Consider the following 164,852-nt stretch of genomic DNA (forward strand, 5'->3'; position numbering starts at 1 on the left):
ATGATCGGGACGGGAACACCGGACCCGGTAGTCGTAATCTGTCGTCCGCTCCGTCTCTCGACACCGTCTTCGACCTCCTGTCGGCCCGACGTCGCCGCTACGTCATTTACTATCTCGTCGACATGGACGACGACACCGTCGACTGCGATTCCCTCGTGGAACACGTCGCATCGTTGGAGTCTGACACTGACCCGTCCGCGGAGCGGATCGACCGGGTTGCCGCCGACCTGTATCAGATTCACCTCCCGAAACTCGACGACGCGGGCGTCGTCGACTTCGACAGCCGGACCGACACCGTTCGGTTCTGGGGCCAGCCGTCGATAGAGGAGTACGCCGAACACGCCGCGATGCAGGAACTGCCCGACTGGTACGGCAGCCACTGACAGCCGAGCCAGATCCTCGTCGGACGGCACCGACCGGCGAGCATCCAACTGTTATACTGTCGGCTGTAACTTCGTAACGATACCCGGACACCCGGGAGTCAGATATTTTTCAAGGGATTACAGCCGACAGTATACGCCGACACTGCCGCCGTCAGCCGTCACCCTCGGACTGATACGGTTCCCCTACGGCGTGACGCGGGAGGAGGTTCATCAGTTCGGTCTCCAGGTCGTCGGCGCTGTCGAACGTGTCGTCGCTTGACTGTGAGATGATGTCGCCCATGTTCTCTTCGCCGTCGGCGAGACTGAGGGTCACGTCCGCGTACTCCTCGACCGCCGTCTCACGAGAGACTGGATAGTCGAGCGCCGAAACCACGGAGTCGATATCGTTGAGTTTGACAGTGCGTCCCATACGTTCGGAAACGCGCGCCAGACGCTTAGATGTATAGTCGCGTTTGCGACTGTTTACATACCAGATCACACGACTGCGTACGACAGGTGCGTGACGACGTGCAAAAGTCTCCGTCCCTTACGCGTCCGACGATACGCGGGCGTTCGGGATCACTCTCGTCGGCCGGAACGCCGATACCGCACTACCCCTCGTAGCCCGCGTACTCCATGAGATCCGCGAAGATGTCGGTGTCCATCGCGGACTCGTAGACGACGCCGCCGACCATACCGCCGGGGTACACCTCGCCGTTCATCGCGTGGCTGACCTTGTGGCAGTGCATGAGGTAGATGCCGGGGTCGGCGTCCGCCTCGAACTCGATCGTGTGTCGCTCGGCGGGCGCTATGTTCGTGATGTCCATTTCGTGTCTGGCCGCTTCGGGGATCGTCCCGCCGTCTTTCGCCACGCGCTCGAAGCGGTGGTTGTGAATGTGGATCGGGTGGGACATGTACCCGTTGTTAGCCATGTGAAGGCGGACCGTATCCCCCTCGGAGACGATGATCGGCGACCCGTCTTCCGGGTGAAGCGTCCGCGGCGCGACTTTGCCGTTGATCGTGAACACGTCGGGGTCGCGCTGGCGCGGGCTGTACTCGACGTCTTCGCCGGCCATCCGCCGGTTCAGCCGTGAGTCCCAATCTTTGAACGTCAGGAAATGCTCCTTGTCCGCGCGTTCGTACCCCTTGGGGTCGACGCGGAAAATGCCGTACATCCCCATGTCGATGTGGCGGTGGGTCTGGTAGTGGCAGTGATAGAGGTGCGTGCCGGGAACGTTCGCCGGGATCTCGTACGTGTGTTTTTCCCCGGGAGGAATGGTGATACCCGTCGTTGTGGGAACGCCGTCGTTCTCCCAGGTCTTTCGGACGCCGTGGAAGTGCACCGTGTGCGGGTGCTTTCCATCGGTGTTGTCAAACGTCACCTCCATGTCTTCGCCCTCCGTCGTTCGGAGGATCGGTCCGGGGACGCTCGGTTCCCGGTCGTCGGCCTGGAACGCCCACACCTGCGGCAGTTCGACGGGGCCGCCCATCGATTCGCCGGGGTGTGCGAGATGGCGGGCAGGCTGTGAACTGAGCGTCACCTGTCCCCCCTGTTCGTCGACATCGACGACCTGGGGCGGGGAGGTCGTCGGCAGATCGCTGGGCGACTCGGTCGCCGCTGTCGTATTTCCTTCGTCACGTTGACTGGCGGGAGCCGTACATCCGGCAACCGCACCGAGGCCGGTTGCGCCAGTCGCCGCGAGAAACGCTCGTCGAGAGATACCGTCGCCGGGGGCACCGATTTGGGTCATGGCTTCACCTGCAACTTCGAACCCTTCATAAAAAGGACCGTCTCAGATTCCCGGGATCTGAGAACGGGGGGCTGTCGCCACGAACGCCAGTCGCACGGACGGCGCTCCCGGGCGACCTGTCTTCGGTGCCACGGCCAGGTGATAGTTAGACGGCGGTACGCCCCAGTTTGGGATTGCATCGCAGCCTCCCTCAGTCCGACCCCGCACGTGTTCGTTCCCAGTCTCAACTACTGGACTAACCCATTTCCTATATCGAAATGAAGTTTATTCTAACGCCGTTCGGATCCCGCCGTCGTCGCCAGCCGCCACAGCATCCGCGAGTGCGGCGCTATCGACAGCCTCCGGAAGTAACTGGGGATATTTCCGCTGGAAGTAGCTGACAACGTTTTCCACGTCCCGTTCCAGGAACTCCTCGGCGTTCTCGTGGTCCGTGGGTATCGACTGTGGCCAGTCGAAGATCGTGACTCCGCTCTCATCGACGAACACGTTGTACTCACTCATGTCTGCGTGTACGCGCCCGTGCGTGTACGCCTCGCTCATTTCTTCCAAGAGCAACCGCAAGACTGGGACGACCTGTTCGTCTTTGAGTTTCGTGCGGGAGAGCTCAACCCCGTCTATCTTCTCCATCACGATAGCGTGACGGTTCTGGTCGATCGGTTGCGGCACCGCGACATCTGGATACACGGCTTCCAGTGCCTCGTACTCGCGTTCGGCCGCTTTCCGGGCAGTGTAGAGCCAGGAAACGTGGTCTTTGTCCGTCGTGTAATCCCGTTCCCGCATCACCTCACGGAAGTTGGTAAAGCCCTCTCGGTGGAATTTAAGCGCCATGGGCTTGTACGACTGTACTTCGAAGACGTCACTTTCCTTCCCGACGCCGAGTGACGACCCGAACCCTTCGATGGTCTCTCGCTCGGCGAACGCGTGCAACGCCAGCGCGTCGTACCCTTCGAACTTCAGGCGATACCCCTCGTACTGGATCGTGTTCCGCTCGATGAGGTCGTAATCAAGACACCGGTCTATCCGGTAGTCGACGTTTTCCTTCGTCAACCGCGAGAACTCGGGCAACTTCTCGCGTTTTACCCACTCCGAAAACCGCATTCCCTGCTCGACGCCCGAGAGAAGGTGGAAATCCTCCGGTTCGAGTTCCGGGAGGATCCCGGCGACGTTCTGGACCATACCGTATCCGTAGCGTACGGGCAGGTTTAAGCCCCGTGCGTTGTCCGTCGGATGTGTAAACCACACTCCGATATACACAATGTACGGGGCGTGGCTCGTCCTGCTTCGATCACGGCCGAGTACCGCCGTCAGCGTGGCTGGTGAACTGTCGCATTGCTCGCACGGACTCGACCGGCCTCCAGTAAGCAGGGCTTGACCGACAGCACTACAGTTACGCGTCGGTCCACTGCGTCGCATTCGTCTCCGAGGAGACACCTGTGACGGTGGGTCTGCACCGGCTTTTTGTCGGAACCCGACGTACGCCACGGCATGGCCGACGACTCAGGATCTCTCCGGTCTTCGCTCGCAGACAAGGACTGGCGTTTCGTCAGCGAAGAGTCCCGTTCGGGCGCGATGAACATGGCTCTCGACGAGATAGCCGCCGAAACGGCGTCCACCGGGGGGATCAGGACCGTCCGGGTGTATCAGTGGGATCCCAGTTGCCTCTCGCTCGGATATCGACAGGATCCCGAATCCGTCGATTGGGAGTACTGCGAACGAGAGGGGATAGACGTGGTCCGGCGCCAGACGGGCGGCGGCGGCATCTATCACGATTCGTTCGGCGACATCTCTTACTCGATAATCGCACCAGCGGACGACCTTCCCGGTGACCTGATGGACTGTTACGGACTCCTCTGTGAACCTATCGTCGAGGCGTTCCAACGGATGGGCGTCTTCGCGGAGTTCGCTGAGGACGACCTCCCGGCGATCCACGACCCGGCTTGTTACCTGCGGGCGGTCCACCCCGCTCACGACCTGCTCTGTGGCGGTCGGAAGATAAGCGGGAACGCTCAGTATCGCCAGCGTGACGCCGTCATACAGCACGGTTCGATCAACTTCGACCTCACCGAAACTCGCCATCTCGGCGTCTTCTCGGAGCCGGACACGTCGCCCGAGGAGTTCACTGGTCGGGTGACGAGCGTGACAGACCACGCAGATGTCACTCGGGAGGCGGCAGTCGAGACGCTCGAAACGTGTCTCGCCGAGTGGGCGGACGCCGAAGAAGGCGGCTGGTCCGACCAGGAACTCGACGACGCCGAACTGCGCGCGGATCGCAAGTACGACAGCGAATACTGGAACCGTCACCGGGACGATCCGACCTAGGAGTCGTTCGCTATTCCTCGACGCCGCTGCTACCGGGTGAAACACTGCCAGCACGGCTTCAGTCAGTGCGACTGCGTAGAGTCACTGTTAGCCCGTCGGAGTCGAAGTGCATTTGCCGGTTCGGTCACTCTCCGAACACATGCGAGTCGGAGCACACGTGTCTATCGCTGACGGCGTTCACCTCGCCGTCGACAGGCAACGCGACGTCGGCGGGAACTGCGGACAGATATTCACCCACTCCCCACAGGTGTGGCAGGACCCCAACGTGGGGGACGACGAGGCGGCGGCCTTCCGCGAGGGTACCGGCGAGAAACTCGACGGGCCGTGGGTGATCCACTCATCGTATCTCGTCAACCTCTGTACGCCGAAAGACGACCTCCGCGAGAAGTCGATCGACGCCATGCAGAAGGAGGTCGACGCGGCGGACAAACTCGGCATCGAGTACGTCAACGTTCATCTCGGCGCACACACCGGCGCGGGCGTCGAGGGCGGCCTCGACAACGCCGCCAGCGCGCTGGACGAACTCGATATCCCCGATGGGGTCACCGTACTCGTCGAGAGCGACGCCGGCAGCGGCACCAAGCTGGGCGGCGATTTCGAGCATCTCGCCGAGGTCCTCGACCGGTCAGAGCAGGACCTCGACATCTGTCTCGACACCGCCCACATGTTCGCCGCGGGCTACGACCTCTCGACCGCCGAAGGCGTCGAGGAGACGGTCGCCGAGTTCGACGACGTGGTCGGACTGGAGCATATCGAATGCGTCCATCTCAACGACTCGAAGCACGAGTGCGGCACGAACAAGGACGAACACGCCCACATCGGCGAGGGTCTCATCGGCGAGGACGGGATGCGCGCGTTCGTCAACCACGAGGACCTGCGCGACGTGCCGCTGGTGCTTGAGACGCCGAACGAGGACGGGAAGGGATTCGCCTGGAACATCGAGCGAGTCAAGGAGCTGCGGGAGTAACGCGCCCCGTGCGCCAGTTCACAGCCGATTACCTCGACGAGACGCGTCGCGGGATGTGGGAGGACCGCCGGGCCCTCGACCCGCTCGAACTCGGGGACGCGGACCGCGTCCTCGACGTGGGCTGCGGGACGGGTGAGTTAACCCGCGTCCTCGCCGAGGAGTCGCCGGGCGAGGTGATCGGCGTCGACGCCGACGCCGACCTGCTCGCGGTCGCGGCCGACCACGCCCCGGTCGTCGCTGGCGACGCGACCCGCCTCCCGTTCCCTGACGGTTCTTTCGACCTCGTCGTCTGTCAGGCCCTGCTGATCAACCTCCCCGACCCCGCGGCGACGGTCCGGGAGTTCGCGCGCGTCTCGCGGGACCGCGTGGCCGCGGTCGAACCCGACAACGGTGCCGTTACCGTCGACTCCAGCGTCGCCGCCGAATCACGACTGGAGGGACGCGCCCGCCGCGCGTACATCGACGGCGTGCCGACGGACGTCTCGCTGGGCGGGACCGGAACCCGCCGGGTGTTCGACGAAGCCGATCTCGATAGCGTGGAGACGCGTCGCTACGACCACGAGCGGACGGTCGCCCCGCCGTATTCGGAGTCTGCGCTCTCCGCAGCGAAGCGGAAGGCGTCGGGCGAGGGGCTAACGGACGACCGCACGACGATGCTCAACGGTGACCTCTCCGCCGAGGAGTTCGACGACCTGCGCGCCGCGTGGCGCGCGATGGGACGGGACGTCATCGAGCAGATGCAAGACGAGAACTACCGGCGAACGGAGGTCGTCCCCTTTTTCGTGACCGTCGGACGGGTGTAGGATACCCGGACAACTGTCGGTGGCCGCCGGACGGGTATACGGTGACGTTTGGCAGTTACCAGTCGCCTCGCCTCCGTTTACAGGCGTTTCCGCATCTCCACAACGGTTCCCGGAACCTCGCCGCCGAACTCGTGGGCCCGTTCGGCGACGCGGTCGTACCCGCGCGCCTCGTAGAAGGGGACGGCGTTTTTCGACGCGTAGAGGCCGAGCGTCTCGGTGTCGTTTTCGCGTGCCGCGTCCTCCAGTTCGGCGAGTAGCGCCAACCCGACGCCTCGGCGGGCGACGGACGGGTGGACGTAAACCGCTTTCACCTCGGCGTCTGCGGGCGGTTCGAGATACTCGCCCGGATCGAACGCGAGTTCGCCGAACCCCTGAACTTCGCCGTCTACTTCCGCGACTACGAAGCGGGTATCGCCGGCGTCGACCGGATAATCGTCGGGCCCTGCGCTGGTCCCCCAGGCCGCGACCTGTTTCTCGTCGTAGGCCGCGGGGCCGAGGCCGTCGACGGAGTCGAGATGGACTTCGTTGACCGCCGCAGCGTCGGCGGGCGTGGCTTCGCGGACGTTCATGCGGCGTCGTACGGGCGCGTCGAAGATATACGCGGCCGTTCGGCAGTCCCACGTGTCCAACCGCGGCGTCGCTCGGCGGCGAGCGCAACGCCGTCGGGACCCCGCGTCGGAACCGGAAGGGTTGAACCCTCCGCGTTTGAGAGTGCGGACAAGGAATGCGCGTCAGCCACTACTTCGAGTGGGAGGACCACATCACGGGCGGACACGCCCAGTCGGTGCGGAACCAGCGGAAGATACTGGACCGGCGGGGGATCGAGTACACCACCGAACCCGATCTGAACGCCGACCTCCTGCACCTGAACAACATGGGGCCGCGCTCCGTGTATTACGCCCGGAAAGCACGCCTGAGCGGCGTTCCCGTACTGGTCCACGCACACCAGACCGCGGAGGACTTCCGGGAGAGCTTCGCCCTTTCGAACCTGCTCGCGCGTCCGATGCGCCCCTACCTGGAGTACGCGTACTCGCTGGCCGATCACCTCGTCTGTCCCTCCAAGCACAACCGCCAGGTGTTGGAGGGGTACGCGGACGCTCCGAAAACCGTCATCAGCAACGGGTTCGACCCGGATATGCTGGCCGGATACGCGGACCTCCGCGAGGAGTACCGCGACAGGTACGACCTCTCCGGAACGGTCGCGTTCATGGTGGGCCACGTCATCGAGCGCAAAGGCCTCCGGTCGTTCGTCGAGACTGCTCGCGCGATGCCCGACACGGACTTCGTCTGGTTCGGCTACCTCAACCCCACCGGAGGCGGGGGTCTCGACCGCCTCCTCCGGAAGCGAGAGACGACGAAACTCGTCGAGAACGCGCCGGCCAACTGCACGTTTACGGGCTACGTCGAGGACATCCGCGGGGCGTACGCCGCCGGCGACGTGTTCTTCTTCCCGACGAAAAACGAGAACGAGGGGATGGCGCTGCTGGAGGCGATGGCCTGTGGGAAACCGCCGGTCGTCCGCGATGTCCCGACGTTCGAGTGGCTCACGGACGGAACGAACTGCCTGAAAGCGGACGACGACTTCGCCGGCGCGATCAAGCAGGTGCAGGACTCTGACCAGCGCGAGCGCCTCGGCGCGAACGCGGAGGCCGCGAGCGAGTCGTTCGAACTCGACACTGTCGCCGACGATCTCGTGTCGCTGTATCGGAGCGTTGTCTGAGACGGATACGCCATTCCTCCGTGACCTGTTCAGTCACCGGGACGGAAAGTCTAAGAAAATAAATGTTAATGTATCACGGAGATTATTTATTACGCATCGGTACAGATCCCCGCAAGATGACAGGGGTGTACGCGATACTCGGGGGATCGAGCGGCGCGGGGGCAACAACTACCACGGCGGCGCTGGGGGCGTCGCTCGCGGAGGGACCGCTTCGGGTCGGCATCGTCGACGCCGACCTGGGCGGGGCGGAACTGACAGAGGGTATCGACGTAACGGTCGACGGACCGACGATCGAGTCGGTCCTGGCGGGGCGGGCGACCCTGCTCGACGCGACGTACAAGCGGTCGAGGGACTTCGCCGTCGTTCCCGGTGCGTCCGACCGCGACTGGCAGCGGAACGCGAACCTGGGGATCGCCGCGGATATCGTCGACGTGGCCCGCCAGCGCTACGACGTGGTGTTGCTCGACGTCGGCGTCAGCGACCGGTTGGAGGCGATGCTGTGGGCCTCACTCGCCGACAGAGCCGTGTTCGCGTCGACGCTCGACGAGGAATCGCTAACGGCCACCGCTGAGGGGCGACAGGCCGTGGAGTATCTAGGGACGCCGGTCGAAGGCGTGATCGTGACCCGGATCGATGCCGGCGTGACGCCGGACCTGTCGGCGATAGAACGCCACGTTTCGACCCCCGTACTCGCCGCACTACCGCACGACGAGAGCGTCGTTGCGAGTTCGGCGGCCGGCGTTCCGGTGATCGAACACGACCCGGACAGCCCGACCGCGGAGACGTACTGGGAGCTGGCGGCGCGCATCGCCGCGGACGACCTGTCCGCGGACCCGATCGTCCCGTCATCGCTGTCAAACGGTCTCGACGAGGGCACGTATCACTCTCCGGGAGCGACGAGTGCGGCGGAGGCGGGGAGCGAACGAGCGTCCGAGACGACGCAGGAAGCCGATCAGCCGACGGCGGCCGCTGCAGGCGGGACGGAGACGGCCGCGGACGGCGACAACGGCGGTTCGAATCCGGCGTTCGACTGGGTCGATTCGGACGGGTCGGCCGGAGCCAGCGGCGAGGCGGCCGACGCCGAATCCGGTAGGTCCGGCGGCGGAAAGGGCAACTCCGTCGCCGGAGTTTCCGCCGATCAGACCGGACAGACAGCAGGCGGCGACGAGGAAGATCCGGTCGCCGCGGCGTTCAAAGACCGGATGCAAAACGCCCGTGAGCAACGCGAGACCGAACGCAGCGAGGAGGTCGGCGAGGAAGGCCTGCTCGACAAGTTCTTCAGCTAAACCACGTCGCCGCGAACGGTCGCGCCCTCCTGCTGTTCGCGCCAGGCGTGAATCTCCTTTGCGGCGGTGTCGGCCTGGTCGGGTTCGAGCCCGAGCATTTCGAGCGATTCCGACAGCGTCGGGAACGGCAGTTCGCTGTTGCGGAGTTTCGAGAGCGCGTCCTCGCTCCGAGTCCCATCGACCCAGAGGCAGGCCCCGCGCGGGTCGAGTATTTCCTCGTAGGCTTCGCGGTCTACCGCCCCGCGCAAGCGCTGCGTGACGTTGTCCTCGAAACTGGCGTTACACACTTCGAGGTGGATCGGCTCGTCCTCGTCTATCAGGTGTGCGGCGAGACATTTCTCCGGCGCGGCGTGACCGTTCGGGTTCGCCCGGAGCAGGTCGGGGTGGTCCTCGGCCCAGTCCGCTCGGACGGACTTGCCGACCCCCTGTATTCCGTGGCTGTCGACGAACTCCCCCTCGCGGTCGCTCTCGCCGTCCAGCAGGATGTCTTTCGTCAGGTAGACGTCGAGGCGTTCGACCGGGTCGAGACCGAGAGCGACGTCCCCGTACACCCACACCTCGCGGACGGGGACGGGCATCCGTTCGCTCTCTACGGCGTCGACGATGGCTTCGACGCGGTCGATGGCGTCGTCGCGGTCCAGTCCGCTCATCGTTTCCCGGTAGTCGCCGGACGCGCAAAACGTCTTCGTGCTGGTCCCGCAGTAGCCGTGCGCGCAGTCACCGGCTTCTGGACGGCGTAGTACGGTCTCCCGCATCGCTTTTGTCGTATTACGGAGAACCCGACCGTATGGAACAGCGCACGTTCGACGACGGCGGAGACGAGGACTTGGTGTTCGTTCTCGTCTGGGGGAACAAACTGTACCACGAGAACGTCCGCTGGCTGATAGACGAACTCACGGGCGCGGGATACCGCGTCCACGCGTTTCGGATCCCGACGGCTATCTCCGACTTCCGGAGCGAGTACCTCGAACCCGTCGCCGAGTTCGTCGCGGAACTGGACGGGTACCGCCTGCTCTCGCACAGCACCGGCGGCCTGATCGCGGCCCACCTCGACGGCGCTGACCGGCGGATCTATCTCAGTCCGTTCTGGGGGTTCCCCGAGGGTGTGCTCGACGTTCTCGGCCCGTTGTTCGCGAAACTCCCGACCAGCGTCGAATTCCTACCGGCGAACACTGACGCGGAGAACATCGGTGACCTGGCGACCGACCGACAGATAGCGACCGGGGCGAACGCCGCCGCGCCGTCGTGGATACGGGAGTGCCGCGAGGCACAGCGGACCCTACCGCCCATCGACGACGACGCTGTCGTCTTCTGCACCCTTCGGGACCGGATCGTCAGCACGCGCGCCATCGGAGACCGGGTTCCGCCGGAGCGTATCGTCCTTTACGACGGCGGTCACGAACTGTTTTCCTCGTCGGCGCGCGACCGCCACCTCGACACGCTCCTGGCCGCTCTGGAGGACGGTTCGGCCGCGCTCTCGGCGTGACCGGTGATGCCGCAGTGGCGGGCGGACCAGCGTCGGCGACAGCCACCCGCGAACGCGCCGAGGCGAAACCGTGATGGGCGGCGCGAAGGTACGTGTCGGTAATGGACTGCACCAAGTGCGACCGCGAGGCGGTGATGCACGCGGCCTACTCCGGGTCGCACCTCTGCGAGCACCACTTCTGCGAGTCGGTCGAGAGCAGGGCTCGGAGCCGGATCCGCGAGGACAACCTCCTCCCGCGGTCGGCCACGCCGGACGACCCCGAGACGTGGGTGATCGGTCTCTCGGGCGGCAAGGACAGCGTCGTCCTCGCGCAGATCCTCGACCAGACGTTCGCCGAGGACCCCCGCGTCGAGATGATCGCCTTGACCATCCACGAAGGGATCGAGGGCTACCGCGACAAGTCCGTCGATGCCTGCGAGGAACTCGCCGCGGACCTCGGTATCCGCCACGAGATAGTGACCTACGAAGAGGAATTCGACGTGAAGATGGACGAGGTCGTCGAGACGGACCCCGAAAACATGGCCGCCTGCGCGTACTGCGGCGTGTTCCGCCGCGACCTCCTCTCGAAGTACGCCGAGGAGTACGGCGCGACGAAACTCCTGACGGGCCACAACCTGGACGACGAGGCCCAGACGGCGCTGATGAACTTCTTCGAAGGCGATATTCCCCAGATGGCGAAGCATTTCGATGCCAGCCTCGGTCCGTTCGGCGACGGCCCCGACACCCGCGGCGAGCAGGCCGATTTCGTCCCCCGCGCCAAACCGCTCCGGGACATCCCCGAGAAGGAGGTCGCCCTGTACGCACACTTGCGCGACCTCCCCGCCCACATCACGGAGTGTCCCCACGCCAGCGAGGCCTACCGCGGCGAGATTCAGGAGTTGCTACTCGACCTCGAAGAGAACCACCCCGGGGCTCGCCACTCGATCATGGCGGGGTACGAGGAGATCGCGGCCATGGCCGCCAGCAAGTACGGCGACGCGAGCGAACGCGACCTGGGAGAGTGCGCAGAGTGTGGCGCGGCGACGACGAGAGAGAAGTGTCGAAAGTGTGCTCTCGTGGAATCGGTTCATGCCGTTTAGGGCGTGACTGTGCACGAGAGCACAAGCGCTCGTGGAATCGGTCCATGCCGTGTAAGACGGACTGTCACACGACGTTCTCGTTCCGCCGTCTTTCCGGCGAGACAGCCGCCCAGTCCGCTGAAAACGAGCCGATAGGCGACTCCAGCGGCGGCGAACCCGACCCCGAGTATGCGTCCGAAGCCCACCGATAGCGTCGCTCGTGGGGTGCGAAATAGAGGGGCCGAAGCCCCACGAGTCTCCGTCGAAAAAACGGGTTATCGGATGACGTCGAGGCCGTTGTTCTGTTCGACCGTTTCCCGGCCGCCATCGCTCTGTGCGCCGTTGCCGTGAACGGCGTCGTTCCCGAGGTTCTGACTCGCGTCGAAGTCGGATTCGTCGACGCCGTCAAGGCTCTGTCGAGACTTGTTGGCCTGCTTCTGCGTGGTCGGGCCGAGCACCTGCGCGCTCTGGACGCCCGTCATGATCGCCATGACGCGCACCTTGCCCTTGTAGTTCTCTTGAATACGAGCGCCCCAGATAACGTTCGCGCTCGCTTCCAGGCGTTCGGTGATGTTGTTGGCGATACCTTCGGCCTCCTTCAGCGTGAGGTCGGGGCCGCCGGTGATGTGGACGAGTCCACCGCTCGCGCCGCGGTAATCAACGTCGAGCAGGGGGTGACTCATCGCGTCGTTGACGACCTCCTGGGTCTTGTTCTTGTCCTGAGTCTCCCCGACGAGCATCACCGCGACGCCGCCCTGGTTCATGATCGTCGTCATGTCCGCGTAGTCCAGGTTGATGAGCGACGGTTGAGTGATGGTCTCGCTGATACCTTTCACCGTCTCGGCGATGATCTGGTCCATCACCGAGAAGGCCTTGCCGATCGGGAGGTTGGGAACGTAGTCGAGCAGGCGGTTGTTGTCGAGGACGATGATCGAGTCGGCCTCCTCGCGGAGTTTTTCGAGGCCTTCCTCGGCCTTGACCGTCCGCGCGCGTTCGACGTTAAACGGCGTCGACACCATGCCGACGACGATGGCACCCTGCTCGCTCGCTATCTTCGAGACGACGGGCGCAGCGCCGGTACCGGTGCCGCCACCCATCCCGGCGGTGACGAACACCAGGTCGGCGTCGCCGAGCACTTCCTTGATGGTCCCCTGAGCCATCTCGGTGGCTCGTTCGCCCATCGAGGGGTCGCCACCCGCGCCGAGACCGTTCGTGAGCGACTTGCCCACGAGGATCTTCGTGTCGGCCTCGATCATCTTCAGGTGCTGTTTGTCGGTGTTTATCGCGACGGTCTCCGCTCCGTCGACGCCGATGTTGTACAGGCGATTGACGGTGTTGTTGCCCGCCCCGCCCGCTCCGACGATGACGATCCGCGGGTCGCCGAACTCGTCCCCGTCGGTGTCGACATCCATGTCACGCTTCTCGGCTTCGGCGTTCTCGAGCGCGTCCTGAACGATGTCCTGCATAGTTACACCTTCGCCCAGTTGTGTTTGCTCGAGCTATCCTGGGTCTTCTCGCCCTGCTCGTTGATCATTTCGCGGACGGCCGACCGGATCGCCTCGCTCCGGTTCGGAAACTCCCCCGTCTCGACTAGCTGTTCTACCTCGTCGATCTGCTGTTTCGGAATTCGCAGTGTCACACGCTCCATTGTTAGATTCCCCTTTGGTAAGACGGATACGTGCGATTCCCCTCACACGCGTGGTGTCTTACACGTCATAACTCCACGATGGGAGTACGATACTGCCGTATGTTCTCGCCGTGTAAGACGACCGTCTTACGCGAATCAACACACCAGCCGATATGTAATAAAAGTATCGCTGATCGTATGACAACCGGAGAAAACAGCGGCGTAGAGCGCCGATACTGCCGGTCAGGCGGAATCGAGCACGTCGGCGGCCGGCGTCCGACGACCGCAACTGGGACAGAAGGCCCAGTCCGTTCTGAGCTCGTCGCCGCAGTCACAGAACACCCTGTGGGTCGCTTTTTCCCCGCAGTTCGGGCAGTACACGTGGTCCGAACTGACGTTCTCGCCGCACTGGCCGCACGTATTACTTCCGTCGGGGGCCGGGTCGCGAGCGTCGGACGCGTCGCGTTCGTCAGGCGCGGCCGTCTTACGAGCGCCCGCCTGGGACTGTTCGCTCGCCGCGCGGTCCCCGTCGAGCGAGATGTTTACGTTGATGTCCTGTCCGCCGCCGTTCGCTGTCCGCTCCGCCAGTCGCCGCTCGACGAGCGTATCGACCCGTTCCGCGACGATGTCGTCGATGCTCCCGCCCTCCACGCCGCGGTCGCTCCGCTCCGCGCTCGCGCCGTCCCGGCCCTCGAGATACTCTCGGAGGGCGCGGCGCAACACCTCGCTCTTGGAGGCGTCGAACCGCTCTAACTCGTCGACGAGGGTGTCGTCGGCGCGGAACGTGATCTTGCTCATGCGCGTCTCTCGTCAGACAGATGTAGCGCCACCTATTTCAATCTTCCCGCGATGTCTGACGCTCGTCTGTCGACGTGCGAACCGAATAATAACCCTTAAGTCCAACAGAGGGACTACGTGTAATCGCCTGCCCGCCCTTAGCTCAGACTGGTAGAGCAGTCGACTGTAGATCGACTTGTCCCCCGTTCAAATCGGGGAGGGCGGATTTTCTGTGTCCGAATCGGCGAGCGAAGCGGGCGCGATGAGGTCCGAAAATTGAACTGAGCCGATTCGAGCCTGGAAGTCACAGCCCGCACAGCGTAGCGAGCAGGAATACCTTCCTCAGTTCAAACCGGAGAGCGAACTCCTGTACCCCGCCGCATCACAGTCGATAGATGGCAGTGGATTCTCCCCTGGTTTCGGTCGTATTTGCTCTGAGAGTTGAACATGCTTCCCGATGCTCCCTGTCACCGTCTGGCGGTGCGGGTACAGTCGACTTTCTCCAAGTCTAACAGCGCAGAGTGTACAGCTATCTCGTCGCGATCTGAAGCGAGGATTCACAGCCCGTATCGTTCACCCGCCCGCGTGAATATCGCCGCCCTTGAAGACGCTCGGAGATCCATTGTTATTCCGTACCATGGAAAGGGAACGAGCTACACTCGGAAGAGTGCAAGGCGGTCGATGCAAAGGGTGGAATCGAGACCGAACGCGACGTACGTCGCATCGGTCGTCAAAAGCTCTACCTCCCGATGAAATCCCTTGAAACCACTAGTCCACGGAAGACCCGGGAGGAGATATCGGAAAAAACCGTCGTCGACGCGATACAGAACCAGCGTCGTCGGTACGTGTTGTACTACCTCCAGAACCACGACCGGCCGATCGGGTTGGACGAACTGATCGATCAGGTGGCGGCGTGGGAGCGCTGTACGACACCCGACGAGGTCTCACCGTCTCACCGAAAATCGGTGTATTCGGCGATTCACCAGACGCACTTGCCGTATCTGGAAGACCTCGAACTCGTCTCCTACAATCGCCAACGCAAGCAGATAAGCTTACGCGTCGATCGTTCAGAGTTCGGACTATACCTCGTTAACGATCCGCACACGACGGTTCCGTGGTACAAAGTGTACTTTACGCTGGCGCTCACCTGTCTCACCGCGGCCGGGCTGATCCTGCTCGGGATCTGGCCGGTTGAGACGCTCCCAGTGATCTCCGTCTTTCTCCTGTTCGCGGTCGCCTTTGCGCTGACGAGTGTCTTCCACTGGTTGGATATCTATCGGTGGCGGCGCCGAACGAAGGATATGCCCCCCGATTTCGTGCTCACGCTCGGGAACGACGTTTCCGGTTCGGACGGAAATAACGATGCGGAAGACAACTTTCGCTCAGAGAACAACGACAGCGGCGGAAAGCGGGGATAGGTGATAGAGGGAGCGTTTATATTTCGAACTGCGTTCGAACGGTGAAGCGATTCTACCGGGTACCCGAAACGTCCGAGGCATGATCATGAGTGGTGAGAACGCGGTTGAAAAGCCGTGACTGTGAGGCTTACGCGGTGTTCGGGTACCGAACTAGCGGGATTAGTCACCCCGAGAGTGAGAAATACGGAAAGATCATCTGAACTTAGATCGCTACACGGAGACTTTAACCAGGGTGCAGTACCTCGAATATCTGTACGGTCCCGGTTGGAAGGCGGTGCGTCAATCAGAGATATTCACGCGCGTGGTTGTCCAGGGTAGTTCGAAGTTGCTGCCGGATTTTGTCGGTCGAAGCCGGCGGTAATCTGCAATACGTCGCCCCGTTCTACACGTTGTTTGTAGTATTCTAGCATACTCGAACGACAACAATCAGCTGCAAAAAACAGACAGCATCGTTACGTAACTACGCCCGGTGCAGAATCACTTTGAGAGATACTACCGCGTAGAAGCGAGCCGCCTTGACGAAAACCGGGATAGAGTGGCTATTGTGTCCAGTCTGGTTACGAATACTGAATATCCGAGAAGAATCCGGTGCCATTCTTCTACTGATCGAAACAGGATGAAATCGTATTCGGGGTTTATTCCCAGCCCTGTCGGATTCCGGGACGTAGTAAGTGATACCATGACTGACAACGAAAACAGCGAAAGATCCCTCTCTGCATCGCGCCGAGACTACCTCAAAGTAGCCGCCGCGGCGGGCCTGATCGGTAGTATCGGGGTCTCGTCCGTGCAGGCGCAGGAAGTGTACGACGAGACGGACGCCTCCCGTGACAGTTTCTGGTATTCCCAGTACAACGCGGACAGCGTGGTTCTGAGCGAAAACGGTGTCCAGTACCCGCGAAGCGAGGGACAACAAGCACAGTTCGAAGACCTTCGCGACCAGATGCGAGATAATGCCGGTCTTGACGAGCGTCCCATCCGCGGTCTCAACTCGCTGACCATCGTTCCGTACCGCGACGGCGTGCCGAGTTATACGGAACGGCCCGTGTTTAATCCGCGACCCATCCAGAACACGCTCCTATGGGAAGATCAGGGCGACCCGCTGATCACGCCACAGTCTCTCGGCTGGTCGACGCTCACCTATCTCTCGTGGTCCCGAGGGTTCGATACGTTCACCGGACGGTCCATGGAGGAGGGCGTCGGCGAGTTCTACCAGCAGATGTACGGCTTCGCCGCGCAGTGGGCTCTCAACTACGGGTTCCTCCAGGGCGGAACCGGCGTTCTCCGTAACGAGAGCCGTGAGGAGGAGGAGGACGAGAACGAACTGTACCTCTTCCAGGAGTACGACGCCGAAAATGACGAGGCGACTGGCGGCACGGAGGATGACGACGTGCCGTTGGACTACGCGACGGTTCTCTGGACGCTTTCCGAGGCGGCCGACTTCGCCAACTCCGGAGAGTTCGGATACGAGAACCCGCAGCAGGTCGTCGATGCCGATCAGTTGCAAGAATTGGCGGACAACACGGCGCGGACGGTATTCGGCGGCGACGACCCGGAAATATCCGCCGACGAGGTGCTTCAGAAGGACGGTCCGCGCGGCCTCGGTATCATGCTCGGTGCCGTCGCCCACTACGGCGCAAAAGCCGCCGGCGACGACGACTTAGAGAGTCAGGCCAGCGCCTATGCGAACAACGCGGCCAGCCTCATCATCGACAATATCGACGACGACGGCCGCGTTGCCGATACCGGCGGCGAGGAACAGGACGAGCCGATGAATCAGGCGGCGCTTCAGGGTGCAGTCGGTCAGGGCCTACTCTGGGCGACCGAAGGGCTCTCCGACGTCGATCACCAGGACACCGCCGACGACGTTATCGATTATCTGCTCGACGAACTCTGGGACCCGTCCTCCGGCACGTTCGACGACGAACTCGAGGACGACGTGCTGACCTTTTCAGCCCGCGACCTCGGCGACATCATCGGCGGTATCAACGCCGCCGACGCAGTCCTCGACCGAGGCGACGTCGACAACATCTTCTCCGAGTTCTTCAACAACACGGTCAACCGAGCGCGCCTGCAGCGCGCTGAGCGGACTCAGTCTAGGGACCCGGAGGCGGATTTCCCACTCCCGCTCCCTGCGGACGCCGGCGACGAGGAGTTCGGCCAGGCTCCCGTCCTCAACACGGAAGTCCAGTACGACCCCCGGTCCGACCAGTGGGAGGTGACTGACGACCTGTTCACGACCGAACAGGCGATGTACACCGCGAATCAACTGATCTGGGTCGGTGAGTTCGACGGTCAATCGTACCCCGGTAGCGGTGTGCCGGGCCAGACCAGTGTAAGTCGCAGGCGGGATACCGACGATGACGATGGCGGGGTTGACCAAGACGACGCAGCAGACGATGCCGACGGCGACGGTAACGAGACTACCGAGGAACCGCAAACGACGATGGAGGAGACGCCGGCCGCGAATGAGACTGGCGGAAACGCGACGAACAGTAGCCGTTAGGGGCGATATCCCACCCCGCCTTTGTTATGATCGACGAGCTTTCTCGGTTAGGAGTATCTAGACGACGTGTACTCTGCGCGGTAGCTACGGGGGCGTTCGCGCAGCCAGTTTCGTTCCCCGGGTCGCGGGACGACGATACCGATCGCAACGCGACGCGGAGCGACCGTTGGTGGCACGCTGTGGACAACGTCGAAAGCGTTCGGGCAAGCGGCAACGGGATCGAATTTCCTCGGACGGCGGCGGAAGACGTGCGGTTCGAGCGCCTTCGGGCGACGCTACTCGACGAGGTCGCTCTCGACGGTCCCCCGATCCGGAACGAACGATGGGTGATCGCTCCCTACGACGTCGGGTGGCCGCGGTACGTGCGGAGACCGGTGTTTCAGCCGCGGCCGGACTGGGAAACCCTACGGTGGTTCGACGCTGATGCTCCCGGATTCATCAGCCCCGGAGCGACAGCTTGGGCGGCTGCCTCGGCACTGATCCGCTCGCTCGCTCTCGCACGGATCGCCGACGAGACTGACGACGATTCGTCCCGGTACCGCTCGCTCGTCGACGCAAACGTCGCAGAGCTAGGACTCCAGTGGGGTATGACCTCCGGGCAAGCGCGGCTACTGAGCGAAGATGCCGCCGAGCGCGAGGAACTTGCCATCGTCCTCGCGCGGTACGACGAAGCCGAACGGGAATCGACCCCGCTGTTCGACGCCGAACCGTACCTGGAGACGCTCTGGGCGGTATCCACCGTCATCCGGGCGACTGAGAGGGGGGCGGACTACGGTCTCGCCCGGTTCGTATCGGCCGGAGCGCTACGCACTGTCGTCGACGCAGTCGCGACGGTTATCGTCAACGAGTTCGCCCCCGTCGAAATCTTACGGAACGTCGCGCCCCGGGCCCTCGGAACGGCACTTGCGGCGCTCGCGACGTTCGTCAAGGTGACCGGCGACGACGGGTTGGCCACGGACGGATGGCGCCTGCTTCGCTCAACCGTTGCACTCGTCGAGTACCTGCTCACCGCGGACGGGAGGGTCGTCGACGAGGACGGAGGCGACGGGCACAATCTAGCCGCTCGGCAGGGAGCCGTTGGTCAGGGGCTTGTTTACGCATCCACCGTCGGAATCGACGCTGAAGACGCTGCTCGAAGCGTCTGTTCGTACTTGCTCGACGATCTCTGGAACCCGATCGCACTGACCTTTGCCAGCGGCCGCGACGCTGACGCGCACGCGATCTCGGTGCGCGATGCTGGGGACGTTATCGGGGGATTACACGCCGCGGCGTCGCTCGGCATCGACGGCGCTGACGATCGCTTCGTGGAGTTCTACGACAACACGTTCGACCGAGGCCGCCTCCAGCGCGCACAGCGGCTTGCCGCGGCCGACGGTGAGGACCAGGAACCGCCCTTACCGACCGGCGCCGGCGGCCGCTACGGGCAGGCCCCCGTTTACAACGGAGAGGTCGCCTACGATAGCCGGACCGACGAGTGGCGAGTGACGGACGAGCGATACCTTGCGGACGGAGGTCTGTATCTCGCTGCTCAGATCCTTCAAGCAGTTTGTCCGTAAGAAGAAGTAATCGTAGCTTCTTGGGGACTAAATCTGTCCTTTGTTCGTAGTACCCCGCCCGTATTTGCGGGTATTCGGGATTATTCGGGGAACAATTCTGCGGTTTTAAGCTTCCCTTCACTGACGACCATGTGAGGAAGTACCATGAACGGAAGTGGGAGTCACTCGACCGGGCAGAAGGTATCGCGTCGCCGATTACTCCAAGCCGTAGCAGCGGCGGGGTTAGTCGGTGTCACCGGCGGACGAGCTGCGGGACAGGATACGTACGACTGGACGGACGCAACGGAGGATGCGTACTACTACTCGCGGTACAACGCCGAGAGCCTCCTCCTAAGTGGCAACGGCGTCACGTACCCTCGCAGTCGGGCCCGCCGCGCCGAGTTCGACGATCTGATCGACGAGATACGTGACGAATCGGGACTCGACGAGCTCCCGATCCGAGGGCTCCGATCGGTCGTGATCGCCCCATACAACGCCGGCGATCCGTCGTTCGTCGAGCGACCGGTGTACAATCCGAGACCGGTTCAGGATACGCTACGGTGGGCCGAACCCGAATCGCAGACGATAACGCCGCGTGGCCTCTCTTGGACCATCGCCGCTGACGTGGTCTGGTCGACCCTTTTCGAGGACGTCGGCGTGACTCCGTCTTCCGACGAGGACGATTTTTACGCCCAACTGTTCGGCCAGACGGCACAGAGAGGGATCAACTATGGGTTTCTCGAAGAGGAGGCCCTACGGGACAGCCGTCGCGAAGACGACGAGTCTGCCGACAAGGTCTTCCTCGTCCGCGAGTACGACGTTGCCACCGGAGAGGCCACCAGCGGAAGCGAAGCGGATGACAGGCCGATCGACTACCTCTCTACACTGTGGGCGCTCTCCCTGGCGACTGCGTTCGTCGACGGCGGGGCGCTCGGTTACGATACCCCCGAACCCGCAGTGGACGAGGAACTGGTGGTCGAGTTGACGGACATGGTCGCGCGGACGGTCGTCACGGAACTCTCCGGGAGCGAGATCGTCTCGAAAGGCTCCGTCAGGGATCTCGGCACCGCCCTCAGCGCGGTCGGCTGGTACGTCACGCAGGGAGACGACGGAGACGTCGTCGACGCCGCGGAGGAGTACGCGGACTCGCTCGTCAGTTTCGCGATCGAAGCGATGGATATCGACGGTCGGGTCGGTCCCGTGGACGAGAACGTCAACCAGGCGGCAGTTCAGGGGGCTGTCGGACAGGGTCTACTCCTCGCTGAGGAGACTGCAGGGACGGATAGCGAGGTGGAGGGCGAACTCGCCATTGAATACCTGCTCGATAACCTCTGGCAACGGGGGTTGGACGTGTTCGACGACGAGCGGCCGGGCCCGATGACCCAACTGACGGTTCGCGACGCGGGCGACATCGTCGGGGGGCTCAACGCGGCTGACGAGATCCTCAATCTGGAAGCGGTGGAAGACACCATCTTCCCCAGTTTCTTTCGGTCGTTGTTTATCCGGGGTCGCCTTCAGCGCGCCGAACGGTCAGAATCGCGGGACCCCGATGCGGACTTCATCTTACCGCTTCCGGCCAACGCTGGCGGCCAATTCGGACAGGCCCCGGTCTACAACACCGCGCTGGCATACGACCTCCCGACCGACCGGTGGGAAGTCGCGAACGCTCGGTTCTCGGCGACGGCGATGTATCTGGCGACCCAGTCCGGATGGATCGGTTCGTTCGAGGGAGACACCGGTGACCGCGGAATTCCGTAACGCTCGGACGGTGAGTCGGACCGGTCCGTGCGCCGCTTATCGTCGTCGTACGTTCGCGTCTCAACGTACGTTCTCGTCGGAGCCGGTGTTTTGACGGCGAGGTCGGCAGCCCTACCACTTCCGCATTCGCTGAGCCGTCACCGGTGGTTCGCTGCAGAAGCGTTCTTCCGAAAAAGCCGCATCCGGAGCGCGTCCTCGACTCCGTGATCCGGTGTCGAACTACACGTCGTTTCGGAAGGCTCGTCGGCGAGGACCGACGAACGGCGAGTGCGGACCGCCGATAGTTGCCGATTACTGGCCAGACGGCCTCGCTCCACTACCACGTTCCGGCGAGCCAGCCTGCAAGCGCCAGCGTGCCCAGACCGAACGCGCCCGTGATGAGAACTGGTTCCCACTGCGAGGTCCCGACGAGAACGGCCAGCGCGAACAGGAGCGAGAGCGACCCGAGGACGGCGAGAGCCCCGGCCAGTCCGATCCGCCAGCCGGGGACGCCGGTTTCGTCCGCCCGCGAGCGGACGGCGGCAGCAGCGACGGCACCGGCCAGCCCCAGGCCGATGAGATACGCGGCGAACAGCACCCCGTAGTAGTCGCCGGCGAAGCCGAAGGCCGCCTCCAGTACGCCGAATCCCACGATGACGAGATAGCCCGGTATCTGGAGGGGCGCGAATTCGACGTTGGACGCGAGAGCGTACGACCCGGTGATGACCGCAGTTGCGACCACGGCGTCGCGGACGAACGGGACTCTCCGTTCGGGAAACACGTTCGATACGAAGCGTTCGACGACGAAAACTGTTGCCCTCGTACCCGATCTGCGCTTGAGGATCTGTCACCAGACCGCTGGTGACCCGCTTCGTAGCGTTCGGCGGCGGAAGGTGGTAAACGTCGAATTCGGACCTGACGCGGTTCAGTTCCGCTCGTCGCGAGTGATCGGCGATTGGAACGTGATCCCTCGCGCCCGCAGGAACCAGCGGAGTTCGAGGCCGGTCCACGTCAGACCGGTGAGGACGGCGACGGCAGCCGCGCCGAACTCCGGTCTGCCCATCCACGTCGGACCGACGTAGATGATGGCGTTGACGACCCGAGAGGGCAAGAGTCCGCGGACGACGTCGGAGACGGTTTCGAAGATACCGAGACTGAACCCGCCTCCGCCCCCGTCATCGCCGGCGGTTCGGGAGTCGAGACCGAGGGCCGTCGCGCTCTGTCCTCCTGCGCTCTCGTCGCCGGTCCCGAGGCGTTCGGCGTCGTACGGGTGCGAGAGTTCGACCTGCCAGACGATGTCGCCGGACTCGTTCACTTCGATCACGCGCTTGCCGTTCGTGTCGGTGATGAGCGTGTTGCCGTTCGGCAGGCGGTCGGCGTCGCGGGGCCACTGCATGCGCTCGTCGGACCACACCCAGGTACGGTTCCAGGAACCGTCCTCGCGCTGGAACTCCTGGACGCGTGCGTTCTCGGAGTCCGCGACGATGACGGCGGGGCCGCCGTGCTCTTCGGGGATGTAGTCGGGGTTGTGCTGTTCGTACTGGATGTCGTGGTTACCCTCCTCGCCGAGCGTCCAGTTCTCCTGCATGCCGGTTTCGGGGTCGATGAAGACGACCTGGTCCTGGTTTCGCAGACTGGCCATGACGCGGCCGTCGTTCAGGACTTCCACGTCGTTGAGATGCGCCCAGTCGCCGGGGTACGGACCGCCCTCTTCGACGGGGAACTCGCTTTGGGCTTGCCAGGTCCACTCTATCATCTCCGTTTCGGTGTCGACCATGTACACCTCGTCGTCGACCATGTCCGCGAGCACGACGTGGGACTCGTTGACTCGGTCGGCGTCGTGCCACTCGGCGGCGTTCTCTTCCGGAACGTAGCGGGCGTACAGTTCGGTGACCTCCCCCGTCGTGAGATTCGCCCGCTCGATGACGTTTCTGGCACACGGCGGGTCCTGACACCGCGGTCCTGCGGTGTGAATGGTGTCGGTCGCAACGTACTCCACGGTCATCGACTCCCCTTCCACGGGATCGACGTCGAAATACTTCGTGTGCGAGTTGTTGTAGTACGCGACGCTCCCGTTCGGCGCGTAGGCGATTATCGTGCCGAATTTGGCTGATTCGGTGACGACAGTGTGGTTCTCCGTCGGCGGGGCCTCGGGGACGCCGTCTTCGGTTGCGGTCGTGACCCCCGTCACGGCACCGTACGCCAGGTATGCTCCGCAGAGGATAACGATGACGAGAAACGCGATGCGAAGCCGTCGACGCGTGACCCTCGAACGGATCCGGTCAAACGGGGAGGAGTCAGCGGTTTCACCGTCCATACCTACCCCTCAAACGGGACTCTAAAAGAACTGTCCACTTCGGGTGAGTCTCGTGTGCGTTTCCGATCCGTGATAGCAGTCGAGATCCGGAGCGGTCGTAGATGTCGCAGTATTTCGGAGACTTGCGAAACGCTTCGACCTCGTTAGAATCAGTTCGTAATGTCGCTCCAGTCGACTCGTTCGACCCGGAACCCACCGCAGGAGGGACAGACTTGATGCTGTAACTCGAACGGCTTCCCACAGCCTTTGCATTCGTAGGTGTGATCCGGGGTTTCGCTCCGGAACACCTGCCGCAAGTTCTCGAATACGCTCATTCGCCAGTCCTCCCGTAAGTGTTCTCACACGATCCCGTCTGATATAAGAGGGCATTTTCGTTCAATCGGCTAAGGGAGTCCATTACTGGGGTCGATTGACGTTTATTCTGGCGGACGGGACTATCCAGTGGCTACGGTCGTACAGCGACACGTGTCGACGCCCACGGTTTAGCGTCACGAGTCCGAGCGGCTACCCGCGAGATCGGTGCGCCGGGCCGTCGTAGCGTTCGTTTACTCGGACGGTTTCGCGTTCGCGGAAGTCGTGTCCGCTCGTATCGGGAACTGGCTCGGCCGCGAAACGATGGTAAGCAGGAACTTTGTTGCGGACAGATCGGTTCTTCGGATCGAAACTCCGTCCGAGGCGAACCACTGATAGAGTCGACGGACGGCCATCTCACAAGGGACAGGACGGCCTGATAGGAACTGTGTGAATTCGCATTCGGATACCAGTCCGACTTCCGAATCTCGTACTGTTCTCTCACCTACCGGACGTATTTGAATGCTGTCAGCTATCGCCTGTGAGCGGATACCCAGTAGCGACACTACTGGAGACAATCAGGACAAACAGTGTGGTGAAATCCGCTGCGGTTACAGTCCGGTTCGCGCTTCGATCTGTTCTCGTCCCGCGCCGTTTTTGACTGCGGTCGCGCCGACGCAGTCGAGACAACCGTACACCTCGTCTTCGTTTCCGCCGAACACTCTAACGAAATCCGGTGTTACGAACGAACCACAGTTGTTACATTTGGGCATTCTAATTCACCCTGCCAGCGACAACTCACAGTATGGGCATAGTTATACACTGGATACTGCCGATTAAACTGTGCCTTACGACCTGATCTGATGCCGAAAGTGACAGTAGTAGAATTGATTCTGGCGATACTGATCCACATATACTCTATATCACACTATATATTATTACTTACTATTAATATATAGAATAATACTACTGTCGGGCTGTCCTAAATGTGGACTGCGGTCGCCGATAGCGCAAAGCGAACCCCTTTACCTGCCGGGCCTCTTGGTGTGATATGGACTACGAAGCTAGCCTCGACCGCGCCCTCGACGCGGTCCCTGATTACACCGGCTCCGACGAACGACTGTCGGTGCCCGACGCAGAGGCCCAGAAAGACGGCGCGTTCACGCGACTCACGAACCTCGGCGCTGTCGCCGACGCGCTCTCGCGCGACCCGGAACACCTACACAGCGTCATCCAGCGCGAACTCGGTACGGCCGGTCAGTTCGACGACGGCCGCGCGCGGTACAACGGTTCGTTCACCGGCAGCGACTTCGACGCCGCGATCGACAGTTACATCGACGAGTTCGTCACCTGTTCGCAGTGTGGACTCCCCGACACCAAACTGACGATGGAGGACCGAACCCAGATGCTCCGCTGTGAAGCCTGCGGTGCGTTCCGACCGGTCACGAAGCGGTCGAACACCGAGACTACGCAGAACCGCGATGCGGTCGAGGAGGGTCAAACCTACGAGGTCAAGATCACCGGCACCGGTCGCAAGGGCGACGGTGTCGCCGAGAAGGGCAAGTACACGATCTTCGTCCCGGGCACGCAGGAGGGCCAGGTCGTGAACATCTACATCAAAAACATCAGCGGCAATCTCGCGTTCGCCCGCCTCGCGAACTGACGCCGGTTCGCTTTTCGACTCCAGAGGCCCCTGCCGTTCGCTCTCTCGTGTATTTTCCGCTCGATAGCGATGTCCGTACCGTCGGGAGAGCGAGGCGCCGAAAGAGGACGCCCGTGCGCCGGGTTCTGATCCCTGTAAACGGTGAGTTCTGTGCTCTTGGCCACGGGTTCCCTGATTGCCGGACGCTGCCCGAGGGTGCGATTCTAGGGCACGAGTGAGAGATGTCGGACGGGAACGTTCGCCGCCGGTCGTCAACCGGTCCTGTTCGCCGGATACCGCACGCCGAACTCGCGTTCGAGAACGTCATCCCACTCCTCTGGGGGGACCGGTTTCTCGCGGGATTCGCCGCCGGTCGTCTCGGTGAACGTCTCCGTCGAGAGCTGTTTGTACCCTCGCCCGGTCGCGATAGCGACGACGGGATCGCCTGTAAACGGCGATTCGGGCGCGCTCTGGAGGTATTCGCAGGTCGCCTCGAAAAAGCCAGGGGGCCGCGGGCGGTCGCGAAACACGTACCGGTCGGTCCATCCGTCGTCACCCTGTTCCCGGTACTGCGTTAGATACTCCGCGTCGGGGCGGTCGCTCTTGACGACGCGCCACTCGACGTCGGCGGCGTCGGCGACGACAGTCCCGTCGAGGGGGACCGGACGCCGAATCTGGGGGGTCCCCGTCCCGACGTCCGTCACGTACCGTCGGTCGAACTCGACGACGTGAGTGAGGTGATTCGCCGGCGGGCGGGCCGTGCCGTCGTTGACGACGCGGGCGGCGACGCGGTCCGCATCGAACCCGAGTTCGCCGAGGAGCCACCCGAACAGGCCGTTGAGTTCGTAACAGAAGCCGCCACGGCGGCGTTCGACGACCTTCTCGTAGAGGTGGGCCCGGTCGAGCGAGACCCCCTCGCCGTCGGGATTCGCGGTTCCGTCCGGTCGCTCGTTGGGAGCGCCCGCTCCGCTCGACTTCCGGTCTCCGAACGGATGTCCGGTGATAGATAGCGTCTCGAACGGGACCGCGGTGACGTGTGCCTCCTGAAGTCGTTCGAGCGACTCGCGGTCGGGATGCGGGATATCCGTCGCGCCGAGGCCGATCCGTTCGAGGTAGCGTTCGGAATTCATCTGTCGCGGTCAGTCGACGGTCGCGGGGTCTGCCGGGGCCCGAGCGGCCTCGGGGTAGCGCTCGACGCCCGCGTACCGGACCAGTTTCTCGCCTAACTCGCGAACGCGGCGCTCGACGTCGCCGTCGCGTATCTCGTCGTCACCGACCGTCGATCCCGAGTTCGGGATGGCGACCTGCTGTGGCAGCGGCCACGCGTCGAGCGTAAGAGCGACCTCCCGCAGGTGTTCGAGCGTCGCTCGCGGAAACCCACCGCCGGCAACGGCCAGTGCGGCGGTTGTCGTTCCGTCGAAGTCGGCGCGCTTGCAGTAATCGAGGGCGTTCTTCAGCGACCCCGAGAAGGACCCGTGGTACACAGGCGTTCCGAAGAGGACGGCGTCCGCCTCGCGGACGCTCCGCCGGAGCGACTCCGCGTCGCTCCCGTCGGCACCGTCCCACCCGTACGGCAGGAGTTCGTGGTCGCGGAGGTCGATCAGTTCAGTCGTCGCGCCCGCGGCCGCCGCCGCGTCCAGCGCGGTCCGTAGCGCGACTCGTGTCTTGCTGTCGTCGTTCAGGCTTCCGCACACCGCGACGACATGTGGATTCCTCGGCATCGGTCTCTACTCCGTACTACCGACGATACCCACTAAAGCGCTCCCTGAAACGAATTTTTGATCGATATTTTATATCAACCCGACGTAAAAAGTGACAGCATCCGCGATCACTGCGAACCGGACGCGGAACGGTCAACCGTCCGCCGAAAGCGCGTTGCGGACGGGTGCTATCAGGCCTCGTCGAACAGTTCCTCGCCCTCGACCATGTGCCGCTCGACGGCGTCCATGTCGAGTGTCACGCCGAGTCCGGGTTCCTCAGGGATCTCAATGTATCCGTCTTCGATGACCGTCTCCTCGACGAGGTCCTCCCACCAGCCGAGTTCGTAACTGTGGTACTCGACGGCGAGCGAGTTGGGTATGGCCGCGCCGACGTGGGCCGAAGCCATCGTCGCGACGGGCGAGGAGACGTTGTGCATCGCGACTGGGATGTAATACTGGTTCGCGGCGTCTGCGATCTTTCGGGTTTCGCGCATGCCGCCGACCTTCGGCATGTCCGGGGCGATCATGTCGACGGCCTGGTTCTCGATGAGGCGGCGCTCCTCCGTGACGCGGTAGCGGTTCTCACCGACGGTGATCGGCGTCGTCGTCGATTTCGTCACTTCCTCCTGTACGTCTAAGTTCTCCGGCGGGACCGGGTCTTCGAGCCACCAGACGTCGTACTCCTCCAGCGCCGCGGTGAGACGCTTGGCCGACCCGGCGGAGAACGTCCAGTGGCAGTCGAAGGCCACGTCGGCGCGGTTCTTGACGCGCTCGGTTACTTTCTCGACGATCTCGACCTTGTGTCGGACCTCGGGCGGGCGGAGGTGTCGGTTCGCGCGGTCTTTCTCGTGTCCGCTCGGTACGTCGAGGTCGAACTTCAGCGCGTCGTAGCCGAGTTCCTCGACGACGCGTTCCGCCTCGTCGGCGCAGGCGTCCGGGTCGGCCTCCTGTTCGGTGTGACAGTCGCAGTAGACGCGCATCTCGTCGCGGTACTTCCCGCCGAGCAACTGGTAGGCCGGCACGTCGAGGATCTTGCCGGCCAGGTCGTGCAGGGCCACTTCGATCCCCGAGATGGCCGTGACTGTGACGCCTTCGACGGAGCCCTCGCCGGACATCTTCTGGATCAGGTGTTCGAAGAGGCGGTCGATGTCGAGGGGGTTCTCGCCGACGACGAACGGTTTCATCCGCTCGATGAGTTCGGGAACGCCGGCCCCCCAGTACGCCTCGCCCGTGCCGACGATGCCCGCGTCCGTGTAGACGCGAACGAGCGTCCACGGGAAGTTCCCGTCGACCATCGTCGTCTGAACGTCCGTGATCTCGACGTCGCGCCCGCCGCCGCGTTCTCGCGTCACTCCCATCTCCGGTGCGGAGAGTTCGCGCATCGTGTACTCCGCGTTCGGGTCGTGCAGGTCCGAGTAGTCGATCCCCATGGTGGATCGTTTACTCACGCGGAAGTAAAGGTTTGAGATACGCGTCCGGGACAGTTACGGGCGCTGAGATGACGGATCTCTCGTGAGTCACGCGCCGTCCAGTGCGGCGAGTCGGTTCAGCGCGTAAATCGTCCGCAGCATCTCCGCGCTCTTGCCGCGGTCGAAAACGAGTTCGTCCGTCGAAAGGACGTGATCAAGCGCGTCCCGCGACGCGTGGTTCGGCGCGGCCCCGATGCCCGCGTCGTTCTCCGCGACCCACTCCATCACGCGCAGGTCGCTCTTGCTGTCGCCCATCACCAGCGCGAACGGGGCGTCGATACCGAGGACGTCGAACGCGGTCCGGACGCCGACGACCTTGTTCAGTTCGAGGCTCCCTATCTCCGCGGCGTCGGCCTCGTAATACGCCACGTCGATCCGCTCGAACACGTCCGCGACGGCGTCGGGTATCGACTCGGAGTGCGTGTCGGGATACTCGCCTCGCTGTTCGAGCACGCTCCGTATCTCCGGGTCTTGTGCCGCGTAGTACGTCCGGGCCCATCGGGATGCCCTGTCGTCCGTCTCGACTCCGTCGACCCGCCCGGCGACCGCCTCGCCGAGGAGGTCGAGTTCGTACACCAGTCCGTCGTCTATCACTTCGCCCGCCCGTTCGCCGCCGATCTCGAAGTTCGGCTTGAGCGTGACGTTGAACTCGTTGCCCTGGAGGTGACACCCGCGGCGGAGGTGGTCCGGTGCCTCCCGGAGGATACGCGAGCGTACTTCGTCGAACACCTCGACGATATCGTCGTCGAGGTCGTCGTACAGCAGTTGCTTCGTCTCCGCACCGTGACCGGGCGTGAACACGCCGGTCCCGGCCTCGTACACGATGCTCAGGTCGCCCGAGTGGACGATCTCCGAGCCGAGTCCCTGAATCATGAACCCCTTTACGTTCTCAAGCGTCTGTCCCGTGCAGATGACGATAGGCACGCCGTCCTCGTGGAACTCCGTCAGCAGGTGGAGCGTGTCGCGAGGGATCTCGTTGTCCGTGCTTCCGGCGGAGCGAAGCGTCTCGTCGACGTCGAGAACGAGGACGTTGACCGACCGGCCGTGTTTGGCGAGGAGGTCCAGGGCGGTAAACGCCTGGTCGCGCGTCGCGTGCGCTGCGGTCTCCGCGAACGTCTCACCGGCGGTAAACGACTCTCGGATCTCGTCTTTCCGCTCGCTGAGTTCGTCGCTCGCGTTCTGCCAGTGTTCGAGGGCGACTCGGGAGTCGACCGGCGGAAACACGTCGACGAACTCCTGATAGTCCCGGAGCGTCTCCGTGTCGAACTCGTCGTAGAGTCGATAGAGGTGGTCGTACCGTTCCATACCGTATCACGTGTCGGGACCGGCATAAACGTGCCCGGACGGAGTCGTTACCCGCGAACGCCCCCGCTCCGTCCCGGCCGTGGCCGTCAAGGTTGACTACTGTTTCTCCGCTCGGAGAGAACTGAGGTGAAACGGAACTTTCAGTATATTTACTCAGAATAGAATAAATACTTTTCACCTTCCGTGCTAACGGGTAGGTATGGACGCTGTCGTACTCAGGGAGGGCGAGCAAACCCCGACCGTCGTCGAGAAACCGAAACCCGAACCCGAGCCCGGAGAAGCGCTGGTCGAAACGCTGCGCGTCGGCGTTGACGGCACCGACCACGAGGTCATCAATGGCTTGCACGGCGGCTTTCCGGACGGCGAGGACCATCTCGTGCTCGGTCACGAGGCCGTCGGCGTCGTCGTCGATCCGAACGGGACGGACCTGACTGACGGTGATGTCGTCGTTCCCACCGTCCGACGCACACCGGGCGAGAGCAACGAGTTCTTCGAGCGCGGCGAACCCGACATGGCCCCGAGCGGGCAGTATTGGGAACGCGGTATCGAGGGGGCTCACGGGTTCATGGCGGAGTATTTCACCAGCCCCGCCGACTGCCTCGTCACCGTCCCTGCGGCCATGGCCGACCTGGGTTTTCTGGTCGAACCGGTCAGCATCACGGAGAAAGCGCTCGAACTCGCCTACGCCTCCCGCTCCGCGTTCGACTGGAATCCGGAGTCCGCCATGGTGCTCGGCAACGGCAGCCTCGGGCTGCTGACGCTGGCGATGTTCGAACACACGGAGGGGTTCGACCGTACGTACTGTCTCGGTCGCCGCGACCGCCCGGACCCGACCATCGACATCATCGAGGAACTCGGCGCGACGTACGTCGACTCCCGGCAGACCGCGGTCGCCGACGTACCGGACACTCACGAGGGCATGGACGTCATCTACGAGGCGACCGGCTACGCGAAGCACGCGTTTGAAACGATCCGGGCGCTCGAACCCAACGGCGTCGGAGCCCTCCTCGGCGTCCCCGACTCCTGGGAGTTCGAGATAGACGGCGGCGCGCTTCACAACGAGTTCGTCCTCCACAACAAGGCGCTCGTCGGCAGCGTCAACTCCCGCGTCGAACACTTCGAAGCGGCGGTGGAGACGCTCGAAACGCTGCCGGAGTGGCTCTTCGACGACCTCGTTACCGGCGTCTACGGCCTCGGCGAACTCGACCGCGCGTTTGACGACGACGACACGACTATAAAAACAGCGGTCGAATTCAGCACATATGAAGAACGTTGACGATCTGATAGAGAGCGCCGCCGAGTTGGCGGAGCGGGGGCTGTCGAAAGGCGAGATAGCCGACGAACTCAACGTCTCGCGCGAGACGGCGAGTTGGCTCGTAGAGCGGAGCGGGACGACCACTCCGCCGGCGATGGCGTCCGCGGAACCGTCTGCCGGCAGTCCGCACGATATTCACGTCGACTGGAGCGCCATCGGCCGGGACAGCAAGCGTCTCGCGTCCGTCGGGTCGGCGATGGCCGACCTCCTCCAGAAGCGCGGGGAAGACGTGGACCTGACCATCGGCATCGAGAAAGCCGGCGCGCCGCTCGCGACGACCGTAGCCCGCGAACTCGACACTGACCTCGGAACGTACGCCCCCCGGAAACATCAGTGGGAGGAGGGCGATATCGAGGAACTGGGCGGGTCGTTCTCTCGGAACTTCGCGCAGATACGAAACCGCGAATGTTACGTCGTCGACGACACGATCACCAGCGGGACGACGATGACCGAGACGGTCAAGGCTATCCGCGAACAGGGCGGCGAACCGGTCGCCTGTGGCGTACTCGCGGACAAGCAGGGCGTCGAGGAGATAGAAGGGGTCCCGGTGTACTCGCTCCTCCAGGTCATCCGTGTCGGCTCCGAGGACGAGTAGACGGGCCAACCGTTCCGGAGACTGCGTGACTCCGTATTATACAGCGACGATAGGCGAGCAAATTTCGGCCCTACATCTAGAGAATGAAATAGCAGTCCATATAAGCGCCGGAGTCCTACACACACACAACCAACTGCTGTCGCGGACCTCGAACACAATCAGCTATGTCAAACCACGTTTATCGACTTCACTCGACACTGGAACTGCCGCTCGAAACAGTCCATGACCACTTCGAGGACGCTGATCTCCCGGACGGGATAGAGGACATAGAGATAACCCGGCGGAACAACACCTTGATCCTGAAAGCCGTCGCGGACGACAAGAGCATCAGCAAGTACACGCCGACGGCACAGTTGAAAGCCAGCGTAACCGAAAACAGGGTGTACGAGGAAGAACCCGAGGAGCGACGCCAGAGCGGCCCGCAGTGGGGCGAAGAGGAGGAAGAGGAGATCGAATCCGAACTCGTCGAGTACGCCGCGTTCAAGGGCGACCGCGAAACCGTCCTCCAGAACTCGACGCTCCAGTACGAGATGTTCCTGGTTCTCTGTGACATCGCCCGGCAGGCCGAGAAAGGAACGCTGACGGCTATCACCGTCGAAGAAGACGAACTTCAGGCGACCCGCATCGTCGACAGCGAGGACCGCCCGGCATCGATAGAGGTCGTCGAGGGCCCCGGAGACGGCAACAAGGGCGAAAGCGGCGTCAACTGGCGCGACAACAAGTTCATCTCGGACTGAGTTCCCTTCTCCCGCGGCTATTCTCCCGTAACGACCCGTGTGGTACCATCTCGCAAGCGATCAGCGATAAGCGTCCATCAAACTTTTACCGCTCCTAATTATATCTAATTACGAGATGGCAGAGAACTTCCCCGACTACGTTAACGTCGACTACGAGGACGGCGAGGGCGAAGACCCCGCCGACTACCCGTCGGTAAACCACAAGATCGAGAAGGCCATCGAGGTTACGAAGACAGGCCTCGAAGAGTACGAGAACCCGGTCGTGATGTGGACCGGCGGCAAGGACTCGACGCTGACGCTTTACTTCGTCAAGGAGGTCGCCGACCGCTTCGACCTCGAAGTTCCGCCGGTCGTCTTCATCGACCACTACCAGCACTTCGACGAACTCATCGACTACGTCGACCACTGGGCCGACGAGTGGGACCTGGACGTCATCTGGGCCCGCAACGAGGACATCGGCGAGTACGTCGACGAGAACGGCCTCGAACCCGGCGACGACATCCCGATCGACGAACTCTCGGAGCACAACCAGCATCACGTCCGCAACATTCTGGAGTACGAGGAGGACGAGTTCCCGTTCCTGCTCGACACCTACGTCGGCAACCACCTGCTGAAGACCGTGGCGCTGAACGACGCTATCGAAGAGCACGATGTCGACGGCATCCTCTCCGGCGTCCGCTGGGACGAACAGGAGGCCCGCGCCGACGAAACGTTCTTCTCGCCGCGCCACGACCCCGATATCTACCCGCCGCACGACCGCGTCCAGCCGATCCTCCAGTTCGCCGAACCCGACGTCTGGGAGACGTTCTGGAACTTCGTCGTACCGGACACCGTCGAGGACTACCCGGACGAGGGGTACGTCCCGCAGGGTCAGGACGACCTCCCCGAAGGGATCGAGAAGGAGGACGTTCCCGTCTCGCCGAAGTACTTCGCCGGCTTCCGCTCGCTCGGCAGCGAGATCTCGACCGACAAGTCCGCCGAGGAGCCCGCCTGGCTGCAGGACATGGAGAACACGACCGAGCGCGCCGGCCGCGCCCAGGACAAGGAGGACCTGATGGAGCGCCTGCGCGACCTCGGTTACATGTAAGACGACCTTTTTTGACGCTCAGGTCGCCTTCGGCGACCACTCGCGCAAAAAAGCTCGGCCAAACAATCCCAGGCGCTCTCTACGGTCGCGCCCGGTGAAACGGCGGCGAAGCCGCCGTATGCCTTCCACGGCGAACCGCACTCTCCGTTCGCGCGGACGCTTTCCTTTGGCGGCTAATCGGCGACAGCCTGCCCTCCCCCGTACGCTCACCCGCTCGCCCTAGCGGCGAGCGCGTTCACGCCGGCTCGGCTGAGATGTGATCGAAACCGAAACGCGAATCGCACACCTCCCCCTCAGGGGCGTTTCGACTCCGGAGAACTCGTCTACTGCTCGGTTTCGCGGACGACGCCGTGGTCGACGGTCACCGTCTCCCACTCGTCGTCGGAGTGAGCGCCCTCTCGCTCCCGGGCGCTGGCGGCGACGCGGATGAACTCCGCGTTCTGCCGGGCTTTTTCGATAGTGTGGCCGCCGCAGTAGCTCAGGCCGGAGCGGATACCGGCGGCGAACTCCTCGGCGACGTCGACGAGCGGACCCTTGTACTCCGTGAGTCCCTCGACGCCCTCGTCGGCGTCGACGTCTACCTCCTTGTCCGAACGGTCCTCGTTCGCCGCGGTGGTGGCCATCCCGCGCGAGCGCTTGTACGTGCGGCCGTCGACGTCGACGACCTCGCCGGGGGCTTCCTCGGTGCCGGCGAAGAGGCTGCCCATCATCACCGAGTCCGCGCCGGCCATCAGCGCCTTCACCGCGTCGCCGGAGGAGCGGATACCGCCGTCGGCGATGATCGGGACGCCAAGGTCGTCGGCGACCGCTGCGCAGTCGTCGACTGCGGTGAGTTGCGGGACGCCGGCACCGGCGACCTTCCGCGTGGTGCAGTGCGATCCCGGTCCGATGCCGACTTTCACGCAGTCGGCACCGGCGCTGTAGAGGTCGCGGACGCCGTCCGGCGTTGCGACGTTTCCGACGACGAGATCGATGTCGCCGAACTCCTTCCGGAGACGGGAGACGACATCGAGACACGACTCCAGGTGGCCGTGAGCCACGTCGACCATCACGCAGTCGGTGCCCGCGTCGAGGACGGCTTCGGTCCGCTCCAGATAGTCTTCGTTGATCCCGATCGCCGCGCCGACCTGTTCGCCGGCGTCCGCCACGGCCCGCACTTCCGCCGCCTGTTCCTCGATACTAACGAACCGGTGGATCGTTCCGAATCCGCCGGCTTGCGAGAGGGCGATAGCCGCCTCGGACTCCGTGACGGTGTCCATCGGCGCGGACAGCAGGGGCGTTTCGAGTTCTAACTCGTCAGTGAGGGTTGTCGATATCTCAACGTCGTTTCGGGACTCGACGGGCGACCGCTGGGGCACCAGCAAGACGTCGCCGTACGAGAGTCCCGTTCGCAGGTTGTTCATACCGCCACTTGTGTATCGCACACAACGGCAAAAGCATACCGGACCGTCGGACTGCTGTGAGTCAGTTCCGGATAGCGCCGACACGGGGTCGGCGAACACCGGTACACAGTCACAACAGTCCGTATCAGTGCGTCGCGCGGTACTGTCCGTGTGCGACGCCGATGGCGAGACAGATCGCACCGAACACGACCATCGAGGGTAGCACCATCATCAACACGATCCGAGTCGTCATCATCGGTGTGACGATCAGACTTCCCACGCCAACGGCGATCAGAGCCACGAACGCGGCCGCCGTCTTGGACAGGTCGAACTCCATGTCCGTCATCTACGGGCGAGAAACACCTAATGGTTCCGAGATCAGCAGCTCACTTCGGCCTGATCAGGTCGGCGAGCGTCACTAACCCCCCGAGGATCCAGCCCAGGGGAACGGCGATGCCGAACCACATGCCGACGTAGCCCAGCCCCGACAGCGAGTATCGGGACCGAAGGAACTCGTTGATCCCGCCGACGTACAGTACGTTGTCGAGGAGCCAGATGGCGAGCGATTCGCTCTGGGGGAAGATCGTCTGTGCGAGCGTCGGGGAGTAAAGCGCCGCTACGACGGGCGGGAGGAAGACGGCGGTCATGCCGAACGGATAGCCGAGAAACACCGTCGTCTTCCGACCGCCGACCCGGGAGAACACCACGGCGAGCGCCGCCGATATGGTGGCCACGACGCCCGCCGCGCCCACGGCGAGAAAGCCGGTGCGCGAGAAGCGAAAGTGTGCAAACACCGTCAGTGCCCCCCAGATGAGAACGGAGACGGCGACGACGCCGAGAATGCCGATCCGAGTCGCAGTCCCGTCCGCCTTCCGCGCGTAGAACCGCGCCATGAACCCGAACAGCGCGAGCGGGTACAGCAAGGCGACTATCATCACCCCTAACGCGGCCCACAGACGATAGCCGATCCAGCCAGTCGTCGTGTTCGGCGTCCACTTGCCGAGCACCGAGTGCGTGGACGTGCGCTGCCGGGGGAAAACGAGTTCCATCCAGGTCTCGTGTAACCGGCGCAGATCCACCGATATCGCGTGAAAGACACCACCTCTGGTCTTTGACCCGGTAGCCATATGCACGTAGACAGGATCGCTCGGTTTCAACTTTCCGGCCTTCGGACCTACCAGGGAGCGAAGCCGGGGTCGACCTGCCGCTCCTGTCGGTCGATCCCGTCGATAGTCTCGATGTCGTCCTCGTCGAGTTCGATCGAGAGGCTACTCCAGTTGTCGCGGATGTGGTCCTCGCTGGTGGCCTTTGGGATCGGCGTGGCTCCCTTCTCGAGCAGCCACGCGAGACTCACCTGCGCCGCGCTCGCGTCGTGTTTCTTCGCGACCGCCTGGATCTCGGGCACGTCGAACACCCGGCCGCGCGCGAGCGGCGAGTACGCCACGAGGTTTACGTCCTCCCGTTCGGCGCACGCCTGGAGGTCCTCCTGGGGAAGCAGCGGGTGCATCTCGACCTGATTGGCGAAGATAGGCGCGTCACAGACCTCTGTTGCCTCCCGGACCTGCTCGGGTAGGAAGTTGCTCACGCCGACGCGGTCGATCAGGCCGTCGTCGTACAGTTCAGCGAACGCCGCCAGCGTGTCCTCAGCGTCGTACTCCCCGGACGGCCAGTGGACGTACAGCAGGTCGAGGTAGTCGACGCCGAGACGGTTCAGACTCTCGCGCGCCGTGTGGATCACGTCGTCGTACGAGAGGTTATCAGTCCAGATCTTCGTCGCAAGAAAGACGTCGTCGCGGTCGACGTCCGCCGCCGCTATCCCGTCGCCGACCTCGACCTCGTTGTCGTACGCCTGTGCGGTGTCGACGTGGCGATACCCCGTCTCCAGTGCGGTCTGTACGCTCTCGCGACACTGGTCCGGGTCGGTGTTTTGCCACGTACCCAGGCCGAGTCGCGGCATGCCATCGACGGACGGAACGCTATCCGGTGTCTGTTGCTCTTGAGACATACTGCAAGGAAGGGGCGTCACGCAAAAATGGGTTGTGAATGCGGAGAGAGACGACGGGGATGGAGAGGCGAAGTAGAACTACGAAAGGGCCACAGCCTACGGCGCTCGCGGCACAAAGGTCGTTCTAATACTTCGGCTCAGCGCCGGTTATCTCGTACACGTCGTCCATGATCGCGTCCCGGCGGTCCCGCCACTGGTCGAACCCGTCGGGGGAACTCGGGTACTCGTTGTACACCTCTTTCAGTCGCTCTGCGCACTCGTGGACCTTGTACAGTTCGTACAGCGTCTCCCAGTGCCCGAACGTCTTCAGGATGGTCTTGAATTTGAGGCCGAGACTCATCGACGAGGTCCCCTTACTGCCGAGCGCGTCGACGAGTTGCTGGCCCGGGAGCGAGGAGACGACGGCGACGAGTTCGTCGACTTCGTGAGCGCTTCCGAAGATGTTGTACAGGTCCATCGCGGCGAAGCGCTTCCCGAAGTCCTGCATGATGCGCTGGTTGTACTCCCAGAGGTTCGCCTCGCCCACGTCGTCTTTCTCGATAGCTTCGATCGCCTGTTGTGCGGCCCAATGTCCCGCTTTCGCCGCTCCCGGAATACCGCCGCCTGTGGTAGGGTTGACGTGGCCCGCGGCGTCGCCGACGGCGACGAACCCGGGTCCGGTTGCGGAGTCGTACGGCCGCCGTGTCGGGAGCGCAGCGCCGAGTTTATCTTCTACCTCCGCGCCGTCGAACTCCTCACGGTTCTCCAAGTCGCGTTTGAGAACGTCGACCAGTTCCATCGGTTCCTTGTTCATCTGGAACCCGAGACCGGCGTTGATCTCGGTTTCCGACCGCGGGAAGTACCAGAGATATCCGAGTTCCTCGGTCGGCTTGAAGACGATTGCGTCGTGCCACTCGACCGGGTCCTCGACGTGAACGATCTCGCGGTACGCGGAGCAAAACTGCGAGTAATCGACGTTCGTGTCGAACGTCGCGTCCTCCAGATCGGCCTTGTCCTGCAGAATAGAGAGCGCTCCCGCACCGTCGATGACGACGTTCGCCTCGTAGGTCAACGCCTCGCCTTTGCGCTTGGCGCGAACGCCCGTGACGCGTCCGTCCTCCTGTATCACGTCCTGTACGACCGTGTCGTACTCGATATCGGTTCCGATGCGGTCGGCCTCTTCCAGGAGGACTTCCCCGTAGCGGGTGCGGTCAAGAACGGCACCCGAGGCGGGCAACGGGATATCGATGTCGTCGCCGGAGTGAGGGTTCTCGAACACCGCGCGCTCGATGTTCTGGTTCTGGAACGACTCCTCCTTGAGATACTCCCGGTCGATCACGTCCGGGAACGTGTTTTTCCCCTTGATCGCATCGCCGCAGGCGATATGACCCGCCTCCTCCTCCGACTTCCGTTCTAACAGAGCGACATCTACCCCGCGGTCCGCCGCCGTCGCCGCGGCGAAGCAACCCGCGGTCCCACCACCGACGACGACGATGTCGTAGGTTTCAGTCATTATTGTCGCAGTTTCGCGTCCATCTCATAAAAAACGGGAGGGAACGAACTCCGCGGTCCCACCACACCGATAGCCGGAAGGAATATACCCGGGTACCACTCTGTCTCTGTACGATGTCGGGACCGATAGACCGGAAACGCGTCGCCGTTCTCGCGGTCGCCGTTTTGCTCGCTTCGAGCGGATGTATCGGATTCCTTCTCGGGAACGACTCGCTCGAATTCACCGCGTCGAACGCGACAGTGAGCGACGATGCCCTCGACGAAACCGGCTACTCGCTGAACGAGAGCCACGCCCTCGTGGAGAACCGAACGCTCGAAGACGCCGGCGACCGGGAGATAGTCGTCGAGAGTCACGTCAACGCCTACTCGAAGCGCGAAACGATCCTCGACGACAAACGGGAAGTCGGCAGGTTCACCGCCGTCGCAGTGCCGGAAGTCGAGGTGCTCGGGCGGTCGTTCAACCCCCTCGACGACATGTCAAACGCGGACCTTCTCGACGAGTTCCAGTCGCAAATGACTGCTAGCTCCCGGGACGCTGACTTCTCTGTCGACGAGGAAAAGCGTCTCGACGGTGTCCTCGGCGAACAGGTGAACGTGACGCGTTTCACCGGAACGACCCGATTCAACGACAAGGAGATAGAAGTCGCGGTGTACGCCACGAAAGTCAAACACGACGGTGACTGGGTCGTCATGCTCGGCGCACACCCGACCCAGCGGCCGGAGGGAGAACAGGACATCGAGACGCTGATGCAGTCGCTCGAACACGACGGCGGCGACTGACGCGGCGTCTTCTTTTATTAGTAGAGTCGTCGCTGGCGAGTGTCGAAAGCTCCGTTCTCTCGAACCGAAAAAAGTCGTTTTAGTCCGAACGGAAACCCCGTCGTTCTAGTAGAACTCCCGAACTAGGTCCATCGCGTCCTCGGGCGCGCCGTCGGGTATCTCGGACATGTTCGAGCCGATCCCGTGCAGGTCACTGTACGGCACGGAGTTTTCGTCCTTGTAGATGACTCCCTGATACTCCTTGTCGCCTTCCAGGATCTTCTCTTTGGCTGCCTCGCGGTCGTTCGGGTCGTGGTCCTCGTCGGCGAGGTCGACGATGGAATCGCGGAAGTAGTCGTAGGTGTCGACGTCGTTGAACGTCACGCAGGGGGAGTAGACGTTGACGAAGCCGAAGCCGTCGTGTTCGATGGCTTCCTTGACGATCTCGGTGTGGCGCTGGGAGTCCGACGAGAACGACTGCGCGATGAAGGTGCCGCCGGCGGCCAGCGAGAGCGCGAGCGGGTTGACCGGGGGCTGTTTCGGACCCTCGGGGGTCGTACTCGTCTCGAAGTCCTCGCGCGAGGTCGGCGAGGCCTGGCCCTTGGTGAGGCCGTAGATGCGGTTGTCCATGACGACGTAGGTCATGTCAACGTTCCGGCGGACGGCGTGGATAAAGTGGCCCGCGCCGATGGAGTAGCCGTCGCCGTCGCCGCCCGCGACCATCACTTCGAGGTTCGGGTTGGCGAGTTTGACGCCGGTGCCGACCGGGAGCGCGCGGCCGTGGACGCCGTGCAGGGCGTACGAATGCATGTACGTGCCTATCTTCCCGGAACAGCCGATACCGGCGCAGATGAACGTGTTGTCCGGGTCGTTGCCGGTTTCGGCGAGCGCTTTCATCATGCCGTTCATCGTGCCGAAGTCCCCGCATCCGGGACACCAGGTCGGCTGTTTGTCGGATTTGAAGTCCGTGAATCGAACGTCTGAGCTCATGCTTTTATCTCCTCCGTCAGGGTTGCCGCGATATCGTCTGCCAGCTCGTCCGCTTTGAAGCGGATGCCGTTGTACTTGTTCACGCGTTTCAGTCGGGTAAGGGTATCGTGCTCCAGCAGGTCGGCGAACTGACCCTGCTCGTTACACTCGACGACGATGACGTCGTCGGCGCTTTCGACCTCCTCGGAGAGGTCGGGACGCGGGAAGATGTACGGCACCGAGATGAAGCGTACGTCGATGCCGTCGTCTTCGAGGTACTCTAGGGCCTCGACCATCGCCCCTTCGTTCGACCCCCACGAGATGACGAGCGTGTCGGCGTCTTCGTCGCCGAACTCCCGGTAGTCGAACTCCTCTTCTTGCTTTGCCGTTTCGACTTTGCGGTTGCGCTTGTCGACCTGACTGACGCGCTCGTCGGTGTCCTCGGTCCGGCGGCCGAGTTCGTTGTGTTCGAGACCGGTCGACATGTGCGCGCCGCCCTCGGTGCCGGGGAACGCGCGCGGACTGACGCCGTCCGCGGCGTCGTAGTGCGGCTGGAAGCGGTCCTGTTCGTCGAGGTACTGGTCGATGTCGTCCTCGTCGACGACCTTTCCGCGGTCGACCTCGACGGCGTCCATATCGAACTCCTCGGGTCGGAACGTCTGTTCCGTCACCGCGAGCGCGAGGTCAGCGACCAGATACACCGGTAGCTGGTACTTCTCGGCGAGATTGAACGCCTCGACCGTCTTCTGGAAACACTCGGCGACGGTCGTCGGAGCGACGACGAAGCGTGGCACTTCACCGTGACCGCCGTAGAGGGCCATGTTGAGGTCGCCCTGCTCCTGCTTGGTCGGCATCCCCGTCGAGGGGCCCGAACGCATCACGTCACAGATGACCAGCGGCGTCTCGCTGGTCGCGACGAGGCCGAACGTCTCCGTCATCAGGTCGATGCCCGGACCCGAGGTTGCCGTCATCGCGCGAGCGCCGGAGCGGGCCGCACCGAGCGCCATGTTGATCGCGGAGAGTTCGTCCTCGGCCTGGACGACGTGGCCGCCGTACTTGTCGATACGACCGGTGAGATACTCCATGACGTCCGTCGCGGGCGTGATCGGGTAGCCGGAGTAGAACCGACAGCCGGCGGCGATAGCGCCCATTCCGATCGCCTCGTCGCCGTTCAGGAGGACGTAGTCCTCGTCGGTGGTGTCGAGGCTGTACTCCGGCAGGTCGTCGTAGTTCTCCTGGACGTACTCCTGACCCAGTCGAGCGGCCTGCTTGTTGTTCTCGACGAGTTTCTCGCCCTTGCTGGCGAAGCGCTTTTCGAGCGATTCGTCCAGGTTCTCGATGGGGAACGAGGCTATCTCACAGGCGGCACCCAGCGCAACGATGTTGCGCATGATCGCGCCGCCGGCGTCCTCGGCCAGCGACTTCAACGGAACGTCGACGCCGGTGACACCCTCGGGGATCTCGGCGTCCCAGGAGCGTTCGCCGTCGTAGATGACGATGCTGTCGTCGTGCAGTTCGTCGAGGTTCTCGTCGATGGTCCGCTGAGTCAACGCGACCAGAATGTCGAGTCGGTCGACAACGCTCTGGACGCGGTCGGTCGACGTCCGGATCTTGTAGGCGGTGTAGCCACCGCGGATCCGTGACGCGAAGTCTTTCGATGTGAAAACGTGTCGTCCTGCTCTGGAGAGTGCCTGCGCAAAGATCTTCCCGGTGGAAGCGATGCCGTCGCCAGCCTCCCCACCTATCGCCCAGTTCAGGTCGTCGGCCATATTGACGTATGAGTAGCCGTTACCAAATCAAAAGCCTTCTGAAACACCGACCTTACACGTCGGCGAGTAAACACGGCGACAGGAGGACTGAATCCTCCGTGTCCGCGGAAAGATACCGACGATACTGGCCCGAGCAGGCGGTTCGAACGCAGCGGCCCCTGTGGTCGAAAGGAAGGCCTTTGTCCGGCCCACCTGTACGGTTCCACATGAACGCAACACAAGTGTCGGTCCGGAACGTGCGGACCGTCGGCGACGAGACGGTCGCACTGGAACTCGAAACTCCGCCGGAGTTCGACGCGAAACCCGGTCAGTTCGTACTCCTGCGGGCGACAGTGGGCGGCGAGGACGTGTCACGTCACTACACGCTGTCGTCGGCCGACGTCGAGGAGACCTTCGAAATCACAGTCGGAGTCGACCCCGAGGGCGACCTGAGTCCGTGGCTCGCGGACCGCGAACCCGGCGACACGGTCATGGTAGAGGGACCGTTCGGCACGGTGTTTTACGAGAACGAGGACGTCGTGTTGCTCGCCGGTGGCCCCGGCGTCGGCCCCGCAGTCGGCATGGGCGAGCGAGCACTCGCGGACGGTCACGACGTGGCCGTCGTGTATCAAGACGACAGTCCCGCGCACGAGGACCGCCTCGCGACACTCGCCGCGGGCGGCGCGACAGTCATCATCACCGACGGTGAGATCGACGACGCCGTCGCGGAGGTCGTCGATGGCGGGCAAGTGTACGTGTTCGGCTTCCGCGAGTTCGTCGACGACTCCGTGGCGGCTATCGACTCGGCCGGCGGCGACTCCGACGACGCGAAGATAGAGAACTTCGGATGAGAGCAACTGACCGAGATCACTCACGTCGACGACCGGGTCCCGCAACTGCACCGCGGTGAAAGAACGTCGGGTTCTAAGTACCGGTGTTTCTTAGAAATCCTACATGTCTTTGGCGGAGCGGACCAGAGGGGCGGTCAACGGTCATTTCGCGCGCCTCCGGTCGAAGTACGGCGAATTCCGGGTAACCGGCGACACCGTCGAACTGCCGCGCGAGGAGTTCGAGGTCGCCCGCAGACGCGCCCGTAACGGGTACGTGGGCGGTGCGAGCGCGTTCGTCCACGACGACGACAGTCTGCTTCTGGTCCGGACCCGGGATACCGCCGACGCCTGGTGCGTTCCGGGGACGGCGATGGAAGGCGTGGAAACGCTCGAAACGGCGGCGGCCCGCGCCGTTCGCGACCACACTGCCGTCGAGTGCGCTATCAGCGATCTCTTCCAGGTGCGACGGCGACAGACGGTGGCGTCCGACGACCCCGACGGGCCGACGATACACAGTCTATGGGCGGTGTTCGATGCCGACTACGAGGCGGGAACGCCGGTCCCTGCGGACGAGTCAGTAACGGACGCCGCGTGGTGGTCACGACCGCCCGAAGCCGTCCACACGAGCGCTCAGTCTCGGATCCGGCAATGGGCCAGCGGGGCGAACCGGGTCACGCGGTGACGACAGTTCGCACCTACAGTCCGAGCGCCATCCTGAGCCTGTCGAGCAAACCCCCCTGAAGATCGAACACTGTCTCCATCTCCTCGTTCGAGAGTTCGAAGCCGAACACGTCGAGATTCTCGGCCATGTGGTCGCGACTGCTCGCTTTCGGGATAGCCGCGACGCGGTCCTGCTGGAGTAGCCAGCGCAGTGCGACCTGCGAGGGCGTCTTGTCGTAACGGTCACCGATCTCGGCGAGCGTCTCGTCGTCTGAGACTTTTCCCTTGGCGAGCGGACTGTACGCCGTTAGCAGAACGTCGGTGTCGATACAGAACGACAACAGGTCCGTCTGGTCGGTGTACGGGTGGTACTCGACCTGATTCGTGAGGATCGGCGTCTCCGAGGCGTCGATGGCCGCCCGCAGTCCGTCGACAGAGAAGTTACTGACGCCAATATGGCGGACTGTCTCCGCCTCCTGTAACTCGTTCATCGCACCGATAGTCTCGGCGACTGGAGCGTAGTCGCGCGGCGCGTGGATCAACAGGAGGTCGACGTACTCCGCGCCGAGGCGGTCGAGACTCGCCTCGAAGGACGCGTGAACGTCGTCGGGCGAGAGATTCGACGGGTCGATCTTGGTCGTGACGAACAGGTCCTCACGGTCGACCGGGTGGTCGCGAATGGCCGCGCCGACCGCCGCCTCGTTGTCGTACATCTGGGCCGTGTCCAGGTGTCGGTACCCCAGGTCGAGAGCGGTCTCGACGGCGTTCCGGCACTCCTCTCCTTCCATGCGGGCCGTCCCGAGGCCGAGCACCGGTACGTCAACGCCCTGGACGGTGACGGTTTCCATCGCTCGACGTACGGGCGCGACTCCAAAGAAACCGGTCGGTCCGCGTGACCGCTGTGGCGTCCGGTCAGTGCTCGACGAACTCGACGAGGATACCGCCGGTCGATTTCGGGTGGAGGAAGGCGACGTCGTGGCCCCACGCGCCGGGGCGGGGTTCGTCGTCGATCAGGTCGACACCGCGGTCGCGCGCGGCGTCCAGCGCCGCCTCGATGTCGTCGGTTTCCAGGGCGAGGTGGTGGATCCCCGGGCCGTTCCGGTCGAGATAGCGCGCGACGGTCCCATCGTCGATCGGTTCGAGCAACTCGAAGTAGCCGTTACCCAGGTCGAGGAAGACGACCCGGAGGTCGTCGAGGTCTTCCTCGTGGACGACCGGCGCGTCGAAGAGGTCGGCGTACAGGGCCGCGAGGTCGTCGGCGTCTTCGGTGGCGAGGCCGGCGTGGTCGAACTGCATGGCTGAGCGAACGCGGAGGAACCACTAATAGGAAGCGAACAGGCGACGCTCGGGTTCTCGGCGCGACGGTGCGTCGCACTCCCGCGCTGGCCGTCGTGCGACCGGATTCATACTGACTGACGCAAATCACTGAAGAATTTCGCGGGGGCGTCCCCGCGAAATGTCTGAAACAGGTACGTCCGACATATCAGGTCACGCCGACGGGTCACCTCGCCCTCGTACAAAAACCTGGGGTCAACCGACAGTAGCGCTTGCAACTGTTTACACATCCGACCGCATGCAACCGTGCGATCGAGTGTGGACAACCCGAAAGCGCTACTATAGCGTCCCGCCCGGACGATGCTCCCCGAAGACATCGCGAAGAACGTCACAGACCTCGCCGACCGTCGCGTACGCTTTCACGGCGTCGACGATGTACGGCATCACGTTTTCGTCGCCCTCGGCGGCCTCGCGGAGCGCGGCGAGTGCGGCCTCGGTCTCCTCGTCGTCCCTGTCGCTTTTGGCGGTCTCCAGTCGGTCTATCTGCCGGCGTTCGTCCTCTTCCGTGACCTCCTGAATGTCCATCTCGGGCTCCTCGTCGGTCTCGAACTCGTTGACGCCGACGATGATTCGGTCGCCTTCCTCTATCTCCTCCTGACGCTCGAACGCGGTGTCTTGGATCTGTCGCTGGACCCACTGTGATTCGACGGCGCGTAACATGCCGCCTTTCTCGTCGACGGTGTCCAGAATGTCGAACGCCTCCGATTCGAGTTCGTCGGTGAGGTTTTCGACGTAGTAGCTCCCGGCGAGTGGGTCGATGGTGTCGGCGGCCCCGGACTCGTGGGCGAGGATCTGCTGGGTGCGAAGCGCCGTGCGAACGCTCTCCTCGGTCGGGAGCGCCAGCGCCTCGTCCTTGCCGTTCGTGTGGAGGCTCTGGGTGCCGCCCAGGACGGCGGCGAGCGCCTGATAGGCGACGCGGACGACGTTGTTCTCGATCTGTTGGGCGGTGAGCGTCGACCCGGCGGTCTGGGTGTGAAACTTCAACTGCTTCGACTTGGGATCGTCCGCGTCGAAGCGCTCCTCCATGATCGTCGCCCACATCCGTCTGGCGGCCCGGAACTTCGCCGCCTCCTCGAAGATGTTGTTGTGGGCGTTGAAGAAAAAGGAGAGCTGGGGGGCGAACTCGTCGACGTCGAGGCCCGCATCGAGCGCCGCCTCGACGTACTCGATACCGTTACCGAGGGTGAACGCGAGTTCCTGTGCGGCCGTAGACCCCGCCTCGCGGATGTGATAGCCGGAGATAGAGATGGTGTTGAAGTTCGGCGTCTCGTCGGCACAAAAGTCGAAGATGTCGGTGATGATCCGCATCGACGGCTCCGGCGGGTAGATGTAGGTGTTGCGCGCGACGTACTCCTTCAGTAAGTCGTTCTGGATGGTGCCGCGCAGTTGCTCGCGGTCGACGCCCTGCCGGTCGCCGACGGCGATGTACATCGCGAGCAACACGGACGCGGGGGCGTTGATCGTCATCGATGTCGACACCTCGTCCAGCGGGATGCCGCCGAAGACGGTTTCCATGTCGTGCAGCGTGTCGATCGCGACGCCCGACTTGCCGACCTCGCCGGCGGCCATGGCGTTGTCGGAGTCGTACCCCATCTGGGTCGGCAGGTCGAACGCCATCGAGAGACCGGTCTGGCCCTCGTCGAGCAGGTAGTTGAACCGCTCGTTCGTCTCTTCGGGCGTCCCGAAACCCGCGTACTGCCGCATCGTCCACAGGCGGCCGCGATAGCCGGTCGAGTAGACGCCGCGAGTGTACGGCTCTCGCCCCGGATACCCCAGGTCGTCGTCGTAGTCCATGTCCGCCACGTCTTCGGGCGTGTACAGCCGGCTAACCGTCTGCCCGCCCGTGTCGGTGGTGAACTGCTCCTTGCGCTCCCCGAACCGCTCGACCGTCGGGTCGACGTCGTCCGCCTCCCACTCGGCCTTCGACTCGCGGATCGCTTCGAGGTCGTCCGAGTCGAACATTATTTTAACGGAAGGTTTCCACCGACCTTAATGGTTGACGGATCGAGCGGGTCGGCGGCGGTGCCACACGTTACCGGGTGTCGGAAACCGCCACCGGTCCGTTTTTGCTCGTGGACGACCGAGTTGCGAGTATGTCGACGCCCATCCCCGACGACGACGGCGATACCGACAGGCGACGGGCGGCGCTGTACATCGCGCCCTTTCTCGCTTTGGGTATCGGGAACCTGGTTCTGATCCTTCAGTGGGGCGTCAATCCGCTGTGGGGCTTCGCTATCCTGCCGCCGATACTCTTTATCACCGTCATCGGGTGGATAGCGTTCAAGGGCGGGTTCGTCCACGACCGCGAGAACGAACTGGCCGAGTGAAAGGCCACAGTCGCACTCACTGAGCCAACGGCGGAAACCGATCTCACCGCCCGGTGTCGTACTTGTACGACGTGTTTTCCGGATCAATACCGAAGTCCTCCGCGGACTCCTCCGGTTCGTCGTCCGCTTCTACCGTCGCGCCCTTGAATCGCTGGCGGAACCGATCCGGCATCACGAACTCCGAAACGGAGAGCACCATCGCGACGGCCTCGGGCGCGATGTCGTCGCGCTTACTTTCGAGGCGGTCCCGTAGCACGGCGGGCAGTTCGTCCTCGGCGATCCGCTCGAAGCCGAACTGCGCGAGGTAGGCTGGTTCGTCGACCAGCGAGTAGACGAACGAGAACCCCTCGTCGCGGGCGTGCTCGACCAGACGCTCGACGACGTGCGCCCCGACGCCGTTCCCTCGCCAGTCCTCGACGACGCCGATACTCGTCAGTTCGCAGACGTCGTCACCGTCCTCGACTTTGTGGATCCGGATGCGGCCGAACCCGGCCTTCTCCCCAGTCTCCTCGTCCAGCGCGATGACGTAGTCGCGGGAGCGAAACGCCGTTTCGTCCAGTCCCATCGCTTCGATGTGGTCGAGCAACCAGACCTCTTCCCTGTTTTTGGCCTCCCGGACGTACATGGATGGAAGTTTGTCCCCTGTGGTAAAAAGGGTGCCCCGACGCGGTCGGAAAAGTTCTTGGTCGATCCAATAAGAATCCCATACGAGGACCAACCATGGAATCACTTGCTGACGTGGACGAGGTCGTCCACACGCCGACACAGGAGTTCGTCGAATCTACGAACGTGTACGAGTTCATGCGGGAGTACGGCATGGAGGACTACGACGAACTGATCGCTCGGACCACCGGCGATGTCGAGGGGGTCGAGGAGTCCGGCGTCGACTGGTTCTGGGACGAAATGGTCGACTACCTCGACATCGAGTTCTACGAGGGGTACGACGAGGTCCGTGACGACTCGGACGGTCCCCAGTTCACCGACTGGTACCCGGGTGGAGAGATAAACATCGCGCACAACACGCTCGACCGCCACGCCGACCCCGAGAGCGAGACGCGGAACAAGGTGGCCTGTATCTGGGAGGGCGAGGACGGAGATATCCGGGAGATCACGTATCACGAACTCGCGCGGCAGTCGAACAAGGTCGCAAACGCTCTGGAAGAGCGGGGCGTCGGGACCGGCGACACCGTCGGCCTGTACATGCCGATGATCCCCGAGGTGATCTCTATCCTGTACGGCTGTTTCAAGGTCGGCGCTATCGCCGTTCCGATCTTCTCCGGGTTCGGCGTCGACGCGACCGCGACTCGCATCGAGGACAGCGAGTGTTCGGTCATGTTCACCGGCGACGGCTTCTACCGGCGCGGCAGCGAGGTGACGCTGAAGGGTGCTGCGGACGAGGCTATCGAAGAGGCGGGACACGTCGAACACACCATCGTCTACGACCGATTCGGTAGCGAGGCGGACGCCGAGAGCGACACCACGGGAGACAGCGGGACCGAGGCCTCGATTCCGTGGAACGACGACCGCGACGAGTGGTGGGACGACGCCGTCGAAACCGCCGCCGACGAGTACGAGACGAAGGAACTTCCGTCGGACCAGGAGGCGATGCTGCTCTACTCGTCCGGGACGACGGGGCGACCGAAAGGTATCGTCCACACCCACGCCGGCGTCCTCGCTCAGTGCGCCAAGGAGATCTACTTCGGCTTCGACCACAAGGACCACGACCGTTTCTTCTGGGTCAGCGACATCGGGTGGATGATGGGGCCGTGGACGCTGATCGGCAACCAGCATTTCGGCGGCACCGTGTTCATGTACGAGGGCGCGCCCGACTACCCCGAACCGGACCGCTTCTGGGAGATGATCGACCGCCACGGCCTGACGGTGTTCGGCATCTCGCCGACCGCCATCCGCGCCCTCCGCAAGCAGGGCGACCACTGGGTCGAGGGTCACGACCTCTCGACGCTCCGCCTGTTGGGGTCGACCGGCGAACCCTGGGACCCGGAGTCCTGGCAGTGGTTCCACGAGAACGTCGGCGGCGGTGACGCGCCGATCATCAACATCTCCGGCGGCACCGAGATCTGCGGCTGTTTCCTCATGCCGATGCCGATCCAGGACCTGAAACCGTGTACGCTCGGCGGCCCCGGTCTCGGCATGAACATCGACATCGTGGATCACAACGGCGAGTCCATCGCGGACACCCACGAGCGCGGATTCCTCGTCGCCCGCGACTCCTGTCCCAGCATGACGAAATCGCTGTGGGAGGGCGACGAGCGCTACCTGGAGGAGTACTGGTCGAACTGGGACGACCTCTGGGACCACGGCGACTGGGCGCAGAAGGACGAGGACGGCTTCTGGTTCCTCCACGGCCGCGCCGACGACGCACTGAACGTGGCCGGCCGCAAGGTCGGCCCCGCCGAGGTCGAGGGGGCGCTCATCGAACACCCTGACGTGAATCAGGCCGCCGCCGTCGGCGCGCCGGACGACACCACCGGCACCGCCGTCGTCACGTACGTCGTCACCGAGGACGGCGTCGAGGAGACCGACGAACTGCGCGACGAACTGCGGGCGCAGGTCGGCGAGGAACTCGGCAAACCGTTCCGCCCGCGCGAGGTGCTGTTCGTGGACGAGTTCCCCAAGACACAGAGCGGGAAGATCATCCGCCGCGCCATCGAGGCGACGTACACCGGCGAGGACCTCGGCGACATGAGCAGCATCGAGAACCCCGACGCGCTAGACGAGATAGACGCGGCGCGGTAGCGACGCCTGTCCGAGCACGGAGAGGTGGACATACCAACCTCCGGGTTTTGGGTGGTCCGGTTCGTTTAGTGACGTATGGGTAAATCTGGCACGCACGAGCGCCTCGAAGCACGGCCTATCGACGACGACTCGCTCATGTTCGTCGACGACGACCACTTCGTCGAAGAGACGGTCTGTCTCGTGACCGGGGCCGGGTCCGGTATCGGCCGGGCCACGGCAGTCGCGATGGCCGCGAACGGAACGACCGCCGTCGCGACGGACGTCGACGAGTCGGGACTCGCCGGAACGGCGGAGTTGGGCGACGAGATAGGCGTCGACGGCCGCGTCGAGACGGTCGCCGGCGACCTCACTGACGACGACGATATCGAGCGCATCGTCGAGACGGCGGCGGACCACGGAACGCTCCGCTACCTGGCGAACGTCGCGGGCATGCAACACATCGACGCCATCGAGGACTTTCCGATGGAGCAGTACGACCGGATGCACGACGTGATGCTACGGGCACCGCTGTATCTCGCGAAACGGACCATCCCGCACATCCGCGCGACCGACGACGGCGTCGGTGCCGTGGGAAACATGGCGTCGGTCCACGGCCACTACGTCACGTCCGACAAGGTCGGGTACAACGTCTCGAAGTTCGGCCTCCGGGGGCTGACGCAGTCGATCGCCGCCGAGGGGGGAGACGGACTGCGCTCGTTCTCGATCAGCACGGGGTACGTGAAGACGCCGCTTGTCACCGACCAGATACCAGACACCGCGGAGCAACGAGGCATCTCCGTCGACGAGGTCATCGACGACGTGATGCTCGGCCAGTCCCGCGTCACGGAGATGATGGATCCCGTCGACGTCGCCAACCTCTTCGTGTTCGGCTTCTCGAAACACGCGACGCATCTGAACGGCGGCGACCTGCTGTTCGACGGCGGCATGACGCTCACGTACGAATAGATGGTTTCGCGGCGTCTGGCTCGCCGTAGTCGGGAGAATACCGTCCCGCTACGACTCCCACTCGCGGCGTAACAGGCCGTACTGGACTCCGTCGCGGTACGCGCCGTCGACGTACCACGCGTTCCGCAGACGCGCCTCCTGCGTGAAGCCGAGCGATTCGAGCAGGCCGCGGGACGCCTCGTTGAAGCCGTACGCGCCCGCGCTGATGCCGTGGACCGGATGCGAGCGAAACACCGCGTCAACGACGAGTTCGACGGCTTCGCCGGCGTAGCCCTCGCCGTGGTAGTCCGGGTCGAGCCAGTAGCCGAGCCACGCCCGCTCCCTGTCGACGGCGCGGGCGTGGACCGCGCCGACGGGCGTCGTCTCCTCTTCGTCGGGGTCGCCAGCGGCCGCGCCCTCCTCGTCGAGACAGACGAGAAATCCGCGCGTTCCCTCGTTCTCGGTGTCGTTTTCGATCCGCTCTCGCACTTCGGCTTTCGTCTGGTGCGAGTCGATGCCGAGTGAGAACCGAACGCGAGGGTGGGTCGCACACGTCTGGACGAACTCCGCGTCCTCGCGTTCGACGGCACGCAGAGTGACGCGTTCACCGGCGTCGATGATCGGCCCCGGCATCACTCCCACTCGCGGCGCAACAGGCCGTACTGTATTTCGTCGCGGTACGCGCCGTCGATGTAGCGGCACTGTCGCTGCCGCGCCTCCTGCGTGAAGCCGAGCGATTCGAGCAGGCCGCGGGACGCCTCGTTGAAACCGTACGCGCCCGCACTGATGCCGTGGACCGGATGCGAACTGAAGATGTCGTCGACGGCGAGTCGGACCATCTCTTTCCCGTAGCCCTCCCCGTGGAACTCCGGAAGCAGCCAGTACGCCAGCCACGGCCGGTCGCCGTCGACGTGGCGCGCGCTCACCGAGCCGATCACCGTCGTTTCGTCCTCGTCCGGGTGTCCGGCGGCCGGGTCGTCGTCTACGCACGCGATGTACGCTACGGTGCTGTCGCTCTCTAGCCACTCTTCCATGCCCGATTCCAACTGTGCGCGACTGCTCGGAAAGACGGACCCGAGGGAAAACCGGATCCGGGGGTCTGTTTTCGACCGCTGGAGGACCGCGGCGTCCTCGCGCTCGACGGTACGCAAGACGACGCGCTCGCCGGCGGTGACGACGGGACCGGGCATCACCGGCCCTCCCACTCCTCGTGGAGCAAGCCGTACTGATACACGTCGCGGTACTCGCCCTCGACGAACAGAACCTCGCGGTTACGCCCCTCCTCGACGAAGCCGACCGCTTCGACGTGCTCGCGAGTCGCCTCGTCGCCAGCGACCACTTCGACGCCTATGGTGTTCGGGTCGTACGTCCGAAACACCGTGTCGACCGCCAGCGAGAGCGCCTCGACGCCGTAGCCCTCGCCGCGGAACGCCGGCGCGACCCAGTGATTGACGCCCGGCCGGTCACGGTCTACGTGGGTCACGGCGACGAACGCCACAGGGGTCGTCTCGTCCTCTTCGGGATGTCCCCAGGGTGCGTCGTCGTCGTCAACGCAGGCGAGATACGCCGCCGTGTCGCGCTCTTCGAGGTCGCCTTCGAGCAGTTCCTCGACCTCTGCGTGGTTCTTGTGACCGTGTTCCTGGAACCCGACACGCGCCCACGGGTCCGCGAAGAGTCGCTGTACGAACTCGGCGTCCTCTCGTTCGACGGTCCGCAACACGAGGTCGTCGCCGGCCTCGACTATCGGCCCCGGCATCAGTCGTCCTCCCACTCCTCGCGGAGCAGTCCGTACCAGACGACGTCGACGTGTTCGCCGTTCCGGAACCGCGCGTCGCGCAGTTGTCCCTCGTGCGTGAACCCGAGGTTCTCCAGAACGCCCACGGAGCCTTCGTTCGGCGCGAACGCCTGCGCCTGCAGTCCGCGGATCTCGTGTGCGTTGAACGCGTAGTCCACGAGGACGCCGACCGCCTCCGTGCCGTACCCCTCGCCCTGATACTCGGGGAGGATCCAGTACGATATCTCGGGACGCGTGTGGTGGAGGTTGCTCAGTCTCACTTTCCCGATGGGGGTCGGGTCGTCCCCGTCTTCGAGACAGACGAGGAGTCCGACGTTCAGCGGGTCACCCTCGTCATCTTCGATGTTTGCCTCGGCTTCAGTCTCGCTCTCGGGGCGGTTCAGGCCAAGCGTCACCCCTACATCCGGATGGTTGTGTCCTCGCTGAATGAACTCTGCGTCCTCGTGTTCGACCGTCCGGAGGGCGAGACGGTCGCCGCGACGGAAAACTGTCCCTGGCATGTCACAAAGATGAGACAGGGGCACTAAATCGGTTTCGGGAGAGTGGGTCGCATTGACGAACGACGGCTCGCCGCCGGACAGCGCGGCCATCGCGCAACTGGAAACGGCAGGGGTAGTCGACCGCGGGCCCGCTCAGCCGTCCGCAGGTCTGCTCAGTCGTCCGCAGGCCCGCTCAGTCGTCCGTCGGGGCCGCCCCGGGCGCTTCGTTCCCGACCCAGGTACCGCCCGTGAAGTCGACCGCGTGGTTCCACTTGGCGACCAGCGTCGTCACCGCAAGGTCACCGCTGATGTTCGTCATCGTCCGCATCCGGTCGAGGATGGGGTCGACGCCGGCGACGAAGCCGACTATCTCCAGCGGAAGCCCGAGTTGCGTGAGCACGAGCGTCAGCATGATGAGGCCGGTTCCGGGGACGCCCGCGGCCCCGACGCTCGCGAGCACGGCGATAGCAACGACGGTTAGCTGTTCGGTGATTGTCAGCGAGACGCCGGCGATGTTCGCGGCGAAGATGGCGACGACGCCTTGGTACATCGCCGTCCCGTCCATGTTGATCGTCGCGCCAAGCGGTAACGAGAAGCTGTAGACGCTCTCGTCGATCTGGAGGTTGTTCTCCGCGTTAGACATCGTCACCGGGAGCGTCCCGCTGGACGAACGGATGCTCAACGCGGTGATCAACGCTTCTTTCCCTCCGATGAGGAAACCACGCGGCGACTCGCCGACCAGCAGCGCGATGATGCCGCCGAGGTGAATCACGGCGATGTGGATCGTCACCGCCAGCGCCACCGCGAAGATGAGCATGGCAAAGGGGACGATAGCGTCGACGCCGGCCTGCCCGAACACCGCCGCCATCAGGGCGAACACCCCGATAACGCCGTACTCCATCACGCCCCAGACGATCTTGAACATCGCCTCGGCACCGGCCTCCATGATGTCGAATATCGTCTCTACGCCGCGGCGGACGTCTCCCTCGTCTAGTTCCTCCTGGAGCATCGCCAGCGCCAGGCCGAACACGATGGCGAAGAAGATGGTGGGCAACACGTTCCCCTCCGACATCGCAGCGATCGGGTTCTCCGGAACGATGCCCAGAAACACCTCCACGATGTCTGGCGCTTCCGCCTCCTGTGACTCCGCGTCCGTGAGTTCGAGGCCGGTACCCGGGTTCAGCAGGTTGCCGACCGCCAGACCGATGAACACCGCAAATGCCGACGTGATCGCGTAAAGCATCACGACCTGCCCGCCTATCTTTCCGAGACTGCTCGGCGAGAGTCGCCGCGCGCCCATCACCAGCGTGAACACGACGATGGGGATGATGAGCATGCTCAGCAGGCGAACGAACAGGTCCCCGAGCGGTTGCAGTCGCGTCGCCGGGTCACCCACAGCGAGTCCGAACAGTGACCCGAGGACGAACGCCGCCCCGATCCGGTACACAATCGGGATCGAACGGTACTGCCGCCAGTATCGCATCGTGCTACTAGTTGACATCTCTCGACATTCTGTTTCATCACATCTCCATATAAATTCATGTGGGGTATGGAGGTATACTATTGGCTGTCCCTGTTTCAGCTAGTTCGTGGGGCCGTTCGCGCCGCGGCGACCAGCCCGGTCCCGACCAGTCCGACCGCACCAGCGGCGACGAACGCCGGCGCGTAGGTGCCCGTCGCGTCGAACGTCAGTCCGGCCGCCCAGGGTGCGACCAGACCCGACACGGCGAACGAGAGCGAGACGAGGCCGAAGACCGCGTTCGGGTTCGCGGTCCCGAACAGGTCCGTCGTCAGCGGCGAGAGGAGTGCCCCGTTCCCCCCGTAGGCCACACCGTAGACGACGGCGAATGCGTACAGTCCTACCGCCGATTCGACAAGCGGCAGTGCGAGCGTCGACGCGCCCATCGCCGCCGAGCACGCGACGAACGTCCGGTGTCGACCGACCCTGTCCGCACCCCACCCCACGGCGATCCGGGCGACGCTCGTGGTCGCGCCGATAACGGCCAGCGCGAGCGCACCGGCTCGCTCCCCGATGCCGACCGCGCCGGCGTGGGCGACCACGTGAACGAAGACGACGTACAGCGTCGCGTAGACCAACACCCACCCGACGAACACGAGCAGGAACGTCCGCGAGGCCGCGACTGCGACGACCTCGTCGCGATAGACTGACCAGTCCGTGGGCGGGCGTTCCGGGTACCCCGTCGGGAACTCCACGCTCGCGTCGATACCTTGACTCGGGGGGTCGTCTGCGACCAGTGTCACTGCCACCGCCAGCAGGAGCGCCGCACCGAGAGCCACCGCCAGCAGGGCCGCCCGCCACCCGGCCGATGAGACGAGGACGCTCGCTGCCGGTGCGACCACGAGCATCCCGACGCCGAGACCGGCAGTCGCCACGCCGGCCGCGAGGCCGCGGCGTCGCCGGAACCACCGTGGGACGGTGGCGTACGAGACGACGTACACCGCGCCGAGGCCGACCGCCGTCAGCACTCCGTAGCTGAGAAGCAACGTCGGAAGCGACCGCGCCCGCGTCGCGAGCAGAGTCCCCGCGACGAAGAGGCCGCCGCCCAGCCCCAGCAACCGCCGGACGCCGTATCGGTCGGCCAGAACGCCGATCCCGGCGGCTGAGACGTAGATGACTGCCGTCTGGACGGAGAACACGAGCGACACGTCGGCGCGAGACAGTCCCAGATCGCGCTGGATCGGTTCCAGAAACACGCTGTACGAGTACGAGACGCCGAAGACGACGAGCGCGCCCAGGAAACACCCGGCGACGACCGACCACCCGCGGTAGACCCTCGCGCTATCGACCATCTATCCGACCGTGGTCTCGAAAAGATTTAAAACTATTATTGTTGCCCTTTTACTAGGTATGTCAACTGATACCACTTCAGCGGACGGCGAAAACGCGATAGAGCGTGCGGGGCGGCGACTGGCGGACGTCGTCGAACGGTGGATGCCGAGTCCGTTCCTGTTCGCGATCATCCTGACGTACGTGGTGTTCGTCGTCGGGATCGCGGTCGAGAACACCGGCCCCTTCGAGATGGTCGAATTCTGGGTCGACGGGTTCTGGGCCTTCCTCACGTTCGCGATGCAGATGGTACTCATCCTCATGACCGGTTTCGTGATAGCGTATCACCCACGGGTCAACGACCTGCTCCAGCGATTGGCGGCGATACCGAACGACGGCAAGCAGGCAGTCGTTCTCGTCGGCGTGTTCGCGATGGTGCTAGGGTGGATCCACTGGGGACTGAGTCTTATCGTCGGCGCTATCTTCGCCCGCGAGATGGGCAAGGCCGCCCACGAACGGGGAATCGAGGTCCACTACCCGCTGTTGTGCGTGGCGGGGTACATGGGTCTCGGCCTGACGTGGCACTGGGGTCTGTCCGGGTCCGCCCCGTTGCTTCTCAACACGCCGGGCAACGAGTTCGTCGAACTCGATATCCTCGGCGGTGTCGTCCCCACCAGCCAAACCATATTCAGCGCGTACGCGCTGACCTTGACCGCCCTCTCGATCCTCTTCGCAGCGGCCGTACTGTACCTGTTGACGCCTGGTCCGGAACGGTCCGAGGGCATCACGGAGTTCGTTCCGGAGACCGAACTGTTCGGCACGATATCAGACGGCGGCGAGCGGTCCGACGGTCCGGAAGCCTCCTCTGAGGACCGCTCTGACGGGGGCGAGGCGGTCGACGACGAGTCGGCCGCTGCCGAACCGGTCCCCGCCGAACGGATCGACAACAGCCGTATCCTGGGCGGAGTGATCGCGCTGACCGGCGTCGCGATGGTCGTCTACACGCTGGCAACCCAGGGGCTAGACGGGTGGAACCTCAACGTCGTCAACTTCGCGTTCCTGTTTTCCGGCCTGTTGATCTACCAGCGCCCGGCGCTCTACCGCGAGCGGTTCGGCGAGGCCGCGGAGGCCGCCGCCGGCATCATTCTGCTGTTTCCCTTCTTCGCGGGTATCCAGGGGATGATGAACGCGTCCGGCCTCTCCGAGACTATCGCCGAAACGCTGTTCGCGGTGTCGACACCGGCGACGTACCCCGTCATCGCCTGGATCACCGGCGCAGTCGTGAACATGTTCGTCCCCTCCGGCGGCGGCGAGTGGATAGTCATCGGACCGTCCGTGATCGAGGCGGCACAGGACCTCGGCGTTCCGGTCGGCAAGGCGACGATGGCCTACGCCGTCGGCGACGCTCACACGAACCTGTTCAACCCGTTCTGGGCGATCCCGCTACTCGCTATCACGGGCATCAAAGCCCGCGAGATGTTCGGCTACGCCATCGCGATGCTCATCGCGCTGATCCCCTTCCTCGCCGTCGTGTTGTTTGTCCTGCCGTACTGATCGAGGGCGTGCCGTTTTCTCTCGGCGACGCGTCGTCGACCGCTCCCATTGCTTCTGGCGCGACGAAACCGCCCGTAGCGCCGCTGATAGCCTACTTTGTAGAACAAAGTAGATTACAGCACAAACTTTATTGTGAGCCAGACCGATCGTGACGGTAGGCTCATGGCAGTGGAAACGTACGAGACATCGCACGACGGCGGGTGGGCCAGCCAGGTCCACGCGTTCACGGAACGATACCTGCGGGAGATAGCCCGGAGTCGCGTAATGCTGGCCTGGTCGGTCGGCTTTCCCGCTGTGTTTTACCTCCTGAACCTCGCGCTGTTTATCGATCTGAGCACCGTTCCCGACGAACTTCTCGGCCAGGTGAAAGGTGCGGTCGTGATCGGGTTCGGGACGTTCACAACGATCATCGTCTGCATCAGCGTGTTCGCGCAGTTACTGGTCAACGACATCGAGGCCGGTCGGTACGAGCAGTTCCGGTCGCTTCCCGTCTCACCCACTGCCGACCTGGTCGGTCGCATTCTGGCCGGCGTGATAGTCGCGCTCTCGGCGTTTCTCGTGATGCTCGGCATCGGCGTCCTGACCGGTGCCGAGTACGGCCTCCGCGACCCTGCATCGTTACCGCTCGCGTTGGGGGCGTTCATCGCTTTCGCGGTCCCCTGGCTGACGCTCGGACTCCTTCTCGGGGCTGTCCTGAGTGACGCCCGCTACGCGACTGTCATCTCGACCGTCGCCGCGCTGGTGCTTTACTTCGTTACGGGGTTCAACGGTGCCGAACCGTCCATGTTCGCCGCCGACGCGACGCTTCTCAACTACCTCCCGAACACCCTTCCCAACCGGTTTCTCAACTATCATCTAACGACTATCTCGAACTGGGGGGCGTCCGGCATGACGCCGCCGCCGGTGCCGGCCGGTCCCCGGTGGGTCGGTCTGCTCGCGGCGTACGGTGCTGGGAGCTTCCTCCTGGCACTCGGGATCATGCGTCGTCTGATCTACAAACGGGGTGTTCTGCCGTGAGTACCCCCGCGCTCCGCGCCGAAGGCGTCCGGAAGTCGTTCGGCAACGACGGCGTCGTCGACGACGTCGACCTCTCCGTCGAACCCGGCGAGATCCTACTGCTCATGGGCCCGAACGGAGTCGGTAAGACCGTGCTGCTGTCGTGTCTCGCCGGGAGTTCGCGACCCTCCTCGGGAACGGTGACAGTCGACGGACGAACTATCGGCGAGGACGGCGGCGAGACGCTGAGTTTCATGCTGCAAAACGCGATGAGTATCGGACGCCTCACCGGACGGGAGAACGCTCGGTTCTACTCGCGTCTGCATCCTCGCTTTACCGACCGCTGGCGTGAGGACGTCGCGGCGTTCGAACTCGAAGACGACCTCGACAAACTCGTCGAGAACTACTCGGAGGGGATGACCCGGAAACTCGAACTCGCACTCACGCTCAGCGTCGACGTGCCGCTCTACCTGCTCGATGAACCCACGGCCGGTATCGACCTCGCGATGCTCCAGCGCTTCCACGACCGCATCCTCGACGCCAACGACGAGGGCAAGACCTTCGTCATCGCGAGCCACCGTCCACAGGACGCCGAACTGGCCGACCGTATCGCGTTCATGGTCGACGGGACGGTGACCGCGACCGGTCCTCCGGACGAACTGCTTGCGTCGGTACCGCCTGTCGTCCGCGTTGCCGGACCGCGTGCGGCCACCGCCGCGAAGGACCACTTCGTCGGTGGCGAACTGTTTCACGCCGGAGCGGAGGCCCGCGGGTTCCTCGACCCGGAGAGCGACGTAAGCGACATCAAAGCCGTCCTGGCCGACGCCGAGTCCTCCGGTAGCGCCCGTGTGACGACAGCGGATCCGACGTACACCGACCTGTTCAACTACCACGTCCACCTCGACGGCGAGACGAACTGATAGGCGACGACGGCTGCGACCGCGGCCACGGTCGATCCCCGCGTCCGTGTTTTCTGGGTGGGCCGCGGCGTCGTGTCAGGTCGATCGAAGCGGAACAATCATACTGCGTCCCCCGCAACCTCCGGCGAAGCGACTGACGGCACATCATGTCAGAACAGGACGTCGACCCCCAGGACCTGCAGCGCGAACTGGACCAGATCAAGGGCGCGATGGGAATCGAGGAGCGATACCCCGGCCAGCGCCGGATGTGGCTGGTCTACGGCGTCGTCATCGGTCTCACGGCCATCATCACGAACGTCGCGTTCACCGCCGACCTGCCCAACGCCGCGTACATCGCTCTCTGGTACGGCATGGTCGGCGTCATCGCGGTAGCACAGTGGCGACTCGTCTCGAATGCGTCGACCGAACGCTCCTCGTCGGGGCTCGACTGGTGGATCCTTCTGACCGCGCTGATAGTTTCGCTCCACGCCATGTGGACCTCGCTGGGGCCGCTGATAGCCGAAAACTCCACTGGTGCCGCCCGCGGCGCGCACTACTTCAGTCACGTGCTGATCTTTCTCGGACTCGGACTGCTCGTCGCCGGGAACATACTCAAAGCCGAACGGATCCGGCGGCGCGACAGGTTACCGTTCTACGCGGGCGGGGTCTGGATGCTCGTACTGGGTGCGCTGTTACCCCACTCTCGATACCTCCAGCTAACCGGCTACGCGCTGTTCGGTGTCCTGTTTCTGATCCACTCTGTCGCCGCGTACGCGCTGACCAAGTGAGCCCATGGAGTTCGACAAACTCGTCCACCAGCCGACTCGGTTGCAGATATTCGCCTACCTCTACCGACACGGCGAGACAGGGTTCACCGAACTACAGGAGGAACTCGGGATCACGGAAGGGAATCTGGCCAGTCACCTCGGCACGATGGAGGACTCGGACGCCGTCGCAGTCGAGAAGGAGTTCGTCGACCGCAAACCGAAGACGACCTACCGGCTGACCGACGGGGGCGAGACGGCCTTCGAAGACCACATCGACAGGTTAGAGGCACTGATCGATGGGTTAGACGAGTGACCGCGCGGTGACGGCGTCGCGCGTCCTCGACCGTTCTGCGGCGACTACCGCGGTCGCGCTTCCTCGACCGGGATCGCCCGGTCGCTCTGGTCGTCTCCCGCGACGGAGGCCGTCGCGTCCACCTTCGTGCCGTCCGCGCCGTCGAACGCTATTGCCCCGCCGACGAGCAACGGCGCGACGACGCCCGCGACGACAGTGCCCGGGTCGGAAAACGGCGCGCGAACGGCGACGCGGTCGTCCGCGGTCAGTTCGTAGCCGTCGACGATCCGCTCCGCCGCCTCGAACAGGTCGCGGTGGGAGTAGGTCGCGTCACCCGTCGTCAACACCGGCGCGGTCGGGTCCCGTTCGACCGGAGGGAACGACGGGTTCTCGCTCCAGACGTCCCGCTCGAAGTGCGCCACGGCCGGGTCCGAAGGTTCCGTCCCGTAGCCGACGCGGTTCGTTCCGGCGGGTACCGCGGCGTCGTCGGCATCGGCCCCCGGGAGGACGAGCGCCTGGAGGTTGCTCGTCTCGCCGTCGTTCCAGCGTGAGACGCTGTCGAACAACGTCACGCCGCCCAGTAGCGCAGTGCCGAGAAACGAGAGTAGCGCTTGCGGGGCCTCGTCGTCGGCGACGAACACCGTAACGCTCTCCCTGACACCCTGGTGGCGCAGGAAGTTGCCCGTCTTCCAGGCCGTCGTACAGAAGCGGTGGTAGTCGTACGTCGGCCCGTCAGCTATCGAGAGCGCGGTCGCCTCGCTCCGCCGGTCACGAGCGACCAGATCGTCGAGCGTCTCCATGCCTGCGGCTTGGGACGGGGCCGAGAAAAGCGCGCCGGGACGCTACCGCGGTTCAGTCTGCTCGGCGACGCGGTCGGAACGCGTGACGCGTCGGCAGTCGAACAGTTGTTCCAGGGTTCGTAGTTCGTCCGGCCGTAGCCGATGCGTGTCGACAGTACAGACGAGTTGGGTACCGTCGTCGGCAATGCGACGGTGGAGCAGGTCGAAGAAGGCGAAAAGCGGGAAGAGGTCGCACTCCGGAACGAGTCCCGGGAGTTCGTCGATGGCAACCCAGACGCCCGCATCGTTCGCCTCCTCGATCGCCTCTGACACCGAAACGCCCAGTTCCGAGAGCCCCATCGACCCCCCTCCCCCCTCGGCCGGATCGATGGTGACGAGTTCCGCAGTACGGCCCCGATACCAGGACCCGACGGTAGTGGCCGCCTGCTCCGGTGCGACAGCGACGACTGTCTCGCACTGGGAGAGCGCGTCGAACGCCAGTTCTCGCTGCCCCGTACCGGACGGTCCGGCGACGAGGAAACTCTGCTCCGACGACGGGTCCGGTTCGTGCATGTACTGTGACATCCGGCAGCAGGTGATCCGGAACCACCTACCTTTGTTACACGTCGCCTAACGGACAGTAGAGAGCATCAAACCGGGGATCGTGACGGCGGCTGAGGCGTTCAAAACGAGTTCTTGATCTTCTCGAAGAACCCCTGTTCGACATCTATCTCCTCGCCTCCGGCCTCGGCGAACGCTTCGAGCGCCTCGCGCTGTTCCTCGTTCAGGCTCTCCGGCGTCACTACCTGCACCGTGACGTAGAGGTTGCCGTGGCCGCGCCGACGGAGGCGGGGCATCCCCTTCCCTTCCAGCTGGAACGTCTCTCCGCTCTGGGTTCCCGCGTCCACGTCGAGTTCGACGTCGCCCTCCATCGTCGGAACCGTGACCGTGTCGCCGAACGCCGCCTGCGGGAACGAGATTGCGTGGTGGTAGCGGAGGTCGTCGCCGTCGCGTTCGAAGTCGGGGTGGTCGGCGACGGACACCTCGATCAGGAGGTCGCCGTTCGGCCCGCCGTTCTCGCCCGGCGCGCCTTCGCCTTCCATCCGGAGGGTCTGTCCGTCGCGGATCCCTGGGGGGACCTCGACCGACAGGGACGCTTCGCGGCGGACCTTCCCCTGGCCGCGGCAGTCGCTACAGGTCTCCTCGTAGAGTTCGCCCTCGCCCTCGCACTGAGGACAGGTCGTCGTCTGCTGGACGCGGCCCAGCGGCGTCTGTTGAACCTGCGTCGTCTGCCCGCGACCGTTACACTCGGGGCAGGTCTGACTCTCGGTTCCCGGCGGATGACCCTCGCCGTTACAGGTGTCACAGCGCTCCGGTCGGCGAACGGTGACTGCCTTTTCGACGCCCTCGTACGCGTCTTCGAGGTCTATCTGGAGGCGCGTCCGCAGGTCCGACCCCTGTCGCGGTCGGTCGCGTCTGCCGCCGCCGCCGCTGCCGCCGAAGAACTGCTCGAAGATGTCGCCCATGCCGCCCGCGCCCCCACCGCCGCCGAACGGGCCGCCGCCACCGCCGAAGGGTCCGCCAGCGCCCCCGCCGCGGCCTTCGTCGAACCCGCCGCGTTTCTCGGCCTGTTCGAACCGCTCGTGGCCCATGCGGTCGTACGCGCGGCGCTTCTCCTCGTCGGTGAGCACTTCCTTCGCCTTCTTGGCTTTCTTGAACTTCTCCTCGGCGTTCGGTTCGTCGCTGACGTCCGGGTGGTACTTGCTCGCCATCTCGCGGTAGGCCTTCTGTATCTCCTCCTCGGACGCGTCCGTACTCACGCCGAGAACATCGTAGAAATCCTCGCTCATCAGTTGAGCGATCCTATACGGTTGAGCTACTTGAAAAGACTGGCTCGGGACCGTCAGGAGAATTGTCAAAGTCTCTACGTAAACGCCCTTCAGGGAACCTTGATATCCGTCTTTGCGGTATGGTGACGTATGGCAACCGAATCAGCAGAGTACGTCCGCGTCGCCGACCACGACGACCTCGTCGAGGAGGGTCGGGCGGTGACCACGGTCGAGGGACAACCGATGGCGCTGTTCCACCACGAGGGGGAGATCCGCGCCGTGAACAACCGCTGTCCGCACATGGGGTTCCCGCTGGCGAAAGGGACCGTCGAGGACGGGATACTCACCTGCCACTGGCATCACGCGAGGTTCGAACTCTCCTGCGGCGACACGTTCGACCCGTGGGCCGACGACGTCCAGACGTACCCGGTCGAGGTCCGGGACGGCGACGTGTACGTAGACCCGTATCCTGAACCCGACGAACCGCCGGTCGAACACTGGCAGAACCGTCTGGAAGCCGGACTCCGCGACGACCTCCGCCTCGTCATCGCCAAATCCGTCATCGGCCTGCTTGCGGACGACACCGACGAGCATAGCTCGTCGAGCCCCGGGACATCGTCCCGGCACGTCCCGTACACAGACCTCGTCAGAATCGGACTGGAGTTCGGCACGGAGTATCGCGCTGACGGGTGGGGGCCGGGCCTCGTCATCCTCGGCGCGATGGCGAACGTGTACGACGACGTTCGCCCCGAGGACCGCCGCCGGGCGCTCTACCGGGGTTTGCTCGAAGTCGCGGACGACACCAGCGGCGAACCGCCGCGGTTCGAACAACCGACGTTTTCCAACCCCGACCTCTCGAAGGACCGCCTGAAACAGTGGTTCCGGAAAACCGTCGAAGTACGCGACGACGACGGCGCGGAGCGCTGCCTCCGCACCGCCGTGGCGACGCTCGACCCGCCGGAAATCGCGGAGATACTTTACGCCGCGGGCACCGACCACGTCTACCTCGACTCCGGCCACACGCTCGATTTCGTCAACAAGGCGCTGGAGACCCTCGACCACGTCGGGTGGGAGCACGCCGAGCAGGCCGTTCCGACGCTCGTCCCGCGGTTCACGCAGGCGCGCCGCAGCGAGGAGCAGTCCGAGTGGCGACAGCCGATCGATCTGGGCGAACTGGTGTTCGAGTTTCACGGCGACCTCCCCGACCTGCTCGACGCGCGGGACGCCGGCGGCTGGGAACCGCAAGCGGGGTTCGTCGACAGGTTGCTCTCCGACGACCCGCACGATATCGTCGACGCCGTTCGCGGGGCTATCCGGAACGGCGCGACCGCCGAGCAACTGGCCTCTCGCGTCACGTTCGCGGCGGCGACGCGGGTCGTTCAGTTCGCGACCACCAACGAGTTCAACGATTGGAACACGGTCCATCACACGTTCAGCTACTGCAACGGCGTCCACGGTGGGGCCCGGCGCGTCGACGCGCCCGCGCTCTACCGCGGTGCGCTCCACGGCGCGATGAGCGTCTACCTCGACCGCTTCCTCAACACGCCGCCCGCGCCGATACCGGACGGCGACCCCGACGCGGACCCGGAAACAATCCCCGAGAAACTGCTGGAGACGTTCGACAAGGAGGGCGAAGTCGACACCGCCGGCCGACTCGTCGCGGACTACCTCGCGGCCGACGGCGACCCCGCCGCGCTCAAGGCGACGCTCGGGCGGGGACTCCTCCGTGAGGACGCCGGGTTCCACACGCTCCAGCACGTCGAAGCCGGGTTCGAGCAGTTCGACCTCGCGGACGACCCCGACGAAGCGAGCGTGTATCTGATGGCCCCGGCGCGCTACATGGCCGCGCACTTCCCCACGCGGCGCTCGGCCGAGCAGACGTTCACCATCGCCGAGCGACTCCACCAGGGGGAGCGGATCCACAAGTAACGACGACCTTTGTCACCTTCGGGGGTGAACTGTTTTCCCTTTAGATCCCCTGTACGGTTTCGATGAGGCCGACCGATTCGAGGACCATCCACGCGAGAAACAGCGCGTACAGGCCCAGGAAGCCAATGGCCTCGTTGTCGGTCAGTTCGAGATCCGTGCGGGTGAACACGATGAAAACGATAGTCGCGAACGCGAGAAACCCCATCGTCGGGATCGCCGCGAGGAAGTTGATAGTCGCCGATCCAGCTAGGAGGACGCCGACGGGGATGGCGACGAGCAGGTTGAACGTGTTGCTCCCGAGGACGTTCGTGAGACTGGTGACGTCCTCGCCGTTCGCGGCGGCGCGAACGCTGACGAACGCGTCGGGAAGGCTCGTCGCCGCGGCGATGACGGTTATCCCCCACAGGAAACTCGGCGTGTCGAAGATCGCTCCGAGAGTGAGCGCCGCCCGGATTATCCCTTCGACGCCGACTGCGATGAGGACCAGCGCCCCCGCGAGCGTCGCCCATTCCCGAAGCAGATTCACGTCGACGACCTCGGTAGCCGCGTGGTCGCTTGCGTCCTGCTGGTGGAGGAAGACGTAGACGCCGTACGTGGCGAGCGGAATGGCGGCGAGCGGCGGCGTGAGTATCGCGGCCCCGTTCGTCCCGCCGGGAACGTACGTCGCTCCGAGCGCGAACACGATAAAGAGGACGAGAACGCTGATGATGTAAAACTGGGCGTCCTTGTGGACGATGTCGCGGGTCGCTTCGAGTTGGTCGCTAAACAGCGCGGAGAGCGCCGGGATCACGAGGAGGTTGAAGATGGCGCTCCCGACGATGGCCCCGACGCCGAGGGAGAACTCGCCGTGGACCAGCGTGCTGATCACGACAGAACTCAGTTCGGGAAAGCTCGACCCGACGGCGACGACGATAGCGCCGTGTACGGCGACGGGCAACCCGTAGTACTTGCTGAGGCGTTCAGATGACCCTTCGAGGAGTTCGCTCCCCTTCCAGATGACGCCCGTCGCGACCACTGCAAGTGCAAGCGAGACGAGGATGCCGTTCATCTGTTGGTATTTGTCGGTTCCCAGTGAAAGACGTGTTCCATGCGACCGTTGAATGAGGGGGCGACCGGATACCGAGCCGGTCGTTTCCTCCAGAGACGCGGAGAGAGCATCTCAGTTGTCAACACCGTCGTGCTGACCCTCTCCGCCAGGGCTCAGAAATTCGTCACCTTGGACTGTATCCGTCCGTCGTCGATCTCGGATGTCACAGCATCGGAGTCACCGAAATACCGCGCCAGTTCGTCCATCCGGACCTCGTCGCTGTCGTGTAAATACGCGATCTCGGTGAGCGATAGCTCTTCGCCGCTATCCAGCTTGTTCCGTAACTGCTCGACGGTGAGACTCCGGAAAGTCAGGTCGAAATCGACGGTCGCGACGCGTTCGTCCGTCGCCTCGGCGACGTTGATCCCCTCTTTCAACACCGTTTCGAAGTCGAGTTCGGTATCGCCCGTCGCCTGATACAGAAAGGCGACGGCCGACACCAGCGCATCGAACGCTTCGGTCCCCTCCGTCTCAGCCAGCCGCTTCTCGAAGATGAGTTTCCGGTCGTGGTCCGTCAGTTCGCCGACGACGAGTTCGAAATCGAGAACGGCGTCGTAGATCCGGTCTCGGATCCGGGCTCGGGTGTTTCGCTCCGATTGCACGGTGGCGAGATCCGCCTCGCCGCGGAGGTACGCTCTGTCCGCCTGACTGAGAATACCGCGGTCACGACTATCTCCGTTCATAACCGGATACAGATTATAAGAATGCGTTCACACATATATAGATAACCTATTCTAGATTATCCACTAGATATCTTACAAAGTTATTATGTTTAGGGGTGCCGTCACGAGATTAGTATGACCGAACCGGAAACCGAAACTCGAACTGCCAATCACTCGAATCAGGCCTTCCATGCGATCGTACGCGCCGACACGATACAGCGGAGCATCGCGCTCGTCCACGCGCTGGTTGACGAGTGTCGCCTCCACCTCGACGCGGACGGGGTTCGGATCACAGCTATCGATCCCGCGACTGTGGCGGCGGTCGACCTGGAGTTGGGGAGCGCCGCGTTCGAGTCGTACGAGGCCACCGGCGGCCGTCTCGGCGTCGATCTCACGCGCCTCGACGAGATAGTCGGGCTCGCCGACCGCGACCAGTTCGTGCGGTTCGAACTCGACGCCGAGACGCGAACCCTACAGATCACGATCGACGATCTCGAATACACGCTGGGGCTTCTCGATCCCGAAACGATCCGGTCGCCGCCCGACCGGACGGATCTCGCCCTCGATTCCCCCGGAGAGGTCGTTCTCGCAGCAGAACAGATCGGCCGCGCCGTCAAGGCAGGGGAGATGGTCTCCGACCAGATCGCCTTCGGTATCGACGAATCTGCGGAAACGTTCTACGCGGAGGCTGAGGGCGACACCGACGACGTGTCGCTTGCGCAGGACGCGAACGAACTCGTCGAGTTTTCGCCGGCGGACGCACACTCGCTGTTCTCAGTAGAGTATCTGGCGGCTATCAATCGAGAGATGCCCAACGGAACGGAAGTCGACGTCCAGATCGGCACCGAGGAACCGCTCGTCGCCGATTTCGAGTTCGCCGAGGGCGACGGTTCCGTCACATATCTGGTCTCTCCTCGCATCGCGAACTACTGATACTGTCGGGCGAAGCCCACGAAGAACTTCGACACCCTGGAACGTCGAATCTCGTCACGAAGTTCTATCCGACAGTATGACGCCTCCGCGGCGATATCGGAAAGGACGACTCGCTACTGCTCGTCGTCGTCGCCTAACTGAAAAAGTTCGCTCCGCTCACGTTTTCAGACTCGGAAGCATCGGAGATGCTTCCAGCCTTCGGTCGCTCGTTTCTCTCACTCCCGAAGACACCGGGAGAGCAAAGCTCTCCCGAGCCGACGAGAACGACTCGACTCGCTACTGCTCGTCGTCGTCGTTCTCGTCGACGTCTTCGAAGTCCGCGTCGACGAACTCCTCGTCGTCGCCGGGCGCGCCGCCGGGGCCGCCCGCGGGACCGCCGGCCGGGCCGCCGCCCATTCCGCCAGCGCCGCCTGCGCCGGCCTGGGCCTGCTGCTGGTACATCTGCTTGCCGATCTCCTGAAGTTCCTTGCTCAGGGTCTCGGTAGCGTCCTCGATTTCCTCCTTGGAGGCGTCGTCGTCTTCGAGGGTGGCTTCGACGTTCTCGATCTCGGCTTCGATCGCTTCGCGGAGTTCCGCGTCGACTTCGTCCTCGTTCTCTTCCAGCAGGGTCTGTGCGCGCTGGACCGACGCTTCGGCCTCGTTACGGGCCTCGATGCGCTCGCGGCGGCGCTCGTCCTCTTCGGCGTGTTCCTCGGCTTCCTCCTGCATCTCCTCGATCTGTTCGTCGGACAGTCCGGCACCGCCCTCGATGGTGATCTCCTCGCTCTCGCCGGAGCCCTGGTCCTTGGCGGAGACGTTGACGATGCCGTTCTCGTCGATGGAGAACGTCACCTCGATCTGCGGCGTCCCTGCGGGGGCCGGCGGGATGCCGGTCAGGTGGAACTCGCCGAGCAGTTCGTTCTCCTCGGCTATCTCGCGTTCGCCCTGGAACACGCGGACCTGGACGGAGGTCTGGTTGTCCGCCGCGGTCGTGAAGATCTTCGACTCCTCGGTCGGGATCGTCGTGTTCTTCTCGATGAGGCGCTCGAACAGACCGCCCTTGACCTCGATACCGAGAGAAAGCGGCGTCACGTCGAGCAGAACGATGTCGTCGACGTCGCCGGAGAGGACGCCGCCTTGGATTGCCGCGCCCAGTGCAACCGCCTCGTCCGGGTTGACGTTTTTCTTCGGTTCCTGACCGGTGAGTGACTCGACTTGCTCCTCGACCTGCGGCATTCGGGTCGACCCGCCGACGAGCAGCACCTCGTCGATGTCGCTCTCGTCGTAGCCGGCGTCTTCGAGGGCCTGCTCCGTCGGACCGACCGTCCGCTCGATGAGGTCAGACGTGAGCGACTCGAACTTCGCGCGAGTCATCGACTTTTCGAGGTGGATGGGGCCGTCGTCGGTCGCCGTGATGAACGGCAGATTTATCTCGGTTTCCTTGCGCGATGAGAGTTCGATCTTCGCCTCCTCGGCGGCGTCTTTCAGTCGCTGGAGAGCCTGGCGGTCCTCGCGCAGGTCGATGCCGTGTTCGTCCTCGAACTCGTCGGCGAGCCAGTCGATAATAGCGCCGTCCCAGTCGTCACCGCCGAGGTCGTTGTCGCCGTTCGTCGCGACGACTTCGTAGACGCCGCCGCCGAGATCGAGAATAGAGACGTCGAACGTTCCGCCACCGAGGTCGTAGACGAGGACGGTCTGGTCGGACTCGTCGTCGAGACCGTACGCCATCGAGGCGGCCGTCGGTTCGTTGACGATCCGGTCTACTTCGAAGCCGGCTATCTCGCCGGCGTCTTTCGTCGCCTGACGCTGGCGGTCGTTGAAGTACGCCGGGACCGTGATGACGGCCTTCTCGATCTCGTCGCCGAGATACTCCTCGGCGTCTCGTTTGATCTTCTGAAGGATCATCGCCGAGAGTTCTTCCGGCGTGTACTCCTCGCCGTCTATCTCGACGGTGTAGTCCTCCTCCCCCATGTGGCGCTTGATGGACTGGATCGTCCGTTCCGGGTTCTGGACGGCCTGGTTCTTCGCTGGCTTTCCGATGAGTCGCTCGCCGTCGTCGGAGAACGAGACGACGGAGGGCGTCGTTCGTTCCCCTTCGCTGTTGACGATGATCTCCGGGTCACCGCCTTCCATCACTGCGAACGCACTGTTTGTCGTACCCAAGTCTATTCCGAGAATCTTGTTACTCGCCATCTTGAACAGTACTTGCTCACTCGTTGGTTTAAACCTTGCTACACACCCTGAACTGCCGAATAAAACTACGACGCAGCGTCTGGATTAAAGAAATCCGTGGGGAGTCGAACCCCCTCGACTTATATACGCGCTGTCAGTTGTCGCTCCCGTCTATCGCGTCGCTAATCTGGTTGTCGCTCGCCTCCGAAACGTCGCCGGTCCCTCGCTCGTCCGCGTCGTCGGACCCTTCGATTTCGCCGCCGAGTTCGATCGCTTCTGCCTCCTCGTCGGCGTCCACCTCGCCGCCGTCCGTTTTCTCGACGGAATCGCCGTTCGAGTCGGACGGTTCGCTCTCGTCGGCGTCCGGATCTGCCTCGACGTCGGCACTCCCGCCGCTCCCGTCGCTGACGGTGACCTGCGCCGTTTCGAGGACTTTCTCGCCCATCTCGTAGCCGGGTTTGTACACCTCGGCGATGGTGTCTTCCGGTTGGTCGCTCTCGACGCGCATCATCACCTCGTGTCGCTGGGGGTCGACCGCCTCGCCCGGTTCCGGGTCGACTTCGGAGACGTTCTCCCCGTCGAGCACGCGGTCGAACTCCTTCAGCGTCATTTTCACGCCCTCGCGGATGCTCTCGACGTCGTCGTGGTCCTCGTCTACGGCCCGCTTCAGGTTGTCCCGAACGTCGAGTAGTCGCTCGACGAGGTCCTCAGTCGCGCGGTCGCGGATCTGGTCCTGGCGCTTCTTCGCGCGTTTCTTGTAGTTCTGAAAGTCCGCCTGCTTGCGTTTCAGGCGGTCCTCTAGGTCCTCGATCTCCTCGTCGCGCTCCTCGGTCGCGGACTCCAGTTCGTCCACCCGTTCGTCGAGTTCGACCGCTTTCGAAAGCAGTGCGCCGACCTCCGCTCCGAGTTCGTCGTCGTACTCGGCGACCCTGTCCGGGAGGTCACTCAGCGTCGGTTCTGCCCCTCCGAGTTCGCGGTCCGTCGATTCGGACTCTGCCGGTGCTGACCGCTCCGGTTCAGACTCTATCGGTTCCGATCCCACCGATTCGGACTCCGTCGCTTCGGCGTCTTCCGGTTCCGTCTCCGCGTCTTCCGTCTCGGCGCCGGGGTCTCGTTCCCCCGTCGTGGCGTCCGGTCCCTCGTCTTCGCTCATTGCCCGAACGAAGACGGCCGGCGGGTTTAATACTTCATACTGACGGCCGTAAGTCATCGCCCGCTGTCGCAGAGACGCCTGTGGACTCTCCGGTCCGGGGAGGGCCGACACGTCAGAACCGGACGGGGACCGATTTAAACCAGTAGCGCCAACGAGCGGGCGTGGCCGCACTCACGCTTCGCTACGAGAACGGGACCGTTCGGATCGAGGGTGACGGGTGGTGTCCGCCGTTCGTCGAGAGCGACCCGCGGTCGGAAACCCGCCGCGCACCGGGATTCCGCTACGCCGACCTGCTGGCGGGCCTCGACGGTCGCGGCGTCACGTACGAGGACCGCGTGCTCGATGTCGACCCGCTGTCGAACCTCGACTCCGCGTACGAACTCCGGGCGTATCAGGCCGACGCGCTGGACGCCTGGCGGGATGCGGACGAACGCGGCGTCCTCGAACTGCCCACCGGCAGCGGAAAGACGGTCATCGCGATCAAAGCGCTCGAAGCCCTCTCGGTTCCGACGCTCGTCGTCGCCCCGACTATCGACCTGGTGACGCAGTGGCGGCGCGAACTGGAAACCGAGTTCGACCGCCCCGTCGGACAGCTCGGCGGCGGCGAGCAGCGGCTGGAACCGCTTACAGTCTCGACGTACGACTCGGCGTACCTGCGGGCCGACGACATCGGTAACCGCTTCGGCTTCGTCGTCTTCGACGAAGTGCACCACCTCGGCGGCGAGGGGTACCGCGAGATAGCTCGGCTCCTCCCCGCACCGCCGCGGATTGGACTGACGGCGACGTTCGAGCGACCGGACGACGCCCACGAGGTGATAGAGGAACTCATCGGTCCCGTCGTCTACCGCATCTCGCCGGAGGAACTCGCCGGCGACCACCTCGCGCCGTACGACGTCAAGCGGATATCCGTCTCGCTCAGCGACGCCGAGCGCGAGGAGTACGAGCGCCAGCAGGACGTTTTCACGGATTACCTCGTGCGGTCGAACATACAGATGCGAAGCGGGAGCGACTATCAGGAACTCGTCAAGCGCTCCGGGAACGACCCGGAGGCCCGCGAGGCGTTACTGGCCAAGCAACGCGCTCGCGAGATCATGATGGGTAGCGAGCGGAAAGTCGACCGTCTCGCCGATATCCTCGACGACCACCGCGAGGACCGCGTCATCCTGTTTACGGCCCACAACGACCTCGCCTACCGCATCTCGGAGCGGTTCCTGATCCCGGCGGTGACCCACCGCACGAGCGCCGCCGAGCGACGCGAGATCATCGAGCGGTTCCGCGACGGCACTTACTCGCGCATCGTCACGTCGAACGTGTTAGACGAGGGCGTCGACGTGCCGGATGCGAACGTCGCCGTGGTGCTCTCCGGCAGCGGCAGCGAGCGGGAGTTCACGCAGCGTCTCGGACGGATCCTGCGCCCGAAAGCGGACGGAGGGCGAGCGCTCCTCTACGAGATTGTGAGCGAGGAAACGGCGGAGGAGCGCGTGGCTTCTCGCCGTCGATGACCTTGTGTCATCGGAACGTGAGAAGTCACGTGCTTAGCGTGGCCTCTCGCCGCCGATGAGTTTGTCTCAGCGGAACGTGAGAGGACGCGCTGAGCTTGCGTATCGTCGGAGTACGGCTTCGGCAGCAGAGACGAACTCACTCCTCGATGGGCTCCCAGTTCGGGGCGATCCGCTTACTGTCCGCTTCGAGATATTCGCTGCGCTTTATGTCGAACACGAACTCGTAGGTCTCGCGCTCGCCGGGGTCGAGGCGGACAGTCTCTCGTTCGGCGTAGGTCGTTTCGTCGACGACCACTTTGAAGACGAGAACGGCCGCCTGGGGTTCTTCGGTCTCGTTCGTGACGGTAGACGTGACCGAGAGGTACCCGTCGTCCGTCTCGCCGTAATCCGTGGCGACGAAGGTAAAACCGTCCCCGGGAGAGGCTGTCGCAGTCAGATTGAGGGTGACGTTCCCCGACTCGGACGCGGTGGGGTAGTCGTCGGATTTGGGCGGCCCCTCGCGTGCCGACCACTCGTCGCGGTTCTTGCCACACCCCGCGAGCCCCGCAACGCCAGCGACGCCGAGCGCCCGGAGGAGTTCCCGCCGTTTCATATCCGCCACGTGGTAGCAGGGGGACGTATGCTTTGCGACCCGGACCGACCGCTTTTGACGCTGGCGCGTCGACTACCGGTCGGATGCTGACGAAGGACCTGCTTCGAGTCTCGCGCGCCGGCGGGGGCTACCGACCGCAGTTCGCCGGCCGCGAGCACAGACCGCTCGCCGCGAAAGTTCTCGGAACCTATCAGGGCCACGTCGGCGAGCAACGGAGCGACCTGCAGGACGCCCTGACCGACCTCGAACGCGAGAGCGAGGATTTCAAACTCGTCCGCGGCTTCGCGAAACTGCTGGAGCGGGAGGCGACGTTCGAAACGCGCGCGGGCGTCGACCCGGAGCGGGCGCGTCGGGAAACGTTCGCCGCCGCGGAGGCGGTCGGCGTGGTCGCTGAAGCGGAGCGAGACGCGGCGCTGTCCCAATCCGCGGAGTCGCTGGGTGCGGACCCCGCAACGGTCGAGACGGCGCTTTACGCAGACCGGGAGGACCGCCAGGTGCTCGCGTCGTTCGACGCGCGTTGGGACCCGGACGACCTGATCGCGCAGTACAACCTCTCGGTGGCCCAGACGGCCCTGTTCGACGCGACGGAGGTCCGCGTGCGTTCCTCGGACCCGAAGGCGCTCGTTTCCGCGGTAAAGCGCCTCCGCCTGATGTACGAGGTGTTGCGAACCGACTCGGGCGAGCGCGAGGTAGTCGTCACCGGGCCGACCCGCCTGTTCCGGTCGACGCGGCGCTACGGGACGCGGTTCGCTCGCTTGCTTCGCACCGTCGCGAAGGCTCGGGAGTGGCAACTGACCGCGACGATAGACGACCGGGGCACGGAGCGGGAGCTATCGCTGTCCGATTCCGACCCCGTTCGGCCCCTCGACGTGGAACCGGTGACCGACGTCACCTACGACAGCGGCGTCGAGGCGGACTTCGCGACGCGGTTCGAATCACTGGACCTGGACTGGAACCTCGTCCGCGAACCGGAGCCGCTGGCGGCCGGATCCCGCGTGATGATCCCGGATTTCGCGTTCGAGTACGAGCACGCGAACTTCCGTCTGTTCTTCGAGATAATGGGGTTCTGGACCCCCGAGTACGTCGAGAAGAAACTGTCACAGATGGACGCCGTCGAGGACGTGGAACTGCTCGTCGCCGCCGACGAGAGCCTCGGTGTCGGCGAGGCGATCGAGGCGAGAGACCATCGAGCGATCCTCTACTCCGGGACCGTCCGAATCAAGGATGTCCGTGACGCACTCCGACGGTACGAAACCGACCTCGTGGCCGAGAGTGCGGCGGCGCTCCCCGACGAACTCGTCCCCGAAGAGGACGTAGTGACGCTGGAAACGCTCGCCGACCGCCACGGCGTCAGCGAGGCGGCGATAGAGGGCAAGGCGTTTCCCGACCACGAGCGAGTCGGACGGACGCTGGTCCACCCGTCGGTGCTGTCGGACCTCCGCGAGCGGATCGAGGCCGGGATGGAACTCGACGAGGCAACCGCCGTACTCGAGGAGGCTGGTATCACCGACGCCAGCGCGGCGCTCGCGACCCTCGGTTACCGCGTCGAGTGGACTGGACTCGGCGGCGGAACGGTCCGCGAACGGTCCGAGTGACCCCGGCAGGTATAGGGAAGAACGTGGTTCGCTTTTCCCATGCTTGAGGACCGCTGTGGGTACGTACACGACGTCACAGCGATTCCAAACGTCGGTGAGACGACCTGCTGGCGTCCCACCTGGGGAGACCGCGACCGGTGCGTCTGGCACGCTGACGAGGACGGGAAACCAGCGAAGCTCTACTTCAGCGTCGTTACGTTCCCACGCTCGGATTCGGCGATATCAGCCCGGTCGGAAGCTTCGCGCGCTTTCTCGCCGGCGTGGAGTCGCTGCTTGGGTCGCTACTGCTCGCCTTGCTCGTGAACGTGCTGACCATGACGCCGCGGTGAGCGGGCGATACCGCTTTCCCGTCCGCTCAGAACTCCCGCCGCCGCCCCTTCGGGATCCGCGAGCGGAGTTCGCCGTGCAGGTAGAGGCCGACGCCGAGCGGGGCGTCCTCACCGGCTATCTCGTGCGCCGCGATGAGGTAACCCCAGTCGCCGTCCCAGTCGAGTTCCTGGTCCTCTCCCGCGACGAACCGCTCGGCCTGCTCCGAGGAGAGTCGGAGCACGTTCCGGTCCGCGTCAGCGCCGAATCGCTGGACGGCCTCCGTCGTCGGCTTCCAGTGTTCCTGACGGGTCCGCATGAACGTCAGCCCGAGGCCCTCGATCCGGATCGGCGAGTCGACATCGCCGGCGAACGCCCAGACCTTCCCCGCGCCTTTCTCCCAGAACGTGACCCCGTCGAACGTCTCGGGCGGGACGCCGAAGCGTTCGTCCCACCAGTCGAGGACCTCTCGGCGGGAGGCGCGGCCCTCCACTTCTCGGTCCGCGGGCGTCTCGGGGAGACGGTCGAACTGTTGGCCGTCATTGGTGCGGCCGTCGTCCGCCCGACCGCCGTCGGTCCGCAGTGGTTCGTCGCTCATGCCGTCACCTCCAACTTCGCGACGAAGAACCCGCCGGTGTCCTGGAAGTGGGGGTAGATGCGGGCGGCCTTCCGGACGCTGTCGTCGAACCTGTCGCCCTCCCACTCCGTGATGCCGGGCGCGTGTTCGATGTCTATGTCCATCTCGACGACGCGACAGTCCTCCTCGGCGATCACGTGGTCGAGAGCGGCCTCGTTCTCCTCTGGCGCGAACGTGCAGGTGGCGTAGACGACCGTGCCGCCCTCGCGGGTGGCCTGTACGGCGCGTCGGAGTATCCCCTTCTGGACGCCCGCGACGCTGTGGACGTGGTTTAACGACCACTCGTCGAACGTGTCCGGGTTCTTTCGAACCGTCCCCTCGCAGGAGCAGGGGACGTCGACCAGCGCGCGGTCGAACGGTTCGCCGTCGAACGGTTTCAGCGAGAAGTTCCGCGCGTCCCGGTTCGTGACGGCGACGTTCGAGACGCCCAGACGTTCGGCGTTCGACCGCAATGCCGAGAGGCGACCGAGGTTGTTGTCGTTGGCTACGAGCGTCCCGGTGTCCTCCATCAGGGCGGCGAGATGGGTCGTCTTGCTTCCGGGCGCGGCGCAGGCGTCCCAGACGCGCTCGCCGGGGTTCGGGTCGAGAACGACGGCGGGGAGCGACGACACCTCCTCCTGGCCCTGGACCCAGCCGTGGAAGTACGGCCAGGTGTTGCCGGGGCGGTCAGTCTCCACCGTCATGACGCGGTCGTTCCAGTCGGCCTGCTCCCAGCCGACGCCAGCCTCGTCGAACGCGGCGGTAACCCGCTCGGTCGACGACTTGATCGTGTTGACGCGGACGGCCGAGGGGAGCGGCCGCTCACACGCGTCGAGGAAAGCGTCGAAATCGTCGACGATGGGGCGATACCGTTCCAGTGGTTCCATTACCGGCGGATTCGCCCGGCGGTCGCAAGTGCGTTTCGAAGCGACCGTTCGCGGCCGCTGTCTCCTCCCCGCCGCGGTTCGCGACTACCCCCACGGTTAAGACTCGTCCCCGAAACGTCCAGTGTATGGCGCACGTCAAACTCCGCGGCGACGAGGCCGACTTCGAGGGAGCGTGGCTGGTCGAGGGAATGCCCGGCGTCGGTCTCGTCGGGAAGATAGCGACCGACCACATCGTCGAACAGTTCGACATGGAGTACTACGCGAGCGTACACTGCGACGGCATCCCGCGGATCGGCGTCTATCAGGACGGCGACCGGGCGGTCCGTCCGCCGGTCCGTCTGTACGCCGACAGGGAGCGCAACCTCCTCGCGCTCCAGAGCGACGTGCCGGTCTCCGCGGACACCGCAACCGACTTCGCCACCTGCGTCACGACGTGGCTCGAAGAGACGGGCGCCAAGCCGCTGTACCTCAGCGGACGCCCCGCCGAAAAAGACGGGAGTGCCCCGGACATGTTCGGCATCTCGACGGGCGACTCCGGCGGGATACTCGACGACCTGGACATCGGTACGCCGACCGAAAACGGGGCTATCGCGGGGCCGACAGGCGCGCTGATATCGCAGGCGGCCGAGCGCAACATCGACGGCGTCGGTCTGATAGTCGAGAGCGACCCGCAGTTCCCGGACCCGGAGGCGGCGCGGGTACTTATCGACCGCGGCATCGGTCCGGTCGCCGATATCGACCCGAACGTCTCCGACCTGGTCGACCGCGCCGAGGAGATCCAGAGCCAGAAGGAGCAACTCGCACAGCGGATGGGCGAAGCGAACGAGCAGGAGAGTTCGCAGGCTCAGCCGCTGCGAATGTTCCAGTGAGAGGGAAACGTTGTAACTGTGTCGCGGTGTTCGCCGACCCGCGTCGGTGAACTGCCGAACTGACTTGCGAGAGCTAGGGCCTCTCCGGTCCGACCGTCGACCGCCGAACTATCGCCGACTGCGATCGTAGTTTCTTTTGCGTCTGGCGGAACGACTGTGAACCATGAGCGACCTCGAAGCGGCAGTTGAGACGTTTCTCGACGATACGGACACGGTGTTCGGGGAGTACGAACAGGGTTACATGGACGCCGACGTTGCGCTCGACCGGATCGAGGACCACGTCGAGGAACTGCGCGAGGCCCGCGAGTAGAGCGGCGGTTCCGAACGGTCCCGGCCAGCCACACCATTTATCGTGGTCCGGTTTGTGTGAACAGAACATCATATGGCTCTCTCGGAGCAGCGACTCCTCGTCGTCGGCAACGAGAGGGTCGCGGACGGCGTCGCCGCGGCCGTTGACCGGTCCGTCACAGTCGACGACACCGCGGAGGCGCGCGCCGAACTCGATGCGGGCCGCTTCGACGGCGTTCTGGTCGAGAACGGCGTCGACGGGGCGACGGACCTGATCCGTTCGCTCGCCACCGCCGACGACGCCCCCGGCGTTCTGTTCGTGACCGACGGAGAGGAGGGGGTCGACGAGGCGTTACACGCTGGCGCTACGGACTACTTCCGCGTCGACGATCCGCCGCGCGTCGCCCGGGGCCGTGTCCGGGATATCACTACGTCCCGGGCGGCCCGCGACAGGGAACTGGAACGGTACCGGACGCTCGTCGAGACGGCCGGCGACGCGATGTACGCGCTCGACGAGAAGGGGCGGATCACGATGGTCAACGAGACTCACGTCGAGTTCACGAACAAGTCGCGAGAGGCCCTCATTGGGTCGCATCCCGGCGAACGCATCGGCGACGACGCCGTCGCGGAAGCGAAGTCGTTGATCGGGGAGATCCTCAGCGACGACGACCGGAAGCGCGGGCGACTGGAGTTCGCAATCGCGGACGCCGACGGCGAACTGCGGCAGTACGAGGACAACCTCGCCGTCCTCACCGACGACAACGGGGAACTCACAGGGTCAGTCGGCGTCATTCGCGACATCAGCGACCGGAAGAGACGAGAGCGGGAACTCGCCCGCTACCGAACGCTGGTCGAGGCCGTCGGCGACCCGATGTACATCCTCGACGAAGAGGGAGTCGTGACGATGGCTAACGAGGCAATGGCCGAGCATCTCGACTACGACCGTGCGGATATCGTCGGGACGCACACGAGCGAGTTCGTGGGCGACGGGGACTACGAGCGCGGGACCGAACTGCTCAGAGACCTGTACGAGGACGACGAACGCGACTGGGGGACCTATGAGATGGAAAGCGTCACTGCGAACGACGAGCGGATACTCACCGAAAACAACGTGGCAGTCCTCACCGACGACGGGAACTACGCGGGGTCGGTCGGTGTCATCCGCGACATCAGCGAGCGCAAACGCCGGATCGAGGCGCTCCGAGGGCAGAACGAACGTCTGGACGAGTTCGCCAGCGTCGTCGGCCACGACCTGCGTAACCCGCTGAACGTCATTCAGGGTCATCTGGACCTCGCCCGAAAGACGGGCGAAGCGGAGCACTTCGACGCGATCTGCGAGGGGGTCGACCGGATGGAGGACCTCCTCGATGAACTGCTTGCGCTCGCTCGCCAGGGGAAAGTCGTCAGCGACCCGGAGACGGTGTCGCTGGTCGAGGTTTCCCGGAACGCCTGGGACGGCGTGGCCACCGGCGATGCGACGCTGGAGTTGCCGGACGGCGACCCGACGGTCGAGGCCGACGGCACCCGCCTTCGGGAACTATTCGAGAACCTCTTCCGAAACACGGTCGAACACGCGGGTCCGGACGCGACGGTGCGCGTCGGCACGACTGGGGCGGGTTTCTACGTGGAGGACGACGGTCCCGGAATCCCCGTATCGGACTCGGAACGGGTGTTCGACCGGGGATACACGACGGCGGACGACGGCACCGGGCTCGGCCTGAACATCGTCAAGCGGATCGCCGAGGGGCACGGGTGGTCGGTGTCGGCGACGGTGAGCGGGGACGGCGACCGAACCGACACCGCCCGGTTACTCAGGGGCTCCGGGGACACCTCGGACCGGGAACGTGACTCCGAGACCGGCCGACACGCTACCACCGGCGGAACTGCGCTCGACGGAGATGCGGGCGGTACGCACCGGATGCAGTCCGGCGGTGGCGCACGTTTCGAGTTCCGGACGACCGTCACTCGTCGATGACCGAAGCCAGACCACGTATCGCTGACGGGAGACGGTCCACGCGTCGGTGACGGGAGCGGACCACGAACAGTTAAGCGGGCGGCGCTATCGGTATACTCCATGACGGAGTTCTCACACCGGGTCGAACAGGTGTCGATGAGCGGGATACGAGAAGTGTTCGAGGCTGCAAGCGAGGACGCGATCAACCTCGGTATCGGGCAACCGGACTTCCCGACCCCGAGCCACGCTCGGCAGGCCGCCGTCGAGGCCGTCGAGAACGGCAACGCCGACGCCTACACGTCGAACAAGGGGACGATCGGTCTCCGCGAGGCGATCAGCGCGAAGTACGACCGCGACGGAGCGTTTTCGGTCGACACCGACGACATCATCGCGACCTCGGGCGGGAGCGAGGCGCTCCACCTCGCGATCGAGGCTCACGTCGACCCCGGCGAAGAGGTTATCTTCCCGGACCCCGGGTTCGTTTCCTACGACGCCCTGACGCATCTCGCCGACGGCACGCCGAAGCCAGTCGGACTGCGCGAGGACCTCACTCTCGACCCCGCGACGGTCGAGGACGCGATCACCGACGACACTGCGGTCTTCATCGTCAACAGCCCTGCGAACCCGACCGGTGCGGTCCAGAGCGAGGACGATATCCGCGAGTTCGCCCGGATCGCGGACGAACACGACGTGCTCTGTATCTCCGACGAGGTGTACGAGTACATCGTCTTCGACGGCGAACACCACTCGCCGATGGCGTACGCGGAAAGCGACAACGTCGTCGTCGTCGGCGCGTGTTCGAAGACGTACTCGATGACAGGATGGCGACTCGGGTGGGTGACCGGGTCCAACGAGCGGATCGAGCGGATGCTCCGCGTCCACCAGTACATGCAGGCCTGCGCCAGCGCCCCGGCGCAGTTCGCCGCAGAGGCGGCCCTCACCGGCCCGCAGGAACCCGTCGACGAGATGGTGACCGCCTTCGAGGAGCGCCGCGACGTTTTGCTCGACGGCCTCGCGGACATCGGCCTCGACACCCCGACGCCTCGCGGCGCGTTCTACGCGATGCCGGAGGTTCCCGAGGGCTGGGTCGACGAGTGTATCGACCGCGGCGTCGTCGTCGTCCCCGGCGAGGCGTTCGGAGAACACGGCGAGGGCTACGCCCGCATCTCCTATGCGACGGGCATCGAGACGCTGAAAGAGGCGCTAGAGGTCATGGGCGAGGCGACGCGAGCGGTTCGCTGACGGAACGAACCGCTCAGTGTCAGTCCGGCCGTGTAGCCGGCCACGGGTCCGGTCGAATTCTCCGAACGCCCCGAACGTTATGTTCGGTCGAGTCCATGTTGAACCTATGGCCATCTCGCGCCGCGGTACCGGACCGGAACCGGCGCTTCGAGCGCTCCTTTCGCAGGTTCATCCGGTGTTCATGCTCCCGCCGCTGGCGGCGTCGCTGTTCGGCGGCGTCCTCGCGAGCGGCGTCGCCCCGGTCGTCGCGGGACTGCACGTCGTCGCGGTCTTCTCGGCGGTGTACACCGCCCACGTGAAGGACGGCTACGTCGACTTCCACGTCCGCGGCGAGGACGACGACCACCCGCTCACCGAGCGCGGATGCAAGGCCGCTCTCGCGGGGGTCTGCGTCCTGTTTGCGGTGTGTCTCGCCGGCCTCTGGGCGCTCGTCGGCGTCGGCGCGGCGCTGGTGACCCTGCCGACGTGGCTCATCGGTTACCACCACGCGCCGCAACTCGACATGAACCCCGTGACCGCGACGACGGGCTACCCGCTCGGCATCGTGTTCGCCATCGTCGGCGGTCACTACGTCCAGGCCGGCACGGTCGGCGCGACGGCGCTCGCGTTCGGCGTCGTCTTCCTCGTCTTGCTCTCCGGCGTCAAGGTGATAGACGACGCGCAGGATTACGAGTACGACCGATCCATCCGCAAGCGGACGGTTGCCGTCCTCCTCGGTAAAGAGCGGGCGCGGACGGTCGCGTTCCTGCTGATGGCGACCGCTCTGCTCGCCGTCGTCGCCTTCTCCGCGGCGGAACTGTTCCCCCCGTCCAGCGTCCTCGCCGTTCTCGCGTTCGGCGCTGTGGCACTCGTTGCCCGCCGCGCGGAACCGGAACTCGCCACGATGTTGCTCGTTCGCGGATCGTACGTGTTTCTCGCCGTCCTCGTCGCGGCGGTGTGGTTCGAACCGTTCGCGTAAACCAGTTTTATCCCGAACGACGGCGAACCAACGCGGATGAGCGACTGGCTGGACGACTCCGACGCGCTGGCGGAGCAGTACGCGGACGCATCGAACCTGAACGCGCGGGCGGCCCTCCACGAGCGGTACAGCACCGCGGACCACGACCTCCACCCCTGGCTCTTCGACCAGTTCGACCTGCCGCCGGAGGGCCGCGTCCTCACGCTCGGGTCCGGGCCGGGAGCGCTCTGGTCCGAGAACTGCGAGCGGATCCCGGACGGGGTAGACGTGACGGTGACTGATTTCTCGCCGGGGATGGTCGAAGCGGCCCGCAACAACCTCGCGGACTGCTCGCACGGGTTCGATTTCGAGGTGATGGACGCCGAGAACATCTCTTTCGGCGACGAGACGTTCGACATCGTGACCGCCAACCACATGCTGTATCACGTCCCGGACCGCGAGGCGGCGTTCGCGGAGATCCGTCGCGTGCTGAACTCCGGTGGTCGCCTCTACGCGTCGACCAACGGCGAGTCGAACATGCAGGCGCTGTACGACGTGATGGCCGAAATCGCCGGCGAGGCACTGCCGCGGGCCGCGGGGTTCGACCTGCAAAACGGGGCGGCACAGCTCGACCCGTTCTTCGAACGCGTCGAGCGCCGGACGTACGACGACGCTCTCGAAGTGACGGCGGTCGAACCGCTGGTCGAGTACGCGCTTTCCCGCGACGAGTTCGACGAGTCGGACCGCGACCCTCTCCGGAAGGCGTTCGCCGAGCGGTTCGAGGACGGCGTCTTTCGAGCCGAGAAGGACGTCGGCGTCTTCGTCGCGACGGCGTAACCGCCTGCCGTCGAGTCGAACGCCGGGCTCCGAGAGACGGGGCGGCTACTGCAAAGCGGGAGGTTCGAACTCGTCGTTCCCGCAGCTACAGCTACCGTCAGTTCCGACCGGTCGCAGGTTGTCGTCGTCGGTCAGTTGTGCGGGATAGATAGTACCGCACTCGGTACACCGCGCGAACGTCTGTGGGATCCCCCCGGCCTCTGGTTTGCGTTCCATTTACCGACCGACCGTACGACAGCACGGATTAAATGGTATCGTGAGGATGATAGTGAACGCAGAACTGTTGTAACTAGAGTTACAACACGTGATCGGCGAGGAGTAGAACGGCGGGCAGTAGAGAGGAGACTGGGAGGACAGTAGTGTGTAGAATGGACGGACGGCGGCGTGTCGAGGGGGAGGCCTGCGGCGTAGAACCGCGCTTTCTCAGCGGTCTCTTTCGTCCTCGACGAGCGCGCAGACCCGCTCCGCCGACCGGCCGTCGCGGTGGTCGAACATCTCGTCGCGGACGCGCCGCCGGTGGTCGGCGTCCGCGGACGGGTCCTCGAAACACCGGTCCAGCGCGGCCGTCAGGCCGTCGAAGTCGGTAGCGACGGGTCCCGGCGCGTACTCGTCGTACTCGAAGTAGAGGCCGTTCGCTTCCTCGAACGCCGGTAGGTCGTACGCGTAGAACGCTACGGGGCGGTCGAGCAGGAGGAACTCGAAGTAGATAGAGGAGTAGTCCGTCAGGAGCACGTCGACGTGTTCCAGCAGCGGGTACGGGTCCGCGTCCGACGGCAGCCGACGGATCTGATCGAAGTCGTCGAGGTCAACGTCGGGTTGGTCTGCGGGGTGAAACTTCAGCAGGAGCGCGGCGTCGCGGTCGGCGAGGTAGGCGTCGAGCGCCGCGAAGTCGAGAGCGGACGCCGGTGTGCGGTCCGGGTCGTTTCGGTACGTCGGGAAGTACGCGACGACGCGTTCGGCGTCGAAGTCCGCGATGTCGTCCAGTACGCGCCCGTCGAACCCCACCGTCGCGCCGGGAACGTCCCGCCACAGCACGTCCGTCCTGGGGTATCCCGTTACCGCCATCCGCGAGAGCGGGAGACGGAAGGCCGACGCGAAGTGCTCCGACACCCCTGCCGAGGTCACCGTCACCCAGTCGAACTGGCGGTAGACGTACCGTTTGGCGAGACGGTCCGGGAGCGAGGCGTCGGCGTACGCCGCGGAGTCGGTCGAGATTCGCTTCAGCGGCACACCGTGCCACAACTGGACGACCTCCGCGCCGCCGGTGGGCCAGATCGGAACGTCCGTCAGCGCCCCGGTGACGAACACTCGACCGGCCCGCAGAAGCGTCCAGATGCCGCGAAGGCTCGACGCGCGGCGAGCGCCGTACCCCTCGTCCCGGAGTTCGGAGACGAGGTCCTCGTCCTCGGTGATCCAGACGGGGCGAACGTCGGTGTCGTCCCGGTTCGCGACGTGCAGGAACTGATACTTCGTGTTCCCCTCGAACCCGGTTCCGCCGCGCGAGCCGAACGCCCACACGTCGTCGCGCCGCGGGAACAGAACGGCGAGACGGTGCGCAAGCAGCGACAGCAGGACCCCGAACGCGCCCATCCGCTCACTCCGGAATGGTCCGGGCCTGCCACATCTGACGCGCCCGTTGGAGGTCCGCGAAGTCGTCTATCTCGATCCAGTCGTCGCCCACCTCGACGATGCCGACGTCGATGTCGTCGAACGTCTCCCGAAAGGCGGCCTCGTACCACTCGTTTACCCGTCCCTCGTCGACGAACCGGTCGAGCGCGTCGACCACTCGCTTCGCTCCGCGCTCGTCGAATTTGCAGACGCCGATGTACTCGCCCGTCGCGCTGTCTATCTCCTTGCCGATGTCGACGACGGTGTCTCCGTCGGTGTCGACTTTCATCTCCTCCTCGCCGAGGTCTTTCTCGGCGTCGACGACGAGCGCGGACCCCTCCGCCGACTGCAGGCGGCCGAGGGCCGACCGCGGGAACATGGTGTCCGAGTTGATCAGCGTGAACCCGTCCCCGATGCGGTTGCGGGCGAGCCACAGCGAGTAGAGGTTGTTCGTCTCCCTGAACCGGTCGCTGTGGACGAACGACACCGACAGGTCGTCGTGGCCGACGAGAGAGGCCCGGATCTGGGCTTCCTCGAAGCCCGTGACGACGGTGAGGTCCTCGTACCCCGTCGCGGCGAGCGCGTCCGTGATGTGGTCGAGGATCGGTTTGTCGTCCACTGCTAACAGCGTCTTCGGCGTGTCCTCGGTCAGCGGCCGCAACCGGCGACCCAGGCCGGCGGCGAGTACGACCGCGTGGCTGTCTCCCCCCATGAGAGAAGCGGACAACGAATACGGTCAAAAGGGTCGGGTATGTCAATGGATATCAATTGAGATGTACGGACGGAGATGCAAGGGTCGGCGGAGAGACGCGAACGAAGATGGAAGGGATCGACGGCCGGCCGACTCCCCGTCGGCGAACGCAACCGAGAACGGACTGTCGGCTCACCTCACATACTGCCGGACGGAAGTCAGTGGAGAATTCCGCGGGGACGCGCCCGCGAAATATCTGCAACAGTTACGTCCGACAGTACCAGTCCCTTTCCCGAGCTATGACGGACCGAAACACACCCTGCGAAACGTAAAGTGGACGCGGCGGAGGATCGTCGTATGGAACTCGTCGAAGCCGGTGAGGAAGACCTCGACACGCTCGTCGACCGCTGGTATTCCCTCGCAAAAGCGATGGAACCGTACGACGAACTGAATGAACTCGCTTATGCGGAAATCACCGAAGTCCCTGACGACGGCTTCCGCGACCATCTCGACGACGACGAAATCACCGACTACCTCGTCGTTCACGAGGACGAGACGATCGGCTTTGTTACGCTTCGCGACGGCAACCACCCTTCCCGACAGTACTCTCAGTATCTCCGGATCGTGAACCTCGCTATCGACAGAGACCACCGGAACCAGGGTCACGGCTCGAAAGTCGTCGAGCGCGTCGTCGAGATGGCCCGCGACCAGGGGTGCGACCACGTCAAAGTTTCCTGCGAGTGGCAGAACGAAGACGCGCGCCGGTTCTACAGGGATACGGGGTTCCGACCGAAACAGGTCGACTACGCACGACCGTTAGAGTGACTCAAACCGGTTCCCGTACTGGCACCGTACCCGGCTGAAACGAGATAGAACGGCGGTTTGGCGTGTGCTGATTCCGTTAGTTAGTGCTCACGATCTTGATAACGTCGGCCTCTTCGAGTTCGTACCCGTCACTGATCTCCCGGCTGGTCTTTGCGTTCACTGCGTGGAGGTAGCCGTCGCCGATATCGCTGTGGACGGCGTAGGCCAGGTCGACGGGGGTCGACCCACGACGGAGAAGGAAGGCGTCGGGAAGCATGGTCCCCGTCGCGTCGGTCCACTTGGATGCGTCCTGAACGGGGTAGGCCGTCACCCGGTCGAGTAGGTCGTAGACGGCGTAGTTCAGGGCCGCCTGGACGCCGGTGCCGTCGTACTCGGCCGTCGCCTCGCGCAGGCCTTCGAGCGCCGTGCGCTGGTCGTCGCTCACGTCGCCGACGATGTCGAACGTCCCGTCGCCCGGGTCGTAGTCGACGACGCCCGCGTCCGCGGCGTTGCGAAGGGCGAGTTCGCCCTCCGCGGTAGTCGGGATGACGGGCTTGTCCAGTTCGAGCAACCGCTCGACGTTCTCCTCGGGGGCGACGTCTATCTTGTTCGCGGCGACGATGATGGGTTTCGTGCGCCTGCGAACGTCGCGTGCCAGTGCTTCCCTGTGTTCGTCGGTCCACTGCTGCGGTTCGTCCGGATACTCGATCGAGCGGAGGCTGGCGGCCACCTCGGCCTCCGTCGCACCGAACCCGGTGAGCATCTCCGCCAGCGCGTCGTCGATGTCGAAGTCGGGCGAGCGGGACTTGCGCATGACCGACTCCCAGTTCCGGTCGACGATGCTCGCGAGCCACAGGTCCATCTCCTCCTCGACGAAGTCGATGTCGTCCATCGGGTCGTGGTCGCCGATCTCGACGGGTTCGCCCTCCTCGTTGGTCGCGCCGCTCGCGTCGACGACGTTGATTATCGCGTCGGCGTTCGTGAGTTCGTCGAGGAACTGGTTGCCCAGGCCCCTCCCTTCGTGTGCCCCCGGGACGAGACCGGCGACGTCTAACAGTTCCACGGGGACGTAGCGCTTCCCGTCACGGCAGTTGTCGCTGTCACAGCGACGGTCGCGGTCGAGACAGGGACACGTCGTCCGGGCGTGGCTGACGCCGCGGTTCGCGTCGATCGTCGTGAACGGGTAGTTCGCGACGTCGACATCGGCCCGCGTCGCCGCGGTGTAGAACGTGGACTTGCCGGCGTTCGGTTTCCCGGCAAGCGCGATCGAGAGCATACGGGCCCTACCGCCGACGCCGAAAACTGCCTTTCGATCCTGCCGACCATCGGCCACCACGTGAACATCTCACAATCATGAATGTACATGGTGAGCAATACCGTTGGCAATTGGACTTCTCAGGTAGTCTGTGGTACAGTGCCGTAGCTGGCCTGTATACGCCAATATTGAACGGCCTAGAATGCACGTCGAATGCGGCGGTAGATTGTGCGGGATTCGCAATATCGGCGAAAGGTTTAAGTAGCTTTCGCCCTTGTCTATGGATAGGAAGCGTGGCTTCCGGTCTTCTTCGGGTTTTTCCCCACCGGCAGTCGCTGCCCTCTCACGGTACAAATCAATGACTGAAACAAGCATCCATACCGGCAACCAGAGGCGAGTAACGGACACTGAACGAGAAGAGGAGACAACAGAGGAGACCGAACACGAGCAGGTCTGTCCCGAGTGTTCGGGCGACCTCGTCACCGAAGGCAGCGAGACGATCTGTGCAGAGTGCGGTCTCGTCGTCGAAGAGGACAACGTCGACCGCGGTCCGGAGTGGCGCGCGTTCGACGCCAAGGAAAAAGACGAGAAATCCCGCGTCGGCGCACCGACGACGAAGATGATGCACGACGAGGGGCTCTCGACGAACATCGGCTGGCAGGACAAGGACGCCTACGGCAACTCACTGAACTCCCGCCAGCGCCAGAAGATGCAGCGCCTGCGCACCTGGAACGAGCGCTTCCGAACCCGCGACTCCCAGGAGCGCAACCTGAAGCAGGCACTCGGCGAGATCGATCGGATGGCGTCGGCGCTCGGCCTCCCGGAGAACGTCCGCGAGACCGCGTCCGTCATCTACCGCCGCGCGCTCGAAGAGGACCTGTTGCCCGGCCGCTCCATCGAGGGCGTCGCGACCAGCTCGCTGTACGCGGCTGCGCGGCAGGCCAACACGCCGCGAAGCATCGACGAAGTCGCCAACGTCAGCCGCATCGACGACCAGGAGTTCAAGCGGACGTACCGCTACATCGTCCGCGAACTCGGTCTCGAAGTCCAGCCGGCGGACCCCGAGAGCTACGTCGGCCGGTTCGCAAGCGACCTCGACATCTCGGACGAGGCCGAGCGGCGCGCCCGCCAGTTGCTCCAGAACGCGAAAGAAGAGGGCGTCCACAGCGGCAAGTCGCCCGTCGGCCTGGCCGCGGCGTCCGTCTACGCGGCCCCGCTGCTGACCAACGAGCAGATCACCCAGCGCGAAGTCAGCGAAGTGGCCGACATCAGTGAGGTCACCATCCGCAACCGCTACAAGGAACTGCTCGAAGCCGAAGGCACCATCACGCCCGCCTGATGACCGCAGTCGTTTTCACCGGCCCGTCTCTTCTCTCGGCCGACGCGTAACGCAGACGGAGACTCCGTCTATCGAACTCAGTGGTGCGTCTCGAACCATTCAGCGCCTAGCTCCGCGACCGTCTCCAGTTCGCCCTCCAGCGCGACGCCGTCGACGGGGCTGTCGAAGACGCCGTCTTCGCTATTTCGGTTCACGGCGACTCTCCCTGAAGGTACTGCATCGCTTCTTCGTCCGTCACCTGGCCGAAATCGCGGTAATACTGGCCGACGGCTCTGAACCCGCGCGGCGTTTCCAGCGCGTACACCGCGTCGGCCTCCGCCCGGAGTTCCGCGATCGAATCCGGCGATCCCACCGGAACCGCGAGCGCGACCCACGACGCCTCGGCGTCGCGGACCTGTCTGAGGCATGCGATCGCCGTCGCACCGGTGGCGACGCCGTCGTCGACTACTATCACCCGCTTTCCCCGCAACTCCACCGGTTCCTCCCGGTACGTCTGCGCTTTCTCGTGTGCGTTCTCGGCCTCGTTCCGCCGCTCCTGTTCGACGTACTCCTCGGAGATGCCTAGCCTGTCGATGAGGTCGTCGTTGCGGTAAACGCTCCCGTCGGCCGCCGCCGCACCGACGGCGAGTTCCGGGTTGTCCGGCGCGCCTATCTTCTGGACGACGACGATATCGAGCGGTGCTTGCAACCTTTCGGCCACGGGTGCGGCGACCGGCATCGCTCCCCGGGGAATGCCGAGGACCACGTCGGCGTCGACGCCTTCGCGGACGAGCAGGCCGGCGAGTTGCTGCCCCGCGTCAGTTCGGTTCTGGTACATTGTTTCCCCCCGATCGAAACAAACCTCCTGTCGCAAATATACTGTCGGGCGTCTCTGTTTCGGTGTTCTGTGCGGAAATCCGGCGAAGTGATGCGCGGCTTCACGCCCGTCAGAACGAACGGCCCCGTTGTCGTTCGTCTCTCTCGGTCCCGGCGTCGTACCACGACGGTAGTGTTAGAATACCAACAAAATTTACAAGTCTGAGAAGTACAAAAAACGCAGGAAGATGTCATTTTCTGTAGATCAATTCCCGATTCCATCTTTCACCGACGAGCTACAGATCCTACTGATAGAGGACGATCGAGCGTTTGCAGATCTTGCGGAAACGCGATTACGGAACAAGCTACCCGACGCACGGATCATCGTTCGAACCGACCCCGAAGCGGGACTGGAACTCGTCTCGTCGGACGATATCCATTGTGTCGTCAGCGATTACGACATGCCGACGCTAGACGGCATCGAACTTCTCAGGCGGGTCCGGAACGACTACCCGATGCTCCCGTTCATCCTGTTCACCGGGAAAGGAAGCGAAGAAGTCGCGGACGAGGCCATCTCCGAGGGCGTCTCGGACTACCTTCAGAAAGGCGGCACGTCCGACGTGTTCGAAATTCTGGCCAACCGCATTCAGAACCACATCGACAAGTATCAAACCGAACAGCGGCTCAAGCAGTGTTTCCAGGCTCTCGAATCCACGCAAGAGGGGATCGGAGTCATCAGTTCGGAGGGAACGTATCTGTACCTGAACGAGGCCTACGCATCCATCTACGGACGGTCGAAGGAAGACCTCATCGGACGGCACTGGGAAGAACTGTATCCCGACGAGGAGGTCGAACGGTTCCACGACGATATCCTCCCCGAGTTGAAAGACTGCGGCCACTGGTCGGGTACCGCAGTCGGTAAACGCTCCGACGGGAGTTCGATCTCGGAATCGCTCGTACTCACTCACCTCGAAGACGGGGCACACATCTGTAGTGTCCAGCGGCAGACTGACCAGTAGGACGTTTCTGAAAAGCGCAGACCACGGTCAGCGGTTCGACTGGGACGAGTTCGTCGACCGCGTCTGCGACCGTGCGGACGTCGAGGAGTCGGACGCTGTCTTCTATGCACAGGCTATCGTCGCGCTGGTCGGCGACCTCGTTCCGAGAAGCGAACTTGACGACGTGCACAACAGCCTGCCGGACGAGGAGTTCGACAACCTGTTCGGACTCGTCGGCGAGGAGGAGACGTTCGAGCGGGGGAGCGAGCGCCGCGAGCGAACGAACTGATCACTCGATCTCGCGGCCGTCCGGGCGGAACATCCGTATCTCGTCGCTCGCGCGCATCGCGCCGTCGACGGCGGCACCGTCAGCGAGTTCGAGCGACCCGCAGGAGACGTCGCCGAGCACCTCGGCGTCGGGGGCGAGTTCGACCTGGCCGTTCCGCGTCGTCACGTCGCCGTGGATCCGGGTCCCCTGGCCGACGTGGATGTCGCCGCGGGCGCGGAGGCTTCCGAACACGTTGTTGTCCTCGCCGACGGTTATCTCCTCGGCGCGGATGTTGCCGTGGATCCGGCAGTCGTCGCCGATGGTCGCGGGCGTCGAGACGCGCCACGCGTCGTCGTTGACGGTCGCGTTAGGCGGGACGACCAGCGGTTCGTGTTCGGGGTCATCGTCGTCGAATATTTCGGAGACGAGTTCCTGTGCGGCCTCGTCCTCGCCGATGCGCAGGAGTTGCGAGAGGTAGACGAACAGGAAGACGATGGTCGGCATCGGGTTCCGGATGACGATCCAGCCGTTGGCTTCGAACCCCTCCTCTATCTCGACGTCGTCGCCGATGTCCAGGTCGCCGCTGACCATTAACCGGCCGCCGACGTGGACCCGTTCGCCCAGGTAGGCGTCCTCGCCGACGAGGACGTTGCCGGCCACGTCACACCACATGTCGAGGCGAGAGTCGCCTTCCGCTTCGATATCGCCGCCGAAGCGAACTCCTTCCCCCGCAAGGACGTTCCGTCCTCGGACGCCGAACTCGACGGTGCTTCGGTTCCCGACGACGACGTCGCCGTCGGTCACGAGGTCGTGCTCCTCGACGGTGGTCCCGTCCGGGATGGCCAACTCGTCGAGGGGATTCGTACTCAAAGACACACTACACCCACTCCGTCCCGTGATAATAAACCCCCCGCGACCGTCTGACGACCGTCTGACGACGGCGCTGATCGACGGTCCGCCGCGCCTCGTCTCTCCGCGTTCCGCTTCTTCAGGTTTTTATCCGCAAGCGTCGTATCGGACGATATGACTACGCTCTCCTTCGACGACAAGGGTGTCGACGTGGTGTATCAGGGCACCGAGTTCCGTCTGGAGAAAGCCCTGATCGAGGACGCGATTCAGAAGGACTACCACGACGCGACCGACCACGAGGTGTTGCAGATAGTCGCGGAGAACCCGGACCTCAACGGCGAACCGCGCCGTATCGGTGACATCCTCCGATAGCGGCCGGACGCTCCAAGCACTTGGGGTGTGACTGGCCGCTCCCAGCGCTTCGGGACGACCGCTCGCTTACAGCGCTTCGGGGTCGAACCGACGGTTCTGTCCCTCCCACGCCTCGTGATCCGCCGTTCGCGTGTCGAGGTACACCTCCATCCCGTTCCCGTCGGGGTCGTCGAAGTACAGCGCCTTGCTGATACCGTGGTCGACCGGCGTGACTGTCACCTCACGGTCGCGCAGGCGACGGTAGACGGCCCGGAGCGCATCAGCCGTCTCCACTTCGAACGCCGCGTGGTACAGACCGATGCCGGGCCCAGGTCCCGGGGCGTCCTCGCCGACGCCCTGAAGGGCGACGTCGTGGTGGTGTTTCCCCCACGAGAGAAACGCGAACTGGCCGTATTCGTCCTCGACCTCCAGGCCCAGAACGTCTGTGTAGAACTGCACGGAACGGCTGACATCCCGGACCTTCAGATGGACGTGGCCGACCTGCGTCGGTCGCGACTCGCTCATACTGAATCTCCGACGTGACGGCTGAAAAGTCGACTGGCCGTTTCGGGTCTATCTCGACTGCCGCGTCACACGGCGGATCCGGCGTCCGTGAACCGGAACGAGAGGACCGCTTACTCGTCGTAGCGGTCCGCGGCCGATTCGAAACCGAGTTCCGACTGCTCCTTGCTCCGGCGTTCCTCCTTGGCGGCGATGGCGGCCGTGTCCGGTGACGCGTCGTCAGTGACTCGTGCCCAGGACTGGTGGACCTTTGCGTGACACCAACGACAGAGGTAGACGGTTATCTCGTGAGAAAGCGTGTCGCCGGCTTGCGAGTACGAGAGGTGGTGCTCTTCGAGCAGCGGACGCTCGTCCGAGTGCGCCATCCGGCGCTCGTCTAGGCCACAGCGGATGCACTCGCGGTCGCTGTTGCGCGACCGGAAGTGCGGGCAGTCCGCCCACGCCCAGTCGCCGCCTGGAGACCGGGCGCTGTCGACCGCCGACTCGTCGCGGTCGCTATCACCGCCCGGGCCTCGGCCGCTCGCCTCCTCTCCGGGACACGACACGTCGGCATCGGGGTCGACCACGGGACAGGCGAACTCGTCCTCGCGGCGCTTCCGGGCGAAGTCACGGTCCTGTTCGGGGTGGTCGAACGCGAACCGACAGCGACCGTCGTCGGTCAGGTGGTCGCAGACATCCGCGTGTTCGTACGGGTCGTCGACCCCGACGGAGGTTCCCTCGGGCGTCTTCTCCATACCCGGGGATCGGCGGCGAGCACTTTGATACTGTCGGACGGGCGCACCGCAACGCTTTTTCGCGCTCCGGAAGACCCTCGTTCGTGCGACTGGTTCACGATCCGGGCAGCGGCGGAAACGACAGCAGAGAGGGGGAGGCCAGCGGCGAGAGCGACTGTAACGGTCCTATCCGCACGCTCGCGACGAACGTCGAGACGGCGGACTCGTTCGGGACTCGGCTGCGCGGTCTGATGTTCCGCTCCGAGGTGCCGGCAGACTACGCACTCGTCTTTCCCTTCGACGGGACGAAGCGCCGCGGCATCCACACGCTGTTCGTCCGGGTACCTATCGACGTGATCTGGGTCGACGACGGCACCGTGACCCGGGTCGAGACGCTCGCCCCGTGGCGAAGCGTCGCCACCGCGACGGCAGACACCATCGTCGAACTCGCCGCGGGCGGCGCTGCGGACGTAAACGCCGGCGACACGGTCCGTATCGACGCTTGATCCGCCCCGTCGCAAAATCTGTCACAACGAACGGTTTATACGTCCCCTGGCGATAAGGAGCAACTGGTTACTCATGACCGGTGGCCGATTTATTCGGGGTTCCTCCCGAATCAACTAATCTCAAAGACGGTGCGGACGTACAGCTTCTCGATACGACGTTACGTGACGGGGAACAGGCACCCGGCATCTCGCTCACGCCTGACGAGAAGGCAGAAATAGCGGCGGCGCTCGACCGCGCCGACGTCTCCGTAATCGAGGCCGGAAGCGCCTGTACCGGCGAGGGCGAGCGCCGGACTATCCAGCGCGTGACCGACCTCGGTCTGGACGCGCGGATCACCAGCTTCGCCCGCGGGGTCCGCAACGATATCGACCTCGCGATAGACTGCGGCGTCGACGGCGTTAACCTCGTCGTCCCGGCGAGCGACCGCCACATCGAGACGAAGGTCGACACGACCCACGACGAGGTCGTGCGAGACACCGTGGACCTGGTCGAGTACGCGAAAGACCACGGCCTCTGGGTCGAAGTCATCGGCGAAGACGGGTCACGCGCGGACCTCGACTTCCTCGAACGCCTCATGGACGCGGCGCTCGACGCGGGCGCGGACCGCGTCTGCTACGCCGACACCGTGGGCCACGCCGGCCCCGAACGGGCGGTCGAGGCCATCTCTCGCCTCTCCGAACTGGGCCCGGTCAGCACGCACACCCACGACGACCTGGGTCTCGGCGTGACGAACGCACTCGCGAGCGTCGCCGCGGGCGCGGACCTGATTCACGCCACGGTCAACGGCCTCGGCGAACGCGCCGGCAACGTCGCGCTCGAAGAGGTCGCCATCGCGCTCGACCACTCCTACGACATCGAGACAGTCGACACGACGCAACTGTACGACCTGGGACAGACTGTCGCCCGCGCGACGGGCGTCCAGACCGCCCCGAACAAGGCGGTCACGGGCGCGAACGCGTTCACCCACGAGAGCGGCATCCACACCGACGGGACGCTCAAGGACGACCAGATGTACGAGCCGTACCCGCCGGAGAAGGTGGGCCGCGAGCGCCGGATCGTCCTGGGCAAACACACCGGACGCGCCGGTGCCCGCGCCGCCCTCGACGAACACGGTGTCGACGTCTCAGACGAGGAACTCACAGAGGTCGTCCAGCGCGTCAAGGAAATAGGCGACCGCGGCAAGCGCGTCACCGACGCCGACCTCCTTGCCATCGCCGAGGAAGTGACGGGGCGCGACCGCGAGCGCCGCGTCGAACTGAAGGGCCTCACCGCCGCCAGCGGCGGCGGCACTCCGACCGCCAGCGTCCGCCTCGAAGTCGACGGCGAGGAGCGCCTCGCCAGCGGCACCGGGAGCGGACCGGTCGACGCCGCCGTCACCGCCGTGCGCGAGGCGCTCGGCTCCGCCGCGAACGCCACGCTCGAATCATACCACGTCGACGCTATCACCGGCGGCACGGACGCCGTCGTCACGGTCGAGGTGGAAATGAGCCGCGGCGACCACTCCGTTACGGTGGCCGCGAACGACGCGGACATCACGGGCGCGAGCGTCCGTGCGATGGTCGACGCGCTCGACCGCCTGCTCACCGTTCCCGGCGAGGACGGACAGCCCGTTCTCGCGGACGACTGATAGGGACTGTTGTAACTGTGTACCGGTATTCGCCGACCCCGTGTCGGCGAAATACCGAAATGACTTACAACAGTTCCTATGAGCGGACATCGTTTCGTTTTTTCGAGGCCAGTCCACTATCGTTCGGTCGAGTGGATAGCAGGCCTGCAGGGAGGAAGATCGGCCGTCTGAAACCATATTGTCGGCATTTCGTCGATATCTGGTAACTACTCCGTCAGCAACAGATCTGTGTTTGTGACGTAGTATCATACGGATCCATGTTGGCCACGCTGACAGGGGATACCAGTGAAACTAGCACTCATCGCAGTCGGCCAGGCCGGCGGCAAGATCGTCGACGAGTTCTTGGCGTACGAGCAGCAGGCCGACGCGGACTTCATCACGGCGGCGACAGCGATCAACACTGCCAGACCCGACCTGGAGGGACTCGACTACGTGCCCGTCGAGAACCGCGTCCTCATCGGTCAGTCGCGGGTCGGCGGGCACGGCGTCGGTGCCGACAACGAACTCGGGGCGGAGATAGCCGCCGAGGAGTCGACGGAGATCGTCGCGGCGACCGACGACGTTCCGGTGAGTCACGTCGACGCGTTCCTGGTCGTCGCGGCGCTCGGCGGCGGCACCGGAAGCGGCGCGGGCCCAGTCATCGCCAAAGAACTGAAGCGAGTGTACACGACGCCGGTGTACGGACTCGGTATCCTGCCGGCCAGCGACGAGGGGGGTATCTACACGCTGAACGCCGCCCGCTCGTTCCAGACGTTCGTCCGAGAGGTGGACAACCTCCTCGTCTTCGACAACGACGCCTGGCGCAAATCCGGCGAGACGCTCACGGCGGGCTACGACGAGATCAACGAGGAGATCGCGCGTCGCTTCGGCGTCCTCTTCAGCGCCGGCGAGACGAACACCGACGACGCTATCGCCGAGAGCGTCGTCGACGCCAGCGAGATCGTCAACACGCTGAAAGCCAACGGCGTTTCCACGGTCGGCTACGCGTCCGAGGAACTCACGCCCGAAGAGGAGGACCCGGGCCTACTCTCCCGGTTCACCGGCGGGTCGGCGGAACCGGACCCCAGCGAGGCGGAAAACCGGATCAACAGTCTCATCCGGAAGGCGACGTTGGGACGGCTGACGCTGCCGTGTGACGTCGACAGCGCCGAGCGGTCACTGACGGTCGTCGCCGGACCGCCCGAGCACCTGAGCAGGAAAGGTATCGAGGAGGGGCGTCGCTGGCTCGAAGAGGAAACCGGGTCGATGGAGGTCCGGGGCGGCGACTACCCGCTCCAGTCCGACTCCGTCGCGGCGGCCGTGTTGCTCTCCGGTGTCACGGAAGTCCCGCGGGTCACGAAACTCCAGATAATCGCCAACGAGACTCAGGAGAACATCGAGGAGACGACGCAGGGGCCGGCGCAGGCTGAGGAGCAGTTGATCGGCGAACAGGGCGAGGACCTCGACCCGCTGTTCTAACAGTTCTCCACGCGGACGGCGAAACCGTCCGCTACTGAAACTGTTCGACGGCGATACGCTCGACTGACGCGAGCCACACACAGAGCGGTCGCTCGCGGCGTAATCTCGCTGAAAAGCGCCGAGGAGGAGATTTGAACTCCTGTGTCCTTGCGGACAGTTGCTCTCGAAGCAACCGCCTTGGCCGGGCTAGGCTACCTCGGCTTCATCCTTCGGTTCGGTGGTTTCGATGTTATGGGTTTCGGTTCGGGACCGGTTCCGAGAGTCTCCGCCACGAATAATAGGTGGGAGTGCGCACGGGACCCATGGACGTTCGCGAAGCGAACGAAGAAGCACAGGCCGTTCTCGATACGGTCGGCAAGGCGGTCATCGCTGACCGCGAATTTCTGGAAACGGTGTTACTCGGCGTCCTGGGCCGCGGACACGTGCTGCTCGAAGACGTTCCCGGCACGGGGAAAACGCTCACCGCCCGGTCGTACGCCGAGGCGCTCGGACTCACGTTCAGTCGCGTCCAGTTCACGCCGGACCTGCTACCGTCCGACGTGACCGGGACACACGTGTTCAACGAGGACACCGGCGAGTTCACCTTCAACGAGGGGCCGATCTTCGCCAACGTCGTTCTGGCCGACGAGATCAACCGCGCGCCGCCGAAAACTCAGGCCGCCCTGCTGGAAGCGATGGAGGAGGGTCAGGTGACCGTCGACGGCGACACCCACCCCCTGCCGGAGCCGTTTTTCGTCATCGCGACGCAGAACCCCGTCGAGCAGGAGGGGACGTTCCCGTTACCGGAGGCCCAGATCGACCGGTTCATGGTCAAGACGAGCCTCGGCTATCCGGAACTCGACGGCGAGGTGGAACTGCTCGAACGCCGGCGCTCCCGCGACACCCAGAGCCCCGACGCCGAACAGGTGCTGACGACTGATACCGTCCGAACCTTGCGGTCGGTACCGGAATCGGTCCGGATCGAGGACGAACTGCTGGAGTACGTCGCGAAGGTCGCCCGGGCGACCCGCGAGGACCGCCGCGCCGAGGTCGGCGTCTCCCCGCGTGGCACCCAGCGACTGTTCGAGACGGCCCGCGCGCAAGCGGTGCTCGCAAACCGCGACTACGTCACACCCGACGACATCAAGCGCGTGGCGCAACCGGTGCTCGCCCACCGTCTCGTGTTAACGCCCGACGCGACGGTCAACGACGTCGACAAACGCGCCGTGATAGAAAGCGTTCTCGACCAGGTGCCGGTGCCGACGATCGATTAGTTCCGCAGCACCGACGTCAACGCCACTGCCGAGAGGAGGAGAAAGACGAGCGCCGACAGCGGCATTCCGCCGCCGGCCACCGAATACAGGGCGAATCCGGCAAGCGATACGCCAAGGCCAAGCACCGCACTCCCGCCGACGTGGACGATCTCCGCCCGTCCGGTCGACGCTTCCCGGCCGAGTTGCTCGCCGAGGCTGACTGAGTTGTCGATGAGGTCCCACGCGACGACGGCACCGCTCACAACGAGGAGGACCACGACTGTCGGCGCGTTCTGGATCCCGGCGACGATCCCGCCGAGAAAGAGCAGTCCACCGGACCAAAACGCCGTGCGTCGCCACCCGCGAAGCATCGTGACGACCGCGGCGAACATGGACAGGACACCGAAGGGTGCCGCGAGTCCGGCGTACATGCCGGCCAGAAGGGTGAGAAGGCCGATCATAACGACCGCGGCGACGCCGCTGTGCAACGGCGGCAGGCGGTCTATCTCGCCCGTCATCGCGACCACCGCTGGGCGGCGCGGGCAAGCGTCGTCTCTACGTCCGTTCCCTCGGGCAGGTCGGCGACGCGGATGCCCGCCCCCCGCAGCGCGACGATACGAGCGATCCGTTCGGCGGCGACGAGTCGGTGTCCCGCGGTCTCGGTCGTCGTCGGGTCCGGGCTTATCACGGTGACGAGATGCCCGTGTGCGTCGAGAAGCCGTGCGAGGCGAACGATGCCATCGTCGCACAGCGGCGAGAACAGGATCACCTGCGCGTCGTCGGGGAGGCGTTTTCGAAGCCGCTTCGCCTGAATAGCGAAGTAAAACTCCCCATCGGGTATCTCCGCCGACAGAACCGGGTTCGACGTGAACAGTTCCTCGGCTCGTGCGCGCTGATCCGACCCGAGCCCCGGCGGAAGCCAGGCGTCGCCCGGACCGAACGCGGCGACCCCGACCCGGTTGCTCTCTTTGAGCAGTGCCGGAAACACCGACATTGCGGCCTGCACTGATCGGTCGACCGCGTGTGGTGCGTTCTCCGACGGCCGAAGATACGCGGCTTCTCGCGAATCGATCACGAGGACGGCCGTCGCGGACCGCTCCTGCCTGAACCGCAGCGTTGCGAGTTCGCCGGTCCGCGCGTGGCGGTTCCAGTCGATTCGGGAAAGCGAGTCTCCCGGGCGATACTCGCGGGTCGAATGGAACTCGATCCCCTCGCCGCCGTCCCGAGTTTCGACGCGGCCGGCGTGTCTCGTGGTGAGCGCTCGGAGCGCCATCGTCGAGATGGGTTGGAACTCCGGCTCGCAGACGATCTCGTCGGACGTAGACAGGGTGACACGGCGCTCGACAGTCCCGCTCATCCCACGCGCTATCGCGAGCAGGTGGTCGAACGTGTGCGTCCCGCGGCCCATCGTCACGGTGTAGTCGAACGACGCCGACTCTCCGGGGCGAAGCGCCGTCCCGAGACGCGGAACGCCGTCGGTCACTACCAGCGGTTCCGGCACGCCGTCGACGAGTCGGAGGTCGGGAAGGAACGACTCCCCTTCGTTCGTCACGGTGACGACGACGTCCACCTCGTCGCCCGGTTCCGGCGACTCGTCGGAGAGGGTCCGCGAGACCGACAGCGCCACGTCGGGTACTGTCCCCGCCTGTGCGTACGCGGCGTAAGCGACGCCGATAGCCCCGGCGAGCAGTAGCGACGGTCGACTCAACACTATCCCAGCACCGCCGGCGGCGAAGGCGACAGCGCTGATTCCGCGCCAGCGGTGGGTCGGTGCGTCCGTGGACTCGAGAACGGGTGAAGTGGCGTTTTCGTCCGTCCCGGCGCGTTCGTCCGCGTCGCGTTCCGCCGTTTCGCCGTCGCCTTCCGTCTCTTCGGAGACATCTCTCGCGTCCTGATCCGGTACGTCAGTCGGTCCTTCAGATTCGGTTGCGGATGCGCGGGATGTCATTCTCGGTCCACCCCGTGGAGGTCGGCGATAGCGTGCGCGGCGTGTCGTCGCTGTCGGTCGAAACGGAGGCGGAACGACATCGTGTGGCGGATTCTGGTCAGAACCGGTGTCGACTCCGGAACGTGGTCAGTGAAAAACGCGGCGGCAATGGGGTCGTCCGTCCAGGTCCCGCGTTCCAGTGCGTCGCGGGCCTCGTCCTCGGAACAGTCTTGAGCGTACACGATCCCCTCGATAGCGGCCGTTTCGAGGCGTTCGTCGATCCGCTTTTGCCGATCCGAATGGCGACGGTCGTGCGACCGGAGGTTGTGGCCGAGTTCGTCACCCGGCGTCGGCAGCGTCGGTCGGGTCTCGGGATCCGGCGTTTCGAACTCCACGACCTCTTTTCGTCGGCGGAGCTGTACGGCCCGAAACCCCTGTAAGAGTGCGATAGCGCCGACGATAGTGACGAACGCGTTAGGTGCGTTGATGAGGCCGGCGTACTCCGGGACGAACACCAGTACGAACCCCAGCGCAGCGGTCACGATGCCGATAGTCGCGACGAGTCCGCTGATCCTTCGGCCCATCACCAGTCACCCCCGTCGTCGGCGTACTCCGATTCGATCCGTCTGAGCGCCGCCAGCGCGCGCTGTTCCCGGTCGTCGGTCGGGTCTTTCCCGCCGTATCGGACCTCCTCGAACAGCCGGGTCAGTTCGTCCACGTCGCCATCTGTCATCCCCGCGTCCACCGCCGCGTCGGCGAACTCCGCGGGCGTACTCGACTCGGGCCGGTCGACGTCAAGATGGCCGGTCATCTCCCGCCAGGCGCGGTACACTTCGTTTTCGAGGTCGTCGGCGTCCTCGATTCTGTCGGCCGCTCGGCCCGCGGCGTTGCCGATCGCTGACCGTCGCTCCGCGTCCGTTTCCTCTGCGTCCGCGTCCTCGTCCCCGGTCGCATCCCTGCCGCTAAACACGTACAGGCCGACCACCATCCCGACGGTGAGAACGAGGACCACGAACAGGAGGATCGACGGGGTGGTGGGGTCAGTGATGTCGCCTTCGCCGTCCGTACCGAGCCCGCCGGATCCGCTCTCGCTCATGTTGATATCACCGTTGAGGGGTGCCGGTGGCGTCACGTCCGGCTGCGCCGGCCCCGCGCAACTGCCCATCAGGAACGCGAGGAACAGGAGGAGGATGACGGCCAACCCGACAGTGAGGCCGAACGCGACAACCGCGTCGTACTTGTGAGTGAGCCCGACAGCCGTGACGACTAAAATCCCGCCCGCGATCCAGAACGGCGTAGAGCCCGACAGCAGATCCACACAGAAAAACGGAACCCTCGGCACGTCAACACTACCGCCGCTGCCGCCGTCGCTACTACTTGACCCCTCTGAATCATCCGTCCCGTCGTGTCCCGCCCCTTCCGGTTGTGGTCCACCGCCGCTTTCGGTGTCAACCGGCGACGTAAGCGTCGCGGCTGCCACCGAAATGGCGAGAACGCAGATGATAGCGACGAGAATCGGACGGAGGGCCTCTCTATCCACAGGCGGTTTTGAAACACCGATGACTTAGGCTTTCTGCTTGTTTTCGGTGGAAAATAGAGGCTGCCATGGCAGCGAACCTGTCTCGACAGGTTAGTTCTGTCACGACGGCGCATTATTGGCCACTTAACGAAGTCGCGATCCTCGGGTGGCAGGAGCCGACAGATCCGGACCCTTTTGTCGCCTTTCGTCGGATCCCAGACCGTGACCCGAGCGACAGTGTGGAACGAGTTCCGCCACGAACGAGAGCACGACCAGGTCGCGGAGATATATCCGGACGGAATTCACGTCACCATCGCCGAGGCGCTCGAAGAGCGCGGTATCGACGCCGAGACAGCGACGCTCGACGAACCGGAGCACGGGCTACCCGAGGACACTCTCGACGACACCGACGTGTTGCTGTGGTGGGGCCACGACGCGCACGAGGAGGTGAGTGAGGCGGTCGTCGACCGCGTTCAGGACCGCGTCCTCGCAGGGATGGGTCTGGTCGTACTCCACTCGGGGCACTTTTCGAAACCGTTTCGGCGGCTCATGGGTACCAGCGGGACGTTACGGTGGCGCGAGGCCGCCGAGACGGAACGGCTCTGGACGGTGAACCCCGGCCACCCTATCGCCGACGGCGTCGGCGAGTACTTCGAGGTCGACGAGGCGGAGATGTACGGCGAACCCTTCGACATCCCCGCCCCCGACGAACTCGTCTTCACCTCGTGGTTCGAAGGCGGCGAGGTGTTCAGATCGGGCTGTTGTTTCTACCGCGGGAACGGCCGCCTGTTCTACTTCCGACCCGGCCACGAGACGTATCCGGTGTACCACGACGAGACCGTCCAGCGGGTGCTCGGTAACGCCGTCGAGTGGGCCGCTGACGGGAGCGACGCACCCGCGCCCGGCGTCGAAAACGTCGACCCTATCGAACCGATCGACACCGACGACGACCGGAGCGTCCACTGACGCATTCATCGGGACTACTGTAACTGTGTACCGGTATTCGCCGACGCGGGGTCGGTGAACTACCGAACTGACTTACAGCAGTCCCTATCAGGGCCGCACATCCCCGGAGCCACGGTCGTTCACCGACCGATTCAGGATCGTGGATTAACTGACCGGGCCACAAACTCTCTTCCGGCTCGATAGTGTACTCTCCGGCCATGTCGATGGAAAACGAATCCGCGCCGGATTTCGCCTTGGAAAGCACCGCAGGTGGAACCGTCAGGCTCTCGGAAACGCTGGAAGACGGGCCGGCTATCGTCCTCGTCAACCGCGGGCATTGGTGTAGTTTCTGCGCGGAGCAGCTGCAGACGTTCAGCGAGGTGTCCTACGATCTCTGGTTCAACGAAAACGTCGATATCCTCCCGGTCGTGACCGACACCGTCCCGAAACTCCGGGAGATGCGCGACCGGTTCGACTACGACTTCCAGTTGCTCGCCGACCCTGACGGCGATGTTGCGGAGCAGTACAGCGGTACCGAACAGACCAGTCACGGAATAACGGGTGTCGCCGCAACGTACGTCGTCGACGAGGGCGGGACGGTGCGGTACGAACAGGTGGCGGACGACCCCGCCGACCGGACGTACGGCAACTGGATCCGCTACTACATCCGCAACGACTACGAGGACCCATTCGGGGAGTAACGCCGGATCCACGGACCGAACCGCCGAAGATAACCGCCTGCCCTGAAACGGTCAGATCATGACCGAGAACGCATCCGACGGTCCATCTCCGTACGACCACGTGCGATCGGAGGACGGATCCCTTCCGGACGGCATCTACCGCGTAGTGGGAGTCGGGGCCGACGACGTGACGCTCCTTTTCGTCGCCGACGCCGCGGGAAGCCGGGTCCACGACGGCCGCGTCTTTACCGTCTCGCACGAACAGTACACGGACCTTCCCGCGGCACCAAACCCCGACGACGACGGTCTCTTCCGGCGATGGGGCCTCGTCGCCCTCGCAGGGGTGCTGTTCGCCGTCAGCCTCTCGTCAACTGCAACCGAGACGCTCGGCGTCTCGCAGTCGTTCATCAGAACCGTCGTCATCCTTCTGATCGCTCTTGACGTGGTCGATAAACTGCGGTGAAGGCAGTCGTCGCAACGGGCACGACGAGCGCTGTCGCGGCGTGGAGGTGACGAGGTGAACGGAGACAAACACCGCACCGCCCACCTGGACTCGTCTTTCGACGTGTTTGATACCGGCGTGTCGACAGAATATTTTAATACTATTATGTGAAAGTTTAAATACGGGGCGGCAGCAGGCCGGGGTATGTCCGATTCACCGTCACTGGAGCTCACGTCGGGTCAGAACCAGCGCCACGACGACGCCGACGAGGCCGTTCCGCCGCCGTTACCGCCCGACGATCCCGAGGCCTGGTACGCACCGACCGTTCGGGCCCAGTACGAACTCCGGCCTGACGTGGTCGCGACCGTCAGAGAGACCGACGACGCGTTCGCGTACGACGTGCGCGAACCGCGTCTCTCGACCGCCGACTGGCACGCGGTTGAACGTGTCCACGACCACTTCGACGGAGCGAACCTCCGTCGCCCCAGAACTCGGGAGGGCACCGCCGAGCGGATCGCCGACGGCTTCGCCGAAAAGTACCGACGGGCTCTCGAACGGTTAACGGACGAGACGCCGACGGCGCGCCGACGCGTGTCGTACTACGCGCTTCGGAACCTGTGCTGTCTCGGCGACCTGACCCCGCTTGCACTGGACGACTCGATCGAGGTTGCGGACACCGCGGGGGAACGGTTGGTTGTCCACACCGAGGACTACGCGCCAGCGACGACGGACCTGTCCGCCGACCCGGAGTACATAGAGCGATTCGTCAGCGAGCGGATCGACACGTACTCCGTCCCGTTTCGCGGGTTCGACGTACCCGTGGTCCTCTACCGCGAACGTCTCCTCGGCAACGACGCGTTCGCGGTGAAATACGCCGTTCTCGAACCTGATCTCCTGCCCGGAGACGAGGCGCTCGTCGAAGAGTGCAAGGAACGCATCTGGGAAGCGAACGTCGACGAGGTTATCGCCCCCGGGAGCGGCGGCGACGACGGCGATCCCCGCGAGGCGTTCATCCGGGACCGCTCAGCGAACTTTCTCTCCCGGAAACTCACCGCGCACAACACCCGCGAGTGGCTAGACGCCGCCGAGTATCGCGTCCGGTCCGCCCTGTCGGAGTACGGGTTCGGTGTCCCGCCGGTCGACGGCCGCTACGCCGACGACCGACTCTCCGATCTCGTCTACTACGTTCTGCGAGACTACGTCGGTCACGGGAAACTGACGATCCCGATCCGCGACCCACATCTGGAAGACGTCGAGGCGAACCGGGTCGGCGAACGGGTGAAGGTCGTCCCGCGGACGGGTGTCGACCACGATGGGCGAGTCCCGACGAATCTCGTCTTCGAGGACGAACGCGAGTTCGTCAACGTGGTCACACAGATCGCCGCCGCCGACGGAACCGAACTGAACGCCAGCAACCCGAGCGCGAAGGTGAACGTCCGACCGGAGGGCGTCGACGACGACGTGACGATCCGGTGTGCCGTCGCACTACCGGTGATCAGCGAGGACGGCCCGCACGTCTCTATCCGGAAGCAGGCACCCGACGCGATGACGCCGGTCGACCTGATAGACCGGGGCAGCCTCTCGACCGAACTGGTCGCTCTGCTGTGGCAACTGTACGAACACCACTGCGTCGTGCTGTTCTCCGGGCCGACCGGTGTCGGCAAGACCACGCTGATGAACGCACACATGCCGTTTATATCGTTCGAGGACCGGCCGATCAGCATCGACGAGGGGTCTCGGGAAGTGCGACTCCCCCACGAGACAGGCGTCTCCCTGACGACCCGCGACCACGAGAGCGACTTCAAGCAGGTGTCGATGGCCGACCTGATGACAGAATGCAACTATCTGAATCCGGACGTGGAAGTGATCGCCGAGATAAACACGCCCGAAAGCTTCCGGACGTTCGCGGAGACCCTTAACACCGGCCACGGCGTCATCGGAACCACCCATGCGGAAGACATCGAGAAACTCGTAAACCGTGTCGTCGAACAAGGGCTTCCCCCGTACCTTCTGGCCGAGATCGACCTGGTCGTGTTTCCGAAACACGTCGACGGTGACCGCTACGCCGGCCGCGTCGTCGAATTCCTCAGTGAACGAGAGTACCAGCGCCTAGACGATAGCCGACGTACCGACGACGACAGCGGGACGATCGAGAAAGGTGGGACGACGATCTGCTGGAACACGGTGGCCCGACGCGAGAGCGACGGGACCTTCGACTTCGGGTATACCCATCCGGACATGCCCGGCGGGAGCGAGACGCGGCGGAACGACGTTCGCGTGTTTCACCGCCTTGCCGACAGGACTGACCGCTCGGTCGAGGCCGTCGAGGCGGAGTTCCACCGGAAGCACGGATACGTTCAGTATCTCGAACACGAGGGCGTTCGAGATTTCGACGCGCTGTTTGATTTCCTCGCCGACCTGGAGACGAACGAGGCGGCGACGGTCGAACGAGCGACCAGTAGCCGGCGGCCGGCCGGTACTCCAACGAGCGATCCGACGGTGCCCTCGTCGCAGGAACGGCCGGACTCCGGGGGCTATCCCGAGGAGAGTATGAACAGATGACGGGGGCAGAGAGTCCGACACGGTCGGACCTGGCGCTCCGGTCAGCGGGAAGTCCGTCCGCCGTTTTCGACCGCGTGCTGTACGCTCTGTTCTCGCGACACGCCGACCGGGCGCGCCACGACGGCGACCGGAAACAGTACCGTGGCACCGACCTCCGCGTTAGCTTCGGCGTGTATGTCGCCAGGGTGTACGGCATCTCCTGGCTGTCGTTTGTCGCGCTCACGTTCGTCGGATTCGCCCTCGGAATGACTGTTCCGGACCAGACGGTCGCGGGGGTCAACGGGTTCTTGCAAAAGGGGATACCGGTACTAAACCGTCTGTCGGCCCCGTCACTGCCACGGACGGCAATCGCACTGGTCGTCGCGCTGGCGGTCGGCGGTGTCGGCAAGCGCGCGACGGTCGCGCTCGGCAGTCGGTATCTCAGCTGGCTTGCGCGTGCGCGGCGAGCGAGTATCCGTCGGACGCTCCCGGGCGCGGTCAGATACCTCCACGCGCTCTCGACCGGTAGCGGCGGACAGCGAGCCATGCTTCGCAAGGTCGCAAACAACCGGAACGCGTACGGCGAGACCGCCGTCGCCGTCCGCAAGGCGCTCAACAAAGCTGCCCTCACCGGAAGCCTCGACGAGGGATTGCGGATCGTCGCCCGCGACACGCCGTCGAGGAACGCCCTGGCTCCCTTCCTCATGAAGTTCCGCGAGCACGCCGACCAGGGAGCCGACGAACTGGCGAGTTACCTGCGTCTGGAAAGTCGGATGCTGTCACATCGACAGCAGCGATCGAGGGAGCAGGCCGCTGGCTTTCTCGAACTGATCGCGGAACTATTTATCGTACTGCTCGTACTGCCGGCCCTGCTCGTTATCGTGCTAACAGTGATGAGCGTGCTCTCACCGGAACTGAACCGACCGCTTATGACTCCACTGGGCTCGACCACGACCAGGGGTGCCCTGGTGTACGGAAGCGCCGGATTCGTTCTCGTCGTCGGCGGACTCGCGGCGGGACTCGTCGGTGCGCTCCGTCCCCCGGGACAGTCACTTCCGTCGTACCGACGGCCGGGGGGAACACTGGCGACGTTGAGAACGATCGGAACGAACCCGTCGAGCGCTGTGGTGGTCAGTGTTCCGTTCGCGGCCACTGCCGCGGGATTCCTCTGGTGGCTGTCGTACGACCTCGTCAACGTGGCGTTGTTGGGGTACGCGGCGTTCGCAATTCCGGTCGGTCTGGTGGCCGCTCGCCGAGCGCGCCTCGACGACGCGAAAGACCGGGAGATAAAGGACTTCATTCACGCCGTCTCCGGCCACGTCAGCCTCGGGCGCCCGTTCTCGGAAGCGACCGCTATCGTCGCGCGCGACGTCGACCTCGGCGCTCTCGATGACGACGTTGCGGACCTCGCGTTCAACGCGAACCTCACCACGTACGACGGCGATCTCAGAACCGCCGCACTCGACCGCTTCGTCGAACGAGTCGGAACCCCGCTCGCCGAACAGACGATGGGCCTGGTCACGGGTGCCCTAGACGCCGGCAGCGACGCCGAAGACGTCTTCGACACGCTTCAGACGGAAGTCGGCAGGCTCTATCACGAGAAGAAGGCGCTCCGGGATTCTATGCTGGTGTACGTCGCTGTCGGCTGGACGACGGCACTGCTCGTCGTCGGGATCGTCGTCGCGGTCGACGGCTACGTCATCGATGGGTTCACGCAGTTGTCCTCGGTGTCGAGCGTTTCGGGAGCGTCGACGCTCGATCCGAACGCGATAGAACCCGCCCGCGAGCGACATCGGTTCTACGTCGTGACCCAGGCGACGATGCTTGCGAGCGGGTGGTTCGCTGGCATGGCGAACCGCGGACGGTACGATGCACTGCTCCATTCGGGCTTGCTCGTCTGTATCGCGTACGTCGTCTTTTCGGGGGTGGGAATGACATGAGAGCGACGTCCGGTGGTCAGCGAGACCCGAACCGCGGTCAGTCCAACGTGATCGGCGTCGCGATACTGCTCGGCGTCACCGTCGTTGCGCTCGGTGCGCTGACCGCAAGCATCGGTGCAGTCATCGAGAGCAACGCCGCGACGGCCGACGCCGACCGCGTCGCGGACGGTCTGGACGAGGCGATACGTCCGGTCGAAACGACCGGGCACCACCGCGCTAGGGTGTCCGTCTCCGGCGGAGGGTTCCGTACGGAGCCGAGAGAATTACGGGTCCTCGACGAGACGGGTGTCGTAACGACGACCGAAGTCGGTGCGTTAGTGTACGAATCCGACGGCCGGACGGTCCGGACGGTCGGCGGAGCGATCCTCCGCGGCGGGACCGGCGGGTCGGAGATGTCGCGCCCGCCACAGATAACAGCAAGCAGACGGTCCGGTGGTGTCCTCGTGATCGGTGCCGCCCGTCTGAACGCCACCGGCGTCAGCACGGGCGGGACCGGTCGGACCGACCTCGTCTTTCGGTCGAACGTCTCTCACGACCGTCGGGCGCTCGGGGATGCGACGTATCGAATCGCGATAGAGACGGAGACGCCGACCGCATGGCGGTCGTACTTCGAAGACCTGAACGCGACCGTCGTCACCGTCGACCGCGATTTCGACGACGACGGCGTATCAAGCGTCGTCGCGCGGTTCGAGGGTGACAGGACGGCGTATCTGATCGTCCACGACCTGCGTCTGGAGGTGAACAATGGCTGACCGGGCGATGACGCCGGTCGTCGGGAAAGCCCTCGAAGCGACGATAGTCGTACTCTACATCGGTCTGTTGACGACGACGCTGTACGGCGGCGCTATCCCGGAGTATCAGACCGCTGCGGCAGAGGAAGTCGGGGACCGAACGCTGTCGAGAGCGAGCCACGGCGTCCAGCAGGCCGTCCCGGTGAGTGGCGCGGTACAGGAGGCGCGGATCCGGGTCGACCTGCCTGACAGGATCCGGGGAGAACCGTACCGAATTCGGGCCGACGGTGAATCGCTCGTTCTCGACCATCCCCACCCCGACGTGGGTGGTCGCTCTCGACTGTCGCTACCGGATTCTGTCGTTGCGGTTAGCGGCACCTGGCGGAGCGGAGCCGCGACAGTCGTGGTACTCGAACGTGTCGACAACGGGGTCGCCCTCCGACTGGAGGACGGGACATGACTCGCGGCCAGGCGAACATGCCCGCCCTGCTCGTCGCTTTGCTGGCGTTGACGGCTGTTGCCGGTATCGGAACGCTCGTCGCCGACGACGCCTTCGGAGGCGCGACGCGCGACGCCGACGGGCAGAGAATCGCGACTGGACTCTCCGAGCGACTCGTCAGAGCTGACAGCCCGCTCGCCGACCGCGCGAACGTGTTGAACGGGAGCGAAACGGCATCGTTGACGGCCGCTGAGCTGGAGTCGCTGTTTCCCGTCGTTCAGAACCGCTCCGTCCGAGTTGCCCTCGACGACGAGACGCTCGCCCAAACGGGGCGGGTAGACGGCGGAACGACCGTCCGACGGATCGTCCTCGTCGAGCGGCGTGAGGCGGTCACGATAACGCCCTCACTCGGTTCGAACAGCGAACAGTCGGTGACGCTTCCGCGGCGGACGGAAAACGTGACGGTAGAGCTATCACCGCCTGTCGGAACGACGGTCCGGACGGTCCGTGCGAACGGACGGGTCGTCTTACACGACGACTCCGGCCTCTCCGGAACCGAGACGGTCTCGGTGTCGCGCTACGAGACCACGGCGCTCACCTTCGAAGCGACGGACCGACTTCCGGACGGGAGCGTGACGGTGACGTACTACCCTTCACAGACCCGAAAGGCGGTGTTGGCGGTGACCGTCGATGGATAGAGCACAGCTCTCACTGCCGGCTATCGAGGTCGGTGTCGGAATCGTGCTCGTCGTCGGCGTCCTCACGACGTTCGCACTCGGAATCCCCGACGCGGACACGAACGAGCCCCAACTCGACGCGTACGCGGAGGACGCCGCGACCGTGCTCGCGAGCGAGTCGCCGCGTCATCAGGGTGCCACGCGGCTTGCAGAGGTGGTCCGCGCGCCGGAGACGTTCGAGCGCGAGAAGGCTGCGCTGGAACGCCGGGTCGACCGAATCCTGCCGGATAATCTGCTGTTCCGCGTCGAAACGCCGCAGGGAGCTATCGGCTACGAAAAACCGCCCGGGGTCGCGGTCGGATCAGCAACGGTGACGACGACCGGCGGCGACGTGACCATCCGGGTGTGGTACGCGTGACCCGCGAAGACCGCGGCCAACTCGTACTCGTCGCCGCCGCCGTCCTCGCTCTCGCACTGGTCCCCATCGCGTTCGCGTACCTCCAGTTAGGCTATCACGCCGATGTCCGAGCGAGCGTCGAGTACGACGACCCCCAGAGAAACGCCGAGCGATTGCTCGAACGAAGCGTGTACGAGGCCAGCGCGGACGTCCAGGGCGAATACGACTGGTGGCAGCGAGAGAACGTGGTCAGAGACGTCCGCGACGGTCTCCAGCCCGGTCTGGAAACGTTGCGTTCGGCCCGCGTGGAGTCGGGGACAGCCTACGAAGTGAGCTACAATCGGACGGCCGCCGAGCGGTGGGCGGGGGAGAACTGCCCGTCGGGTCCGAGCCGGGAATTCGGTCCTTGCGAGGCGATAGACGGCGTGGTCGTCCAAGAGCGCGCCGACGAGACGGACGTCCTCGCGGTAGTCGTCGACGTTCGTGTGACGACCGAACGCGGATGGTCACAGTCGACAGTAGTGGTGCGGTCGGTCGGGGAGACAGCGGACTCGTCGTAGTTTAAATCCATACTGTCGGCTCGCCACGTTCGCCACGGCCGAGGAACGGTCCGCAACCGGGACGGTCCACCCGTCGGTCCAGTTACAACCCAACCAGCGGCGCGAACACGGCCACTGCAACCAGTACGACCGTCAGAACGCTCGCGGAGTGGACGACGAGTACCCGCATCGGCCTCCCGAACGCACGACCGCGCAGCGCCGGGACCCATTGCAGTGTGATAGCCAGCACGCGACCGCCGTCCAGCGCGGTGACGGGAAGCGCGTTCATGAGCGTGACGTTGGCGTTGAGCAGGGCAACCCAGAAACAGAGGTTGGTGAGCGCGCCGAGCGACGCCACCGACGCCGCCGACGGTGCAGCGCCGTCGACGAACACCCACCCGAAGTACGTCACGTACGCCTCCGTGGGCGAGGCGGCAAACGGCGAGCGGAGCACGGCGAACGCGGCGGCGGCGACGAGCAGGTTGTGGAAGGTGCCGATGGCGTAGACGCGCAGTTTCGAGCGCGCGGACGCCGCGTCGAGAGCCTCGTCCGGAAGCACGTAGGCGGCGAGGGGGACAACGCCGAGAAAGAGCGCGATACCCCACTCGGTGACTGGGATTCCCTCGGCGCGGCAGGCCAGCGCGTGGCCTGCCTCGTGAACCACCGTCGCGACGAGGAGTGCGGCGACGATGTACGGCGCGGCGGCAACGGGCATGAACGCGTTGAGTCCGGGGATGGCGATGGTGTTCGCCGGGTCGTTCAAGGCGGTCGCGCGGGACTGGCCGAGCGCCAGATACGCTGCGGTCGCGACGAGCGCGAGCGCCGTCACCTGCAGGGAGACGAGAGTGACGACGCCGATGTCGCTCCAGCACTTCCAGAGCGGGCGGTCGGCGATGCCGTCGAGAGCGGTCGTCCCGCGCGAGGAGTGCCAGTAGAGGGTGAGAAAGCCGACTTTCAGACCGCGCGGGAGACGTTCGTTGATCGCCGTCTCCAGAGCGGTGACGTGACTCGATAGCGTCCGACTCATCGTTCGCCGGGTCGAACCGAACGGCCGTATAGTTATCGCCGCGAAACGGTCGGAACGAACAAGCGATAGACACGCCCGTTCGAAACGACATTTCAACTACTGCACCGATCACCTTCTATTCGCAAATTACCGGAGCAGTAACGGCGTCTACGCGGCGATTCCGCCCCGTCTTATGTTTGCTAGGAGTTCACACTCCGCATTCCCTAGTATTCACATTCGATGACGTTGAGAGGTCACAGTGAGTGGGTATGGGGGAACACAATCCCGCGAACGGAACGCTGGTATCGATAGTCATCACTGCGGTACTTCTCGGTAGCGTCTTCGCCGCCGTACCGGCCGCAGGTGCAACAACAGGGGTATCGTCGGATCAGGCGGCTGCGACGGACGCCCTTCAGGAGAACGACACGGCTGACGACGTGGATACGTACGCGGTTTCGCAGGGCGGTAACTGCGTCGAAGTTGTCCCGTACGGTGACGGAAGCGAGTCCGTCGAGGAGTTCTACCGCTACGGACTGCACTGGGGGCAGTACAGTTCCCAGGGGACTCTCGAAATGCAGGACGTAGACGAGAGTCAGTTGCTCATCCACGACGGGAGCGAAGGCGCGAGTATCGTCTTCGTCCACGCCGAAGTCGGTAGCGAGCGCGGCGGGGGCAAGGCCTCGGTGACGCTGACCGACGTCTCGCCCGATAGCGAGTGGGCCGTCAGGGACGACAACTACACGTACAACAACTCGGACAGCTTCAGCAAGGACGGCCGGGAGGCGCGTGCCGACTGGGTCTGGGAGGAAAACCGGACTGACGGCGGCGCGTACCGCGGATTGGAGGCGGGTGACTACGAGGCGGTTACTATCGAACCCGGGTTCAACGTGAACGCCCGTCACGGGTCGCTCGATACGCCGTTGGCAATCGACGTGTGGCGTCTCCGCAGCGCCGACGGCGAAACGGTCCAACTGGCGTTGAACGAACCGGTGACCGTCCGTCCGGGGTCCTGTGAAGGGGTGTCGACAGTGGTCACGACCGACAGTGACGACCGCTACAACGCGACGGCGCGCAACACGGTCGAGAGCGACAACGTGACGTTCGACACGTCGCTTACGGCCGCGACGGACGGCGTCACCCTCGACCGAGCGACTGTCGACCACGCGGACGGCCGATCGTGGTACCAGCTCCAGCTCCGCGCGTCGAACGAGAGCGTCGTGCCGGACGGTAGCGCGCCCGAGGAACCGCTCCTGTTCGTCGAATCGAACAGTCCCCAACTGGACGACAGTCGGGACGGCGTGCAGTACGCGGTTGACCTCGACGCGGAAACGCTCGCGGAGCAGGACGTTCGAGTCAGCGATGTCGCGATGTTCCAGTACCGCGACGGGGAGTGGCACCGCCTCGACCACCGGACGGACCGTCAAGGGGACACGTGGGAGCTCCGTTCGACTGACGCCGACGGGTTCGGACCCGTGGCCATCACCGAACTACAACCCGACTTCCGAACGCAGGACGTTACGGTGTCGGAATCGAAGATAGACGTCGGCGAGACGGTCGAGATAACGGCCACGTTGGTCAACGAAGGGGGCGGTAACGGAACGCACACCGTCGGACTCACGATGTTCGGGGAGACGGTCGACCAGCAGTCGGTCGCTATTCCTCCCGGGGAGACTCGGGAAGTGACGTTCACCCGGACGGTCGAATCACCCGGTACGTACACGATCGAGGTCGGTAACGGCAAGGCCGAACTCCGCGTCGAGGGGGACGGTAGCGGGGAGAATCAGAACAGCCTCCCCTCGTCGGGATCGATCCCGACTGAACTACTCGCCGGCGGCGTTATCGCTCTCCTCATCGTCGTCGGCGTCGGCTACCGCACCGGGTAGGTTCGCGAGTTCGTCGGCGAGCCCCCACTCCTGAGCGCGGTCGCGCGCCTCGGAACGCGCTTGCTCGCGTATCGCGGTTATCTTCTCTTCGTCGTCGAGAAACGCGGCGACTGCGTCCGGTCCGTCGGCGGCGGTGTCGCTTCCGCCGACGCGGTCCACGGGGGCAGCGTCGCGGGTTCGGTCTGCGAGCGACGGGTCGCCGGCGAGGCGTTCCGCTGGGAGTCCCGGGGCGACCCGAAGCGGCGGTGTGTCGTGAATTTCGGTCAGGTCGGTCGCGTCGAGTTCGAAGAGGTCGACGCTGTAGGGGCCTGGGACCGCGAGGTCCGCGAGCGCCGTTGCGCCGCCGGCGTCGGTCCTCGTGTGATAGGCGAGAACGGGGACGCCGGCCTCGAACGTGAGCACGCCCTGGCCGTCGGCGTCGAGGAGGAGCGCGTCCCGCGGTTCGAACACCGCGTACCCGGTAAGGTCCGTCTCCAGTGCGGTCGACAGCGTGGTCCCGGGGTCGGCGACCACCCGCGAACGCAGGAGTTGCCCGCGGGGGAGTTTCATGGCCTGTCCGGGACGACAGCGCTTCGGAAACGGTCCGCCACGGCCGTGGAGTCGCCCGCCCGCACGTCCAGCGTGTCGGCCGCATCGCGGTACGCGGCGGCCGCGGCGGAGTCGGGCGCGTGCGCCAGCAACGGCTCTCCGGCGTCGCGTGCGCCGTGGACCGCGTCGCTCTCTGGGACCGTCGCGAGCGTCGGCCCGTCGAAGTACTCCTCGGTCCGGTCGGCGATCCGCTCGACGGCGGCCTCGTCTCGCACCTTGTTGAAGAGAACGCCCGCGTTCCCCGTGCCGTACGACCGGGCGTATTCGCCGACCTTCAGGGCGTCCGAAAGCGCCGGAATAGTCGGCTGAAGCACGGTGACGATGCGGTCGGCCAGCACGATCGGGAGGACGGCGCTTTTCGACCCCAGCGCTGCCGGCGAGTCAAGTAGAAGAACGTCCGTTTCGGCCGCGAGCGACGCCACGACATCGCGGAGACGGTCGGGGTTCGCCGCCTCGAAGTCGGCCAGGTTCGTCCCGCAGGGGACGACTCGCATTCCGAACCGTTCGTACGTCGCGTCGTCGATAGCGGCGTCAGCCCCCTCGATCAGGAGGTCGTGTAACGTCACGTCGGCGTCTTCGAGTCCGGCGTGAAAGAGCAGGTTCGCAAGCCCCGTGTCCGCGTCGACGACCGTCACGTCGTACTCCTCCGCGAGCGCCATGCCGAGAGCGAGCGTGCTCGTCGTTTTCCCGGTCCCACCCTTTCCGCTCGCCACGGCGAACGCCTCGACCATTGCAGTTCAGTACAGGCGGTACGAGTGTTAAAATTTACCTTCCGGGTCGGTTCTCAGTCCTCGAAACCGGTGACGGGCGTATCGGCCGCTCCGAACGCCCTCAATGCGTCGAGATCGCAGTTCCCGGCGAGCAGATCCGCGGCGTCATCGTACGGCGTCGGCATCTCGTCCCTCCCGGGTCGCGACTCGTCGAACAGCGTCTCCAGAAACGCTTCCCGGGCCGCCTCGTTCTCGAACAGCCCGTGGAGATAGGTCCCGAGTACGTCACCGCGGGCCGCACCGCGACCGTCGAACGGCCGCGCTACGTCATCCACGGGGGTCGTCTCGCCCATGTGGATCTCGTAGCCCGACACCTCGGCGTCGGCGTCCGCCAGCGGCCCCGCACCGTCCAGATGGCGGGTCGTTCGCGTCACACGCTTCTCGGGCGAGAACTCTGTTTCGACGGGGAGGAGACCGAACCCGTCCACGGTGTCTCGCTCGTCCGTCGACTCCACTCCCGCGTTCGTGATCCGCTCCCCGAGCATCTGATAGCCTCCACAGAGACCCACAATCGGGCCGTCGAAGGCGGCCAACTCATCGTCGAACCCCGCCTCGCGGAGCGCGAGCAGGTCGTCGACGGTGTTTTTCGTTCCGGGCAGGACGACCGCGTCCGCGTGCCTACCGGCACGCTCCGAACTGGCGGCAGTCATAGCCCCGTCGGCGTCGTCGAGCGCCGCCTCGGGGGGGATGAACGCCACGCGGACGCCGGGTTCGCGCGCCAGCGGTTCGAAATCGGTGAAGTTGGAGATGCGGGGCGTCCGGGGTACGGCGACGGTGACCGCACGGTCTTCGTCCACCTCGTCGTCAGCGCCGCGAACATCGCGCTCGCCTACGGCGGGCAGCGACACGCTGTCCTCTTCGGGGAGCCCCGGATCGTCGTACGGGAGGACGCCGAGAACGGGGACGCCGGTTCGCTCCTCGAACGCTTCGACGCCGGGAGCGAGCAGCGACTCGTCCCCGCGGAACTTCGTGATGACGCAGCCGACGACCCGCTCGCGGACGTCGTCGGGCATCAGTTCGAGCGTCCCGACGAGGCTGGCGAAGACGCCGCCGCGCTCGATGTCGGCGACCAGAACCACGTCGGCGTCGCCGAACCGCGCCGCCTCGACGTTCGCGAGGTCGCGGTCGTGGAGGTTGATCTCCGCGATGGAGCCGGCACCCTCCGCGACGACCACCTCGTGGTCGCGGGCGAGTCGGCAGTGAGATTCGACCGCCGCGGCGCGGGCCTGGTCCCAGTACTCCTCGTAGTACGATTCGGCCTCGTAGTGGCCGACCGCTTCGCCCTGGATCACGAGTTGGCTCTCGCCCTCGCCGCGGGGTTTCAGCAGGACCGGATTGTGGTCGGTGGTCGCCGGCACCTCGGCGGCGCGGGCCTGTACGTACTGCGAGACGCCGATCTCGCCGAACGCGCCGGATTCGCCGTCGCCCGCTTTCGGCACCGCCTGGGCGTTGTTGCTCATGTTTTGCGCTTTGAACGGCGCGACGTCGACGCCCTGTCGCGCCAGCAGGCGACAGAGTCCCGCCGCGACGGTGCTCTTGCCGACGTGACTGGCGGTGCCCGCGACGAGGACTGTGCGTGCGTCGGGCGTCTCGCCGTCCGGGGACGGTGTCTCGCCGTCCCTCTCCTCTGTGTCGTCAGCCATCAGTACTCGGTGCCTTTGCGCGCCCCCTGTCCGTCATCGATAGGGTGCGTCTCCTTCCGGACCTCGGTGACGAGGTCGGCGCGGTCGGCGGCGTAGTCGGGGCGGTCGTGGCCGCCCGTCAGGACGAGTTCGAGATCGTCGGGTTTCGAGCCGATCAGATCGACGACCGTCTCTGGATCGACCAGTCCTCGGTTCGCGGCGTACAGAATTTCGTCGACGATCAGCATGTGAACGCGCTCGCCGTCGATCTGAGGGTCGGCGAGCAGGTCCCGCAACCGCGCGACGCCGCCTTCGGCCCGCGCCGCGTGTTCGTCGTCGTCGCTACCGTCGTGAAAGCCGTGCCAACCGTAGTGGCCGCTGTTCTCGTAGGAGAACCGCGGGAACGCCTCGATAGCGTTGTACTCCCCGCGAACGTCCTCGACGCTTCCCGCGCCGCCTTTCATGAACTGGAGCATGTGGACGCGGTAGCCGTGGCCTGCGGCGCGAAAGCCCATGCCCATCGCAGCGGTCGTTTTGCCCTTGCCGTCGCCCCAGAACGCTTGAACGAGTCCGAACTCCTCGGGGGATGCGGGGTCGATAGGCTGTTCGTCGACGGACGCGGCCTCTCGTGCCGACGAGGGCGAAGGAGTGTCGTCAGTCATGGTGTGTCGTGTCGGTTCGTCGCGTCGTGTCGCACCGACTCCTAGTTCGTATCTCCGCGCCGGGGATAAACAACGTTCCGGGTATGCGACGACTCGTTGCGGAGCGGGGCGATGGGTCTCCGTCTCGCGCCTCGGGACCAGCGTTTACCTGACTCCGCGTCGGAGTACGGATCGATGGAGGGGACTGGAGCGTATGACGGCGTGTTGATATACGACGGGGAGTGTCCGCTCTGCTCGGCCGCGGCCACGGCGTTGCGCCGCCTCCGGACTGTCGGTTCCGTCTCCTGGTACGACGATGCGGCGCAGGCGTTTCTCGCGGCGCAGTTCGGGGAGACGCCGTTCGCCCTGGTTTTCGTCGACCGCGAGACGGAGGCGGTCTACGCCGGCCGCGCCGCGGCGAGCGAACTCTGCGACCGGGCGGGGCTACCGGTACTTGTCCGGGACATCGTCGGCGAGAACTACGAAGCGATCGCGGACGGTATCCGTTCGGTCGCCGGACTCGACGGGTCGCCGGACCCCTATCACGGCGTCTATCCTCTGGCAGACGACGCCGCCGAGCGGTTCGACGCCCTCGCCGACGCCGCGGACGGGACCGTCCACGTGCCGCGGACGGAGCAGTAGAGCGCGCGTGGCTTTTCTAAACCCGAACTACTGTTTCACGGTTGGTAAAATATCGTTAAGTATCACGGTATCGTATTTGCTTTGGGGGATATCTAATGTCAGACGAAGACCCAGAACACGCCTCGGGGAGCATCTCCCCGGGCGATACGAGCCAGCGAGTGGGGATGGAAGTACTGCGCGAGCGAGGACTGGAACCGGAGGAGTTGCGCGAGAAACTGATCGACGCCATCGGCGCGGAGTTCACCACGTACTACTACTACACGAACCTCCGGATGCATCTCGCGGGCAACGAGGACTACAAGGAGATCACCGAAGACGCCCGTCTCGAGGACCGCGCACACTTCGAGTTGGTCGCCCCGCGCGTCTACGAACTGGGCGGTCACCTGCCCAACGACATCCGCGACTTCGCCGACCGGGCGTCCTGCCCGGACGCGGAACTGCCGGTGCCCTACGACGACGAGGGAGGGCAGTTGCAGATCGAAGATCTCACCGCAGAGGACGTGCTCGAAGTGCTTCTAGAGGCGGAGCGCTGCGCCATCCGCACCTGGTCGGAGGTCTGTGATATGACTCATGGAGTCGACCCGCGGACGTACGACATGGCCCAGCGCATCCTGCAAGAGGAGATCGAACACGAGGCCTGGTTCGTGGAACTCCTGAGTATGGAGCGCGACGGCGAGATCAACCCCGCCGGCCATTTCATCCGCGGCGAACCCGGCGACGCGCCGTACTCGACGAACCGCCGGTTCAACGACAGCGCCTGAGAGGGACTGTTGTACGTCAGTTCGGTATCTCGCCGACACGTGGTCGGCGATACCGGCACACAGCCAGGACCGTCCTTTCGAGTGGCCTGCGATCCGACAGGAGCCGCCATCCTCTTTTTCCTCTGTCGATAAACCCTCACGTGAGTAGTCACACGGTCGAGTTCGTCGTCCCGGACGAGTGCGATGTCGAACCGTCGGGCGAGACGGTCGCAATGGAGGTCCACGAGGACCAGTACCTGCTTGCGGCCGCCAGGAGCAACGGCCTGTGGCTCCCGGCGGACTGCCAGATGGGGTGGTGTACGGTCTGTGCCGCTCGCCTCCTCGAAGGCGAGGTCGACCAGTCCGACGCTCGTCGCTACTACGACGAGGACCGAGAGGCCGACCTCGTGCTGACCTGTGTCGCCAGGCCGCGCTCGGACCTCCGCCTGCGCGTCTGCCAGGAAGAGAGTATGCTAAACCACCGTTCCGACTTCGGCTTGCCGCCCGGGCGATCGAAGCGGTAGCCGGACCGGTGTCGAAGCGGTAGCCGGACCGGTGTCGAAGCGGTAGCCGGACCGGTGTCGAAGCGGTAGCCGGACCGGCGTCGAAGCGGGGAACGCCAGCGCGGTCGCCGCCCGTCACAACCGTTCGACGAACGCGTCGAACGCCCCGCTTTCGGGGTGGACGTGCGCGTACGTCCCGAGCGTACTGTACTCCGTGAGTCCGTCGCGCTCGTCGTCGATGCCGTCGCCGCGCACCACGTCGAACGCGAAACGGGCGTCCCGGTCCACATCGGCACTGGAGTAGTGGAACTCGTGTCCCCGCAGCGTCTCGCCCGCGTCGGCGGTGAGCGCATCGTCTCGCGCTTCCAGTTCGACGTGGTCGAGCGCCTGATAGCGGTCGTGCATCGACACGTCCGCGGGGAGGATACCGGCCATGTCGTGGCTGTCGGCGTCGTCGCCGGCGGGTTCGAGCGAGCGCGTGAGCGCCATCAGCCCCCCGCACTCGCCGAGAATCGGTAGGCCGTCGGCGGCGCGGTCGGCCAGCGTCGAAAGCGCGGGGGACGCGGCCAGGTCCGCTGCGTGGAGTTCGGGATACCCGCCCGGCAGGTACACACCGTCGCAGTCAGGCAGGTCGTCGCCAGCCGTCGGCGCGAACGTGACCACGTCGGCACGCTCCCGGAGGCGCTCTATCGTCGCCGGGTAGTAGAAGCAGAAGGCGGCGTCCTGTGCGACGGCGACGGTCGCGTCGCGGGTCGCGTGCGTCACCGCCACGTCGTCGGTCGGCGGCCGCGCCGGCGCGGAAGCCAGGTCGACCAGTCGCTCCGTCCGAACGTGTTCCGCCGCCGCGTCGAGCGCGTCCTCGGGGAGCGACGCCTCCCCGCCCATATGCAGGCCGAGGTGGCGGTCCGGTATTTCGAGGTCGTCGTTCGGCGGGATCCGCCCGAGGTACTCCAGGTCCTCCGGAAGCGCGTCGCGGATCCCCTGTTCGTGGCGGCCGCCGTGTGCGCGCTGGACGAGAACGCCGGCGACATCGATCTCCCGGCCGATCCGGTCGGCGTACTCCCGGAAGCCGAGCGCCGTCGCGGCGACGCTTTCCATCCCCGCTTTCGCGTCCGCGATGAGGACCACAGGTAATGAAAGCGCCTCGGCGACCATCGCGGTGCTGGAGCCGTCGCCGTCGTACAGCCCCATCACGCCCTCGACGACCGTCAGGTCGCCCTCGCCGCGGTAGTAGTTCCGGTGCAGGCCGTCCTCGCCTTCCAGCCACAGGTCGAGCGTCCGCGACGGCCGGCCCGCGATCGCTTCGTGGTGGCTCGGGTCGATGAAATCAGGGCCGGCCTTCGCGGGCTGGACCTCGTACCCCTCGCGCCGGAGCGCGCGGATCACAGTCAGCGTCGCAACGGTCTTGCCGACGCCTGAGCTCGTACCGCCGAGAACGACGCCGTTCACGGCTCGAACACCTCCACGTCCGTCTCGGCGACGGGAGCGACGCCATATCTGGCTCCGTCGACGGTGTCGGGGACCTGCTCGTCCGAGTACCGCGACGCCAGACTCGCCCGCACGGCGTCTCTGACGCAGGCCCGGGCCGACGCGCCGACCGCCGTGGCGCTCCCCGAGAACCGCGCGCGCTCGCCGTCCGGGTCACAGGCGGCGACGACGGCGTCGCTCGTCGTCCCGGGAAACCCTGTCTCACGGAGCAAAACCGTCGCCTTCGCCTCCGCGGCGACCGCGACGAGATTCGCCAACGCTCCGGACCCGAGCGAGCGTTCGGTCCCGACGAAGACGTTGACGGTCCCGGGACGCGGCCTCTCGTCGGAGGTGTCGGCGTCGCTCCCGTCCGCATCGGACGGGTCGAGCGGCGCTGGGTTCGACACCCCGACCGTCGCGACGGCCGAGACTGACCCGTGTTCGGCGACGCGGGCGTGGCGCTGGGAGACGCCGGTCAGCAGTGCGGGACCGCTCACGTCGTCCGCGTCGCTCGCTTCCGGACCGAATCCGGCGTCCCGTCGCCGTTCGACGACGTACGCGGTCAGGTCGGTCCACTCCCACTCCTCCGGTACGGTCACGTTGTACGCGGCGTTCGCGACCGTTTCGCCGCCGTCGAACCCCGTGCTGAGCCAGCGGGTTCCCGGCCGGCGGAGACGGGTAACGCCGTCTCGAACGGCCGTTTCAAACATCGGTCATCGCCTCCAGCAGTCGGTCGTTCTCCGCGGACGTTCGCACGGCGACGCGGACGTGCGAATCGAGGCCGCGAAACGTCGTCGCGTCCCGAACCGCGATCCCTCGTTCCCGCAACCGGGCCACCAGCACGTCCACGTCGCAGTCCCCCACGTCGACGAGCAGAAACGGCGCGTCGGACGGGCGGACGTCGTACTCGTCGTCCAGTGTCTCGCGCATCCTCTCGCGCTCCCGGTCGACGCGGCGACGGGTGGTTTCGGCGAACGCGGACTGCCGCAGACAGTGCGCGCCAACCGCCGCTGCCGGTGCTCCGAGCGTCCACGCGCGTCGGGCGTTTTCGAGACGGCCGAGTTCGTCTCCCGTCGCGGCGGCGAACCCGGCACGGAGACCGGGCAGTCCGTACAGTTTCGTCAGCGACCGCGCGACGACGACGCCGTCCGTTCCGGCCATCGACGGGCGGTCGGTGAAACCGAGAAACGCCTCGTCGACGAGCAGCGTCGTTCCCGCAGCGCGGCACCGCTCGGCGAACGCCCGCAACTCGTCGTGGTCGTACGCGTCCCCCGTCGGGTTGTTCGGGTTACAGACGATAGCGAGCGCGCGGCCCGCGGGGTCGGCGTCGAGGACCCCGTCCTGAGCGACGAAATCGGGGGTCGCGCCCTGCAGGCGCACCTCGCGTGCGTACTCACCGAAACTCGGCGCGGGGACGAGAACAGAGTCCCCCGCGTCGACGGTCGTCCCGATGGCCAGACGGATCGCCTCTAAACCGCCCGCGGTGGGCACGATACGCTCCGGGTCGCAGTCGAGCGAGTCGGCGGCGGCGCGGCGGAACTCGCCGTACCCGTCGTCCGGATACCGCCGTGCCGTCTCGAACGCCGACTCGTAGACGGAGACGGTGTCCGACGGGCACTCGGGGTTGACGTTCGCGCTGAAGTCGATCAGGGTTTCGTCGTCGCTGCCGCCGTGGGGGACCCGTCCGGTCGCGGCGGCGGTCTCGGGATTCATGGGGACCCGGACCCGTTTCTCTCACCGAGCAGTCCGTCGTAGACGGCTGCGATCCGGTTTCTGACCCGTTCCATCGAAACGCCGGTGCGGTCCGCGAGCGAGAGCGCACCGCCCATCCCGACGCCTTCCTTCGCCTCGCCGGCGACGTAGCGCTCCATCGCGACGTGGTCGCTCTCGTCGAACCCGGGGTCTGTCACGGTGAGGTCGAGGTCGAACGCGTCCGCCGCGCCGTCGAGGTCTACGCCCTCGTCCTCGGCGACGAAACTCGTCGTGGCGAGCGCCAGCGGCGCGTCGACGTCCGCGTGTCGGACCAGCGCCGCGGCGGCGAGCATCTGCGTCCCGCCGGCGAGCGTCACGGGCGTGTCCGAGCGAAGTGCGCCGACGGTCAGACCGGCGACGGTCGCCAGCACGGGGTCGCCGGCGTACCGCGCGGCGTACGCCGGTTCGCCGGACAGTTCGCCCGGTGTGAGGCCGTTTACAGCAAGCGCCTCGTCGACCACGTCGCGCTTCCGTTCGATCGGGTTCTCCGGGAGCGACGAGGAGACGCCGACCTCCTCGCCGAGCGCGGTGAGGACGCCGAGCGCCGTCGTCGTCCCGCCGGGGACTGTCTCACCGATCACGAGTTCGTCGTCCGGGAGCGCCCGGCCGAACTGTCGGGCGGCGGCGAAGGCCCCGGGCGCGGTGGGGACCGGGTCCTCCTCGCGGATGTCGTCGCCCGGGCGTGCACCGACGGTGACGGTCGGCGCTGCGGTGTTTTTCGCGAGGCCGCCGTCCACGACGGTCAGGTCGAACCCGACGAGGTCGCGGACCGCCCGGGTGACGACGGCGGGCGTCGGACAACCCGTCGGGCTCACTGGCACCGACGGCGCGCGGACGGTGTCGCCGTACGCGAGAACCTCCGCGTCGGCGCTCGGGGTGTGGACCATCAGGTCGGCGTCGGCACCAGCGGCGCTGATACCCTCGATGGCGGCGGTGCGGGTCGTCCCCGCTGCGAGGACGAACCTCACAGGAGCGCCTCCGCGATCTGTGCGTCTCTCTGCCGGTTCACGTTCACTGCGAGTCGTGCGTCGTATGTCGTGTACATCGTATCTGAATCCTCCGTCCCGGCGACGACGTTGACGCCAGTCGGCACGAGGCCGTCGAACTCGGTGTCGCAACTGACGCCGAGCAAGTCCTTGAGCGCGGCGGGAACGCAGACCGTCATCGACCCGTCGTCGCCGGAGTCACGGGCCGCGCGGTACGCCCGGAGGGTCGCGTCGACCGCGTCGCCGCCGAGCAGCGGCAGGTCCGAGGCGACGGTCAGGACGGGCGGGTCGACCGCATCGTCGGCGAGCGCCGCGTTCAGGTCGGCGACGTACCCGTCGCCCGCCGTCTCGATGGCGGGGAGTCCGAGGTCCTCGGTCGCGTGCGCGGCGGTCTCGGGTGCCTGCGGCGAGGTGACGGCGTAGGTCGTCTCGACCGCGCTGTCCGCCAGCGCGTCGGCGACGCGGTCGATCATCGGCCGCTCGCCGACCGGGAACAGCGGTTTCTCCGCGTCCGAATCGAGTCGCGTCCCCTCCCCGCCGCAGATCAGGAGAGCGTCCACGCGACCACCCCCGCGTGCAGACCGGCGACTCGGCCGAGTTCGTTCACAGCGCCGAAGACGTCGCCGCTGACGCCGCCGAGCGCACCGCGGGCCCGGCGCATCACCGCGACGGCAACGGCGAGCGCCCCGGCGAGTGCCGCTGCCGCGGCCGGCGACGGCCACGACAGTGCGACCGCCGGCGCGGCGGCGAGCGCGGGACGCGCGAACGACTCCGGCGTCGCGGGAGCCGTCAGCGCTGACCCGAGTCCCTCGTGCGTCGCCGTGCCGGCGCAGGCGAGCAGCGCCATCCCCGCCTTCGCGCCCACCTCGCTCGCGACGACGACGGCGACCGCCGTCGACGGCGATGAGCCGGCGAGGTCAGCCAGCGCGAGGCCGCCGAGTGCGAGTCCCGCGAGGACGACCGCGACCGCGAGGACGGCCCCGACGCCGACGGTCGTGTCTTTCATCGCCTCTCGGCGGCGGTCCGCGTCGCCGTGGACGACCGCCGCGTCGCCCAGGTCAGCGACGCCGTCGAGGTGATTGATCCCCGTGACGGCGTACACGGCGACGACGTACGCGAACGCGACGGTCGGGGCCAGCGGGGCGACCGCCGACGGGACGGCGACGAGCGGAACCGTCGAGGCCAGTGCGACGAGCGCGAAGGGAGCGGCGACGAGCGCCCCGACGAGATAGCCCGCGAGAGGAAACGTCGCCGGGGCGGTCTTGAACGCCTCCCAGGCCCGTTCGTCGCGCCCGACGGGCACGCGCGTCAGGAACCCGACCGCGCCGCGCAGCGCCGCGACGCCGTCGCCGACCCGGGAGACGGGTCCGCTCAGAGCCACGCCACCACCCCCGCGACGGCGTAGGAGAGCACGCCTGCCCGCGATACGATGCCGACGCCGCGGTGCGCCTCGTCGACGGACGGGAGCCGCCCCATCGCGTTCAGTTCGTACGCGCCGGGCTTCTCCAGGCGGACGTGGAGCGCGCCGGCGAGCGTCGCCATCGGCCAGCCGGCGTTCGGCGACTGCGGCGTCGCCGCCCACCGCCGCGCCGAACGAAGCGCATCGGGGTCGACCGCCGCGACGGCGACGGCGACCGCGGCGATCCGGGAGGGGATCCACATCACCGCGTCGTCCAGGCGCGCGCTGGCCCAGCCGACGGGTTTCGAGCGGTAGCCGAGCATCGAATCGAGCGTGTTGACCGCTTTGACCCACGCGGCGGCGGCGGCCGCGAGCGGCAGCGACACCGTCGCAACTGCGGCGAACGCGAAAAGCGGGGCGACCAGACCGTCCGCGAGGTTCTCCGCGGCGCTCTCGACGGCCGCGCTCCGCAGATGTTCCGGAGAGAGGTCGCTCGGGTCGCGGCCGGCGAGCGCCGGGAGTCGGTCGCGAGCGTCGGCCGGATCCGCCGCAGTCGCGTCTACGACGCCCCGCGCTTCTTCGAGGAGCATCCGGAGACTGGTCGACGCGAAAAGCGCCAGCCCGGCACCGACAGCGCCGGCGAACGGGTGGACTCGAACCGCGGCGAACACGACCACGCCGACAGCCCCAGCGGCGATCGCGGGGAGCACCACCGCAGCGACGCTCCCAACCAGCCGCGGCCGCGACCACTCGCGGTCGAACAGCGCGACGAGTCGGCCGAACCACACCACCGGATGCAGACTCTCCGGCGGTTCGGCGACCGCACGGTCGAGGGCGAACGCGAGCGCCACGGTGAGCGGTCCGGTCAGCGTCAGAGCGAGCGGACCGGTTAGCGACGGACCTCCCGGATCAGCCTGAAGCAGTTGGACGCTCGCCGTCACACGTTCTCCTCCAGCCATACCGGGAACTCGCTCAGCGGGACGTCCTCGACGGAGACGAACGTCCCGCCGCAGTTCTCGACCCCGGCGTCGGTTCTGGGGTCATCTCCTACGTGGATCAGGTCGGTGAGGTCGACGCCGGCGCGCCGCCCGACGGCCTCGAACGCCTTCGGGTGCGGCTTTCGCCAGCCACAACCGACGCTCGTCACCACAGCGTCGAACCGGTCGGGGTCTATCTCCGACCGAACCAGCGCGCGCCGGGCGAGTTCCGGCACGGAGCAGTTCGAGCAGAGAGCGACCGGTCCGCGGTCGGCGGCCGCCGCGACGGCGTCGCGGGCACCGTTTAGCGTGGTCACGTCCGGGTCGAAGGCCGACACGACGGCCCGGCGAGCGGCGTTGCCCACGGCGGCGTCGACGCCGCGACTCGACAGGGCCGCGGCGACGTGTGCGGGCAAGGGCACCTCCGCGCCGTCGGGCGCGTCGACGTGGCGCTCCCGGTAGGCCTCGTCCCAGTCTTCCGGGACGGGCACGTCCCTGGCGGCGAGTTCCCTGGCGACGGCTGACGCGGGGTCGGCGGGCCTGTCAGCGTCGACGAGCGTGCCGAAGAGGTCGAACGATACTGCCACTACTCCGAGACTAGTGCAAGCGCACTTGAATTCTCCGGGGTGACGCCGGGACAAGCGGAAAAGCGGTGACAGAATCAGACCTGCCTGCTGGACCGGCCCGGGGCGCACGCTCACCGTATCGTGTTCGCTGCGAGGTCCCGCGGGAAGTAGGTGAGACGTTCGGTACCGTCTTCGGTGACCGCGACGGTGTCGGAGTGGCGGTAGCCCGCGTTGTCGGTGTACAGTCCGGGTTCGATGGTGTATACGTGTCCGGGTGCCATCTCGCGGTCCCCTTCGTCGCGCCCGTCGACGGCGGCGCAGTGGTCGTCCCATCCGCGGTCGAGATACGGCGGTTCGTGCGCGCCGAGGCCGATGTTGTGCCCGACGTGGTGTTGCGCGAGGTCCGTGACGCCCTGTTCCTCGAAGTAGTCCCACACCGCCTCGTCGACGTAACTGACCGAGACGCCCGGGCCGAGCGCGTCGATTGCGACGGACTGGGCCTCGCACATCACCTCGAAGTAGTGTTCCTGCTCGTCGGTCGGGTCGCCGACGAACATCGTCCGTTCGAGTTCGGCCATGTAGCCGTCGACGGCCGCAGTCGCGCCGGTGATGAGAACGTCGCCGTCCTCCAGCCGTCGGTTGGCGGTGTGGCCGTGCGGGAGTCGCGTCTGTTCGCCGCTGATGAACCCCGCCGTGACGGGGCCGTCGCCGCGGGTCCGGGGCACGTAGCTGTCGCCGAGCGTGTCGAGCATAGCGCGGGAGGCTTCCAGCGAGGCGCGCTGGCTGACGGTCACGGGATGCGCGCCGACCTCGGCGTGGTCGGCGAGGTAGCGGTGGCCGAGGTTCGCCCAGCGCGCGGACTCGCGGATCAGGTCCACCTCGGCGTCCGACTTCGCCCAGCGCAGACGGTCGACCCAGGACTGCGTTTCGACCTCGACGAACTCCGTGAGCGGCGGGCCCTCGTACCCCATCGTTCCCGGCGCGCCCTCGGCGTCAGCGGCGACGCGGTCGGCGTCGAGGTCGTCGAGCATGCCCGCCACGGTCTCGACGGGAGCGCCGCCCGGGTAGTCGAAGTAGTGATAGACGGCGTCGATGCGCTCGTTGTCCTCGACGCGTCCGACTTCCAGGCGCGGCACGGTCACCGCGACGTGGTCCTCGGTCGCGGCGAGGACGACCGGTCGCTCCGTCTGAATGTGGTCGAAACCGGAGAGATACTCGATACTCGTCGCGCCGAACCAGACGCCTGCGTCGGCGTCGGCTTCGGCGAGGCGGTCGCGGACGGCCGCCAGGCGGGACGCGTACTCGCTCTCAGGAACGTGGGTCGGCATGAGGGTGTCGTCGGTCGGGGCGAGCAAAAACGTTCGCGTCGTGGAGGTTCGCCGTACATCTGGCGTTCGCCGTCCGTCCGCGGCGATCCCGCGTTTCGGCGTCCGGTTTCGGCGCTCGACGGGAAGAGATCGCTGGACAATGGGGCTCGCTGGGAAACAGGGTTCACTGGACACCGGCGCGAGGGGACGCTACGAGCGAACGATATCGAACTCGTGTTCGCCCCGTTCGTTCGCCTCAGCCAGTGCTTCGACCGCCGCGTCGAAGGTCTCGCGGTCGTCGACCGAGATCCGCTCGGGCATCGCGTCGGGGTCGTCGACCAGCGAGAACAGTCCGAGCGTCGCCTTCCCGAGCGCGCGGACCACGCGGCTCTCCGACGCCTCGACACGCTCCGAGGGCGTCGTCCAGTCGAAGACCAGATCGGCGCGAGCGTCGTCGACGTAGACGCGCCGGAGGTCGTCCAGCCCCGGTGACCGCTCTGGGGCACGGAACTCGTAGCAGGTGATAGCGTACTCGTCCCATTCGACCAGCGGGTCTTCGGGGACGACGACCGACGGCGTCCCGGCCAGCGCCTCGTTCGCGCGTGCCGGCGCGTCCGGGTCGACGTCGGCGTTCAGGTACTGCTGGGAGTGATGCGGCACCGACCGATAGAGACACTCGCCGTTTCGGACGACGCGGAGTTCGCCGACCTCGTACACTCGCCAGTGGTTCTCGCCCGCAGCGCCCCAGTTGTCGGGGCTCTCCGACTCCTCGACCGTCAGCGCATCGACCAGTGCGTCCGTCCCGTCCGGGAGATCGACACGGAACTCAGGGTCACCGCTCCCGTTGCGGACCTCGTCGTCCGGGACGCGTTCGAACCGTTCGTCGAGCAGTCGCTGGGTGTGCGGACTCAGGCCCCGGACAGACGTTCTCCCCCGGAGCGAGAGATGGGCGGCGTCGCTACGCTCCGCGACTGCCCCGGCGACTCGGTTTAGCGCTTCGACGCGTTGCTCGTCGGTGCCCCGACACAGCACTCTGTGCGTGACTGACCCACTCCCCGGATCCATACGTTCGATAGCGTATCCGGTGAAAATATGTGTTTCGGCATGGTCCGACCGCCGAGACTACGTTACTCGGTTTCGCCCATCTTCTCGTCGGACTTTACCTTTCGGCGCGCTCCCAGGCGACGGGGTCGACGCGTCGGGCCACGAGGACGAGCGTGACCGCGAGCGTCGCCGCCCCGACGGGAACGAGCCAGGCGAACACCGTGAGTAGGACGCCGCTAGCCTGAACGCCGAGGGCGAGCAGGATAACCGGGCCGCAGCAGGCGGTTCCCGACAGCAGCGCCGGGACGGACGCGACCAGTCCGGCCGTCGCCCGCGGCCCGCATGCGCTCGGACGGGTCAGCGCGAGGTACGACAGTGCCAGGTTCGCGCCGACCAGCGCGGCGAGGACGCTCCCGACGAGTGCGTTCCCGGGCGAGAACAGCAGGCGGACGTGCCAGAGGTCGACCAGCGCCACGGCCTCGAACGCGAACGGACCGACTCGCCGAAGCGCGGCCCCGACCGGGTCGCGAGCGACGACCAGACCGGTTCCCACACCCGACCGTGGCACGAGGTCGCCGAGCGCGAACAGGTAGGCGAGCAGGTAGGCGGTACCGGTCGCGACGGCGACGGCCGCGCCATCGCGGCGGGACAGCGCCTCGCGGACGACTGTCGCCGCGTGCCGAAGCGTCTCAGTCATGGAGCGTCGTCGAGGGGTAGAACCCGGCCCAGGCGAACCACATCGCGTCGTACGACAGGACGCGGTCCAGCGGGAGGTCGGACGGCGGATGCGCGTCGCCGTCCGGACCGACGATATCACTGTTCTCCGCGCGGAACGACGCGGCCTCCGGGTTCCGGTACACGTAGCCGACGTCCAGCGACGGGTCGTGAACCGCGAGGAAACGGGCGTCTCCGGCCGCCGCGGCAGCGATGCCGCTCTCGCGGAGCGCGTCCTTCTCGAACGCCGCGACGCCGTCGGTCGTTCGCCCCCCGACGACGACGGCTTTGTCGCCGAGGCGGTCGTCGCCGGAAAGCGGTTCGAACATCGTGCCGTCACCCGTGTAGTACCCGCTTTTGGGATTGTAACTACCGTACGGATCCATCCCGTAATCTCTGACGTGGCCGGTGTCTTCAGTCAGCACCGCCGTCTCGGGGTACGCCGCGCGCCACTGCTCCCAGGTTGTCCACGCGACCGGTAACTCCCGAAGCGTCTCTCCGGCGAGCGGTCCCTCGACGGCCGTCGCCAACATCTGGGGCCATCGGCTGTCGGTGCCGCGGTCGTACATCACGAGATTGCTGTTGAGCAGGTCGCCGGAGACGCCGAACGTCGTCTCCCCGCGCTCGAACCCCTGTGCCGTCCCCGTCAGCGGGCAGTAGGTGACGCTGACGGGGTCGCCGCCAACCTCGTCGTTGACTATCTCGTGATAGACGAGGATATACTGCGGGTAGGCGCGCGCCTCGCCACCCCTCGCGATGCCGAAGACCACGTCGCGGTCGATGAGTCGACCGTCGGCGGCGTCGGCGTCCTCGAATCTCGGCTCGTCGACGGAGGGGATCCCGTCCTTCGAAACGCCCCCGGAGACGACGTTCTCGGCGAGCGCCGTCGGCTCGTACTCCACGGGCAGAGCCCGATCGGCAAACGGCGGTGGAGTCCCGTCACCGCCGCGGTCGCCGCCGGTCAACTGGTTGACTGCGTCGAGACAGCCGGCCGTCCCCACGACGGCCGTCGCGGCGAGGAACGCCCGCCGCGTCCCGTGTGATCTCATGTCACTGTTTCGGTCCGCTGCGGAAGTAACCCTATCGTGAGCGTGTGCACCGCGCGCACGAGCGGCTGCCAACGCGACGGCCGACCCCTCTCGGTCAGGCTGTCAACAGAGCGGCTTCGGATCCACGCCGAGTTCGGTCAGCGAGTCGGCGTAGTCGTCGTACGCCACCTGGATCACGTATCCCGCCGTCGCGGACGCGCGTTCCCAGTCGTCGGCGTCCTCGCAGAGTTCGTCGAGCAGGTCCGTCCCGTCGTCGATGACCGCCCTCGTCTCCTCCTTGAGGTCCCGAAAGAGGTCCGCCGTCGTCCGGTCCGCCTCGTTGGTGAAGAAGTTGATCACCTGCGTGTGCGTCCGGACGCTGACGAGCGGTCGCCCGACCATCCCGCCGGCGACCCGGCTGACGGCGTCCTCGCGCCCGCGGAGGTACGCGTGCATCGGACCGCCGTCAACCGGTTCGAACTCGTCCGGCAGGCGCTCCGCGACGCGGTCGTAGTGGTCTCGCTCCTGAGCGGCGACCGCCTCGAAGGCCGTGCGGGCGCGGTCGTTCTCCTCGTCGTCGGCCCACTGACTGAACGTCCGCTCGGCGGCGTGTTCGCTGTTCCCTGCGGCCGTCAGCACGGTCGACTCGTCGAGTTCCGCGTCGGTTAGCGCGACGAGCAGTTTCGACGACCCGAGTCGGTCCAGTTCGGTTCGCTTGTCGTTCTCGACCGCCTCTCTGAGTTCCGCGGCGTTCATGCTCGCAATTATTACCGGGACCCGCTTGAACGTTCCCGTCGGCGCGGCCGCCGTCGGTCGCCGGCGATTTATCTCGCTGTCGGCCGTAGGGCAAGTATGAGCGACGCCGACACGATACCACCGCGGGAACTGGCAGAGCGAGTGCGCGCCGGCGACCACGTCTCCGTGCTCGACGTGCGAAACCGCGACGAGTTCGACGCGTGGCGCGTCGACGGGCCGAACGTCTCTGCGGCGCAGGTGCCGGAGAACCGCTTCGTCCAGGCCGAAGTCACCGGCGGCGCGGCCGATCTGGTCGACGGCCTCGCGGAACCGATCGTCGCCGTCTGCGGCCGGGGAGAAGCCAGCGACTACGCGGCCGGCCTCCTGCGCGAGGCCGGGGTCGACGCCGTGAACCTCGCCGGGGGGATGGACGCCTGGGCCAAGGTCCTCCTCGCCGCCGACGTTCCCACTGACGGACCGGCGTCGGTCGTCCAGTACCAGCGGCCCTCCAGCGGCTGTCTTGGCTATCTGGTTCACGACGGCGAACGGGCGGCAGTCGTCGACCCGCTCCGGGCGTTCGCGGACCGGTACGCGGCGGACGCCGACGCTCGGGGTCTCGACCTGTCGTACGCCGTCGACACGCACGTCCACGCCGACCACGTCAGCGGCGTTCGAGCGGTGGCCGAGGCGACCGGTGCCGACCCCGTCCTGCCCGCGGGTGCCGAGGACCGGGGTCTGGCGTTCGACGCGACGCTCGTCTCCGACGGGGACGCACTCGAACTGGGTGACGCCGCGCTCACTGCACTGCACGCCCCCGGACACACCAGCGAGATGACCGCGTTCCGCGTCGACGGCGTCGCCCTGACCGGCGACAGCCTCTTCCTCGACGGCGTCGCCCGCCCGGACCTGGAGGCGACGGCCGACCCCGAGGACGCGGCGGCGCGACTCCACCGGACGCTTCACGAGCGACTGTTCTCGCTTCCGGACGACACCACCGTCGCGCCGGGCCACTACGAACTCGACGCGCGCCCGGAGGCCGGCGACGCCTACGCCGCGCCGCTCGGCGACCTTCGGGACTCGGTACCGGCGCTCTCGATGGACGAGGCTGAGTTCGTGGCACACGCCACCGGAACGTCCGCCCCGCCCGCCAATCACGACCGGATCATCGCGGTCAATCTCGGCCGCGAGTCGGCGGACGACGAGACGGCGTTCGAACTCGAACTCGGACCGAACAACTGCGCCGCGAAGTGACCCCAGAAGAGTTATGCCGGCCGCACCTGAGACGCGCCGTATGAGCGAACGCGACGCCGTAGAGCGGTCCGACGCGCCGGTAACGATGGACACGCTTGTAGCGGACCTCCGAGACCTCGGTCTCGAAGCGGGCGATACGGTTGTCGTTCACTCGTCGCTCTCGGCGCTGGGGTGGGTTGCGGGCGGCGCGGCGACGGTCGTCGACGCCCTGATCGACGTCGTCACCGACGACGGGACGCTCGTGATGCCGACGCACTCCACGCAGCTCTCCGACCCGAAGTCGTGGGGGAACCCCCCGGTGCCCGAATCCTGGTACGACGACGTCAAGGAGGGGTCGGCGGCGTACCGCCCCGCAGTCACGCCGACGCGGGGGATGGGCGCTATCGCGGAATGCTTCCGGAACTACCCCGGCGTCCGGCGGAGTCGCCACCCCTGCCACTCGTTCGCGGCACGGGGAGCGGACGCCGTTGCAGTCACCGAGGGTCACGCTTACGACTACCCACTCGGGGAGGAGTCACCGCTCGCCCGGGTGTACGACCGCGACGGGTTGGTGTTGCTCCTCGGCGTCGACCACGATACCAACACGTCCCTGCATCTCGCCGAACACCGGGCGACGTACTCGAAGACTAAAACGGTCGACGGCGGACCGATCCTGGTGGACGGGGAGCGCCGCTGGCGGGCGTACGACGACATCGAGGGCGACACGAGCGACTTCTCGGACCTCGGGGCGGATTTCGAAGCGGCGACGGACGTTTCGACGGGCGCTGTCGGCGAGGGGTCGGCGACGCTCTGTTCGCAGGTCGACCTGGTCGACTTCGCCGTCGAGTGGTTCGCGGAGAACCGCGAGTGACTGTCCGCGAGAAGCGGTCGGCCCACAGAAGGTGACTGCGCGACGACCGGTCAGTCGTCCGCCGCGGCGGGGTCGCCGCCGGCGTCCGCGTCGACGTCTCCCTCGATGCTCGGGGGGTACTTTCCGCGGTCGAGTTTCAGATCCGACTGCGGGCGAGCCATGCACGTCAGCGCGTACGATTCGGCTTCCTCCTCCGTGAGCCCCCGGGCCGCCGGTTGCGTCACGTCGCCCTCGAGGATCTTCGCGGAACAGGCGAGACACATCCCCACCCGACAGGAGTACTCCTGAGCGATTCCTTCCTCGATACAGCGGCTCAGGATCGTCTCCTTGCCGGAAACCGTGATCTGCTCGCCGGTCCCGACGAACTCCACCGTGTACTCGGTCATAACGTCGGATACGAAAGGCCCCGACTAAACTCTTTATCACATCGTGTCCCCGCGAAAACGACGTATCCGGGTGTTCGCGTGGCCGAACCGGCGGGGGTACATAAAGAGTTTTCCTGTTCCGGGGTACACCAGAAGTCATGACCAGTAGCGAGGCCGGTACGGGAACCTCACGGACGGCCGGGACGCGACTCTACGACGTAGTGGTCGTCGGCGCGGGAACATCTGGCTGTTACGCCGCGGCGACTATCGCGAACGCGGGGTACGACGTCGTCATCGTCGAGCGCAAGACCGAGGAGGAGGCCGGACACATCGCCTGCGGCGACGCGCTCAAAGGCGCAGACGAGTTCCCCGAGGCGATCCCGAAGTCGAAGCTCGAACCTGCGATGACCAACACGGACGTCGACCACGGCCGGTTCGAGATCCCGCAGGAGGACACCGTTCTGGAGATCCCGGTCCCCGGGAAACTCGCGGTCATCGACCGCTGGGAGTACGGCCGCGCGATCATCGACGGCGCGGACGAGGCCGGCGCGCAGTTCCATTACGACACGGTCGTACAGGACGTGGTGCAGGACGATGACGGACGCGTCACGGGCGTCCGCGCCACGCGCCGCGGCGAGCCGCTGACCTACGAGTCAGACGTCGTCATCGACGCCGCGGGGGCGCTTTCCATCCTGCAGGACAAGGCCGATCTGGAGGACGCGTCGTTCGACACGAACGTCGATTACTCGCAGTTTTGCTCCGCGTACCGCGAGATCGTTCACGTCGACGAACCGGTGGAGTGGGACGACGCCCTCGTGTTCAAGCCGACCGAGCGCGCCGCCGGCTACCTCTGGTACTTCCCGCGTACCGACACCGAGATCAACGCCGGCCTCGGCTTCCAGATGACCGAGGAGCCGATGCAACTCGTCGACGACCTGAAAAAGGACCTGCGGGACCGCGAGGAGTTCGCCGGTGCCGAGGTCGAGGACAAACTCGGCGCTGCGCTCCCGACCCGGCGACCGTACGACTCGGCGGTCGCGCCCGGGTTCATGGCCGTCGGCGACGCCGCAGGCCACGTCAACCCCACCACCGGCGGCGGCATCGCGGGTGCCGCATACGCCGGGCAGTACGCGGCGGAGACTGCCGTCGACGCCATCGAAGACGGCGACGTGAGCGAGGCCAACCTCTGGGAGTACAACGAACGCGTGATGGACCACTTCGGGTCGCGGTACGCCGGACTCGACGTGTACAACATCCTCTCGACGGCGGTCGATGTCGACGAACTGATGGGCCTGCTCGCCGCCTTACCCGGCGACAAACTCGCCGAGGCGCTTTACTCCGGCAGTACGTCGATAGGCTGGAAGCTCAAACTCCAGACCGCGCTGAAGAGTTTCGGCTACTACGACATCATCTGGACGTTCTACAAGACGAAACAGTGTGCCGACGATATCATCGACCACTACGAGGACTACCCCTCCTCGCCGGACGCCTTCGACGCCTGGCAGTCCCGTCGCGACGACCTGATGGAGGACGTGTACGCGACGACCGGTGCGGATCCGAAGTACTAGAGCGGGCTTCCGCTTTGGACGTTGAACGGCACCGTCGACGCGGTGCCCCGCGTCACCGTCGCGATCCGCAACACGTAGGCGAACAGCACGGTGATCGGGAGAAACGCCGTCGCCGTCAGCAGGAAGATGGTGATCTCGAGAAACGGCGTCTGGAGCATCGGCCCGACGTTCTGCCCGTAGATCCACACCGAGATGAGCGCGGCGGCGATCGCCGGCACCCCGGTGTACAGCAGTTTCTTCGAGAGGTCCGCTAGTTCCCGTTGCATGTACAGCGTTTTGAAATACTTCCGGGCGACCCCGGCGTCCTCTAGGAGTTCTAGCAGTTCGTCGAGTTCGTCGAGGGCGTCGTCCGGAAGGTCGTCCCCGTGATCGCGACGGATCTGACGAGTGGTCCGGATATCGTCGCTGTAGTCGATCTCCATGATCGTAAGCAACGTGTCGAAACTGTCGTACTCGTTCCCCTCGATGGTCTCGGTCGCGAGGTCCGCCTGTTGTACGATGGAGTCGACGAATCGGTCGACGTCTGCACGGACCTCGTCGGAACACTCGTCGAGCGAGTTCCGGAGAGCGACTGCGCGGTCGCGCTTCACGTCGGTCAGGAAGTCGAGGAACTCCCCGGGCGTGGTCGGACTCACCTTGTCTCCAAACGCGTGCTCCTCTACTTCCTCCCGGTAGTCGATCACCTCGCTGACCCGATCGCGAACCTCATCGGGCGTGCCGAACTCTCGGGAGATGATCAGTTGGTTGATCGAGATGACGATGGTGATGAGCGTGATGTTGCCGCCGATGAAGTTCGAGAGCGACCGCGTCACCGAGTCGGGGTTCGTCACCGCGATCACGCCCGCGAGGCGGAGGACGGTGATCACGGCGAGAAAGGCGACGACGACGACGGCGGCGACCCGGTTACGGCTACCGGAAAGCAGGAACCACCGGCGGAGATCCCCGCGTCCCCAGCGCCGCAGTTCGTCGGGCGTCTCTTCGGACCTCGACATACCGGTCGTAGAACGCGTAGCGTGAAAAACGGCGGCCGGGTAGAGCGGTCGTTTCCCGCGCTCAGGGTCGCTGTTCGGCCGTCGCCGCGATCGCATCAGTCAGCACGTCGATACCGATGTCGAGCGTCGCCTCGTCCACGTCGAACGTCGGCGTGTGGTGGCCGCCCGGGTGGTCGGTGCCGATGGCGGCGTACGCGGCCAGACCGCCCTGTTTCTGCACGTGACGCATTAGATACGTCGCGTCCTCGCTCCCGCCGAGGTCGTCGCGGCGCGTCGCCCGGTCGACGTCGTGGTGTTTCGCGGCCACCCCCCGAACGATATCGACCAGTTCGGAGTCGCTCTTCGCGCTGGGGGCGTCCGCCATCGTTTCGAGGGAAACCTCGCAGTCGTGCATCTCCGCCGCCGCGCGGATCACGCGGTCGGCGTGGTCGGCCATGTACTCCTTCAGGTGAGTTTTCTCGCCGCGGACCTCCACTTCCATTTCGGCGTGTTCGGCGACGATGTTCGCGGCGGTCCCGCCCTCGATCCGGCCGGCGTTGACTCGCGTCGCGCCGTCCTCGTGGCGCGGGATCGCGTAGAGGTTCTGGACGGCGGCGGCGAGCGCCTGGTTCGCGTTTCTGCCGGCGTTCGGCTTCCCGCCTGCGTGGGCGGATTCGCCGGCGAACGCCACGTCGAAGTGCTGGACGGCGAGGAAGCCGTCGATACCGGCCACGACTTCGCCCGTCGGGTGGTCCAGACCGACGTGGAGAGCGAACAGGTAGTCGACACCGTCAGACTCCGTCTGCTGAGCAGTCGAGTCCTGCTCGACTACCCCGTCTAGGTGGCCGCTTTTCGCCATCGCCTTCCCGCCGCCGACGACTTCCTCTGCCGGTTGGAACAGCACTTTCAGGGTGCCCGAGAAGTCGGTGTCTGCGATGGCGTCGAGGACGCCGACGCCGATAGTCGCGTGGGCGTCGTGGCCGCAGGCGTGCATCGATCCCTCGTGTTCGGATCGGAACCCCTCTGTCGCCGGCAGATGGGTCGCGTCGTCGGTCGATTCCGTGATCGGGAGGCCGTCGATGTCGACTCTGAGCGCGACGGTCGGCCCGTCGCCGAGGTGGCGCTCCGCGATGAGACCCGTGTAGCCGCCCGCCAACTGCTCCAGAACGTCCTCGTCCGCGCCCGCTTCGCGAGCGCGTTCGTACGCCGCCTCGATGGCATCCTCGTCGGGGACACCCATGCGCTCGTCGGTCGCCAGCGCGTCCGGCCCGACGTGAAGGGCGTCAGTTCCGACACGCTCGACCGCTTCGACGATCCGGGCGGTCGTGTAGAACTCTCGCCACGCCTGCTCTGGGTGGCGGTGCAAGTCGCGTCTCAGATCGACGAACCGGTCGCCGGACTCCTGTTGTGACATACCGCGTTTCTAGACCGCCCCTCACTTAATCTGCCCGCCGTCTTCCCCGGGCGTCGTGTACGGGCCTGCTCGAGTTCCGTTTCGGTTTGCTGTAGTGCGTAAAGCAGCGAATACGTCATGCAAAAACGTTAAAATAGTTTGACGATGGTGTCCGTGTATGGCAGTCGGACCACCCGACGACGACGACACAGATATCGAACGGGAGATAGAAGAAGAGGAGATCGCCCGCGGAAAAAACGACATCGAGTTTTACGGCGGCAGGGCGATGAGCGCGTTTCCGATCGCCTTCTTCATCGCGTGGGCGATAGTCCAGAGCGGTCTGTTGCGCATCGGCGATACGACGGGTCTCGTCGCCGGGATGCTGATCGGTCTCATCCTCGGTCTGTTGTTCGTGAAGGGGTCGTGGAAGACCTACGCGAACACTATCTTCGAGGGAATGACCCAGCGGGTCGCCGCGACGGCCATCGTCGCGTGGCTCTGGGCCGGCATGTTCGCCGACACGATCCAGGCCGGCGGATTCGTCAGCGGTCTGGTGTGGGCGGCTGACACCGCACAGGTCGGTGCGACGCTGTTCCCGGCGATCACGTTCATTCTGGCTGGACTGCTCGCGACGGGGATCGGTACCGGATACGGCACGACGGTAGCGTTCACCGGTCTGTTCTTCCCGGCCGGGGTTCTCCTGGGAGCGAACCCCGTACTCCTGTTCGGCGCTATCCTCTCGGGCGCGGTGTTCGGCGACAACCTCGCGCCGGTCAGCGACACGACGATCGTCTCCGCAGTCACGCAGGACTCGGACATCGGGGGCGTCGTCGCCTCGCGGTTCAAGTACGCTATCGTCGCCGCAGTGGTAGCGTTCGCGGCGTACGTCGTCGCCGGGAACGTGATGGAAGGGATCGAGATCACCGGCGACGCCGCCCAGATCCTCGTCGAGGAGAGCGAACCCGCCGGTCTACTTCACCTGGTCTCCATGACCGTAGTGATCGCCACGGCCGTCGCCGGTCGGCACATCGTCGAGGCGATCTCGTGGGGGATAATCACCGCGGTGATCTTCAACGTCGTCTTCGGTCTCGCTCCGGTGTCTGACATGCTCCTCTTCCAGGCACCCGAGGACGCACCGATCGCCGAGCAGGTCGAGTTCCTCCCGTTCGTCGAAATCGTCGAGAGCGGCGAAGAGATAGTCAGCGGTAGCATCTACTCCGGTGCGCAAGGGTTCTTCCCGCTGATCGTGTTGACCCTGCTCATCGTCGCCGGCGCGCAGATCATGATCCGCGGCGGCGGGTTCGAGGCGCTCCAGAACTGGCTCCTCGACAACGTCGCCACGTCGGTTCGCCGCGCCGAGACGACGATGGTCGGCGGGACCGCGCTGGTCAACGGGATGATCACGATAAACACTGCGGCCGAGATCGCCATCGCGCCGTACATCGCCCGCATCGGCGAGCGGTTCAACATCAACGGCTACCGGCGCGCGAACATTCTGGACGCCAACACGTCGGCGCTCGGCTACATCTTCCCGTGGTCGGGCGGCGTGCTGGTCGGCTACGCGCAGATAACTCAGTTACCGGGTGAGTTCGAGTGGTTCACGCAGGACATGGTGGTCAATCCGGCGGACGTGTTCCCCTTCGTGTTCCACGGCTGGTTGCTCGTCGCGGTGTTCCTGATCGCGGCGATCACCGGATTCGGTCGGGAGTACGTTCACGACCGTGAGAGCGAGGAGGTGGCTCGCCTATGATAGAGAAGTACACGAGGGGCTGGTCGTTCCGCAGTGCAACGCCGTCGTTCGAGCCGGGACAGGAGATATCCGCCTTTCTCACCGGCGTCCGGGGTGACGATGTCGTCGCACGGGTCGGCGATTCGACGCTGGTGGTCGACGGTGCGACCCCCGACGACGTCGACAGGAAAGCGCGGATCAAAGTGACCGAGTTCGACGACAACGACCACGACGGACGAGCGGAACTGCTGGAACTGGTCGGCGAATCGGCGTTTTAACTCCCGCCTAGCGGGTTCACCTGTTCCAGTTCCGCTTCGACGTGGACGGACGATGGGAACTCCCGGTGTGTCACTCGCCGGGCCAGTTCGTCGTGTCCGTGGATCTCGAGTTCGCGGGCGTACACGACGTAGTCCCAGTCCGAAAACCGGCCGCCGCCGTCGACCCGTTTGTGCTGTGGGACCCGCAGTCTCGACGGCGGTTCGGAGTGGGGGCCTTTCAGTTCCGCGCCTTTGCGTTCGGCCGCGGAGCGGATGTCCTCGACGACTCGTTCGAGGGCGGCCCGGTCGCCGCTCTGGAGACGGAGTTTCGTGACGAAAGTCATCGTTATCGTAGCTGAGGGCCCTCCTCGGGTAAAAGCGTACCGTGACAGCACTGGGGCAGTCCCGGGTCCACGCTCCGGTATTCTCTTAAATGGTCACCGTTTAGGTAACGATAATGACGGTCGAAGCGACGAGCGCCGGCGCGATCCTCTTTCGGGATACGCGTGGTCGGCGCGAGTACCTCCTCCTGAAGAGCCGCCCCGGGGACTGGGAGTTTCCCAAAGGCGGCGTAGAGGGAGACGAGGAGCTACAGCAGACGGCGATACGAGAAGTACAGGAAGAAGCGGGTATCGAGGAGTTCCGCCTCCTCGACGGGTTCCGCAAGGATTACGACTACGTCTTCGAAGCCAACGGGAATACCATCCACAAGACAGTCCACCTGTTCATCGCGAAATCCTTCGAGGCGAGCGCGGAGCTCTCCCACGAACACCGCGACCTCCAGTGGCGGGATTACGAGCAGGCGTTCAACACGGTGACCCAGGACGGTCCCCGCGAGATACTCGAGGACGCACACGAGTTCCTCGACGAACGGCTGGAAGACGACGAAGACGACGAGGAAAGCGAAGAATAACCGCTTAACGGGGATACGTGACCGGCGGGACGCTCCGCTCGGTCGGCCGCGGATAGTGGCATCTGCGGCGTCGAGAACGGCACCGGCGGACCGAACCCGAACGCCTTAGCCGACGCGGCGACCACGGACTACCGTGTTACCCGGCGGTGACGCGGAGTTCGTCTTCGAGTTGCGGGTCTGTGGCTGGGCAGAACGCCACTGGCCCCCCGAGAGCGATGCGACCGACGACACGACCAGCGATGCGACCGACGACACGACCAGCGATGCGACCGACGACACGACCAGCGATGCGACCGACGACACGACCCATTTCGTCGCCCGCCAACTGGGAACCAAGCGGCGGCGCTGGGATACGGTGGTCGTGGAAACTGACCCGGCGGCCCTGAAGCGACGCGCCCGGTTCGGGCGCGACAGGCTGGACTCTGATCTCCTCCACGTCGTCCGTAACGCGCCGGTCGAGTGGGCCTGGTATCGCGACGCGCTCCCGCATCCGGGCTATCCCTGGCAGTACGTCCGCGAGGCGGTCCACCGCGCCGACGACCGCGGCGTTCTCGACACTCGGCGGAACGGCAACCGGATCGAGATCCGGCGGAAGTGGCCCTACCCGGACTGGGTCGACCGGATCGTCGCTATCGAAAATAAGCCAGACCTCGACGCCCGCGCCGCCCGCACGCTTCAACCGCAACTCGAGCGCGACATCGCGCTCTCGCTCGCGGACGAAGTGTGGGTCGCCACCCGGGAAACGGACAGACGAGTCGAACCCGCGATGCTCGAAGACATTCCTGTCGAAGCAGGCATTCTGACGGTCGACGGTTCCGCCGATTCGGCGACGGTCGGCTGGCACCCTCGATCGCTTTCGGTCGGGGAGCCCGGGACGCGAATCACCGACCGGCCTTCGAACAGCGAGTACGACCAGTCGGCGGCGCGGTTCGAGTACGTCGACCCGGACGAGAAGGCGACGAAGCGCCTGGAAATCGCCGAACGCGCGTACGAGCGAGGGTGGCGCTCCTACGCCGATACGATGCGTCCGGACTGCCGTCAGTTCGAACTGCGCGCGGAGAACGGCCAGTTTCTGCCGTGGTGCGCGGCGAAACACCGCTGTCAGACGGCGGCGGAGTGCTCCGGGACATGTTCGTCGTACGAGCCGGAACCGCCCGCCTGGCGACAGCGCGGATGGCCGATCGAGGGCGGCCCGGGCAAACGCCTACAGCAGTTGCTCGCGGAGCGCCGCGACCGGAAACGGCCCGGTGAGTAGCGCCGGCCGGCCGCAGGCCGACGGAACTACGTTCGTCTATATATCCGGTGATAGCGAAACGTTCGGTTCTTATACACGGCTAAGAGGCTGAACTACTTCGTCCCGAACGAGGACAGACCGCGGTAGTTCAGGGAACCCATGATAGAAACAAATCGCGCCGACCGCCAGAACGGAGTCCAAGCTATCGGTTCCAGTACAACCAGTCGACGCCACGAGTACGAACGGTACGTACTGTGGTACACGTCATGTGAAGACGGAGCCGTATCGCTGACGGATCTATCGACGGATCTCGTCTCCTGGGAGGAGACCGTACTGGGAGTCGAAAACCGAGGCAAGCGCCTCGACAGCGTACGGATCAAACTGTTCCACAAACACGTCCCTCGGCTGACCGACGACGGCGTCGTCGACTGGTACCGCGAGGACGGGACGATATACGTGGAACGCACCGCCGACGAGTGATGCCGTCGGCGGTCGTCGCGACAACCCGAACTCGCTATGCGGTCGTCGGGCACTAAGACAGGATCCATCGAGACTGCTGTAACTGTGTACCGGTATTCGCCGGCCCAGGTCAGCGAAACACCGAACTGACGTACAGCAGTCCCTATCAGTGGGCGGCGCTACGAGCGTTCGCGCTACTCTCCGGCCACTTCCACGTCGACTTCGTCGCGTTCGACTGCGAGCCTGAACGTCGGCACGGTCCGGTACTCCACCTCGACGACGTCCTTGCGTCGGAGACTCTGTAGCGCTGACCGAACCTGTTCTGTCCCCGGGTCAACGTCGAACGTCTCGCGGAGTTTGTGCAGGACGGAGACGACGCTCTCGGAGCGCTCGTCCGGTCCGGCGAGTACCTCGAACACCTGTGACTGCAGCTCCGGCACCCGGATCACGTCGGGCGTCTCCCCCTCCACCGCCTCGACGCCCGGCTCCACGTCGACGAGGTCAGCCGCTTCCGCCGTCGCGCGGATGAGGCTGTTGTCGTCGCGGTAGTAGTACTCCCCGAGTTCGTCTTCGAGGTACGAGTGAACCTCGCTACCGCTCTCTACGCCCCAGCGCTCCTGCAGTTCCGCGTTTTTCGTGGGTTGTAGCTCCACGACATCGGCGAGGCGCTCACGGGCTTCGTCCGAGAGAGTCATTATCGACGCTAAGCGGAGGCGCTATTTCTGTTTTCCGTACCAGTTCCGTCCCGGTCCGTTCAGCTGACGTATCTAGCGATATGTAAAAGTCCCTCGGCCACGTTACGGGAACACATGACACGAACAGTCACCCGAAACCAGATGGAATCGCTGCTGGACGACCTCTCCTATCCGGTGATGCGCATCGACGCCGCCCGTGAGTTCGCGGACGTGACGCTCCAACTCGGTGACGGCGAAGTGAACCTCGGGGGACTTGTCTCCGAGACGAAAAACGACGCGTTCGATTCGATAGACGACCTGAAAACCGAACTCGACGACGTTCTGGAGTCCGACCACGACGACGTTCTCCCGGGGGAGGTGACGGGTCTCTCCGGCCGGTCCGAGAGCGACGGGTAACCACGTGGTTTAAATCAGTTGGACCGTCTATCTGCACCCAGTAATGGAGTTTTGCGACGAGTGCGGCTCTATGATGAAAGCGGAGGACGGACTCTGGGTCTGTTCGAGCTGCGGTAACGAGCAGATAAAGGACCCGGACGCGAACTACGTCATCACCGACGACCAGGAGGTCAGCGAGGTTATCGAATCCAGCACGGAGGAGAGCGGCCTCCCCACCACCGATGCGCGCTGTCCCGAGTGCGACAACGACCAGGCGCACTGGTACATGCAACAGATCCGCGCCGCCGACGAGTCGGAGACGCGGTTTTTCATCTGTACCGAGTGCGAGCACAAGTGGCGCGAGGACGATCACTAACCGCGACCTTTTGCGCTGTGTAGCGGGAAACACGCCGCGTCGCGGCGGTTTCCCTTGACTCGGCAAAAGCTCGACCAAAATCACGGCGTCGCTCCCGTCGCAGCGCCGAGGCGCTGCGGTGCCCTCCTCGGACCGCTCACTCACTTCGTTCGCTCGCGGGTGCATTGCTTGACGACTACCTGCCCTTCCCCGAGTCGTGCGGCGCTCGCCGCGAGGGCTCGCGCCGCGCTCCCGGCCCGTAGATGGTAGTCTGTAGCATCGAACGAACAGGTATTTACACCGGTTCTGCATATCCCGCAGTCCATGACCTGGCGCGAAATCCGGCCGCTGGCGCTTGGGGCCGTTCGACGGGGGGACGAACTCATGCTCGCGGAGCATTACGACCCCGAGGAGGAGTACACGTTCTACCGGCCGCTCGGCGGCGGCATCGAGTTCGGCGAACACAGTGAGGAGGCAGTGGCGCGGGAGTTCGACGAGGAACTCGGCGTCGAACTCGACGAGATATCGTACGTCGACACGTACGAGCGCGTGTTCTCGTTCGCGGACAGCGCCGGCCACGAGATATGGCGCCTGTACGAGGTGAGCATCGTCGAGGACTGGCCGTACGAGCGAGAGCGGTTCACGGCGGAAGAGCCGGAACTCGACGAGACGTTCGAGGTCGTCTGGAAGGACGCGTCGGACTTCGAAGACGGGGAAGAGATCCTCTACCCGCCGGAACTGATCGACGACCTCACTCGCGCCGGGCGATAGTCAGGTAGCCGGTGTGGCCAACGGGACTCGTCGACGGACGGGACCCGCGGTCGTCTAAGTCCATCTCACGGTCGATGGTTTCGAGGGTCCGTACGTCCGCCAAGCCGACCGCTCTGGCCGTCATCGCGACTTCTCGCGTGTCCTCGACGAACGGCGAGTAGACGACGATGAAGCCGCCACGAACAAGGAGGTCGGGTGCGTGTTCGACCACGGCGGGCGCGTCCTCGGTGTCGAGCGTTATCACGTCGAACTGGCCGAGGTTGTCGAGTGCGTCGGTGACGTCGCCGGTCCGCACGTCGACGCAGTCCCCGACGTCCGCGGTTTCCATGTTCTCGCGGGCGACCGTTGCGAACTCCGCGTCGCGTTCGAACGTCAGCACGTCCGCGCCGATGCGTCCGAGATACGCCGCGAGGACGCCCGTCCCGGTGCCGGCGTCCAGCACCCTGTCCGCGGCCTCGACGCCCACTTCACCGACGATCCGTCCCACGTCGCGGGGAACCATCGGCGCACCGGTCCGGTCGAGGTGGTGAAACAGGTCCGGGCCGCGCAGGCGTCGAACCTGGAACTCGTCGCCGAGATGCGTCTCCAGCGTGTCGCCCGGCCGGACGTCCTCCGGCACATCGAGCACGCCGAGGTCGGTCTGGAGTTCTTCGCCCGGTTCTCTGAGATACTCGCGGTCGCCGTGAACGAGGACGACCGTCACTCTAGGCTGTCGACGGCCGCCGCGAGGTCGCCGTCGTTGTCTTCGAGCGCCTGACGCGCTTCGTCCTCGCCGGCACCGGTACGCTGTGCGACTATCATCACGTCGTCGTCAGGTATCTCGCCGGTTTCGCCGCTCTCGCTTTCGGTTTCGCCGCCGCTCTCGATGCTGCCGGCCGCGCCGGAATCGCGGGATTCGGGTTCGCCGACGACCTGATAGGTCTGTTGACCCTGCGCGTCCATGCGGGTCACTTCGGCGTCGTCGAACACGAGGTCCTCGTCTTCGGTTCGAATGATCACTTCTTGGGCGTCGAGCTCCTCGAAATCGATGCCCATCTGTTGCATCATCTGCTTCATCTTGCGGGGATCCATTCCCCCGCCGCCTCCTCCGAACATACTCGGAGGGTCACGTTACTCCGAGAAAAGACTGACGAACGTCATTCGCCGCCCGCGCCGACGCGCACCTTCACGGCCATCCCCGATTCGAAGTCGGTCATCGCGTCGGCGGAGAGTTCCGCGCGGCCGACGCCGAGCAGTTCGCCGGACCCGTGTACCACGAACACCTCGTCGTCGGGGCGGACGGCCGGATCGACCTCGTCGACGAACTTCGCGAAGACGTTGCGGCCGTCCCGGACGAACGGCTCACTCTCGTCGCCGACGACGACCCGCCCCGCGGGCGGTTCGAACGCCGCCGCGAGGCGACGGCCGCCAGCGAGTCCGAGCGTGAATCGACCGTCGGTCCCGTGCGAGACGAGGCGTCCCCCCGCCGCAATGACCTGCTGGGGGCGGCCGGTGCTGGTGCGTTTGATCTCCAGGTCCTCGTCGGGCGGAAACAGCGCCGCTCCGGCGCCGCTACCGAACTGGTAGTCTGCGACGGTGCTGAGGCGGGCGAGGTCGCGAGCGTCACCGGTCATCGGACGGTGTTTCGCGCCTGCATCCGAAAGCCCTTCGACACGCAGTCGCCGGGCCGCCTCGAACGTCATCGGGAAATCGCTTATACAGGTTCACGGTTATTGTCAACTCATACCACGCCGTCGTCGGGCGGTTTCAGAGAAAGCTATAAACCTTGAGTCCGTACTAACTGTCACTATGAACACGAAAAAAGTCGCGTTGGGGGTCGTGCTGCTGGCGGTGAGTAGCGCGATTCTCCTGGCTACTGGTGTACTGCGGGAAAGCGCCCTACTCATTCCGGCCGCTATTGCCTCACTCGGCATGGCCGCGGGCGCTTTGCTCGTCGGTACTGCGGGTAGCGGTCGCCCGGTGTAGTTTCTCCGCGCCCGGACAGCGAGGACGGCGGCCGGCGTTTACAACAGGAACGTATCGGACCGTTCGCTCAGGTCGATGAACTCGTCAGCGGCATCTAACAGGTCCTCGGACGCGGACTCGTTGAACCCCATCGCCTCGACGCGGACGCCCTCGTGACGAAGGTGCGAACAGAGTCGGGAGAAGTCGCCGTCGCCTGTACAGAGTATTATCGTATCGACGTGGGACGTAAGCGTCACCGCGTCGAGGCACATCCCGACGTCCCAGTCCGCCTTCTTCGACCCGTCTTGGAACGTCTTGATGTCCTTTATCTTCGTCTCGTAGCCGATATCGGTCAACGCGTCGAAGAAACTCTCCTCCTCGGGCGAGTCCGCGCGTATGACGTACGCGATGGCTCTGACGAGTTCGCGGTCCTGCACTCCCTTTTCGAGGAGTGCGGAGTAGTCGATGTTGCGACTGTAAATGCTTTGGGCGGTGTGATAGAGGTTCTGCGCGTCGGCGAGCATCGCCACGCGCTGGCCTGAATGGATATCTACCATACCCGAACGTGTGTCGGGGGCCAGTAAAATGGCTTCGGGGACGGACGTAGTAGGGCCCGCCCGCTTACGCCCACGCAGTCGTTGCCTTCACTTCCTCCCTGTCGTGGGCGGCGTGGAACACGTCGACCGGCGACGGCTGCTGGTTTAACCGGAGGCGGGCGCGGTACTCGATGGTCGACTCGCAGCTTCGGGCACAGGTATCCGACGGGTCCGTCGACACCCGCAGGATCGCCGACTCCTCATCGGATCCGACGGGCGGACTGAACACGGAGACAAACAACGGTTCGCAGGGATCGTTTGTCCGAATCCGGCCGGAGACGACGATCACCGCGTTCGAACGGAAGTCGACTGTCGCGGCGTTATCCGTCCCCCGGCAGCGGGCATCGATTCGGTCTATCGTCTTGTCCTCGGCACGGAACTTGTAGTTGTCATCGGAGCCGGTCAGCGCCGTACAGCCGGAACAGAGCGCTACGGCCGTCGTGAGGATCGTCCTCCGTGGGACGGACGAAAAGGACACGGATCGACGGTTCGCGCGCCCGGTGAAATTATTTTTGGTTTAATTCTGGGGGAATAATGTGCCCGGGTCCGGCGTCGTCAGTAACTCCGGAGCTTCTCGATACGCTTCTCGACCGGCGGGTGCGTCGCGAGGATCTTCTTCATGAGGCCGCCTTCGCTGTCGAAGATACAAAGTGCGCTCACGTCGTCGCCGACGCGGCTCTCGCGACCCTGGGAGCCGCGCTGGATCTTCTCCAAGGCGCGAGCGAGGGGGTCGCCGCTCCCGATGTACTGTGCCGCGTCACTGTCGGCCACGTACTCGCGGTACCGCGAGATGGCGAGCACGAACAGCATGACGAACATCTGGGTGAGGATACCCGCGATGTAGCCGAGCACGAAGTCGGCGATGTCGTTATCGCCCGAGAGCATCACAGCCCACTGGACCGCGATCCCGAAGATGGAGGCTATCGACTGTCCGAGCACCATCGTGATCACGTCGCGGTTGTCGATGTGTGCGAGTTCGTGCGCGATGACGCCTTCGAGTTCGTCGCGGTCGAGGAGTTGGATGAGTTCCCGCGAGACGACCACGACGCCCGCGCCGCGCCGCCCGGTCGCGAAGGCGTTCGGCACGCCCATGTCCGCGACCATTAGCTTCGGCTTGTCCATGTTCATCTCGAAGCAGATATCCTCGACCGTCTTGTGGATCCCCGAGTACTGCTGTTCGTCCATCTCTTCGGCCCCGACGCTTCGGAGCGACAGCCACTTGCCGACCTTGTACTGGAAGACGGCGAAGAGGACGGTACCGACGAGAACGAACGGCCATGCGCCCGTACCGAACAGCAGGAGCGCGAACCCGGCTCCTGCCAGATAAAACGCGAACAGAATGGTTCCGACGAACGCCATCCTGAGCTTGAGTCCTATATGTCTCATGCCCGAAAGTATCCCCCGGAGCGGTATAAATTTCTTGGTGAGACTATCGAGAGTTATTCTGTCAGCCGGGCGGTATACTCCCGAAGAGAAACTATCGTGGCGTTTGCAACTGTTTCAGATCACACGACTGTGTGCGATCAGGTGTGTATTGGCTTTCAGTGACTACTGTAGGGCATGGTCAACGTCCACGGCGGGGCGCGCTGTTGCCGCTCTCGCGGAGGCAGGTTTCGCGGAGTGCGCAAGTACTAAGCGTGAGCGTTCCCGATCTGTCGGTAATGGCAGACACCGCTCGTCCGCAGTTCGTTCGGTCGACGAGTGGTGCGGCCGCTATTCTGAAACCGAAAAAACGCGCGTGACCAGTGCTCGCGGCGAGGGTGGCGTCCTCGTCCCGGGTGCGTTCGAGGGCACCGCGCGGTAACCGTCACGCGGATCACCGACATCAGACACACTCACAGCAACGATCATGACACGCGATATCGACTTCGACGGCGTCTACCCGGCACTCACGACGCCGTTCGACGCGGACCAGAGCATCGACTTCGACCAACTACGCGCGGACGTACGGCGACTCGAAACCGCCGGCGTCGACGGCGTCGTCCCCGTCGGCTCCACGGGGGAGAGCGCGACGCTCACTCACGACGAACACGTCGAGGTCGTCGAGGCCGTCGTCGAGGCCGTCGAGGACGTTCCCGTCATCGCGGGCACCGGGAGCAACAACACCCGCGAGGCGCTCGAACTGTCCGAGCGCGCGGCCAACGCCGGTGCGGACGCGCTCTTGCTCATCTCGCCGTACTACAACAAGCCGGAACAGCAGGGCCTGGTCCGGCACTACGAGACCATCGCCGACGCCGTCGACCTGCCGCAGATAGTCTACAACGTCCCCTCGCGGACGGGTCGTAACGTCGACCCCGACACCGCCGCCGAACTGGCGACCCACGAGAACATCACGGGCTTCAAGGCCGCGAGCGGCGACCTCGGCCAGATAACCGAGATCGTCGAACGGACCCGCGACGAGCAGTTCGCCGTGCTCTCTGGCGACGACGCGCTGACGCTGCCGATGATCTCCGTCGGCGCTTCGGGCGCTATCAGCGTCGCCGGGAACGTCGAACCGGAGCGCACCTGCGCGATGGTCGGCGCGGCGCTGGCCGGCGATTACGAGCGCGCCCGGGCGATCCACCACGAACTCGGCGAACTGTTCCGCGCGCTGTTCGTCGAGACGAACCCCATCCCGGTCAAGGAGGCCATGCAGATCCGCGGTCACGGGTCGGCGCGCGTTCGCTCGCCGCTCACCCGCCTCTCCGAGACGCACCGCGACTACCTTCAGGACGTTCTCGACGACCTCGTCGACGAGGACCTAGAGGACGAGTACGCGGAGGTGGAGCGGTGACCGTCCGACTCGCGATCACCGGCGCGACCGGTCGGATGGGCCGGGAACTGATCGCCGAGGCGAACGGCCGCGACGACGCGGAGGTCGTTCTGGCGGTCAACCGCGACCCCGACGAGGGGACGGTCGAGGGCGTCGAAGTGGATGATGCCGCCGACTTCCCGGCGCTCGTCGCGGACCGAGAACCGAACGTCGTCGTCGACTTCACCGGTCCCGAGTCCAGCGTCGAGTACGTCGAGGCCGCGGCCGACGCCGGCATCCCGGCCGTCGTCGGCACGACCGGCTTCTCCGACGACCAGATAGACGCCCTCCGCGCGGCGAGCGATGAAGTGCCGGTGCTCAAGGCGGCCAACTTCGCCCGCGGCGTTCAGGCGCTGCTCGATGTCGTCGGCGACGCCGTCGCGAACCTGCCGGGCTACGACGTGGAACTCGTCGAGACCCACCACAACGCGAAGCGCGACGCTCCCAGCGGCACCGCGAAGTCCATTCTGGGGGAGATAGAGGGCGCTCGCCGAACCGCGGACGGGCAGACGGGCGAACAACGCGTCCACGGCCGCGAGGGCGAGGCTCCGCGCGAGGACGGCGAGATCGGCGTTCACGCGCTTCGGGCGGGCGACATCACCGGCGAGCACGAGGTGTTGATCGCCGGGAACCATGAGGAGGTACGGCTCACCCACCGCGCGGAGAGTCGCGGCGTGTTCGCCGCGGGCGCGGTGGACGCCGCGGTCTGGATAGCGCAACAGGAATACGGCTGGTACGACTTCGGTGACGTACTGGAGGAATCAGCATGAGTCAGGCGACGCTTCAATCGGAGATCGAGGACCTATGGCAGCGCTACCAGAACGACGAGATCGACGCAGAGAGCGCGGGCGCTGACGCCGCGGACACGCTCGAAGCGTTTCTGGATGCTCTGGAGGCGGGCGAGGTGCGCGCCGCGGAGAAGCAGGGAAGCGACTGGGTGGCCAACGAGTGGGTGAAAGAGGGGATCCTGCTCAACTTCGGCCTCCGCGAGACCGAACCGCGAGAGTACGGCGGCGTCCGGTACCACGACGTGCTTCCGCTGCGTGACACCGCGGACCTCGGCGAGCGCGGCACGCGTAACACCCCGGACGGCACCACGATCCGCCGCGGCGCGTACCTCGGTGAGGACTGCATCATGATGAGCCCGAGCTTCGTCAACGTCGGCGCGTACGTCGGCGACGGCACGCTCGTCGACTCGGCAGACACCGTCGGCTCCTGCGCGCAGATCGGCGAGAACGTCAAACTCGGCGCGAACACGCTGATCGGCGGCGTGCTCGAACCCGTCGAGGACGCCCCCGTCATCGTCGAGGACGACGTGTCCCTCGGCGCAGGCTGTCGAGTCACCAGCGGGTTCGTCGTCGGCGAGGGGTCGGTCGTCGGGGAGAACACGCTGCTGACGCCGCGGATCCCCGTCTACGACCTCGTCGAGGAGGAAGTCGTTTACGGCGAACTGCCGCCCGAACGCCGGGCGTTCACCCGCTTCGTCGAGTCGTCCGTCGGCGAGCACGACCTGTTCGAGGGCGGCGCGTACAAGCCGGCGGTGGTTGCAACGGACATCGAACAGCAGACGCTGGAAGCGTCCGCAAAGGAGGACACGCTTCGGGAATGAGCACGGCGAACCCGGCGGTGCGCAGGCTGGACGACTGGGACGCGGAGCGACTCCGCGCCCTCCGCGACGAGTACGACAGCCCGCTGTACGTCCTCGACCTGAACCGCGTCCGGGAGAACTACCGCCGCCTCGCGCGGGCGTTCCCCGACGCCGACGTGCGATACGCCGCGAAGGCGAACACGCTCAGACACGCGCTCGCGGCGCTCGGCGAGTCCGGCGCGGGGATCGAGTGCGCCTCGGCAGGCGAAGTCGCGCGGGCGCTCGACGCGCTCCGCGGCGTCGCCGACGACCCCGGGGCTCGGGTCCAGTACACTGCCGTCAACCCGCCGGACGTCGACCTCGACACCGTCGTGGAACTGTGGAACGACTTCTCCGCCCTCACGGTCACCGTCGGGGCCGAAGACACCGTCGACCGCCTCGAAGAACGGGGGTACGACGGTCGTCTCTGCGTCCGCGTGAACCCCGGTGTCGGCGCGGGCCACCACGAGAAGGTCCGCACCGGCGCGAACGCGAAGTTCGGCGTCCCGTACGACCGCGCGACGGACCTCCTCGCGGACGCCGCGGACCGCGGATTCGACGTGGTCGGTATCCACGCCCACGCCGGCAGCGGTATCTCCGGCGACGACCTCTCGGCGCACCGCGAACTCGTCTCGCGGATGGGCGACCTGGTGCGCGACTCGCCGGTCGACCTGGAGTTCGTCGACATCGGCGGCGGGTTCGGCGTGCCGTACGGACCGGACGAGAACCCGCTCGACCTCGACGCGGTCGCCGAGGCCACGCGCGAGGCGCTTGGCGACGTGGACGCCCGACTGGCTATCGAACCCGGGCGCTATCTCGTCGCGGACGCGGGCGTTCTGCTGACGGACGTAAACACGGTGAAAGAGACGGCGGCGACGACCGTCGTCGGCGTCGACGCGGGGATGACGACGCTGCTCCGGCCGGCGATGTACGACGCGTCTCACCGCATCCGGAACCTCGCGACGGACGCGGACGGCCGCGATACCGTCTCCCAGACCGTCACGGGTCCGATCTGCGAGAGCGCGGACGTGTTCGGCTCGGACCTCGACCTGCCCGCGCCGGAACGGGGCGACGTGCTCGCGCTCGGCAACGCCGGCGCGTACGGCTACGAGATGGCGAGCCAATACAACTCCCGGCCGCGCCCGGCGACGGTCGTGCTGGACCGCGGCGAGGCGTGTCTGGCACGCCGCCGGGAGACGGTAGACGACCTGACCAGACTGGAGGAATTATGATCCGCTACGAGAAGTACCACGGAACGGGTAACGACTTTGTGATCGTCGACGCGAGCGCCGATGTCCCGGACTGGAGCGCGTTCGCGACGGCCTACTGCGACCGCGAGACGGGCGTCGGCGCTGACGATCCGGACCGGGAGACGGGCGCTGACGGCGTGCTCGTCCTCGATCTGGACGCCGCCCCGACAGCACCCGAAGTCGAGATGCGACTCTACCAGCCGGACGGCGGCACCGCCGCGATGTGCGGCAACGGCGCGCGCTGCGTCGCGCGGTGGGTCGCCGACCGCACAGGCGCGGAAGAGGTGATCATCCACACGCCCGCCGGCACTCGTCGCGCGGAGGTCCACGGCGACGAGGTCGCGGTCGAGATGGGCGTCCCATCGTTCGATTCGGCCGACATCCCGCTCAACCGAGATCGCCCGCTGGTCGAGGAGCAGGTCGAAGGCTGGGAGGTGACGGCGCTGACGACCGGCGTCCCCCACGCGGTGATCTTCGTCGACGACGTTTCGGACGTCGACGTCGAGGCCGCCGCGCCCGCCGTCCGCCACGCCGACGTGTTCCCCGAGGGCGCGAACGTGAACTTCGCCGCCGAGACCGCATCCGGCTTCGACCAGCGAACCTTCGAGCGCGGCGTCGAGGGCGAGACGGACGCCTGCGGCACCGGTGCCGTCGCCGTCGCCGCGGCCGCCCGCCGCATCGGGCTGACCGACGACGAGTCGGTGTCAGTTTCGCCGCCCGGCGGCGACCTGACCGTGCTGATCCCGCGCAAGGGGCCCGCGGTGCTTCGCGGCCCCGTCACCCGCGAGTTCGAGGGCGAACTCTCGCCGACCCCGACCCAGCCATGACGTTCGACCCCGTCGACTTTCTGACGGACGCGGTCCCCATCGACTCCACCGAAACCGTAGAACCGATGCGGGAGTTCCTCGTCGGGACGCTTTCCGACCACGGCGTCGAGGCGACGGTCGACGACGCCGGCAACATCGTCGCCACCCGCGGGTCGGGCGACCCGCACGTCGTGTTGAACACGCACATCGACACCGTGCCGCCGCACGTGCCGTACGAGCGCGGACCGGCACGCGACGACGAGGCGACCGGCGGCGAGGTGATCCGCGGCCGCGGCTCCTGCGACGCGAAGGGGCCGCTCGCCGCGCTTCTCTCTGCGTTTCTCGCGGTCGACCCCGACGGCGGGCGAGTCACGCTCGCAGTCACGCCGGACGAGGAGACGCTGTCGACGGGCGCGGCGGCGCTTGACCTCGCTGCCGATTACTACGTCGTCGGCGAACCGACCGGTCTCGACGTGTGCAACGCCGCGAAGGGACGGTTCCAGGGGACGATCACGCTCGGCGGCGAGAACGCACACGCCGCGGAACCCGACGACGGCGTCAACGCCGTCTCGGCGCTCCGGGAGGTCGTCGACGCGCTGGAAACGTTCGACGGCCGCTCGGACGCGCCGGGCGTCCACGCCGACCTCGGCGGGCCGACGCTGACGCCGACGACCGTCGACGGCGGCACCGCGACGAACCAGATACCCGCCGAATGCGAGGTGGTCGTCGACCGCCGGAGCGTGCCGCCGGAGACGAGCGAGGGGTTTCGGTCGGCGATTTCGGCGCACCTGCGTGACTACGTCCCGGACGACGTGACCGTCACCTTCGACCTGACCGACCGCGAGAGCCCGTTTCTCGAAGCGTTCTCGACGCCGGCTGACGACCCGCTGGTGACGACGCTGGCGGCGGCGGCCGGCGGCGAGGTGCGGCCGTTCACCGCCGCGACGGAGGCGTCGTACTTCGCCGCGGACGCACCGACGGTCGTGTTCGGCCCGGGCTATCTCGCCGACGAGGAGGGTGCGGTGGCGCACTCGGACCGCGAGTACGTCCCCGTCGACGAGGTTCGCGAGGCGGCCGAGGCGGTGGAGGCGACGCTCGACGCCCTGCGTGACTGAGCGGTCGTCCCGAGCGGTCCACGGCCACGTTTTTCCCCGCAGTGGTCGACGCTACGAGCGTGACCCATCACGACCTCACCCACCCCGTCGAGACCGATATGCCGACGTTCCCCGGCGACCCGTCCGTGTCGGTCGACCCGCACGCTACCGTCGAGGCGGACGGCTACCGCGTCGGAGCGCTCTCGCTCGGAACACACGCCGGCACCCACGTCGACGCGCCGTGTCACACCGAACCCGACGGCGAGACGATAGACGACTACCCGGCGGAGACCTTCGTCTTCGACGCCGTCGTCGCCGACCTCCGCGGCCGCGACCCGCGGTCGGCGATCCGTCCCGACGACCTGCCGGACGCAGACGCCGAGATGGTCGTCCTCCGGACGGGATGGGCCGACCGCTGGGGCGAGGCGGCGTACTTCGACCACCCGTTTCTCTCGCCGGCCGCCGCGGACTACTGCGTCGAGCGGGGGTACCACGTCGGGACGGACGGCGCGAGCGTGGACCCGTCACCGTCCGCGAACGCGACGGCGGACGAACCGGCGGGCGTTCCGGCCCATCACGCCCTGCTCGGCGCGGACCGGTTTATCGTGGAGAACCTGACGAACCTCGGCGACCCGCCGGCCCGGTTCGAACTTCGGGCGTACCCGCTGCCGGTGAGCGACGGCGACGGGTCGCCGGTCCGCGCCGTCGCGGTAGTGGAGTGAGCGCCAAGCGCCGGCGGCCCGTCAGGGCGAACTGACTGTTCGGGACGGACCACCCCCGACCGCGGTCCGATGAACGGTAAATTCATCCGTTCACTGGTTGAAAATCACTGAATGGCCGCTATCGAGGTAAACGGCCTCACCAAGGACTACGGTGAGGTGCTCGCCAACGACGATGTCACGTTCGACGTCGCCGAGGGAGAGGTCTTCGGCTATCTGGGTCCGAACGGGGCCGGTAAGACGACGACGATCCGCACGCTGATGGGGTTCCAGTCGCCGACTGCGGGGTCCGGGACGCTCCTCGGCGCGGACGTGCGGACGGAAGAGGAACTGCTCGCGGCGAAGCGTCGGATCGGCTATCTACCGGCGACGCCGTCGTTCGACGAGACGGCGACGGGACAGCGGGTGCTTGACCTGCACGCGTCGATAAAGGGCGACGAGCGTCGCGACGAGTTGCTGGAACTATTCGACCCGCCGCTTTCCCGGCCGATCCGGGAGTATTCGACGGGAAACGCCCAGAAGCTCGGTCTCGTACAGGCGTTCATGCACGACCCCGACCTGGTAGTGATGGACGAACCGACCTCGGGGCTGGACCCGCTGATGCAGCGGCGCTTCGAGGAGTTCGTCCGCGCCGAGCGCAGCGCCGGGACGACGGTGTTTCTCTCCTCGCACGTGCTGAGCGAGGTGCGGCGGCTCTGTGACCGCGTCGGCGTCATCCGGGACGGCCGCATCGTCACCGTCGAGAGCGTCGCCGACCTGCTCGGACGGTCGGGCAAGTCGGTGCTGGCGCGGGTCGACGACCGGGTCGCGGCGGACGACGTGACGCTGTCGGGCGTTCACGACCTGTCGGTCAGGGACGCGACCGTCCCCGACGATTCGGCCGCCCCCGGCCCCGTCACCGAGCTAACGTTCACCTACACCGGCGACGTGAACGAACTGGTCGACTTCCTCGACCGCTTCGACCTGCTGGAACTCGACGTGGAAGAGGCACCGCTGGAGGACGTGTTCATGCGGTTTTACGGGGACGACTGATGCTCGAAATTGCCCGCTACGACGGCCGAAAGCGCCTGACAGGAGCGTTGGCGATGACCGTCGGCATCGCCGCACTGACGGCGATGTACGTCGGCCTGTTTCCGTCGATAACGTCGGCGGCAAACCTGGACGAGATCATCGCGGCCTACCCGCCCGCCTTTCGCGAGGCGTTCGACATCCGGACGATGAACACCATCGAGGGCTTTCTCGCCACGCAGCTGTACGCCTTCGCGTGGGTGATCCTGCTCGGCCTCTACTTCGCGTACGCTGCGGCCGGGCTGGTCGCGGCCGACGTGGAGCGCGGCCGGATGGACATGACTCTCTCGCTCCCCGTCTCGCGGGGCCGGGTCGTACTGGAGAAGTTCGCCTCGCTGAGCGTGCCGCTTTTCGTCGCCAACGCGGCGATGCCGGTCGTCGTGTTCGTCTCCACGCTCGCCATCGGCGAGGAGGTAGCGATGGAGCGCGTGCTGATGGCCCACGTCCTCTCGGTGCCGTACCTGCTCGCCTGCGCCGGGATCGGCCTCCTCGCATCGGTCGTCGTCGACCGCGCGTCGGTCGCCCAGCGGGCCGCCGCTGGAGCCGTGTTCGCGCTGTTTCTCGTCGAATCCGTGGTGGCGGGAACCGACCTCGAACCGCTGGGCGCGTTGTCGCCGACGCGGTACTACGTTCCCAGCGAGATACTGGTCGACGGAACCTACGACCTCGCCGGGGCGGCGGCCCTGCTGGCTGGGACGGCGGTTCTCGTGTTACTGAGTCGCGAGTGGTTCCGACGGAGAGACGTGTAAACGGCTTCAGCGACGCCGAGCGCGAGCGGATACGCACGCGATTGCGGATGGCCCGCTCGCACCTGTTCCGCCGCCCCCGACGGTGACAGCCGAATTCGAGCGACCGAGCGTCAGATACGTCTGTCCGACAGCGTGAGAGCGCGCCGGCCTACCGACCGCCGTCAGCGCCGTCGACCAGTTCGTCCGCGATGCCGGTGTAGCTGTCCGGCGAGAGCGCCCGCAGTTCTGCGCGCGTCTCGTCGTCGACGTCTAAGTCGTCGAACAGGTCGCGGAAGTCCTCGATGGCGACCGACTGCCCGCGAGTGATTTCCTTGACCTGCTCGTACGCGTCCTCGTGGCCCTCCCGCCGGAGGATGGTCTGGACCGCCTCGCCGATGACTTCGGGCGTTGCGTTCAGGTCGTCGCGCATCACCTGCTCGTTCGGAACGACCGTTTCCAGGCCAGAGAGCGCCTTCGAGTAGCCGATCAGGCAGTGTGCGAACGCCGCGCCGATGTTTCGCTTGACCGTCGAGTCAGAGAGGTCGCGCTGGAGGCGGGACTTCGTGATGTAGTCCGCGAGGAAAGAGAGGTCGCTGTTTGCCTTCGAGAGATTCCCTTCGCTGTTCTCGAAGTCGATGGGGTTGACCTTGTGCGGCATCGTCGACGACCCCGTCTCACCCTCGGTCGCTTTCTGTCCGAGGTAGCGGTCGCTGACGTACAGCCACACGTCCAGGTCGAGGTCGAGGAGAACGTTGTTCGCGCCGCGGAGCGCGTCGAACAGCTCAGCGAGGTCGTCACAGGGGTTGACCTGCGTCGTCAGGGGTTCGTATTTCATCCCGAGCCCGGTGACGAACTCCTCGGCGAACGCCTGCCAGTCGACGCCCGGGAAGGCGGCGACGTGGGCCGCGAAGGTGCCGCTCGCACCGCCGAGTTTCCCGCTGATGCCGTCGAGCGCCCGCCGGATACGTCCGGTCGCGCGCCCGAGACGAGCGGCGTAGACCGCCATCTCCTTGCCGAACGTAGTCGGCGTCGCGGGCTGGCCGTGGGTCCGGGCGAGCATCGGCAGGTCGCGGTACTCCCGGGCCATGTCGGCGACGGCGTCGCGGACGTCGCGGAGTTCCGACAGCAGTACCTCCTCGACGGCGGGGCCGACGAGCAGTCGGTGCGCGAGGTTGTTCACGTCCTCGCTGGTGAGTCCGAAGTGGATCCACGCGGAGACGTGGTCCATCTCGTCGGCCAGATGGTGACGGATGTAGTACTCGACGGCTTTCACGTCGTGGTTCGTCGCCTCGAACTCGCCGTAGCCCTCGGTCTCTAGCTGCTTGATCAGGCGGGCGTCCTCCTCCGCGAAGTCCTTGTACAGGACGCGGAGCGTCTGTCGCTCCCCGGTGTCGAGTTCCAGCGGCGTCGCGTCGAGGTCAGCGAGCGCGACCAGATACTCCACCTCGACGCGAACGCGGGCGCGCATCAACGCGGCCTCGCTCGCGTAGGGTGCCAGGGGCGCAGTCCGATTCGCATAGCGCCCGTCAAGCGGCGATACGGCGTGCAGGGATTCGGTCATACTCGTGGGTGCCGCGCGCCGAGGCAAAAGGATGACGAAACGCGAAGTGGCACGGACGTGGATATATGAATGGAAATCACAGACGATAATTCGGAAATTGTTCACGTACGTGGGTACAATTTCGCTCTCGACCGCAACTACTTTCCCGTCCGCGGGCTCGCTTCGAAACATGAACGTCGCAGGAATCGCCAGCAACCGCGGTCGAAACCTGATGCACATCGCCGACGAGTCGCCGGGCGACGCCGAGATCGCCGTCGTCCTGACCAACGACGCCGACGCGCCGGTTCTCGACGAGGCGGAGAAACGCGGCATTCCAACGGAGGCAGTCGAACGCACCGACGGCGAGGACCGCCGTTCGCACGAGCGCCGCGTCGTCGACGCCCTCGACGACTACGACGTCGATCTGGTCTGTCTCGACGGCTACATGCGCATCCTCTCGGACGAGTTCCTGGAGGCCGCACCGACGACGCTGAACGTCCACCCCTCGCTCCTGCCGTCGTTTCCTGGGACGGACGCCTGGGGAGACGCGCTCGACGCCGGCGTCGACATCACCGGCTGTACCGTCCACGTCGTCACCGACGCCACGGACGAGGACGGCGAGGTCGTCGACGAACTCGTCGACGCCGGCCCGGTCGTCACGCAGGAACCGGTCCCGGTGTACGAGGGCGACGACGAGGACGACCTCGCGGACCGAGTGCTGTACCAGGGCGAGTTCAAGGCGTACCCGCGCGCAGTGAAGTGGTTCGCCGAGGACCGCGTCGCGGTCGACCGCGACGCCAACGCCGTCAGCGTCGAGGGCGACGAGGCCGCCGACCTGCCCGACCGCCGCGTCACGAGCGAGGACCGCGCGGCTGACCTGCGATACGGCGAAAACCCCCATCAGGACGCCGCGCTGTACGCCGACCGCACCTGCGAGGAGGAAAGCGTCGTGGACGCACCCCAACTGAACGAGGGGGCGAAGGCGCTCAGCTACAACAACTACAACGACGCCGACGCCGCGTTGAATCTCGTCAAGGAGTTCGACCGCCCCGCCGCGGCCGTCATCAAACACACCAACCCGGCTGGCTGTGCCACCGCTGACTCGCTGGCCGAGGCGTACGAGCGCGCGCTGTCGACCGACGCCAAGAGCGCGTTCGGCGGCATCGTCGCCCTCAACCGCGAGTGCGACGGCGCAACCGCCGAGCAGGTTGTCGACTCGTTCAAGGAGGTCGTCGTCGCGCCGGGCTACACCGACGACGCGCTCGACACGCTGTTTGAGAAGGACAACCTGCGCGTGCTAGACGTCGGGCGCGGAACAGACGAGGGCGAGTTCGGCGAGATCAGCGAAGCCCACACCGAAAAGGACCTCGTCGGCGGCACGTTAGTCCAGGAGCGCGACCAGCAGGCGCCCGCTCCCGAGGACCTCGAAGTCGTCACCGAGCGCGACCCGACCGACGAGGAAGTCGAGTCGCTCCTGTTCGCCTGGCAGACGATCAAACACGTCAAATCCAACGCTATCCTGTTCGCGACGGGCACCGAGACGGTCGGCGTCGGCGCGGGACAGGTCTCGCGCGTGGACGCAGTCGAGATAGCGAAGATGAAAGCCGAGACGGACGCAGAGGGCAAGTCGGCCGACGGGGCGGTGATGGCCTCCGACGCGTTCTTCCCGTTCCCGGACGCCATCGAGGCCGCCGCCGAGGCCGGTATCGAGGCGGTCGTACAGCCGGGCGGGTCCGTCAACGACGACGACGTGATCGAGGCCGCGAACGAACACGATATGGCGATGGTGTTCACCGGCAGTCGGGCGTTCCGTCACGACTGAGCGGGACGCTATCGCTCTAGCAGCGTTTCGCCGACTCCCGGTCTGTCGGCGGAGACGACCGAGAGCGAGGATGGCCTGAACCCCGAGAGCAAGTGCGGCCGAGCCCCGAAAGCAATACCAAAACCACGGGTCGCAACACCCCGTTCCGAAGGGCTAAAGCGAGCGGCGGTTCCTTTCGCAGATATGGAGTATCACGAGGCGGCGAACTTCCTCTACGATCTGCGGCGGTTCGGCCCTCGACCGGGCACCGAGTCGACCGCGGATCTGCTCGACCACCTCGACATCGCGGACCCCCCGCGGTTCGTCCAGATCGCCGGGTCGAACGGCAAGGGAAGCACCGCGCGGATGGTCGAAAGCGTCCTCCGCGAGACGGGGCTGTCGGTGGGGCTGTACACGTCGCCGCATTTCGAGGACCTGCGCGAGCGCGTCCGCGTCGACGGGCGGAAAGTCCCCCGTACGGCCGTGGTGGAGTTCGCCGAGACGGTCCGGCCCTACGTCACCGACCGGGCGGCAAACGGCGAGTCGCCGACGTTCTTCGAGACCATGACGGCGCTTGCCGTCTGGCAGTTCGCCCGGCGGGACGTCGACGTGGCCGTGCTGGAAGTCGGCATCGGCGGCCGCCTCGACGCGACGAGCGCCGTCGATCCGGTCGCCAGCGCGGTGACCACCGTCGCGCTCGAACACACGAGCGTTCTGGGCGATACGGTCGAGGAGATCGCCCGCGACAAGGCCCACGTCGCGCCCGACGACGCGCCGCTGGTGACGGGAACGTCCGGGGACGCCCTCGACGCTCTCCGGGACGTGGCCGGCGATGTCGTTACCGTCGGCGGCGTCGACGCGAACGACAGCGGGGGCGACACCGACGTAACCGTCTCCTATCAGGGACGGGCGAACCACACCGAGGCGGGGATCACGATAGACGGGTCGGACTGGCGGGTCGAGACTCGCATCCCGACGCTCGGTGCGTACCAGGCGACGAACGCGGGCATCGCGAGCGTTCTCGCCCGGCAGGTCGCCGACGTGGACGAGACGGACCTCGCGCGCGGCCTCCGCAACGCGCACTGGCCAGGTCGGTTCGAGGTGATGAACGACTCCCCGCTGGTCGTTCTCGACGGCGCTCACAACCCCGACGCCTGTGAGCGGTTAGCGGCGACCGTCGACGAGTTCGACTACGACGACCTCCACCTCGTCTTCGGCGGGATGCACGACAAAGATCTCCGCGGGATGGCGGCCGCGTTGCCGACGCCCGACACGGTGACGACCTGCCAACCGACGCTCGACCGCGCTGAGGACGAGGACGTGCTCGCAACCGTATTCGAACGGGCGGGCGCTGGCGAGGTTCACTCCCGGAACTCCGTGGCGGGCGCGCTGGAGCGAACGCTGAAGCAGGCCGACGGGGACGACTTCGTTCTCGTGACCGGGTCGCTTTTCGTCGTCGCCGAGGCGCGGTCACGCTGGACGAGCACCCCGATCCCGAAGACCGTCCGCGATATCGACGACGCCCGAGAGACGCTTGCGGGCGCGGACGTCACGCCGCCCGGCGTCTGGCGGATGCGCGGCAAGGGCGTCCACCGCGTTCTGAAGGTTCGCGTTCAGCGCCGGCAGGCCCAATACCTGAAAGAGGAGATGCTGTCTCTCGGCGGCGAGTGTGCGATTTCGGGCCTGAACGAGCAAGAGGACGTCGTCGTCGACGCCGTCCTGATGGGCACGCTGGCGCAGTTCAAGCGCCTCGCCGAGAAGTTAGCCGACCAGCCCTACGGCCTCTCCGTGTTCGCCGACCAACTGCGGGACGCGCTCGACATCGAGACGCCGCCGCTGGAGCGTGAGTATCCGTGGAACGACGGGACCGCCGTGATGGGTATCCTGAACGTTACGCCGGATTCCTTCCACGACGGCGGCGAGTACAACCGCGTAGACGCCGCGGTCGAACGCGCCGAAGAGATGGTCGCAGACGGTGCTGACATCATCGATGTCGGCGGCGAGAGCACCCGCCCCGGCGCTGACCGCATCCCGGCGGACGCGGAGATCGACCGTGTCGTACCGGTGATCGAGTCGATCCGCGATCTCGACGCGATGGTCTCTATCGACACCCGAAAGGCTGCTGTGGCCGAAGCGGCCCTGTCTGCGGGCGCGGACATCATCAACGACGTGTCCGGCCTCGACGACCCCGAGATGCGCTTTGTCGCCGCCGACCACGACGCGCCGCTGGTCGTCATGCACAGCATCGACGCGCCCGTCGTCCCGGACCGCGACGTGACGTACGACGACGTCGTCGAGGACGTGATAACCCAGTTGCGCGAGCGCGTCCTCCTCGCGGAGAAGGCCGGACTCGACCGGGACCAGATCGTGGTCGACCCCGGCCTCGGATTCGGGAAGTCGGCGGCGGAGAACTTCGAACTCCTCGATAGGACCGACGAACTCCACGCCCTCGACTGTCCGGTCCTGATCGGCCACTCCCACAAGTCGATGTTCGAACGGGCGGGGTACGAACACGGCGACCGACTCGACCCCACCATAGCGGCGACCGCGCTGGCCGCCGAGCGCGGCGCTGACATCGTCCGCGTTCACGATGTCGAAGAAAACGCCGCCGCTGTCCGGGTCCACGAGGCGCTCGGTGGCGATCCGTACGACGGCGAGTAGCCGTCCGTTTTTCTCCCGGTTCCGGGCCGTTCGTTCCGGATTCCTGTCCTGTGGCCGTATCGTAGAAAAACGCTTTGACAACTGTTACCGTATCTCTTGACTGGAACAATGACTGCTATTGCCCGTCTCGAAGTCACACCGCTCTCGGACGACAGCATGACGAAGGAGATAGTGCAGGCGCTCGAAGCACTGGACCAGAAGGGCCTCACCTACGAGATGACGCCGACGGGGACGGTCATCGAGGCCGACTCCGCAGACGAGGCCTTCGAAGCGGCGAAGACAGCCCATCGGGCCATCGACGGCAAACGAGTCATCACGGAGGTCGAAGTCGACGACCAGCGCGACCGCTCGCAGGACATCGGGGACCGTATCGCCGCCGTCGAGAACGAACTCGGTCGACCGCCGCGGAGCAGCTAGAACAGCCCCACTCTCTCCTGGCGGTTCCCGTACCAGTCGAGATACTGTTCTACCACCTGCCCGCGGTCGAACGAACTGAGCGACTCGTCGACGGTCAGCCGTTCGAGGTCGCCCGCATCGGCGATGGCGGCGGCGAGTTCCTGTTCGCTGGTCGTCCGAAACCCCCGCGTGCGGTTCTCCACGAGTTCGTGCGCGCTGGAGGCAGCGTGGTACTCCACGATTCCGATACATCCCGACGCGAGCGCCCACAGCAGTTCCGTCGGAAACGCGCACTGTACGGCGGTCTGGACGAACACGTGCGCTCCCCGATAGATGGCGATCCGCTCGTCGCGAGCGCAGGAGCCAGCGAACTCGACCCGGTCGTCGATGCGGAGGTCCCGAACCTGCTGTTCGTACGCGTCGCGTTGCGGGCCGTCGCCGATCACCGTCGCGGACCAGTCTCGGTCCCGCAGCTCCGCCAACCCGAGCAGCATGCTCTCCAGGTTCGCGCCCTCGTCGAGGCGGCGGGCGTAGACGATGCTCCCCCGTTCGACCGGGTCGATGTCGCGAATGCGCTCGATGTCGATGCTGTCCGGTATCGCGCGGACATCGTTCTCGTCCGCGCCTATCTCGCGGACCTGCGTCTTGATGAGTCGCGACGGCGTGACGATCCCGTCCGACCGATTCACGGCCCAGCGCCGCGCTCTGGGACTTCCCGCCTCGGACTCGTCGTCGCCGTACCACTCGGTGACGAGCGGACACCGCGACAGGGTCGCACCGACGCTTGCCGGGGTCACCTGCGACGGCGGGAGCGCCCCCGCATGAACGACATCGGGGTTGACGATTCGCACGACGAACGGCAGCCGAAGCAGAAACGACCGCCGCGCCTCCGGATCGACGACGACGCCGTGATAGGTGATATCCCCCTCCTCCCGCCGGTCGCCCGAGTCCTCCCACCACTTCGAGCAGAGGACGTGAACATCGTGACCGCGGTCCGCGAGACCGTTCGCGACGTTGCGCAATCGCCGAAGCGCGTCGCTATCACGCTGTTTCCAGGTTTCCAACGAGACGACGGCGACCCGCATTTACACTGGGTCACGCATGGGGAAGTTAAAAATCCCGTCCGTTTGCGGCGGACGGACGCGAGTGCCTACTGCTGTCTACGTACGGCAAGCACAGCTCCGGCCGCGAGCGTCAGAAGTCCGCCGAGATTCGCCAGCGGTAGATTGGTGCTCGATGCGTTCTGGTTTTCGTTCTCGGCGACGAACGCGTTCCCGTTCCACTCGTACTTCACGAGTAACGTTTCTCCGCTCGGGCACGGGTTCGGCTGCGACACGCCAGAGATCGAGGTTCCTTCTCCGAAGGTGAACGAACCTCCGCTCCCTCCAGTGAACTGCTCAAACTCTCCGCCGCCGTAGACGACGACGGAACTAATCTCGACATCGGGTGATGACCAAGCCGCAGAGATCGGCTCACTCGTGTCGGTCGTTCCGTCCTCCGTCTTGTAACCTGTCGCCTGGACCGACGTATCGAAGTCTTCCGGGACTTCGGTGCCCTCCTCGATACACAGGGCAACGAAACTTATCGCCGGCTGTTGGCTATCGGTCGTAGTCGTGGTCGTGGTGGTCGGAGTAGTCGTTTCAGTCGTGGTCTGCGGAGTAGTCGTTTCGGTGGTCGTCTGTGGTGTGGTGGTTTCGGTGGTCGTCTGTGGTGTGGTGGTTTCGGTGGTCGTCTGTGGTGTGGTGGTTTCGGTGGTCGTCTGTGGTGTG

174 protein-coding genes and 2 tRNA genes (1 of these 176 running past the window's edge) are annotated in these 164,852 nt (G+C 65.4%); 88 read left to right on the forward strand and 88 right to left on the reverse strand.

The features are described from left to right. Positions 1-383: the 3' portion of a hypothetical protein gene (locus SM753_RS11575; RefSeq protein ID WP_323191716.1), read on the forward strand. It extends 19 nt beyond the left edge of the window; 383 of the gene's 402 nt are visible here — the last part of the coding sequence; its start codon lies beyond the left edge, outside the window; its stop codon occupies positions 381-383. A 151-nt stretch (positions 384-534) separates the two neighbouring features. Here SM753_RS11575 and SM753_RS11580 read toward each other — a convergent pair whose 3' ends face one another. The 3 genes from SM753_RS11580 to SM753_RS11590 all read right to left on the reverse strand — a co-directional run bounded on the left by SM753_RS11580 (position 535) and on the right by SM753_RS11590 (position 3,289). After that, positions 535-792 (reverse strand): hypothetical protein, encoded by a 258-nt coding sequence (locus tag SM753_RS11580; protein WP_323191717.1) that lies wholly within the window; start codon positions 790-792, stop codon positions 535-537. A gap of 181 nt (positions 793-973) precedes the next feature. Then, a complete protein-coding gene (locus SM753_RS11585; protein WP_323191718.1) occupies positions 974-2,113 on the reverse strand; it encodes a multicopper oxidase domain-containing protein in 1,140 nt (379 codons plus the stop codon). A 264-nt stretch (positions 2,114-2,377) separates the two neighbouring features. Continuing rightward, positions 2,378-3,289 carry a serine/threonine-protein kinase RIO2 gene (locus SM753_RS11590; protein ID WP_323191719.1) on the reverse strand — a complete coding sequence of 304 codons (912 nt, stop codon included), beginning with the start codon at positions 3,287-3,289 and terminating at the stop codon, positions 2,378-2,380. A gap of 309 nt (positions 3,290-3,598) precedes the next feature. On the opposite strand from SM753_RS11590, the gene SM753_RS11595 reads away from it, so the two are divergent. From SM753_RS11595 to SM753_RS11605, 3 genes are all read left to right on the forward strand, one after another. Beyond that, entirely contained in the window at positions 3,599-4,432 is an 834-nt protein-coding gene (locus tag SM753_RS11595; protein WP_138796766.1) for a biotin/lipoate A/B protein ligase family protein, read from the forward strand. Between the two features lie 139 nt (positions 4,433-4,571). After that, complete coding sequence (locus SM753_RS11600; RefSeq protein WP_323191720.1) at positions 4,572-5,399, forward strand: deoxyribonuclease IV; 828 nt, start codon at positions 4,572-4,574, stop codon at positions 5,397-5,399. A gap of 8 nt (positions 5,400-5,407) precedes the next feature. Then, positions 5,408-6,202 (forward strand): methyltransferase domain-containing protein, encoded by a 795-nt coding sequence (locus SM753_RS11605; protein WP_323191721.1) that lies wholly within the window; start codon positions 5,408-5,410, stop codon positions 6,200-6,202. 77 nt (positions 6,203-6,279) lie between these two features. Here SM753_RS11605 and SM753_RS11610 read toward each other — a convergent pair whose 3' ends face one another. Next, the gene (locus SM753_RS11610) at positions 6,280-6,771 is read right to left on the reverse strand and encodes a GNAT family N-acetyltransferase (protein WP_323191722.1); all 492 of its coding nucleotides are present in this window, start codon (positions 6,769-6,771) and stop codon (positions 6,280-6,282) included. A 155-nt stretch (positions 6,772-6,926) separates the two neighbouring features. Here SM753_RS11610 and SM753_RS11615 point away from each other — a divergent pair, with 155 nt between their 5' ends. Together SM753_RS11615 and SM753_RS11620 are read left to right on the forward strand one after the other, a co-directional pair. Further along, entirely contained in the window at positions 6,927-7,922 is a 996-nt protein-coding gene (locus SM753_RS11615; RefSeq protein WP_323191723.1) for a glycosyltransferase family 4 protein, read from the forward strand. A gap of 116 nt (positions 7,923-8,038) precedes the next feature. After that, entirely contained in the window at positions 8,039-9,208 is a 1,170-nt protein-coding gene (locus tag SM753_RS11620; RefSeq protein WP_323191724.1) for a MinD/ParA family protein, read from the forward strand. Here the strand turns inward: SM753_RS11620 and SM753_RS11625 are convergent. After that, the gene (locus SM753_RS11625; RefSeq protein ID WP_135533695.1) at positions 9,205-9,858 is read right to left on the reverse strand and encodes a hypothetical protein; all 654 of its coding nucleotides are present in this window, start codon (positions 9,856-9,858) and stop codon (positions 9,205-9,207) included. The two genes, SM753_RS11620 and SM753_RS11625, sit on opposite strands and share 4 nt — an antisense overlap. A gap of 137 nt (positions 9,859-9,995) precedes the next feature. Between SM753_RS11625 and SM753_RS11630 the strand changes: the two genes are divergently transcribed. The 3 genes from SM753_RS11630 (at position 9,996) to SM753_RS11640 (ending at position 11,964) form a co-directional block, all read left to right on the forward strand. Then, positions 9,996-10,694 carry an alpha/beta fold hydrolase gene (locus tag SM753_RS11630; RefSeq protein ID WP_323191725.1) on the forward strand — a complete coding sequence of 233 codons (699 nt, stop codon included), beginning with the start codon at positions 9,996-9,998 and terminating at the stop codon, positions 10,692-10,694. A gap of 101 nt (positions 10,695-10,795) precedes the next feature. Beyond that, entirely contained in the window at positions 10,796-11,773 is a 978-nt protein-coding gene (locus SM753_RS11635) for a TIGR00269 family protein (RefSeq protein ID WP_135533693.1), read from the forward strand. 44 nt (positions 11,774-11,817) lie between these two features. Further along, entirely contained in the window at positions 11,818-11,964 is a 147-nt protein-coding gene (locus tag SM753_RS11640; protein ID WP_323191726.1) for a hypothetical protein, read from the forward strand. Between the two features lie 63 nt (positions 11,965-12,027). Here SM753_RS11640 and ftsZ read toward each other — a convergent pair whose 3' ends face one another. From ftsZ to SM753_RS11655, 3 genes are all read right to left on the reverse strand, one after another. Then, positions 12,028-13,218, reverse strand: a complete 1,191-nt coding sequence (gene ftsZ, locus SM753_RS11645; protein WP_135533692.1) for a cell division protein FtsZ — start codon at positions 13,216-13,218, stop codon at positions 12,028-12,030. Between the two features lie 2 nt (positions 13,219-13,220). Further along, entirely contained in the window at positions 13,221-13,400 is a 180-nt protein-coding gene (locus SM753_RS11650) for a ribbon-helix-helix domain-containing protein (RefSeq protein ID WP_135533691.1), read from the reverse strand. Between the two features lie 222 nt (positions 13,401-13,622). Next, entirely contained in the window at positions 13,623-14,177 is a 555-nt protein-coding gene (locus SM753_RS11655) for a zinc ribbon domain-containing protein (protein ID WP_323191727.1), read from the reverse strand. 131 nt (positions 14,178-14,308) lie between these two features. On the opposite strand from SM753_RS11655, the gene SM753_RS11660 reads away from it, so the two are divergent. The 5 genes from SM753_RS11660 to SM753_RS11680 all read left to right on the forward strand — a co-directional run bounded on the left by SM753_RS11660 (position 14,309) and on the right by SM753_RS11680 (position 21,370). Then, positions 14,309-14,382: transfer RNA gene (locus tag SM753_RS11660), tRNA-Tyr, on the forward strand. A gap of 523 nt (positions 14,383-14,905) precedes the next feature. Then, on the forward strand, positions 14,906-15,574 hold the full coding sequence (locus tag SM753_RS11665) for a hypothetical protein (RefSeq protein ID WP_323191728.1): 669 nt from the start codon (positions 14,906-14,908) through the stop codon (positions 15,572-15,574). Between the two features lie 679 nt (positions 15,575-16,253). Further along, positions 16,254-18,077, forward strand: coding sequence for a hypothetical protein (locus SM753_RS11670; RefSeq protein WP_323191729.1), 1,824 nt, complete (start codon positions 16,254-16,256; stop codon positions 18,075-18,077). Between the two features lie 179 nt (positions 18,078-18,256). Then, positions 18,257-19,633: a hypothetical protein gene (locus tag SM753_RS11675; RefSeq protein ID WP_323191730.1), complete on the forward strand. Its 1,377-nt coding sequence runs from the start codon at positions 18,257-18,259 to the stop codon at positions 19,631-19,633. Between the two features lie 144 nt (positions 19,634-19,777). Then, a complete protein-coding gene (locus SM753_RS11680) occupies positions 19,778-21,370 on the forward strand; it encodes a hypothetical protein (RefSeq protein WP_323191731.1) in 1,593 nt (530 codons plus the stop codon). A gap of 316 nt (positions 21,371-21,686) precedes the next feature. On the opposite strand, the gene SM753_RS11685 is transcribed toward SM753_RS11680, so the two are convergent. From SM753_RS11685 to SM753_RS11700, 4 genes are all read right to left on the reverse strand, one after another. Further along, a complete protein-coding gene (locus SM753_RS11685; RefSeq protein ID WP_323191732.1) occupies positions 21,687-22,130 on the reverse strand; it encodes a hypothetical protein in 444 nt (147 codons plus the stop codon). Positions 22,131-22,274: 144 nt separating this feature from the next. Beyond that, the gene (locus tag SM753_RS11690) at positions 22,275-23,666 is read right to left on the reverse strand and encodes an aryl-sulfate sulfotransferase (RefSeq protein ID WP_323191733.1); all 1,392 of its coding nucleotides are present in this window, start codon (positions 23,664-23,666) and stop codon (positions 22,275-22,277) included. Between the two features lie 149 nt (positions 23,667-23,815). Beyond that, positions 23,816-23,980 carry a 50S ribosomal protein L32 gene (locus tag SM753_RS11695; RefSeq protein WP_135533686.1) on the reverse strand — a complete coding sequence of 55 codons (165 nt, stop codon included), beginning with the start codon at positions 23,978-23,980 and terminating at the stop codon, positions 23,816-23,818. 588 nt (positions 23,981-24,568) lie between these two features. Further along, entirely contained in the window at positions 24,569-24,730 is a 162-nt protein-coding gene (locus SM753_RS11700; protein WP_202613786.1) for a hypothetical protein, read from the reverse strand. 278 nt (positions 24,731-25,008) lie between these two features. Here SM753_RS11700 and SM753_RS11705 point away from each other — a divergent pair, with 278 nt between their 5' ends. Further along, on the forward strand, positions 25,009-25,620 hold the full coding sequence (locus tag SM753_RS11705) for a translation initiation factor IF-2 subunit beta (RefSeq protein WP_135533685.1): 612 nt from the start codon (positions 25,009-25,011) through the stop codon (positions 25,618-25,620). Between the two features lie 251 nt (positions 25,621-25,871). On the opposite strand, the gene SM753_RS11710 is transcribed toward SM753_RS11705, so the two are convergent. The 4 genes from SM753_RS11710 to SM753_RS11725 all read right to left on the reverse strand — a co-directional run bounded on the left by SM753_RS11710 (position 25,872) and on the right by SM753_RS11725 (position 30,073). After that, the gene (locus SM753_RS11710) at positions 25,872-26,729 is read right to left on the reverse strand and encodes an arylamine N-acetyltransferase (protein ID WP_323191734.1); all 858 of its coding nucleotides are present in this window, start codon (positions 26,727-26,729) and stop codon (positions 25,872-25,874) included. 9 nt (positions 26,730-26,738) lie between these two features. After that, positions 26,739-27,320, reverse strand: coding sequence for an NADPH-dependent FMN reductase (locus SM753_RS11715; protein WP_323191735.1), 582 nt, complete (start codon positions 27,318-27,320; stop codon positions 26,739-26,741). A gap of 170 nt (positions 27,321-27,490) precedes the next feature. After that, a complete protein-coding gene (locus SM753_RS11720; RefSeq protein ID WP_323191736.1) occupies positions 27,491-28,729 on the reverse strand; it encodes a mandelate racemase/muconate lactonizing enzyme family protein in 1,239 nt (412 codons plus the stop codon). Between the two features lie 87 nt (positions 28,730-28,816). Further along, positions 28,817-30,073 carry an HAD family hydrolase gene (locus SM753_RS11725; RefSeq protein ID WP_138796783.1) on the reverse strand — a complete coding sequence of 419 codons (1,257 nt, stop codon included), beginning with the start codon at positions 30,071-30,073 and terminating at the stop codon, positions 28,817-28,819. Positions 30,074-30,272: 199 nt separating this feature from the next. On the opposite strand from SM753_RS11725, the gene SM753_RS11730 reads away from it, so the two are divergent. From SM753_RS11730 to SM753_RS11745, 4 genes are all read left to right on the forward strand, one after another. After that, the gene (locus tag SM753_RS11730) at positions 30,273-31,349 is read left to right on the forward strand and encodes a glucose 1-dehydrogenase (protein WP_323191737.1); all 1,077 of its coding nucleotides are present in this window, start codon (positions 30,273-30,275) and stop codon (positions 31,347-31,349) included. Beyond that, positions 31,336-31,983 (forward strand): transcriptional regulator GfcR, encoded by a 648-nt coding sequence (gene gfcR / locus SM753_RS11735; protein ID WP_135533679.1) that lies wholly within the window; start codon positions 31,336-31,338, stop codon positions 31,981-31,983. Before SM753_RS11730 ends, gfcR begins: the two co-directional genes overlap by 14 nt. Positions 31,984-32,147: 164 nt before the next feature. Further along, positions 32,148-32,720: a hypothetical protein gene (locus tag SM753_RS11740; protein ID WP_135533678.1), complete on the forward strand. Its 573-nt coding sequence runs from the start codon at positions 32,148-32,150 to the stop codon at positions 32,718-32,720. A 115-nt stretch (positions 32,721-32,835) separates the two neighbouring features. Further along, on the forward strand, positions 32,836-33,807 hold the full coding sequence (locus tag SM753_RS11745) for a phosphoadenosine phosphosulfate reductase family protein (protein WP_135533677.1): 972 nt from the start codon (positions 32,836-32,838) through the stop codon (positions 33,805-33,807). Between the two features lie 323 nt (positions 33,808-34,130). Here the strand turns inward: SM753_RS11745 and SM753_RS11750 are convergent, their stop codons facing one another. From SM753_RS11750 to SM753_RS11770, 5 genes are all read right to left on the reverse strand, one after another. Then, positions 34,131-35,210 (reverse strand): IMP dehydrogenase, encoded by a 1,080-nt coding sequence (locus SM753_RS11750; RefSeq protein ID WP_323191738.1) that lies wholly within the window; start codon positions 35,208-35,210, stop codon positions 34,131-34,133. Between the two features lie 124 nt (positions 35,211-35,334). Next, positions 35,335-35,526: a hypothetical protein gene (locus SM753_RS11755; RefSeq protein ID WP_135533675.1), complete on the reverse strand. Its 192-nt coding sequence runs from the start codon at positions 35,524-35,526 to the stop codon at positions 35,335-35,337. A 49-nt stretch (positions 35,527-35,575) separates the two neighbouring features. Next, positions 35,576-36,316 carry a hypothetical protein gene (locus SM753_RS11760; RefSeq protein ID WP_323191739.1) on the reverse strand — a complete coding sequence of 247 codons (741 nt, stop codon included), beginning with the start codon at positions 36,314-36,316 and terminating at the stop codon, positions 35,576-35,578. Positions 36,317-36,363: 47 nt separating this feature from the next. Next, entirely contained in the window at positions 36,364-37,194 is an 831-nt protein-coding gene (locus SM753_RS11765; RefSeq protein ID WP_138796787.1) for an aldo/keto reductase, read from the reverse strand. 124 nt (positions 37,195-37,318) lie between these two features. Continuing rightward, the gene (locus SM753_RS11770) at positions 37,319-38,686 is read right to left on the reverse strand and encodes a geranylgeranyl reductase family protein (RefSeq protein WP_138796788.1); all 1,368 of its coding nucleotides are present in this window, start codon (positions 38,684-38,686) and stop codon (positions 37,319-37,321) included. A gap of 113 nt (positions 38,687-38,799) precedes the next feature. Here SM753_RS11770 and SM753_RS11775 point away from each other — a divergent pair, with 113 nt between their 5' ends. Further along, positions 38,800-39,465 (forward strand): DUF6517 family protein, encoded by a 666-nt coding sequence (locus SM753_RS11775; RefSeq protein ID WP_323191740.1) that lies wholly within the window; start codon positions 38,800-38,802, stop codon positions 39,463-39,465. 105 nt (positions 39,466-39,570) lie between these two features. Here SM753_RS11775 and SM753_RS11780 read toward each other — a convergent pair whose 3' ends face one another. Together SM753_RS11780 and SM753_RS11785 are read right to left on the reverse strand one after the other, a co-directional pair. Next, positions 39,571-40,434, reverse strand: a complete 864-nt coding sequence (locus SM753_RS11780) for a 2-oxoacid:ferredoxin oxidoreductase subunit beta (protein WP_138796790.1) — start codon at positions 40,432-40,434, stop codon at positions 39,571-39,573. After that, a complete protein-coding gene (locus SM753_RS11785; protein WP_323191741.1) occupies positions 40,431-42,182 on the reverse strand; it encodes a 2-oxoacid:acceptor oxidoreductase subunit alpha in 1,752 nt (583 codons plus the stop codon). Before SM753_RS11785 ends, SM753_RS11780 begins: the two co-directional genes overlap by 4 nt. 206 nt (positions 42,183-42,388) lie before the next feature. On the opposite strand from SM753_RS11785, the gene SM753_RS11790 reads away from it, so the two are divergent. Both SM753_RS11790 and SM753_RS11795 read left to right on the forward strand, forming a co-directional pair. Further along, positions 42,389-43,012, forward strand: coding sequence for an FAD-dependent oxidoreductase (locus tag SM753_RS11790; RefSeq protein ID WP_323191742.1), 624 nt, complete (start codon positions 42,389-42,391; stop codon positions 43,010-43,012). Between the two features lie 103 nt (positions 43,013-43,115). Then, the gene (locus SM753_RS11795; protein WP_323191743.1) at positions 43,116-43,673 is read left to right on the forward strand and encodes an NUDIX domain-containing protein; all 558 of its coding nucleotides are present in this window, start codon (positions 43,116-43,118) and stop codon (positions 43,671-43,673) included. Between the two features lie 13 nt (positions 43,674-43,686). Here the strand turns inward: SM753_RS11795 and SM753_RS11800 are convergent, their stop codons facing one another. The 3 genes from SM753_RS11800 to SM753_RS11810 form a co-directional block, all read right to left on the reverse strand. Then, positions 43,687-44,499 carry an aldo/keto reductase gene (locus tag SM753_RS11800; RefSeq protein WP_323191744.1) on the reverse strand — a complete coding sequence of 271 codons (813 nt, stop codon included), beginning with the start codon at positions 44,497-44,499 and terminating at the stop codon, positions 43,687-43,689. Positions 44,500-44,563: 64 nt separating this feature from the next. Continuing rightward, entirely contained in the window at positions 44,564-44,947 is a 384-nt protein-coding gene (mce, locus tag SM753_RS11805) for a methylmalonyl-CoA epimerase (RefSeq protein ID WP_135533665.1), read from the reverse strand. Between the two features lie 318 nt (positions 44,948-45,265). Continuing rightward, complete coding sequence (locus SM753_RS11810; RefSeq protein WP_323191745.1) at positions 45,266-46,948, reverse strand: methylmalonyl-CoA mutase family protein; 1,683 nt, start codon at positions 46,946-46,948, stop codon at positions 45,266-45,268. Positions 46,949-47,079: 131 nt separating this feature from the next. Between SM753_RS11810 and SM753_RS11815 the strand changes: the two genes are divergently transcribed. After that, positions 47,080-47,313 carry a hypothetical protein gene (locus SM753_RS11815; RefSeq protein WP_135533663.1) on the forward strand — a complete coding sequence of 78 codons (234 nt, stop codon included), beginning with the start codon at positions 47,080-47,082 and terminating at the stop codon, positions 47,311-47,313. Between the two features lie 43 nt (positions 47,314-47,356). On the opposite strand, the gene SM753_RS11820 is transcribed toward SM753_RS11815, so the two are convergent. Beyond that, complete coding sequence (locus tag SM753_RS11820; RefSeq protein WP_135533662.1) at positions 47,357-47,938, reverse strand: GNAT family N-acetyltransferase; 582 nt, start codon at positions 47,936-47,938, stop codon at positions 47,357-47,359. 95 nt (positions 47,939-48,033) lie between these two features. Between SM753_RS11820 and SM753_RS11825 the strand changes: the two genes are divergently transcribed. Next, a complete protein-coding gene (locus SM753_RS11825; RefSeq protein ID WP_323191746.1) occupies positions 48,034-50,070 on the forward strand; it encodes an AMP-binding protein in 2,037 nt (678 codons plus the stop codon). A 75-nt stretch (positions 50,071-50,145) separates the two neighbouring features. Then, positions 50,146-51,015: an SDR family oxidoreductase gene (locus SM753_RS11830; RefSeq protein ID WP_323191747.1), complete on the forward strand. Its 870-nt coding sequence runs from the start codon at positions 50,146-50,148 to the stop codon at positions 51,013-51,015. Positions 51,016-51,063: 48 nt separating this feature from the next. On the opposite strand, the gene SM753_RS11835 is transcribed toward SM753_RS11830, so the two are convergent. From SM753_RS11835 to SM753_RS11860, 6 genes are all read right to left on the reverse strand, one after another. Continuing rightward, on the reverse strand, positions 51,064-51,627 hold the full coding sequence (locus SM753_RS11835) for a GNAT family protein (RefSeq protein WP_323191748.1): 564 nt from the start codon (positions 51,625-51,627) through the stop codon (positions 51,064-51,066). Next, positions 51,627-52,184 carry a GNAT family protein gene (locus SM753_RS11840; protein WP_323191749.1) on the reverse strand — a complete coding sequence of 186 codons (558 nt, stop codon included), beginning with the start codon at positions 52,182-52,184 and terminating at the stop codon, positions 51,627-51,629. The genes SM753_RS11835 and SM753_RS11840 overlap by 1 nt, the downstream gene beginning before the upstream one ends. Further along, positions 52,184-52,750, reverse strand: a complete 567-nt coding sequence (locus SM753_RS11845; RefSeq protein WP_323191750.1) for a GNAT family protein — start codon at positions 52,748-52,750, stop codon at positions 52,184-52,186. The genes SM753_RS11840 and SM753_RS11845 overlap by 1 nt, the downstream gene beginning before the upstream one ends. Continuing rightward, entirely contained in the window at positions 52,750-53,289 is a 540-nt protein-coding gene (locus tag SM753_RS11850; RefSeq protein WP_323191751.1) for a GNAT family protein, read from the reverse strand. The genes SM753_RS11845 and SM753_RS11850 overlap by 1 nt, the downstream gene beginning before the upstream one ends. 172 nt (positions 53,290-53,461) lie before the next feature. After that, positions 53,462-54,769 (reverse strand): dicarboxylate/amino acid:cation symporter, encoded by a 1,308-nt coding sequence (locus SM753_RS11855; protein WP_323191752.1) that lies wholly within the window; start codon positions 54,767-54,769, stop codon positions 53,462-53,464. 77 nt (positions 54,770-54,846) lie between these two features. Further along, on the reverse strand, positions 54,847-56,079 hold the full coding sequence (locus tag SM753_RS11860; RefSeq protein ID WP_323191753.1) for an MFS transporter: 1,233 nt from the start codon (positions 56,077-56,079) through the stop codon (positions 54,847-54,849). A gap of 58 nt (positions 56,080-56,137) precedes the next feature. Between SM753_RS11860 and SM753_RS11865 the strand changes: the two genes are divergently transcribed. The 5 genes from SM753_RS11865 (at position 56,138) to SM753_RS11885 (ending at position 60,585) form a co-directional block, all read left to right on the forward strand. Then, the gene (locus SM753_RS11865) at positions 56,138-57,610 is read left to right on the forward strand and encodes a TIGR00366 family protein (protein ID WP_323191754.1); all 1,473 of its coding nucleotides are present in this window, start codon (positions 56,138-56,140) and stop codon (positions 57,608-57,610) included. A 162-nt stretch (positions 57,611-57,772) separates the two neighbouring features. Continuing rightward, the gene (locus SM753_RS11870; protein WP_323191755.1) at positions 57,773-58,627 is read left to right on the forward strand and encodes an ABC transporter permease; all 855 of its coding nucleotides are present in this window, start codon (positions 57,773-57,775) and stop codon (positions 58,625-58,627) included. Then, entirely contained in the window at positions 58,624-59,526 is a 903-nt protein-coding gene (locus SM753_RS11875; protein WP_323191756.1) for an ABC transporter ATP-binding protein, read from the forward strand. Before SM753_RS11870 ends, SM753_RS11875 begins: the two co-directional genes overlap by 4 nt. Positions 59,527-59,672: 146 nt before the next feature. Then, on the forward strand, positions 59,673-60,293 hold the full coding sequence (locus SM753_RS11880; protein WP_138796804.1) for a hypothetical protein: 621 nt from the start codon (positions 59,673-59,675) through the stop codon (positions 60,291-60,293). 4 nt (positions 60,294-60,297) lie between these two features. Further along, positions 60,298-60,585, forward strand: a complete 288-nt coding sequence (locus SM753_RS11885; RefSeq protein ID WP_135533649.1) for a transcriptional regulator — start codon at positions 60,298-60,300, stop codon at positions 60,583-60,585. A gap of 44 nt (positions 60,586-60,629) precedes the next feature. On the opposite strand, the gene SM753_RS11890 is transcribed toward SM753_RS11885, so the two are convergent. The 3 genes from SM753_RS11890 to dnaJ form a co-directional block, all read right to left on the reverse strand. After that, positions 60,630-61,364, reverse strand: coding sequence for a hypothetical protein (locus SM753_RS11890; RefSeq protein ID WP_323191757.1), 735 nt, complete (start codon positions 61,362-61,364; stop codon positions 60,630-60,632). A 42-nt stretch (positions 61,365-61,406) separates the two neighbouring features. Next, positions 61,407-61,916, reverse strand: a complete 510-nt coding sequence (locus tag SM753_RS11895; RefSeq protein ID WP_135533647.1) for a hypothetical protein — start codon at positions 61,914-61,916, stop codon at positions 61,407-61,409. A 110-nt stretch (positions 61,917-62,026) separates the two neighbouring features. Then, on the reverse strand, positions 62,027-63,193 hold the full coding sequence (gene dnaJ, locus SM753_RS11900; RefSeq protein ID WP_323191758.1) for a molecular chaperone DnaJ: 1,167 nt from the start codon (positions 63,191-63,193) through the stop codon (positions 62,027-62,029). 129 nt (positions 63,194-63,322) lie between these two features. Here dnaJ and SM753_RS11905 point away from each other — a divergent pair, with 129 nt between their 5' ends. Next, positions 63,323-65,101, forward strand: coding sequence for a Rieske 2Fe-2S domain-containing protein (locus tag SM753_RS11905; protein ID WP_323191759.1), 1,779 nt, complete (start codon positions 63,323-63,325; stop codon positions 65,099-65,101). Between the two features lie 40 nt (positions 65,102-65,141). Here the strand turns inward: SM753_RS11905 and SM753_RS11910 are convergent, their stop codons facing one another. Continuing rightward, entirely contained in the window at positions 65,142-66,149 is a 1,008-nt protein-coding gene (locus SM753_RS11910; RefSeq protein ID WP_323191760.1) for a sodium:calcium antiporter, read from the reverse strand. A gap of 152 nt (positions 66,150-66,301) precedes the next feature. Continuing rightward, on the reverse strand, positions 66,302-66,871 hold the full coding sequence (locus SM753_RS11915) for a hypothetical protein (protein ID WP_323191761.1): 570 nt from the start codon (positions 66,869-66,871) through the stop codon (positions 66,302-66,304). Positions 66,872-66,985: 114 nt separating this feature from the next. Here SM753_RS11915 and SM753_RS11920 point away from each other — a divergent pair, with 114 nt between their 5' ends. Next, on the forward strand, positions 66,986-67,783 hold the full coding sequence (locus SM753_RS11920) for a DNA polymerase sliding clamp (RefSeq protein ID WP_323191762.1): 798 nt from the start codon (positions 66,986-66,988) through the stop codon (positions 67,781-67,783). A 276-nt stretch (positions 67,784-68,059) separates the two neighbouring features. On the opposite strand, the gene dnaK is transcribed toward SM753_RS11920, so the two are convergent. Then, positions 68,060-69,955, reverse strand: a complete 1,896-nt coding sequence (gene dnaK, locus SM753_RS11925) for a molecular chaperone DnaK (protein WP_323191763.1) — start codon at positions 69,953-69,955, stop codon at positions 68,060-68,062. A 133-nt stretch (positions 69,956-70,088) separates the two neighbouring features. Continuing rightward, positions 70,089-71,087, reverse strand: a complete 999-nt coding sequence (grpE, locus tag SM753_RS11930; protein ID WP_369335350.1) for a nucleotide exchange factor GrpE — start codon at positions 71,085-71,087, stop codon at positions 70,089-70,091. A gap of 161 nt (positions 71,088-71,248) precedes the next feature. On the opposite strand from grpE, the gene SM753_RS11935 reads away from it, so the two are divergent. Continuing rightward, entirely contained in the window at positions 71,249-72,589 is a 1,341-nt protein-coding gene (locus SM753_RS11935; protein ID WP_323191764.1) for a DEAD/DEAH box helicase family protein, read from the forward strand. Between the two features lie 136 nt (positions 72,590-72,725). On the opposite strand, the gene SM753_RS11940 is transcribed toward SM753_RS11935, so the two are convergent. Next, positions 72,726-73,181: a hypothetical protein gene (locus SM753_RS11940; protein ID WP_323191765.1), complete on the reverse strand. Its 456-nt coding sequence runs from the start codon at positions 73,179-73,181 to the stop codon at positions 72,726-72,728. A gap of 83 nt (positions 73,182-73,264) precedes the next feature. Here SM753_RS11940 and SM753_RS11945 point away from each other — a divergent pair, with 83 nt between their 5' ends. Both SM753_RS11945 and SM753_RS11950 read left to right on the forward strand, forming a co-directional pair. Beyond that, a complete protein-coding gene (locus SM753_RS11945) occupies positions 73,265-74,776 on the forward strand; it encodes a DUF790 family protein (protein ID WP_323191766.1) in 1,512 nt (503 codons plus the stop codon). A gap of 221 nt (positions 74,777-74,997) precedes the next feature. Next, positions 74,998-75,105 (forward strand): hypothetical protein, encoded by a 108-nt coding sequence (locus tag SM753_RS11950; protein ID WP_323192079.1) that lies wholly within the window; start codon positions 74,998-75,000, stop codon positions 75,103-75,105. A 26-nt stretch (positions 75,106-75,131) separates the two neighbouring features. On the opposite strand, the gene SM753_RS11955 is transcribed toward SM753_RS11950, so the two are convergent. Beyond that, positions 75,132-75,680: a hypothetical protein gene (locus SM753_RS11955; RefSeq protein WP_323191767.1), complete on the reverse strand. Its 549-nt coding sequence runs from the start codon at positions 75,678-75,680 to the stop codon at positions 75,132-75,134. Continuing rightward, entirely contained in the window at positions 75,677-76,585 is a 909-nt protein-coding gene (locus SM753_RS11960; protein WP_323191768.1) for an RsmB/NOP family class I SAM-dependent RNA methyltransferase, read from the reverse strand. The genes SM753_RS11955 and SM753_RS11960 overlap by 4 nt, the downstream gene beginning before the upstream one ends. Positions 76,586-76,710: 125 nt before the next feature. Here SM753_RS11960 and SM753_RS11965 point away from each other — a divergent pair, with 125 nt between their 5' ends. From SM753_RS11965 to SM753_RS11990, 6 genes are all read left to right on the forward strand, one after another. Further along, the gene (locus SM753_RS11965) at positions 76,711-77,454 is read left to right on the forward strand and encodes a PAC2 family protein (RefSeq protein WP_323191769.1); all 744 of its coding nucleotides are present in this window, start codon (positions 76,711-76,713) and stop codon (positions 77,452-77,454) included. A 163-nt stretch (positions 77,455-77,617) separates the two neighbouring features. Beyond that, positions 77,618-77,764: a hypothetical protein gene (locus SM753_RS11970; protein WP_168192925.1), complete on the forward strand. Its 147-nt coding sequence runs from the start codon at positions 77,618-77,620 to the stop codon at positions 77,762-77,764. Between the two features lie 72 nt (positions 77,765-77,836). Continuing rightward, entirely contained in the window at positions 77,837-79,717 is a 1,881-nt protein-coding gene (locus SM753_RS11975; RefSeq protein ID WP_323191770.1) for a PAS domain-containing sensor histidine kinase, read from the forward strand. A 99-nt stretch (positions 79,718-79,816) separates the two neighbouring features. Next, positions 79,817-80,938, forward strand: coding sequence for an aminotransferase class I/II-fold pyridoxal phosphate-dependent enzyme (locus SM753_RS11980; protein WP_323191771.1), 1,122 nt, complete (start codon positions 79,817-79,819; stop codon positions 80,936-80,938). A gap of 106 nt (positions 80,939-81,044) precedes the next feature. Next, a complete protein-coding gene (locus SM753_RS11985; protein WP_323191772.1) occupies positions 81,045-81,896 on the forward strand; it encodes a UbiA family prenyltransferase in 852 nt (283 codons plus the stop codon). A 36-nt stretch (positions 81,897-81,932) separates the two neighbouring features. Then, the gene (locus SM753_RS11990; protein WP_323191773.1) at positions 81,933-82,712 is read left to right on the forward strand and encodes a class I SAM-dependent methyltransferase; all 780 of its coding nucleotides are present in this window, start codon (positions 81,933-81,935) and stop codon (positions 82,710-82,712) included. 45 nt (positions 82,713-82,757) lie between these two features. On the opposite strand, the gene SM753_RS11995 is transcribed toward SM753_RS11990, so the two are convergent. From SM753_RS11995 to SM753_RS12005, 3 genes are all read right to left on the reverse strand, one after another. After that, positions 82,758-82,928: a hypothetical protein gene (locus SM753_RS11995; protein WP_168192926.1), complete on the reverse strand. Its 171-nt coding sequence runs from the start codon at positions 82,926-82,928 to the stop codon at positions 82,758-82,760. Between the two features lie 207 nt (positions 82,929-83,135). Continuing rightward, positions 83,136-84,302: a CDP-glycerol glycerophosphotransferase family protein gene (locus SM753_RS12000; RefSeq protein WP_323191774.1), complete on the reverse strand. Its 1,167-nt coding sequence runs from the start codon at positions 84,300-84,302 to the stop codon at positions 83,136-83,138. Positions 84,303-84,306: 4 nt separating this feature from the next. Beyond that, positions 84,307-85,032 carry a phosphocholine cytidylyltransferase family protein gene (locus tag SM753_RS12005; protein WP_323191775.1) on the reverse strand — a complete coding sequence of 242 codons (726 nt, stop codon included), beginning with the start codon at positions 85,030-85,032 and terminating at the stop codon, positions 84,307-84,309. A 336-nt stretch (positions 85,033-85,368) separates the two neighbouring features. On the opposite strand from SM753_RS12005, the gene SM753_RS12010 reads away from it, so the two are divergent. After that, positions 85,369-85,836: a GNAT family N-acetyltransferase gene (locus tag SM753_RS12010; RefSeq protein WP_323191776.1), complete on the forward strand. Its 468-nt coding sequence runs from the start codon at positions 85,369-85,371 to the stop codon at positions 85,834-85,836. A gap of 76 nt (positions 85,837-85,912) precedes the next feature. Here the strand turns inward: SM753_RS12010 and SM753_RS12015 are convergent, their stop codons facing one another. Next, the gene (locus SM753_RS12015) at positions 85,913-87,091 is read right to left on the reverse strand and encodes a redox-regulated ATPase YchF (RefSeq protein WP_135533627.1); all 1,179 of its coding nucleotides are present in this window, start codon (positions 87,089-87,091) and stop codon (positions 85,913-85,915) included. Positions 87,092-87,428: 337 nt separating this feature from the next. On the opposite strand from SM753_RS12015, the gene SM753_RS12020 reads away from it, so the two are divergent. Further along, on the forward strand, positions 87,429-88,409 hold the full coding sequence (locus tag SM753_RS12020) for a transcription initiation factor IIB (RefSeq protein WP_323191777.1): 981 nt from the start codon (positions 87,429-87,431) through the stop codon (positions 88,407-88,409). A gap of 190 nt (positions 88,410-88,599) precedes the next feature. On the opposite strand, the gene SM753_RS12025 is transcribed toward SM753_RS12020, so the two are convergent. Next, the gene (locus SM753_RS12025) at positions 88,600-89,226 is read right to left on the reverse strand and encodes a phosphoribosyltransferase family protein (protein ID WP_323191778.1); all 627 of its coding nucleotides are present in this window, start codon (positions 89,224-89,226) and stop codon (positions 88,600-88,602) included. Positions 89,227-89,452: 226 nt separating this feature from the next. On the opposite strand from SM753_RS12025, the gene SM753_RS12030 reads away from it, so the two are divergent. Further along, positions 89,453-90,223 carry a response regulator gene (locus SM753_RS12030; protein ID WP_323191779.1) on the forward strand — a complete coding sequence of 257 codons (771 nt, stop codon included), beginning with the start codon at positions 89,453-89,455 and terminating at the stop codon, positions 90,221-90,223. Further along, entirely contained in the window at positions 90,198-90,491 is a 294-nt protein-coding gene (locus SM753_RS12035) for a DUF2267 domain-containing protein (protein WP_323191780.1), read from the forward strand. The genes SM753_RS12030 and SM753_RS12035 overlap by 26 nt, the downstream gene beginning before the upstream one ends. On the opposite strand, the gene SM753_RS12040 is transcribed toward SM753_RS12035, so the two are convergent. After that, complete coding sequence (locus tag SM753_RS12040) at positions 90,492-91,346, reverse strand: polymer-forming cytoskeletal protein (RefSeq protein ID WP_135533624.1); 855 nt, start codon at positions 91,344-91,346, stop codon at positions 90,492-90,494. Positions 91,347-91,493: 147 nt separating this feature from the next. Between SM753_RS12040 and SM753_RS12045 the strand changes: the two genes are divergently transcribed. After that, entirely contained in the window at positions 91,494-91,691 is a 198-nt protein-coding gene (locus SM753_RS12045; RefSeq protein WP_135533623.1) for a DUF5800 family protein, read from the forward strand. Between the two features lie 66 nt (positions 91,692-91,757). On the opposite strand, the gene SM753_RS12050 is transcribed toward SM753_RS12045, so the two are convergent. Further along, a complete protein-coding gene (locus SM753_RS12050) occupies positions 91,758-92,195 on the reverse strand; it encodes a VOC family protein (protein ID WP_135533622.1) in 438 nt (145 codons plus the stop codon). Between the two features lie 110 nt (positions 92,196-92,305). Next, a complete protein-coding gene (locus SM753_RS12055) occupies positions 92,306-92,926 on the reverse strand; it encodes a hypothetical protein (protein ID WP_323191781.1) in 621 nt (206 codons plus the stop codon). Positions 92,927-93,009: 83 nt separating this feature from the next. Between SM753_RS12055 and SM753_RS12060 the strand changes: the two genes are divergently transcribed. From SM753_RS12060 to SM753_RS12070, 3 genes are all read left to right on the forward strand, one after another. Next, positions 93,010-93,411 (forward strand): DUF192 domain-containing protein, encoded by a 402-nt coding sequence (locus SM753_RS12060; RefSeq protein WP_323191782.1) that lies wholly within the window; start codon positions 93,010-93,012, stop codon positions 93,409-93,411. 80 nt (positions 93,412-93,491) lie between these two features. Beyond that, entirely contained in the window at positions 93,492-95,039 is a 1,548-nt protein-coding gene (locus SM753_RS12065; RefSeq protein WP_135533620.1) for a (R)-citramalate synthase, read from the forward strand. A gap of 285 nt (positions 95,040-95,324) precedes the next feature. Further along, on the forward strand, positions 95,325-96,497 hold the full coding sequence (locus SM753_RS12070; RefSeq protein ID WP_135533619.1) for a tubulin/FtsZ family protein: 1,173 nt from the start codon (positions 95,325-95,327) through the stop codon (positions 96,495-96,497). Between the two features lie 116 nt (positions 96,498-96,613). Here SM753_RS12070 and SM753_RS12075 read toward each other — a convergent pair. Next, positions 96,614-96,698: transfer RNA gene (locus SM753_RS12075), tRNA-Ser, on the reverse strand. 101 nt (positions 96,699-96,799) lie between these two features. Here SM753_RS12075 and SM753_RS12080 point away from each other — a divergent pair. After that, positions 96,800-97,750 (forward strand): MoxR family ATPase, encoded by a 951-nt coding sequence (locus tag SM753_RS12080; RefSeq protein ID WP_323191783.1) that lies wholly within the window; start codon positions 96,800-96,802, stop codon positions 97,748-97,750. On the opposite strand, the gene SM753_RS12085 is transcribed toward SM753_RS12080, so the two are convergent. The 4 genes from SM753_RS12085 to SM753_RS12100 are packed head-to-tail and all read right to left on the reverse strand — an operon-like array spanning position 97,747 to position 101,196. Then, positions 97,747-98,247: a hypothetical protein gene (locus SM753_RS12085; protein WP_323191784.1), complete on the reverse strand. Its 501-nt coding sequence runs from the start codon at positions 98,245-98,247 to the stop codon at positions 97,747-97,749. The two genes, SM753_RS12080 and SM753_RS12085, sit on opposite strands and share 4 nt — an antisense overlap. Then, positions 98,244-99,677 (reverse strand): DUF58 domain-containing protein, encoded by a 1,434-nt coding sequence (locus tag SM753_RS12090; protein ID WP_323191785.1) that lies wholly within the window; start codon positions 99,675-99,677, stop codon positions 98,244-98,246. The genes SM753_RS12085 and SM753_RS12090 overlap by 4 nt, the downstream gene beginning before the upstream one ends. Continuing rightward, on the reverse strand, positions 99,674-100,240 hold the full coding sequence (locus tag SM753_RS12095; protein ID WP_323191786.1) for a DUF308 domain-containing protein: 567 nt from the start codon (positions 100,238-100,240) through the stop codon (positions 99,674-99,676). Before SM753_RS12095 ends, SM753_RS12090 begins: the two co-directional genes overlap by 4 nt. Next, complete coding sequence (locus SM753_RS12100; RefSeq protein WP_323191787.1) at positions 100,240-101,196, reverse strand: DUF4129 domain-containing protein; 957 nt, start codon at positions 101,194-101,196, stop codon at positions 100,240-100,242. Before SM753_RS12100 ends, SM753_RS12095 begins: the two co-directional genes overlap by 1 nt. Positions 101,197-101,397: 201 nt before the next feature. On the opposite strand from SM753_RS12100, the gene SM753_RS12105 reads away from it, so the two are divergent. The 10 genes from SM753_RS12105 (at position 101,398) to SM753_RS12150 (ending at position 110,527) form a co-directional block, all read left to right on the forward strand. Further along, entirely contained in the window at positions 101,398-102,141 is a 744-nt protein-coding gene (locus tag SM753_RS12105; RefSeq protein WP_135533613.1) for a ThuA domain-containing protein, read from the forward strand. Positions 102,142-102,338: 197 nt separating this feature from the next. After that, the gene (locus tag SM753_RS12110) at positions 102,339-102,821 is read left to right on the forward strand and encodes a peroxiredoxin family protein (protein ID WP_323191788.1); all 483 of its coding nucleotides are present in this window, start codon (positions 102,339-102,341) and stop codon (positions 102,819-102,821) included. 58 nt (positions 102,822-102,879) lie between these two features. After that, the gene (locus SM753_RS12115) at positions 102,880-103,263 is read left to right on the forward strand and encodes a hypothetical protein (protein WP_323191789.1); all 384 of its coding nucleotides are present in this window, start codon (positions 102,880-102,882) and stop codon (positions 103,261-103,263) included. 183 nt (positions 103,264-103,446) lie between these two features. Further along, on the forward strand, positions 103,447-105,804 hold the full coding sequence (locus tag SM753_RS12120) for a type II/IV secretion system ATPase subunit (protein ID WP_323191790.1): 2,358 nt from the start codon (positions 103,447-103,449) through the stop codon (positions 105,802-105,804). After that, positions 105,801-107,723, forward strand: a complete 1,923-nt coding sequence (locus SM753_RS12125; protein WP_323191791.1) for a type II secretion system F family protein — start codon at positions 105,801-105,803, stop codon at positions 107,721-107,723. The genes SM753_RS12120 and SM753_RS12125 overlap by 4 nt, the downstream gene beginning before the upstream one ends. Next, entirely contained in the window at positions 107,720-108,475 is a 756-nt protein-coding gene (locus tag SM753_RS12130; protein WP_323191792.1) for a hypothetical protein, read from the forward strand. Before SM753_RS12125 ends, SM753_RS12130 begins: the two co-directional genes overlap by 4 nt. Further along, on the forward strand, positions 108,468-108,914 hold the full coding sequence (locus SM753_RS12135; protein WP_323191793.1) for a hypothetical protein: 447 nt from the start codon (positions 108,468-108,470) through the stop codon (positions 108,912-108,914). The genes SM753_RS12130 and SM753_RS12135 overlap by 8 nt, the downstream gene beginning before the upstream one ends. After that, positions 108,911-109,591, forward strand: coding sequence for a hypothetical protein (locus SM753_RS12140; RefSeq protein ID WP_323191794.1), 681 nt, complete (start codon positions 108,911-108,913; stop codon positions 109,589-109,591). The genes SM753_RS12135 and SM753_RS12140 overlap by 4 nt, the downstream gene beginning before the upstream one ends. Beyond that, a complete protein-coding gene (locus SM753_RS12145; protein ID WP_135533606.1) occupies positions 109,584-109,988 on the forward strand; it encodes a hypothetical protein in 405 nt (134 codons plus the stop codon). The genes SM753_RS12140 and SM753_RS12145 overlap by 8 nt, the downstream gene beginning before the upstream one ends. Beyond that, positions 109,985-110,527 carry a hypothetical protein gene (locus SM753_RS12150; RefSeq protein WP_323191795.1) on the forward strand — a complete coding sequence of 181 codons (543 nt, stop codon included), beginning with the start codon at positions 109,985-109,987 and terminating at the stop codon, positions 110,525-110,527. The genes SM753_RS12145 and SM753_RS12150 overlap by 4 nt, the downstream gene beginning before the upstream one ends. Before the next feature lie 82 nt (positions 110,528-110,609). On the opposite strand, the gene SM753_RS12155 is transcribed toward SM753_RS12150, so the two are convergent. Continuing rightward, positions 110,610-111,533, reverse strand: coding sequence for a site-2 protease family protein (locus SM753_RS12155; protein WP_323191796.1), 924 nt, complete (start codon positions 111,531-111,533; stop codon positions 110,610-110,612). 248 nt (positions 111,534-111,781) lie between these two features. Between SM753_RS12155 and SM753_RS12160 the strand changes: the two genes are divergently transcribed. Then, entirely contained in the window at positions 111,782-113,395 is a 1,614-nt protein-coding gene (locus SM753_RS12160) for a CARDB domain-containing protein (RefSeq protein ID WP_323191797.1), read from the forward strand. Here the strand turns inward: SM753_RS12160 and SM753_RS12165 are convergent. Genes SM753_RS12165 through SM753_RS12180 form a run of 4 tightly spaced genes read right to left on the reverse strand, consistent with a single transcriptional unit; the run spans position 113,333 to position 117,037 of the window. After that, positions 113,333-113,944, reverse strand: a complete 612-nt coding sequence (locus SM753_RS12165; protein WP_323191798.1) for a hypothetical protein — start codon at positions 113,942-113,944, stop codon at positions 113,333-113,335. The genes SM753_RS12160 and SM753_RS12165 overlap by 63 nt on opposite strands. After that, the gene (locus SM753_RS12170) at positions 113,941-114,714 is read right to left on the reverse strand and encodes a P-loop NTPase (protein ID WP_135533602.1); all 774 of its coding nucleotides are present in this window, start codon (positions 114,712-114,714) and stop codon (positions 113,941-113,943) included. The genes SM753_RS12165 and SM753_RS12170 overlap by 4 nt, the downstream gene beginning before the upstream one ends. A 53-nt stretch (positions 114,715-114,767) precedes the next feature. Continuing rightward, positions 114,768-116,396 (reverse strand): cobyric acid synthase, encoded by a 1,629-nt coding sequence (locus SM753_RS12175; RefSeq protein WP_323191799.1) that lies wholly within the window; start codon positions 116,394-116,396, stop codon positions 114,768-114,770. Continuing rightward, positions 116,396-117,037: a cob(I)yrinic acid a,c-diamide adenosyltransferase gene (locus SM753_RS12180; RefSeq protein WP_138796842.1), complete on the reverse strand. Its 642-nt coding sequence runs from the start codon at positions 117,035-117,037 to the stop codon at positions 116,396-116,398. Before SM753_RS12180 ends, SM753_RS12175 begins: the two co-directional genes overlap by 1 nt. Positions 117,038-117,211: 174 nt before the next feature. On the opposite strand from SM753_RS12180, the gene SM753_RS12185 reads away from it, so the two are divergent. From SM753_RS12185 to SM753_RS12195, 3 genes are all read left to right on the forward strand, one after another. Further along, positions 117,212-117,658 (forward strand): DCC1-like thiol-disulfide oxidoreductase family protein, encoded by a 447-nt coding sequence (locus tag SM753_RS12185; RefSeq protein ID WP_323191800.1) that lies wholly within the window; start codon positions 117,212-117,214, stop codon positions 117,656-117,658. A gap of 95 nt (positions 117,659-117,753) precedes the next feature. After that, entirely contained in the window at positions 117,754-118,419 is a 666-nt protein-coding gene (gene dps / locus SM753_RS12190) for a DNA protection during starvation protein (protein ID WP_323191801.1), read from the forward strand. 140 nt (positions 118,420-118,559) lie between these two features. Further along, a complete protein-coding gene (locus SM753_RS12195) occupies positions 118,560-118,922 on the forward strand; it encodes a 2Fe-2S iron-sulfur cluster-binding protein (protein WP_135533597.1) in 363 nt (120 codons plus the stop codon). A 114-nt stretch (positions 118,923-119,036) separates the two neighbouring features. Here the strand turns inward: SM753_RS12195 and SM753_RS12200 are convergent, their stop codons facing one another. From SM753_RS12200 to SM753_RS12260, 13 genes are all read right to left on the reverse strand, one after another. Beyond that, positions 119,037-120,350 (reverse strand): cobyrinic acid a,c-diamide synthase, encoded by a 1,314-nt coding sequence (locus SM753_RS12200; RefSeq protein ID WP_323191802.1) that lies wholly within the window; start codon positions 120,348-120,350, stop codon positions 119,037-119,039. Then, positions 120,347-121,078 (reverse strand): adenosylcobinamide amidohydrolase, encoded by a 732-nt coding sequence (locus SM753_RS12205; RefSeq protein WP_323191803.1) that lies wholly within the window; start codon positions 121,076-121,078, stop codon positions 120,347-120,349. Before SM753_RS12205 ends, SM753_RS12200 begins: the two co-directional genes overlap by 4 nt. Then, positions 121,071-122,081, reverse strand: coding sequence for a threonine-phosphate decarboxylase CobD (gene cobD / locus SM753_RS12210; protein ID WP_323191804.1), 1,011 nt, complete (start codon positions 122,079-122,081; stop codon positions 121,071-121,073). The genes SM753_RS12205 and cobD overlap by 8 nt, the downstream gene beginning before the upstream one ends. Then, entirely contained in the window at positions 122,078-123,088 is a 1,011-nt protein-coding gene (gene cobT / locus SM753_RS12215) for a nicotinate mononucleotide-dependent phosphoribosyltransferase CobT (RefSeq protein WP_323191805.1), read from the reverse strand. Before cobT ends, cobD begins: the two co-directional genes overlap by 4 nt. Further along, entirely contained in the window at positions 123,085-123,666 is a 582-nt protein-coding gene (locus SM753_RS12220) for an NTP transferase domain-containing protein (protein WP_369335351.1), read from the reverse strand. The genes cobT and SM753_RS12220 overlap by 4 nt, the downstream gene beginning before the upstream one ends. Beyond that, positions 123,651-124,487 carry an adenosylcobinamide-GDP ribazoletransferase gene (cobS, locus tag SM753_RS12225; protein ID WP_323191806.1) on the reverse strand — a complete coding sequence of 279 codons (837 nt, stop codon included), beginning with the start codon at positions 124,485-124,487 and terminating at the stop codon, positions 123,651-123,653. Before cobS ends, SM753_RS12220 begins: the two co-directional genes overlap by 16 nt. Next, a complete protein-coding gene (gene cbiB / locus SM753_RS12230) occupies positions 124,478-125,380 on the reverse strand; it encodes an adenosylcobinamide-phosphate synthase CbiB (RefSeq protein ID WP_369335359.1) in 903 nt (300 codons plus the stop codon). Before cbiB ends, cobS begins: the two co-directional genes overlap by 10 nt. Before the next feature lie 62 nt (positions 125,381-125,442). Then, positions 125,443-126,069, reverse strand: a complete 627-nt coding sequence (locus tag SM753_RS12235) for an HAD family hydrolase (protein WP_135533590.1) — start codon at positions 126,067-126,069, stop codon at positions 125,443-125,445. A 110-nt stretch (positions 126,070-126,179) separates the two neighbouring features. Further along, on the reverse strand, positions 126,180-127,376 hold the full coding sequence (locus SM753_RS12240; RefSeq protein WP_323191808.1) for a Xaa-Pro peptidase family protein: 1,197 nt from the start codon (positions 127,374-127,376) through the stop codon (positions 126,180-126,182). A 189-nt stretch (positions 127,377-127,565) separates the two neighbouring features. Continuing rightward, entirely contained in the window at positions 127,566-128,420 is an 855-nt protein-coding gene (locus SM753_RS12245) for a hypothetical protein (RefSeq protein ID WP_323191809.1), read from the reverse strand. Between the two features lie 94 nt (positions 128,421-128,514). Then, entirely contained in the window at positions 128,515-129,096 is a 582-nt protein-coding gene (locus tag SM753_RS12250) for a hypothetical protein (protein WP_323191810.1), read from the reverse strand. After that, entirely contained in the window at positions 129,089-130,162 is a 1,074-nt protein-coding gene (locus SM753_RS12255; protein WP_323191811.1) for a DUF3179 domain-containing protein, read from the reverse strand. Before SM753_RS12255 ends, SM753_RS12250 begins: the two co-directional genes overlap by 8 nt. A gap of 102 nt (positions 130,163-130,264) precedes the next feature. Beyond that, positions 130,265-130,897, reverse strand: coding sequence for a rubrerythrin family protein (locus SM753_RS12260; RefSeq protein WP_323191812.1), 633 nt, complete (start codon positions 130,895-130,897; stop codon positions 130,265-130,267). Positions 130,898-130,993: 96 nt separating this feature from the next. Between SM753_RS12260 and SM753_RS12265 the strand changes: the two genes are divergently transcribed. Next, complete coding sequence (locus tag SM753_RS12265; RefSeq protein ID WP_323191813.1) at positions 130,994-132,127, forward strand: MBL fold metallo-hydrolase; 1,134 nt, start codon at positions 130,994-130,996, stop codon at positions 132,125-132,127. A gap of 40 nt (positions 132,128-132,167) precedes the next feature. Further along, entirely contained in the window at positions 132,168-132,977 is an 810-nt protein-coding gene (locus SM753_RS12270; protein WP_323191814.1) for an AAC(3) family N-acetyltransferase, read from the forward strand. A gap of 50 nt (positions 132,978-133,027) precedes the next feature. On the opposite strand, the gene SM753_RS12275 is transcribed toward SM753_RS12270, so the two are convergent. Then, on the reverse strand, positions 133,028-133,363 hold the full coding sequence (locus SM753_RS12275; RefSeq protein ID WP_138796858.1) for a 2Fe-2S iron-sulfur cluster-binding protein: 336 nt from the start codon (positions 133,361-133,363) through the stop codon (positions 133,028-133,030). 137 nt (positions 133,364-133,500) lie between these two features. On the opposite strand from SM753_RS12275, the gene SM753_RS12280 reads away from it, so the two are divergent. Next, positions 133,501-134,910 carry a geranylgeranyl reductase family protein gene (locus tag SM753_RS12280; RefSeq protein WP_135533583.1) on the forward strand — a complete coding sequence of 470 codons (1,410 nt, stop codon included), beginning with the start codon at positions 133,501-133,503 and terminating at the stop codon, positions 134,908-134,910. On the opposite strand, the gene SM753_RS12285 is transcribed toward SM753_RS12280, so the two are convergent. Both SM753_RS12285 and SM753_RS12290 read right to left on the reverse strand, forming a co-directional pair. Next, positions 134,907-135,902 carry a hypothetical protein gene (locus SM753_RS12285; protein WP_323191815.1) on the reverse strand — a complete coding sequence of 332 codons (996 nt, stop codon included), beginning with the start codon at positions 135,900-135,902 and terminating at the stop codon, positions 134,907-134,909. The two genes, SM753_RS12280 and SM753_RS12285, sit on opposite strands and share 4 nt — an antisense overlap. Positions 135,903-135,963: 61 nt before the next feature. Continuing rightward, positions 135,964-137,295: an amidohydrolase gene (locus tag SM753_RS12290; RefSeq protein WP_323191816.1), complete on the reverse strand. Its 1,332-nt coding sequence runs from the start codon at positions 137,293-137,295 to the stop codon at positions 135,964-135,966. A 157-nt stretch (positions 137,296-137,452) separates the two neighbouring features. Between SM753_RS12290 and SM753_RS12295 the strand changes: the two genes are divergently transcribed. Beyond that, the gene (locus SM753_RS12295) at positions 137,453-139,024 is read left to right on the forward strand and encodes a Na+/H+ antiporter NhaC family protein (RefSeq protein WP_323191817.1); all 1,572 of its coding nucleotides are present in this window, start codon (positions 137,453-137,455) and stop codon (positions 139,022-139,024) included. Further along, positions 139,021-139,281: a TRAM domain-containing protein gene (locus SM753_RS12300; RefSeq protein WP_135533579.1), complete on the forward strand. Its 261-nt coding sequence runs from the start codon at positions 139,021-139,023 to the stop codon at positions 139,279-139,281. Before SM753_RS12295 ends, SM753_RS12300 begins: the two co-directional genes overlap by 4 nt. On the opposite strand, the gene SM753_RS12305 is transcribed toward SM753_RS12300, so the two are convergent. After that, positions 139,278-139,604, reverse strand: coding sequence for a 30S ribosomal protein S10 (locus tag SM753_RS12305; RefSeq protein WP_138796861.1), 327 nt, complete (start codon positions 139,602-139,604; stop codon positions 139,278-139,280). The genes SM753_RS12300 and SM753_RS12305 overlap by 4 nt on opposite strands. Before the next feature lie 113 nt (positions 139,605-139,717). Between SM753_RS12305 and SM753_RS12310 the strand changes: the two genes are divergently transcribed. The 3 genes from SM753_RS12310 to SM753_RS12320 all read left to right on the forward strand — a co-directional run bounded on the left by SM753_RS12310 (position 139,718) and on the right by SM753_RS12320 (position 141,887). Beyond that, a complete protein-coding gene (locus SM753_RS12310; protein WP_323191818.1) occupies positions 139,718-140,173 on the forward strand; it encodes a bis(5'-nucleosyl)-tetraphosphatase in 456 nt (151 codons plus the stop codon). A 133-nt stretch (positions 140,174-140,306) separates the two neighbouring features. Then, positions 140,307-141,428 carry a DUF5787 family protein gene (locus tag SM753_RS12315; protein ID WP_323191819.1) on the forward strand — a complete coding sequence of 374 codons (1,122 nt, stop codon included), beginning with the start codon at positions 140,307-140,309 and terminating at the stop codon, positions 141,426-141,428. A 138-nt stretch (positions 141,429-141,566) separates the two neighbouring features. Then, complete coding sequence (locus SM753_RS12320; protein ID WP_135533575.1) at positions 141,567-141,887, forward strand: hypothetical protein; 321 nt, start codon at positions 141,567-141,569, stop codon at positions 141,885-141,887. Between the two features lie 173 nt (positions 141,888-142,060). On the opposite strand, the gene SM753_RS12325 is transcribed toward SM753_RS12320, so the two are convergent. Beyond that, positions 142,061-142,561: a DUF5797 family protein gene (locus SM753_RS12325; RefSeq protein WP_135533574.1), complete on the reverse strand. Its 501-nt coding sequence runs from the start codon at positions 142,559-142,561 to the stop codon at positions 142,061-142,063. A 114-nt stretch (positions 142,562-142,675) separates the two neighbouring features. Between SM753_RS12325 and SM753_RS12330 the strand changes: the two genes are divergently transcribed. The 3 genes from SM753_RS12330 to SM753_RS12340 all read left to right on the forward strand — a co-directional run bounded on the left by SM753_RS12330 (position 142,676) and on the right by SM753_RS12340 (position 144,062). Beyond that, on the forward strand, positions 142,676-142,957 hold the full coding sequence (locus SM753_RS12330; RefSeq protein WP_135533573.1) for a hypothetical protein: 282 nt from the start codon (positions 142,676-142,678) through the stop codon (positions 142,955-142,957). Positions 142,958-143,000: 43 nt separating this feature from the next. Beyond that, positions 143,001-143,312, forward strand: coding sequence for a transcription factor S (locus tag SM753_RS12335; RefSeq protein ID WP_135533572.1), 312 nt, complete (start codon positions 143,001-143,003; stop codon positions 143,310-143,312). Positions 143,313-143,615: 303 nt separating this feature from the next. Further along, entirely contained in the window at positions 143,616-144,062 is a 447-nt protein-coding gene (locus SM753_RS12340; RefSeq protein WP_135533571.1) for an NUDIX domain-containing protein, read from the forward strand. Here the strand turns inward: SM753_RS12340 and SM753_RS12345 are convergent. From SM753_RS12345 to SM753_RS12355, 3 genes are read right to left on the reverse strand one after another with little or no spacing between them, the layout of a single operon-like run. Continuing rightward, positions 144,043-144,765, reverse strand: coding sequence for a methyltransferase domain-containing protein (locus SM753_RS12345; RefSeq protein WP_323191820.1), 723 nt, complete (start codon positions 144,763-144,765; stop codon positions 144,043-144,045). The two genes, SM753_RS12340 and SM753_RS12345, sit on opposite strands and share 20 nt — an antisense overlap. Continuing rightward, positions 144,762-145,157 (reverse strand): nascent polypeptide-associated complex protein, encoded by a 396-nt coding sequence (locus SM753_RS12350; RefSeq protein WP_323191821.1) that lies wholly within the window; start codon positions 145,155-145,157, stop codon positions 144,762-144,764. Before SM753_RS12350 ends, SM753_RS12345 begins: the two co-directional genes overlap by 4 nt. A 41-nt stretch (positions 145,158-145,198) precedes the next feature. Next, positions 145,199-145,675, reverse strand: coding sequence for a PUA domain-containing protein (locus SM753_RS12355; RefSeq protein WP_323192081.1), 477 nt, complete (start codon positions 145,673-145,675; stop codon positions 145,199-145,201). A gap of 175 nt (positions 145,676-145,850) precedes the next feature. On the opposite strand from SM753_RS12355, the gene SM753_RS12360 reads away from it, so the two are divergent. After that, positions 145,851-146,027 carry a hypothetical protein gene (locus SM753_RS12360; protein ID WP_323191822.1) on the forward strand — a complete coding sequence of 59 codons (177 nt, stop codon included), beginning with the start codon at positions 145,851-145,853 and terminating at the stop codon, positions 146,025-146,027. A gap of 38 nt (positions 146,028-146,065) precedes the next feature. Here the strand turns inward: SM753_RS12360 and SM753_RS12365 are convergent, their stop codons facing one another. The 3 genes from SM753_RS12365 to SM753_RS12375 all read right to left on the reverse strand — a co-directional run bounded on the left by SM753_RS12365 (position 146,066) and on the right by SM753_RS12375 (position 147,988). After that, positions 146,066-146,563, reverse strand: a complete 498-nt coding sequence (locus tag SM753_RS12365; protein ID WP_135533568.1) for an NYN domain-containing protein — start codon at positions 146,561-146,563, stop codon at positions 146,066-146,068. Positions 146,564-146,627: 64 nt separating this feature from the next. Next, positions 146,628-147,080: a hypothetical protein gene (locus tag SM753_RS12370; protein ID WP_323191823.1), complete on the reverse strand. Its 453-nt coding sequence runs from the start codon at positions 147,078-147,080 to the stop codon at positions 146,628-146,630. A 77-nt stretch (positions 147,081-147,157) separates the two neighbouring features. Next, positions 147,158-147,988, reverse strand: coding sequence for a M48 family metalloprotease (locus SM753_RS12375; RefSeq protein ID WP_323191824.1), 831 nt, complete (start codon positions 147,986-147,988; stop codon positions 147,158-147,160). 463 nt (positions 147,989-148,451) lie between these two features. Here SM753_RS12375 and dapA point away from each other — a divergent pair, with 463 nt between their 5' ends. The 9 genes from dapA (at position 148,452) to SM753_RS12420 (ending at position 156,706) form a co-directional block, all read left to right on the forward strand. Beyond that, a complete protein-coding gene (gene dapA, locus SM753_RS12380; protein ID WP_323191825.1) occupies positions 148,452-149,375 on the forward strand; it encodes a 4-hydroxy-tetrahydrodipicolinate synthase in 924 nt (307 codons plus the stop codon). Next, positions 149,372-150,163 (forward strand): 4-hydroxy-tetrahydrodipicolinate reductase, encoded by a 792-nt coding sequence (gene dapB, locus SM753_RS12385; RefSeq protein ID WP_323191826.1) that lies wholly within the window; start codon positions 149,372-149,374, stop codon positions 150,161-150,163. The genes dapA and dapB overlap by 4 nt, the downstream gene beginning before the upstream one ends. Next, on the forward strand, positions 150,160-151,002 hold the full coding sequence (locus SM753_RS12390; RefSeq protein ID WP_323191827.1) for a 2,3,4,5-tetrahydropyridine-2,6-dicarboxylate N-succinyltransferase: 843 nt from the start codon (positions 150,160-150,162) through the stop codon (positions 151,000-151,002). The genes dapB and SM753_RS12390 overlap by 4 nt, the downstream gene beginning before the upstream one ends. Then, positions 150,999-152,252, forward strand: coding sequence for a diaminopimelate decarboxylase (gene lysA / locus SM753_RS12395; RefSeq protein WP_323191828.1), 1,254 nt, complete (start codon positions 150,999-151,001; stop codon positions 152,250-152,252). The genes SM753_RS12390 and lysA overlap by 4 nt, the downstream gene beginning before the upstream one ends. After that, entirely contained in the window at positions 152,249-153,097 is an 849-nt protein-coding gene (gene dapF, locus SM753_RS12400) for a diaminopimelate epimerase (RefSeq protein WP_323191829.1), read from the forward strand. Before lysA ends, dapF begins: the two co-directional genes overlap by 4 nt. Next, positions 153,094-154,191 (forward strand): M20/M25/M40 family metallo-hydrolase, encoded by a 1,098-nt coding sequence (locus SM753_RS12405; RefSeq protein WP_323191830.1) that lies wholly within the window; start codon positions 153,094-153,096, stop codon positions 154,189-154,191. Before dapF ends, SM753_RS12405 begins: the two co-directional genes overlap by 4 nt. Positions 154,192-154,250: 59 nt before the next feature. After that, positions 154,251-154,892, forward strand: coding sequence for a cyclase family protein (locus tag SM753_RS12410; RefSeq protein WP_323191831.1), 642 nt, complete (start codon positions 154,251-154,253; stop codon positions 154,890-154,892). Positions 154,893-155,003: 111 nt separating this feature from the next. Next, entirely contained in the window at positions 155,004-155,921 is a 918-nt protein-coding gene (locus SM753_RS12415) for an ABC transporter ATP-binding protein (RefSeq protein ID WP_323191832.1), read from the forward strand. Then, positions 155,921-156,706, forward strand: coding sequence for an ABC transporter permease subunit (locus tag SM753_RS12420; RefSeq protein WP_323191833.1), 786 nt, complete (start codon positions 155,921-155,923; stop codon positions 156,704-156,706). Before SM753_RS12415 ends, SM753_RS12420 begins: the two co-directional genes overlap by 1 nt. Before the next feature lie 148 nt (positions 156,707-156,854). On the opposite strand, the gene purB is transcribed toward SM753_RS12420, so the two are convergent. Further along, positions 156,855-158,246 (reverse strand): adenylosuccinate lyase, encoded by a 1,392-nt coding sequence (purB, locus tag SM753_RS12425; protein ID WP_323191834.1) that lies wholly within the window; start codon positions 158,244-158,246, stop codon positions 156,855-156,857. A 169-nt stretch (positions 158,247-158,415) separates the two neighbouring features. Here purB and purH point away from each other — a divergent pair, with 169 nt between their 5' ends. The 3 genes from purH (at position 158,416) to SM753_RS12440 (ending at position 163,104) form a co-directional block, all read left to right on the forward strand. Further along, positions 158,416-160,047, forward strand: a complete 1,632-nt coding sequence (purH, locus tag SM753_RS12430; RefSeq protein ID WP_323191835.1) for a bifunctional phosphoribosylaminoimidazolecarboxamide formyltransferase/IMP cyclohydrolase — start codon at positions 158,416-158,418, stop codon at positions 160,045-160,047. A gap of 183 nt (positions 160,048-160,230) precedes the next feature. Next, positions 160,231-162,687 carry a dihydropteroate synthase gene (gene folP / locus SM753_RS12435; protein WP_323191836.1) on the forward strand — a complete coding sequence of 819 codons (2,457 nt, stop codon included), beginning with the start codon at positions 160,231-160,233 and terminating at the stop codon, positions 162,685-162,687. Between the two features lie 108 nt (positions 162,688-162,795). Further along, positions 162,796-163,104, forward strand: a complete 309-nt coding sequence (locus SM753_RS12440) for a thiamine-binding protein (protein WP_323191837.1) — start codon at positions 162,796-162,798, stop codon at positions 163,102-163,104. On the opposite strand, the gene SM753_RS12445 is transcribed toward SM753_RS12440, so the two are convergent. Then, positions 163,101-164,168 (reverse strand): glycosyltransferase family 4 protein, encoded by a 1,068-nt coding sequence (locus SM753_RS12445; protein WP_323191838.1) that lies wholly within the window; start codon positions 164,166-164,168, stop codon positions 163,101-163,103. The genes SM753_RS12440 and SM753_RS12445 overlap by 4 nt on opposite strands. Positions 164,169-164,233: 65 nt before the next feature. Continuing rightward, positions 164,234-164,377, reverse strand: a complete 144-nt coding sequence (locus tag SM753_RS12450; protein ID WP_323191839.1) for a hypothetical protein — start codon at positions 164,375-164,377, stop codon at positions 164,234-164,236. Between the last annotated feature and the right edge of the window lie 475 nt (positions 164,378-164,852).

It is taken from the genome of Halostella sp. PRR32 (assembly GCF_034808085.1).
Lineage (GTDB): Archaea > Halobacteriota > Halobacteria > Halobacteriales > Natronoarchaeaceae > Halostella > Halostella pelagica.

Coding starts and splice junctions, on each gene's coding strand:
- SM753_RS11965 (WP_323191769.1), top strand. CDS start 76,711: ATGGCGCACGTCAAACTCCGCGGCGACGAGGCCGACTTCGAGGGAGCG.
- SM753_RS12300 (WP_135533579.1), top strand. CDS start 139,021: ATGATAGAGAAGTACACGAGGGGCTGGTCGTTCCGCAGTGCAACGCCG.
- SM753_RS12335 (WP_135533572.1), top strand. CDS start 143,001: ATGGAGTTTTGCGACGAGTGCGGCTCTATGATGAAAGCGGAGGACGGA.
- SM753_RS11885 (WP_135533649.1), top strand. CDS start 60,298: ATGGAGTTCGACAAACTCGTCCACCAGCCGACTCGGTTGCAGATATTC.
- SM753_RS12020 (WP_323191777.1), top strand. CDS start 87,429: ATGACTGAAACAAGCATCCATACCGGCAACCAGAGGCGAGTAACGGAC.
- dnaJ (WP_323191758.1), bottom strand. CDS start 63,193: ATGAGCGAGGATTTCTACGATGTTCTCGGCGTGAGTACGGACGCGTCC.
- SM753_RS11745 (WP_135533677.1), top strand. CDS start 32,836: ATGGCAGAGAACTTCCCCGACTACGTTAACGTCGACTACGAGGACGGC.
- SM753_RS11905 (WP_323191759.1), top strand. CDS start 63,323: ATGGCAACCGAATCAGCAGAGTACGTCCGCGTCGCCGACCACGACGAC.
- SM753_RS11585 (WP_323191718.1), bottom strand. CDS start 2,113: ATGACCCAAATCGGTGCCCCCGGCGACGGTATCTCTCGACGAGCGTTT.
- dapA (WP_323191825.1), top strand. CDS start 148,452: ATGACACGCGATATCGACTTCGACGGCGTCTACCCGGCACTCACGACG.
- SM753_RS12170 (WP_135533602.1), bottom strand. CDS start 114,714: ATGGTCGAGGCGTTCGCCGTGGCGAGCGGAAAGGGTGGGACCGGGAAA.
- SM753_RS12310 (WP_323191818.1), top strand. CDS start 139,718: ATGACGGTCGAAGCGACGAGCGCCGGCGCGATCCTCTTTCGGGATACG.
- SM753_RS12270 (WP_323191814.1), top strand. CDS start 132,168: ATGAGCGAACGCGACGCCGTAGAGCGGTCCGACGCGCCGGTAACGATG.
- lysA (WP_323191828.1), top strand. CDS start 150,999: ATGAGCACGGCGAACCCGGCGGTGCGCAGGCTGGACGACTGGGACGCG.
- SM753_RS11920 (WP_323191762.1), top strand. CDS start 66,986: ATGACCGAACCGGAAACCGAAACTCGAACTGCCAATCACTCGAATCAG.
- SM753_RS12205 (WP_323191803.1), bottom strand. CDS start 121,078: ATGTTTGAAACGGCCGTTCGAGACGGCGTTACCCGTCTCCGCCGGCCG.
- SM753_RS12110 (WP_323191788.1), top strand. CDS start 102,339: ATGTCGATGGAAAACGAATCCGCGCCGGATTTCGCCTTGGAAAGCACC.
- SM753_RS11760 (WP_323191739.1), bottom strand. CDS start 36,316: ATGGCTACCGGGTCAAAGACCAGAGGTGGTGTCTTTCACGCGATATCG.
- SM753_RS11720 (WP_323191736.1), bottom strand. CDS start 28,729: ATGGGGATCGACTACTCGGACCTGCACGACCCGAACGCGGAGTACACG.
- SM753_RS12325 (WP_135533574.1), bottom strand. CDS start 142,561: ATGACTCTCTCGGACGAAGCCCGTGAGCGCCTCGCCGATGTCGTGGAG.
- SM753_RS11860 (WP_323191753.1), bottom strand. CDS start 56,079: ATGGTCGATAGCGCGAGGGTCTACCGCGGGTGGTCGGTCGTCGCCGGG.
- SM753_RS12365 (WP_135533568.1), bottom strand. CDS start 146,563: ATGGTAGATATCCATTCAGGCCAGCGCGTGGCGATGCTCGCCGACGCG.
- SM753_RS11985 (WP_323191772.1), top strand. CDS start 81,045: ATGGCCATCTCGCGCCGCGGTACCGGACCGGAACCGGCGCTTCGAGCG.
- SM753_RS12025 (WP_323191778.1), bottom strand. CDS start 89,226: ATGTACCAGAACCGAACTGACGCGGGGCAGCAACTCGCCGGCCTGCTC.
- cobD (WP_323191804.1), bottom strand. CDS start 122,081: ATGAATCCCGAGACCGCCGCCGCGACCGGACGGGTCCCCCACGGCGGC.
- SM753_RS12085 (WP_323191784.1), bottom strand. CDS start 98,247: ATGACGGGCGAGATAGACCGCCTGCCGCCGTTGCACAGCGGCGTCGCC.
- SM753_RS11695 (WP_135533686.1), bottom strand. CDS start 23,980: ATGAGCGTATTCGAGAACTTGCGGCAGGTGTTCCGGAGCGAAACCCCG.
- SM753_RS11945 (WP_323191766.1), top strand. CDS start 73,265: ATGCTGACGAAGGACCTGCTTCGAGTCTCGCGCGCCGGCGGGGGCTAC.
- SM753_RS12165 (WP_323191798.1), bottom strand. CDS start 113,944: ATGAAACTCCCCCGCGGGCAACTCCTGCGTTCGCGGGTGGTCGCCGAC.
- SM753_RS11855 (WP_323191752.1), bottom strand. CDS start 54,769: ATGTCAACTAGTAGCACGATGCGATACTGGCGGCAGTACCGTTCGATC.
- SM753_RS11990 (WP_323191773.1), top strand. CDS start 81,933: ATGAGCGACTGGCTGGACGACTCCGACGCGCTGGCGGAGCAGTACGCG.
- SM753_RS11590 (WP_323191719.1), bottom strand. CDS start 3,289: ATGGTCCAGAACGTCGCCGGGATCCTCCCGGAACTCGAACCGGAGGAT.
- SM753_RS11845 (WP_323191750.1), bottom strand. CDS start 52,750: ATGCCGGGGCCGATAGTCGAGGCCGGCGACGACCTCGTGTTGCGGACC.
- SM753_RS11780 (WP_138796790.1), bottom strand. CDS start 40,434: ATGAGCTCAGACGTTCGATTCACGGACTTCAAATCCGACAAACAGCCG.
- SM753_RS12280 (WP_135533583.1), top strand. CDS start 133,501: ATGACCAGTAGCGAGGCCGGTACGGGAACCTCACGGACGGCCGGGACG.
- SM753_RS11610 (WP_323191722.1), bottom strand. CDS start 6,771: ATGAACGTCCGCGAAGCCACGCCCGCCGACGCTGCGGCGGTCAACGAA.
- SM753_RS11810 (WP_323191745.1), bottom strand. CDS start 46,948: ATGTTCGACTCGGACGACCTCGAAGCGATCCGCGAGTCGAAGGCCGAG.
- dps (WP_323191801.1), top strand. CDS start 117,754: ATGTCAGACGAAGACCCAGAACACGCCTCGGGGAGCATCTCCCCGGGC.
- SM753_RS12405 (WP_323191830.1), top strand. CDS start 153,094: ATGACGTTCGACCCCGTCGACTTTCTGACGGACGCGGTCCCCATCGAC.
- SM753_RS11895 (WP_135533647.1), bottom strand. CDS start 61,916: ATGCACGAACCGGACCCGTCGTCGGAGCAGAGTTTCCTCGTCGCCGGA.
- SM753_RS11715 (WP_323191735.1), bottom strand. CDS start 27,320: ATGCCGAGGAATCCACATGTCGTCGCGGTGTGCGGAAGCCTGAACGAC.
- SM753_RS11770 (WP_138796788.1), bottom strand. CDS start 38,686: ATGACTGAAACCTACGACATCGTCGTCGTCGGTGGTGGGACCGCGGGT.
- SM753_RS11795 (WP_323191743.1), top strand. CDS start 43,116: ATGTCTTTGGCGGAGCGGACCAGAGGGGCGGTCAACGGTCATTTCGCG.
- SM753_RS11775 (WP_323191740.1), top strand. CDS start 38,800: ATGTCGGGACCGATAGACCGGAAACGCGTCGCCGTTCTCGCGGTCGCC.
- SM753_RS11755 (WP_135533675.1), bottom strand. CDS start 35,526: ATGGAGTTCGACCTGTCCAAGACGGCGGCCGCGTTCGTGGCTCTGATC.
- SM753_RS12390 (WP_323191827.1), top strand. CDS start 150,160: ATGAGTCAGGCGACGCTTCAATCGGAGATCGAGGACCTATGGCAGCGC.
- SM753_RS12090 (WP_323191785.1), bottom strand. CDS start 99,677: ATGACATCCCGCGCATCCGCAACCGAATCTGAAGGACCGACTGACGTA.
- SM753_RS11595 (WP_138796766.1), top strand. CDS start 3,599: ATGGCCGACGACTCAGGATCTCTCCGGTCTTCGCTCGCAGACAAGGAC.
- SM753_RS12140 (WP_323191794.1), top strand. CDS start 108,911: ATGACTCGCGGCCAGGCGAACATGCCCGCCCTGCTCGTCGCTTTGCTG.
- SM753_RS11910 (WP_323191760.1), bottom strand. CDS start 66,149: ATGAACGGCATCCTCGTCTCGCTTGCACTTGCAGTGGTCGCGACGGGC.
- purH (WP_323191835.1), top strand. CDS start 158,416: ATGAACGTCGCAGGAATCGCCAGCAACCGCGGTCGAAACCTGATGCAC.
- SM753_RS11765 (WP_138796787.1), bottom strand. CDS start 37,194: ATGTCTCAAGAGCAACAGACACCGGATAGCGTTCCGTCCGTCGATGGC.
- SM753_RS11690 (WP_323191733.1), bottom strand. CDS start 23,666: ATGGACGGTGAAACCGCTGACTCCTCCCCGTTTGACCGGATCCGTTCG.
- SM753_RS11830 (WP_323191747.1), top strand. CDS start 50,146: ATGGGTAAATCTGGCACGCACGAGCGCCTCGAAGCACGGCCTATCGAC.
- SM753_RS12265 (WP_323191813.1), top strand. CDS start 130,994: ATGAGCGACGCCGACACGATACCACCGCGGGAACTGGCAGAGCGAGTG.
- SM753_RS11790 (WP_323191742.1), top strand. CDS start 42,389: ATGAACGCAACACAAGTGTCGGTCCGGAACGTGCGGACCGTCGGCGAC.
- SM753_RS11835 (WP_323191748.1), bottom strand. CDS start 51,627: ATGCCGGGGCCGATCATCGACGCCGGTGAACGCGTCACTCTGCGTGCC.
- SM753_RS12095 (WP_323191786.1), bottom strand. CDS start 100,240: ATGGGCCGAAGGATCAGCGGACTCGTCGCGACTATCGGCATCGTGACC.
- SM753_RS12245 (WP_323191809.1), bottom strand. CDS start 128,420: ATGGATCCGGGGAGTGGGTCAGTCACGCACAGAGTGCTGTGTCGGGGC.
- SM753_RS12080 (WP_323191783.1), top strand. CDS start 96,800: ATGGACGTTCGCGAAGCGAACGAAGAAGCACAGGCCGTTCTCGATACG.
- SM753_RS11740 (WP_135533678.1), top strand. CDS start 32,148: ATGTCAAACCACGTTTATCGACTTCACTCGACACTGGAACTGCCGCTC.
- SM753_RS12045 (WP_135533623.1), top strand. CDS start 91,494: ATGACTACGCTCTCCTTCGACGACAAGGGTGTCGACGTGGTGTATCAG.
- SM753_RS12175 (WP_323191799.1), bottom strand. CDS start 116,396: ATGGCTGACGACACAGAGGAGAGGGACGGCGAGACACCGTCCCCGGAC.
- SM753_RS12135 (WP_323191793.1), top strand. CDS start 108,468: ATGGCTGACCGGGCGATGACGCCGGTCGTCGGGAAAGCCCTCGAAGCG.
- SM753_RS11960 (WP_323191768.1), bottom strand. CDS start 76,585: ATGGAACCACTGGAACGGTATCGCCCCATCGTCGACGATTTCGACGCT.
- SM753_RS11815 (WP_135533663.1), top strand. CDS start 47,080: ATGTCGACGCCCATCCCCGACGACGACGGCGATACCGACAGGCGACGG.
- SM753_RS11705 (WP_135533685.1), top strand. CDS start 25,009: ATGGACTACGAAGCTAGCCTCGACCGCGCCCTCGACGCGGTCCCTGAT.
- SM753_RS11635 (WP_135533693.1), top strand. CDS start 10,796: ATGGACTGCACCAAGTGCGACCGCGAGGCGGTGATGCACGCGGCCTAC.
- SM753_RS11625 (WP_135533695.1), bottom strand. CDS start 9,858: ATGAGCGGACTGGACCGCGACGACGCCATCGACCGCGTCGAAGCCATC.
- SM753_RS12250 (WP_323191810.1), bottom strand. CDS start 129,096: ATGACTGAGACGCTTCGGCACGCGGCGACAGTCGTCCGCGAGGCGCTG.
- SM753_RS11640 (WP_323191726.1), top strand. CDS start 11,818: ATGCCGTGTAAGACGGACTGTCACACGACGTTCTCGTTCCGCCGTCTT.
- SM753_RS12355 (WP_323192081.1), bottom strand. CDS start 145,675: ATGACCGGTGACGCTCGCGACCTCGCCCGCCTCAGCACCGTCGCAGAC.
- SM753_RS11700 (WP_202613786.1), bottom strand. CDS start 24,730: ATGCCCAAATGTAACAACTGTGGTTCGTTCGTAACACCGGATTTCGTT.
- SM753_RS12055 (WP_323191781.1), bottom strand. CDS start 92,926: ATGGAGAAGACGCCCGAGGGAACCTCCGTCGGGGTCGACGACCCGTAC.
- SM753_RS12125 (WP_323191791.1), top strand. CDS start 105,801: ATGACGGGGGCAGAGAGTCCGACACGGTCGGACCTGGCGCTCCGGTCA.
- SM753_RS12240 (WP_323191808.1), bottom strand. CDS start 127,376: ATGCCGACCCACGTTCCTGAGAGCGAGTACGCGTCCCGCCTGGCGGCC.
- SM753_RS12320 (WP_135533575.1), top strand. CDS start 141,567: ATGATAGAAACAAATCGCGCCGACCGCCAGAACGGAGTCCAAGCTATC.
- SM753_RS11890 (WP_323191757.1), bottom strand. CDS start 61,364: ATGGAGACGCTCGACGATCTGGTCGCTCGTGACCGGCGGAGCGAGGCG.
- SM753_RS12030 (WP_323191779.1), top strand. CDS start 89,453: ATGTCATTTTCTGTAGATCAATTCCCGATTCCATCTTTCACCGACGAG.
- SM753_RS12420 (WP_323191833.1), top strand. CDS start 155,921: ATGCTCGAAATTGCCCGCTACGACGGCCGAAAGCGCCTGACAGGAGCG.
- SM753_RS12290 (WP_323191816.1), bottom strand. CDS start 137,295: ATGTCACAACAGGAGTCCGGCGACCGGTTCGTCGATCTGAGACGCGAC.
- SM753_RS11750 (WP_323191738.1), bottom strand. CDS start 35,210: ATGAACAACCTGCGAACGGGACTCTCGTACGGCGACGTCTTGCTGGTG.
- dnaK (WP_323191763.1), bottom strand. CDS start 69,955: ATGGCGAGTAACAAGATTCTCGGAATAGACTTGGGTACGACAAACAGT.
- SM753_RS12415 (WP_323191832.1), top strand. CDS start 155,004: ATGGCCGCTATCGAGGTAAACGGCCTCACCAAGGACTACGGTGAGGTG.
- SM753_RS12445 (WP_323191838.1), bottom strand. CDS start 164,168: ATGCGGGTCGCCGTCGTCTCGTTGGAAACCTGGAAACAGCGTGATAGC.
- SM753_RS11710 (WP_323191734.1), bottom strand. CDS start 26,729: ATGAATTCCGAACGCTACCTCGAACGGATCGGCCTCGGCGCGACGGAT.
- SM753_RS12050 (WP_135533622.1), bottom strand. CDS start 92,195: ATGAGCGAGTCGCGACCGACGCAGGTCGGCCACGTCCATCTGAAGGTC.
- SM753_RS12145 (WP_135533606.1), top strand. CDS start 109,584: ATGGATAGAGCACAGCTCTCACTGCCGGCTATCGAGGTCGGTGTCGGA.
- SM753_RS11680 (WP_323191731.1), top strand. CDS start 19,778: ATGAACGGAAGTGGGAGTCACTCGACCGGGCAGAAGGTATCGCGTCGC.
- SM753_RS12010 (WP_323191776.1), top strand. CDS start 85,369: ATGGAACTCGTCGAAGCCGGTGAGGAAGACCTCGACACGCTCGTCGAC.
- SM753_RS12000 (WP_323191774.1), bottom strand. CDS start 84,302: ATGGGCGCGTTCGGGGTCCTGCTGTCGCTGCTTGCGCACCGTCTCGCC.
- folP (WP_323191836.1), top strand. CDS start 160,231: ATGGAGTATCACGAGGCGGCGAACTTCCTCTACGATCTGCGGCGGTTC.
- SM753_RS11650 (WP_135533691.1), bottom strand. CDS start 13,400: ATGGAGCGTGTGACACTGCGAATTCCGAAACAGCAGATCGACGAGGTA.
- SM753_RS12180 (WP_138796842.1), bottom strand. CDS start 117,037: ATGACTGACGACACTCCTTCGCCCTCGTCGGCACGAGAGGCCGCGTCC.
- SM753_RS11955 (WP_323191767.1), bottom strand. CDS start 75,680: ATGAGCGACGAACCACTGCGGACCGACGGCGGTCGGGCGGACGACGGC.
- gfcR (WP_135533679.1), top strand. CDS start 31,336: ATGAAGAACGTTGACGATCTGATAGAGAGCGCCGCCGAGTTGGCGGAG.
- SM753_RS12130 (WP_323191792.1), top strand. CDS start 107,720: ATGAGAGCGACGTCCGGTGGTCAGCGAGACCCGAACCGCGGTCAGTCC.
- SM753_RS11670 (WP_323191729.1), top strand. CDS start 16,254: ATGACTGACAACGAAAACAGCGAAAGATCCCTCTCTGCATCGCGCCGA.
- SM753_RS11915 (WP_323191761.1), bottom strand. CDS start 66,871: ATGAACGGAGATAGTCGTGACCGCGGTATTCTCAGTCAGGCGGACAGA.
- SM753_RS11665 (WP_323191728.1), top strand. CDS start 14,906: ATGAAATCCCTTGAAACCACTAGTCCACGGAAGACCCGGGAGGAGATA.
- SM753_RS12330 (WP_135533573.1), top strand. CDS start 142,676: ATGACACGAACAGTCACCCGAAACCAGATGGAATCGCTGCTGGACGAC.
- SM753_RS12375 (WP_323191824.1), bottom strand. CDS start 147,988: ATGAGACATATAGGACTCAAGCTCAGGATGGCGTTCGTCGGAACCATT.
- SM753_RS11600 (WP_323191720.1), top strand. CDS start 4,572: ATGCGAGTCGGAGCACACGTGTCTATCGCTGACGGCGTTCACCTCGCC.
- SM753_RS11785 (WP_323191741.1), bottom strand. CDS start 42,182: ATGGCCGACGACCTGAACTGGGCGATAGGTGGGGAGGCTGGCGACGGC.
- SM753_RS12440 (WP_323191837.1), top strand. CDS start 162,796: ATGACTGCTATTGCCCGTCTCGAAGTCACACCGCTCTCGGACGACAGC.
- SM753_RS12260 (WP_323191812.1), bottom strand. CDS start 130,897: ATGAACGCCGCGGAACTCAGAGAGGCGGTCGAGAACGACAAGCGAACC.
- ftsZ (WP_135533692.1), bottom strand. CDS start 13,218: ATGCAGGACATCGTTCAGGACGCGCTCGAGAACGCCGAAGCCGAGAAG.
- mce (WP_135533665.1), bottom strand. CDS start 44,947: ATGCAGTTCGACCACGCCGGCCTCGCCACCGAAGACGCCGACGACCTC.
- SM753_RS11940 (WP_323191765.1), bottom strand. CDS start 73,181: ATGAAACGGCGGGAACTCCTCCGGGCGCTCGGCGTCGCTGGCGTTGCG.
- SM753_RS12360 (WP_323191822.1), top strand. CDS start 145,851: ATGAACACGAAAAAAGTCGCGTTGGGGGTCGTGCTGCTGGCGGTGAGT.
- SM753_RS11995 (WP_168192926.1), bottom strand. CDS start 82,928: ATGGAACGCAAACCAGAGGCCGGGGGGATCCCACAGACGTTCGCGCGG.
- SM753_RS11630 (WP_323191725.1), top strand. CDS start 9,996: ATGGAACAGCGCACGTTCGACGACGGCGGAGACGAGGACTTGGTGTTC.
- SM753_RS11870 (WP_323191755.1), top strand. CDS start 57,773: ATGGCAGTGGAAACGTACGAGACATCGCACGACGGCGGGTGGGCCAGC.
- SM753_RS11975 (WP_323191770.1), top strand. CDS start 77,837: ATGGCTCTCTCGGAGCAGCGACTCCTCGTCGTCGGCAACGAGAGGGTC.
- SM753_RS11825 (WP_323191746.1), top strand. CDS start 48,034: ATGGAATCACTTGCTGACGTGGACGAGGTCGTCCACACGCCGACACAG.
- SM753_RS12305 (WP_138796861.1), bottom strand. CDS start 139,604: ATGACTTTCGTCACGAAACTCCGTCTCCAGAGCGGCGACCGGGCCGCC.
- SM753_RS12185 (WP_323191800.1), top strand. CDS start 117,212: ATGGAGGGGACTGGAGCGTATGACGGCGTGTTGATATACGACGGGGAG.
- SM753_RS11970 (WP_168192925.1), top strand. CDS start 77,618: ATGAGCGACCTCGAAGCGGCAGTTGAGACGTTTCTCGACGATACGGAC.
- SM753_RS12005 (WP_323191775.1), bottom strand. CDS start 85,032: ATGGGGGGAGACAGCCACGCGGTCGTACTCGCCGCCGGCCTGGGTCGC.
- SM753_RS11820 (WP_135533662.1), bottom strand. CDS start 47,938: ATGTACGTCCGGGAGGCCAAAAACAGGGAAGAGGTCTGGTTGCTCGAC.
- grpE (WP_369335350.1), bottom strand. CDS start 71,087: ATGAGCGAAGACGAGGGACCGGACGCCACGACGGGGGAACGAGACCCC.
- SM753_RS12295 (WP_323191817.1), top strand. CDS start 137,453: ATGGCAGTCGGACCACCCGACGACGACGACACAGATATCGAACGGGAG.
- SM753_RS11725 (WP_138796783.1), bottom strand. CDS start 30,073: ATGGAACGGTACGACCACCTCTATCGACTCTACGACGAGTTCGACACG.
- SM753_RS12115 (WP_323191789.1), top strand. CDS start 102,880: ATGACCGAGAACGCATCCGACGGTCCATCTCCGTACGACCACGTGCGA.
- SM753_RS11615 (WP_323191723.1), top strand. CDS start 6,927: ATGCGCGTCAGCCACTACTTCGAGTGGGAGGACCACATCACGGGCGGA.
- SM753_RS11880 (WP_138796804.1), top strand. CDS start 59,673: ATGTCAGAACAGGACGTCGACCCCCAGGACCTGCAGCGCGAACTGGAC.
- SM753_RS11840 (WP_323191749.1), bottom strand. CDS start 52,184: ATGCCCGGTCCCGTCGTCACCGCCGGCGAGCGCGTCGTCTTGCGTACC.
- purB (WP_323191834.1), bottom strand. CDS start 158,246: ATGACCGAATCCCTGCACGCCGTATCGCCGCTTGACGGGCGCTATGCG.
- SM753_RS11620 (WP_323191724.1), top strand. CDS start 8,039: ATGACAGGGGTGTACGCGATACTCGGGGGATCGAGCGGCGCGGGGGCA.
- SM753_RS11850 (WP_323191751.1), bottom strand. CDS start 53,289: ATGCCAGGGACAGTTTTCCGTCGCGGCGACCGTCTCGCCCTCCGGACG.
- SM753_RS11800 (WP_323191744.1), bottom strand. CDS start 44,499: ATGGAAACCGTCACCGTCCAGGGCGTTGACGTACCGGTGCTCGGCCTC.
- SM753_RS11580 (WP_323191717.1), bottom strand. CDS start 792: ATGGGACGCACTGTCAAACTCAACGATATCGACTCCGTGGTTTCGGCG.
- SM753_RS12340 (WP_135533571.1), top strand. CDS start 143,616: ATGACCTGGCGCGAAATCCGGCCGCTGGCGCTTGGGGCCGTTCGACGG.
- SM753_RS12275 (WP_138796858.1), bottom strand. CDS start 133,363: ATGACCGAGTACACGGTGGAGTTCGTCGGGACCGGCGAGCAGATCACG.
- SM753_RS12255 (WP_323191811.1), bottom strand. CDS start 130,162: ATGAGATCACACGGGACGCGGCGGGCGTTCCTCGCCGCGACGGCCGTC.
- SM753_RS11980 (WP_323191771.1), top strand. CDS start 79,817: ATGACGGAGTTCTCACACCGGGTCGAACAGGTGTCGATGAGCGGGATA.
- SM753_RS12015 (WP_135533627.1), bottom strand. CDS start 87,091: ATGCTCTCGATCGCGCTTGCCGGGAAACCGAACGCCGGCAAGTCCACG.
- SM753_RS11730 (WP_323191737.1), top strand. CDS start 30,273: ATGGACGCTGTCGTACTCAGGGAGGGCGAGCAAACCCCGACCGTCGTC.
- SM753_RS12160 (WP_323191797.1), top strand. CDS start 111,782: ATGGGGGAACACAATCCCGCGAACGGAACGCTGGTATCGATAGTCATC.
- SM753_RS12155 (WP_323191796.1), bottom strand. CDS start 111,533: ATGAGTCGGACGCTATCGAGTCACGTCACCGCTCTGGAGACGGCGATC.
- SM753_RS11655 (WP_323191727.1), bottom strand. CDS start 14,177: ATGAGCAAGATCACGTTCCGCGCCGACGACACCCTCGTCGACGAGTTA.
- SM753_RS12120 (WP_323191790.1), top strand. CDS start 103,447: ATGTCCGATTCACCGTCACTGGAGCTCACGTCGGGTCAGAACCAGCGC.
- SM753_RS11865 (WP_323191754.1), top strand. CDS start 56,138: ATGTCAACTGATACCACTTCAGCGGACGGCGAAAACGCGATAGAGCGT.
- SM753_RS12285 (WP_323191815.1), bottom strand. CDS start 135,902: ATGTCGAGGTCCGAAGAGACGCCCGACGAACTGCGGCGCTGGGGACGC.
- SM753_RS12350 (WP_323191821.1), bottom strand. CDS start 145,157: ATGTTCGGAGGAGGCGGCGGGGGAATGGATCCCCGCAAGATGAAGCAG.
- dapF (WP_323191829.1), top strand. CDS start 152,249: ATGATCCGCTACGAGAAGTACCACGGAACGGGTAACGACTTTGTGATC.